Origin of the sequence: Paenirhodobacter populi (assembly GCF_004022215.1) — a bacterium.
Lineage (GTDB): Bacteria > Pseudomonadota > Alphaproteobacteria > Rhodobacterales > Rhodobacteraceae > Rhodobacter > Rhodobacter populi.
Map to the genome: position 1 here is coordinate 56,350 of NZ_SAUZ01000001.1, position 226,495 is coordinate 282,844.

A 226,495-nucleotide genomic window follows, 5' to 3' on the forward strand; every position below is an offset into this window, starting at 1 on the left:
ATGCCGATGCCGAAGAACACGATCGCCGGGATCAGATAGACGAAGGTGGGCAGCGTCTGCATCAGGTCGAGCACCGGCTGCATCGCGGCATAGAGCCTTGGCCGGTGCGCGGCGGCGATGCCGACCGGCACGCCGATCGCCAGACAGACGACACAGGCCGACAGCACCAGCGTCAGGCTTTCGGTCATGGGCTTCCAGTAGCCCTGATTGAGGATGAACAGAAAGCCGAGGATGACCAGCAGCACGGTTTTCCAGTTGCGCTGCACGAGCCACGTCAGCCCCGCGCACAGCGCGATGATGACGACCGGATGCGGCGACTGCAAAAGCCACAGGATACCATTGATGAGATGCTGCAACACCGTCGAGAGCGCGTCGAAAAAGCCCCCCGCGTGATCCTTGAGCCAGTCGAATAGGTTCTTCGCGGTCCTGCCGACCGGAATCTTGTTGGCCGTCAGCCAATCCATCGGGTGTTCTCCTTGCCCGCCCATGTCTGGAAGCGGCCCCCGGTTGCCGGGGGCCGGATCCGGATCAGTTCAGCGCCTTCTGCACCGCGGCCTCGGCATCGCCGCCGTCCTTGGTGGTGACACCCGCGAGCCACGGGGTCACGACCTCGGGATGGGCGGCCAGCCATGCCTTCGCGGCAGCGGCCGGTTCCTCGCCGTCGTCGAGGATGCGGCCCATGATCTCGTTTTCCAGGGGCAGGGTGAATTCGAGGTTGGTCAGGAACTTGCCGATGTTGGGACATTCCGCAACATAGCCCTTGCGGACATTGGTGTCGACCTGCGCGCCGCCGAAGTCCGGCCCGAAGATGTCGTCGCCGCCCGACAGATAGGTCAGCTCGAAATTCGAGTTCATCGGATGCGGCGCCCAGCCGAGGAAGACCACCGGCGATCCTTCGCGGTCGGCGCGGGCGACCTGCGCCAGCATCCCCTGTTCGGAGCTTTCGACGATTTCAAAGCCCTTCAGGCCGAACTTGTCCTCTTCCGTCATCTCGATCAGCAGGCGGTTGCCGTCGTTGCCGGGCTCGATCCCGTAGATCTTGCCGCCAAGTTCGTCCTTGTGCGGGGCGATGTCGGCGAAATCCTTGATGCCGATTTCCGCGCCCTTCGCATTGGTGGCGAGCGTGTATTTCGCGCCGGTCAGGTTGGTGCGGATCGTCTCGACCGAGCCGTCTTCCAGATAGGGGCCGACATCGGCGGTCTGCGACGGCATCCAGTTGCCAAGGAAGACATCCACATCCCCGGCCTTCATCGCCGTATAGGTCACCGGCAGCGACAAGAGCTTGACGTCCGTTTCATAGCCGAGGGCCTGAAGGATCGTCGTCGCCACCCCGGTCGTCGCCGAGATGTCGGTCCAGCCGACATCGGCGAAGGTCACCTTGTCGCAGCCCGCGGCCTGCGCCGACTGGCCGATCGCCAGAGCCGCCGTTCCCGCCAGAAGAAAAGCGCGTAGCATCATTTGGGGTCGTCTCCGTGTTGAGTGGACCGAAATCCGGTTTTTGTTGATTGACGAGTCAATAAACTTGCCGTTAGCTCCATTGTGCAACTCCTTTTTATCGCAAAGGGCGCAAAGCCATGCCGAAGGTCGGTGCAGAGCCTATTCGACGGGCAGCTTTGGTGAAAGCCACGATTGAAACCGTGGGGGAGGCCGGCTCGCTCGAGGTCACGGTCGCGCAGATCGCGCGGCGCGCGGGCATGAGCTCGGCGCTGGCGCATCACTATTTCGGCTCCAAGGAACAGATCTTTCTGGCGGCGATGCGGTCGATCCTGTCGATCTACGGGGCCGAGGTGCGCGGCGCGCTGTCCACCGCGACGGGACCGGAACAGCGGCTGCGCGCGATCGTCACCGGCAGCTTTTCGCATGGCAGCTTCCGGCGGGAGGCGATTTCCGCCTGGCTGAACTTCTACGTTCTCGCCCAGGCCCAGCCCGAGGCGCGGCGGCTCTTGCGGGTCTATCAGCGGCGGCTGCGGTCGAACCTGCGGCATGAGCTGCGCCAACTGGTCGGGGCGCGGGCCGAGGCGGTGGCCCGTGGTCTGGGGGCGCTGATCGACGGGGTCTATATCCGCGCGGCACTGGCCGACAACGCGCCGGACCGGGCCTATGCGCTTAAGATCGTTATGGAATACGTGGACAGAGAACTGGGGGACCGGGCATGAGAGCACAACCTGCGGCCAGCCATTTCGTCAACGGCGAATGGCTTGAGGACACCGCCGGAGAGGTCATCGAGGTGATCTATCCCGGCACCGGCGAGGTGATCGCGCGGCTGCATTCCGCGACGCCCTCGGTGATCGGCGCGGCGCTGTCGGGCGCGGTCGCCGCGCAGGCCGCGTGGGGCCGGATGCGGCCCGTGGAACGGTCGCGCATCCTGATGCGGGCGGTGGCGATCATCCGCGAACGGGGGGCGGAACTGGCCGAGCTGGAGACGCTCGACACCGGCAAGCCGATTCAGGAAACGCTGGTGGCGGACTGGCCCTCGGGTGCCGATGCGCTGGAATATTTCGCCGGTCTCGCGCCCACGGTGACGGGCGAGACGATCCCCTTGGGCGGCGATTTCGCCTATACGATCCGCGAGCCTCTGGGCGTCTGCGTGGGCATCGGCGCGTGGAACTATCCCAGCCAGATCGCGTGCTGGAAGGCGGCCCCGGCGCTGTCCCTGGGCAATGCTATGGTGTTCAAACCCTCCGAGGTCACACCTCTGGGAGCCTTGAAGCTTGCTGAAATTTTCATCGAGGCGGGGATGCCTGCCGGGGTTTTCAACGTCGTTCAGGGCTATGGCAATGTGGGCGCGGCGCTGGCGACCGATTCGCGGGTGGCGAAAGTCTCGCTCACCGGCTCGGTGCCGACGGGCCGCAAGGTCTATGCCGCCGCCGCTTCGGGCATGAAGCATGTGACGATGGAGCTGGGCGGCAAATCTCCGCTCATCATCTTTGACGATGCCGATCTGGAAAGCGCGATCGGCGCGGCGATGCTGGGGAATTTCTATTCCTCGGGGCAGATCTGTTCCAACGGCACCCGCGTTTTCGTGCAGCGCGGCATCAAGGAGCGGTTCCTGACCCGTCTGGCCGCGCGGACCGAGGCGATTCTGGCGGGCGATCCGCTGGACCCGGAAACGCAGTTCGGTCCGCTGGTCAGCGCCGCGCAGCATGAAAAGGTCATGGAATATATCGGCAAGGCGAAGGCCGAGGGCGCGCGGCTGATCACCGGCGGCGCCGCGGGCAATCACGGCCCGCTTTTCGTGCAGCCGACGGTTTTCGCCGATGTGACGGATGACATGACCCTGGCGCGCGAAGAGGTCTTTGGCCCCGTTATGGCGGTACTGGATTTCGACAGCGAGGAAGAGGCGATCGCCCGTGCGAACGGCACCGAATTCGGGCTGGCGGCCGGGGTGTTCACGGCCGATCTGGCGCGCGGGCACCGGGTGATCGCGCAGCTTCAGGCGGGGACCTGCTGGATCAACGCCTACAACCTGACGCCGGTCGAGATGCCCTTCGGCGCGGTGAAGGCCTCGGGCGTCGGGCGGGAAAATTCCAGGGCGGCGGTCGAGCATTACACCCAAGTGAAGGCAGTCTACGTGGGCACCGGGCCGGTCGACAGCCCCTATTGAAGGCGCCGGGGGCCAGCCCGTCGTGGCGGTGCCCCGACCCCCCGGGATATTTATGGAAAGCCGAAAGGGAACAGCGTTGATGGAGGCGGATTACGTCGTTGTCGGTGCGGGGTCGGGCGGATCGGCGCTCGCCTATCGGCTGTGCGAGGCCGGCAAGCAGGTGGTGATCGTCGAATTCGGCGGCACCGATGCGGGGCCGTTCATCCAGATGCCCGGCGCTTTGTCCTATCCGATGAACATGCCGATCTACGACTGGGGCCTGAAATCGGAACCGGAACCCGGTCTTGGCGGGCGGCAACTGGTGACGCCGCGGGGCAAGGTGCTGGGGGGATCGTCCTCGATCAACGGGATGGTCTTCGTGCGCGGCCATGCCTGCGACTACGACCATTGGGCCGAACAGGGGGCCGATGGCTGGCGCTTCGCTGACGTGCTGCCCTATTTCAAGCGGATGGAGACATGGCACGGCGGCGCGGATGGCGGCGATCCGGACTGGCGCGGGCATTCCGGGCCTTTGCACGTGACACGCGGCCCGCGTGACAACCCGCTCTTCGACGCCTTCATCGCGGCGGGGCATCAGGCCGGATATCCGGTGACGCAAGACTACAACGGCCGCCAGCAGGAAGGCTTCGGCGCGATGGAGGCGACGATCTGGAACGGTCAGCGCTGGTCGGCGGCGAACGCCTATCTGCGCCCGGCGCTGAAGGGGGGCCGGCTGCGGATCGTGCGCGGTCTCGCCCGGCGCGTGGTGATCGAGGATGGCCGTGCCGTCGGGGTCGAATACGAGGCGCATGGCAAGGTCTCGGTCCTGCGCGCGCGGCATGAGGTCGTGCTGGCGGCGAGCCCGCTCAACACGCCGAAGATCCTGATGCTGTCGGGTATCGGGCCGGCCGAACATCTGCGAACGCATGGGATCGGGGTTCTGGCGGACCGGCCCGGCGTGGGCGCGAACCTGCAGGATCACCTTGAGATCTACATGCAATTCGCGGCGAAGCTGCCGGTGACGCTGTATAAATACTGGAACCTTCTGGGCAAGGCGATGGTGGGGGCGCAATGGCTGTTCACCCGCAAGGGGCTGGGTGCCTCGAACCAGTTCGAGAGCTGCGGTTTCATCCGCTCGGCCGCCGGGGTGGAATATCCCGACATCCAGTATCACTTCCTGCCCATCGCCGTGCGCTATGACGGCAAGGCGGCGGCCGAGGGGCATGGGTTTCAGGTCCATGTCGGGCCGATGCGGTCGAAATCGCGCGGGGCGGTGACGCTGCGCTCGGCCGATCCGCGCGACAATCCGGTGATCCGCTTCAACTACATGAGCCACCCGGACGACTGGGAGGATTTCCGCAAATGTATCCGCCTGACGCGCGAGATCTTTGCCCAACCGGCGATGGCCGCGCATGTGAAGCATGAAATCCAGCCGGGCACGGGCGTGCAAACGGATGCGGAGATCGACGCCTTCATCCGCGAACATGCCGAAAGCGCCTTTCACCCCTGCGGCACGGCCCGGATGGGCCGGGCCGACGATCCGATGGCGGTGGTCGATCCCGAAGGCCGGGTGATCGGGGTCGAGGCGCTGCGCGTGGCCGACAGCTCGATCTTCCCGCGGGTGACGAATGGCAACCTGAACGGCCCCTCGATCATGACGGGGGAGAAGATGGCCGATCACATCCTTGGCCGTCGCCTGCCGGCCGAGAATGCCGAGCCATGGGTCAATCCAGAATGGCGCGTGGCGCAGCGGTAGCACGCTCAGGGTAAAGCGGCCGTTTGCCAACCTGTCGGATTGCGGTTGCGGGGCGGCGGCCTTTTCGCCTATCCCGGGCGCATGTTAAGGCTTTGTTCAACTTTCGTTCTCATTTTCGCCTGCGCGGCGGCGGCCTGCGCCATGTCGGTCAACGGCGCGGTGCGCGTCGTCGATGGCGATACGCTGGTGGTCGGCGGTGAGCGGGTGCGGCTGTTCGGCATCGACGCGCCGGAGCGGGCGCAGACCTGTCAGGATGCGCGCGGGCGCGCGTGGCCCTGCGGCAGCCGCGCGACCGAGGCGATGAAGGCGCTAGTGAAGCCGGGCGGGGTGCGCTGCTCGGGCACGGAGCGGGACCAATACGGCCGGTTGCTGGCGCGCTGTTTCGTCGGCGGACGGGACATCGGCGCAGAGATGGTGGCGCAGGGCATGGCCTTCGCCTATCGGCGCTATGCGCTGGATTACGTCGCGGCCGAGGAAAAGGCGAAACAGGCGCGTCGGGGCATCTGGCAGGGCAGGGCGGAGCTGCCGGAACAGCAGCGCGCCGCCGAACGCGATAGGGCCACCGCGCAGGCGGCCCCCAAGGCTGGCTGCGCGATCAAAGGCAACATCTCGGCGCATGGGCGGATCTACCACCTGCCGGGCGGCAAGGATTATGCGAAGACCCGCATCGACACAGGCCGCGGCGAACGCTGGTTCTGTTCCGAGGCAGAGGCCCGCGCCGCCGGATGGCGCCGGGCGGGCCGCTGACTCAGGCGTTGCTGCGTCCGGCGAACAGGCCCGCATCCTCGGCCGCCTTGCGCAGCGCCTTGGATTTGTTGACCGACTCCTGATATTCCGCCTCCGGGTCGCTGTCGTAGACAACACCGCCGCCCGCCTGGATATACAGGGTTTCGTCCTTCACCACCGCCGTGCGCAGCGCGATGCACATGTCCATTTCGCCATTCGCCGCGAAATAGCCGACGCCGCCGCCGTAGATGCCGCGCTTCTCGGGTTCCAGCTCGTCGATGATTTCCATCGCGCGGACCTTGGGCGCACCCGACACCGTGCCCGCGGGCAACCCGGCGAGCAGTGCGGACAGCGCATCCTGCCCCTCGGCCAGTTCCCCCACCACGTTCGAGACGATGTGCATCACGTGGCTGTAACGCTCGATGATGAAGGTCTCGGTCGGGTGGACGGTGCCGATCTTTGCCACACGGCCCACATCGTTGCGGCCGAGGTCGAGCAGCATCAGATGTTCGGCCCGTTCCTTCTGGTCGGCCAGAAGCTCTTCCTCCAGCGCCTTGTCCTCGGCGGGGGTGGCGCCGCGCGGGCGGGTGCCGGCGATCGGGCGGATCGTCACCTCGCCGTCGCGCAGCCGCACGAGGATCTCGGGCGAGGCGCCGACGATCTGAAAGCCGCCGAAGTTCAGGAAGAACATGAAGGGCGAGGGGTTCGTGCGCCGGAGCGAGCGATACAGCGCAAAGGGCGGCAGCGGGAAATCGGCGGCCCAACGCTGCGCCGGGACGACCTGAAAGATGTCGCCCGCGCGGATGTATTCGCGGGCCTTTTCCACCGCGGCCTTGTAGCCCTCGGCGGTGAAGTTCGAGCGCAGCGGCCCGACGCTGGTGGTATCCCCCATCTCGCGGCTCTGTCGCGGCGCGCGGTCGAGGTCGCGCAGCGCGTCCATCACCCGTTCCGCCGCCTGCGCATAGGCCGCCCGCGCCGACAGGCCCGAGCTCTGGAACGCCGGTGCGCAGAGGATCACGTCCCCCTTCACCCCGTCCAGCACCGCGACGATCGAGGGCCGCAGCAGCACCGCATCCGGCACGCCCAGAACGTCCCTATTCACGTTCGGCAGATGCTCGACCAGACGGATCATGTCATAGCCGAGATAGCCGAACAGCCCCGCCGCCGCCGCCGGCAGGCCTTCGGGCATCTCGATCCGGCTTTCGGCGATCAGCCCGCGCAAACTGTCCAGCGGATCGCCGGGCAGGGTCTCGAAGACATCCTCGAAGCGCGCGTTGCGGTTGATCCGCGCCGTGGTGCCGCGGCATTCCCAGATCAGGTCGGGCTTCATGCCGATGATGGAATAGCGCCCGCGCACCTCGCCGCCGGTGACCGATTCCAGCATGAAGCTGTTCGGCTGCGCATCGGCGAGCTTGAGCATCAGCGACACCGGCGTATCCAGATCCGCCGCCAGCCGCGCATAGACCAGCTGGTTGCGCCCATTCGCCCAGGCGCGTTCGAAATCCTCGAAACCGGGAAAGAGAGCAGCCATCGCGGGCCTCCTATTGCATCTGCGCCTGCACGGCGTTGATCGCCGCCGTGTTGACGTTCAGGCCCAGTTTCGCCTCTGCCGCCGTGGCGAAAAGCGTCGCAAGGTCGTTGGACATGGACTGGCCGAGCCGCTGCGCAAGCGCGTCGCGCAGTTGCGCGGTTTCCGGCGCTGCGGGATCGGCGGCGATCGAGGCGCCGGGCACCAGCACGAAGACGCGGTCCTGATCGGTCACCATCGCGGCCTTGCCCGGCTCGGTCTCGAAGATCTTGCCGATCAGCGCGGTCGGCGCCCCTTCGATGAAGCCGGTGCGCTCGACCGGGGCCGAATTGGTGACCAGCAGCCCCTGATCCGCCAGAACGGCGCCCGCATCGACCGCGGCGACGACTTCCTCGGCGCGTTCGGTCTTCAGCCGGGCGAGTTCGTCGTTGCGCCAGTCCTCGATGACCCGGTCGCGCACCTCGGCGAAGGGGATCGGCGCGGCGGGGGTGATCCCGTCAAGCTGAAGCGCGAAGACGCCGCCATCGTCGAAGGTCCTGAGTTCGGGGAAATCCTGTTGCGTCACGCTGTTCGCGGCGGTGCGGAAATCCTCATAGGCGGCGATGCCGTCCTTGGTCTCCGGCGTCATCGAGATATGGCCAATCTCCATCTTGGTGTCCTTCGCCATGTCTTCCAGCGTCGCGCCGGAGGCCAGCCGGTCTTCCAGATCCGCCGTCATCGCGGTGATCATCGCGCGGGCCTGATCGATCGTCGCCTCGGCTTCCAGATCGGGTTTCGCCTGCTCGAAGGTGGTGTCGTCGGCGGGCAGGATGCCGTTCATCTTGAACAGTGCCGGGCCAAGGTCGGTCGCCACCGGCCCGACGACGCCCGGTTCGGTCAGCGCGAAGACCGCATCGGCCGCATTGCCCAGATCGCCCCGGGTCACTTCGCCCAGATCGATGTCGGTGATGTCGAGCCCGCGTTCCCGTGCCAGATCCTCAAAGCTGATCTGCCCCGCGTTCAGCCGGTCCGCCGCCTTCTGCGCCTCTTCCTCGGAGGGGAAGACCAGCTTGTCGACAAGCCGGCGTTCCGGCTGGCGGTATTCGTCGCTGCGCTGGTCATACATGGCGCGCAGGGTCGTATCGTCGGGCGTGGCCTCGTCCTTCAGCATGTCGGGCGTCAGCCAGACATAGGTGATCTCGCGGCTTTCGGGGCTGGTGTAGCGGTCCTGATGGGCGTCGTAATAGGATTGCAGCGCGGCCTCGTCCGGTGCGGCGGGCTGTTCGGTCAGGTCCATTTCCGTCACCTCGGCCCAGGACACCGGGCGGGATTCGGTGATGTAATCCGCATAGGCATCGACCAGCGTCTTCGGCGCGCTGACGCCCGAGGCGATGGCGCCCTGCAACAGGTTCCGCGCGATGTCGTCACGCACCTGACGCTCGAAATCGCCCTCGGTATAGCCCTGCTGGCGCAACGCCATGCGGTAGGTTTCGCGGTCGAACTGCCCGTTCGGTCCGTGGAAGGCCGAAGCCCCGGTGATCTGGCGCGCCACCTCGGCGTCGCCGATCGAAAGGCCAAGCCGGCGCGCCTCTTCGGACAGCGCGGCCTGCGCGAAAAGCTGCGCCTGCACCTGCTGGTCGATGCCGTAGCTTTTCGCCTCGGTCACGGTCAGCGGGCGGCCAATCTGCTGCTGCACCGCATTCATCTGCCGTTGCAGCGCGCGGGCATAATCGTTCACCGTGATGTCGGTATCGCCCACCGAGCCGATCTTCTGCGAGCCGCCCGAAAAGCTGGAAATGCCGAAGCCGCCAAGGCCCAGAACCATGACCGCCAGAAGGATCCAGACGACCACGCCTTTGCCGTGAGTGCGAAACTTGGTCGACATGCAGGAACCCCCGTTTTCAGGCCATTTGCGGCTGTTTAGGGCTTTGCCCCGCAGGCCGCAAGGCTTGGCCGCCCGACCCCGCGCGGAAGTGAGACGCCATATGGAGCCAGTCCGGGGCCGAAGACCCGTCCAGACCGGAATCCGCGTTGTCCGGCGCGCCCGCGCCCGCTAGCACGGGACAAGCCATGTGGAGGGCATGGGGGAGGGTCACCGACAGACGAGACAGGAGAAACCACATGCCTCTCATGCAATATCATGTCATCAAGGGCCGCACTCCGGAACAGATCGCGCTGCTGCTCGACACCGCGCATGACGCCATGGTGCGCAGCTTCGGGGTGCCGGAGGGCGACCGCTACCAGACCTTGCAGGAATATGAGCCGAGCCATCTGAAGGCGCTGGACACCGGGCTGGGCATTCCGCGCACGGAGAATTTCGTGCTGCTGCATGTCGTCTCGCGCCCGCGCGGGAAAGAGGCGAAGCAGGAATTCTACCGCAACCTCTGCGACGATCTGCAGGCGAAATGCGGGATCGCGCCTTCGGATGTGATGATCTCCTTCACCGAGAACAGCGACGAGGACTGGTCCTTCGGCTATGGCCGGGCGCAGTTCCTGACCGGCGAGCTGTGAGGCTTACGGTCTGAACAGTTCGCCCGGGGGATGGGGCGGCAGGGGGCCAGCCCCCTCGGCGCAAGCGCCTCACCCCCGGGATATTTATGGAAACACGAAAGCAAGAAGGCTGTTTCTGGTGGTCTTGGGTGCGCTTCATGGGCGCTTCCGGCCGCATAAGGAACAGACTTCCTGCCTTCATTCTTCCCTAAATATCCCGGGGGTGAATTTGCCGTCAGGCAAAGAGGGGGCTGGCCCCCTTTCTTCCTCTCCGCAGGACAGGGGTTTCCGGTTTCAGGCGCGGTCCCCACCGCGCAAAGGAAAAGGCGCCGGTCCGGCCGGCGCCTTTCTTGCGTTTTCCGGCGATCAGAGCGTGGGATAGAGGGGGAAGCGCTTCAGCAGGGTTTCGACCTTTGCCTTGACGGCGGCCTCGACCTCGGCATTGCCCTCCTCGCCATTCTTCGCGAGGCCATCGACGACCTCGACGATCAGGCGGCCGATTTCGCGGAATTCCTCTTCCTTGAAGCCGCGGGTGGTGCCCGCCGGGGTGCCGAGGCGCACGCCCGAGGTGACCGTCGGCTTTTCCGGATCGAAGGGGATGCCGTTCTTGTTGCAGGTGATATGCGCGCGGCCGAGCGCCTTTTCCGTCGCATTGCCCTTCACGCCCTTCGGACGCAGGTCGACCAGCATCACATGCGTGTCGGTACCGCCGGTGACGATGTCGAGCCCGCCCTTTTGCAGCTCATCCGCCAGCGCCTGCGCATTGGCGATGACCTGTTTGGCGTAGACCTTGAATTCGGGGCGCAAAGCCTCGCCGAAGGCGACGGCCTTGGCGGCGATCACATGCATCAGCGGGCCGCCCTGAATGCCGGGGAAGATCGCCGAGTTGACCTTTTTCGCGATCTCTTCGTTGTTGGTCAGGATCATGCCGCCGCGCGGGCCGCGCAGGGTCTTGTGCGTGGTGGTGGTGACCACATCCGCGTGCGGGAAGGGCGAGGGATGTTCGCCGCCCGCCACCAGACCGGCGAAATGCGCCATGTCGACCATCAGCCAGGCGCCGACCTCATCCGCGATCTTGCGGAATTCGGCGAAATCGATCTGGCGCGGAATGGCCGAGCCGCCCGCCACGATCAGCTTCGGCTTGTGTTCATGGGCGAGTGCCCGGACCTGATCGTAGTCGAGCAGGCTGTCCTGCTGGCGCACGCCATACTGGATCGCGTTGAACCATTTGCCGGACTGGTTCGGCTTGGCGCCGTGGGTCAGGTGGCCGCCGGCGTCGAGGCTCATGCCCAGGATCGTGTCGCCCGGTTTCAGCAGCGCGTTGAACACGCCCTGGTTCGCCTGGCTGCCCGAATTCGGCTGCACGTTGATGAAGGCCGCGCCGAAAAGCTGTTTCGCGCGGTCGATCGCCAGATTCTCCGCCACGTCGACGAACTGGCAACCGCCGTAGTAGCGCTTGCCCGGATAGCCTTCGGCATATTTGTTCGTCATCACCGAACCCTGCGCTTCCATCACCGCTTTCGACACGATGTTTTCGGAAGCGATCAGCTCGATCTCGTCGCGCTGGCGGCCGAGTTCGTCGGTGATGGATTTCCACAGATCGGGGTCACGGGTGGCGAGGCTTTCGGTGAAAAAGCCGGCGTCGCGTTGGTCAGTCATGGGCATCTCCTGACGCGGAATGGATGTATCGCGGCCCGTTTATCGCAGAAAATCCCGGGCTGAAAGCGTCCAAAGCGACTATCCGGGAAATTGCCGCGCCATCCGGGGCAGGGTGTGGCGGCCTGCGTTCGATTGGCCGCTTGTCTTTCCCCCCCCGGCTTGTCACACCTTCGGGGCAAACAGCGGAGAGTCGGCAGTGAACAAGCCAGGACATATCCATTTCGCGGCTGCGTCGGGCGAAAGCGCGCAGCAGGCCCTGGCGGAGCTGATCGCGCTTTACGGGCAGGCGCCGCTCGAGCGGGCGGATGTGATCGTGGCGCTTGGCGGCGACGGGTTCATGCTGCAGACGCTCCATGCCGACAGCGGCCTGCCGGTCTATGGGATGAACCGCGGCTCTGTCGGTTTCCTGATGAACGATTACGTGGTCGAGGACCTGCCCGATCGGCTCGCGCTTGCCGAGGAGGCGGTGATCAACCCGCTGTCGATGCATGCGCAGACGGCGGATGGCGCGCTGCACCGGCGGCTGGCGATCAACGAGGTGTCGCTGCTGCGGATGGGGCCGCAGGCGGCCAAGCTGCGGATTTCCGTGAACGGACGGCTCAGGATGGAAGAGCTGATCTGCGACGGGGCGATCGTGGCGACGCCCGCGGGGTCGACCGCCTACAACTATTCCGTCCACGGGCCGATCCTGCCGATCGGCTCGGACGTGCTGGCGCTGACGGGGATCGCCTCGTTCCGGCCGAGGCGGTGGCAGGGCGCGATCCTGCCGTCCTCCGCCGTGGTGCGGTTTGACATCCTCGAAGCCGACAAGCGTCCGGTGATGGCAGATGCCGATTCGCAGGCCGTGCAGCCGGTTCTCTGGGTCGAGGTCCGGTCCGAGCCGCTGGTGAAGCACCGCATCCTGTTCGATCCGGGCCATGGGCTCGAAGAACGGCTGATGCGCGAGCAGTTCGCCTGATCCTTCAGTCTTCGCCCGCCCTCCACTGCGAGATCTTGCGATAGACGGTCGAGGGCGACAGGCCCAGCTCTCGCGCCACATCGGGCACATATCCGTCATGGCGGCGTAGCGACGCCTCGATCAGCAGGCGCTCGACCCGGGCGAGCGGCATTCCGGCGAAGACGGACAGGTCGGCCGTGCCGGGAGGCGAACGTTCCGCATGGGGGTGCAGGTCGGCGGGCAGCATGTCGGGCGTCACCGGCTGGCCCGGATGGGCCTCGGCGATGCGGCGCAGCACCTCGGTCATCTGGCGCACATTCCCGGGCCAGTCCAGCGCGCGCAGGATCGCGGCGGTGGCGGGCGTCAGCCGGCCGATCGGCCGGCCCGCCTGCGTCGAGAACCGCGCCAGAAGGGTTTCCGCCAGCGGCACGATATCCTCTCGCCGTTCGCGCAGCGCCGGCATCCGCAGCGAGATCGTGGCGCTCAGCATCGCGGGGGCGAGGGCGCCGAGGTGGTTCGCATCCAGAGGCGGGGTGGTGGCCGAGCAGATCACCCGCACCCGCATGTCGGGCGGCAGCAGCCGCGGGTCGGTCCATTGCGGCACGGCCTGTGACAGGAAATGCGCCAGCAGCCCGTGCGCCTCGGGGGGCAGGGTGTGGATATTGCTCAGGAACAGCGTGCCGCCGCGCGCCTGCGCCGCCGCCCCGCCCCAGGGCATGGTGCTGCGCCGCGCGTCCTGCAACGAGCGGCCCAGAAGCGCGGGGGCGAATTCCTCGGCCGTCAGCGCCGTGCCGTCGAGCACGATGAACGGCCCCGCCGCGCGGTCGGACAGGTCGTGGATCATCTGCGCGCAGAGGTGCTTGCCGGTGCTGGCCTCGCCCCAGATGTAGACCGGCGCGCTGCTGGCCGCGGCCATGCGCAGCCGCGTGCCGAGTTCGCGCATCAGCGGCGAGAAGGCGATCAGCTCGCCCACCGGCATGTCCTCCTCGGGGCGGCTCGACGGATCCGCGGCCAGCACCGCGGCGCGGGCATTGCGGATCGCCGCGACGAGCCGGTCCGAGGTGACGGGCTTGACCAGAAAATCCTGCGCCCCCGCGCGTATCGCGGCGACGGCGCGTTCGATCGAACGATCCGCCGTCACCATGACGACCGCCGTCGCAGGCCTGAGCGCGATGAATTCGCGCATCAGCTCCAGCCCGTCGCTGTCCGGCAGGAACATGTCGAGCAGCACCACCCGCGCCTCGCTTTCGCGGAACTTCTCCCGCGCCTCGCGGGCCGAACGCGCGGTGATGCTGTGAAATCCCGCATCGCCCAGATAGGCCTGATAGATCGCCCGGAGCGAGGGGATGTCATCGACGATCAGGATGGGATCCTGTTCCGGACCGGAGACGACGGCGGTCTGTGTCATGCCCGATGCTCCCGCACGGGGCGGATCGTCGGCTTGCGGACATTCCGGTCGCAACGGTCTTGGAGCGGAAGGCTCTTCGAGCTGGAATTCATTTCTACCTTGGCCGTACTCGTCAGAGGCGCGATGCAAACATGGCGGTGCCGCTAGAGATACAGGCTCCCTTCTGCCGGCCTGTCTAGGACGGATTGCCTTATTAAACATGAAATAAAAAGGCTTACGAACCTCGGCAAGCAATCACGGAAAGATATGGGACATTGTAAACCCCATTTATTCCCGTTGGTATTTAATGTTGCGCAACCTTGAGGTGTTGTTACGTCATATGGGACAAATCGACGCCGGGTCAGCGATTTTCAGCGCAGGGATACGCGGAAAACCGTTCATGGCGCGGGGCGATGCGGGCGCGGCGGATCGGCTGTGACGGGGGTGGAGTGTCGCGGGGCGGGAAACGATTCGTCCCGGCCCATGCCGCGCCCGCCAAGGCGGACGCGGCGAAACGGGGTCAGCCGTAATAGGTGACCGGCGTGCCGGCCAGCGCCGACATGTTCAGCAGCCCGCGCGTGGTGATCGAGGGCGTGACGATATGCGCCTTGTTGCCCATCCCCATCAGGATCGGCCCGACCTCGAGCCCGCCCGCCTTCATCTTGAGGATGTTGCGCACGCCCGAAGCGGTGTCCGAATTGGCGAAGACCAGCACGTTGGCCATTCCTTCGAGCCGGCTTTGCGGCAGTTGCCGGCGGCGCAGCTCGGGGTCCAGCGCGCTGTCGACGTTCATTTCGCCCTCATAGACGAAATCCGGCTCGCGCTGGTCAAGCATGTCGAGCGCCGCCCGCATCCGCCGCCCGGAATCTGTGTCGAGGCTGCCGAACTGGCTGTGCGAACACAGCGCGACCTTGGGCACCAGCCCGAACCGGCGCACATGGCGCGCGGCGCCCAGCACCGCCTCGGTGATCTGTTCCGGCGTGGGTTCGTGATGCACCTGGCAATCGGCGATGAACATCGGCCCGTCTTCGAGGATCATCAGGCTCAGCGCCCCGATCGGATGCAGTCCGCCGCGGGCCAGCACCTCGCGCACATATTTCAGATGCCACAGATATTGCCCGAAGGTGCCGCAGATCAGGCTGTCGGCTTCACCGCGATGGACCATGATGGCGGCGATGGCGGTGGTGTTGGTGCGCATGATCGCGCGGGCAAGATCGGGCGTGACGCCCTGACGGGCCATCAGCTCGTGATAGGTGCTCCAGTAATCGCGGTAACGCGCGTCGCTTTGCGGGTTCACGATCTCGAAGTCGCTTTCCGGGCGCGGCGGCAGGCCCGCGCGGTCCCAGCGGGCGGCGATCACCTCGGGCCGGCCGATCAGGATCGGGCGGTCGGTGGTTTCCTCGATCATCGCGTTGGCGGCGCGCAGGACGCGCTCGTCCTCGCCCTCGGCAAAGACGATGCGGCGGGTGACGGTGGCGGCGGCCTCGAACACCGGGCGCATGATCATCGCCGATTTGAACACCGAGCCTTCAAGCTGCCGCCGGTAGGCGTCCAGATCCTCGATCGGCCGGGTGGCGACGCCGGTTTCCGTCGCGGCGCGCGCCACGGCCGAGGCGACGACGCCGATCAGCCGCGGGTCGAAGGGCTTCGGGATCAGGTAATCCGGGCCGAAGGTCAGCTTCTCGCCGCTGTAGGCCGCCGCCGTTTCCGCCGAGGTGGTGGTGCGGGCCAGCGCCGCGATTCCCTCGATGCAGGCGATCTGCATTTCGTCGTTGATCACCGTCGCGCCGCAATCCAGCGCACCGCGGAAGATGAAGGGGAAGCACAGGACGTTGTTGACCTGGTTCGGGAAATCCGACCGGCCGGTGGCGACGATGGCGCCGGGCGCGACCTTGCGCACCTCGTCGGGCAGGATTTCCGGGGTGGGGTTGGCCAGCGCGAAGATGATCGGATCCTTCGCCATTTTCGCGACCATCTCGGGCTTCAGCACGCCCGGACCGGAAAGGCCGAGGAACAGGTCCGCCCCGCCGATCACGTCGTCGAGGGTGCGCAGCTCGGTCTTTTGCGCATAGGCCGCCTTGTGCGGGTTCATGTCGCCGTTGCGGCCTTCGTAGACCAGCCCGTCGATGTCGCACAGCCAGACGTTCTCGCGCTTCACGCCGAGCTTCAGCAGCATGTTCAGGCAGGCGATGCCCGCCGCGCCGCCGCCGGTCGAGACGATCTTGACGTCCTCGAACTTCTTGCCCGCGATCTTCAGCGCATTGGTCGCCGCCGCGCCCACGACGATCGCCGTGCCGTGCTGGTCGTCGTGAAAGACCGGGATGTTCATCCGCTCGCGGCAGATCTTTTCGACGATGAAGCAGTCGGGGGCCTTGATGTCCTCAAGGTTGATCGCGCCGAAGCTGGGTTCCAGCGCGCAGACGATCTCGGCCAGCTTTTCCGGATCGGACTGGTTCACCTCGATGTCGAAGGCGTCGATATTGGCGAATTTCTTGAACAGGACCGCCTTGCCCTCCATCACCGGTTTCGAGGCCAGCGCGCCGATGTTGCCCAGCCCCAGAACCGCCGTGCCGTTCGACACCACCGCCACCAGATTGCCGCGCGCGGTATAGCGCGAGGCGGTGGACGGATCGGCCTTGATCTCAAGGCAGGCCTCCGCCACGCCCGGGGAATAGGCGCGGCTCAGGTCGCGGCCGTTCGCCAGCGGCTTCGTCGCCCGGATTTCCAGTTTGCCGGGTTTCGGGAATTCGTGATAGTCGAGCGCCGGATGGCGCCCCTGATCGTGCCTGGATTCGTCCATCGGGGCCTCTCTGGAACTGGTTTAGCGTTAAACCATCTGCTGGTTCGGGGAATAGGCGCGCGGGCGCGAGCGGGCAAGACCCAATCTCGCCGCTTGCATCACGAACCTGCGCGGCGCAGGATCGGCGCAACAGTCTGACGAACGATCCAACGGAGACCCGGATGTCCCTTCTTGATGCGGCGCGCGAGGTGCGCGGCAACGCCTATGCGCCCTATTCGCGGTTCAAGGTGGGGGCGGCGGTGCGCGCGGCCTCGGGCGCGGTCTACCGGGGCGTGAACGTCGAGAATGTCGCCTATCCCGAAGGCACCTGCGCCGAGGCCGGCGCCATCGCCGCAATGTGCGCGGCGGGGGAGACCGAGATCGTCGAGGTCGCGGTGATCGCCGACAGCCCGACGCCCGTGCCGCCCTGCGGCGGTTGCCGGCAGAAGCTCGCGGAATTCGGCCGGGCGGACACGCCGGTGACGCTGGCCACCACCTCGGGGCAGAAACTGCTCACCACGATCGGCGACCTGCTGCCCGGACGTTTCGACGCGAGCCATATGGACCGCTGCTGATGCAGGCCCGCGCGATCATCGCGGCGCTGCGCGCGCGCGGCAGGCTTTCGCCCGAGGCCGCCGGCTGGTTCGCCCGCGGCCTCGCCTCGGGCGAGGTGACGGATGCGCAGGCGGGGGCCTTCGCCATGGCGGTGCTGATGGGCGGGCTCGACACGCCGGGGCGGGTGGCGCTGACCGGGGCGATGCGCGACAGCGGGAAGGTTCTGGACTGGGACCTGCCCGGCCCGGTGGTGGACAAGCATTCGACGGGCGGCATCGGCGATTCGGTGTCGCTGCTGCTGGCCCCGGCGCTGGCCTGTTGCGGGGTCTATGTGCCGATGATCTCGGGCCGGGGGCTTGGCCACACCGGCGGCACGCTCGACAAGCTGGAGGCAATCCCCGGCTACCGCACCGCCATCGACGCGGACGGCTTGCGCCGCGTGGTCGAGGAAACCGGCTGCGCCATCGTGGCCTCGGGCGGCGACCTTGCCCCGGCGGACCGGCGGCTTTACGCGATCCGCGATGAATCGGCGACGGTGGAAAGCATCGACCTCATCACCGCCTCGATCCTGTCGAAAAAGCTGGCGGCGGGGCTTGAGGCGCTGGTGCTGGACGTCAAGGTCGGCTCGGGCGCCTTCCTGCCGGACATGGATCAGGCCCGGGCGCTGGCGCTGGCGCTGGTCGAAACGGCGAACGGGGCAGGGTGCCGCACCTCGGCGCTGATCACCGACATGAGCCAGAGCCTCGGCCATTCGGCGGGCAATGCGCTCGAGGTGCTTGAGGTGATGGAGACGCTCACCGGTTCCGCCGTGAACGAGGCCCTGTGGGACGTGACGGCGGCCCTGGGCGGCGAGCTTCTGGCGCTGGCCGGGCGGGCGAAGGACATGGACGAGGGCGCGGCGATGATCGACGCGGCGCTGCAATCGGGCCGCGCGGCGGAACGCTTCGGCAAGATGGTCGCGGCGCTTGGCGGCCCGGCGGATTTCGTCGAACGCTACCCCGACCGGCTGCCCTCCGCCCCGCAGCTTGCCCCGGTGCCCGCGCCGCGTGCCGGGTTCGTCACGCAGGTGAACGCCCGCGCGCTTGGCGAGGCGGTGGTGGCGCTTGGCGGCGGGCGGCTGAAGGCCACGGACCGGGTGAACCCCTCGGTCGGGCTGACCGGCCTTGCCGTGATCGGCGAGGAGATGGAGGAAGGCGAGCCGCTGGCCCTGATCCACGCCGCCTCGCGCGCGGATGCCGATGCGGCGATCGCGGCGGTGCTGGCGGCCTATGAGCTGGGCGAGGAACCCACCTCCGAGCCGCCCCTGATCCACGACCGGATCGGGCCGGAGGATGTCGCATGACCACGGATTCCGGACTGGCGGGCCGCGCCTTTCTGATCGTCATGGACAGCGCGGGCATCGGCGGCGCGCCGGATGCGGCGCGGTTCTTCAACGACGGGACGCCCGACACCGGCGCGAACACCATTGGCCACATCGCCGTCGAATGCGCGGCGGGGCGGGCGGAGACCGGGCGCAGCGGACCCTTGCGGATGCCGACGCTCGACGCCCTTGGCCTTGGTGCCGCGATCCGGCTGGCCTCGGGGCTGGCTGCGCCGGGGCTGGACGCCACGCCGCAGGGCCTCTGGGGCGCGGCGACCGAGGTATCGCACGGCAAGGACACACCTTCGGGCCATTGGGAGCTGGCGGGCGTGCCGGTGCCATGGGACTGGCATTACTTCCGCGCGCCGATGAACAGCTTCCCGCCCGATCTGGCGGCGCTGGTCGCCCGCGCGGCGGGGACGGAGGGGATCCTTGGCAACTGCCACGCCCCCGGCACCGCCATCATCGAGCGTCTGGGGGCCGAGCATCTGCGCACCGGCTGGCCGATCTGCTACACCTCGGCCGACAGCGTGTTGCAGATCGCCGCGCATGAGGAACGCTTCGGCCTCGACCGGCTGTTGCAGCTATGCCGCGAGATCGCGCCCGAATTGCACCGGATGCGGGTCGGGCGGGTGATCGCGCGGCCCTTCGTGGGCGAGCCCGGACATTTCATCCGCACCCCGAACCGGCGCGACTTCGCCATCGCGCCGCCCGCGGCGACGATCCTCGACCGCGCGCAGGCGGCGGGGCGCGCGACCCATGCGATCGGCAAGATCGGCGACATCTTCAGCCATCGCGGCATCGACCACCTGCACAAGGGCAAGGACGACGCCGCGCTGATGGATCACCTGATCCGGCTGGCGGACGAGGCCGGACCCGGCAGCCTGACCTTCGCCAATTTCGTCGAATTCGACAGCCTCTATGGCCATCGGCGCGACGTGGCGGGCTATGCGCGCGCGCTTGAATGGTTCGACGCGCGGGCGGGGGCGTTTCTGGCGCGGCTCAGGCCCGGCGATCTGGCGATCTTCACCGCCGATCACGGCAACGACCCGACCTTCACCGGCACCGATCATACCCGCGAACGGGTGCCTGTTCTGGGCGGTATCGTCTCCTCCGCAGGGATCGGTTTGAATCCGGTGGGGCAGGTGGGCTATGTGGATGTGGCGGCCTCGGTCGCCGCGCATCTCGGGCTGCCGGATCAGGGGCCGGGGCGCAGCTTTCTATAAGGGAAACGGACGGGGATGGGACAGATGGATGAATTCGTGACGGTGGTGGATCACCCGCTTGTGCAGCACAAGCTGACCCTGATGCGCGAGAAGGAAACCTCGACCGCCGGTTTCCGCCAGCTCCTGCGCGAGATCAGCCTGCTGCTCGCTTATGAGATCACCCGGGGGCTGGAGCTGACGACGAAGCGGATCGAGACGCCGCTCTGCGAAATGGACGCGCCGATCCTTGAGGGCAAGAAGCTCGCGCTGGTGTCGATCCTGCGCGCGGGCAACGGTCTCCTGGACGGCATTCTGGAACTGATCCCGGCGGCGCGGGTGGGCTTCGTCGGGCTCTACCGCGATCCGGATACGCTCCAGCCCGTCGAATATTACTGCAAGGTGCCGCCGATGCTGGACGAACGCATGGTGATCGTCGTCGATCCGATGCTGGCCACGGGCAACAGCTCCGCCGCCGCGATCCAGATGCTGAAGGACCGGGGCGCGAAGAACATCCGCTTCCTGTGCCTGCTGGCCGCGCCCGAGGGCATTGCCCATATGCGCGCCGCGCACCCGGATGTGCCGATCGTCACCGCCTCGATCGACGAAAGGCTGGACGATCACGGTTACATCCTGCCGGGTCTGGGCGACGCGGGCGACCGCATGTTCGGCACGAAATAGCATAACCTCGGAGTTTCTTTACTCGTGCCGGATATACGGACATTGTGCCAGTCGACCAGTTCTGTTTCGGGGAAAGCGATGCCGCCTGTCCCGGCGCCAATCCTGATGATCGCGGGCCTTCTGTCCTGCATCGCGCTGGTCGCCGGCGCGCCGGCCTCTGCCGCCCCGGCGGAGTTGCCCCCGGCCTCCTACACCGGCGCGCAATATGTGGACAGCACCGGCTGCGTGTTCATCCGTCCCGCTCCCGACGCGGAATGGGAACCGCGCCAGACCCGCGACGGCCAGCCGCTCTGCGGCTATGAGCCGACGCGGACCGAACCCGGCCCCGCGGCGGAACGGGCGGTCGAGGCCGCGCCCGCCGCCCCCGCCCCTGCGGACCGGGTGCCGGGCCTGTCGCAGCGGCTCGCCGCCCTGCAGCCCCCGCGCGCCCTGACGATCACCGGGGCGAAGACCATTCCCGGTGCCTTCACCGCCTGTCCGGACGCGCCGGTGACGGTGCAGCGCTACATCCTGTCGGACGGCCGGATGGTGATGCGCTGCGGTCCGCAGATCGACGATCCGGCAGGGTTCATCAACGGCGCCGGAGTGCGCGGGTTGCGGGTGCAGGGCTCGGATGTGCCGGACCTGCCGCTGCCCGCGACGGCGGCGATGCTGGCGACGCTGCGCGACACCCTGCGCCAGCCTCCCGCCGCCGCGCCCAAGGTGTCAGGCGGTCACCATGTCCGCTCCGCCCCGGCGCGTCTCTCGCCCAATGGCGAACGCTATGTGCAGGTCGGCGCCTTCGCCGATCCGGTCAATGCCGAACGGGTCAAGGCGCGGCTGCGCGCGCTTGGCCTGCCGGTCTCCGTCGGCGCGGCACGGATCGGCGGCAAGGCGGTGCAGGTGATCTACGCCGGCCCCCTGACCGGGGAACAGGCCCCACAGGCCCTGCGCAATATCCGCACCAATGGTTTCCGCGACGCCATCCTGCGCTGAAACCCCCAAAGCCGCCTTCTGGCCGTCGTTTTTCCATAAATATCCCGGGGGTGAATTGGCCGCAGGCCAAGAGGGGGCGGCGCCCCCTTCCTCCCTCACCGCACCGCGCAACGCCTGTTCCCGAAACTCCAGCCTCAGTTGCAGATGTCCTGAAGCGCGATCCACCGCGCCTCGTCCAGCACCGGGCGCGGGGAGGAGCGGCCAAGGAACGGGTCCCCCTCGATCAGCGGCAGCACGCTTTCGCCGGTCGGGTCCAGCGCATAGGCATAGGGGGTCGAGGAAACCCCCGCCGCGGCAAAGGCCCTCAGCAGGCTTTCGTCATCCGGGCGTTGCGGCGTGTCCTGCATCAGCACCTTGCCGTAGCCCTTCACCACATCCTCCGGCAGCTGCGCCCCGGCCAGCAGCCGCAACGAGGTGCCCAGCCCCGCCCAGTCAAGGAACGGTCGCATCGGATTGCGCCCCCGCTCGGCCAGTTCCGTCGCGATCACCATGCCGGCGATCACCTCGGGCGTTTCCCGGCCGGTGACGGCCTCGCGCCCCAGCACGACGATATTGCCGGGCAGGACGATGCCGCTTTCGCGCCCGCGCGGCACGATGACGATCTGAGCCGTGCCCGGCAGCCGGTCGGTCAGCGCGACCAGCGCCTCGTCGCCGCCGGTGGAATGGCAGGGGCTGCCGGTCTGGCGCGTCATGTCGGCCAGGATGGCACGGCCGATCTCGGCGCGGGTCGCGGCGGGGGCGATGCGCGCCGCCTGTTCGACCAGCGCCGAGGGCAGCCAGACCGCCCCCAGCACCAGCGCCCCCACCACCGCCGCGCCCGTCAGCCAGCCACGCAGCCGCCCCGGATGCGGCTGCGCCGCCTCCAGCGCCGCCTGCACCTTCTCGATCGCGGCGATCATCGCCTCGTCCTCGATCTCCAGATCCTCGCCCGGTTCCTCCGACGGGGCAAAGACCGCCGGCCGCCTGCCGGGATTGTGCCGCACCAGCGCCGCCAGCGACCAATGCGCCAAAGGCCGCTCCGCGCGACCGTCGAAGATCACCAGCGTCGCATCCCCGAATGACACGATGACCTCGCGGCGCTGCGCCTCGGCTGTCTCGCGCCAGAGCCCCAGGGCCTCGAGCCGTTCATACTGTGGGAGTGCGGTCATTCCGGCCCCGGATTGGTCCTGTCGTGCCGCAGGATACCCATTCGCGGGGGCGGGTCAATCGGCCCTCGGTCGCGGGGACCGGGCGGGCGCGGCGCCGGGACCCGCGCGGGCGCGCCGGGCCGGGCGGCAGGCGCGCAGCGGCTGCGGCGCCGGAGGGGGCTCGATGCCCCCTCCGGCGCCTCCTCCTCACAGAAGCTTCGCCACGGCGCGCAGCTCGAACTTCTGGATCTTGCCGGTCGAGGTTTTCGGCAGATCGGCGAAGATCACCCGCTTCGGCGTCTTGAACCCCGCCAGCCGCTCGCGGCAAAAGCGGATGATCTCCGCCTCGTCCACCTCGGCGCCGTCCTTCACCTCGATGAAGGCGCAAGGCACCTCGCCCCATTTCTCGTCGGGCTTGGCCACGACCGAGCACAGCGACACCGCCGGATGCGCCGCGATCACCCCCTCCACCTCGACCGAGGACACGTTCTCCCCGCCCGAGATGATGATGTCCTTCGCCCGGTCGGTGATCTTGATGTAACCGTCCGGATGCATGAAGGCGATGTCGCCGGTGTGGAAATACCCACCTTCAAAGGCCTCCCGCGTCGCCTGCGGGTTGCGGTAATAGCCCTTCATCACGGTGTTCGAGCGGATCATGATCTCGCCCAGATGCTCGGCGTCGCGGGCGACCTCCCGGCCCTGGTCATGGACGGTGACGGTTTCCACCATCGGCATGGCGACGCCGGTGCGCGCCTTGATCGCGGCGCGCTCGTCCCCGGCGATGCCCTTCCATTCCGGCTTCCAGGTGCAGTCGGTGGCGGGGCCGTAGACCTCGGTCAGGCCGTAGACCTGCGTCACGTTGAAGCCCAAAGGCTCGATCGCGGCCAGCGTCGAGGCGGGCGGCGGCGCCCCGGCGGTAAAGATCTCGACCACATGGTCGAAAGGGCGCCGGTCGCTGTCCTTCGCATTGACGATCGCGTTCAGCACGATCGGCGCGCCGCCGAAATGCGTCACCCCGTGGTCCGCGATCGCGTCATAGATCGTCTTCGCCGAGATATCGCGGCAGCACACCGTCGTGCCCCCCAGCAGGGGCATCATCCAAGGATGGGTCCAGCTATTGCAATGGAACAGCGGCACGATGGTCAGCAGCACCGGATAAAGCTGCATCCGCCAGGAAATCATGTTCCCCATCGTCGCCAGATAGGCGCCGCGATGGTGATAGACGACCCCCTTCGGCTTGCCCGTCGTGCCCGAGGTGTAGTTCAGAGCGATGCTTTCCCATTCGTCTTCGGGCATGATCCAGTCGAACATCGGATCGCCGCTTGCGATCAGCGCCTCGTATTCCAGATAATGCCCGCCCGCCGGCCAGCCGAATTCCGGATCGGCGACCTCGACGATCTGCGGCGCGGGGCCCTGCATCTGCTTCACCGCCCCCTCGGCCAGCTTCAGGAACTGCGTGTCGCACAGCACCATCTTCGCGCCGGAATGCTCGAAGATATAGGCGACGGTATCCACGTCGAGCCGGGTGTTGATCGCGTTCAGGATCGCGCCTGCCGCGGGCACGCCGAAATGCGCCTCGACCTGCGGCGCGGTGTTGGGCAGGATCGTCGCCACCACATCGCCCGGCCGGATGCCGCGCGCGACCAGCGCCGAGGCGAGCTGGCTCACCCGCGCATGAAAATCCACGTAATTGCGCCGGATGGATCCGTGGATCACCGCCGTGCGTTCCGGGAACACCTCAAGCGCGCGATTCAGGTGGGACAATGGTGTCAGCGGCACGAAATTCGCCGCGCATCTGTCCAGTCCCGTCTCGTCAGCCAACCAACCCATGTCGCTCCCCCCTTGTGGCTCATGGCCCCCCTCGGCTCATGATCTGCGTCATCGCAATGACGGTGCGATAATTGGCAAGGCCCGTCGCGAAGGGAAGGGGGCGGGGACCGCCCGCGCGGGAATTACGTCACGTCACGAAGGTCCCCCTCCGCCCCACCGGGGCCGTGTCCGCCGGACAGGGCGAAATGGCCGGTCCGGCGCCGAACGGGGATGGCCGCGCGTTTTCGCGCCGCGCCCGCGACGTTCCTTTGACGCGCGCCCCCGTGCCGGACCGGCGCGAAACGCCCCCGGCACGGGATCCGGCCCTCTCCGTCTGTCCCTTACCGGCCCGGCCAGCGGGCCTCCGACGCCTATTCGGCGGCGGTGTGCAGGTTCGCAGCCTCGCCCGCTATCCGGCGTTCGCCCCAGAGGATCTGCTCGCGCAGTTCCTCGATCGCCAGCCCCAGTTCGTCGCGCTGGCGATACATCTCCTCCAGCCGCCGCCGCGCGACCTTCAGCGTCTCCGACAATTGCGTGCGGTGCTTGTCGTCCGCGTCGTAAAGGTTCAGCAATTGCCGGATATCCTCGAGCGAGAAGCCAAAGCGCTTGCCCCGCAGGATCAGCTTCAGCCGCGCCCGGTCGCGCCGGGTGAACAGCCGTTTCTGCCCTTCGCGGATCGGCGACAGAAGCTCTTTCGATTCGTAGAAACGCAGGGTGCGCGGCGTCACTTCGAACGTGTCGCACATTTCCCTGATGGTCATCACATGTTGGGTCATCGACGTCCTCCCCCGTCGGTTGACAACGATCGCCCGGGGGCCTCCCTCCGCCCGGACCGGCAAGCCTGCGCCAAAGACACAGCCTTCCCCCACGTAGTGTCCGGAAAAGAACGCCGCGCGTAAAGCGGAATATGGCGCTAACCGGCCTTCGGGACGCATTCACCCCCCGAACGGGCCGTCTGCCCTTCATCTTTCCTCAAATATCCCGGGGGTGAGGCTGAAAGCCGAGGGGGCGGCGCCCCCTGACGCCCTCTCCGCGCGCGCAACCTCTCCGCGTGCAACCGCGGCGTCTGGCTATTCCTTCTTCAGGGTCTCGGCCACGTCGTCGCGCAGGCGGCGCAGATCCTCGATGGTGGTCGCCAGCTCGTCATACTGCTTTTGCAGCACCAGCAACTGCCGGTCGGCCAACTCGACCCAGACGCGATATTGCTCCTCGGTGCCCTTCTTGTCGTAGATCTCCAGCCATTGCCGCAGCTCCTCGAGCGAAAAGCCGAACCGCCGCCCGCGCAGGATCAGCGTCATCCGCGCCACCTCGCGCGGACCGTAGAAGCGGGACCGGCCTTCCCTCTGCGGGGCGAGAAGCTCGATATACTCGTAGTAACGCAGGGTGCGCGGGGTCACGTCGAAACGTGCGCACATCTCCTTGAAGGTCAGAACATCGGCCATCGCAATCTCCCTCGGGGCGGAAGCTAATATGGGCGGGGCGCGGCTTCAACCGCGATCGCATCCCCGGTGACGCTGCGGTGTGGCACGCGCGAGGCCGCTTGCGCGCATCGCGCCGGCGAAGGATAGTGCGGCGGCGAAGACAGGTGAGATGATGGAAACCGATCCCCAGATGGCGGCGCTGCTGGCCCGCGCGCGGCAGTTCCTTGCGATGATCCCGCTCGGTCAGGCGCTGGCGTTCCGCCTCGATCAGATCGGCGGCGGGCGGGCGGTGATCTCGATGCCCTGGGACGAACGGCTGATCGGGGACCCGCGCACGGGGGTGATCCACGGCGGCGCGATCTCGGCGCTGATGGATACCTGCTGCGGCGCGGCGGCGATCAGCCATCCCGAGGGGCCGGAGATGACCGCGACGCTCGACCTGCGGATCGACTACATGCGCCCGGCGGCGGCGCGCCAGCGGATCACCGCCACGGCCGAGGTATTCCGCATGACCCGCTCGGTCGCCTTCCTGCGCGCCACCGCCTGCGACGAACAGGAAGGCCAGCCCGTCGCCACCGCGACCGCGGCCTTCACCGTGGATTTCCCGAAAGAGGACCGCACATGACCCGCCCGCCCGAACCCGTTCAGGTCGTCAAGCAGCGCCGCGACGCCGCGCTGCGGGCACTGGTGTCCGGCGTGCCCTATATCGGCTTCCTCGGCGTCCGGTTCGAGCGGCTGGGGGATGAGCTGACCGCCGTCCTGCCGTTTCAGGACAAACTGATCGGCAACCCGCTGCTGCCGGCGCTGCATGGCGGCGCGACCTCGGCCTTCCTCGAGGTCACGGCGATCGTCGAGCTGGCCTGGGCCACCCTCTGGGCGGATCTGGAGGCGGGTCGCATCGACCCCGACATCGCCGAGACGATGCTGCCGCGCCTGCCCAAGACCATCGATTTCACCGTGGATTTCCTGCGCACCGGCCTGCCGCGCGACGCCTATGCCCGGGCGCGGGTGAACCGCTCGGGGCGGCGCTACGCCTCGGTTCAGGTGGAGGGATGGCAGGACAACCGCGCCCGTCCCTTCATTCAGGCCACCGGCCATTTCCTGATGCCCGACGCCTGAATGGAACCGATAGACCACCGCCGGGTGCTGCGCGTCGCAGTGCCGATCGTGCTGTCGAATGCGACGGTGCCGCTGCTCGGGCTGGTGAACACCGGCGTCGTCGGGCAGCTTGGTCAGGCGGCGCCCATCGGCGCGGTGGGGATCGGGGCGGTGATCCTCGTCTCGCTCTACTGGATCTTCGGCTTCCTGCGGATGGGGACCACGGGCCTCGTCGCGCAGGCGAAGGGGCAGGGCGACACGCGCGAGGGGGCGGCGGTGCTGATGCGCGCGCTCCTGATCGCCTTCGCGGCGGGGCTGGGGCTCGTGCTGCTGCAAGGCCCGCTGTTCTGGGGCGCCTTCCGCATCGCCCCCACCAGCGACGAGGTCGAGGCGCTGGCCCGATCCTACCTGTCGATCCGCATCTGGGGCGCGCCCGCGACGATTGCGCTCTACGCCCTGACGGGGTGGCTGATCGCGCTCGAACGGACGCGGGCGGTGCTGGTGCTGCAACTGTGGATGAACGGGCTGAACGTGGTGCTGGACCTCGGCTTCGTGCTGGGGCTCGGCTGGGGCGTGCCCGGCGTCGCGGCGGCAACGCTGATCGCGGAATATGCCGGGCTCGCGCTGGCGCTGTGGTTCGTGCGCGAGGTGTTTTTCGCCCGCCCCGGCCGCGCCGCGGTCTTCGACCGCACCCGCCTGCTGCGGATGGCGCGGGTGAATACCGACATCATGGTCCGGTCGGTCCTGCTGCAAGGCTGCTTCACCGCCTTCCTGTTCCTCGGCGCGGGCGAGGGGGACATCGCCCTTGCCGCCAATCAGGTGCTGCTGCAATTCCTTGAAATCACCGCCTATGCGCTCGACGGCTTCGCCTTCGCGGCGGAAACGCTGGTGGGGCAGGCGGTCGGCGCGCGCGACCCGCGCGGCGTGCGGCGCGCGGCCATCGTCGCCTCGCGATGGGGGGCGGGCGGGGCGCTGGCGCTCAGCCTCGTCTTCATGCTCGCGGGGCCGGCGCTGATCGACCTGATGGCCAGCGCGCCCGAGGTGCGGGAAACCGCGCGCCATTACCTGCCGTGGCTCTGGCTCATGCCGATGGTCAGCGTGGCGGGCTACATGTTCGACGGGATCTTCGTCGGCGCGACGCTGACGCGCGAGATGCGCAACGCCGTCGCGCTGTCGGTCGCGGTCTATGCCGTGGTGCTGGCCATCGCGCTGCCGCTGTTCGGCAATCACGGCCTCTGGGCGGCGCTGACGGCGCTGAACACGGCGCGCGGCCTGACCATGGCGCGGCTCTACCCCCGGGCCGAGGCAAAGGCCGCCTGAACGCGCCCCTGCCTTCATTCTTCCATAAGTATCCTGCGGGGGTGCGGGGGCGCAAAGCCCCCGCCGCGACGGATCAGCCGCGCACCATCCCCATGATGTCGAGCGCCTGTTCCAGGATCGGCTGCGCGATGGCGCGCGCCTTGCCCGCGCCCTGCGTCAGGGTCCGGTCGATTTCCGCCGGATCGTTCATCAGCCGCGCCATCTCGGTCGAGATCGGTTCGAGCTTCGCCACCGCCAGATCGGCCAGCGCCGGCTTGAACACGCCCCAGCCCTGACCGCCGAATTCCGCGATCACATCCGCCGCCGTCCGGCCCGCCAGCGCTGCGTAGATGTTCACGAGGTTGCGCGCCTCGGCCCGGCCTTCCAGCCCCTCGAGGCTTTCGGGCAAAGGCGCGGGATCGGTCACCGCCTTGCGGAACTTCTTCGCGATCGTGTCGGCGTCATCGGTCAGGTTGATCCGGCTGGCGTCCGAGGGATCGGATTTCGACATCTTCTTCGAGCCGTCCTTCAGGCTCATCACGCGGGTCGCCGTGCCCTCGATCAAGGGCTCCGGCGCGGGGAAGAAATCCACCCCGTAATCGTGGTTGAACTTCGCCGCGATGTCGCGGGTCAGCTCCAGATGCTGCTTCTGATCCTCGCCCACCGGCACCATCGTCGCGTGATAGGTCAGGATGTCCGCCGCCATCAGCGACGGATAGGCCAAAAGCCCGAGCGAGGAATTCTCGGCGTTCTTGCCCTGGGTCTTATCCTTGAACTGGGTCATGCGGTACATCCAGCCGATGCGGGCGACGCAGTTCAGCAGCCAGGCCATTTCCGCATGGGCGGAAACCTGCGACTGGTTGAACAGGATGGACCGCGCCGGATCCACCCCCGAGGCGATGAAGGCCGCCGCCGCCTCGCGCGTCTGCCGCCTGAGCGCCTCCGGTTCCTGCCAGACCGTGATCGCATGCAGATCGACGAGGCAGTAGATCGTCTCGATCCCCTCGTCCTGCTTTTCGGCGAACCGCTTCAGCGCGCCCAGATAGTTCCCCAGCGTCAGGTTCCCCGACGGCTGAATCCCCGAAAAGACGCGGGGGGTGAACTTGGCATTGGGATCGGCAGGCGTATCGGTGGTCATGGCATTCTCCTCGGCCGGGCTGGAAATCGGCTGTGGGACGGCTTATCGCTAAAGCGCGCGGGGCGTCAACCGAGGCCCCGCCCAAAGCGCCTGCCATAACCGCCCGCCGGAACCCTCCGGCCAGCCCCCTTGAGGAGAGTCCATGCGCCCGGGTCATGACCTGCATCCGATCAACCCGCTGCCGCCGGTGGTGTGGCTGCTCTGCGGCCCCATCATCGCCGGAGAGATCCTGTTCGGCCTCGGCCAGTCCGGCCTGTTCGGCAATGCCGCGATCGGCTGGCGTCTCGACGCGCTGCAACGCTTCGCCTTCGGGCCGGACATCCTGCGCGGCATGATCGCGCAGAACATCTGGCCGTGGCGGCAGGTGGTGCGGATCCTGACCTATCCCTTCGTGCATGGCGCCTTCTTCCACGCGGCGATGGTGCTGGTGTTCACGCTCGCGCTTGGCAAGATGGTGGGCGAGATCTTCAAGGGCTGGGCCGTGGCGGCGGTGTTCTTTGCCGCGACGATCTCCGGCGCGCTGGTCTATACCGCGGTGCCTTTCACGCAGGGCGCGCTTTACGGCGGCTATCCGGGGGCCTACGGGCTGATCGGCGCCTTTACCTGGATGCTGTGGATGCGGCTTGGGCAGGCGAATGCCAACCGGGGGCGGGCCTTCGTCTTCATCGGCGCGCTGATGGGGATCCGTCTGCTGTTCGGGCTGCTGTTCGGCGGCACGCCCGACTGGATCGCCGATTTCACCGGCTTCGGCGCGGGGTTCCTGATCTCGTTCCTCGTGGCGCCGGGGGCGTGGCGGCGGATGCTGGGGCAGATCCGGCGCCGCTGATCAGGCGCGCTTGCGCCGCAGCATGGATTTCAGATCGCCCGGCCGGTAGGCGCCGATCAGCGCGCCGAAGCCGAAATAGACCACGATCCCGCCGCCGCACAGCAGGCCGAGCGCCCCCCACCGCGCGCCGCGCTCCGCGAGCATCGGCGCCAGCGCATCGGCCGCAAGCCACAGCACCACACCCATCGCCGCCGAGGCGATGGTGATCCGCCAAAAGCGTTTGCGGAACCGCGCATCCAGACGCGCCGCATCGCCCATGCCGCGCACCCCCCACCAGAGCTGCGCTAGCATCACCCAGCCCGACACCGTGGTGGCCCAGGCGGCGGCGGCAAAGCCCATCACCGGCATCATGCCCACCGCGAAGCCCGCATTCACCAGCATCGAGACGATGGCATAGTAGAACGGCCGCCGCGTATCCTCGCGCGCGTAATACAGAGGTTGCAGGACCTTTTGCAGCACGAAGGCGGGCAGGCCGATGCCATAGATGGCCAGCGCCAGCGCCGTCGCCACGGTATCCTCGGGCCGCCACGCGCCGCGGTCATAAAGGACGGAAATCAGCGGCCCCGCGATCACCACCAGCGCCACCGCGGCAGGCAGCGTCAGGAACAGCGCGAATTCCGCCCCGCGCGAAAAGCTGTCGCGCGACGCGACGGCATCCCCCGACCGCAGGTGCCGCGACAGCACCGGCAGCAGCACCGTGCCGATCGCGATGCCGACGACGCCAAGCGGAAGCTGATACAGCCGGTCGGCATAGGACAGCCACGCGACCGCGCCCTCGGTGAACGAGGCCACCTGCCGCCCGACGATCAGGTTGACCTGCACCACGCCGCCCGCCAGAACCGCAGGCCCCGCGATGACCAGCAGCCGGCGCATCTCGGGCGACATGCGCGGCACGCCGGGCCACAGCGTGAAGCCCAGCCGATGCGCCGCCCACCAGGTAAAGGCGAACTGCGCCACCCCCGTCACCGGCACCGTCCATGCGAGCGTCAGCCCCATGTCCCAGCCGAACCTGTCGGCGAGCCACATGGCGATGATGAAGATCAGGTTCATCAGGACGGGAACCAGCGACGCCTCGGTGAACTTGCCGAAGGCGTTCAGCACGCCCGACAGCAGCGCCACGAGCGAGATGAACAGGATATAGCTGAACCCGATCCGGCCGTAGAGCACCGCCAGCGTGAACCGTTCGTCGCCGTGAAAGCCCGAGGCCATCGCCCAGACGAGCCACGGCATCAGCGCCGTGCCGATCAGCGTGAAGATCAGCAGCACCGCCGTCAGGCCGGAAAACGCCTGCTGCGCGAAGGCCTTGGGATCCTCGCCGCTTTCCAGCCGCTTGGCGAACATCGGCACGAAGGCCATGTTGAACGCGCCCTCGGCAAAGAAGCGGCGGAACATGTTGGGCAGCGAAAAGGCGATCAGGAACGCCTCGGCCACCGGCCCGGCGCCCAGATAGGCCGCCATCATCATGTCGCGGGCAAAGCCCAGAAGGCGCGACCCGAAGGTCCAGGCGCCTACGGTGAGGAAGCCCCTCACAAGTCGGATCGGTTTCATGCCTGCGCTTTCACGGCTGGGCCGCGCGTTCCGCGCCGCGGCTGATCGCCTCGCGCAGCTTGCGTTCCAGCGTCTCTTCCTTGGTCTTGCCGAGCTTCAGCCCGAACATGTCCTTGACGTAGAAGCTGTCGACCACCTGCGCCCCGTAGGTCGCGATCATGGCCGAGGCGATGTAGATGTTCTGCGCCGCCAGCGCCCGGGTCAGGTCATACAGCAGGCCGGGCCGGTCGCGGGTATCGACCTCGATGATCGTGTAAAGCTCGGACCCGTCGTTGTCGAAGGTGATATGGGTCGGAAAGCGGAACTGGCTTTCGCGCTTCTTCACCTTGTCGCGGTCCTTGAGCGCGTCGCGCGCCACCACCTCGCCCGCCAGCGTCCGGTCGATCATCCGCAACAGGCGGGGCAGGCGGTCTTCCTCGAACGGATGGCCTTCGGCGTCCTGGATCCAGAAGATCGCCGTGGCGTAGCCGTCCTTGGACGTATAGGTCCGCGCATCGACGACATTGGCGCCGACCAGCGCCAGCGCCCCGGCGAGGCGCGAAAAGATCCCCGGATGGTCCGCCAGCACGAAGGCCGCCCGCGTCGCGTCGTGATCCGGGTCGGGATGCAGGTCGATGCGGATTTCATCGGGGCCAAGACCGCGCAGCAGGTTGGCGAAGATCGCATGCGCCTCGGTCGACAGGCCCTGCCAGTAGGGCGGGTAATGGCGGGCCAGCTCGCTGCGCAGCTCGCGCGGTTCCCAGTCGGCCAGCCGTTCGCGCAGTGCGCGGCGCGCCTCGTCCGTCCGCTGTTCGCGGTTCAGCGCCTCGAGCCCATGTTCCAGCGCGCGCGAGGTTTCCGTGTAAAGCCGGCGCAGCAGCGAGGCCTTCCAGTTGTTCCAGACGGAGGGGCCGACGCCGCGGATGTCGCAGACCGTCAGTATGGTGAGCAGGTCGAGCCGCTTGCGCGTCTTCATCTGCTTGGCGAATTCGCGGATCGTCGCCGGATCGCTCAGATCGCGCTTCTGCGCGACGTCGGACATTTGCAGATGGTGGCGGATCAGCCATTCGACCGTCTCGGTCTCCTCGGCGGTCAGGCCAAGACGCGGGCACACCTTGCGGGCGATCTGCGCGCCGAGGATCGAGTGATCCTCGGGCCGGCCCTTGCCGATGTCGTGGAGCAGCAGCGTCACATACAGAACCCGCCGGTTCACCCCGGCGCTGAGGATTTTCGACGTCAGCGGCAATTCCTCGGTCAGTTCGCCGCGTTCGAGCTGTGCGGCGGTGGAGATCACCTGCAACGTATGCTCGTCAACCGTGTAGCTGTGATACATGTTGAACTGCATCATCGCCACGATCGGCTCGAACTCCGGGATGAAGGCCGAGAGGATCCCCAGCTCGTTCATCCGCCGCAAAGGCCGTTCCGGGTTGCCGTGTTTCAAGAGCAGGCCGAGGAAGATCCGCGCCGCCTCGCGGTTGTTGCGCATCTCGTCGTCGATGATGTCGAGATGGGCCGACAGGATGCGCATCGCCTCTGGGTGGATCAGCAGGCCGGTGCGCAGGGCTTCTTCAAAAATGCGCAGCATGTTCAGCGGATCGGCGAGGAAGGCCTTGGTGTCCGAGATGTTGATCCGGCCGTTGTCGTCGACGAAGGGCGGCTTCAGCGGCTTGCGCCGGCGCAGCATCCGCACCAGCGGCGCGCGTTTCACATGGCGCGATTCCAGCGCGGTGAGGAAGATCCGCGTCACCTCGCCCACCACGGTGGCGTGGCGGAAATAGTCCTGCATGAAGACCTCGACCGCGCGGCGTCCGGCGGAATCGGCGTAGCCCATGCGGCGCGCGACCTCGACCTGCATGTCGAAGGTGAGCTGGTCCGCCGCGCGTCCGGCGATCAGGTGCAGGTGGCAGCGCACCGCCCAGAGGTAATCCTCGGCGGAGCGGAAGCGATCGTATTCCTCGCGGGTGAAGACGCCGAGGGGCACGAGTTCCGCCGCCTTGTTCACCCCGTGGATGTATTTCGCGATCCAATAGAGCGTCTGGAGGTCGCGCAGCCCGCCCTTGCCCTCTTTCACATTGGGTTCAAGGACGTAGCGCTGACCGCCCTGCCGCTTGTGCCGCTCGGCCCGTTCGGCCAGTTTCGCCTCGATGAATTCGGGGCCGGTGGTGCGGAACAGGTCGCGGCGCAGCTTTTCGTTGAGCTGCACGGACAGCGGTTCGTTCCCGACGATGTAGCGCTGTTCCAGAAGCGCGGTGCGGATCGTCACGTCCTCTTTCGCGAGCTTCAGACAATCCTCGACCGTGCGCGAGGAATGGCCCACCTTCAGCTTCAGGTCCCAGAGCATGTAGAGAATGGTCTGGATCACCCCTTCGGCCCAGCCGGTGATCTTGCGCGGCGTCAGGAAAAGCAGGTCGACATCGGAATAGGGGGCCATTTCCGAGCGGCCATAGCCGCCCACCGCCAGCACCGCGAGCCGGTCGCCCTTGCCCGGTGCCTCGGTCGGCGGCAGCCGGGTGGTGGCGACATGAAAGACGGCCCGCACGATGCTGTCGGTCATCGTCGCGTAATGGGTGATCGTGTCGCGCCCGTTGCGGGGGTGGCCGGCGAAATCAGCCTCGATCCACGGGGTGGTGGCGGCCCGGGCGTCGTGCAGGAACTGCACGGCAAGGGCGCGCAGGCTGCGGTCGTCGCCCGTGGGGGGCAGCGCGGCCTCCAGCGTGGGCAGCACCGCCTCCGGTTGCAGAAGCAGGGGAATCCCGGCCGTGACCGGGGCAGGGGTCGTCGTCTTGGTCACCGTGTCACCTGTCCCGTCGCAGGGTGCGTGAAGGTCAGTAGCCCGCCCCGGAGAAGGACCGGGGGGCGGGGTCGATCACGGCCGCCTGACCGTTGCGGACCTCGGCGATGGCAAGGGCGCGTTCGCTGGTGCCGTCGGCGCGCAGGCGGAAGATGCCGTTGACGCCGACGAAGCCCGAGGACTGGGTCAGGGCGGGTTTGGTCAGGGCGTCGGCGCGGCCGGATTTCACCAGTGCGCCGATGGCGGCGATGCCGTCGTAGGCAAGCCCGGCGATCGGGTTCGGGGTCGATCCGTAAGCCGCCTGATAGCGGGCGCTGAAGCGCGAGGCCATGCCCGGATCGGGCAGCGCGAACCAGCCGCCCTGCAGCCCCGGCAGGGACAGGGTGGCGGGCGGCACATCCCAGCGGGTCAGCCCGATATATTGCGTGGTGGAGGGGCTGACGCCCTGTTCGGACAGGACCTGCGCCAGCATCGGCAGGGCACCGGCGCTGTCCGCCGTCAGGAACATCGCATCGACGCCGCCGCCGTTCGCCCGGGCGGCGATGCGCGGACCGGCCTGGGTCACGCCCTGCTGCGAGAAGGGATAGCTTTCGCGTCCGGCGACCGCCGCTCCGGCGCGGGTGATCGCCGCCGAGATCGCATTGGCGCCGATCTCGCCCGCCGTGGTCTGTTCGTTGACGACGAGGATGTTGCGCTTGCCCTGCGCGACGGCATAGCTTGCCAGCCGGTTCGCGGTATTGGCGAAGGTCTGGCCGAGGACGAAGACGTTGCCGCCCGCGACATCGGCGTTGTTCGAGAAGGACAGCACGTTGATGCCCCGGCTCGCGACGGCGGCGCCGGCGGCATTCGCCGATTGCGCGAAGACCGGGCCGAGGATGATCTTCGCGCCCTCGTCGACGGCCCGCGAGGCGATGGCCGCCGCCTGCTGCGGGCTGGCACCGGTGTTGTAGACGCGCAGGTCGATCTTCACCCCGTCGAGGTCGGCGACGGCCAGTTCCGCCGCCTGCCGCAGGGAGCGCGCGAGCGTCTCGTCCCCGGTATTGCCGGAGCCTCCGGGCAGCAGAAGCGCCACGGGCACCGCGGCCGACGTGTCGATGCTGGGGCCCGAAGCGCCGCGCCCCGCGCCCGTGGGCTCACAGGCGGCAAGCCACAGCGCAGACAGCGCGGCGACGACCCCCGGCATGCGGATCCGGAACGGCGACCGGGACAAGGGGTTGCGGGAACTGCGCAATCTGGCGAACATGGCGACGGCCTCCGATGGTTTCGGTTGGGGGCAGGAACAGGCGAACCCTATGCGCTTCGGCGGGGGAAGTAAACTTTTCAACTGATGAACGAGAGGCGCCGGAATGACGGATGGCGACAAGACCGGCAGGAGCCTGCCGGAGACCCCCGGAGGCGCGCTGGAGGCCGGGCTCTATTTCGTGGCGACGCCGATCGGGGCGGCGCGCGACATCACGCTGCGGGGACTGGATATCCTGCGCGGGGCGGATGTGCTGGCGGCGGAGGATACGCGCACCTTGCGGCATCTGATGGAGATCCACGGAATTCCGCTGAACGGCCGGCCGATGATCGCCTATCACGACCATAACGGCGCGGCGGCGCGGCCAAAGGTGCTGCGCGCGCTCGCCGCGGGGCTGTCGGTCGCCTATGCGTCGGAGGCGGGCACGCCGCTTGTCGCCGATCCGGGGTTTCAGCTGGGCCGCGCGGCGATCGCCGAGGGATATAGGGTGCTGACGGCGCCCGGGGCCTCGGCGGTGCTGGCGGCGCTGACGGTATCGGGCCTGCCGACAGACCGGTTTCTGTTTGCCGGATTTCCGCCGAACACGGGATCGGCGCGCCGCAAATGGCTGCGCGATTTCGCAGCGATCCCCGCGACACTGGTATTTTATGAATCGCCAAAACGTGTTGGTGAAATGTTAATTGATCTGGCCGAAACATGCGGAGAGGAACGGTCGGCGGCGGTGTGCCGGGAATTGACGAAACGGTTCGAGGAAGTCCGTCGTGGGACGATTGGCGAACTCGCCGCGGAATTTGCGGGGCAGGCGGTCAGGGGTGAAATCGTCGTCGTCGTCGATCGGGGGCATGGAGTCAGCCACGGCCCGGAGGAGATCGGAGCGATGCTGCAAGAACGCCTGTCGCGGATGAGCGTGAAGGATGCGGCAACCGAAGTGGCCGAGGCATTGGATATGCCGCGGCGGGAGATCTACCAGATGGCCTTGAAGATGGAGAAAGACGAATGAGCGGTGCGATGTCCTATCATTCCGGCCTGTCCGCGGAACATCAGGTCGCGGCGCATTATGGCCGCTCTGGTTTTCAACTGGAGGCGCACCGCTGGCGCGGGCGGTTCGGCGGTGAAATCGACCTGATCGCCCGTGAAGGCGATACGATTGTCTTCATCGAGGTGAAGCGGGCCAGAAGCCACAGGCAGGCGGCGGAGCGGCTGAGCCGGCGCCAGATGCAACGAATCTGCATGTCGGCGGAGGAATTCCTGTCCGGGCTGCCGCGCCACGCCAACCTGAACATGCGGTTCGACGTCGCGCTGGTCGATGGGCAGGGAGATATCCGGATTCTCGAGAACGCCTGTTTCTTCGATTGAGGCGATTGCATTGCCCGTCCCGGCGCGGCATCAACGTGCCAAGGGAAAGGGGGCAATCATGGCCTTGAAAGTCGCGATCCAGATGGATCCCATCGAAGGGATCAATATCGATGCGGACAGCACGTTTCGTCTGGCGGAAGAAGCGCAGGCGCGCGGGCATGAGCTGTTCTACTACACGCCAGACAAGCTGATCTACCGCGAGGGAAGGATCCTTGCGCGGGGATGGCCGCTGACTGTCCGGCGGGTGAAAGGGGATCACTTCACGCTGGGTGCAGAAGCCGAGGTGGATCTTTCGGATTTCGATGTCGTCTGGCTGCGGCAGGACCCGCCCTTCGACATGGGATATATTACCACGACGCATCTGTTGGAACGCATTCACCCGGCGACTCTGGTGGTCAACGATCCCTTCTGGGTGCGCAATTCGCCGGAAAAGCTGCTGGTGCTGAATTTTCCGGATCTGACCCCGCCGACCCTGATCGCGCGCGATCTGGCGACGATCAAGGCGTTCAAGGCGCGTCATGGCGATGTCATCCTGAAACCGCTTTACGGGAACGGCGGTGCGGGGGTCTTCCGGCTCGATCCGAACGACCGCAACCTGTCCTCGCTGCACGAGCTGTTCACCGGCATCAACCGCGAGCCCTTGATCGTGCAGAAATACGTTCCCGCCGTCGTCAAGGGGGACAAGCGGATCATCCTTGTGGACGGGGAGCCGGTCGGCGCCATCAACCGCGTGCCGGCGGAAGGGGAGACACGCTCCAACATGCATGTGGGCGGCCGGCCGGAGAAGATCGGCCTGACCGCGCGCGAACGCGAGATCTGTGCCCGCATCGGCCCGGTCCTGCGCGAGAAGGGGCAGATCTTCGTCGGCATCGACGTGATCGGCGACTGGCTGACCGAGATCAACGTGACCTCGCCCACCGGCATTCAGGAACTGGAACGTTTCGACGGGATCAATGTCGCCGCGATGATCTGGGACGTGATCGAGGCGAAGCGGCGGGGCTGACCCATCGCTCCCGGCTGTTCACTCGACCCGGGTGAACAGCCGCGCGACCCCCGCCGCCAGCAGCAGACCGATCGCCAGGACCGGCAGCGGCACGCCCGCATGGGTGGCAAGCCAGATCGTCACAGCCGCGGCGACGATCACGCCGCAGAGGAGGATCAGGAAAAGGGGCAGGGGCATCGGTTCCATGGCTGGCCTCCTGAGGCCAATGAGAGCAGCTCCTTTCAGTATGTGGTGCTGCGACGCAGAGGAAAAGGCTCGAATACGCGAAAATGTCAAACGTAGTTCACGTTTGTGATGGCGGTTGGAATCATGTGGCAAAATGTTCCCTTTATGTTCTAATCTCGGGGCATGTCAGAACTGCCGCTTCCCTTGCCGCCCGCCGATCCGCACCTGCGCCTGAAGGCGCGGGGCGCCGCCAGTCAGCCGGGCCCGAGGTTCGAGCCCTATGCCCGCGAATGGGCGCATGACGGCTGGGACATCCCCGAAGAGGATAGGCTCCTGCGGACCGAGGTGACGATCGAGCGTCCGCGCTCCGTCATCACCCGCAACCAGAGCCCGGATCTGGGCTTCGACCGCTCGATCAACCCCTATCGCGGCTGCGAACATGGGTGCATCTACTGTTTCGCACGGCCGAGCCATGCCTGGCTTGGCCTCTCGCCGGGGCTGGATTTCGAGACCCGGATCGTCGCGCGACCCGAGGCGCCCACGGTTCTGGCGCGGGAATTGCGGCGCAAGGGCTATCGGGTCGCGCCGATCGGCATCGGCACCAACACCGACCCCTATCAGCCGGTCGAGGCGAAGATCGGCGTGATGCGCGGTCTGCTGGAGGTGCTGGAGGACTTCGGCCATCCGCTGACCATCACCACGCGCGGGGCGGGGATCCTGCGCGATCTGGACATCCTGTCGCGCATGGCGGCGCGCAATCTGGTGCATGTGGGGGTCAGCGTCACCACGCTCGACGCGGAGCTGGCGCGCAGGATGGAACCGCGCGCGCCCGCGCCGCAGACGCGGATCCGGATGATCCGCGATCTGGCGCGGGCGGGGGTGCCGGTGCGGGTGATGGCCTCGCCGATGATTCCGGGGCTGACGGATCACGAACTTGAGGCGATCCTGACAGAGGCGCGCCGCGCCGGCGCCCGCGCCGCGGCCTTCATTCCCCTGCGCCTGCCGCTGGAGGTCGCCGCGCTGTTCGAGGACTGGCTGCGCCGGGTGCTGCCCGACCGGGCGGACCGGGTGCTGCACGCCGTGGCCGCGCTGCGCGGCGGGCGGCTGAACGATCCGCGGTTCGGCTCCCGGATGACGGGCGAGGGGGTGGAGGCCGATCTGCTGGCGCAGCGCTACAGGGTGTCGTGCCGCCGGCTGGGGCTGGACCGGCCGCTGCCGCGGCTCGATTGCGCGGCGTTCCGCGTGCCGCCCGAGGCGGGGGACCAGTTGTCGCTGTTCTGAGCCCGGCGGGTCAGGCCTCGTCCAGATCCTTTGCCGCCTGTTGCAGTGCCTGCGCCAGATGCGCGCGGATCGTGGCTTCATCCGCATGTCCCGCCAGATCGGCCACCAGCTTTTCCACCACGTCTTCCTGCCCCGGCTTGCGGAAATCGGCGGCGATCAGTTCGGCGGTATAGGCCTCGGCCGGCCGGCCAAGCAGCGCGGCCGCCCATTGCGCAAGGTATTTCACCGCGCGCGACTGCACCTTGAACCGGGTTTCGGCGTCATAGGCGAATTTGTTCTCGAAAGCATTCTCGCGGTCGTCGAAGGTGGTCATCGGATCCTCCCGGTCTCATCGCGCGGACGGGCGCCTGTTCACATTCTCATGATCGGATATGAGGCGCCGAGGCCCGCGATGCAAGGGCGGATGCACCCCGCCACGCCCCCGCGACGCAACGGCGCATGGATTTTCGGGCGCTAACGCCTTTGCCTTGCAGCGCGGGCTGCCTTGGCCTATAGGGGCCAAAAGGGGCCGAGTGCCCGATTTCGCCGTCCGCGCGCCCCTGAGCGTCTCGCGCTTTTCGCGCGGTCCGGCAAGCCCAGGAACGGAGAGCCCATGGCACCGCGTCGGAAGAAGATCTACGAAGGCAAGGCGAAGATCCTTTACGAAGGCCCGGAACCCGGAACCCTCGTGCAGTATTTCAAGGACGACGCGACCGCCTTCAACGCGCAGAAGAAGGCGACGATCGAGGGCAAGGGCGTCCTGAACAACCGGCTGAGCGAATTCTTCATGCAGGGGCTGACCAATGTCGGCATCCCGAACCATTTCATCCGCCGTCTGAACATGCGCGAGCAGCTGATCCGTCAGGTGGAGATCGTTCCGCTTGAAGTGATCGTGCGCAATTTCGCCGCCGGGTCCATCGCCAAGCGGCTGGGGCTTGAGGAAGGCACCGCGCTGCCGCGTCCGATCGTCGAATACAGCTACAAGAACGACGCGCTTGGCGATCCGCTGGTGCCCGAGGAATACATCATCGCTTTTGGCTGGGCGAATCAGCAGGATCTGGACGACATCATCAGCCTTGCGCTGCGGGTGAACGATTTCCTTGCGGGCGTGTTCTACGGCGTGGGCATCAAGCTTGTCGATTTCAAGATCGAGATCGGCCGCGTCTGGGACGGCGATTTCATGCGCCTGATCGTCGCCGACGAGATCAGCCCCGACAGCTGCCGCCTGTGGGACGCCAAGACCGGCGCGCATCTGGACAAGGACGTGTTCCGCCGCGATCTGGGCTCGCTCACCGATGCCTATACCGAGGTCGCGCGCCGTCTGGGCGTGCTGCCGACGAACAGCACCAACATGAAGCCGACGCTGATCAACTGATCGGCGGGGCGGAAAAATGACCGGGGGCGGGCGCTTTGCCCGCCCCTTTGCATATCCGCTTTTCGCCGCTTGTCTGGACGGGCGGTTCACGGTAACAGGACCGCGACATCCATGCGGCCGAGCCGCAGCAGATCCGGGGAGATTGCGATGAAAGCCCGTGTTCACGTCATGCTGAAGGATGGTGTGCTCGACCCGCAGGGCGAGGCGGTGCGCAATGCGCTCGGCCATCTCGGCTTTGAAGGGGTCGGTGCGGTCCGTCAAGGCAAGGTGATCGAGCTCGATCTGACCGGCTTCGACAAGGCGGCCGCCGAGGCCGAGGTCCGCGCCATGTGCGAAAAACTGCTCGCCAATACGGTGATCGAAAAATACACTGTCGAAATCGTCTGAGGGCGAAAAGGGGGCCAGCCCCCTCGCGCGTGCCGCGCTCACCCCCGGGATATTTATGGAAGAATGAAGGAGCCGATCGGATGAAAGCCGCCGTCATCACTTTCCCGGGGTCGAACTGCGACCGTGACCTGCAGGATGCCTTCGTCAAGGCCGGGGCCGAGGTGGTGAAGGTCTGGCACAAGGAAACGGCGCTGCCGGCGGGTATCGACGTGATCGGCATTCCGGGCGGGTTTTCCTTTGGCGACTATCTGCGGTGCGGGGCGATCGCCTCGCGTTCGCCGATCGGGCAGGCGGTGGCGGATTTCGCCCGTCGCGGCGGCTATGTGCTGGGCGTGTGCAACGGCTTTCAGGTGCTGGCCGAGATGGGGCTGCTGCCCGGCGCACTGATGCGCAACGCCGGGCTGAAGTTCATTTCGAAGCCGGTCGCGCTGCGGGTCGAGACGGCCGACAGCCTCTATACCGAAGGCTATGCGGCGGGGCAGGAGATCGTGATCCCGATCGCCCATGCCGATGGCAATTACCAGATCGACGCCGAGGGGCTGGCGCGCCTGCGCGGCGAGGATCGGGTGGCCTTCCGCTATGTGAACAACCCGAATGGCGCGACCGACGACATCGCCGGCGTGCTGAGCGAGAACCGCCGCGTTCTGGGCATGATGCCGCATCCGGAGCGTGTGGTGGAGCCTGCGCAAGGTGGTACCGATGGGGCGGCGCTTTTCCGCGCGTTGACCGGCGTGATGGCCGCCGCGTGACGCGCCGCGGCTTGTTGCAGGGCGGGGCATGGCTTAAGTTCCGTCCATGTCCGCGCAACTCGACATTTCCGATAGCAGCCTGAGCGATCCCGACCGGAGCGGGCGTCGTCGCCGGTCGCTGTTGCGGCTTGGCGCCGCCGGGGTCGTGGCGGTCGCCGTTGGCATGATCTGGATGACCAACGCCTGGCTGACCGAAAGGTTCACCGAAACCACGCGGGTGCGGACGGAACTGCGGCTGGCGCTGTATACCGGCAACATCATTTCCGAATTGCAGCGCACCTCGGTGGTGCCGCTGCTGCTGGCGCGCGATCCGGTGCTGACCTCGGCGCTGGAGACGCGGGATTTTTCCAAGACATCGGCGGCGCTGATCACCGCGCGCGAGGATGTGTCGGCGGCCTCGATCCGGCTGCTGGATACCGAGGGCCGGGTCGTGGGCGCGACGAACCGCAACCTGATCGGCACCTCCTATGCCGAGGAGCCGTTTTTCGTCGAGGCGATGCGCTCGCGCGAGACGATCTTTACCGCCGGGACGCGGCAGGGGGTGGGCACGGAGTTCGACTATTCCCGGGCGCTGATCTCCGACGGCAAGGTCGCCGGGGTGATCGTGGTCGAGGCGGAGCTGTCGAAATTCGAACGCTCCTGGGCCGGGATTTCCGATGCGGTGGCGGTGACCGACAGCGAGGGCCGCATCATCCTGACGACCGAGCCCAAGTGGCGCGGCCTCGCGATTTCCGAGGCGCTGGCCGCACGCTCGGCGCCGAATGCGATCGAGCGGGCCTTGCAGGCGACGGCCGACTGGGCGAACGAACCGCCCGACGCCTATCTGCAGGGGCAGGCGGTGATGCGCACGGAAACGCGCATCCCGTTCCGCGGCTGGCGCATGGTCGCCTTTACCAGCTACGAATCCGTGCGCGAAAAGGTGAACGCGGTTCTGGCCATGGAAATCATGGGCTTCGCGATCCTTCTTGCGGCGGGGTTCTATCTGATTTCGCGGCGCGCGCGGGTGCAGTCGCTGGCCTATCGCCGCGAATCCGCCGAACTGCGCGCACTGAACGCCCGGCTGAGCCGCGAGATCGCCGAACGCGAGAAGGTGCAGAAGGATCTGGCCGTGGCGGAACAGACGCTGGCGCAATCCTCGAAACTGGCGGCTTTGGGCGAGATGTCGGCGGCGGTCAGCCATGAACTCAACCAGCCGCTGGCGGCGATGAAAACCTATCTGGCGGGCGCGCGGCTGTTGTTGCAGCGCAGCCGGGCGGAGGAGGCCCTGTCTTCCTTCCAGCGCATCGACGATCTGATCGAGCGGATGGGCGCGATCACCCGGCAGCTCAAATCCTATGCCCGCAAGGGCGGCGAGGCGTTCGAGCCGGTCGATCTGAAGGCGGCGATTTCCTCGGCGCTGGCGATGATGGAGCCGCAGCTCAAGGCGAAGACGGTGCGGATCACCCGGGTGCTGCCGCGCGGGCGGGTGATGGTGATGGCGGACCGCATCCGGCTGGAACAGGTCATCATCAACCTGTTGCGTAACGCGCTTGACGCGACCAAGGGGCAGAAGGCGCCGGAGATCGAGCTGATCCTCGCCACCGGCGAAACCGCGGTGCTGAGCGTGCGCGACAACGGCCCCGGGATCACCGATCTCGACAAGCTGTTCGAGCCGTTCTGGACCACCAAGAAACCGGGGGAGGGAACCGGACTCGGTCTGGCGATTTCTTCTTCCATCGTAAGTGATTTCGGCGGTCGCCTGACCGCCCATAACGCCGAGGGCGGCGGCGCGGTATTCGAGATGCAGCTACCGCTGATCTCGGACCAGACGGTCCCGTCCAAGGGCGTCAAGGCAGCGGAGTAATACATGGCACGAATGATGAAGGTGGCGATTGTCGACGACGAGGAGGACATGCGCCAGTCGGTCAGCCAGTGGCTGGCGCTTTCGGGCTTCGACACCGAAACCTATGCGAGCGCGGAAGACGCGCTGAAGGTGATCGGGCCGGATTGGCCCGGCGTGGTGATTTCCGACATCCGCATGCCGGGGATGGACGGGATGGCGTTTCTCAAACGCCTGATGGGACTGGATTCCGGGCTGCCGGTAATCATGATTACCGGGCATGGCGACGTGCCGATGGCGGTCGAGGCGATGCGGCTCGGCGCGATGGATTTCATGGAAAAGCCGTTCAACCCCGACCGGATGACCGAACTCGCGAAGCGCGCGACGCAAGCGCGGCGGATGGCCCTGGACAACCGCGCGCTGCGCCGCGATCTGGCCGAGGGCGCGCAGGTGATGGGCAAGCTGATCGGCACTTCGGCCCCGATGGAGCGGCTGCGCGAGGATATCCTTGATCTCAGTCAGGCCGACGGCCATGTGCTGATCGACGGCGAGACGGGCACGGGCAAGACGCTGGCGGCGCTGGCGCTGCACGCTACGGGGCCGCGCGCGGGCAAGAAATTCGTCGTGGCGAGTTGTGCCGCCTATTCCGAGGATGCGCTGACCGCGAAGCTGTTCGGCCCGGTCGAGGAGGGATCCACGCTGCCGCTGGTCGAGGAGGCGCGCGGCGGTACGCTGGTGCTTGAGGATGTCGAGGGGCTGAGCCTGAGCCTTCAGGCGCGGCTGCTGACCTTCATCAAGGAACAGGGAAGCCCCGCCGAAACCCGGATCATCGCCATCTGCAACGCGCATGGCGAGGGGCGGACGCTGGAAGATGCGCTGCGCCCGGACCTGTATTTCCGTCTGGCCGCGCACAAGATCACCCTGCCGCCGCTGCGCGCGCGGGGCGAGGATATCCTGACCCTTTTCACCCGCATGGCCGAGCAGTTCGCCGATGAATATGGCTGCGAGGTGCCCGAACTTTCCGCGCAGGAGGCAGCGCAACTGCTGCAGGCGCCCTGGCCGGGCAACGTCCGCCAGCTCATCAACGTCGCCGAACGCGCGGTGTTGCAGGCGCGGCGGGGATCGGGCTCGATCACCTCGCTCCTGATGGCCGACAACGAGGACAGCGGCCCCGCGATGACGACAGAGGGCAAGCCGCTCAAGGAATATGTCGAGAATTTCGAGAAGATGCTGATCGACAATACCATGCGCCGGCACAAGGGCTCGATCGCCGCGGTGATGGAGGAACTTTGCCTGCCGCGCCGCACGCTGAACGAAAAGATGGCGAAATACGGGCTGAGCCGGGGCGATTATCTGTGACCCCCGGCCGTTAAGGCGCTGGTGACGAAAAAGCGATTGTCATTGCGCATATTGCGCGGTTATTGTCGAAGTCATGTTGGCATGGCCTCCCGAACAGGGCCGTCGCCCACGGAATTCGCTGATTTCCGGGCCACAGGATCGCGCGATGGCGTGTCTGGCCCCGGGTCAAACGATGGGCCGAAAGGCCGCTCTCTTGCCTCAGCGCCTCGGCGCGAGGGCTTAAATCGGGCGCCGGGAAGATCCTCGCGCTTAGGACGAACCGCGATGGCGCTGAAACATATCGGGCAGATGATGACGGGCGGGCCTCTGGTCGCCCCCGCCTGCCTGTATCCGCCAGCCATCGCCTCAACGAAAAACCGTGCCTGTGCCGCCTCTCCTCCGGGGGAAGGGCGGCGTTCGGCATGGGGAACACGGATACATGGCAAAGAAAATGCTCATCGATGCCACACATGCGGAAGAAACCCGCGTGGTGGTGGTGGACGGCAACAAGGTCGAGGAATTCGACTTTGAAACCATCAACAAACGGCAGCTCGCCGGAAATATCTATCTGGCAAAAGTGACGCGGGTGGAGCCTTCGCTCCAGGCCGCTTTTGTCGATTATGGCGGAAACCGGCACGGTTTCCTGGCCTTCGCTGAAATCCATCCGGATTACTACCAGATCCCGGTCGCCGACCGGCAGGCGCTTCTGGAAGAGGAACGCGCGTTCGCCGAGGCCGACGAGGCCGAGGATCGCGCCGCCCGCAACCAGCGCCGCCCGCGCCGCAATCGCGGCGCCGCCAAGGCCGAACAGGCGGCGGAAACGGATGAGGTGATCCGGTCCGAAGACATTCCGGGCATGGATGTGGTCGAAGCGCCGGAAACCGACGAGGTTTCGGCGGAACATGTCGTGCCGGTGCCCGAAACGGGCTCCGCGCCCGAAACCGCACCGGAATCCGCAGACCATGATCACGATCACGGTGATCACTCCCATCATGACCATTCGGAAGACGACGGGATCGAATCCGTCGCCGACGAGGATGTGCAGGAAGAAATCCACGCTCCGCGCAAGCCGCGTGCACGCCGCTACAAGATCCAGGAAGTGATCAAGGTGCGCCAGATCATGCTGGTGCAGGTGGTCAAGGAAGAACGCGGCAACAAGGGCGCGGCGCTGACCACCTATCTGTCGCTGGCCGGTCGTTACTGCGTGCTCATGCCCAACACGGCGCGTGGCGGCGGCATCAGCCGCAAGATCACCGTGGCGGCCGACCGCAAGAAGCTCAAGGAAATCGCGGGCGAGCTGGAGGTGCCGCAGGGCGCCGGGCTGATCATCCGCACCGCCGGGGCGCAGCGCACCCGCACGGAAATCCGCCGCGACTATGAATATCTGATGCGGCTGTGGGAACAGATCCGCGAACTGACGCTGAAATCCATCGCGCCCGCCCCGATCTACGAGGAAGGCGATCTGATCAAGCGCTCGATCCGCGATCTCTTCTCCAAGGACATCGACGAGGTTCTGGTCGAGGGCGAACGCGGCTATCGCGTCGCCAAGGACTTCATGAAGATGATCATGCCGTCGCAGGCGCGCATGGTGAAGCACTATGACGAACAGCTGCCGCTCTTCGCCCGGTTCCAGGTCGAAAGCTATCTGGCCGGCATGTTCAACCCGGTGGTGCAGCTGAAATCCGGCGGCTATCTGGTGATTGGCGTGACCGAGGCGCTGGTGGCGATCGACGTGAACTCGGGCCGGGCCACCAAGGAAGGCTCGATCGAGGAAACGGCGCTCAAGACCAACCTCGAGGCCGCCGAAGAGGTCGCCCGTCAGGCACGGCTGCGCGACCTTGCCGGTCTGATCGTCATCGACTTCATCGACATGGAAGAGCGGCGCAACAATGCCGCGGTCGAGAAGCGGCTGAAGGAAAAGCTCAAGACCGATCGGGCGCGGATTCAGGTCGGCCGCATCTCGGGCTTCGGCCTGATGGAGATGTCGCGCCAGCGCCTGCGCCCCGGCATGCTGGAATCGACCACGCAGCCCTGCCCGCATTGCCACGGCACCGGGCTGATCCGCTCGGACGACAGCCTCGCGCTGCAGGTCCTGCGCGCCATCGAGGAAGAGGGCACGCGCAAGCGGTCGCGCGAGGTGCTGGTGAAATGCCCGGTCGCCGTCGCCAACTACCTGATGAACGTCAAGCGCGAACACATCGCGTCGATCGAACTGCGCTACGGCATGGCCGTGCGGATCGAGGCGGATCCGACGCTGGTCAGCCCCGATTATTCGATCGAGAAGTTCAAGACCGCGACCCGGCTGGTGCCCGAGGTTCACACCACCGTGGTGTCGGCGAGTGCCGAACTGATGGCGGAGATCGACGAGGCGGAGATCCTCGACGAGGAGGATCAGGAAGAAGCCGAGGCCGAGACCGAGGAAACCAACCCGGAATCCGCCGAGGACGGAGATGCGCCGCGCAAGAAAAAGCGCCGCCGTCGTCGCAAGAAGAAGAACGGCAATGGCACCGGGGATGCGTCGGACGAGGCATCGGACAGCGCGGATGAGGATGAAGCCGCGCCTGCGGGCGATGCTGCGGGCGATGACGAGGCCGAAGAGGATGCCGCCCGCGCCGCCGCGGCCGCGTCGCTGGCCGGCGTGACCTTGCCGGAATTGCCGCCCGCCGAGGCAGTGCCGGAGGCTCCGGCGGAACCGGCGCCCGAGGCGGTGGTCGCCGTGGCAGAGCCTGCCGAACCCGCGGTCGAGCCCGCCGCCGAACCCGTGGAGGAGGCGCCGAAGAAGCGCACCCGCCGCACCTCGTCGAAGACCTCCGGATCGACCACGCCGCGCAGCCGCAAGAAGACCGCTCCGGCGGAGGCCCCGGCCGAAGCCGCTCCGGCCGCCGAAGCGGTCCCGGAAGCGCCGAAGCGTCGCCGCAGCCGCAAGAAGGCCGTCGCCGAGGAAACCCCGGCGCCCGAGGCCGTCTCGGCCGAAGCGCAGGTGAGCGAAGGCACGCCCGAGACGCCTTCGGTGCCCGACACGCCGGACGTGCCGCCCGCACCTGCGCCGGACGTGCCGCCCGCACCGGAAACCCCGCCTGCGCCGGAACCGGATCTGCCGACCGAACCGGAGGTGCCGCCTGCGCCGGAACCGGCCGTTCCGGCGGAACCGCCGGTTGAGGTGCCCGGAACGCCGTCGGAAACGCCCGATCTGCCGCCCGTGGAACTGCCGGTGCCTGAGCCGGAAATTCCGGACGACGCACCGCAGGAAGTCCCGGACACCTCGTCCGATGAGGCATCCGACGATCCCGATGCCCCGCCGAAGCCCAAGCGGCGCGGCTGGTGGTCGGCAGCGCAATAACACAAGACCGCCGGGCTCTGTCCCGGCGGTTTACATTTCATCCCATGGCGGGATGGTGACGCGCGGGCAGGCGGATGCTATGGGAAGCCATGTTCGGAATTGACCTCATCGACGCCTCTTTCCTGCCTGCCGCGCTGGTCGCGCTGGCGGCGGGGATGCTGTCGTTCCTCAGCCCCTGCGTCCTGCCGATCGTGCCGCCCTATCTGGCCTATATGGGCGGCGTCAGCATGGGGGACCTGCGGGGGGGCAGCCGCTCGGCGGTGCTGCCCGCGCTGTTCTTCGTGCTGGGTCTGTCCACCGTCTTCCTGTTCATGGGCTTCGCGGCTTCGGCCTTCGGGCAGTTCTTCCTCGGCAATCAGGTGCTGTTCGGGCGCATCGCCGGGGCGGTGATCATCGCGATCGGATTGCATTTCCTCGGCCTCTACCGGATCCCCCTGCTGGACCGCGAGGCGCGGCTCGACGCCGGCGATCAGGGCGGGTCGAGCCTTGGCGCCTATGTGCTGGGGCTGGCTTTCGCCTTCGGCTGGACGCCCTGCATCGGGCCGCAACTCGGCGCGATCCTGTCGATCGCCGCGCAGGGCGGCGACATGGGGCGCGGCACCGGGCTGCTCGCGGTCTACGCGGTGGGGCTTGGGCTGCCGTTCCTGCTTGCGGCGGTGTTCATCCGCCACGCGCTCGGCCTGATGAACCGGATCAAGCCGCATATGCGGTTGATCGAACGGGCAATGGGCCTGCTTCTGGTGCTGGTCGGCCTGCTGCTGCTGACCGATGCCTTCTCGGCGATCGCCTTCTGGCTGCTGGAAACCTTCCCCGCGCTCGCCCGACTAGGCTGAAGGTGCGCCCGTAAATCCCGAGCACCCCTTTTCCCTTCATTCTTCCCTAAATATCCCGGGGGTGAATTGGCCGAAGGCCAAGAGGGGGCTGGCCCCCTGATTCCCCATCGGCCCGCGCCGCGCTCCGCGCTTAACCCCAGACCGCGGTGAATTCGCGCCACTCACCCTTGCTCATGCCCGAGGTCTCCTGCGTCACCTCTTCCCCCGCAAGGCGGCGCTTCAGCACGCCGACCGCCTGACCCGAGAGCGTGACGCCGCCCAGCCGGTAATCCTCGAAGGCCTGATAGGCATTCGGCACCCAGTCGCGGGTGATGGCGCAGATCGTCTCGGCATAAGCGCGGATTTCATACTGCGCATGGGCATCGGCGCGCAGCCGCAGGAAATGGAACAGATTGTGCAGATCGACCTTCCAATACCATTGGGTATAGATATTGGCGGGCAGGTTCATCCGGGCGAGTTCGCGCGCAAGGCCAAGCTTGCCGGTCGCCTCGTCGGGGGTCAGCATGTCCTCGTAATGGTCATAGGCGCGCATCGCATCCTCGCGCAGCAGGTCGAGAACGCGCGCCGCCTCGGCCCCTTCCAGAACCTGACCACGGCCCTGATTGTTGACCCTGGACTGGGCGGCCAGCTGATCCGGCGCGGGGATGTAGAATTCCCGGTCGAGGATCGAATAACGCGCCGAATATTCGTTCACATTCGCCGTGCGGTGGCGGATCCATTGCCGCGCGACAAAGACTGGCAGCTTGACGTGGAACTTGACCTCGCACATCTCGAAGGGGGTCGAGTGCCAGTGCCGCATCAGGTAGCGGATCAGGCCGCGGTCGTCCGACACCGCCTTGGTGCCCCGGCCATAGCTGACGCGGGCGGCCTGGGTGATGGCGCTGTCGTCGCCCATGTAGTCGATCACCCGCACCAGCCCGTGGTCGAGCACCAGATGCGCGGTATAAAGATGCGCCTCCATCCCGGGCGCGGTCGCGCGCAGGGTGGGGCGGGTCTCGCTCCGCTGGGCCTCGATCTCGGCTTGCTGTTCGGGGGTAAGCGACATGGGGGCCTCCTTGAGATTCGCGGGCATATTATCGGCAAGTCCGGGCAAGGACCATCGCATCGGGACCGTCGCATCGCGACTGGACCCCGCGCGTGGCTGCCCTATCATCCCCCCATCACGCAAACACGGGGAATCCGATGAAAGTCAAATATCTGCATACGATGGTGCGGGTGCTGGACCTTGAGAAGAGCATGAAGTTCTACGAACTTCTCGGCCTGAAGGAGATCCGCCGGATCGAGAATGAAAAGGGCCGCTTCACGCTGGTCTTCATGGCGCCGGAAGGTCAGCCGGAATGCCCGGTGGAGCTGACCTACAACTGGGACGGAGACAGCGGATTGCCCTCGGACAGCCGCCATTTCGGCCATCTCGCCTATGAGGTCGAGGATATCTATGTCCTGTGCCAGAAGCTGATGGACAATGGCGTGACGATCAACCGCCCGCCGCGCGACGGCCATATGGCCTTCGTCCGCTCGCCCGACAATGTGTCGATCGAGCTGTTGCAGGCGGGCCCGGCCAAGGCCCCGGCGGAGCCTTGGGTGTCGATGGAAAACCACGGCACCTGGTGATCAGCGCCGGAACCTGTCGGCCAGCTTTTGCATCGGCGTCCGGGAATCCTCGGGCGCCGGTTGCGTTTCGGGCTTCGGCGCGGCGGTGCGTTCCGGATGCGTGCCCGCCGAGGAGCGCGGCGGATGGGTGCGCAGGCTGACGGCGTTGAGGAATTTCTGCTCCTCCCCCGCGGCCAGCGCGGGCGCGCCATCGGAAATCCCGCGCAGCAGGTCGTCGATCCAGTCGCGGTCCGCCTTGGCGAAATCCGCCAGAACGTAATTCGCCACCTGCGCCTTGTCTCCCGGATGCCCGATGCCCAGCCGGATGCGCCGGTAGGCCTCGCCCATATGCGCGTGGATCGAGCGCAGGCCGTTGTGGCCGGCATGTCCGCCGCCGTGCTTCAGCCGCATCTTCGAGGGCGCGATGTCCAGTTCGTCGTGAAAGACGGTGATGGCCTCGACCGGGATCTTGTAGAAATCCGTCGCCGCCCGCACCGACTGGCCGGAGAGGTTCATGAAGGTCTCGGGCTTCAGCAGGATCACCCGGTCGGAGCCGAAGCGACCCTCGGACACCTGCCCCTGAAAGCGCGCCTTCCATGGGCCGAAGCCGTGATCCGCGGCGATCCGGTCGACGGCCATGAAGCCGATGTTGTGGCGGTTGCCCGCATATTTCGCGCCGGGATTTCCCAGACCGACCCAGAGTTGCATGGCATTCTCCTTTGGCGCGGTTCTAGATCGGGCGGGGCGGCTTGTCACGCCTTGAGCTTGTCACGCCTTCAGCGCGCGGGCGATGCGGGCGATGCCCTCGGGGATGCGCTCGACCGGGATCGAGGAATAGGCGAGCCGGCAGAACCCCGCGCCGTCCGGGGGATGGGCGAAGAAGGGCTCGCCGGGTTCGATCAGCACGTCCTGCGCGCGCAGATCGGCGGCGAGGCGGGCCGAGACGACGCCTTCGGGCAGACGCATCCAGAAGCTCGACCCGCCGCGGTCGGTTTCCGCCGCGGGGATCAGGCCGTGGGCGGTCATCGCCTCGGTCATCGCGGCGCGGCGCCGGGCGTAGGCCACGCGCATCCGGGCCATCTGCGCGTCGTAATGGCCGAGCGAGAGGTAATAGGCGAGCGTGCGCTGCAACACGCCGGGCGGATGGCGCAGCACCAGCGCGCGGAGCGCGCGGGCCTCGCGGATCACCTCGCGGTCGGCGACGATATAGCCGAGCCGCAGGCCGGGGAACACGGTCTTGGAAAACGAGCCGACATGGATCACCGCGCCCGCATCGTCGCGCGCCTTGAGCGCGGGGGAGGGGCTGCCGGCGAAGGACATCTCGAATTCGTAGTCATCCTCGATCACCGCGAAGCCGTCGCGGAGCGCGCGGTCCAGCAGGGCGCGGCGACGGAGGTCCGGCATGGCGGTGCCGGTGGGGCTTTGATGGCTGGCGGTGGTGAAGACGGCGGCAAGGCCGGGCGGCAGCCTGTCGGGGTCGAGCCCGTCCGCATCCACGGGAACCGCCGTCACCCGCGCGCCGGTGGGGGCAAGGATCTGGCGCAGGCCGGGGTAGCAGGGATCCTCGATCGCCGCCGCGCGTCCGGGGCCAAGCAGCACCTGCGCCGCGAGCCACAGCCCGTTCTGCGCGCCAAGCGTCAGCAGGATCCGGTCGGCCCCCGCGCGGATGCCGCGCCGGGGCAGGATCTGCCGGGCGATGTAGTCGATCAGCTCGGGGTCGTCCTCGCCGTAGAGGTCGCTGGTGAGGGGGATGAATTCGCGCCGCCCGAGCGCGCGGACGGCGCAGTCGCGCCAGGCGGTATGGTCGACCAGCGCGGCATCCGCCTGACCGTAGACGAAGGGATAACGGTAGCCGCGCCAGTCCGCGATGCGGTCGGTGCGTTCCGTCGCGCGGAACCGGCCGTCGATCCGCGCCGACCAGTCGAAGCGGGGGCCGGCGGCGGAAGGATCCGGGGTAGGGGGCAGCGGCTCGATCCGGTCCGAGATGAAATGGCCGGAGCGGTCGCGGCTGGTCAGGTAGTCGGTGGCGACGAGTTCGGCGAAGGCCTGCGCCACCGTGACCCGCGCGACGCCGAGATGAGTGGCCAGATGGCGCGAGGAGGGCAGTTTCTCGCCCGCGCGGAAGCGGCCTTCGAGCACGCCGGCGATGATCTGCCGGCGCAGCTGTGCCTGCAGGGGGATACCGGTGTTGCGGTCGAGGAAGAAGGCTTCGGCGGGAATCGGCATGGACGCGATCTGGCCCGACTGCGGCCTGCGGAGCAACCAAAATGCGAACGCCCGCCAAGGCGGGCGTTCAAGATCCTGCGCACGCGCCGATGGCGCATGCCGTTTAGCCGAAAACGCGGGTCAGCGCGCCGTCGATCGCAGTGGTGATGCGGTCGATGTCGTCGGGCTTCGCGATCAGCGCCGGGCTGAGGCAGAGCGTGTTGTTGTATTTCGGGATCGAGCGGTTGGTCATGCCGATGATGACGCCCTGTCCCATTACATCGGCGACCACGGCCGCGACCTTCTTTTCGTCCATCGGCTCGCGGGTCTTGCGGTCTGCGACCAGTTCTGCGCCGCAGAACAGTCCTTTGCCGCGGACATCGCCGATAACGGCATGTTTGTCCATCAGGGTCGTCAGATTGTCCATCAGCCGGTCGCCCATCGCGATGGTGTTTTCCAGAAGCTGTTCATCCTCGATGATGCGCAGGTTTTCCAGCGCCGCCGCGGGGCCCGCGGTGCAGCCGCCGAAGGTCGAGATGTCGCGGAAGAAGGACATCGTGTCTTCGGGCGCGTCCTTGAACAGGTCGAAGACCTTTTCGGTCGTCACGGTGCAGGAGATCGCCGCGTAGCCCGAGGCGACGCCCTTGGCCATGGTGACGAAATCCGGCTCGATCCCGTAGTTCTGGTAGCCGAACCAGGTGCCGGTGCGGCCGACGCCGCAGACGACCTCGTCGATATGCAGAAGGATCTCGTATTTGCGGCAGATTTCCTGCACGCGCTGCCAGTAGCCCTCGGGCGGGGTGATGACGCCGCCGCCCGCGGTGACGGGTTCAAGCACGATCGCGCCGATGGTGTCCGGGCCTTCGCGCAGGATCACCTCTTCGATCGCATCCGCCGCGCGTTCGCCGTAGTTTTCCACGTCCCACTGCTTGCGGTATTCGAGGCAATGCGGCACCCGCACGAAGCCGTCCGGGAACGGCCCGTATTGCTCCGCCCGCTGGTCCTGACCCGAGGTGGCCAGCGTCCCGATGGTGGTGCCGTGATAGTCCCGATCACGGAACAGGATCTTGTTCTTCTTGCCCTTGTAGTGGCGCACCGAGATCTGGCGCACCATCTTGTAGACTTTCTCGTTCGCCTCGGAGCCGGAGTTGGAATAATAGACGCGGCTCATCCCCGGCATCTTGGTCAGCAGCTTTTCGGCGAAGAGCGCGCCCGGAACCGTGCCGCCGGCGCCCGCCCAGTAGTTCAGCTTGATGAGCTGGTCGCGGATCACATTGGCGATGCTTTCGCGGCCATAGCCGACGTTCACCGTCCAGACCCCGCCCGAAACGGCGTCGAGGAATTCCTTCCCCGTCGCATCCCACAGCCGCATCCCCTTGCCTTCGACGAAGACGCGCGGATCGACGGTTTCATATTGCTTGTGCTGGCTGAGGTGGTGCCAGACGTTGTTGCGGTCGGCCTCGACCGCGTGGCTCAGATCGTTTTGGGAAAAGGAAAGAGTCATGGCGCGTCTCCTGACGGGGTTCTGTCATATTGGTGCGCCTGCCGTGGCCTGGGTGATAGTGCCAGATTGCCCGATCCGAAGGAGCCAGCGCGGGAGATGGCGTCAGATGTGTTGCGCTGTCTTTCGCCGTCCGTTCGGCCGGATGCGACGGGCGACAGAGGAAGAGCCCGGGAACGCCGCCGCAGATGATTTCGGGGAGGGAATATCCTCAGCGTTTTGGGCGCTGGCGGCGCGCCGCATGGACGGAAATTGGCGAGCCTGGCCAGCCGAAACCGATCCTTGCCCTATTCTCGACGCATTCGTTCTGGCCGGCGGAAACGCAACGATGCCATACATCCTGCAGCCTCTGCGTCAGGTAGGGATCGCGGTCAGGTGTCCTTGCGCAGCGCGGCGGCGACGAGGCGCGCAAGCTGCGCTTCGGCCTGGTTCGGGGCGCTGGCGGACAGGGTAATCAGCAGCCGGGCAATCCGCTTGCGCGCCTCGGGCGGGGTCTTGTAGCCATCCATGATCCGTGTGACGAGCTTCACCGCCGCCAGTTGCGTATCCGCGGTTGCCTGTTCGGCGGCGGCGATCCGTTCCTCTGGCGTCATGGGCGATCCTTTACGGGTCTGGCCTTCACGGGTCTGGCAATGTTTCCGCGATGCGATCCGGCATCGGCGCGGCGGCAGGTCTTGCGCGCGACCCTCGGGGCCGCGCCTGACGCTGAATGCGGTCTCGCGGAGATCCTGTCAAGCGTCCCGGAGCTTCGGCCCGGCCCGGAAGGGCAGGGCTCCCCCCGTCAGATGGCGATGTCGGAAATGTCGCTCAGCGATCCGCGCGGGGCGATCCGTTCGCTCGACACGATCTTCAGCTGGGCGGGGCTGACCGAAAGCTGCAAAGCCTTCGCCGTGGCGCGCAGTTCCGATTCCAGCAGGTCGGGATGTTCGCTCAGCCTGCGGCCATAGCTCGGCACGATCTGGTGGAGCTTTTCCTGCCATTCCGGCGTCTGGATCCGCTCGGGGAAGACCTTCTCCAGCAGGTCGAACATGATCGGCGCGGCGGTCGAGGCCCCGGGTGAGGCGCCCAGAAGCGCGGCGATGGATCCGTCCTGCGCAGAAACGATTTCCGTCCCGAGTTTCAGAACGCCACCCTTTTCCGGGTCGCGCTTGATCACCTGCACCCGCTGTCCGGCCTGCCACAGGTGCCAGTCCTCGGCCCGCGCGTTCGGGTAGAACTTGCGCAGCGCGGCCAGCCGGTCCTTGTCGGTCAGCATCAGCTGACCGGCCAGATAGGTGATGAGGTCGAAATTGTGCATCCCCACGCTGAGCATCGGCCACAGGTTGCGCCGCGTGACAGAGGCGGGAAGCTCAAAATAAGACCCGTTTTTCAGGAACTTGGTCGAGAAGGTCGCGAACGGCCCGAACAGCACCACATGCTTGCCGTCCAGCACGCGGCTGTCCAGATGCGGCACCGACATCGGCGGCGCGCCGACATCGGCCCGGCCATAGACCTTGGCCTTGTGGCGACCGGCGACATCGGGATTTTCGGAGACGAGGAACGAGCCGCCGACCGGGAAGCCGGCATAATCGCGCGCCTCGGGAATGCCCGCCTCCTGCAACAGAGGCAGCGCGCCGCCGCCCGCGCCGATGAACACGAAGCGGGCGTCCACCTCCTGCATGCCGGCGCCGCCCTTCTGATAGCTGACGCGCCAGGTGCCGTCATCGTTGCGGCGGATGGAACGCACCTCGCTCGACAGATGCAGGCGGAACTGCGGCTGCGCGGCCAGATAGGTGACATATTGACGGGTGATCTCGCCGTAGTTGACGTCGGTGCCATGCGGCGACCAGGTGGCCGCGACCTTGCGCGAGGGTTCGTGCCCCTCCATCGTCAGGGGCGCCCATTCGGCGATCTTTTCCGGATCGGTCGAGAATTCCATCCCCGCGAAGAGCGCACAGGATTTCAGCGCCTCGAACCGCTTGCGCAGATAGTCGACGTTGTCGTCGCCCCAGACGAGGCTCATATGCGGGGTCGAGTTGATGAAGCTCGGCGGATCGTTCAGCACGCCGCGCGACAGCTGGTAGGTCCAGAACTGGCGCGAGACCTGAAACCGTTCGTTGATCATGACGGCTTTTTCGATGTGCACGTCACCGTGGTCGTCCATCGGCGCGTAGTTCAGCTCGCACAGCGCGGAATGGCCGGTGCCGGCGTTGTTCCAGCCGTTCGAGCTTTCGGCGGCGACGTCATCAAGCCGCTCGATCATCTCGATCGACCAGTCCGGTTCCAGATCGTGCAGCAGCACGCCGAGGGTCGAGCTCATGATGCCGCCGCCGATCAGCAGCACGTCGACGGGCTTGCGCGCCGCCCCCGCCCGCGCGGGCCACGAGACCTGCGTGGTGACCGTCGTGGGCGGCACCGCAGTGTTCAGCAGGTCGCGTCTGGCGGTTTCGGGCTTGCTGCGTCCCCTGATCAGGGTGCTTGCTGCATCGACGACTTTTCTAGGCAGTTTACGGGTCATGGCTGCCCTTCCTCGCTTAGTTCGTCCTGTCCGTGCGGCTTATAGTCGCAGGGCGTGGGGCCTACAAGTTCAAGTTGAAAGCCCGCCATCGCGCCACCGTAGGGGCCGGAATGTTCCAGGGCCGTGATGCGGAATCGGGACCGATGGAGGAGACGCCCCGCAACAAGGCCGGCGGCCTTCTGCGCGGTTGCTGCGCCGCAGCGGGCGGCCCATGTCACGGCGGGTCGGGGGGTCATCTGATACGTCCCTGCGCTCTCCTCTTCCTTTACGTTTAACCCGTTTGCCGAATGGTGTCAGCAGTTCTTCATGCATGGCTGCCTGTCGCTTTTGCAGGGTCGAAGAATTTGGCGTTGTGCATTGATTTCAATGGATAATCACTGAAACCCCAGGCGGAGAGGCCGCCCGGAGGAGGCGCGATTCTGCAGGCTCCGGGCGGTGTTAGCGGTATCGACCGAGGCCTTGATTCTGCAATGCGGCAATTCCGGTGCGCCCGCAGCAGGCTGTGCGCCGGAAAAACAGGTATCGGAGATGTAGGATTCGCTACGCATGCGATTCCGCCGGGGAATCCATGTGCCGCCCCGGACGGGAAAGGGCCGGTCGCGTAAAGCGACCGGCCCTGTCTGTTTCCCATTCGTGGATCGTTCTGCAAGATCCGCTGTTGGCCTGCCGCCTCAGAACGGGATGTCGTCGTCCATGCCGCCGGACCGGCCGCCGCCGCCCTGCTGCGATCCGCCGTAGCTGTCCGACCCGCCGCCGTAGGACGGCGCGCTGTCGTCATATCCGCCCGAGGACCGCCCGCCCGAGGACGATCCGCCATCGCGGCCGTCAAGCAGCGTCAGCTCGCCGCGGAAGGGGCGCAGCGCGATCTCGGTGGTGTAGCGGTCGGCACCCGACTGATCCTGCCATTTGCGGGTTTCGAGCTGCCCCTCGACATAGACCTTGGAGCCCTTGCGCAGATATTGCTCGGCGATCTTCACGAGGTTCTCGTTGTAGATCGCGACGGAATGCCATTCGGTGCGTTCCTTGCGCTCGCCCGACTGCTTGTCGCGCCAGGTCTCGGAGGTGGCGATCCGCAGGTTGCAGACCTTGCCTCCGCTCGGGAAGCTGCGCACCTCCGGATCCCGTCCGAGATTGCCTACGATGATCACCTTGTTCACCGAGCCTGCCATGCGTGCCTCCGCTATTGTCACCCGATGGGTGCGCATCCAAATCGTCCCGACCGTATACAGGCGCGCGTTCCCCTGAAAAAGGGATAAACGGCCCTGAAACGGCCTACAGGCCCAGATCGGCGAAGACCCGCGGCAACATTTCGGGCAGGTCTTCTGAAATCAGGCCGGGGCCGTAGGCGCGGGCGGCGGCGGCATGCAGCCAGGCGCCGGTCCCGGCCGCCTCGAATGGGGAAAGGCCACGCGCGAGCAGCCCCGTCACGATCCCCGACAGAACATCGCCCGAGCCCGCCGTCGCCAGCCACGGCGCCGCCGTCGACCCCACCGCGCGGTGGAGCGCGGTTTCCCCCGTCGGCGCCGCGATCGCGGTTTCCGCACCCTTCAGCAGCACCGTGCATCCGGCGCGGTCGGCGGCGTGGCGGGTGGCCTCGACATGGGTCAGGCTGCCGTCCTTTGCCGCCTGCGCCAGATCCGGGAACAGCCGGCCGAATTCGCCCATATGCGGGGTCAGCACCACCTTGTCGTGCAGCATGCCGAACAGCTGCACCGGGTTTTCCGCGAAGGCGGTGATCGCGTCGGCGTCCAGAACCGTCGCCCGTTCGGCCCAGAGCGCGGCGGGCACCATTTCCCGCGCGCGGTTGATGCCCATTCCGGGGCCGAGCAGCAGCGCGTTCAGCCTTTTGTCCTGCGTCAGCATCCCGCGCAGGCTGTAGGAATCGGGCAGGGGCGTCAGCATCACCGCATTCAGTTGCGCGGCATGTTCCGCGATCGCCGGCTGTGGCGCGGCCACCGTCACCAGCCCCGCGCCGACCCGAAGCGCCGCCCGCGCCGCCAGCCGCGCGGCGCCGCCCTTGCCCGGCCCGCCCGACAGCACGAGCGCATGCCCGTAGACGTATTTGTGGGCATCCTCGCGTTTCGCCAGCAGGTTGCGCATGGCTGCATCGGCTACGATCAATCTGGTCATCGGGACAGCTTCTTTCCGGGGCGGACTCGGGCCCTGTTTCAGGTTTGCACGCGGGGGCGGCGCAGTCAAAGCCCTATCCCTCTGCAATTCGGCCATAATGATGCGGCAGGCTCCGCCGATGTGAATCGGAGGGCGCATGGTCAGGCTCGTGTTCAACAGGCGCGGCACGGCGCAGCCGGATGGCGTGCGCGCGGTGGCGGCGGTGACGATGGGCGGGGCGGGGGCGCTGGCGGGCATGATCGGGCCGGGGCCGGCCGCCGGCATCGTCGCGGCGGGAACCGGGGTGCTGGTCGGCTGGTATCTGGTCGGTCTGGACATGTCGCCGCGCCGGCGTCTGGTGCGCGGGCTGACGGGGGCCGGATGGGTCGGTCTGTCGCTGGTGACCTTCCCGGCCTTGCAGGCGGTGACGCGGTTGGCGGGACGCGGGCTTTATCGCGGGTTCGAGGCCATGCTGACCGACTTCCTGTTCCGCGCGGTGGGCGTGGCGGCGGAGCTTGCGCGGCCCGAATTGGGGATCGTGCTCTTTCTGGGCGGGACGCTTTCGGCTATCGTCAGCAACCGGGCCGCCCGGCGACGACGCTGAGCGGCCTGCGCGGGCGGTCGCATCCCGGCTGGCGCGCGCCTTGGCCCTCCTCCCCGGGTCGATGCAGGGATGAACAGGCGGACGATTGGACAGACTGCATTTTTTCTACGGCACGTTGTGCCATGCGCCGCTTCTGGCCGAGGTTCTCGGCCATGAGGCGGAAACGGAAACCGCCACGCTTGCGGGATACGCGACCCGGAATGCGCAGGATGACCACGGACATGCGCTGACATTTCCCGTGCTGGTCCCGGCCGAGGGCGGGCAGGTGCGGGGGCAGGTGCTGCGGCTTTCGCCGGGGGACGAGGCGCGGCTGGATTTCTACGAGGCGGGCTATCAGCGGGTGGAACGGACCGTGACGCTCGCCGACGGGCGCGAGGTCGCGGCGCAGGTCTACCTGCCCGAACCGGGCCACATGGCGCCCGATGGTGCGTGGGATTTCGCGGCGTGGGAGCGGAAATGGGGCCGCATCGTGCCGCTGGCCGCGCGCGAATACATGGCGTTGCGCGGGGTGGTGCCGCAGGCGGATGCGGTGACGCGCTATCCGATGATCCTCGTGCGGGCGGCATCGCGGCTGCGCGCCGCCGTGCCGCATCCGGACGGACTGCGCCGCACGCCCGAGCCGGGCGATGTGGTCGTCGACTCGATGCACACGGGCTACGCGCATTTCTTCGCGGTCGAGGATTACGTCCTGCGCTACCGCACCTTTGCGGGCAAGATGAGCCGGCCGCTGCCGCGCGCGGCCTTTGTCTCCGGCGATGCGACGGTGGTTTTGCCCTACGACCCGGTGCTGGACCGGGTGCTGCTGGTCGAACAGTTCCGCGCCGGGCCTTTCGCGCGGGGGGATGCGAATCCATGGTCGCTCGAACCCGTCGCGGGGCGGGTCGATCCTGGTGAAACCCCGGCCGAGGCGGCGCTGCGCGAGGCGGGGGAAGAGGCGGGGCTGTCGATCTCGCGCCTGTTGGAGGCGCCGCATTTCTACCCCTCGCCGGGGGCCAAGACCGAATATCTGTATTGCTTCGTCGGGCTCGCCGATCTGTCGGACGGCTCCGCCCGGCCCGGCGGCCTGCCCGAAGAGGGCGAGGATATCCGCCCCCACCTGATCCCCTTCGCGCGGCTGATGGAGATGATCGAGCGCGGCGAGGCGGACAACGGCCCGCTTCTGGTCCTTGCGCTGTGGCTTGAACGGTTGCGCCCCGGTTTGCGCGCCGAAGTCGGCCTGCACGCGCCGGGATCGCGCGACGGGGGTTGAGGACGGGCCTTTTGCGGCCTAGTCATGGGGGCAAATGCGCAATTCGATGGAGGGGCACATGACCATCTGCAAGGATCTGGCCGCGGCCGTGGGCAACACGCCGCTGATCCGGCTGAAAAAGGCGTCCGAGCTGACCGGCTGCGAGATCCTCGGCAAGGCCGAGTTCATGAATCCGGGTCAGTCGGTCAAGGATCGCGCCGCCCTGTTCATCATCCGCGACGCGATCGCCAGGGGGCAGCTCAAGCCCGGTGGCACCATCGTCGAGGGCACGGCCGGCAATACCGGCATCGGGCTGGCGCTGGTCGGCGCCTCGATGGGGTTCCGCTCGGTCATCGTGATTCCGGAAACGCAGAGCCAGGAAAAGAAGGACATGCTGCGCCTTGCCGGGGCCGAGCTGGTGCAGGTCCCCGCCGCGCCCTATTCCAACCCGAACAACTACGTGCGCTATTCGCAGCGTCTGGCCGAGGCATTGGCGAAGACCGATCCGAACGGCGTGATCTGGGCGAACCAGTTCGACAACGTGGCGAATCGCGAAGCCCATATCCAGACCACCGGCCCCGAGATCTGGGACCAGACGCAGGGCAAGGTCGACGGGTTCATCTGCTCGGTCGGTTCCGGCGGCACCTTTGCGGGCGCCGGCATGGCGTTGCAGCCGAAGGGGGTCAAGATCGGCCTTGCCGATCCCGACGGTTCGGCCATCCACAACTATTACGCCCACGGCGCGCTGAAATCCGAAGGCTCCTCGATCACCGAGGGCATCGGGCAGGGGCGCATCACCAAGAACCTCGAAGGCTTCACCCCGGACATGAGCTACAACATCCACGACAGCGAGGCGCTGCCCGTGGTCTTCGACCTTTTGTCCGATGAAGGGCTGTGCGTCGGCGGGTCCTCGGGCATCAATGTCGCGGGGGCGATCCACATGGCGCGCGACATGGGGCCGGGGCATGTGATCGTCACGGTCCTGTGTGATTACGGGAACCGCTACCAGTCCAAATTGTTCAACCCTGAGTTTCTGAAGGCGAAAGGGTTGCCGGTTCCGGAATGGATGGACCGTCCGGCGCGGCCCGTTCCGGAGGTGTTTGAAGGATGATCCTGACTATCCTGCGCAGTCTTGCTGTTGCGCTCCTGCTCGCGTTTCCGCTTTCCGCACAGGACATACAGGCCCCCGACTACGACGCCTGGACGAAAGCCGCCGAAAGTGCCGAGGCGCTGGTCGCCGACGGCACCGCGACGGATACGCGGCTGTCCACGGTCCGCGCCGACATGGTGAAATGGCGCAGCGAGTTCACCGAGGCGCAGAGCATCAACAGCGACCAGATCGCGGCGGCCAAGAACCAGATCGCGGCGCTTGGCGATCCGCCGGCCGAAGGCGCGACCGAGGATCCGGCCATCGCCGAACGCCGCAAGACGCTGAACGAGGGGCTGGCCAAGCTGCAGGCCCCCGGCATCACGGCCGGCGAGGCGGCAAGCCGCGCCGACGGCATCATCCGCGGCATCGACAAGATCGTGCGCGAACGGCAGGCCGACAAGCTCCTGCGCATCTCGCCTTCGGTGTTCAATCCGCACAACTGGGCGACGGCGGGATCCATGCTCGGCTGGATGGGCAAGTGGATCTCGGACGAGACGCGCTGGCGCCTGATGCAATCCGCGACCTACAACAACCTGCGCGAAAACGCCCCGCTGATCGCGGCGCTGGTGCTGGCCTCGGCGGTGCTGATGCTGCGCGGCAGCCGCTGGATGATGTGGGTCGCGCGCTGGATGACGCAAAAGACGGCGCTGCGCGGGCGCGGACTGGTCACCGGGTTCGTCTCGCTCGGGCAGGTGGCGCTGCCGGTCGTCGGTGCGCTTTTGCTGACCAACGCGCTGAAGCTGACGACGATGCTCGGCCCGATCATGACGGCCTTCTTCCAGGAACTGCCGCTGGTGCTCTTGGTGGTGACGGCGGCGTGGTGGCTTGGGGCGCGCATCTTTCCGATCAATTCCGAAACGCCGAGCGTGCTTGGCTTCACCGACGACGGCCGGGCCGAGGGGCGTGTCCACACCGCGATGATGAGCTTCATGCTCGCGCTGCAATACCTGCTGGAACACTGGATCTCGCCGCGGGCGGAGAACTATCTGGGCGGCGCGGGGCGGGTCGGCGCGGAAAAGGCCTCGGAGATCGCCGAGAACGCCGAGGCGTCGCTGGCCGTGCTGCAACTGCCGCTGCTGATCGTGGCCGGGCTCGCGCTGTTCCGCATGGGGCAGCTGATGCGCCATCAGCTGGCGATCATGCAGTCGCAGGACGACGCGGCCGCCTTCCGGCAGAACCTGCTCAGATGGACGGCGACGCTGCTGATCGTGATCGGCGTGGTCAGCCCGGTGCTGGGTCTGATCGGCTATGTCGCGGCGGCGAATGCGCTGCTCTGGCCGACGATCGTGACGCTGGGGGTGATCGCCACCATCGCCGTGCTGCAGGCCTATGTCACCGATATCTACGCCGTCCTCACCCACAGCGAGGACAACAAGGGCGAGGCGCTGGCCCCGATCCTGTTCGGCGTGGTGCTGGGTCTTCTGTCGCTGCCGGTCATCGCGCTGGTCTGGGGCGCGCGGCCCGAGGAACTGACCGAGCTTTGGGCGCGGTTCCTTGACGGGTTCCCGGTCGGCGGGGTGCGGATCTCGCCCGGGTCGTTCCTGGCTTTCGCCGTGGTCTTCGTCATCGGCTACATGATCACCCGGATGTTGCAGGGCGCGCTGCGCTCGACCATCCTGCCCAAGACGCGGCTGGATCGCGGCGGGCAGAATGCCATCGTCTCGGGTGCGGGCTATATCGGCATCTTCCTGGCCGCGGTGCTGGCGATTTCCATCGCCGGGATCAACCTCAGCTCGCTCGCCATCGTCGCCGGTGCGCTGTCCGTCGGCGTCGGTTTCGGCCTTCAGACGATCGTGCAGAACTTCGTCTCCGGCATCATCCTGCTGGTCGAGCGCCCGGTCTCCGAAGGCGACTGGATCGAGGTGGGCGGCCAGCAGGGGATCGTGAAGTCGATCTCGGTCCGCTCGACCCGGATCGAGACCTTCGACAGGTCGGAGGTGGTGATCCCGAACGCCTCGCTGATCACCGGGTCCGTCACCAACATGACCCGCACGAACAAGCATGGGCGCGTGGTCATCAAGGTCGGCGTGGCCTATGGCACCGATACGCGCAAGGTGATCACCATCCTCAAGGAAATCGCCGAGGGGCACCCGCTGGTGATGATGAACCCGGGTCCGGCGGTGCAGTTCACCGATCTGGGCGCCGACAGCCTGAACTTTGCCATCTACGCGGTGCTGTCGGACGTGAATTTCGGCGGCTCGGTCAAGTCGGAGATGCTGCACCAGATCGTCGAACGCTTCGCGAAGGAGGGGATCGAGATTCCCTTCGCGCAGCGGGACCTGTGGCTGCGCAACCCGGAAACGCTGGCCCGCGCCCTGGCGCATCCGGAGACCGAAGCCCCCAAGGCGGAACCGGAACCCGAAGCGGAACCGGCCGAGGAACCCGCGCCGGACAAGGTTTCCGTTCCGCTGTCGGACAATGACGGGGAAGAAGAGGGCGACCGCCGCTAGGCGGTCGCAAGGCTCAGCGCAGCCGGGCCGCGAGCTTGTCCAGATACAGCGCCAGCACCTCGGCCGCCGCCTGCTTGCTGTCCGCCTCGACATAGCAGCGGAACTCCGGCGCATTGCCGGAGGGGCGCAGATGCACCACGGTGCCGTCGGCGAAGCTCAGCCGCAGCCCATCCGTCAGATCGACCGAGGTGATCCTGCCCGTCGCCGCGAAAAAGGCGTCGCGCGGGCCGGGGTCATCCCTCAGCGTGGCGATGAAGTCCTTGGCGTTCTCGGTCGGGATTTCCGTCAGCCGGTCGGCGGCGGTGAAGCGCGGCGGCAGCGCGGCGACCAGATCGGCAAGGCTCAGGCCCGCGGCCTTCGCCGCCGCCAGCGGCGCGATGATCGGCAACAGGCAGTCGCGCGTCATCAGCGGCGCCATCAGTCCCGCCGGCCCCTGCGCGGTGAAGCCCAGCAGATAGCCGCCGTTCGGTTCGTAACCCGCGACGCGCGCGGTCGGATCGGCGGCAAGCTGCGCCTCCATCGCCGCGATCACGAAGGGCGAGCCGATCTTCGTCGCCACGATCCGTTCGAAATCGGGCATCTGCCGGATCATGCTGTTCGCCGAAACCGGCACGCAAAGCACCCGCGCGCCCAAGCTGCGCGAGGTCAGCGCGCCAAGGATATCGCCCGGAATCACCTCGCCCGAGGCATCGGTGACCATCGGCCGGTCGGCATCCCCATCGGTCGACACCAGCGCGTCGAGCCCATGTTCCGCGCACCAGCCGCGGAACAGCGCCCGGGTCTCGGGATCGACCGCCTCGGTATCCACCGGGATGAAGGTGTCGGAAAAGCCGAGCGGCACCACCGTCGCGCCAAGCGCGGTCAGCGTTTCCTTCAGGATCTCGCGCGCGACCGAGCTGTGTTCGTAAACCCCGATCCGCAGCCCCGCCAGCGCCGCATCGCCGAAGGCCGTGGTGTAGCGCTCCACATAGCGCGCGCCCGCGTCGGCGCGGACCTCGATCCGGCCGGGAGCGGTTTCGGCGGGCGGCTGGCCGAGGGCGGACAGGATCGCTCCCTCGTCATGCTTGGTGATCTCGCCCGTCGGCACGTAGAATTTCAGCCCGTTGCGGTCGGCGGGGATATGACTGCCCGTCACCATGATCGCCGCCGCACCGGCGGTCAGGCTGGCCAGTGCCAGCGCGGGCGTCGGCAGCGTGCCCAGATCGACCGCGGTGATCCCCTCGGCCGCGATGGTGCGCAGCACCACTTCGGCGATGTCGGGGGAGGAGGGGCGATAATCCTGTCCGACCATGACCGTGCCGCCGGTCGGGCAGGCGCGGATGAAGGCGCGGGTGTAATCCGCCACCAGTTCGGGGGTAAGTTCCACCACAAGGCCGCGCAGGCCGCTGGTGCCGAATTTCGGAGCCATCAGGTCCCTCCTGTCATGTCCTTTCCCTCTATCGCCCGGGACGGCAGGTCTTCGCAAGCCCCGGATCCGCGCGGCCGCGCGGCTTTCCCTTTCGTGTTTCCATAAATATCCCGGGGGTGAATTGGCCGCAGGCCAAGAGGGGGCTGGCCCCCTGCTTTGGCCGCCCCCGTCGCGCGGACAGGGGTCTGAACGACGGCGGATTCCGCGGATCAGGCGTTGAACAGGAAATGCAGCACGTCGCCGTCCTGCACTTCGTAGGTCTTGCCCTCGACGCGGAACTTGCCCGCTTCCTTGGCGCCCGCCTCGCCCTTGCCGGCGATGTAATCGTCATAGGCGATGGTTTCGGCGCGGATGAAGCCACGCTCGAAATCGCCGTGGATCACGCCCGCCGCCTGCGGGGCAAGGGTGCCCTTGCGGATGGTCCAGGCGCGCGCCTCTTTCGGCCCGACGGTGAAATAGGTTTCCAGCCCCAGCAGCTCGTATCCCGCGCGGATCAGCCGGTCGAGGCCCGCCTCGTGCAGGCCGAGTTCCTCAAGGAACATCGTCGCCTCCTCGGGGTCGAGCTGCGAGATATCTTCCTCGATCTTCGCCGAGATGACGACGATCCCGGCATGCTGTTCGGCGGCCATCTTCGCCACGGCCTGCGACTTGCTGTTGCCCGTCGCGGCCGAGGCTTCCTCGACGTTGCAGACATACAGAACCGGCTTCGCGGTCAACAGCTGCAGCATCGCCCATTGCTTGCGGTCGTCCTCGGCCACCTGCACGGTGCGCGCGGGCTTGCCGTTTTCCAGCGCCGCCAGCGCGGTCTTCATCAGCCGTTCCTGATCGAGCGCGTCCTTGTCGCCGCCCTTCACCTTGCGGGCGATGGTCTGGAGCCGCTTTTCGATCGATTCCATGTCGGCGATCATCAGCTCGGTCTCGATCGTCTCGGCATCCGCCACGGGATCGACGCGGCCCTCGACATGGGTGATGTCGTCATCCTCGAAACAGCGCAGCACATGGGCGATGGCATCGGTCTCGCGGATGTTCGCAAGGAACTGGTTGCCCAGACCCTCGCCCTTGGAGGCGCCCTTGACCAGCCCCGCGATGTCGACAAAGGTCATCCGCGTCGGGATGATCTGCTTCGAGCCGGCGATCTCGGCGAGCTTGTCGAGCCGCGGATCGGGCACCGCGACCTCGCCGACGTTCGGCTCGATCGTGCAGAAGGGAAAATTCGCGGCCTGCGCGGCGGCGGTCTTCGTCAGCGCATTGAACAGCGTCGATTTGCCGACATTCGGCAGGCCGACGATCCCCATTCTGAAACCCATGTCCCACTCCTGTCGCGATCTCGCCGCTTCATAGGCGGAAGGCTGCCCGCGCGCAACCCGGGGCTTTCCCGCCGGGCCGCGCGGACTAGCTTTGGACAAACCGGGAGGAGGAACCGGATGACCTTCACGCCCTATCTGCTGTTCCCCGGCACCTGCGCCGAGGCGATGGATCTGTATTGCCGGGTGTTCGGCGGCTCGGAGCCGGTGCTGATGCGCTATTCCGAAGCCCCGCCCGAGGATTTCCCCGAGGACATGCCGGGCGGCGGCGCGGCGATCCCGCCCAATCTGGTGATGCACGCGAATTTCCGTCTGGGCGACGGTCTGCTGATGGCGTCCGACTATCCGCCGGGGGTTGAGACGCCGCCGCAGGCCTCGGTTGCCGTGCATGTGGGCTTCGCCTCGGTCACTGCCGCGCAGGAGGCGTTCGATGGCCTGATCGAGGGGGGCGCGATCCTTGTGCCGTTCGCCGAGACGTTCTGGGCCAGCGGCTTTGGCATGCTCCGGGATCGCTTCGGCACGCACTGGATGCTGTCGGGGCCGGCGAGGGCGTGATGGACCATTGATTTTCCCTTTCTCCTGTCGCACACCGTGCGCAGCAGAGAGGAAGACGACATGACCCGGATCGACGCGAAATTCGCCGCCCTGAAGGCGGAGGGGAAGAAAGCCTTCGTGGCCTATCTGATGGCGGGCGATCCGGATATCGAAACGTCTCTCGCGGTGATGAAGGGGATGCCGGAAGCGGGCGTCGACGTGATCGAGCTGGGCATGCCCTTCACCGATCCGATGGCCGACGGCCCGACGATCCAGCACGCCGGGCAGCGCGCGCTGGAGCATCACCAGACGTTGCAGCAGACGCTCGACATGGTGGCCGAATTCCGCAAGGGCGATCAGGTGACGCCGGTGGTGATGATGGGCTATTACAATCCGATCTATTCGCGCGGGGTGGAGCGGTTCCTCAAGGATGCGGTCGCTGCCGGGATCGACGGGCTGATCGTCGTAGACCTGCCGCCCGAGGAGGATGTCGAGCTGTGCCTGCCCGCGCAGGCGGCGGGGATCAACTTCATCCGGCTGGCCACGCCGACCACCGACGATCACCGCCTGCCGAAGGTGCTGCAGAATACCTCGGGCTTCGTCTATTACGTTTCCGTCACCGGGATCACCGGCGCGCAGGCGGCCGATGCCAGTGCCGTCGCGCCCGAGGTCGCGCGGATCAAGGCGAAGACCGATCTGCCCGTCGTCGTCGGTTTCGGCATCAGTTCGCCCGAGGCGGCGCGCACCATCGCGGGCATCGCGGATGGCTGCGTGATCGGCTCGGCCATCGTCAAGCTGATCGGCGAGGGGCGGCCCGTCGCCGATGTGCTGGCGCGGGTGCGCGAGCTGGCCGCGGGCGCCCACGCCGCCTGATCGCGGGGGCTATCGCCTTCACGGGGCCGTGTCTTGACGGCTTTCGCCGGATGCGCGCAACACTACCGGATAAAAACATAACCGAATCCGGGCAGTAAAATCATGAGAACGGGATACAGAGCCTCCGCAGGGGGATTCGACCTGCTTGGCCTGCGCAGGCGGCAGGGCGCGGTCGAGATCGTCTATGACGATGGCGTCATGCACCGCAAGGTCCTGCGGGTCAGCGGTTTCCGCACCGAGGCGCAGTTGGACGAGGCGCTGGCACATGCCGCGCGCGAGGTGCGGGTGCTGCCCGCATTGTATGCGGAACTGCGCAAGCGCGCGATCACCATTGAGGCGGTCAGCGGCTGATCCACCGGTCCGGGGGAAAAAAGAAGCCGGGTGCAAGCACCCGGCCAGGAAGAGGGCCGACAGGGGACTGCGGCACCTATCTCAGAAATCCCAGAACGGACGCTGCGTTTCGGCCTTGGCCTGCGCCGACGATATGCCAATATCGTCCAGAAGACGCGCATCCAGATGGTCCAGCGCGATGCGGCTGCGGCGGACAGCCATCCAGGTCAGGATCCGGCCGGGAAGGCTGACGGCGTTCCAGGCGTGAAGGGTCAGACGTTGCAGCGAAACCGTGGACATAGGGCACCTTTGCGTATTGATACAATCCGTGTTCTGATTTAATGTATTTGTAAATCAAGTAACACAATCGGGGCCAGAGAAACATTGTGACTGATACAAGTTGGAAACCAGACCTGTCGCAGATCAGTGGGCCGAAGTATTTGTCACTGGTCCGGGCGCTGCGCGACGGGGTGCGGCGGGGTGATCTTTCGCCGGGGTCGCGGCTGCCGACAGTTCGGGATTTGGCGTGGAAACTTGGGGTTACGCCCGGAACGGTGGCGCGCGCCTATCAGATCGCGACACAGGAAGGGCTGCTGGAAGCCGCTGTGGGGCGCGGGACGTTTGTATCAACACAATCGCGCCGCCTTGGCCCGACCGAGCCGCTGTATCGCCAGCCGATGACGGATCCCGAGGATGACGACGGCGTGGTCGATCTGCGCTCGCCGCAGCTTCCGGATGTGGGTCAGGTCGCGGCGCTGAAAACCGCGATGGCCGAGGCGACGGCGGAACTGGGTCAGCAGTATCTGGAATATCCGGGGCTGCGGCGCGATCTCTTTTGCCGCGAGGCGGTAATCGAATGGTTCCGCGACTGCGCGATCTACCAGCAGATCACCGCGGATGATCTGGTGCTGACGCTCGGCGGGCAGAACGGCATCAACATCGTGATGCAATGCTGCCTGCGCGGCGACCGGCCGGTGGTCTTCTGCGAGGAACTGGCCTATCCGGGCTTTCGCCATGCCGCGCGGCTGAACCGGGCCGAGGTGGTGGCCGTCGCGCTGGACGGCGAGGGGATGGTGCCCGCCGCGCTCGATGCGGCCTGCCGGCGATACGGCGGGCAGATGGTCTGCGTCACGCCCGATGCGCAGAACCCGACGACCGCGCGCATGTCGACCGAACGGCGCCGCGCCATCGTCGATGTCGCCCGCCGCCATGATCTGCAGATCATCGAGGACGATTGCTACACCGCGCCCGTCACCAATGTCGAAAGCTTGCGCAAGCTGGGGCCGGAGCGGACCTGGCATGTCACCTCGCTCTCGAAGACGATTTCGGCGGGAATGCGATTCGGCATCGTCGTCGCGCCCGAGGGCATGGGCGAGGCCGGGCGCCTGACCGCGCAGCACAGCTATTTCGGCCTGCCGCGCCCGGTGACGGATATCGTCACGCGGCTGTTCCGCTCGGGCGAGGCGATGCGGCTGCGCCATGCGGCGCAGGCCGAGATGGCGCGGCGGTTGCAGATGGTCGTGCAGGCCTTCGGCAATCAGGACCTGAGCTGGCAGGAGGGGCTGAGCTTCGTCTGGCTGCGGCTGCCCACGGGGTGGCGCGCCTCGACCTTCGCGCGGATGGCGGAATCGGAAGGGGTGCTGCTGCGCTCGGCCGATGAATATGTCCTGCAGGACGGCCATGCGCCGAATGCGGTGCGCATCGCGCTGGCCGGCGGCGTGACCGAGGAACGGTTCCAGCGCGCCATCGGGCGGCTGACGCGCCTGCTGAACAATCCGCCGGGAGATCTGCCGGTCTGACGGTTCCGGCGGATAGGGCGGCAGGGGGCCAGCCCCCTCGCGCCTTTGGCGCATTCGGCGGGACATTCTTCCACTGGAAGAATGTCTGATCCGCCTCATCCCGGGATATTTATGGAAACACGAAAGGAAAGTCGCTTCCTGCGGCTTTTGAACCTGCTCCCGGCACGGATGCGGAAAGCGGGCGTGTGGTGCGTTGCGTTGTTCCGGAGGGGTGCACGGGATCAGGGCGCGCGCGTGCCCGGGGTATCTTCGGGGGGAGCGGTGAAATTTTAGGCCATCGCCCGGAATTTCCACGAAGCGGCGCGATGCCCCCCTTTTCACCGCCGGTGCCTTGTGCAAGCGTGACCGCAAGCGCCGAGGCGCGGACCGGGACGGGAAGAGGGACCTGTGGGCATGTCGGCATCGCCTTGGAAGCGCCTGAAGCAATCCGAAGCGTTCAACGGCTATGTGATGGTCAGCCCGACGCTGATCTACGCGATCCTGATGCTGGCGGCGCCTCTGGGGATGATCGTCGCCTATTCCTTCTTCAAGGACGGTTATCTGGAGGTGATCCACGAGTTCACCTTCGAGAACTACATACAGGCCTGGACCGACCCGATCTTTCAGGCGATTCTGTTCCGCTCCGTGCTGGTGTCGATGCTGGTGACGCTGGTGACGGTGGTTCTGGCCTTTCCGATCGCCTATTTCATCTCTTTCGTGGTGCCGGCGCAGAAGAAGTCGCTGTGGCTGTTCCTGATCACCATCCCGTTCTGGACCTCGTATCTGATCCGGGTGTTCCAGTGGAAGGTGATCCTGAACTACAACGGGGTCATCAATTCGATCCTGACCGGGCTCGGCATTGTCGATCAGCCGTTGCAGATGCTCAATTCGGTGGGCGCGATCACGGTGACGCTGGCCCATGCCTATGCACCCTTCGCGATCCTGCCGATCTTCGTCAGTCTGGAAAAGATCGACCGCAGCTTCCTCGAGGCCGGGCGCGATCTGGGGGAGAGCCCGTTCATGACCTTCTGGCGGGTGACGCTGCCGCTGGCGATGCCGGGTGTCGTGGGCGCGGTGATGATCGTCTTCATCCCGACCATCGGCGACTATGTGACGCCCGAACTGATCGGCGGCGGCAAGTTGCCGATGGTGGCGAACATGATCCAGCAGAACATGCTCAAGATCGACAACAAGCCTTTGGGATCGGCCATCGCGGTCAGCTCGATGCTGGTGGTGGCGGTGATCGCGCTGGTGTTCCTGTTCCTCAACCGGCGCTTTCTGCGGGGGCCCAAATGAAATCTCCGGGGCTGCGCCTGTTCGCCTTCGCCTATCTGATCTTCCTCTATGCGCCGATCGTGCTTTTGCCGATCTTCGCCTTCAATTCCGGAACGATCATCGCCTTCCCGCTCAAGGGGTTCACGCTGCACTGGTTCGACCAGCTGTTCAGCAATGCGACGCTGGGGCAGGCGCTGCGCAATTCGCTGATCATCGCGGTGTCGACGGCGATCTTTGCCACGACGCTTGGCATTTTCGCGGCGCGCGCCTCGACCCGTTACAGGTTTCCGGGCAAGCCGGGGATCATGGGGCTGATCATGCTGCCGCTGGTATTGCCCGAGATCATCGTGGCGGTGTCGCTGCTGATCGTGCTGCTGGGGATCGGGGTGCCGCTGTCGATCTTCACCGTGATCCTTGGCCATGTGCTGGCGGCGACGCCCTATGCGATCGCGGTGCTGAACGCGGCGTTTTCCTCGCTCGACAAATCGCTGGAAGAGGCGGCCTATGATCTGGGCGAGACGAAATGGTCCACCTTCCGGCTGATCACCCTGCCGCTGGTTCTGCCGGGGATCGTGTCGTCGATGCTGATGGCCTTCACCATTTCGCTCGATGAATTCATCATCGCCTTCTTCCTTGCGGGGGAACAGGTGACGCTGCCCACCTATATCTTCTCGCAGCTCAGATTCCCCAAGCAGATCCCGATGATCATGGCCCTTGGCACCTGCCTCGTGATCGCCTCGATCGTGCTTTTGACCATTGCCGAATATGCCCGCCGCCGCGGCATCGCGAAGACCGGCGCCAAGGATACCGGAGGCTTCCTGTGACCATCAAGACCGCCAGCGACCGTCCGACGATGATCGAATTCCGCGAGGTGCAGAAATATTACGGCGATTACCATGCCCTGCGCGGCATCAGCGCCGAGATCCGGGCGGGCGAGTTTTTCTCGCTGCTCGGCCCCTCGGGCTGCGGCAAGACCACGCTGTTGCGCACGATCGCGGGGTTCGAGGATATTTCCTCGGGCGCGGTGCTGATCGACGGCAAGGACATGTCGAACGTGCCGGCGAACAAGCGGCCGACCAACATGGTGTTCCAGAGCTATGCGATCTTTCCGCATCTGACGGTGGCGGAGAATGTCGGCTTTGGCCTGCGCCGCGATCCGCGATCCTCCGCGGAAAAGGCCCGCGCGGTCGAGGAGGCGCTGGAACTGGTGGGCCTCAAGGGGTACGGGCCGCGCGCCGCCCATGCGATGTCGGGCGGGCAGCGGCAGCGGGTGGCGCTGGCGCGGGCGCTGATCCTCAAACCCAAGGTGCTGCTGCTCGATGAACCGATGTCGGCGCTGGACAAGAAAATCCGCGAACAGATGCAGGTCGAGCTGATCAAGCTGCAGCGCGAGCTGGGCATCACCTTCGTGCTGGTCACCCACGATCAGGAAGAGGCGCTGGTCATGTCCGACCGGATCGCCGTGATGTTCGACGGCGAGATCGCCCAGCTTGCCGATCCCGAGACGCTCTACCGCCATCCGAATTCGCGCCGGGTGGCGAATTTCATCGGGGTGATGAACTTCCTGCCCGCGCGGGTGACGGCGGAAAGCGACAGCCATGTGGCGCTGGAGGTGCCGGGGCTGGGCCCGTTGGAGGTCACGCCGGATCAGGTCGCGGCGCAGACCTCGGGCGGGGAAGCGACGGTGGGCTTCCGGCCCGAAACGCTGACGCTGCTGTATGAAGGGCAGACCGCATCCGACCGCGAGGCGCCCGGTGTCATCGACGAGGTCGTCTATTACGGCGACATGACCTATTATGACATCAGGCTCGACGGAGTATCGGCGCCGGTGCGGATCTCGATGCGCAATGTGTTCGGGCGACCGGTTCTGGACGTGGGCTCGCGCATCCGGGTTGCGTGGTCGCCGGGCGCGCTGGTGCTGTTTCGCTGAGGCCGCGGCGCGGAGCCGTTCATGAAAACCGTTTTGCTTTGCGCGGCGCTCTGCGCGCCCGGTTGCGTGATGGCGCAGGATCTGCGGATCTCGGACGCTTGCATCCGCGCGCCGATGCCCGGTGCGCCGGTGGTGTCCGGTTATCTGACGATCACCAATCCGGGGCCGGTGGCGGATCGCCTGACCGGCGGGCGGGCGGATTTCGCGGAGGTGGTGCAGGTCCACGGAATGACCATGGAGGGCGAGGTGATGCGGATGCGCCAGCGGGTCGATGGCCTGCCGGTTCCCGCGGGCGCGACCGTCACGCTGCAACCGGGCGGCGATCATCTGATGTTCAGCGGGCTTAACTTTGCGCCGAAAAGCGGCGATACCGTGCATGTCACGCTGACCTTCGACCATGCCGGGCCGGTGACCCTGCCGATGCCCGTCTGCGCCGGCGGCCCGGCCGGAAGGGTGCAATAGGGGGATCGCGATGCGGAAGGACAGGACGGCGCGGTGGCTTGCGTTGGGAGCCGTTGCGGCAGGGCTTGCCGTGACGCTGTGGTTCGCTGTCCTTGATCCGCGTGCGGAGGACGTGCCCACGGTCGGGCAGGGGGACTACCTGCTGGAAACGACGGAAGGCGCGCCCTTCACCGCCGCGACGCTGACGGGGCAGCCCTCGGCGATCTTCTTCGGCTACACCCATTGCCCGGATGTCTGTCCCACGACGCTGGGTGATATCGCGCTCTGGCAGCAGGAGCTTGGCGATCGGGCGGCGGCGATGCGGTTCTTCCTCGTGACGGTCGATCCTGAGCGCGACACGATCCCGGTGCTGGCGGATTATCTGTCCTGGTCCGAGGGCATCATCGGCGTCACCGGGACGGAGGCCGAGATCGCGAAGGCGCTCGAGGCATTCCGGATCTATGCGCAGAAGGTATCGGGGGAGGGGGCGGATTACAGCATGGATCATTCGGCCTCGGTCCTGCTGTTCGATGCTGATGGGCGGTTCGCGGGCCGGATCGGCTATCAGGAGCCGGTCGAGACGGTCCTGCCGAAGCTGCATGCCCTGATCCCCGGCGCGGGATGAAGCGCCCGCTGCATTAAGCAAAAACTGCGGCTTCCGTCACACCCTGCGGCAACGAGGGCCGGCGGGGCGTGGGGACCCTGCGTCCGGGTCCGGCCCCGCAGAAGGAGTGACGCCGATGAATCCAGCCATTATCCGCAATATCCTGCGTTATGCCGCGGGCGCGCTTGTCGCCAAGGGGCTGATCGCGCCACAGACAGGCCTGGCGATCGCCTCGGATCCCGTTCTGGTCGAAAGCCTGTCGCTGGCGCTCGGCGCGGTTCTGGGACTGATCGCCGAGGGCTTCTATGCGCTTGCGAAGCGCGCGGGATGGCGCACCTGACCGTCTGCCGTCGCGGGCCTGCGCTCCGCGACGGCACGTCGGGCCGGTGTCGCGCGCGAGCGATGGGGTTCGGATTTTACGTCAGGTGTTTGCGGGGGCTGGCCGGACGGGCGGCAGGCCCCGGCTCTGCACCGCCAGAGGCAGTGATGCCCCGCAGCCCAACTTGCCAAGCCTTTCCGCCCCGTCTAATAGTCTTGCGGGGCATGTTGCCATGCTTGCGGGGTTGGTGGAATTGGTAGACACCCACGGTTTAGGTCCGTGTGCCTCTGGCGTGAGGGTTCAAGTCCCTCACCCCGCACCAATCCATCATCGGATCGCCTCATTCACCGCCGAAAGCTTGGCATTGGCGCACAGCCGCCCGGCCTGTTCCGCAGCCGCCGCGCGGGCGAACTGGCTTTCGGTCGCGGGGGTGTTTCCGCTCCAGCCGGGGCAGGGGCGGAGGTCGAGCAACTGCAGCTCCGCCGGCGCCTCACGGCCACAATTTGCGAGCAGCATCAGACAGATAAGCGTCAAGTGGCGCATCGCCCCCCTCCACGTGAGACAGATCTTCGTCCAGTGCCGCGGCGGCATCCCGCAGTCTGGCCTGTTCGGCATCCTGCCGCGCACGGATCGCCGCGGCCTCGGCATAGGCGCCCAGCTGCGATTGCGCGGCGGTCAGTTGCTCAGCCAGACGATTGACGCGCCACGACTGGACGCCCGCCGCCAGCAGCGCCACGACCGTTCCGATCACCAGCAGCCGGATCACAGCGCCTCCTCGAAGCTGCGCGCATGGCCTGCGATCAGCGCCGCGCGATCCGTCCCGTTGATGACTCGGCGCGCGTTCACATAGTCGGGCGGGCTGCGGTCCAGATAATCGGCGAGCTTGCGTCCCGTGAACCAACCCTCGCCTGAGCCCCGCACCATGATCTGGGCCGCGATATCGCCGCGCAGCGCCAGATCCGGATTCCCGACGAGGTCGAGGCCCAGTTTCCGCCCCGCATTGGCGTAGTTGGCGCGCCCGGTGATCTGGACATACCCCCGCCCGCGGAAAAGGTAACCGTCTCCGGCCCGGACATTGCCCAGCCGTCGCCCGATCGCCGTCTCCGGTTCATAGCGGCGGAAATAGTCCAGGGTGCCGCGCTCTGTGATCGGCTGCATGGTGCGGGCGGTTTCGTGAAAGGCCGTCGCCAGAAGATAGGCGCGATACGTGACGGGCAATTGTGCCGTCGCGTGAAGGATGCTGTTCAGTCCCGTGACCTGAGCCTGCGTCAGCCTGCCGCCGAACAGCGGACGAATACGGTCGAAATCCATGATACCCTCGCGGAAAAGATCCGCGATGATGGGCATGGAAGCCTGTGCAAATCCCGATGACAGCGACCGCTGCGGCGGTCGGGGACCCTGACCGGAAGGATTGCGCCGCCGACAACATCGCACCACTTGGAATTCCTACGCGCTCCCTGTAGGTTCCCTGACCGGAGCAGTGGTCGAGAGGTCTAAGGCAACCGACTTGAAATCGGTCGGGCCAGAGATGGTCCCGTGGGTTCGAATCCCACCTGCTCCGCCACTTGCCCTCGCGAAAGCGTTCTCCCGATCCGGATTCGGCCGGGTTTTTTCGTTGTTTTCGAGGGTTATGCGGGAGGGGCTGAGCACTGACGTCCTCGCCAGGTGGCCCGAAGGCAGTCTCTAAGGGCCGATATTATCCGGACCTGATGACTGCGCGGATTTGGTGAATAGCTTGCAAGCCTCTGAAAAACATAGGCAATACGGATATATGGGCTAAACACTCCGACGCCAGTGGCGTTCGCAACAAGGAACTCGGATCGAACATTCGCGAGGCGCATCATAGCCCGGCCGGGTTGGATCAATCAGCTGGAAGAGCCGACATCGTCGCCTTCACTTGTGGATGCAAAGACGTCGACTTCGCCGAGTTCGAGCGTGTCAGTTTCAGTCAGTAGCCATGCTGAAAGACGCTCGGTGGCTAGGGAGGCCTGTTTGGGCTTTCGCAGGGCACACTCCCAGATCGTCGCCACGCGCCAACCCGCCGCAAGCAGCACTCCACGAACGGCGCTGTCCCGGGCAACGTTCGCCTCGAACTTTGCCTGCCAGAAGTCCGCGCGAGTCGACGGTGTAGAGGCGTAGCGGCATCCATGATGCCGATGCCAGAAGCAGCCGTGAACGAAGATGACGGCGCGGTGCATGGGAAGGGCCAGGTCGGGCCTTCCATAGACCTTTTTTGAGTGAAGACGGTAGCGGAAGCCCTTCTTGTGAAGCGCACTGCGAATGGCGATCTCGGGAGCGGTGTCCTTTTGCTTAACGCTCGCCATGATCCTCGTCCGCGTCTGCGGATCGAACACGTCGGTCATTGCTTAGAGTTCCGTGCGGTCTTACCTTGTGTTGCGAACCTAGAGCAAACCTGACCGAAGAACAACGCGATGTGTAGCCGTGTTTTCGGAAGACGCGGTGCTCTAGACGGATATAGATAAGGGGAATCAAGACTAATGGAACTCAAACCCGTTTTAAACTCCGGCCTCCCCAATGGAGAATCTCATATTTCGGAAGAATGTTCGTTTATCTCGCGGCTGGCGCAAGAGGCTACGCAGAGATGAGCTGGCCGATTTCAAACCACGAGAGCCCAGACGTTGACCTCTCAATACCCGGCGTGACCGCACCTCACTATCTGTGGGCAATACTGTCCGCAGATGGAACCAACTTTCGGGAGCGCAACTACGAGAGTACCCGTGCTGCGCTTAGGGCGGCAATAGATCGTTTTTCCACTAGGACTACTGGGGGTCAAAATCCAAACGCCGAGATCTCAGAGCAAAGGCTCCGGACATGGAAGACGGCGTTCGAAGAAATGGGGCTGTTGACGGTTGACGAAGATGGCACTGTCCAAGCCACCCGCTTTGGTCGCGCAGTTATCGACAGCCTAGACGACGTAGCCGCGTCCTTAGAGGGAGCAAATCATAAGATTGCTCGACTGGGTGCGATGGTTGCAAACCGCGTCCTCCTAGCAAAGCCCGACCGAAGCGGCAATCCGGCTTCCGGCGTGCCGGCTGGATCAGACCTGCGTCCACTTCGGGCCATTTGGAAGGCCTTTCGGCAACTCGACAACAGGCTTCACTGGCAGGACATCAACCGCGTTCTCGGTCACATACACAACGAACACGAGCTCGAAAACGCCATCTCGCAGATTTCAGAATTTCGAAAGAGATTTCCGATGGGCTACTCTAACGAGTTGGAGCTCAAGGAGCTTGGCCAGAACGCTCTCACCAACGATCCACGGCACATAACACCTTGGTTCAACCGAGCCGGCTTGGGCGGAGTGTTGATCCCCTCGGAAGCGGCTTCCGATGGCTTTCGTACGCTGACCAACGAGAATGCCGCAATCTTGGATAGTCTACTCGATGAAGCCGTTCCTGAAGTCCCGCGCGACGCTTGGTCTAATCGATCGAGCTACATTTCCTACTTGATGTCGCCAGTTGAGGCCGCGGAACGCCCGCCCTTGGCGACGGCTGACATTAATTTAGTGAAAGAGGTGTTGACGGCAGTAAGGGTGCACGGAGTTCGGAAAATCATAGCGCTCTCAGGTATACCAGGGACGGGAAAAACTCGTCTGGCGAGAATTGTTGCCGATCAAATCACTGATGGAGATCCGTCGAGAAGCATGGAGATCCAATTCCACGATAGTACTTCATACGAGGATTTCGTTGAAGGGTTTGTTCCGAAAGCTGATGGACAGGGCTTTCAGCTTCGCTCAAAGACCCTTCGAAAAATTAATGAAAAGGCGTTGGAAGACCCCGGAAGAGAGTATGTTTTGGTGATTGAGGAATTTACTAGGGCGAACGCCCACTCCGTACTTGGCGAGTTGCTTACTTACATTGAACACCGAGGCCGGAAATTTACTCTTTCCATTTCTCAGTCTGAAACGCAAATCGCACCAAATTTGATCGTTCTCACCACAATGAACCCGCGAGATCGCTCGGCGCTCTCGCTGGACGACGCGGTAAATAGACGAGTTCACAGAATTCCCGTTCCCTCGTCTGTTGCTTCTTTAAAGGAGATGCTTCGTAGAAATTTGCCGCCCGAAGTCTTGGAACGGCTGGTCGAGTGGTTTGATCGGCACCTTGAGGACTTGCCGTTTGGGCACGGTGTTTTTGCGCACGCGAAGGATACCGGCGCTCTAGCTGACATCTTCAACGGTACTGTACGGCCTTTATTGTCAGATCCACTGGGGAGAGTTCACGAAGCATACGAGGCGGCCTACGACTCTTTTCCGTATCGACATGCCCAGTCTTCGGAAGAAGCTATTGGTGTAGATCAAGACTCCAAATTGTCTGAGACTGAGGGCCTTCTGAGCATTGACCGATCGGCTTGAGTTCGGAAATGAAGTTGATTTTACAGGAACGTGGATCGTCTGTGGTGGTCTCTCTTGACGAGTGGCGTTCGCATTCTCTTGACCAGCCAATGAAGGCTTTGGCTTCGAAGAACGTGCTTCGGATTGCACGGAGCAATTCCGGTTTCGTTGTTACGCCTGGAAACTACGTCGGTGAACTTGTACTGCCGTCGGCCAGCGTAAGTATCGAGCCAAAATCTCCAAGCGTTCTAGCGGCAATGGATCGCTTGGCCTTGCTGTCAAAAGAAAAGCACTTGGAGAACCTGAAGTCAGAGGGTGTTCCGGATGGCTCCACAGAGGGCGATCCCGCTGGTGAGTTCCGTGATGCGCTTCTTGATTGCGTCTACGAGGGTATTCCTTGGCAGTACGTTCGAGAAACTCACACAACGTCATTCCCGAGAGGCAGAATAGAATTTGGCAAGACCGTACGCCAAATTGCAGCTCGAGGTATCCGTCATCGCGTAATTGCGACACGCCCAGTTCATCGCCAGGACCAACAGTTCAACCGTGTTGTTCAGTCTGTCATCCCGATCCTTCCAACCCTAGTCGGCGTGACGGCGAGGACACTCAGGGAAGTACACACACTCTCCCAATCGCTCGATGTTGCAGAGCCATTCGGCACGAGCGAAGAGGCCATCGTAGCCGCTCACGACGCAATCCAGAATCTTGCTATAGGGTCCAACACAGCTGCTGTCAGGCTTCTTAAGTGCTGCATCCAAATTCTGACTACGGGACACCTCTTCGCTGGATGGGTGGCGCACGTACCAAATGGGATAGCCAGGTTCCGCAACATCGAGGCGCTTTGGGAGCGCTGTGTGCAAGTACTCGTCGATGTGTGGCTCCAAGACTCGGCCGTCCAAGCCGATGCTCGTTTGCATGGACTGCGGGGAAGTGAAGCCCGCCTCTTCCCTGACGGGGGCCCTCTATTGGACCCCGATGTCATTATTGAGGCCGAGGGCAGGACCATTGGCGCTATAGATGCGAAGTATAAGTTGTTGGATCCGATGAGTTCCGGCGCATCCGCAGACCTCTATCAGTTGACGTGCTACGTAAGAAGTCTGAATGCGGGTTTAGGAATTCTAGTTCATCTCACGGAAAGAAACGAATACGCCAAAGTCGTCGGCACGACGTTAGAAGGCGCGCCGATCGTCATAGTCACGATTTCCGACAAACTTCTCTTGCAAGAGAGAGCTTGTGCATTGAGCAGTCTCCTTGCTCGTTGGCCTCTCGTCCGAGAGCGCTTGGACCAGAGCTTCGCCCACTGCTTGGCCGAGACGAGGAGGAACCGCGTTGCCGATTTGTTTGGCAACGTCCTTCTTCGGACCTAGAAACCTGAAGCTGTCCGGAAACGACTGCAGGCGCGCACCCTCTCGGCTTGTGATATTACGGTTCTCTTCAGGATGAGCAAAACGGCCGCGCGTGAAGTTGTCAAACATGGCAGTGATTGTACCCGCTGGACGGTCCCACCAGAGCCGACCAAAGACATCGAGATGGCGGTGACCATTTGAGGCCTTATGGCAGGGCAGCTGCAACTTCGAAGGCACGTCCAACCGTCCACCCCCTTCGGGAACGTAGCTTATCCTTTCAAGGTTTCGGGCTGAGATAGCCACACGGCGATGATTGTGGTGGTCGGGGTGTTCATTGAAGTCTTCTTGTGGAGACGGGAGATCGGCAATAGCCTCCCTTACAGTGACATATTGCTCCGGCAACCTCGTGGGCTCGGGAAAGGAGAACTGTGCATTCAAGTCCTTCCGAATGGCTACGACGAAGGCCCGCCGACGGAACTGGGGGACACCGTAAGAAACCGCGTCTAGAATGGCCTTGTGCAAAACGTATTCTTGCTCCCAAGCCTCGGTGATAAAATCGATAAAGGCACGTCCCCGTGCGCCGAGAATAGTCGGAACGTTCTCCATCAAAATCGCTTTAGGCGATAGGGCCAAGGCATACTGCCCAAACCTTTTCACAAGTTCGTTCCTGGCGTCGAGAGGTTGTCCGCGACGTTGGACCGAAAAGCCCTGACATGGCGGCCCCCCAGCTACTATGTCAACCCGCTCCGTCGAATCGCGAACCATCGAAATGAACTCGCTAACGGAGGTCTGTGACAGGTCGAGTTGACGGACGTGATCGCCAAGGTTTGCTCGGTATGTCGCACACGAATGCGAGTCAAAATCGGCCGCGAAAACAGGCCTTATGCCTGCCTCCCGCAACCCAAGTGAGAGTCCGCCAGCTCCACAGAAGAGGTCAACTGCTTGGAGCGCCATCAAGCCACCTCTGCTTCTTGTTCAGCGAGCCTGAGGCGCCTCTTCATTCCTGCCAGAGCTGAAGAAATGGATTTCTCGATAGGTGCGCGCACGTCTTCTTCAAGTGAAGTCCTTTCGGCCTCGCCGACCCAAGCTTGATCGATATGTTCTGCCAACGCGCGAGCGAAGGTTGGTGCGACAGCATTGCCAATCTGCTTGAACTTGTCGTCAAACGGTCCTTCGAAATGATAGTTGGCTGGGAAGCCTTGCAACAGGCCCGCTTCTCGAACGGATAGGCCCCTGTCTTGCGTAGGGTGTACAAACCTGCCGCAAGACGGCGTTCGACAACGAGCGGTAATTGCTACAGCCGGACGATCCCACCACAACCTACCATAAACATCTCGGAAGCCATCAACCTTCGTGTGACATTGGGGACCAACGCCATCAGGAAGCGATTTCCTGCTGCCTCCGTCGTGCGGAATGAGCTTGAGAAGCTCAACCGTTTCGCGGCGGTGCTTTGACGTCTTGTGCATCGGATCATGTTTGCACTCTTCGCCCGCAGAAAGAGGTGGTAACTCGCCAATAGCGTCTCGAACCGAAACAAACTTGCTTGGAGCATGTGTGGGTCGCGGCATTTCAGTGCGATGAGAGAGCCGTGAAGATAACACCAAGGCCCTATACCGCTCTTGCGGAACACCAAAGCTGGCGAGGTTGTGTAATCGTGCGCGTGTAATATACCCATGTTCCTCCAATTGTGACGAGAACGCTTCATAATGCTTCCAATATTTTTTTTGAAGCATTTCGGGTACATTTTCCATTACAACCAATGCCGGCTCCAGCGCCAGAACGATGGCGCCAAAAGCGGCAAGAAGCTCATTTCTCTCGTCTTCGCGGGGATCTTTCTTTCTGTGAGAGCTGAACCCTTGGCAGGGCGCACATCCAATTAGGATCAGCGGCTTACTTGAGTCATAGCCCCACTGAGAGAGGGCCTCCTCGAGCGATTCGCGATCAGTCAGTCGCCGAATGTCGTTCATTATGGCGGGCTTCTTCAGCATCCGCTCGTATGTCGCGTTGGCGTGCCGGTCGATGTCGAGGCCGCCGAGAACACGATACTTTACATTGCGAGTGGTAGCAGTGTGGAAGCCGAAAGACATACCGCCACAACCGCTGAAGAAGTCAATCACCTGGACCTCTTCAATGCCTCGACCCACATGAGATTTCATTTTTTTATTTAGTTGCATCGATGGTCTCAATCTTTCGTTCTTGTTATTATTTTCATTCATGTCGCGATGCTTCTTTATCGAGGTGCTCACGTACAAAGCCGGCGATAAGGGTTGATTTCTTGTAGCCCTTTTCTTCGCAATACGCGGAAAAGCGGCGATCCTCTTGATGCTCTAACAGAACCGTCACTTGTTTCTTGTGTTCCCTAGCCATCGCCACCTCCGTTCTCGTTTTGTGCTCGACCCCGGTGCTTTGGTCAAGAGAAGTATGGACTCTTCGACAGGAGTCTGGAAGCGGTGATCGACCATCAGGTTGTTGGGCCAGAACGTCCTTTGTGGCTCTCTAGCACGGCAGGTGCCTGTTGCTGCAGGCTCCACTCCAACGGGAAAGGCTCCAGCACCTGCGCCAACGTCACCTCCCGGCCCAGCTTGTCGTCCAGGATCGCCTCAACGAGGTCCGGTGCAAGCAGCGTTAGGCGCAGGATGCGCGTCATATAGGACGTTGCGATCCCCTCCTGCTCTGCCAGTTCGGCGATGGTAGCGAACTCACCCGACTTGAGCATCCGCTTCCAGCGGAAGGCTCGCCTTGCGGTCTGGCCGAACGCCATCGGGCAGGTGCATTTCCTTTCGGCCGCCGCGCTTAACGACGCGGAACGGGACGTGGAGCGTCACGGTCTCGGGTATCGGCGCGCCGTGTGTCATGCGGCTTCTCCGATGTCGCCGTCCAGCATCTCGCGGGAAAGGCCAGCGAGACCGTCGATACGTAGCCGCAAGTTCAGGCCGTCGACTCCGATATCGACGCGCCCGACCAGCAGAGCCACGACGCGTGCCTGTTCGGCGAAAAGTTCGTCCCAGAGCGGGTCCAATTGCTGCAGCGCCATGCGGGCGTCGGCTTCGGAGATGTCTTCAGCGTGGGCGCTCGCCGCCTTCCACGTCCCGGCCACGATCTCGGGCTGGCGGAACACGGCGCGCAGCTGGTCAATGACGGCGGTCTCGATCTCGCCAGCGGGCACGCGGCCAACCGGACACGACCCGGCGCCATGCTTCAGCACCGTCTGGCTGACATAGTAGCGGTACAACCCGGGGGGCGCCGAAAACCGTCACGCTGACCTTCTGAGGATCCCATGTCCGACGCCACGACCCATCTGCTGCTGCCCTATATCCTGGCGGCACAAGCCCAGAAGCATGTCACCCACAATGAGGCGCTGCGAATCCTCGACGGGCTCGTGCAGCTCTCCGTCCTCGACAGGGACCTGACCGTGCCGCCCGGCAGCCCTGCGGATGGCGACCGCTACATCGTCGGTTCGGGCGCGACGGGCGACTGGGCGGGCTGGGACCTGAACGTCGCGCTCTGGACCGACGGCGCCTGGCTGCGCCTGCCGCCACGAACAGGCTGGCGGGCGTGGGTCGAGGACGAGGGCCTGCTGATGGTCTACGACGGGTCTGGCTGGGTCGGCACCACGCCCGCGGCGCTGTAAAACATGGCACTCTTGGGGCTCGGCACGACGGCGGATGCGTCGAACCCGTTCTCGGCCAAGCTGAACGCCGCGTTCTGGACCGCGAAGACCATCGCCGAGGGCGGGACCGGTGATCTCTTCTACACCATGAACAAGGAGACTGCGGCCGACGATCTGGGCCTTACCCTCCAGACTGGCTATGTGACCAAGGCGCTGGTCGGCCTGTTCGGCTCCGACAGGTTCCGGCTGGTGGTCTCCGCCGACGGCAGCGCCTTCTTCGACGGGCTGATCGTCGACAACGCCACCGGCATCGTCGATCAGCCCCGGCTGCCGCGCTTCAAGGGCTATACCAACTACGACAACTATGTCGCCGTCGACACCTGGACGAAGATCGGTATCAACAACACCGACACCAACGATCAGGGCGTGTTCGATGCCGCGAACAACCATTTCGTCGCTCCGGTCGCCGGCACATACCTCTTCGGCGCCACGCTGCTCTACAAGGTCAATTCCAGCACCAATGCCCGGATGCGCGGCCGGCTCGTCCTGAACGGCAGCACCGAAATCCGCGGCTCGCGGGGGGAGGTTTCCGGAGCGCACGCCTCCGAGGCGACGGCGCTTTGACTGCAGACCATGGCGCTGCTTGATCCGGGCGACACGGTGGAACTTCAGGGCACCTTCCGGGCAGCCGACGGGTATTTCGCGGCCGACCATACGTCCTTCTGGGGCGTGAAGGTGGGGTGAGGCGCGAGAGGGAAATCCGTGGCCAGTTCGGACAGTGGTGGATAAGCTCTCCCCATGAACAAGGACGCCGAAAAACGGATCGCCGCTAGGCTCGCCAAGATCATGGCGATGCTCTGTGTGCGCAACACCCATATCGAGAACATCCATGCGGGCCTCACACCCGTAACGCATACCGGCGACTGGAGCGACGTCACCGTGGTGGATGCCGATGGCCGACGCATCCCCTGGACCGAGGTCTCGCATATCACCGATGACGACATGCGCGAACTGATGCGGGATATCGTCAACCGCCTCTACACGTTCCACCTCTGCGCCGACGATCCCAAGCTGCAGGCCGAAATCGAAAAGTGGATGGCTGTCGCGGGCAAGTGGGACGAGCCGGAAATCGATCAGAGGATGATCGGGCGCCGTGGCACCCAGCCGGGAACCTGAGGACCACGATCCTTACGGGACCACCGGATAGAACGGCTTGCCCCAGTCCTTGCCGGGATTGTCCATCATCAGATCAATGAAGGTCGGCATCAGGAAGCCAAGGATCGCGGCGCCGTCGCGGACCTGCGCCCGGTTCACGCCGCTGTTCCAGGTGGCGCCGCCATGGACCAGCTGGTTGCGCAGGACATAGAGCCGGTCGAAGACGAAACTGAGAACGCGCGCCGTGTCGCCGGCCTGGAAAGCCTGCGTGAAGGACCGGGCTGAGGACTTGAATTGATCCTCCCAATCGTCGAATCCGTCGATGCCGTTGTGATGCTGCCAGAACGGATTGAAAACATAGCGGTTTTCCAGCAGCAGCCGAACCGGCCCCGAAAACCGCTGCCAGACGGCCTTGTAGATGCGCCGGTCGCCATCGAGCGCCACCAACCGCCCGAAGAAATCGGCGAAGGCCGCGCGTTCGCCGGGGGCAATGGCCTGAAACTCCCGCTCGTCCGCATAGGCCGCGTTAAACGCGATCCAGAGGAAGATGAAGCGAGCGTCATCGTCCTCGCCGCAAGCCTCGGCGCGCCCGATCCAGCTGATGGCGCGATGGACGCGCAGGCCCATGGTCTCGGGAAAGCCACCGCGAATGGCGCGCTGCCTGGTCTTCAGCGCTGCATGGTCGAGAACATCCTTCATCCACAATCTCCCACTGAAAATCCGTCACGGCAAGGCATCGAAATCCGGCCTTCGATAGCCTTCGACCAGGGTCCGCAGCCCGTCAGGCGCGATCACCTCGACCTTGTCGCCCCATTGATAGAGATGCCATGCCATCTCGAGCCATCCGGCCGCATTGAACCGGACGATCAGGCTTCCGTCGTACTGCGGCTCAAGGATCTGGGTGGGGTGAAAGCGGAATTCGGCGGCGCGCGCGGCGGCCTCGGGCGCGAAACGCCAGATCACCTCGCCATACTGCGCCGGGTCCTGATAGACGCCGAAGGCCTTGGCGGCATAGTCCTCCAGGATGAACCCCCGCGCGAAGGCAAAGCTTTCGTCCAGCACCTCGGCGGCATGGATCCGGTCCATGCGGAAATTCAGGATCGTCTCGCTGCGCGCCGGCTGCCGCGCCACGAGGTAGCTGCGGTGACCCAGCAGCAGGCCGTGCGGTTCGATCACCCGTGGAGCGGCGTCCGCCGCTCCGTAGGTGACGCGCAGGCGAAACGGTCCTCGCAGCGCCTCGATCACGGCATCCGTCACCTCTGGGCGCAAGGCGACGGTCGGACCGGGGCGCATGACCTGGCCAAGACCCGCCAGCACTGCTTCGGCGTCGGCCTCTGACCGGCTGGCGTCACGCGGAGTCAGCCGCGCCAGCAGCCCGTCACGCAGATCCTCCAGTGCCCGCGCATGACGCAGTCGCGCCTGGTCCCGGGCAGACCGGGCGGCGATCTCCAGCGCCTCGATGGTGGTTTCCTGTCGCGGTTGCAGGCGCTCGGACGGGGGCGCCTCGAGCCGCCAATAGCGACGGCGATCCTCGGCATCCGTGGTCGTGACATTGGCGAAGGCGGCGTCCAGCGCTTCGGTCATCCGTTGCGCGGTGCGGTGCGAAACGCCGAACTCGGTGCAGATGTCCTTAAGACAGACGCCTCCGCGTCGGGAGGCCGCCATCTGGGCAAGACGAAGCAGATCCTGAGCCTTGGCGAAAGACATTTGACCACTATGCCAGAAATTGACACCATCATAAGCTATTGATGAACTTGTGGTCTGTCGAGGCGATTCCCTCGGGGATCGATTGTCGCAAGTATTGGAGCAGTAATGAGGAACCTCGACGGCCGCATCCTACTGTCCGCCTCGGATCTCATGCGGTTCATGGGCTGCACTCATGCGACCACTCTCGATCTGGCCTTCATGCGCGGCATCGGCCCCGAGCCGCGGGAAGACAGCGAGGACGCGGCCCTGCTGCAAAAGCAGGGCGACGCCCATGAGGCTGCGCATCTGGCGCGCCTCAACGCGGCGGGCCGCGGTATCGTGGAGATTTTGCGCGGCAACCTCGCCACTGACGCCGAGACCACGCGTGCGGCACTGGCGGCCGGGCCGGAAGTGGTGTTCCAGGGGGCCTTCCTGTCAGGCAACTGGGGCGGCTGGTCGGATTTCCTGGAGCGGGTCGAGCGCCCCTCCGCGCTTGGATCCTTCAGCTATGAGGTGGCCGACACCAAGCTGAAGCGCCGCCCGCACCCGAAGCATGTGCTGCAACTGGTGCTCTATTCCGACCTCTTGACCGAAATTCAGGGTGCTGCGCCCGAGTTCGCCCATGTCGAGCTGGGGGACGGCACCCGCGCAACCCTTCGGCTATCGGATTACGCGGCATACGCCCGCATGGCGCGGGCACGGCTTGAAGATTTCGTGACCGATCCGCAGCCGACACGCCCGACGCCACGTGCCGATTGTGGTTTGTGCCGCTGGGGAGATCATTGTGCCGGTGTCTGGCAGGCCGAGGACAGCTTGTTCAATGTCGCCAATATCAGCCGCAGCCAGGTGAAGAAGCTGGAAGCGGCGGGGATCACCACGATGGCGGCACTTGCAGGTCTCGATCACCCGATCCGCGGCATGGCGGAAAACACGCGTCTGCGCCTTGTGACACAAGCCCGGCTGCAACATGCCCGCAAGACCGGTGCACCTGCTTTCGAACTGCGCGCACCCGAAACCGGAAAGGGCTTCGATCTGCTGCCCGAGCCGCAGCCGGGCGATCTGTTCTACGATATCGAAGGCGATCCGCATTTCGAGGGCGGCCTCGAATACCTGCATGGCGTCTGGTTCGACGGGCAGTTCCGCGCATTCTGGGCGCACGATCATGCCGCCGAGGGGCGCGCGCTCGCCGAGCTGCTGGAGTTCTTCCGCGCGCGTCTCGTGGCATACCCCGATGCGCGCATCTATCACTACGCCGCTTACGAGATCACCGCGCTGCGGCGGCTCACCACGAAATACGGTATCGGCGAAGCCTTCCTCGATCGTCTTCTTCGCGAGCGGCGTTTCGTCGACCTGTTCGCCGTGGTGCGCGGCGGGCTGATCGGCTCCGAGACCAACTATTCCATCAAGTCGATGGAGGCCTTTTATGGCCGCAAGCGCGAGGGCGAGGTCAAGACGGCGGGCGGATCGGTCGTGGCCTATGAGAACTGGCGCGAAGCCGGTGAGCAGCACATCCTTGACGAGATCGAGGATTACAATCGCATCGACTGCATCTCGACCGAGGAGTTGCGCGACTGGCTGGTCGGCATTCGGCCTAGGGGCCCATGGCCGTCGCCCGGTCAGGACGCAGGCAGCAAGGAAGCAGAGGAGGATGCCGACACGCAGGCGCTGCGTTCGGCTCTTGCGGCATCCGGCCTATCCGAAGACCGACGGGAGACGCTGTTCAACTTCGGCCTCTTTCACAAGCGCGAAGCCAAGCCCGCGCAATGGGCGGTGTTCGACAGCGTGGGCAAGGACGAGGACGATCTGATCGACGATCTTGATGCACTCGCCGGGCTCGAAGCCGTGGGGTCGGCCGAACCCGTCAAACGCTCGATGGCGCGCACCTATCGCTTCCCGCAGCAGGAAACGAAGTTGCGGGGCGGCAGATCGGCGACTGTGCCGGTCCTCGATGGTCCACCTGCTACCATCAGCATCACGGATCTGGACCGCACCGCGCGCGAGATCACCCTCAAGGCTGGGGCGGCGAAGGCGCATCTTCTGACAGACCGCCTGACCCTGCACCCGGACTGGCCGCTGAATACCGACGTCATCGCTGACGCCCTGCGCGATGTGATTGCCGATCAATGCGGCCCGCGCACCTACCAAGCGGTTGATGATCTGCTGTCCCGCGCGGCGCCGAGCCTGACCACTGGCCCGCTGCGGCCCATTGACCATCCGGTCGCGGGGACAATCGCCGCCGTGGCCGCGATGGATGGAACCGTGCTGCCTATCCAAGGACCACCCGGCACCGGCAAGACCTATGTCACCGCAAGAGCGATCCTGTCGCTGGTGCGCCAAGGCGCGCGCGTGGGCGTCACCTCGAACAGTCACGAGGCGATCCGCAACGTGTTGATGGGCTGCCTGAGCGCGCTGGAGGATGCGGACCTGCCGATCACGCTCGACCTCGTCCACAAGACCGGCGGAGAGGATGACGGCTATCCCGAGGATTGCCCCGTCCATCGCACCAACAGCAATGACGAGGCCGCCGGCGGAAGGCATGTTGTCGGTGCTACTGCCTGGTTCTTCACCCGCGACGAGAACGTGCAGGCGTTCGACTGGCTGTTTGTGGACGAGGCCGGACAGGTGGGACTGGCCAACATGGTCGCCATGGGCCGTGCCGCAAAGAACATCGTTCTGGTCGGCGATCCGCGCCAGTTGCCACAGGTTGTCCAGGGCGCGCATCCGGAACCCGCGAACCTCTCCTGCCTCGATTGGATGCTGGGCGACCACGCCACCGTGCCACCGGACCGGGGCATCTTCCTGCCGGTCTCGCGCCGGATGCACCCCGAGGTCTGCCGGTTCATCTCCGATCAGGTCTATGAGGGGCGGCTGGAAAGCCATCCCGACACCGCGCGTCAGGCCGTGACCGGCACTGGCTTCCCCGAGGCAGGGGCCTACTGGGTTTCGGTGTCGCATGAGGGCAACGCGCAGATCGCGCCCGAGGAAGTCACCGCCATAAGGGCTGCCGCAGACGACCTGCTGAAGGGCACATGGACTGACAAGGACGGCCAGACGCGACCCATCCGACAATCCGATATTATCGTCGTCGCACCCTACAACGCGCAGGTGAACGCCCTGCGCGGCGCGCTGCCCGAAGGCATCCGCGTCGGCACGGTGGACAAGTTCCAGGGCCAGGAAGCGCCGGTCTGCCTCGTCTCGATGACCGCATCATCGGCCGAAGAAACGCCTCGCGGCATGGAGTTCCTGTTTTCGCTCAACCGTATCAACGTCGCCGTGTCCCGCGCCAAGGGGCTGGCGCTCGTCTTCGGCGCCCCGCGCATGCGCGAGGCAAAATGCGAGACGGTCGAGCAGATGCGGCTGGTGAACACGCTGTGCGCTCTGCCCAAATATGGAGACATTGGAATGGGCAAGAAATTCGATCATCTGTCTCGCGATCGAGCCGATGCCTGATCCCGATCTCCGCATCCTCGCACGCTTCTTGCCGGAATTCGAAAGTCCGGATTTCCCGCTGGGCGTCTGGTCCCCGATGCAGCAGGCGGAAGATGGTGTGTACACCATGCCGTACGTCACGCTTTCTCCGGTCGTGGAGGAGTTTGTGCAAGCGGCATACGACGGCGGATGGGTGCTGTGTGATTTAGACTGGCCCAAGTGGAAGGAAACGGAAGAAGCGATAACGCGCTATCGCGATCCTGACGCATTAGCCCGTGCGACGCCTCACCAACTCGCGCAGTTGCTTACGGTGTTCATCCGCCAGGACCGGTTCGTCGAGGGAGCCTTGCTGGACGACGTCAAGAGCGGCCACGTCCTCGCAATACTCCGTCGCGCCGCAGAGCTCCTGGGGTCTGGCGAACCTTCGTCCGAGTGCTGAGACCACCCAATGGAACTTCGCAGTCCATACATCTTCATGATCCTGCGAACCAAGAGTATGACGCCCATGTTCTTCGCGTGACAGTTGCGGGAAGCAACATGCGAACCTGTCGATCAAATGCACCTCGTCAATACATTGTGCGCACTGCCTAAAGCTGGAGAAATTTGAATGTGGGAAGGCTTCAAGGCACGCCTCGACGAGAATGAGCTAGATCGTCCGATACCGCTGCGCCGCGTTCTGTTCGACGTGCTTCGCAGCTCGGGGCTTCGCCCCGGGAACGGCGTCACCAAGAAAATGCTGGCATTCGAGTTTGGCGAAGGTGAACGCCTCCTTTGGGAAATCCAGAACCCGAGCAATGTCTTTATCCACGAGAAATGGCGCGATCTGATCGAGGCGAACGGCTTTTCCAACGAGCCGAGGCCCTTTCAGAGCGGCATGAAGGATGGCAGTCGGCATTCCGCCCTCAGCCGCGACTGGTCCTTTGGCGATGCCAACTGTTTTGTCGTGCGGATCGAGAGCGCCGAAGCCTTGCGCCGGCTGATCGCGGTGCTGTTGCAGTCCAGCGATGCCTTGGTACTCAACCCAGCTGCGATCACGCGCTGGATCGAGCGGCTGCGCCATTTCTTTCCAGCACTCGACCGTTTCGACCTGCCGGATCCGCATTTCGACGAGGCGGAACGGACCTACAAGCTGGAGATCGCGGCCGTGCTCAAGGCCGCGATCGGGCAGGCTGGCTCCGATCAGGAACTGGCCGATGCCGTCAACACCGCACTGGTCAAAAGCAACCTTCTGCAATGGCGTGCCTATTGGCCGATGTCGCCCAAGGGGGATGCCGATCGCGAAAAGCTATGGCCCGCCTTGCGTGGGCTTGTCGATGCGGCGCTGGGCACGCCGGAGGGCCACGCCGCTGCGCTGGAAGCCTTTGTCGACGCCTGGCTAGCAGCAGTTTCGGAGGGCAAGCCCGATCCGGCGCGCCAGATCGCTGAATTCCTGTTCCTCCATCTCGCTCCTAACGATGGCATTTATATTCGCCATTCCGTGCGTCAGGACCTCTGGCTGGAAGCCGTCGGCAGCCGGTTTCCCGATCACGCGTCGATGGCCGACACCTATCGTGACGAACTGCGCTTCATGCAGGCGGTACGCCGGGCCTTCGCGTCCCAAGGCTTGGCGCCGCGCGATATGATCGATGTGCAAGGCGCGCTGTGGATCGTCCACAACTACAAGGAAGAGGACGCGGCCACATCTTCGCGCGAGGCGATCGAGGCCGCGATGGACGCCTATGACAGCTACCGGCGGTCAGGCGAGCATGGCGCCATCTTCGATGCCTTCGGCGAACCGCGCGACTATTGGGTCCGCTCGACACGCGAGCGGCCAAATCGGGTTTACCCTTCAAAGCCGATCGTCGGCTTCCTGCGCGGGAAAACAAAACTCAATGGTGGTTGGGGGCAGAAGGACGATGCCGCCGCGCAGCTTCACAACGCCGGTTATATCATCGTCGATGGCGATGACACGCCAGTCACCCCGCCCGAGCGCTATGAGCATCTGATCGGCAATGCCGACCGGATCCGGCTATGCGCACGCAACTATTATGTCGAACCGGCTCGCGAGAGCGGCGCGGCGGAAGTTGCGATCCGTGCCGGCGACCTCGGCCACAACATGGGTCTGCGCGATCGGCATCCGGCGATTTGCAGTGCGCTCGGGAGCGAGGAGTTCCAGCGATGTGCCCAGGTTCCACCGCCGACGAACACCTTGCCCAATCCCAGCAGTTCCACAGTCTTCACCTATCAGCTCGCCTCAGCGGAAGGGCACGAAACCATGACCTTTGAACCCATGATCGCGATGCCCGCCGCCACCAATCTCATCCTTTACGGCCCTCCGGGAACCGGCAAGACCTATGCCACGGCCTGGGAGGCCGTGCGGCTTTGCCTGGGTGACGCCGCAGCCGAACCGCTGCGCGATGATCGCGACGCCCTGATGGACGAATATCACCGTCTTGCCGGCGAAGGCCGGATCGAGTTCGTCACTTTCCACCAGTCCTTTTCCTACGAGGATTTCGTGGAGGGCTTGCGGCCGACGACGGGGAGCGAACAGGAAGGTGGCGAAGAAAGCGCCAGTGCCTCGGGAGGCTTCAGCCTCAAGCCCCATGCCGGTGTGTTCAAGATCATCAGCGAGAGGGCACGGCTCGACACGGGTGATGCGCCTGCCAAGCGACTCGACCGTTCGCGTCCGATCTACAAGATCGCGCTCGGCCAGCGCGGCAGTCAGGAAGACCGCATCCGCGAAGGCCTCGCTGGCGGATTAATCCATCTCGGCTGGGGCGGCGATATCGACTGGTCTGGCGAGCGTTTCGACGATTTCGAAGAAATCAGGAAGGCGTGGAACGACCAGAAGGATCCCGATGCATCCGGCAAGGACCCCAATATCGAAATGCTCTACGCGTTTCGGTCCGGTCTCCAGGTCGGCGACTATGTCGTCATCTCCGATGGCCGTGACAGCTATCGCGCCTTCGGACGGGTGAGCGGCGAATATTATTTTGATGCCGATGCCGATTTCCATCCACACCGGCGCAGCGTCGAATGGATCTGGCGAGATGACAACGGAGCGGAGCGCGCACCATTCTACGCCCGGAACTTCCGCCGACAGTCGGCCTACCGGCTCGATCCGAACCGGATTGACTGGGATGCGTTGGAATCGGTGGTGATCGATCCCAATGCCGAGCGGCCGGTGGCGAGCGCGCGGCCGCATGTCCTCATCATCGACGAAATCAACCGGGCCAATATCTCCAAGGTTTTCGGCGAATTAATCACGCTGCTAGAAATCGACAAGCGGCTAGGTTGCGAAAACGAAGTCAGGGTCAGACTTCCCTATTCGGGGACGAGTTTCGGCGTACCTGCCAACCTGCATATCATCGGCACCATGAACACCGCGGACCGCTCTATTGCGCTGCTCGACACTGCCTTGCGCCGCCGCTTCACCTTCCGCGAGCTGATGCCCGACGTTGAAGAACTACGCCGGGTGCTGGCGGCGCGGCAGCTTGATGCCGCAGATCTCGAGGGGGTCGATCTGTGCAAGCTGCTGCACACCCTCAACGAGCGGATCGAATATCTCTTCGATCGCGAACACCAGATCGGACATGCCTATTTCACCGGTTGCCGCAGTCGCGCCGATGTTGAGAACGTCATGCGTCACAAGGTTATCCCGCTTCTGGCGGAATATTTCTACGAGGACTGGTCGAAGGTCGCCGCCGTCCTTGGCGATGGCGACGGAGCTAACGGCTCCCATTTTCTCGAAGCCAGACGATTGATGGTGCCGGCCGGCTTTGCCGATGATGAGTTGGGCGGGGACAAGCTGCGCTGGAGCGTGAAGGCCAGCTTCGATTTCTCGGACTTTGCAGCCTGATGGCCGCCTACACGGTTCGTGAATGGGACAAGCTCGCTTATGGCGAGGCCGTAGGTCAGATCCCGACTCGCCATGCCGACCGACTGGCGGGGCTGGCGGCCCGCTCGGCCTTTGCCGGCCGTGGCGGCAGCGGGGTGCTCGAACATGGCCGGTATGCGTTGCGAGCTCGCGGCGTGGTGGGGATTCTCGTGGCGGGCGATGCGAGCCTGGAGATCTTGCCCAAGATCGATGTGGCGACCGGTGAAACACCCGATCACCAGAACGCGGCGATCCGCAAACGCCTGGTGCATATGCTGGCCATTGCGCTCGATCTCAAGATCGACCTCGGCGTCATCACCGATCTCGCCTGGCAGCGCGAAACGCTGCTGGAAATCCTGATCCGCATCTTTTGTGACAAGCTGACCGAAGCCCTGCGCGAGGGCATGCCACGCCGCTATGTCGAGCGCGAAGAAGACTTACCGACCTTGCGCGGCCGACTCGACATTACCCGCCAGTTCACCCGTCATGCGGTCAATCCTTCGCGCCTCGCCTGCCGCTTCGATCTCCTCTCAGAAGACACCCCCCTGAACCGCATCATGAAGGCCGCAGTGGTCCGCCTGTCACGCCTCTCGCGGCGCAGCGCCAACCAGCAGCGCCTGCGCGAGCTCGCCCTTGTTTACGCCGATATTTCCGATGTGCCGATCCCGGCGCTGCGATGGGATGATGTCATCATCGATCGCACCAACAGGTCTTGGCAGGAGCTGTTCGTCATGGTGCGCCTCTTCCTTCAGGACCGCTACCAGACGACGACGGGCGGGCCTGGCCAAGGCACCGCGATGCTGTTCGAGATGAACGCGCTTTTCGAAGAATATGTCGGGCGGCTGATCGGTCGCGCGCTGGCGGGAACCGGGCTCACCGTCTCGCTGCAAGGCGGACGCCTGTTCTGCCTGAGCGCGCAGGACAGCGAACGCGGGCTATTCCAGACCAAACCCGACATCCTGATCCGCAGGGGCGGCACAGTAACCCATGTCATCGATACCAAATGGAAGCGGATATCCTCACGGATCGATGACCCCAAACAAGGGGTCTCGCAGGCCGACGTCTATCAGATGATGGCTTATGCGCAGCTCTATCGCGCGCCGCGCTTGACGCTGCTCTATCCCCATCACCCTGGCCTCGGAACCGACGAAGTGATTCACGCCCGCCATCGGATTACCGGGCATGCCACTATTCTGGAGACCGCGAGCATCGACGTGGCGAACAGTAAGAATATGCTTGATCGCATCCGGCAACTGCTTATCGGCGATGACGCCATGGTCGATGCCATTGTTTGACCATGGTCGAAGCCGTCTTACCCGATTGACGGCGCTTAAGGCAGGCCCCGAACGCGCTGGCATCGTGATGCACCAAGCGTGCGGTGCCGAAGCGTAAACTGCAGGGGTGAGATCAGGAAAAATATAATAAATTCAATACTTTGATCAGTAGAGATGGGGTGGATGCCGCTCTCCCCTGACGACATCGCGATGTGCCAGACACACGGTATCGAGGCAGAGACTGGGGATGTGGCAGCTGTGGGAGAGGCTCTGGCGGATGCCTTCGGCGTCAAAGCCGTCAAGCTTTCTGCGGCTTGCCTCTGAACCACGGATCACGCCGCCTCGCGAGTGTAGGAGGTGATGATGCCGCCAAGCTGGCGCCGGCAGCGGATCGGGCCGTCACGGGCAGGTCGAAAGTCGACCTGCAGCACATTGTTCCCGATCTCGCGCCCGCGATGCGGGCGCTCGACATTGTAATGGTGCACCCATGTGCGCAGGATATAGTCGAGCTGAGACCGGCTGAAGCAGACGAAGAAGTCCAGGCATTCGCGCTTGATGGTGCCGATGAAGGATTCGGCGAAGGCATTGGCATTCGGCGCCCTGTGCGGGATCTGGATGACCCTGGCAGCTTCCGATGCCCAGACGGTATCGAGGCTGCCGCTGAACTTGGTGTCAGCGTCGCGGATCAGGAAGCGCGGCGTGATCCCCTGTTCCGCGCACCACATCAGCGTGTTGCGGGCCTGCTGGGTCACCCATGCCGAGTCGGGGGCGTAGGTCGGGGCGCTGCAGACCACGCGGCGGCTGCCGAGATGGATGAAGATCAGCACATAGGCCGTCAGCGGACCACGGGCGGTGAACACGGTCTTGGTGAAGAAGTCGCAGGCGACCATGCTTTCCATATGCGCCCGGACGAAGGTGGTCCACGGCAGGGCCGGCTGCTTTTTCCGCTTCTCGGGGGCTCGGGTGGATGCCCGCCTCATTGAGAATGCGCTTGACCGAATTGGCGCCGGCATAAAGCCCGAGCTTTTTCAGTTCCCCGGCGATCCGCTTGTAGCCCCAGAGAAGGTTTTCCGACCCGATGCGGATGACGACATCGCGCAGCTCCTGTGTCAGGCGCGGGCGCCCGACGGCCTTGAAGGGGCGCCCGCTGCGCATCTGGGCGAGCCAGCGCTTGTAGGTCGCGGGCCTGGCCACCTCCATGAGCCCGTCGATATCGTGCCCGCACTCCGCCCCGATGCGCAGCAGCTCGGATTTCTCGGCGGGCGACAGGATGATCCGTTGCGCCGGGATGCGGGTCCGCAGAATATGGATCTGGGCCTTGAGCAGCCGCATCTGCGCGTTGTGCCGCGGCATGAAGAGCCGGGCCAAGAAGACCAGAAGGAGGGAGAACGTCGAATTCATCTTGCCGGGCTCCACCACGGCGCTAAAAATTGCCGTCATGTCAATGCGATGAGACATGCCTACATTTTGGCACCCCTCTCAGGGAAGACCAGAAACGCGCGGGGCGGAAGACGGCCGTCGTGAATGAACGGCGGGCCGCAGCGGACAGGTCCGTTGATCTCCGCATGAGGGTATAGGAACCACAGTCACCCGTTTCGCTGCCAGTCCCGACTGAACCAGATGACCATTCAAACCATCATCTGCATCATATAAAACAATGACTTAGGTGGTGGAGAAGGTTGTCTTTCAGGCCCATCCCCTCCGATCGTTCTCGGCATAGTCGAAACTTCCGAAATTTGCCGCCGGGTTTCCACGTTCGCGCGATCGTTTCCGGCGTTGCGACGGGTCCACCAAGGATTAGAAGGTGCTGATTTTTCACTGTAGTAGTTCTGTATTAGGATTTTCAGATTCTGAAATTTCGCCTAAAATCAGCTACTTACAGCTAGAAGTGGCAGCCCGTAGGGGAGTCGAACCCCTCTTTTCAGGTTGAAAACCTGACGTCCTAACCGATAGACGAACGGGCCACTTCTGTTGCGCTTTGCGGCGGGGTCATCGGCCTCGTCGCTGGCGTGACGCGGTATTTAGGGTAGTGGGAAAAGATACGCAAGCGCTAATTTCAAGTTTTTGCAGTGCAGAGAGATTTTTCGTAAAACATATAAGTATCAAGATATTACCGATCCATCATAGGGCGTGGCGCGCCATGCTCCGGAACGGAAAATGCCCCGCTTGCGGGCGGGGCATGAAGGGCTGGCGGCGCAGCCGGAAGGCGACAGGCGGGCTCAGACGAGGCGGCTCTGATCCTTCGCGGCCTTCACGAAACCGGCGAAGAGCGGATGCGGCGCGAAGGGCTTCGATTTCAGCTCCGGGTGGAATTGCACGCCGATGAACCAGGGGTGGTTCTTGTGCTCGACGATCTCGGGCAGGCGGCCATCCGGCGACATGCCGGAAAACACCAGCCCGCAGGCCTCGAGCTGGTCGCGGTAGCGGATGTCTACCTCGTAGCGGTGGCGGTGGCGTTCCTCGATCGTCGTCTCGCCATAGACCTCGGCGACCTTCGAGCCTTCCTTCAGCACCGCGGTATAGGCGCCAAGGCGCATCGTGCCGCCCTTGTCGTCATCCAGCTTGCGCTCGACCCGGTGGTTGCCCTGCACCCATTCCTTCAGGTGGTAGACGACGGGGGTGAAACGCTTGCGGCCGGCCTCGTGGTCGAATTCCTCGGAGCCGGCATCGTTGATGCCGGCCAGATCGCGGGCCGCCTCGATCACCGCCATCTGCATGCCAAGGCAGATGCCCAGATAGGGGATGCCCTTTTCCCGCGCATAGCGGGCGGCGCTGATCTTGCCCTCGGTGCCACGCTCGCCGAAGCCCCCGGGAACGAGGATCGCGTGGAAATTCTCAAGATGCGGGCCGGGATCTTCGTGCTCGAAAATCTCGGCGTCGATCCATTCGGCCTTCACCTTCACCCGGTTCGCCATGCCGCCGTGGGTCAGCGCCTCGGCGATCGACTTGTAGGCATCCTCGAGCTGAACGTATTTGCCGACGATCGCCACCCGCACCTCGCCATCGGTGTTGGTCAGACGGTCCATCACGTCTTCCCAACGGCTCATGTCGGGCTTCGGAGCGGGGGAGATGCCGAAGGCGTCCAGCACCGCCTGATCCAGCCCGGCGCGGTGATAGGCGAGGGGGGCTTCGTAGATCGACTTCAGGTCATAGGCGGGAATCACCGAATCCGGCCGCACATTGCAGAACAGCGCGATCTTCGCCCGTTCCTTGTCCGGGATCGGCTGTTCCGAGCGACAGACCAGCACATCCGGCTGCAACCCGATGGAGCGCAATTCCTTGACCGAATGCTGCGTCGGCTTGGTCTTCAGCTCGCCCGAGGCCGCCAGATAGGGCAGCAGCGTCAGGTGCATGAAGATGCACTGGCCGCGCGGGCGTTCCTGCGCGAACTGGCGGATCGCCTCGAAGAAGGGCAGGCCCTCGATGTCGCCCACCGTGCCGCCGATCTCGCACAGCATGAAGTCGACCTCTTCGTCGCCGATCGAGATCCAGTCCTTGATCTCGTTCGTGACGTGGGGGATCACCTGGATCGTCTTGCCGAGGTAGGCGCCCCGGCGTTCCTTTTCCAGCACGTTGGAATAGATCCGCCCCGAGGAAACGGAATCCGTCTTGCGCGCCGAAACGCCGGTGAAACGTTCGTAATGGCCAAGGTCGAGATCGGTTTCCGCGCCGTCGTCGGTGACGAAAACCTCGCCATGTTCAAAAGGCGACATCGTGCCGGGATCGACGTTCAGATAGGGGTCGAGCTTGCGCAGCCGGACCGAAAAGCCGCGCGCCTGCAACAGCGCGCCCAGTGCCGCGGAGGCAAGGCCCTTGCCCAGCGATGATACCACACCGCCGGTAATGAAGACATATCGTGCCATGAAGCCCCCGTGATTTGCAAAAAGACATAGTCATTCCGGAACCAAAAAGGTTCAGGATCACGGGACTTAATATCTAACCGATTCGGGCGGAGCCCGCAACCGTCCCGCTAAATTTTGTGATTTTTCAGGGCGCAGACCTAAGTCTGGTGTCATTCCGCCGCAGGCGGCGTGACAGGCCCGTCGGTCGCCGGGGCGGGCGGCAGTTCGACCTGCGGCAGGGCCGGGCCGGTCGCGGGCGCCGTCGCCGGAGCATCCTGCAGGAAGCGGTCGACGACCGAGGTCACCCCGGCCTTGTGCGCGGACAGCACCGTCAGCGTCAGCGAGGTGACGATGAACGCCGCCGCAAGTGCCCAGGTCAGCCGGGTCAGCGCATTGGCCGCCTGACGCCCGGTCATGACGCCCGTCCCCGAGGACGATCCGCCCATGCCAAGACCACCGCCTTCCGACCGTTGCAGCAGCACGATGCCGATCAGCAGCAGCGCGAGGATCAGGTGGATCGAAAGGACGACGTTTTCCATAGGGCATGGTTCCGTTAGCTGACGGGTTTATCTATTCGCAGGAACCTGTCGCCGCAACCCCGTAGTTTCAACTTAGCGCGATGGCGGGGGCGAAAGGTGCCCCGAACGCAGACCGGCCGCCCCTGAAGGGCGGCCGGCTGAAGACACGACTGCGTGGCGATCAGTCGACCGGCAGCGCGACGAAGCGCGGCTCGCCGGCGCGGCGCACCAGAATCAGCACCGATTTCCGGCCGCCGTCCTTGGCCGCCTTCACCTGATTCTCCAGATCCGCAAGCTGCGCCACCGGCTGTTGCCCGGCCTCGACGATCACATCGCCTTCGCGCAGGCCACGGTCATAGGCCGCCGAGGTTTCCTCGATCGACTTGACCACCAGTCCGGTCTGACCCGAGGACAGGTTGAGTTCCTGGATGAGCTGGTCGTTCAGCGGCATCAGCGTCATGCCCAGAACCTCGCCCTGCGTTTCGGCGGGGCGGTTCACCGCGGCGGGGATCGCCTCGCCCTCGGCGGTCTCGCGCCGGCCGAGCTTGACCAGCAGGGTCTGTTCCTTGCCCTCGCGCACGACGACCACGCGCACCGCCTCGCCCACCGGGGCATCGGCCACGCGCCGGACCAGATCGCGGGAGTTCTTCACTTCGCCGCCGTCGAAATTGACGATCACATCGCCCGCCAGAATGCCGGCGTCCTTGGCCGGGCCGTCGGGCACTTCGGAAACCAGCGCGCCTTCGGGCTTGGGCAGGCCCATGGCCTCACCCATCTCGGGGGTGATTTCCTGGATCTTCACGCCCAGCCAGCCGCGCCGCGTTTCGCCGAATTGCTTGAGCTGGTCGACGACCTTCTTGACCACGTTCGACGCCATCGAGAAGCCGATCCCGATCGAGCCGCCGTTGGGCGACAGGATCGCGGTGTTCACGCCAAGCACCTGTCCGTCCATGTTGAACAGCGGCCCGCCCGAGTTGCCGCGGTTGATCGCCGCGTCGGTTTGCAGATAGTCGTCATAGGTGCCGCTCAGCTCCCGGTTACGGGCCGAGACGATCCCCGCCGAGACCGAGAAGCCCTGACCAAGCGGGTTGCCCATCGCCATCACCCAGTCGCCCACCCGCGCCTGATCGCTGTCGGCGAAGGGCACGAAGGGCAGGGGCTTGTTCGCCTCGACCTTCAGCAGCGCGATATCCGTCTTGGTGTCGGTGCCGATCAGCTTGGCGTCCAGCTTCTCGCCGCTGTAGAACTCGATCTGGATCTCGTCCGCATTCTCGATGACGTGGTTGTTGGTGACGATATAGCCGTCTTCCGAGATCACGAAGCCCGAGCCGAGCGCCTGCGAATGGCGCGGCTGCTGCGGCCGGTTCGGCTGCTGCTGCGGCATGTTCGGGAAGGGGAAGTTCGGGAACAGGTCGGAGAAGGGCGAGCCGTCCGGGAAGGGCGAATCCTGCTGCGTCGGCGTCGAAACGGTCTGTGTCGTGGTGATCATGACCACGGCCGGGCTGACCCGTTCGGCCAGATCGGCAAAACTGTCGGGCGCGGCGCGGGCGAAGGCCGGGGCCATCGGCGTCACGGCCAGGGCGGTGGAAAGCATCATCGCCCCGAGCACCCCCGTCACGAGCCGCGTGCCACGGATCGCCTTGGGCGCAAACAGGGAAAGGGTGGTCTTGATCATGGTTCGCTCCGAAATCTCGCGCCGGGTGTCGCCGGCCTTGAGCCTGTTAAAGACCCGGGGCGCAAAAGGCGCAAATGAAAGACTGTCGCGTGGCGTCAATTCGGTGTGAAAGCCTGCGATCAGGATCGCGATCACAGGAAGGCAAAGGGGGCCGGCGATGCGCCGGCCCCCTCTTCAGGTCATTGTGCGGCGACCACAGGGGTGCCGCCGTCGCCCAGGCTCTGGACGAAATGGCCGTAGTCGAAATACAGGCTCGACGGATTGGTGACGAGCGAGGTCGACCCCGGCTTCAGGCTGTCCGAGTAGAACTGCAATGCCCGGGTAAAGGCGAAGAAGGACTGGTCCCGGCCATAGGCTTCGGCATAGATGCCGTTCGCCTCGGCCTCGGCCTCACCGCGGATGATCTCGGCCTGACGGCGCGCGGCCGAGGTCAGCTCGATCACCGTCCGGTCCGCCGCGGCCCGCACGCGCTGCGCCGCTTCGCCGCCGCGGGCGCGTTCGTCCGCCGCCTCGCGTTCGCGTTCGGCCCGCATCCGGGCGTAGGTCGCCGCAAGGTTCTGCGTCGGCAGGTCGGTGCGCGTCAGCCGCACGTCGATCACGTCGACGCCGAGCGAGGCCGCCTCGCGCTTCGCCTGATCGCGGATCTGGTTCATCAGCGCGGTCCGGTCATCCGACAGCACCGCCGTCGACGGCACGGAACCCATCACTTCGCGGATCGCGTTGTTCAGGATGCCGTCGAGCCGGCTTTTGGCGAATGCCTCGCCGCCGGTGCCAACCGCCTCGCGGAAGCGCACGGTGTCGGCGATCCGCCAGCGGGCGAAGGCATCGACCACCAGCCGGCGGTCGTCCAGCGGCGTGACTTCCAGAGGCTGGGTGTTGATGCTCAGGATCCGGTCGTCGTATTTCGCCACGGTCTGGATCAGCGGGACCTTGAAGCCAAGGCCCGGATCGGTCCGTACCGTCGTCACTTCGCCGAACTGCAGCACCAGCGCCTTTTCGCGTTCGTCCACCACGTAGAACGAGGACAGGGCGAGCCCGCCCAGAACCACCGCGACGGGAATGAGGTATTGCGCGCGCATCAGTTGTTCCCTCCCGTGGCTGCGGTCACCGTGCCGTTGCGGCGCAACTGGTCGAGCGGCAGATAGGGCACCACGCCCTGTTCGCTCTGGCTGTTGTCGATCATCACCTTGTCGATATCCCCGAGCGTCCGTCCCATGGTTTCAAAGAACATCCGGCGTTTGGTCACATCCGGCGCCTTGACGTATTCCTCGTAGACCGAGAGGAAGCGCGCCGCCTCACCCTGCGCGTTGTTGACGGTCTGGGCACGATAGGCTTCGGCCTGTTCCTGCAACTGCGCCGCCTGACCGCGCGCACCGGCGGTCACCTGGTTGGCATAGGCATCCGCCTCTTTCTCCAGCCGGTCGCGTTCCTGCTGCGCCGCCTGCACGTCGCGGAAGCTGTCGATCACCTCGGACGGCGGGTCGGCGCGGTTGAAGTTCACCCGCACGACGTTGATGCCGACGCCGTAATTGTCGAGCGTCCCCTGCACCGCGGCGCGCAGATCGGTGGCGATCGCACCGCGGTCGCGGTTGAGGATCGGCGACAGTTCGGACCGCGCGATGATGTCGCGCATCGCCGAGGCCGAAACGGCGCGGATCGTGTCTTCGGGATCGGCCAGATTGAACAGGTATTTCGCCGGGTCCGAGATGTTCCAGACAACCTGATATTCGATGTCGACGATGTTCTGGTCGCGCGTCAGCATCAGCCCGGAATCCGAATCCCCCGCGCGCCCGGTACCAAGCTCGGTCGTGCGTTCATCGGTGACGGGAAGCACTTCGGCCGTGATCACGGGCCAGGGGGCAAAGTTCAGACCGGGGTTGCCGGTCTTGTAATATTTGCCGAACATCAGCTCGAGCGAGCGTTCGTTCTGCTGCACGGTGTAGAACGAGGCCCAGCCCCAGGCCGCGACGATCCCGGCCACCACCAGCGCGACGGTGCCCTTGCCGAAGCCGCCCGTGGGCAGGCCGCCGCCGCCCGAGGGCCGTCCGCCACCCGTGCCGCGTCCCCCCATCAGCACGCGCAGATGTTCGGAACCCTTCTTCATGATGTCTTCGATCTCGGGGATCGGACCTTCGGGCGGACGCCGTCCTCCGGGTCGCCGGTTCGGGTCGCGGTCGTCTTTTCCCCCGTTCTGGCCACCGCCAGATCCCCAGGGACCTCCGTTCGTCATGCTGTCCTCGCCTTCCGTTGTGTCCCTGCCGAGGTGGGGAGGGATCTTTCAAATTCAAGTTCGTGTGAGGGCCAAAACCCTCAGCGAACAGGTTTGCGCAGCGTCACCAGCTCTTCCGCCATCGTCGGATGGACGGCGCAGGTGGCGTCGAACTGCTCTTTCGTCGCGCCCATCTTCATCGCGATGGCGGCAAGCTGGATCATCTCGCCCGCGTCGGGGGCGACGATGTGGCACCCCAGAACCTTGCGCGTGGCTTTTGAAACCACGAGTTTCATCAATACCTTGTCGGGCGATCCTGCGAAAGAGGATCGCATCGGGCGGAAGCTGGTCGCGTAAACCTCGATCTCCTCCTGCGCGCGGGCGATTTCCTCGGTCAGGCCGCATGTGCCGAATTCGGGCCGGGTGAACACCGCCGAGGGCACAAGGTCGTGATCCATCCTGCGGGGCCTGGCGCCAAAGACGGTATCGGCAAAGGCATGGCCCTCGCGGATCGCCACCGGGGTCAGCGCGATGCGGTCCGTCACGTCGCCCACCGCGTAGATCGAGGGCACGTTGGTCTGCGACCAGTCATCCACCATCACCGCGCCATTGACCGCAAGCTTGACCCCCGCCGCGTCCAGCCCCAGCCCCCTGGTGTTCGGCACCCGGCCGGTGGCATAGAGCACGGCGTCGAAGGTCTCGGTGATCTCGCCCCCGGTGACGGCCAGACCCTCCGCGGTCTTGCGGACCCGGTCCACGGTCACGCCGATGCGCGTCGCGATGCCGCGCGCCTGCATCTGTTCCGTCACCAGATCGGCGCATTCCCGGTCGAAATAGCGCATCAGGGGCGAGCGGTTCCACACCGTCACCTGCACGCCCAGCCCTTCCATGATGCAGGCGAATTCGACGGCGATATAGCCGCCGCCGACGATCAGCAGTCGCCGGGGCAGGGCGTCGAGCTTGAACATGTCGTTCGAGGTCAGCACATGTTCGCGCCCCTCGAACTCGGGCACGAAGGGCACGTCGCCCACCGCGACGAGGATATGCTTTGCGCTGATTTCCGTGCCGTCGGCAAGCCGCACCTCATGCGGGCCGATGACGGTCGCGCGCTGGTCGTGGACGGTGACGCCGGCGCCGGTCTGGCCCTTGCGGTAGATCGCCTCCAGCCGGTCCAGCTCGGCCTCCAGCTTCGCGCGGAACGCCTGCCAGTCGAAGCGGCCCACCTCGGTGGACCAGCCGTAACCGCGCGCCTCTTCGGCCATCGTGGGCACGGAGGAGGCATAGACCATCAGCTTCTTCGGCACGCAGCCGCGGATGACGCAGGTGCCGCCCATCCGGTATTCTTCCGCCAGCGCCACCCGCGCGCCATATTCCCCCGCCGCGATGCGCGCCGCCCGGACCCCGCCGGAGCCGCCGCCGATGACGAAAAGATCGTAGTCGAAGCTCATGTATCCGTCCGTTCTGTTTCCCCGCCGCGGCGTCTTGGCATGGGCCGGACGGGGCAAGGGGGCCTAGAGATCGGTGAAGATGTTCACCGTGTCGGGAAAGTCGATCCGTTCCTGCCGGACGGTGCCGGCGGCGATGTCGCGCAGCTCGACCTGACCCTCGGCCCCGCCGATCACCACCATGTCGCAGATGTCGATGAACAGGCCCGTCTCCACCACCCCGGCGATCTGGTTCAGCGTCACGGCCAGTTGCCGCGGATTGCCGATCCGGTTCAGGTGCAGGTCGAGGATGTAATTCCCCTCATCCGTCACGAAGGGCTGGCTGCCGTTCTGCCGCAGCGATGTCGTCCGCCCCAGCACGTCCATCGAGATCAGCGTCTCTTCTATGATCGTGCGGGTGGTCTGCCAGCCGAAGGGCACCACTTCGACCGGCAGCGGGAAGGCGCCAAGCTGCGCCACCTCTTTCGCCGCATCGGCGATCACCACCATCCGGTCCGAGGCCGTCGCCACGATCTTTTCCAGAAGATGCGCCCCGCCGCCGCCCTTGATCAGGTTCAGCTCGGGGTCGAATTCATCGGCGCCGTCGATCGTCAGATCCAGCCATTTCGCCTCGTCGAGCGAAACGATCTCGATCCCCAGTTGCCGCGCCAGATCCGCTGTGCGGGTCGAGGTCGGCACGCCGGTGATCCGCAGCCCTTCCTCGCGCACCCGCTCGCCCAGACAGCGCACCATCCAGGCGGCGGTCGATCCGGTGCCCAGCCCGACCTTCATCCCGTCCTCGACCAGAAGCGAGGCGCATTTGGCTGCGGCGAATTTCGCCTTGTCGATGGGGGACAGATCTGCGGGCATGGGCGTATCCTTCGGATGTTGCGTTTCGCTTATAGACAACCGGGATAATGGGTGCGAGTTAAAAACCACCCACCGGCATTCCGGCCCGGCGTCCTTCTTTCCTGCCCGCTGCGCCTTCGGCCGATTGCAGGTCGCTTTCGGGCTCTCGCGCGGCGGCGATGGTGACATGCTGGCCGGACGAGAGGAAAGGCACCGCGCATGTTTCTGAGCGTCTTCGATATCTTCAAGGTGGGCGTCGGCCCTTCGTCCTCGCATACGATGGGGCCGATGGTGGCGGGGGCGCGGTTTCTGGCGGCGCTGCGTGGCTCGCCCTTCCGGGCGGCGGGGCTGCGGGCGCGGCTGCACGGCTCGCTCGCCTTCACCGGCAAGGGCCATGCGACGGACCGGGCGACGATTCTTGGCCTCGCGGGGTTCGCGCCCGACACCTATGACGCCGAGGCGGCCGAGGCGGCGCTGGCCGCGAATCGCGAAACGAAGGTGCTGACGCCGCCCGGTCTTGGCGCGCTCGCCTTCGACCCCGAGCGCGACCTGATCTTCGATTACGGCCCGCCGCTGCCGCTCCATGCCAACGGCATGGTGATCGAGGCGCTGGACGCGCAGGGCGACGTGGTGTTGCAGGAAACCTATTATTCGATCGGCGGCGGCTTCGTGCGCACGGCGGCGGAACTCGCGTCGGTCGACGACAAGGCGCTGAGCGGCGCGGGCCCCGTGCCCTTTCCCTTCCGCACCGCCGGGGAAATGCTGGCGATGGCGCGCGAATCCGGGCTGAGCATCGCGCAGATGAAGCGGCGCAACGAACGGGTCTTCCGCAAGGATGCCGAGATCGACGCGGGCCTCGCGCGGATCTGGGCGGTGATGGACGATTGCCTGACGCGGGGGCTGACGACCGACGGCATCCTGCCCGGCGGGTTGCAGGTCAAGCGCCGGGCCAAGGCGATCCATGAATCGCTGCTGGCCGAGCGGGGAATGAACCTCGCTCCGCCCCACACGATCAACGACTGGGTGTCCGCCTATGCGATGGCGGTGAACGAGGAAAACGCCGCGGGCGGGCAGGTCGTCACCGCGCCCACCAACGGCGCCGCCGGGGTGGTGCCGGCGGTGATCCGCTACTGGCTCGACCATGTGCCGGGGGCAAGTAGCGCGCGGGTCGGGGAGTTCCTGCTGACCGCCGCGGCGGTGGGGGGGCTGATCAAGACCAATGCCTCGATCTCCGGCGCCGAATGCGGCTGTCAGGCCGAGGTGGGATCCGCCGCGGCGATGGCGGCGGCGGGGATCGCCGCCGTTCTGGGCGGCAGCCCCGAACAGATCGAGAATGCGGCGGAAATCGCGCTGGAACATCACCTCGGCATGACCTGCGACCCGGTGAAGGGGCTGGTGCAGGTGCCCTGCATCGAGCGGAACGGTCTGGGCGCGATCAAGGCGATCTCGGCCGCCTCGCTGTCGCTGCGCGGCGACGGGACGCATTTCGTGCCCCTCGACGCGGCGATCGAGACGATGCGCCAGACCGGCCGCGATATGGACCACCGCTACAAGGAAACCTCGCTCGGCGGTCTTGCCGTCAATGTGCCGAACTGCTGACGACCTCGCGCTTCAGCAGGTCTTCCAGCCAGTCGGCGAAGACCCGCAGCCGGCGCGACAGATGCTGGCGGTGCGGATAGAGCAGCGTCATCGGCAGCGGCGCGGCGCGATGCCGGGGCAGGATCTCGACCAGTTCCCCGGCCACCAGATGCCTGCGCACGTCATAGGCGGGAATCTGGAGCAGCCCCAGCCCGGCAAGGCAACAGGCGATGCTGGCCTCGGCGCTGTTCACCGTGACGCGGCCGCGCATCTCCATCGTCTGCGCTGTGCCGTTCTCGACCCATTCCCAAGGTTCCACCCTCCCGGTGGTCGGCGAGGCATAGTTCACCGCCAGATGGCTGGACAGGTCGGCGGGGCTTTCCGGCGTGCCGTGCCGCGACAGATAGGCGGGGCTTGCCACGTTGATCAGCGGCAGATCCCCGATCCCCCGCGCGATCAGCCCGGAATCGGGCAGCGGGCCGACGCGCAGCGCGCAATCCACCCCCTCGCCGATCAGGTCGATGGCCCGGTCGGTCACGCCCAGATCGATCTCGACCCCCGGGTAACGGTCCAGAAACTCCGGCAGCGCCGGGGCAAGGATCAGCCGCCCGATCCGGCCCGGCACGTCGATCCGCAGCTTGCCCATGGGCTGCGCCTGCCGGTTCAGGAACAGGTTCTCGGTCTCCTCGACATCGGCGATGACCTGAAGGCAGCGTTCATGGAAGGCGGCGCCGTCCGGCGTGGCCGACACCTTGCGCGTCGTGCGGTTGAGCAGCCGCGCCCCCACCCGCGATTCCAGCTCCGCGATCGCGGCCGAGACGGAGGACCGTGGCATTCCCAGCGTATCCGCCGCGCGGGTGAAGCTCGCGCATTCGACGACGCGGACGAAGGTGCGGAAAAGGTCGATGCGGTCCAATGCGATCCCTTTGTTCGGATATTCTGACAGATGATGTCAGGATGGCGCACTTTATGCCGTGATGCCAGACGATCATTATACCGCCGAACCGCCCGCATGACTGGGGGGCACAGCACAGGAGGCACCGGATGACAGCGCATTCGATCGAGGGGAAAACCGTCATCATCGCCGGAGGGGCGAAGAACCTTGGCGGGCTGATCGCGCGTGACCTTGCCGGGCACGGGGCGAAGGCGATCGCCATCCATTACAACAGCGCGGCGAGCGAAGCGGCCGCCGAGGAAACCGTGGCGGCGGTCAAGGCCGCGGGCGCGCGGGCGGCGGCCTTTCAGGCCGACCTGACCACGGCCGGGGCGGTGGAGAAGCTCTTCGCCGATGCGGTAGCAACCTTCGGTCGCCCGGACATCGCGATCAACACCGTGGGCAAGGTGCTGAAGAAGCCGATCCTCGACATTTCCGAGGCGGAATATGACGAGATGAGCGCGGTGAACGCCAAATCCGCCTTCTTCTTCCTCAAGGAGGCCGGGCGGCATCTGAACGACGACGGGGCGATCGTGACGCTGGTCACCTCGCTTCTGGGGGCGTTCACGCCGTTCTACGCGAGCTACGCGGGCACCAAGGCGCCGGTCGAGCATTTCACCCGCGCGGCGGCCAAGGAATTCGGCGAACGCGGCATTTCCGTCAATGCGATCGGGCCGGGGCCGATGGACACGCCCTTCTTCTACGGGCAGGAAAGCCCCGAGGCGCAGGCCTATCACAAATCCGCCGCGGCGCTGTCGAAATTCTCGAAAACCGGGCTGACGGATATCGAGGATATCGTGCCCTATGTTCGTTTCCTCGTGTCCGAGGGCTGGTGGATGACGGGGCAGACGATCCTCGTCAACGGGGGCTACACCACGAAATAGCAGGTCGCGGCCGGAATGGCGCGGAGGGGGCCAGTCCCCTCTTGGTCTGTGGCCAATTCACCCCCGGGATATTTAGGGAAAGCCGAAGGGAAAATGGCGCATCCAGTTGATGCGCCGCCGATTTTTGGATGACGTATGGATTTCGGAAATATGTTTTCATGAGTGGATGGTTGTGTTGACTGTGGCCGGGCGTCTTGCCCGGCCGCTTTTTTATGACCGTCGGCGCGGGAGGCGTTTTCGCGCGGATGGTGAAACGGTCGGGAACCTCTCTTATCATGTCGCAATCTCACGGACGAAAGCGGCATCCGGCGCTAACCTTTGCCGGTCAGCGGGTCGCGCGAGGATGAAATGAGCAGCTTTCCGGAACATGCAAACGTGGTGATCGTCGGGGTCGGCGGGATTGTCGGCGCCTCGGTCGCGCATCACCTGATCGAGCGGGGATGGGACGACATCGTCGGCATCGACAAGTCGGGCATCCCGACGGACATCGGGTCCACTTCGCATGCGTCGGATTTCGTCTTCATGACCAGCCACGATTACCTGTCGGTCTGGACGGCGCAGTATTCCGTCGATTTCTACGACAGGATGGGCCATTACGCCCGCATCGGCGGGCTTGAGGTCGCGCGCACGGGCGATGACGCATGGCTTGCGGAAATCACCCGCAAGGTGACCTCGGGTAAGGCCTTCGGCACCCGTGCGAGGCTTGTGGACGCGGGTTTCGCCAAGGAGAAATTCCCGCTTCTGGAAGAGGACATGGTCGCCGCCGCGCTGTGGGATCCAGATGCCGGGCTGGTCATTCCGCGCTCGCAGACCGTGGCGGGAAAGCTCGTGGATCAGGGCGAGAAGACCGGTAAGCTGCGCACCTTCGCCAACACCCCCGCCACCTCGCTGCTGATCGAGGGCGGGCGGGTCAAGGGCGTCGTCACCCCGCGCGGCACGATCCTGTCCGATCATGTCGTGGTCTGCGCCGGGCTCTGGGGCCGGCTGGTCGCCGAAATGGCGGGCGAGGATCTGCCGCTGATGCCGGTCGACCATCCTCTGACCTTCTTTGGTCCCTTCGACGAATTCGCCGGAACGGGCAAGGAGATCGGCTATCCGCTGCTGCGCGATCAGGGCAATTCCGCCTATATGCGCGACACGGGCGACCCCAAGACCGCCGAGGGCGGGCAGATCGAATGGGGCTATTATGAGACCGAAGAGCCCCGCATGTGCCATCCGAGCGAGATCCTTGAAAAGGAACAGTCGCGGCTGTCGCCCTCGCAGCGGGATCTGGACCTTGAACAGGTGATCGGCGGGCTGGAAAAGGCGATCGAGCTGACGCCGATTCTGGGCGAGCTTGGTTACAACGAAAGCCATTCCTTCAACGGGTTGTTGCAGGTCCATGCCGATGGCAATGCCTCGGTGGGCGAAAGCCAGAAGGCGCGGGGGCTGTGGTATTGCGTCGGCATCTGGGTCAAGGACGCGCCGGGCTATGCCAAGATCGTCACCGACTGGATGACCGACGGGCGCACCGGGGTCGACCATTCCAAGATCGACTTCGCCCGCTTCTATCCCTATCAGATGAAGCGCGACTACATCGACCCGCGCTGCACCGAAGCGGCGCTGAAGATCTATTTCCCCGCCGTTCATCCGCGTGAGCCCTATACCAAGGCGCGCAACATCCGCCGCTCGCCCTTCTACGAACGGGAAAAGGCGCTTGGCGGCCATTTCATGGAACTGGGCGGTTGGGAACGCGCGCATGGTTATGCGGCGAACGAGCATCTGCTGGCGAAATACGATGTGCCGGTGCGCGAGAACGAATGGGACAACCGCCATTTCTGGCGCGTCTCGAACGCCGAGCAACTGGCGATGAGCGATGATGTCGGCATGATCAACCTGTCGCATTTCGCCATCTATGACGTGACCGGGCCGGATCATGTGGCGTTGCTGGAATGGCTGGCGGCGGCGAAGATCGGCGGCGACGGGCAGGTGGGCCGCGGCATCTACACCCATTTTCTCGATGACGAGGGGATGGTGCGCTCGGACCTGACGATCTTCCGTCTGGCCGACCGCTGCCGGATCATCGACGGCGCCGACGCCGGACCGCGCGACTTCAACTACATCAAGCACATGGCCGCCGACAAAGGCTATGACGTCACCGTGACGGACGAGACCGAGGCCTGGGTCACGCTTGGCGTCTGGGGGCCGAACGCGCGCGAAAACCTCAAGAAGGTCGTCGAAAACCCCGAGGTTCTGGACCGCGAGAATTTCGCCTTCGGCACGCTCAAGGACATCCGCATCGCGGGCAAGGACGTGCTGGCGTTCCGCATCTCCTACGTCGGCGAACAGGGGTGGGAGCTGCACATGCGCTACGAGGACGGTCTGGCCGTCTGGGATGCCCTGCGCGAGATCGGCATCATGGCGGTGGGGGTGGAAACCTATGCCAACAGCCGCCGGCTGGAGAAGAGCCTGCGGCTGCAGAACGCCGACCTGCTGACGCAATACAACCTGTATGAAGCCGATCTGGCCCGGCCCAAGGTCAAGGAAGCCGATTTCCGCGGCAAGGCGAAGCATCTGGAATATCGCGCGCGCGACCATCAGCCGGCGATGCTGTGCACGCTGGTGATGACCGAAAACACCGACAGGAGCGGGGTGAAGCGCTACCCCGTCGGCATCATGCCGGTGCTGGACCCGGAAACGGGCGAAACGCTGGTCGATGAACTGGGGCGGCGGTCCTATACGACCTCGGTGGTCTACGGGCCGACGATCGGCGCCAATATCGCGCTGGCCTGGCTGCCCTGGTCGCAGGCGCAGAAGGGGCGCAGGCTGGCCGTCGAATATTTCGGCGAGACCTATCCGGTCGAGGTCGCAGGCGTCGGCTACGCGCCGCTTTACGATCCGGAAAACCTGAAGCCGAAGTCCTGATCCGGCCCGTTCAACGAAAACCCCGCCGGGAGCCAATCGCGCCCGGCGGGGTTTTCATATCGTCTTGCGCGATGGCAACGCGCGATCAGGGGCGTCCGGTCATTCCCACTCGATCGTGCCCGGCGGCTTCGAGGTGATGTCGTAGGTCACCCGGTTGATCCCCTTCACCTCGTTGATGATCCGCGTCGCGGTCTCGCCGAGAAATTCGTGGCTGAAGGGATAGTAATCCGCCGTCATCCCGTCGACCGAAGTCACGGCCCGCAATGCGCAGGCGTAATCGTAGGTCCGTCCGTCGCCCATGACGCCCACGGTGCGCACCGGCAGGATCGCGACGAAGGCCTGCCAGATCTCGTCATACAGGCCATGTTTGCGGATCTGGTCGATATAGACCGCATCCGCCTCGCGCAGGATGGCCAGCTTTTCGCGGGTGATCGCGCCGGGGCAGCGGATCGCAAGGCCGGGGCCGGGGAAGGGATGGCGGCCGATGAATTTCGCGGGCAGGCCAAGCTCGCGGCCAAGGGCGCGGACCTCGTCCTTGAACAGCTCGCGCAGCGGCTCGACCAGTTTCAGGCCCATCTTTTCCGGCAGGCCGCCGACATTGTGGTGCGACTTGATGGTGACCGAGGGGCCGCCCGAGAAGGACACCGATTCGATCACGTCCGGGTAGAGCGTACCCTGCGCGAGGAATTCGGCGCCCTCGATCCGGTTCGCGTATTTCTGGAACACGTCGATGAACAGCTTGCCGATCGTCTTGCGCTTGACCTCGGGATCGGAGACCCCCTCCAGCGCGCCGAGGAACAGGTCGGATTCATCCGCCGCGATCAGCTGCATGTTGTAATGGTCGCGGAACATCGTCACGACCTCTTCGGCCTCGCCCTTGCGCAGCAGGCCGTGGTCGACGAAGACGCAGGTGAGATTGTCTCCGATCGCCTCATGGATCAGCACCGCGGCGACCGAGCTGTCGACCCCGCCGGAAAGACCGCAGATCACCTTCTTGTCGCCGACCTGTTCGCGGATCTTCTGGATCGCCTGTTCGCGGTAGCCCGCCATCGTCCAGTCGCCGGTGAAGCCCGCCAGCCGCACGAAGTTTTCGTAAAGCCGCGCGCCCTTCGGTGTGTGGTGCACCTCGGGGTGGAACTGCACGGCATAGAAATTGCGCTCGACATCCGCCGTGATGGCGAAGGGCGCGTTGGGCGAGGTGCCGTAGACCTTGAAGCCCGGTGCGATCTGGCTGACATGATCGCCGTGGCTCATCCAGACCTGCTCGCGTCCGTCCTCGAACCAGCCGTTCAGGATGGCGAGGCGTTCCTCGGTCGGCGTGACGAAGGCGCGGCCGAATTCGGCGGTGCCGTGGCCGCTTTCGACCTTGCCGCCAAGCTGCGTCATCATGGTCTGCTGGCCGTAGCAGATGCCAAGGACCGGCACCCCCATCGTCCAGAGGCTTTCGGGGGCGCGCGGGCTGCCCGCCCGCGTCACGCTGTCAGGTCCGCCCGACAGGATCACCGCGCGCGGCGCGAAGTCGCGCAGGAAAGCGTCGGTGACCTTGTTGTAGGGATGGATTTCGCAATAGACGTTCAGCTCGCGCAGGCGCCGCGCGATGAGCTGCGTGACCTGCGAGCCGAAGTCGATGATGAGAAGGCGCTGGTGCTGTGTCATGTCCGGGGAATAGGCGGGGCCGGGCCGGAAAGCAAGAGGGCCGGAGGCGCGCGCATGCGACGGAGCCGCCGCCGCAGGCCGATGTCGGGGAGTGCATTTCAAAACCGGAACCTCCGGCGCGGGTGGAGGGGAAGAAGGGGCGCTGCCCCTCGGCGCAAGCGCCTCACCCCGGGATATTTGAGGAAAGATGAAGGGAAACGGTTCCTGTTTCCAAACGCCGCGCTTCGGAACCGGGGCCGGGTTTTCTGGCCGTCGTTTTTCCATAAATATCCCGGGGGTGAATTGGCCAAGGGCCAAGAGGGGGCTGGCCCCCCTCTCTCCCCATCCGCCCGCGTCTGCGTTCCCGGTCCCGAGATCACTTCTCCGGCAGCAGGCCCCGGGGCGCGAAGCGCAGCACGATGAGCAGGATCAGCCCCATGATGATGACCCGCATATGCGGCGCCGAATCGTAGAGGTGCTGGCGCAGCGGGCCGTCTGCCAGGGACATGGTGATCGTGTGCATGATCTTGGGCCCCCAGACCTCGGCCTTGATCCAGACATACCAGATCAGCACGCCGCCAAGGACCGAGCCCCAGTTGTTCCCCGATCCGCCGACCACCACCATCACCAGAATCAGGAAGGTGTAGCGCAGCGGGTTGTAGGAGGCGGGCGTCATCTGTCCGTCGAGGGTGATCATCATCGCCCCCCCAAGCCCGATCACCGCCGCGCCGAGGATGAAGATCTGCAGATGCCGGCCCGTGACGTCCTTGCCCATGGCGGCGGCGGAGACCTCGTTGTCGCGGATCGCGCGCATCATCCGGCCCCATGGCGATTTCAGCGCAAGCTGCGCGCCTAGGATCAGCACCGCAAGCACGACGCCGAAGATGCCAGTATAGAGCAGCTTCACCAGCACTGTCGAACCCGTCACCGGGCTGATGCCCCAGTCCGTCATCCACTGCACGAAGGCCGGGTTCGCCTGCAGGTCGACCTCATAGGGCACGGGCCAGGGGCGCGGGATGCCGGTGACGTTGAGAACGCCACGGTCCAACCATTCCTCGTTCTTCAGGACGGCGACGATGATTTCCCCGATGCCGAGCGTGGCGATGGCGAGATAGTCCGACCGCAGGCCGAGCGCGGTCTTCGCCACACCCCATGCGGCCAGCGCCGCGAGCAGGGCGCCCACCGGCCAGGACAGCATCACCGGCAGGCCGAGCCCGCCCAGATAACCTTGCGACGCCGGGTTGATCGCCTGGATCGCCGCCACCGCGGGGTCGAAGATCCAGCGGTAGACGAAGAAGCCCACCACCAGCACCGCGACGATCGACAGCCCCTTGGCCTTGCCCGTCAGATGGCGGTTCAGCCAGACGGCGGCGGCGATCGCCAGCGCCGCGACGACAAGCGCGAGCAGCACCCCCCAGCCGCCGGCCGAGAACGCTCCGGGCGTCGGCTGCATGGAAATCAGCACCGGCGCCAGCCCGCCGATCGCGGTGAACCCCACGACGCCCGAGTTGAACAGCCCCGCATAGCCCCATTGCATGTTGAGGCCGAGCGCCATGATCGCCGAGATCAGCCCCATGTTGAGGATCACCAGCGCGCCGTTCCAGCCCGAGGTCATCCCCTCGGCCACGATCAGCGCGGCCATGGCGGCGAACAGAAGCGGCGCGCGCAGCTTGCCGCCCCCGGCGGCATCGGGTTGACGAGTGCTCAAAACGATTTCCCCCTGAAGAGACCCGTGGGCTTGAACAGAAGCACGATAATCAGGATCACGAAGCTGACGGCGAACTTGTATTCGGTGGACAGGAGCTGCAGCAGCCCGTCGGCGTTGTAGCCCAGATAGCCCGCCACCTTCTTCCATGCATAGGTCACGCCGACCTCGGAAAAGGCGATGATGAAGCCGCCCGCGATGGCGCCGAGCGGATTGCCGAGCCCGCCGACGATGGCGGCGGCAAAGACCGGCAGCAGAAGCTGAAAGTAGTTGAAGGCCTTGAAGCTCTTGTCGAGGCCGTAAAGCACCCCGGCCGTCGTCGCCAGCGCGGCGGCGATGATCCATGTCACGGCGACGACGCGGTTCGGGTTGATGCCCGACAGAAGCGCCAGATCCTCGTTGTCGGAAAAGGCGCGCATCGACTTGCCGGTGCGGGTCTTCGCCAGAAACCAGAACAGCGCCCAGACCACGACGGCGGCGACGACCACGGTGATCGCCTGCGTCGAGCGCAGGGTCAGCGGCTCGGCCAGACCCGTCCAGTCGCGCCATTCCCGCGCGGTGATCAGGAAGCGGGCGCCGTCGTCGAAACGGATCTCGTCCACGCCGATGAGCAGGCGGGTGATGCCGTTCATCAGGAACATCACCCCCACCGACACCATCACGAGGATCACCGGCGCGGCATGGACCTTGCGGTAATAGCGGTAGATCACCCGGTCCGTCGCCAGCATCAGCGCCGCGGTGATCGCGATGCCGAAGGGCAGGGCGAGCAGCGCCGTCGGCAGCGGGCCGAGGCTGACCCCCGCCGCCTGCAACCCCCATGTGACGATGATCGTGACCGCCGTGCCGAAGGCCATCGTGTCGCCATGCGCGAAGTTCGAGAACCGCAGGATGCCATAGATCAGCGTCACCCCGAGCGCGCCGAGCGCGAGCTGCGCCCCATAGGCGGTGGCGGGGATGACGACGTAGTTCAGGATCGCGACAAGCGCGTTCAGCAAGTCCATCTCAACCCCCGAGGAAGGTGCGCCGGACCTCCGGATCGGCCATCAGCGCCGCTCCGGTGTCGGTGTATCTGTTCGCGCCCTGCACCAGCACATAGCCCGTGTCGGCGATCTCCAGCGCCTGCCGCGCGTTCTGTTCCACCATCAGGATGGAAATGCCGGTGCGGGCGATCTCGATGATCCGGTCGAACAGCTCGTCCATCACGATGGGGGAAACGCCCGCCGTGGGTTCGTCCAGCATCAGCAGTTTCGGTTTCGTCATCAGCGCCCGGCCCACGGCGACCTGTTGGCGCTGCCCGCCCGAAAGCTCGCCCGCGTTCTGCCGGCGCTTGTCGCACAGGATCGGGAACAGCTCGAAGACCTGCTCCATCGTGCCGGTGAAATCGTCCTCGCGGATGAAGGCGCCCATTTCGAGGTTTTCCTCGACCGTCATGGTGGGGAAGACGTTGTTGACCTGCGGCACGAAGCCCATGCCCTTGCGCACCCGTTCCTGCGGCGACAGGGCGGTGATGTCCTCGCCGTCCAGCGTGACCTTGCCCGCGCGCAGGCGCAGCATGCCGAAGACGGCCTTCATCGCGGTGGATTTGCCCGCGCCGTTCGGGCCGACGATCACCGCGATCTGGCCTTTCTCGACGCGCAAGGTGCAGTCGTGCAGGATGTCGGTCGCGCCATAGCCGCCGGTCATGCCGGAAGCGTCAAGAAAGCTCATCTCCGGCCCCCGCGATTGGAAAAATGGGTCATGGGGGCTATGCCTTCACCTTGTTCTTCAGGCCGCGGCCCAGATAGGCCTCGATCACCGCCTCGTTCTGCATGATCGTGGCGGGGGAGCCTTCGGCCAGCACCTTGCCCTCGGCCATGACGATCACCGGGTCGCACAGGCGGCCGATGAAATCCATGTCATGCTCGATCACGCAAAAGGTATAGCCGCGTTCCCGGTTCAGCCGGATGATCGCATCGCCGATGGTGTTCAGAAGCGTGCGGTTCACGCCCGCGCCCACCTCGTCCAGAAAGACGATCTTGGCATCGACCATCATCGTCCGGCCGAGTTCCAGCAGCTTCTTCTGCCCGCCCGACAGGTTGCCCGCGCGTTCGTCCTTCAGATGCGAAATCGTCAGGAAATCAAGCACCTCGTCGGCCTTCTTCAGAAGGGCGGATTCCTCCTGCGCGATCCGGCCGCGATGGAACCACGTGTTCCACAGCGTCTCGCCCGACTGGCCCGCGGGCACCATCATCAGGTTCTCGCGCACCGTCAGCGTCGGGAATTCATGCGCGATCTGGAAGGTGCGCAGCAGCCCCTTGTGGAACAGCTCATGCGGGGCGAGGCCGGAAATATCCTCGCCATCCATCAGCACCCGGCCCGAGGTGGGCTTGTAGATCCCGGCGATGACGTTGAAGAGCGTGGATTTCCCGGCGCCGTTCGGGCCGATCAGCCCGGTGATGGAGCCCGTCGCGATGGTCAGCGAGGCGCCATCGACGGCATGGAAGCCGCCGAAATGCTTGTGCAGGTTCTCGACCTGTATCATATCGTCCCCTGGTTCATGCGTTGCATGAGGAACAGCCGTTATCGGCTTGTTTCTTAAATGGAACAGCCCGGATCTCTCCGGGCCGTCCTTGCATTCCGCGAAACCCGTTCAGCGGTATTTCACGGTTTCGATCTTGCCATCCGTGATCTCGATCTCGCGGAAGGTGCCGGCGTTCTCGCGGCCGTTGACGAAGTTGACCGAGGTCGCCCCGTCATAGTCGATCGCCGTGCCGGCCTTGAGCAGGTCGAGCCCCTTGGCAAGCTCGCCGGGCAGGATCTTTTCGCCCGGACCATTGGCGATTTCCAGCACCTTGTCCTTGTAGACCTGCGGATCGGTGGAGCCGGCCGCCTGCATCGCCAGCAGCATCAGCGCGGCGGCGTCATAGGCCTCGCCCGAATAGACCGCGGTGCCGTCGAAGCCCGCTTCCTTCGCCATGGCGACGAACTTGTCCTTGCCCTCGCCCTCGGACGACGGCATCTGCCCGAACGATCCGTTGACCTCCGGCCCGAAGTTCTTTTCCAGCGTTTCGCCGATCATCCCGTCGGGGAAGACGAAGGTCTCGAACGCGCCGGAATCGAGCGCGCCGCGCAGGATGCCCGAACCGCCCTGATCGACATAGCCCGCGATCACCAGCGCCTCGCCCCCGGCGGCGGCAAGCGCGCCGACCTCGGCCGAATAGTCGGCCTTGCCGTCTTCATGCGCGGCGACGACGGTGACGGTGCCGCCCTTGGCCTTGAAGGCCTCGGCGAAGCTGTCGGCAAGACCCTTGCCGTAGTCGTTGTTGGTATAGGTCACCGCGACCGACTTGAGGCCGTGTTCAAGGATGATGTCGGTCATCACCTCGCCCTGCCGCGCGTCGGACGGCGCGGTGCGGAAGAACAGCCCCTTGGTGTCCAGCGTCGACAGTGCCGGCGAGGTCGCCGAGGGCGAGATCATCACCACGCCGTTCGGAATCGCGACATTGGTGAGCGAGGCGATCGCCTCGCCCGAACACATGCCGCCGACGATGCCCTTCACCCCTTCCGAGGTGATCAGCCGCTCGACCGTCGCGGTGGCGGCGGCGGCGTCGACGCAGGTGGAATCGCCGCGCACCGGGGTGATCGTGGTGCCGTCGAGCAGCTTGCCGGAGTCCGAAACTTCCTTGAACGCCAGTTCCGCGCCCTGCGCCATCATCGGGGACATCGATTCCAGCGGGCCGGTGAAGCCCAGCGAAATCCCCATCTTGATGTCCTCGGCGAAGGCCCCGCCCGCGGTCAGCGCGATCGCCGCGCTTGCCCAAAGCAGTTTCTTCATCTTCAATCTCCCCGAAATGAATGCCATGGAGCGGACGTTAGCCCTCCCTCCGGCAAAAGAAAAGCGCCGCTCCCCGGCCTGCGATGTGAATCCGGTCACATGGCGCGAAAATGGGCAGCCGGCAAACGCGCGCGACACTTTCTACCTTCATTCTTCCATAAATATCCCGGGGTGAATTTGCGCGTCAGCGCAAAGAGGGGCAGCGCCCCTGCTGCTCCGACGCTCAGAACTTCTCCTCGGGAAAGTCGATCCCGGTGAAGTCGCATTCGTCCCCGATGTCCTCCACGGGAACGGGGGACTGCGCCGCCCCCTCGACCGCCGAGGCGCCGCGTTCCCGATAGGGCGTCGTGCGGTAATGCGCCCGGTAGCATTTCGAGAAATGCGACGGGCTGGCGAAACCGCAGGCCAGCGCCACGTTGATCACGCTCATCTCCGTCTGCATCAGCAGGTTGCGCGCCTTTTGCAGACGGATCTCCATGTAATAGCGTTTGGGCGAGCGGTTCAGATAGCGGCGGAACAGCCGTTCCAGCTGCCGCGTCGACATGCCGACATCCTCGGCCAGATCGGCGGGGCTGATCGGCTCCTCGATATTCGCCTCCATCCGGCCGATCACCTGCGCAAGCTTCGGATGCCGCACGCCGATGCGGGTGGGGATCGACAGGCGCTGGCTGTCGCGGTCGGTGCGGATCGAGGTGTAGATGAGCTGGTCGGCGATGGTATTGGCCAGCGGCTCGCCGTGATCGCGCGCGATCAGCCGCAGCATCAGGTCGATCGAGGCGGTGCCCCCCGCCGTCGTCAGCCGGTTGCCGTCGATCACGAAGACCGATTTCGTCAGCAGGATTTCATCGAATTCCTCGGCGAAGCTGTCCTGATTTTCCCAGTGGATCGTCGCGCGCCGGCCGTCCAGCAGCCCCGCCCGCGCCACCGACCATGCGCCGGTGCAGAGGCCACCCACCGCCGCGCCGCGCCGCGCCTCGCGCCGCAGCCAGTTCAGCACGGGCTTCGAGGTCGCCTCGACCACGTCGATCCCGCCGCAGACGAGCACGGTGTCGTCGCGCGTCACCTCGCCCAGACCCATGTCCACCTGCACGACGGTGCCGTTGGAACAGGTCACCTGCTGGCCGTCCTCCGACGCCAGAACCCATTCGTAAAGCTTCTGCCCCGAAACCTGATTGGCCAGTCGCAAAGGCTCCAGCGCCGAGGCAAAGGCCATCAGCGTGAAACGGTCGAGCAGCAGGAAGATGTAGCGCTGTGGCCGGGTGCTGGCCGGCAACCGCATCGTGCCCTGCGAGGGGGCCGGGCGGGCATGGGTGCGGGGCAGGCTTGGGTGGCGCATTTGCGACCTCTGCAATGTCGTTTCGCGCTTGCTTATCGCGCCGTTGCGCCACGGCAAGAGGCGGCGTGACGGCAACGGGTGAAAATCATGCGATTGCGCCTGTCTGCCTTTATTTTGGGCGCTATCAGAAACGGTTTGTTCTGAGGCGGCAGAGGCCTTATAAGCACGGCACTTCTGGTATTGGTTTTTCGGAGGAAGGAATGATCAAGGGGTGGCAGAAATCCGACTGGCGCGCGAAACCGCGGGTCCAGATGCCGGATTATCCCGATCAGGCGGCCCTGCGGGCTGTCGAGGCGCAGCTTTCGCGCATGCCTCCTCTCGTTTTTGCGGGTGAGGCACGGCGGCTGAAGGCGGATCTGGCGAAGGCGGCGCGGGGGGAGGCGTTCCTGTTGCAGGGCGGCGACTGCGCCGAGAGCTTCGCCGAGTTTTCGGCCGACAACATCCGCGACACATTCAAGGTCATGCTGCAGATGGCGATCGTGCTGACCTGGGGCGCCAAGGTGCCGGTCATCAAGGTCGGCCGCGTCGCCGGGCAATTCGCCAAGCCGCGCTCCGCCGCGACCGAGACGATGGGCGGCGTCGAACTGCCCAGCTATCGCGGCGACATCGTGAACGGTTTCGACTTCACCGCCGATGCCCGGGTGCCCGATCCGGCGCGGATGCTGCAGGCCTATACGCAGGCCGCCGCCTCGCTGAACCTGCTGCGCGCCTTTTCGACCGGCGGTTATGCCGACATGCACCGGGTGCAGTCGTGGATCGCGCATTTCACCGATGGCGAGGAGGCGACCCGCTACCGCAAGGTGGCCGATCAGATCTCGGATGCGATGGATTTCATGGCCGCCGCCGGCGTGACCTCGGAAACCGCGCATGATCTGGGCGGCGTCGATTTCTATACCTCGCACGAGGCGCTGCTGCTCGAATACGAAGAGGCGCTGTGCCGCGTCGATTCGACCACGGGCATTCCGCTGGCGGGGTCGGGCCACATGATCTGGATCGGCGACCGCACGCGGCAGCCCGATGGCGCGCATGTGGAATTCTGCCGTGGCGTGCAGAACCCGATCGGGCTGAAATGCGGGCCGTCGACCACGGCCGAGGATCTGAAGGTGCTGATGTCGCGGCTGAACCCGGAGAACGAGCCGGGCCGGCTGACGCTGATCGCGCGCTTCGGCGCGGGCAAGGTGGGCGAACATCTGCCGCGCCTGATCCGCACCGTGCAGGCCGAGGGGGCGAATGTCCTCTGGTCCTGCGATCCGATGCACGGCAACACGATCAAGTCGGCCTCGGGCTACAAGACCCGGCCCTTCGATTCCGTGCTGCGCGAGGTGCGGGAATTCTTCGCGATCCACAAGGCCGAGGGCACGATCCCCGGCGGCGTGCATTTCGAGATGACCGGGCAGGACGTGACGGAATGCACCGGTGGCGTGCGCGCGGTCTCGGACGAGGATCTGTCGAGCCGTTACCACACCGCCTGCGACCCGCGCCTGAACGCGAGCCAGGCGCTGGAACTGGCCTTCCTCGTCGCCGAGGAACTGCAGGACCGCCGCGCGCTGCGCCGGGCCTCGGGCCTGTAATCCACGGATCGCCCTGACGATGACGAAGCCCGCGCCCCGACCGGCGCGGGTTTTCCTTTGGGGCAGCCGCAAACAGGAAGGCGCCCCGAAGATCGGGGCGCCCCTGCGTTACAGATCACCAACCACCCGCCTGCATGCCCGCTGCGGGCAGTCGTAATCGCACTCGTTACACGGAACAAACAAAACTCGTTACGACGCCGGCAAACCTTCCGGGATCAGTCGTCGGACGACACCACCCGGAACGATGCGCGCCGCGTCTCCGGACTGTCCGGCTTTGACGCGGGGTGAAAAGGGGCCTGTTCCTCGGCAAGTCCGCGGGGCGGGTCCGCGGAGGAAACGTGCGGGGAATGCCGAAGTTCCGCCCGTTCCGGCAAAGATTCCGCTTCTCCCGGCGGCACCACGCGGATCATGTTCAGCGTTGTGACCTCGAACCGGGTGGGGGTGCGGCGGACGTCGCCCTCGGCCACCAGACAGCCAAGCGCCCGGTTGATGTCGCCAAGGTCGGAACGCAGCGGCAGCACCAGCAGCCGCGCCGAAAAGCTCGGCAACCCCTGAAAGGGTTCGGAAACCAGCGTCGCCTCGATGATCGCGGGATCGCGGAACAGGCTTTCGGTCGCCTCGGTGATCTGCGGACGCGAGGAGGTGACGAAGAAGGCGGTCAGCGGCATGCCCCGCACCTCCATCCCCAGAACGTCGCACAGATGCGTTCCCGCCAGCCGGAAGCGGCCGATCCCCGGCGCCACCCGTTCCAGAACGAAGGAATATTCCAGCGCCCGGTCGATCCCGCGCGGGTTCACGTCGGCCCGGTCCGGCACCAGTCGTCCGGCCCGCAGCGCCTCCCAATAGGCGCGCACTTCGGCACTGATCCTGAGACCGAGACCCATCCGGGCCTCAAGGCGAGCGATCTTTCCGGTGATGTCCTCTTCCCGTTCGGTCATGTCAAATCCACCCCTACCCCCTAAAGGGAGAATTTTAACATAGCGCAGGCCGGTTCGTGCGGGGATTCACGGCTGACCGGTCACAAAATTGCTTACGGCCTTTTTAATACTCCAAAGGTATGCCTAAGAAAGGTTTAACTTTGGAACTGGTTAAATCGTTAACGGAGGCAAGGGTGAACGGACCTGCGGGAGGAAAGCGCGCCGAAGGCGGTATCGCCTCGATGACGGGATTCGCCGCCCGTCAGGGCGCCGGGGCCGGGCACGACTGGATGTGGGACATGCGGTCGGTCAACGGCAAGGGGCTGGACCTGAAGCTGCGCCTGCCGGATGTCGAGGGGCTGGAGGCCGCGGTGCGCGCGGCCGTGGCCGGCGTCGCGGCGCGGGGCAATATCTCGGTCACCCTGCGGCTGTCGCGTGCAAAACAGGCCGAGGTGCTGCGCCTCTCGCCCGAAGGGCTGCGCGGGGCGCTGGCCGCCGTGGCGGCGGTCGGGCAGGCGGCGGCGGAACGCGGCATGGAACTGGCGCCCACCCGCGCGACGGACATTCTGGCCCTGCGCGGCGTGATCGAGACCGCGCCGCCCGAGATCGAGGACCCGGATGCGCTGCGCATCGCGCTGCTGGCGGATCTGGACGGGCTTTTGTACGACTTCTCCGCCATGCGCCGGGCCGAGGGCGGCCGGATCGGCGCGGTGATCGCGGGGCAGGTGGAACGGATCGCCCAGCTGACCGAAGAGGCCGCCGGGGTGGCCGAGGCCCGCCGCCCCGAAGCCGCCGCGGCGCTTCAGGCGGCGCTCGCGCGTGTGGCGCCGGTGCCCGGTGCCGATCCGCAGCGCGTCGCGCAGGAACTCGCGCTGATCGCCGTGCGCGCCGATGTGACCGAGGAACTCGACCGCCTGCGCGCCCATGTTGCCGCGGCCCGCGCGCTTCTGGTGCAGGGCGGGCCGATCGGGCGCAAGTTCGACTTTCTCACGCAGGAATTCGTCCGAGAGGCGAATACCCTGTGTTCCAAGTCCGGCTCGACCCGGCTGACGGCGATCGGGCTTGACCTCAAACACGCCATCGACCAGATGCGGGAGCAGATCCAGAACGTGGAGTAAGCCATGCCCATTCCCGACCGCCGCGGGTTGCTCATCATCCTGTCCTCGCCCTCGGGGGCGGGCAAGTCGACGCTGACGCGGCGGCTGATGGCCTGGGACACGACGCTGCGGTTTTCCGTCTCGGCGACGACGCGCCCGCCGCGCCCGGGCGAGGTCGAGGGCAAGGACTACTATTTCACCACGCGCGAGGAATTCATGCGCATGGTGGCCGAGGGTCGGATGCTGGAACATGCCGAGGTCTTCGGCAATTTCTACGGCTCGCCGCGCGATCCGGTCGAGGCCGCGATGCTGGAAGGCCGCGACACCGTTTTCGACGTCGACTGGCAGGGCGGGCAGCAGATCCGCCGCTCGGCGCTTGGCAAGGACGTGGTGTCGATCTTCATCCTGCCGCCGACCATCGCCGATCTGGAAAGCCGGCTGCGCGGGCGCGGGCAGGACAGCGAAGAGGTCATCGCCCGCCGCATGGCGAAATCGCGCGACGAGATCAGCCACTGGGCGGAATACGATTATGTCATCGTGAACCATGAACTGGATCAGGCGGAAAACGATCTGCGCACCATCCTGTCGGCGGAGCGGATGCGGGCCGACCGCCAGCCCGGCCTGACCGAGATCGTGCGGGAACTGAACAGGGAGTTCGAGGCAAGATGATCTACGCGCTGGACGGTGTGGAGCCGCTGATCGCGCCGGATGCCTGGGTGGCGCCGGATGCCAATCTGATCGGGCGGGTGGTGCTGGAGGCCGCCGCCTCGGTCTGGTTCGGCTGCACCCTGCGCGGCGACAACGAGGAAATCCGCATCGGCGCCGGATCGAACGTGCAGGAGAATGTCGTCTGCCATACCGACATGGGCTTTCCGCTGGTGATCGGCGCGGATTGCACCATCGGGCACAAGGCGATGCTGCATGGCTGCGTGATCGGCGAGGGCTCGCTGATCGGCATGGGCGCGACGATCCTGAACGGCGCGCGGATCGGCCGGGGCTGCCTGATCGGCGCCGGGGCGCTGGTCACCGAGGGGAAGGAAATCCCCGATGGCGCGCTGGTCATGGGTGCGCCGGGGCGGGTGGTCCGGATACTCGACGCGGCGGCACAGGAAAAACTGCGGCAATCGGCCGCGCATTACCGCGCCAATGCCGCCCGTTTCGCCAGGGGATTGCGCCCGGTCGCAACGCCTGCCTGAGTCCGGTCCGGCGCGCGGCCGTCAATTCAATGCAAAAGGCGGTCGGTTTCGATGATGGTGAAATTCCCCGCCGACCAGATTTCCCGCACCTCGTCCTGCACCATCGCGTAATGCGGCAGGCTGCGGGCGATCGCGATAAGCTCGCCGCTGTATCCAAGGGTGTTCAGCGCGCGCGCGACATCAAGGATATCATGCGACTCGCACAGCAGCGGCGACAGCACCACATCCGGGCAGGCGCGCAAAATCACATCCGGATCAAGGTCTTGCAACGTCGTCGCATAGGCGCAACCGGACCCCGCATCGCGCAGCACCCCCGGGAGGTCAGGCGTTTGCCCGACATACAGGAAACGGTGTCCGGCAAGATATGGGACAAGTCTTGTGAAGGACATCACTTTATCCGGATCGAGTTGCGGAATGGTCAGACCATCTTTGAAGTTGATCGAAATATTCGCACCTGTAACAACTCAACTCGTCAACAGCGAGGCCGTCATTCGGATTTTGTCCACGCACTGGAACTAAAATATCGCCGATGGGTCAGAATAACAAACAGATTCAACCTGTCATGAAAGGGTCATGCGGATTTGCTTTCGCTGGTCCCAGCAAAAAGGAGCCGCCGCCGGAATGACCCGCGCCCTGACTTTCGCCCTTGTGGACGCTTTACCCTTCGCCTTGTTGATTGTTGATGATCGGGAAAGGATCACCTGGGCCAATCCCGTCGCCGCCGACCTGTTCGGGCGCGATCTGGTGGGGCGGACCTTCGTGACGGCGCTGCGCCAGCCCTCGGTCGGGGAGGCGCTGGAAACCGCGCTGACGGGCGGCGGCGAGGATCGGGTGCGGCTGCGGATCCAGACCACGCGGCGCGAGATCTCGGCCGTGGTGACCACGGCGCCCTTGCCCGCCGATCAGGACATGAACCTGCCCTACGGCGGCGCGATGGTGACGATCGAGGATGTCACCGCGCTCGAGGATGCCGAGGCGATGCGCCGCGATTTCGTCGCCAATGTCAGCCATGAGCTGCGCACGCCGCTGACCGCGCTGATGGGCTTCATCGAGACGCTGCGCGGCAATGCGCGCGACGATCCGGCGGCGCGCGACCGCTTTCTGGGCATCATGGAGCGGGAAGCCGCGCGGATGAACCGCCTTGTCGGTGACCTGCTGTCCCTGAGCCGCGTCGAGGCCGAGGAACGCCGCGTGCCGACGACCGAGGTGGACCTCTCCGCCGTGCTGAAGGGCGCGATGCAGACGCTCGCCCCCACCGCCGAAACGCGCGGGGTCGCCCTGCTGCGCGAAGGCGAAACGGGCCGCCTGCCGGTGCGCGGCGATCCCGACCAGCTGACGCAGGTCTTCGCCAACCTGATCGAGAACGGCATCAAATACGGCGGATCGGGCGGCGAGGTGCGCATCACCGTCACCCGCGTCGCGCATGAACCCGTCCTGCGCGGTCCGGCGCTGCGGGTCGAGGTCGCCGACAAGGGCGAGGGGATCGACGAAATCCACCTGCCGCGCCTGACCGAACGGTTCTACCGCGTCGACACCCATCGCTCGCGCGAGCAGGGGGGGACGGGGCTCGGCCTCGCCATCGTCAAGCATATCGTCTCGCGCCACCGCGGGCGGCTGAAGATCGACAGCCGCAAGGGCGAGGGATCGCGCTTCGTCATCGTGCTGCCCGCGCTCTGATCCGGGCGCGCGTCCCTTCTCCCTTTCGTGTTTCCATAAATATCCCGGGGGTGAATTTGCGCGCATGCGCAAAGAGGGGGCTGGCCCCCTCAGCCCGCGTTCTACACCAGCCAGGCGGCGCCGTTCGGGCCAAGCGTGACCCGCCCGCCCGACAGCGTTGCCGCCACCACCGGCCCGGTCAGCGCGCCGGGCAGCGCGGGCAGGGTGACCGGCTCGGGGCCGAGGTTGAACAGGCAGGTCAGGCTTTCCCCCTCAAGGATGCGGCGGAACCCCAGCACCGGCGCCGGCAGGTCCAGAAACTCCGTCCGGCCAAGCCGCAGCACATCCGACCCGCGGCGGAAGGCCAGCACCTTGCGGTAATGGTGCAGGACGGATCCCGGATCGGCCTCCTCCACAGCCACGTTATGCGCGGCCTGCGGCGCCTTGACCGGCAGCCATGGCTTGACGGCCGAAAAGCCCGCATTGTCACTGTCGTCCCAGACCATCGGCGTGCGGCATCCGTCGCGGCCCTTGTTCTCGGGCCAGAAGCGGATCCCCGGCGGATCGGTCAGTTCCTCGTAGAGCAGGCTGGTTTCCGTCTGGCCAAGCTCCTCGCCCTGATAGATCCCGATCGTGCCCTCGAACGAGGCGAGCATCGCGATCGCCATCCGCGCCAGCGCATCCGTCGTGCCGAACTCCGCCCATCGGGAGACATGCCGCATCACGTCATGGTTGGAGAACGACCACGACGGCCAGCCGTTGGGCGCGGCGGTGAAGAAATCGGTGATGATCTTGCGGAAATGCGCTGGCGAGAAGGGCGGCCCCAGCATGTCGAAGCTGTAGGCCATGTGCAGCCGGTCGCTCCCCGAGGTGTAATCCGCCATCAGCCGCAGCGCGCGGGCGGGCGTGTCGCCCACCTCGGCGATCAGGCAGCGGCCCTCGTATTCATCGGTCAGCGCCCGCATCCGCTTGAGGAAACCCACCGTCTCCGGCTGGCTCTTGTCGTGGTCGTGTTGCTGCATGTCGTAGGTGGACACCGGCGGCCAGCGGTTCGTGTCGGGCGTCGCGGGCGGGTTGTCGCGCAGGAGCGCGTCCTGAATGTAGGAATTCGCCGCATCCAGCCGGAACCCGTCCACCCCGCGGTCGAGCCAGAAGCGCAGCACCCGCAGCAATTCGTCCTGAACCTCGGGGTTGCGCAGGTTCAGGTCGGGCTGCGAGATCAGGAAATTGTGCAGGTAATACTGGCCGCGACCGGGCGCCCATTCCCAGGCGGACCCGCCGAAATTCGACTGCCAGTTGTTCGGCGGCGATCCATCGGGTTTCGGGTCGGCCCAGACATACCAGTCGGCCTTCGCGCCGCGCTGCCGGGAATCCGCGAACCACGGATGCCGGTCCGAGGAATGGCTCAGCACCTGATCGATGATGACCCGCAGGCCCAGCTCATGCGCCCGCGCCAGCAGCGCATCGAAATCCGCAAGCGTGCCGAACAGCGGGTCGATGTCGTAATAGTCCGACACGTCGTAGCCCATGTCCTCCATCGGCGAGCGGTTGATCGGCGACAGCCAGACCGCGTCGGCGCCCAGCCTTGCGACATGTTCCAGCCGGTCGACGATGCCCTTCAGATCGCCGATGCCGTCGCCGTCGCTGTCCTGAAAGCTGCGCGGATAGATCTGATAGATCACCGCGCCGCGCCACCATTCGCTGTCTTGCCGCATTCCGCCCGCCTTCGTCCCGCTGTCATGAATTTGCCGCCATCTTTGCTGATGAAACGGGCAATGAACAGGGTTCTCCGCGCCGCCGGCGCCGCGCGGACCCATGTCCCTTGACGCATGGCAGGGCCCCGGCCCATCAAAAGGCATACGAGCCGCACGAAAGGTATGATCGTGAAAGATGTTTCCGCCCCGACCGTCGAGACGCTGCGCAGCGACATCCTCCACCACCTGATCTATGCGATGGGCAAGGACGCGGACCACGCCTCGGTCTACGACTGGCGCATGGCGCTGAGCTTCGCGATTCGCGACCGGATCGTGACCCCGTGGTTCGCCGCGACGAAGCAGACCTGGGATCAGGGCCGCAAGCGGGTCTACTACCTGTCGATGGAATTCCTGATCGGGCGGATGCTCGAGGATGCGGCGATCAACCTTGGCATGCGGGCGGTGGCGCGCGAGGCGATCGAAAGCCTCGGGCAGGACTGGCGCGCGGTGGTCGAGGATGAACCGGATGCGGCGCTCGGCAACGGCGGCCTCGGCCGGCTGGCGGCATGCTACATGGAAAGCATGGCGACGCTTGGCTGCGCGGGCTACGGCTACGGCATCCGCTACGAGCACGGCCTGTTCAAGCAGGGCTTCGATCACGGCCGGCAGGTCGAGGCGCCCGAGGACTGGCTGAAACAGCGCCATCCGTGGGAATTCGAGCGCCCCGAGGTCGCCTATGAGATCGGCTTCAAGGGCGGGGTGGAAAAGCAGGGCGGCAAGTCGGTCTGGCATCCCGGCGAAACCGTGATCGCCGAGGCGTTCGACATGCCGATCATCGGCTGGCAGGGGCGGTGGGCCAATACGCTCCGCCTGTGGTCGGCGAAATCGACGCAGATCTTCGATCTTGCGCGGTTCAACCACGGCGATTATGCCGCCGCCGCCGAACCCGAGGCGCTGGCCCGCACGCTCAGCCGCGTGCTCTATCCCGACGACACCACCTATCAGGGCAAGGAACTGCGGCTGAAACAGGAATATTTCCTGACCGCCGCCGCGCTGCACGACATCATCTATCGCCATCAGGCGGCGGGGCTGTCGCTGGCCGATCTGCCGAAATACGTGGCGATCCAGATGAACGACACCCATCCCGCCATCGCCGGGCCTGAACTGGTGCGCATCCTGACCGATCTGCACGGCATGCCCTTCGATCAGGCGATCGGCATCGCGGTCGAGACGCTGGGCTACACCAACCACACCCTGCTGCCCGAGGCGCTGGAACGCTGGGCCACCTATCTGATGGGCGCGGTGCTGCCGCGCCACATGCAGATCATCGAGGCGATCGACGCATGGCATCTGCGCAACAACCCCTCGCGGCCGCATTACGTCGGCATCGTCAAGCATCAGGAAGTGCGGATGGGGGAGCTGGCCTTCATCACCTCGCACAAGGTGAACGGGGTTTCGGCGCTGCATACCGAACTGATCAAGCAGAACCTGTTTCCCGAGCTGAACAAGCTGCATCCCGGCCGGATCGTCAACGAAACCAATGGCGTGACCCCGCGGCGCTGGATCCGCGCGGCGAACAAGGACCTGTCCTACCTGATTTCCGACACCATCGGCGATGTCTGGGAGGCCGATCTGGACCGTCTGGGCGAGCTGGAAAAGCACGTCGAGGACAAATCCTTCCGTGACGCCTTCGCCGCCGCCAAGCACAAGAACAAGGTGGCGCTGTCGAACTGGATCGGCGAGACGCAGGGGGTCAAGGTCGATCCGGCGGCGCTCTTCGACGTGCAGGTGAAGCGCATCCACGAATACAAGCGCCAGTTGCTGAACATCCTGCAAACCATCGCCGAATGGAACGAGATCCGCACCAACCCGCAGGGCAGCTACCTGCCGCGGGTGAAGATCTTCGGCGGCAAGGCGGCGCCCGGCTATCAGGCCGCGAAAGAGATCATCCGCCTGATCAACGACGTGGCCTTCGTCATCAACAACGACCCCTATGTGGGCGACCGGCTCAAGGTCGTCTATCCGGCGAACTACAACGTCTCGATGGCGGAACGGCTGATCCCCGCCTCGGACCTGTCGGAGCAGATCTCCACCGCGGGCAAAGAGGCCTCGGGCACCGGCAACATGAAATTCGCGATGAACGGCGCGCTGACCATCGGCACGCTCGACGGGGCGAATGTGGAAATCCGCGAACAGGTGGGGGCGGACAACTTCTTCCTCTTCGGGCTGACGGCGGCCGAGGTGATGGAACGCCGCAAGGACCCCGAACACGCCCGCCACGCGATCCTTGCCAGCCAGAGCCTGCAGGACGTCTTGCAGATGATCGCCGAGGGCCGCTTCAGCCCCGATGAGCCGACCCGCTATCACGGGCTCGTCCACAACATGTGGCATTCGGATTATTTCCTCGTCGCCTCGGACTTCGACGCTTTCCGCGCCGCGCAGGCCGAGGTCGACGCCGCCTTCGGCGATCCGGAACGCTGGTGGCGCATGGCCGCCCTGAATACGGCGCGCATGGGATTCTTTTCCTCCGACCGGGCAATCCGTGGTTACATGGCGGATATCTGGGGGACTGAATCGGCCCTCTGAATTGCCGGGACCGGGGGGAAGCGTGACGATTGACCGACAGGTGGCCGAGGCTCTGGTAGCGGGCAGGCATGAAGACCCCTTCGCGGTGCTGGGTCCGCACCGGACCGATCAGGGCGACCGGATCGTGGCGCTGGTGCCGGATGCGGAACGGCTGTGGGCGGTGGGCGCGGAAACGGTGGAACTGTCGCCGGTCGTGCCGGGGCTGTTCTGCGGCCCGTGGGACGGCGGGCCCTATCGGCTGCGGGCGGAAAACGCGCTGGCGACATGGGATTTCGACGATCCCTACGCCTTCGGCCCGGTGCTCGGCGCGATCGACGAATATCTGATCGGCGAGGGCACCCATCGCCGGTTGTGGGAGGTTCTGGGCGCCCATGCGATCACCCACGAAGGCCGGCGCGGCGTGCATTTCGCCGTCTGGGCGCCTTCGGCGAAGCGGGTGTCCGTGGTGGGCGGCTTCAACAACTGGGACGGGCGCCGCCATCAGATGCGCCGCCGCGGCATGACCGGCGTGTGGGAGATTTTCATTCCCGCCCTGATGCCGGGCGAGGCGTATCGCTATGAAATCCTTGGCGCGGAGGGGCGGCTTGAGCCGCTCAAGGCCGATCCGGTCGGTTTCGGGGCGGAACATCCGCCGGCCAAGGCCTCGGTCGTGCGGGAGCTGGATCTGCATCCCTGGGGCGATGCGGCGTGGCTGGCAAAGCGCGACAAGGCGCGGGCGGTCCGCGCCCCGGTCTCGGTCTACGAGGTGCATCTGGGATCGTGGCGGCGTGTCGCGGGCGAAGGGAACCGGCCGCTCAGCTATCACGAACTCGCCAGCCGGCTGGTCGATTACGTCGCCGATCTGGGCTTCACCCATATCGAGATCCTGCCGATCACCGAACATCCCTTCGACGGAAGCTGGGGCTATCAGCCGATCGGCCTCTATGCGCCGACGATCCGCCACGGCCGGCCCGAGGAATTCGCCGAATTCGTCGATGCCGCGCACCGGCGGGGGCTGGGGGTGATCCTCGACTGGGTGCCCGGCCATTTCCCGACCGACGACCACGGGCTGCGCCGCTTTGACGGGACGGCGCTTTACGAACATGCCGACCCGCGCGAGGGCTTCCATCAGGACTGGAACACGCTGATCTACAATTACGGCCGGCGCGAAGTGGCGAATTACCTTGAGGCCAACGCGCTGTTCTGGCTCGACCAGTATCATCTGGACGGGCTGCGGGTGGATGCCGTCGCCTCGATGCTGTTCCGGGATTATTCACGGCCGGCCGGGGAATGGGTCCCGAACGCCGAGGGCGGGCGCGAGAACCTTGAGGCCATCGCCTTCCTGCAATCCACCAACCGGCTCGCCTATGCGGAAAAGCCGGGGATCATGATGATCGCCGAGGAAAGCACCACCTATCCCGGCGTCACCCGCCCGGTGGACAAGGGCGGGCTGGGCTTCGGCTTCAAGTGGAACATGGGCTGGATGAACGACTGGCTGCGCTATTTCGCGCGCGAGCCGATCCATCGCCGCTGGCACCATAACGAGCTGACCTTCGCCAGCTCCTACATCTACAGCGAGAATTTCTTTCTGCCGATCAGCCATGACGAGGTGGTGCATGGCAAGGCCTCGATGATCGGCAAGATGCCCGGATCGGACGTGGAGAAATTCGCCAACCTGCGCGCCTTCTACGCGCTGCAATGGGGGCATCCGGGCAAGAAGCTGTTGTTCATGGGGCAGGAATTCGCGCAATGGCGGGAATGGTCGCATGAACGGGAACTCGACTGGAACCTGCTCGACTATGCGCCGCATCAGGGCGTGATGCGGCTGATCCGCGATCTGAACCGGCTTTACCGCGAAACGCCGGTGCTGCACTGGGGCGATGCCGATCCCGAGGGGTTTTCCTGGATCGAGGCGGACGACGCCGAACATTCCGTCTATGTTTTCGCGCGCCGCGCGCCCGGCCTGCCGCCGGTGGTGGTGGCCGCGAACCTGACGCCGGTCGAGCGGATCCTGCGCATCGGCCTGCCGCAGGATGGCGTCTGGCGCGAGGTGCTGAACACCGACAGCGCCCATTATGGCGGCGGGAACCGCGGCAATCTGGGCGGCATTACCGCCATGCGGGAGCCGACATCCCGGTGCGATTTCAGTGCGGAGGCCTATCTGCCGCCGCTTTCCGTAGTGATGTTCACGCCTGGCGCGGCGTAAGGGGGGTCGAAGATGTCGTTTCAACACAATCAGCCGCTGGCGAACCAGCGCCTTTCAAGCCAGTCGATGGCCTTCGTGCTGGCGGGCGGGCGCGGCTCGCGGCTCAAGGAGCTGACCGACCGGCGCGCCAAGCCCGCGGTCTATTTCGGCGGCACCTCGCGCATCATCGATTTCGCGCTCTCGAACGCCTACAACTCCGGCATCCGCAAGATGGCGATCGCCACGCAATACAAGGCGCACAGCCTGATCCGCCATGTCCAGCGCGGCTGGAGCTTTTTCCGCGCGGAACGCAACGAATATCTCGACATCCTGCCCGCCAGCCAGCGGGTCGATGAAACGAAATGGTATATGGGCACCGCCGACGCCGTGGCGCAGAACATCGATATCGTCGAGGATTACAACGTCCGCTACGTGGTGGTTCTGGCGGGCGACCACATCTACAAGATGGATTACGAAATCATGCTGCGCCAGCATGTCGAAACCGGCGCGGATGTGACCATCGGCTGTCTGACCGTCCCGCGCGAGGAAGCCTCGGCCTTTGGCGTCATGGCGGTGGATGAGGCGGGGCAGGTGACCGCCTTTCTGGAAAAGCCCGCCGATCCGCCGGGGATGCCGGGGGATCCGGACAACAGCCTTTGTTCGATGGGGATCTATGTCTTCGACTGGCAATTCCTGCGCGAACTGCTGATCCGCGATGCCGAGGATCCGAATTCCAGCCATGATTTCGGCAACGACCTGATTCCCGAGATCGTGAAATACGGCAAGGCCATGGCCCACAAGTTCAGCGAAAGCTGCGTCAAGACAGGGCTGGAAACCGAACCCTACTGGCGCGACGTGGGCACGATCGACGCCTTCTGGCAGGCGAATATCGACCTGACGGAATTCACGCCCAAGCTCGACCTTTATGACAATGCCTGGCCGATCTGGACCTATGCGGAAATCGTGCCGCCGGCGAAGTTCATCCATGACGAGGATGGGCGGAGGGGCTCGGCCGTGTCCTCGCTGGTGTCGGGGAACTGCATCGTCTCGGGGTCCGAGGTGCGCAATTCGCTGATCTTCACCGGCGGGCGGGCGCATAGCTGGTCCTCGCTCGATCATGTCGTGGCGCTGCCCTACGTGGATATCGGGCGTTCGGCGCGGCTGACCCGCTGCGTGATCGACCGGGGCGTGCATATCCCGCCCGAACTGGTCGTGGGCGAGGACCCGGACGAGGACATGAAGTGGTTCCGCCGGTCCGAGGGTGGGATCGTGCTGATCACCCAGCCGATGCTGGATCGCCGCGCCGCGATGTTGGATTGACCGGGCTGGATTGAAGGAGCTTCCATGAAACGAGTGCTGTCCGTCGCCTCAGAGGCGGTGCCGCTGGTCAAGACCGGGGGGCTTGCCGATGTCGTCGGCGCGCTGCCCGGGGCGCTGCTGCCGCAGGGCTGGCACATGCGGGTGATGATCCCGGCCTATCCGGGCGTGCTGGACCGGATCGGGGCGGGGGACCCGGTCTGGGGGGCGGACAATTTCTTTGGCGGCACGGCGCGGGTCTGTCTGGGGCAGGTGGGGGAAACCTCGGTTCTGGCGCTGGACGCGCCGCATCTTTACGACCGGCCGGGCGGGCCTTACGGCGATTCCCGCGGCGAATACTGGGACAATGCCGAACGCTTCGCGGCGCTGTCCTGGGCGGCGGCGGTGATCTCCCGCGAGGGGGTCGAGGGCTGGAAGCCCGAGGTCGTCCACGCCCACGACTGGCAGGCGGGGCTGCTGCCCGCCTTCCTGCGCTACTGGAACAGCGGCATCCCCACGGTGATGACGATCCACAACATCGCCTTTCAGGGGCGCTTCGGCCCGATGAAGATGGGGCCGATGCGCCTGCCGCCCGAATGGTTCCAGCGCGAGGGCTATGAATTCTGGGGCGACATCTCGACGCTGAAGGCCGGGCTGATGGCGGCGGATGCGATCACCACCGTCAGCCCGCGCTACGCCGAGGAACTGATGCGCGGCGAATTCGGGCTGGGTCTGGAAGGCGTGATGCAGCTGCGGTCGGGGGTGGTCGAGGGCATCCTGAACGGCGTCGACACGGCGGTCTGGGACCCGGCGGGGGACCGGGGCGCCTATCCCTATTCGGTGTCGCGGCTGGCCGGCAAGGCCCGGAACCGCAAGGCGCTGCTGGCGGAATTCGGGCTCGACCCGGATCTGGCCGGGCCGCTCGCGGTCGTCGTGTCGCGGCTGACGGCGCAGAAGGGCATCGACCTCGTGCATCAGGCGATCCCCGATTTCGTCGCGGGCGGCGGCGCGCTGGCGGTTCTGGGCACCGGCGACGCCTGGGCCGAGGATCAGATGCGCGAGCTTGCCTGGCGCTATCCTGGCCGGGTCGGCGTGCGCATCGGCTATGACGAGGCGCTGAGCCATCAGATGTTCGCGGGCGGCGATGCGGTGCTGGTGCCCTCGCGGTTCGAGCCCTGCGGCCTGACACAGATGTATGGTCTGCGCTACGGCTGCGTGCCGGTCGTCTCGGCGGTGGGGGGGCTGGCCGATACGGTGATCGGCGCCACCCCGGCGAGCGAGGCGGCCGGCGCCGCGACGGGCATCGTCTTTCATCCGGTCGATGCGCTTGGCCTGCGGCAGGCGCTGCACAAGCTGCTCGCGCTTCATGCCGACCGGGCCGGATGGCAGGCGATGGTGCGCCGCGGCATGAAGGCGGACTGGAGCTGGAACCGCTCCGCCGCGCGCTATGCCGCGCTTTACGACCGGCTGATCGGCGCATGATCCGGCCCGGGGACCCACGGATACTGGGCGCGACGCCGGGCGAGGGTGGGGTGAATTTCGCGCTCTTCTCCGCCCATGCGGAGCGGGTCGAGCTGTGCCTGTTCCGCGGTGCGGAGGAGGAACGCCACACCCTGCCGGATCGCACGGGCGACATCTGGCATGGCTTCGTGCCCGGGATCGGCGTGGGGACTGCCTATGGCTACCGGGTCCACGGGCCTTGGGCGCCCGATCTGGGCCATCGCTTCAATCCGGCCAAGCTGCTGATCGACCCCTATGCGCGGGCCTTGTCCGGCCCCTTGCGGTGGGACCCGATGATGCAGGGGGGCATCGGGATCAGCCGTCCCGACATGCTGGACAGCGCGCCGGTGATGCCCCGGTCGCTGGTCTGCCACACGGAACGGCCGCTGTGGCACCGCCCCGATACGCCGCTCGCGCGCACGGTGATCTACGAGGCGCATCCCAAGGGCCTGACTGTGTGCCACCCCGAGGTGCCCGAGGACCTGCGCGGCCGCTATGACGGGCTGGCCTCGGAACCGATCATCGCGCATCTGAAGGCGCTTGGCGTCACGGCGCTGGAACTGCTGCCCTGCGCGGCCTTCATCGACGACCGCTTTCTGATGGAAAAGGGGCTGACGAACTACTGGGGCTATCAGCCCGTGGGCTTCTTCGCGCCCGAGCCGCGCTATGGCGGACCCGAGGCCTTTCGCCGGATGGTGCGCGGCCTGCATGCGGCGGGGATCGAGGTGCTGGTCGATGTCGTCTTCAACCATTCCGGTGAAGGCGGCGCGCCGGGTCCGACGCTCTCGATGCGCGGTATCGATAATGCCTGCTATTACCGTCTGGCCGAGGGCGGACGCGCCTATGTCAATGTCACCGGCACCGGCAATACGCTGAACTGCGCGCATCCCTACGTGCTCCGGCTGGTGACGGATTGCCTGCGTCACTGGGTCGAGGAACTGGGGGTGGACGGCTTCCGTTTTGACCTCGCGGCGACGATGGGGCGCGATGCGACGGGATCGTTCAGCCCCGAGGCGGCGCTGCTGTCCGCCATCCGTCAGGATCCGGTCCTGCGCGGGGTGAAGCTGATCGCCGAGCCATGGGACATCGGCCCGGGGGGCTATCAGCTTGGAAATTTTCCCTGGCCTTTCATGGAATGGAACGACCGATACCGCGACGGCGTGCGCCGGTTCTGGCGCCGCGACCGGGGGCAGATGCCGGAACTCGCCCGCCGCATCGCCGGCTCGGCCGAGATCTTCGACCGCGACGGGCGATCGGCGATGGCCTCGGTCAATTTCGTCACCGCGCATGACGGCTTCACCCTGCATGACGTCGTGTCCTACACCGAAAAGAACAATGCCGCGAATGGCGAGGGCAATCGCGACGGCCATAACGCCAACCATTCCGAGGCGCTGCCCGATCCCGTTTCCAAGGCCGCGCGCAAGCGGGCGATGCTGGCGACGCTGATGATCTCGCAGGGCGTGCCGATGATCCTTGCGGGGGACGAGATCGGCAATTCGCAGGCCGGCAACAACAACGCCTATGCGCAGGACAACATCATCGGCTGGGTGAACTGGACGGGGGCGGATGTCGAGCTTGCGGCCTTCGTCGGGCGGATGGCGGCGATCCGGCACGCCCATCCGGTGCTGCACCAGCGCCGCTTCCTGCATTCCAAGATCCGCCATCAGGACGGCATCCGCGACCTGATCTGGCGGCTGCCCTCGGGGGCCGAACCCTCGGCGCAGGACTGGCTCGACCCCGAGGCGCGGTGTCTGTGCGTAGAGATCCGCGGCGCCGCCGAAGGTCCGCAGGGCGAGGCCGGAAGCACCGCCGTCTTCGTCATCTGCAACGCCGGGCCGATGGTCGACGTGCGCCTGCCCGAGGGGCGCTGGCGTCTTCTGGCCGACAGCGCGCATCCGACCCGGCCCGAGGCGGATCACGCGGCCGTAACGTCTTGCGTTGCCGCGCAATCTGTTCAACTGTTCGCGCGCCCGATCACGGGGCCGATCTCCCAGCAGGAGCACATATGACGATCCATCAGACCAAACCGTTCGACGGCCAGAAGCCCGGCACCTCGGGCCTGCGCAAGAAGACGCCGGTCTTCATGCAGCCGAACTATCTTGAAAACTTCATCCAATCGACCTTCGACGCCATCGGCGGCGTCGTGGCCAAGACGCTGGTTCTGGGCGGCGACGGGCGCTATTTCGGTCAGGAAGCGGCGCAGACGATCCTCAAGATGGCGGCGGCGAATGGCGCGGCGCGGGTGATCGTCGGGCAGGGGGCATGGCTTTCGACGCCGGCGGCCTCGAACCTGATCCGGGTCCGCAAGGCCGATGGCGGGATCATCCTCTCGGCCAGCCACAATCCCGGCGGCCCGAACGAGGATTTCGGCGTCAAATACAACATGGCGAACGGCGGCCCGGCCCCCGAGTCGGTGACCGAGGCGATCTATGCCCGCTCGCAGGAAATCACCGAATACCGCAAGCTCGATGCCCCGGATGTCGATCTGGCGGCGCTTGGCACGGTGCAACTCGGCGATACCACCGTCGAGGTCGTCGATCCGGTCGCGGATTACGCCGACCTGATGGAAACCCTGTTCGATTTTCCGGCGATCCGGGCGCTGTTCGCGGGCGGTTTCCGCATGCGGATGGATTCGATGTGCGCGATCACCGGCCCCTATGCGCGGGAGATCTTTGAAAACCGTCTGGGCGCGGCGCCGGGCACGGTGGCGCATGGCACGCCGCTGCCGGATTTCGGCGGTATGCACCCCGATCCGAACCCGACATGGGCGCATGAGCTGATGGCCGAGATGACGGGCGAGAACGCGCCCGATTTCGGCGCGGCCTCGGATGGCGACGGCGACCGCAACATGATCGTCGGGCGCGGGATCTATGTCTCGCCCTCCGACAGCCTCGCGGTGATCGCGGCCAATGCGCATCTGGCCAAGGGCTACAAGGCGGGACTCAAGGGGGTGGCGCGCTCGATGCCCACTTCGGCGGCGGCCGACCGGGTGGCGGCGAAGCTCGGCATCGCCTGCTATGAAACCCCCACCGGCTGGAAGTTCTTCGGCAACCTGCTCGACGCGGGCAGGGTCACGGTTTGCGGCGAGGAAAGCTTCGGCACCGGCTCGGACCATGTGCGCGAAAAGGATGGGGTCTGGGCGATCCTGATGTGGCTCAACATCATCGCCGCGCGCGGGCAGGGCGTGGCCGAGATCGTCGCCGATCATTTCCGCACCTATGGCCGGAACTACTATTCCCGCCACGATTACGAGGCGCTGCCGAAGGATGTGGCGAATGCCATGCTGGACGATCTGCGCGGGCGGCTGACGGCGCTGAAGGGCGTTTCGACGAACGGCCTGACGATTGAAAGCGCCGATGAGTTTTCCTACACCGATCCGGTCGATGGCTCGGTCTCGGCGCATCAGGGCTTCCGCATCCTGTTCGAGGGCGGCTCGCGCGCCGTGCTGCGGCTCTCGGGCACCGGAACCGAAGGGGCGACGCTGCGCGTCTATTACGAACGCTATGTCCCCGGCCCGGATGGCCTTGCCGAGGACCCGCAGGAAGCCCTCGCCCCGGTCATCGCGGCGGCGGAGGATCTTGTCGGTATCCGCGCGAAAAGCGGCCGCCCCGAGCCGGACGTCATTACCTGATCCCCGCGGAACCGCGCGGCCCCCGGTCGCGCGGTCCCATCGCGCTTCCTGCCTTCATTCTTCCATAAATATCCCGGGGTGAATTTGCGCGTCAGCGCAAAGAGGGGCAGGGCCCCTTCTTCTCTTTCCCCCAAAAGAAAAGGGGCGCCGACAGCGCCCCTTCCCAGAAACTGCCGGATCAGAACCCGGCCTTGATCTTCTCGAACTCCGCCAGCTGGCGTTCGCGCAGTTGCGGATCGTTCGGCGTCTGCGCAAGGATCGGCGCGTTGATCGGGCCAAGGCCGGCGTCGATGACCTCTTCCTTCGGGATCAGGGCCATGCCCTTCAGGTTGGAATGGCCGTAGCCGATTTCCTCGATCAGCGGCAGGGCGGCCTCGGGGCGTAGCCAGGAATTGATGAAGTCGTAGACCTTTTCTTCGGATCCGGGGCCGTCCTTCATGTTGACCATGCCGCAAAACCAGGTGGTCGAGCCTTCCACCGGTTCGCGCTGGAAGGCGACGGGATAGCCGTCCTGCTTCAGATAGGCGACGCCGTCGTTCCAGGACCAGGCGATCAGCACCTCGCCCGAGGCCATCAGCTGCGCCTGTTCCGACGGATCCGCCCAGTAGGACCGCACGTTCTTGTGCACCTTGCGCAGCCAGTCGGCGGCGGCCTGGAACTGTTCGTCCGAGACATTGTCCCAATCGGTCACGCCCGTCGCCAGATAGGCCAGCGCCCAGACGTCATCCGACGAATTCGGCAGCGAGATGCGCCCCGCATATTTCGGATCGAGGAAGACCTGAAGCGTGCTTACATCCTCGGCCGGAACCTCGTCGGGATTGTAGGCGACCGCGGTCACGCCCCAGTCGGTCGGCAGGAACCAGACGCCGGTTTCGTCCTTGAACACCGGGGAATCGAGGAACTGCGGGTCGAGATCGGCGAAGGCCGGGATCTTCGACACGTCCCAGGGCTCGATCAGGCCGGCATCGCGGTATTTCGACACCATCTGCGAACAGGGATGGACCACATCCGCGCGGAAGCCGGAGGCGACCTTCTGATAGGCCTCGTCGTCGTCGCCGTAGAAGGCATAGCTGGGCGAGTTCCCGTATTTTTCCTGATAGGTCTCGAACAGACCCGGGATCTCGAACCCGGCCCAGTCGAAGATCATGAGCTCACGATCGGCGGCGAAGGCCGGGGCGGCCAGCACGGAGGCTGCGGCACCGGCGAGAAGGAAGCTGGATATCTTCATGGTCGTCAGGTGATCCTGTAGTGGGAAGATTTCCTCGACGCTAGAACGCGGGGCGGAACCGGACAAGGGGGGAAACGCCGCCCCGCGGGCGAATCCGGGATCCGCACCGCCGTGCCACCAGCGACGCCGGCCGTCATTTTGCACCAGCGCCGTGGTTTTGAGCGTCAGGCCGATTTTTTGCTGATTTTTGATCGAATGATTAACAAATGGCGGAAATTATAGTCGTTATGCCTAAAAAATAATCCGCCTGTCGGGATTCCCCCTGCCGCCGGTTGCGGCTGTTCGGTCCCGGATTGCGGCGCCTCACGGAAAGTGTTCAGACGGTGACGGCAAAACCTGACGGGGGGAGTCGAATGAAAAAGGTCGAGGCGATCATCAAGCCGTTCAAGCTCGATGAGGTGAAGGAAGCCCTGCAAGAGGCGGGGATACAGGGACTCTCGGTGATCGAGGTGAAGGGGTTTGGCCGCCAGAAGGGCCATACCGAGCTTTACCGCGGCGCCGAATATGTCGTCGACTTCCTGCCCAAGGTGAAGATCGAGATGATCCTGCCCGACGAGATGGTCGATGCCGCGATCGAGGCGATCGTCTCCGCGGCCCGCACCGAGAAGATCGGCGACGGCAAGATCTTCGTGTCCCCCGTGGAACAGGCGATCCGCATCCGCACTGGCGAAACCGGCGAGGATGCGGTCTGATCCCATCGGAATTCCATCGAGATTCGGGCCTGCCCGGTCCGGAAACCCATGCTCAACGAAAGGGTAAGTTGCAATGAGCGCCATCAATAAAGCTCTCGAGCTGATGAAGTCGGAGGACGTCGAATACGTCGACATCCGCTTCACCGATCCGCGCGGCAAGCTCCAGCACGTGACGCTGGTTGCCGATCTGGTCGATGAGGACTTCTTCGAGGAAGGGTTCATGTTCGACGGTTCGTCGATCGCCGGCTGGAAGTCGATCGACCAGTCCGACATGAAGCTGATCCCGGATGCGTCTTCGGTCTATATCGATCCCTTCTATGCCGAAAAGACGATGTGCGTGCACTGCAACGTCGTCGAGCCGGACACCGGCGAAGCCTATTCGCGCGACCCGCGCGGCACGGCGGTGAAGGCCGAAGCCTATCTGAAGTCCTCGGGCGTGGGCGATGCCTTCTACTGCGGGCCGGAAGCCGAATTCTTCATCTTCGACGACGTGCGCTATTCGGTCACGCCCGCCAAGGTCGGATATGAAATCGACGCCGAGGCGGCTGCCTGGAACACCGATGCGGTCATCGAGGGCGGCAACCTCGCCCACCGCGCCGGCCACAAGGGCGGCTACTTCCCGGTGAACCCGGTCGACGAGGCGCAGGACCTGCGCGGCGAGATGCTGTCCACCATGAAGCGCATGGGCATCAAGGTCGACAAGCATCACCACGAAGTGGCGACCTGTCAGCACGAACTGGGCATGATCTTCGGCTCGCTGACCGAGCAGGCCGACAACATCCAGAAATACAAATACGTCATCCACAACGTCGCGGCCGCCTATGGCAAGACCGTGACCTTCATGCCGAAGCCCATGAAGGGCGACAACGGCTCGGGGATGCACGTGAACATGTCGATCTGGAAGGACGGCAAGCCGCTCTTCGCCGGCGACAAATACGCCGACCTGTCGCAGGAGGCGCTGTATTTCATCGGCGGCATCCTGAAGCACGCCAAGGCGCTGAACGCCCTGACCAACCCGGCGACCAACTCCTACAAGCGTCTGATCCCGGGCTTCGAGGCCCCGGTTCTGCGCGCCTATTCGGCCCGCAACCGGTCCGGCTGCGTCCGTATTCCGTGGACCGAATCGCCCAAGGCGAAGCGCGTCGAAGCCCGTTTCCCCGATCCGTCGGCGAACCCCTATCTGGCTTTCGCGGCGCTGCTGATGGCCGGTATCGACGGGATCAAGAACAAGATCGATCCGGGCCCGGCTTCGGACAAGGATCTGTATGATCTGCCGCCGGAAGAACTGGCCGCGATCCCGACCGTCTGCGGTTCGCTGCGCGAGGCTCTTGAAGAGCTGGAAAAGGACATGGACTTCCTGATCGCCGGCGACGTGTTCACCAAGGACCAGCTCGAAGGCTACATCGCCCTGAAATGGGAAGAGGTCTACGCCTACGAGCACACGCCGCACCCGGTGGAATACGCGATGTATTATTCCTGCTGATCTGGCGGGAAACCGGAAAGGGCGCCTTCGGGCGCCCTTTCGCATGTCCGGGGACTGGCATTCTTTTTCCTTGTCAGGCCGACGGGCGCCGGATAAATCGGCTTTGCGTCCGGGGATCGGGCAGCGGCTGTCATCGCAGATCGCGCCTTCCGTCCGGAAGCGGTTGAACAGGGCCCGCCGGGCCTTGTAGAGATAAGGCGCGTCCTCTCAGTCCTCCGGGCTGATCCTGCCATGAGGGCGTCGGTCATGCGGGTGTGGCGGAATGGTAGACGCGACAGACTCAAACTCTGTTTCCGCAAGGAGTGTCGGTTCGAGTCCGACCACCCGCACCAGTTTTCCTGATTTTTCAATTCCTTCGGGTCGCGCCTCGGCGAAAGAACCGGGGATGCGCTTAGGCCTGTTTCTCCAGCCGGTCGACGATCATCTTCGCGATCGGCATGGCCGAGGTCGCGGCGGGCGAGGGCGCATTGCAGACGTGCAACTGCCGCGGGCTGTCGAGAAACAGGAAATCATGCACCAGCGTCCCGTCGGCGAGGATCGCCTGCGCCCGGATGCCGGCACCCGGCGCGCCCAGATCCTCAAGCACCAGCGAGGGGCAGTATTTCCGGCATTGTTCCAGATAGCCCCGGCGCGACAGCGAATTGCGGAACTCGTCGATCCCCGAACGCAGGTTCTTGCGCGCCATCTTCCAGAAGCCGCCGAAGGCCAGCATCTGCGCCACATCGCCCAGCCGGACGCTGCCCTTGGGATAGCCCTCGCGGTCGAAGCCCAGAACGGCATTCGGCCCCACGGTCACCCGCCCGTCGATCATCCGGGTCAGGTGGATCCCCAGAAACGGCAGGTCGGGGTCGGGGATCGGATAGATCAGATGTTTCACGATCCGCGATTTCGCGGCGGGCAGCGTGTAGTATTCGCCCCGGAACGGCACGATCTGATGCGTCGCCGCCAGACCGGCGATCCGGGCGAGCCGGTCGGATTGCAGCCCCGCGCAGGCGACGAGCCGCCCGGCCCTGATACGCTCGCCGGTGTCGGTGGTGACGGTGACGCCCTCGCCATCCTCGGCGATGGCGGTCACCCGCGCGCCGGTCAGCAGCCGGGTGCCGCCGGCCTTTAGATCACCCGCCAGCGCCTCGCAGATCTGCTGGTAGTCGATGATCCCGGTGGCCGTCACCAGAATCGCGCCAAGGCCGGCGATGTTCGGCTCGATCTCGCGCAGCCGCGCGGCGCCGATTTCCTCGAAGGCGATGCCGTTTTCGCGGGCGCGGCCCTTCAGCGCCTCCATCCGCTCCATCTCGACCGGGTTGGTGGCGACCAGCAGCTTGCCGCAGACCTCGAAGGGGATGTTGCGGGCGGTGGCGAAGGCCTTGGTGGCTTCGGCCCCCTCGCGGCACAGCCGCGCCTTGAGCGAGCCGGGCGCGTAATAGATGCCCGCGTGGATCACGCCGCTGTTGTGGCCGGTCTGGTGGCGGCCGAAGCCCGCCTCCTTCTCGATCAGCAGGATGCGGGCGGCCGGATCGCGCGCCGCCAGTTCCGCCGCGGTGGCAAGACCGATGATCCCGCCGCCGACGACACAATATTGGTAGTCCATCTCGCCCCTCTCCTGCCTGTTTCATCCGCGGTGGTTCGCGGAAGCCATCCCCTTTCCGGATGTTGCGATAAAACGCGGCGTTGCGATAGACATTCGATGCGGGGGGGGCGGGTCAGTCCAGCGAAACATCGGCCTCCTGCACTACGGGTTCCCATTTCGTCATCTCGGCCTGCACATGCGCGCCCAGTTCCTCGGGGCTCGAGGCGACGATGGTGGCCGAGAAGGTGCCCATCCGGTCGATCACCGCCGGATCGGCCATCGCGACCTTCGCGGCGGCGTTCAGCAGCTCGATCGTTTCGGGGGGCGTGCCGGCCGGGGCAAAGAGCGCGTTCCAGGTATAGGTCTCATAGCCCGGCAGGGTCTCGGCAATGGTCGGCACATCGGGGAACGAGGGCGCGCGTTCCGCCGTGGTCACGCCAAGCGCGCGCAGCTTGCCGCTGTTGATATGGCCCGAGGCCGAGGGCAGGTTGTCGAAGATCACCGGCACCTGATTGCCCAGCACATCGGTCAGCGCCGGACCCGAGCCCCGGTAGGGGATATGGGTCATCTCGATCCCGGCCATCGACTTGAACAGCTCGCCCGACAGATGCAAAGGCGTGCCATTGCCGGATGAGGCATAGGCGAGCGGGTCCGTCTTTGCGAGGTCGATCAGCTCCTGCACGGTATTGACCGGCAGTTCCGGGTTCACCGCCAGCACGTTGGGCACCACCACCAGCAGCGAGACGGGGGCGAAATCCGCCACCGGATCATAGGGTTTCTGCTTCAGGATCAGCGGGTTCAGCGCGTGTGTCGCCACGGTGCCCATCAGGATCGTGTAACCGTCGGGATCGGCCTCGGCCACCTGCGCGGCGCCAAGGCTGCCGCCGCCTCCGCCGACGTTCTGCACCACGATCTGCTGGCCCAGCTCGCGGCCCATCCGCTCGGCCACCACCCGGCCGACCAGATCGGTCGAGCCGCCGGCGGCGAAGGGGATGACCATGGTGATGGTGCGTTCGGGGAAATCGGCCTCAGCCGCGGTCGCCGTCAGGACGGCGGCGGCGAGGGTCAATGCGACACGGCGGGTGAAAGGTGCAGTCATCGGGGTTCCTCCCTTGGATCATGAGATACGAAGGCGGGGGAACGGCCCCGCCGGATCAGACTTCGCTTTCGGTGAAGACTTCGGCGCGGTTCCGGCGCACGGCGGGCACCAGCACCAGCACCAGAACGATGCAGGCCAGCACCAGCAGGGTCAGACTGATCGGCCGGGTGACGAAGGTCATCGGATCCCCGCGCGACAGGATCATCGCGCGGCGCAGATGTTCCTCCAGCAGCGGCCCCAGCACGAAGCCCAGAAGCAGCGGCGCGGGTTCGAACCGCAGCTTGCCCATGACATAGCCAAGCAGCCCGAAGAAGGCGACGGCATAGAGGTCGTAGATGTTCGAGTTGACCGAATAGACCCCGATCGCGCACATCGCCATGATGATCGGGAACAGGATGAAATAGGGCACCGTCAGCAGCTTTACCCACAGCCCGATCAGCGGCAGGTTGAGGATCACCAGCATCAGGTTGCCGATCCACATGCTGGCGATGACGCCCCAGAACAGGCCCGGCTGCTCGATGGCGACATTCGGCCCCGGCACGATGCCCTGGATGATCATCGCCCCGATCATCAGCGCCATCACCGGATTGGCCGGAATCCCCAGCGTCAGCAGCGGAATGAACGAGGTCTGCGCCCCGGCGTTGTTGGCCGATTCCGGCCCCGCCACGCCGGCGATCGCGCCGTGGCCGAATTCCTTCGGGTTCTTCGACAGCCGCTTTTCCACCGTGTAGGAGGCGAAAGAGGCAAGGATCGCCCCGCCGCCCGGCAGGATGCCCAGAACCGCGCCCAGCCCCGTGCCGCGCAATATCGGCGCGATCATCGCCCGGAAATCCGTGCGCGAGGGCCAGAGCCGTCCGACATGGCTGGTCACCACGGCGCGGTCATGTTCGTTTTCCAGATTGCGCAGGATCTCGGCGATGCCGAAGACGCCCACCGCCAGCGCGACGAAATTCAGCCCGTCGGCAAAGGCGGTGATGCCCATGGTGAAGCGCGGCGTGCCTTCGTAGACGTCATTGCCCACCATGCCGAGGAGCAGCCCCAGCACCACCATCGCCAGCGCCTTGAGCACCGATCCATGCGCCAGCGCCACCGACATGATCAGCCCCAGCACCAGCAACGAGAAATATTCGGCCGAACCGAATTTCAGCGCGATCGTCGTCAGCGGCGGGGCGAAGATCGCCACAAGGAATGTCGCCACCGTGCCCGCGAAGAACGACCCGATCGCCGCCACCGCCAGCGCGGCGCCCGCCCGGCCCTGACGCGCCATCTGATAGCCGTCGATCGCCGTCACCGCCGAGGAGGACTCGCCCGGCATGTTGATCAGGATCGCCGTGGTCGAGCCGCCGTATTGCGCGCCGTAATAGATCCCCGCCAGCATGATCAGCGAAGAGACCGGCTCAAGCTGGAAGGTGATCGGCAGCAGCATGGCGATGGTCGCGGTGGCGCCGATGCCGGGCAGCACGCCGATCAGCGTGCCCAGCAGCGCCCCGATCAGGCAGAACGCCAGGTTCTCCATCGTCGAGGCGACCGAAAAGCCGAGCGCGAGGTTTGACATGAAATCCATCGGGAAACCTCAGAACGGAAGCCAGGGGCCGAAGCGGCGGAACGGAAGGCCGAGCGCATAGCTGAACACCAGCGCCGAGAAGATCGTGACGATCACCGACAGCACCAGCGCCATCAGCGGTTTCATCCGCATCGAGGCCATCGAGGCGATCAGCGTGGCAAGGAAGATCGACGGCACGAAGCCAAGGCCGCGCACCGTCAGCCCGAAGAAGACCGGCGCCGGCAGGATCAGCAGCATGCCCCGCCAGGCGATGCGGCCAATCGGTTCTTCCGTCGTGGAGCGGAAGGATTTCACAAAGATGACCAGCCCGAGCAGGAACAGCAGCCCCGACAGGATGGCCGGGAAATAGCCCGGCCCCATGCGCAAAGTGGTGCCGATGTTCAGCCCGGTGGTCTGCCAGCCGAACAGCCCCGCCGTCAGCATCAGGAGCAGGCCCGCCACGATGTCGGTTTTGTCCGAACGCGGCGGCGGCGGGGTCTGGTCCGCGGCGGGCGGGGCCGGGATTTTGGGGTCAGTCGGCATAGACGCCTGCGCTTTCGATCACCGGCTGCCAGCGGGCGATTTCGGTTTCGAGCTGGTTTTTCAGCGCGGCGGGGGTCGCGTCCTCGGCGGGCGAGGGGGCGGTGCCCAGATCCGCCATCGACCGCGCCACGCCCGGATCGGCCAGCGCCACCTGAAGGGCCGCAGACAGCCGTTCCGTCACCTCTTCGGGCGTGCCTTTCGGCGCGTAGATCCCGTGCCAGATGGAAACCTCCATCTGCGGCAGCCCTTCCTCGGCCACGGTGGGCAGGTCGGGGAACAGCTCCAGCCGCTCGGGCGTGGTGACGGCATAGGCCTTGACCGTGCCGCCGCGGATCTGCTGCGAGGTGTTGGTGGTCTGGTCGCACATGAAATCGACCTGTCCTCCCAGCAGATCGGTCATCGCCGGGCCGGTGCCGCGATAGGGCACGGTGACGAACTGCGTCTCGATCGCCGACTGGAACAGCATGCCGCACAGATGCGAGGCGGCGCCGATCCCGGCGTTCGCCATGCTGACGGTGCCGGCATTCTCCTTCACATAGGCGATGAAGGCGGGGAAATCGGCGGGCTCGAAATCCCGGCGCGCGACCATGACCATCGGCACCTCGGTCACCAGCCCCACGTATTCGAACGCCTCCAGCGTGTCATAGGGCAGGCTGCGATAGAGCGAGGCCGAGGTCGCCATCCCGATGTGATGCAACAGCAGCGTATAGCCATCGGGATCGGCCTGCGCGACGCGCGCGGCCCCCAGCGTGCCGCCCGCACCGCCGACATTCTCGATGATGATCTGGCGGCCGAGGTCGGTGGACATCTTTTCGCCGACCAGACGGGCGACGGTATCGGTCGGGCCACCGGCGGCGAAGGGGACGACCATGGTGATCTGTCGTTCGGGATAGCCTTGCGCGAAGGCGGCGGACGACAGGACGATCGCGGCGCAGAACGCGCCCGACAGCGAACGGATAGCCATGGTTTCCTCCCAGAAACGGTGTCGCCGGCTCCCCTCCGGCATGATCTATGAAAGCGCGGCGCGGCGGTCCGGCAAACATCGCGGGGCGGGCGCGGGCGGTTTTTTCGCCGGGCTTCGGGAAAACGGGTGGAAACCGACGCATCCGGCCATGGAAATGGGTGGATTTCCACCCATGTCCGGGGCTCAGTTCTCGGGGTCGAGGATCAGGCGGCGGTCGAGCCCATGCCTGCGCATCTTTTCGTAAAGCGTCTTGCGGCTGATGCCGAGCGTTTCATAGACCGGCTTCAGCCGCCCGCCATGGGCGGCGATGGCGCCGGCGATCAGGCTGCGCTCGAAGTCCATCATCCGCTCGGACAGGCGCGCGCCGCCCGGCGCGGCGATCTCGACGGGTTCCAGCCCGAGGACGAGCCGTTCCGCCTGATTGCGCAGTTCGCGCACATTGCCGGGCCAGTCGCGCGCCGCCAGCGCCAGCAGATGGGCGGGCGCTACCTCGCGGTCAGGCACGCCGTGCCGCGCCGCCGATTCCCGCAGCAGATGCCGGAACAGCAGCGGAATATCCGCCCGCCGCGCCGAGAGCGGCGGCACATGCAGCACCGCGACATTCAGCCGCCAATACAGATCCTCGCGGAAGCGGCCCTGCGCCACGGCGGCGGCGAGATCGCTTTTCGACGTGGCGAGGAAGCGCACGTCCAGCGGCACCGGCTCGTTCGCGCCCAGCCGGGTGATCATCCGTTCCTGCAGCACGCGCAGCAGTTTCGCCTGCAGGTCGAAGGGCATCTGGCCGATCTCGTCCAGCAGCACGGTGCCGCCGCGGGCGTGCTCGAACTTGCCGAAGCGGGGGCGCAGCGCGCCGGGAAAGGCACCGGCCTCATGGCCGAACAGCTCGCTTTCGATCAGCGCCTCGGGCAGGGCGGCGCAGTTGATCGCGACGAAGGGCTTGCCCGCGCGGGGCGAGATGTCGTGGAGCGTGCGGGCCACGACCTCCTTTCCCGCGCCGGTCGGCCCGATGATCAGCGTATCGGCATCCGAGGCGCCGATCGCCCGCAGCCGGTAGCGCAGATCGACCATCACCTGAGTGCGCCCCGGCAGGCGCGCCTCGACATCGTCGCGCTTGCCCGCGACGGCGCGCAGGCGGCGGTTCTCGATCACCAGCCCGCGATGGTCGAGCGCGCGGCGCAGCACCGCGCAAAGCTCGGGCATCACAAAAGGCTTTTCCACGAAGTCCCACGCCCCGTACCGGATCGCCGCGACCGCGAGCGGCACCTCGGCGTGGTCGGTCATAAGGATCACCGGGATACCCGCGTCCACCTCATGCAGCGCCGACAGCAGCGCCATGCCGTCCATCCCCGCCATGCGGATTTCCGCGATCACCACGCCGTCGAAGGCGGGGCCGGCCAGCGCCAGCGCCGCGCCCGCCGTGGCCAGCGGCTCGACGTTGAAGCCAGCCCGATCCAGCGCCCGCGCGGTGGCGTCGCGCAGGCTGTCGTCATCATCGACCAGAAGGACCCGCGCCCGGGTCATCCCCTGTCCGCCGCGATGCGGTCGAGCCGGATCGGTCGTGCCATGTCCTCCCCCATGCTGGCATCGGGGAAAGGGTAGCGCAGGCAGGGACATGGGTCCACGCGCATGGCTGTGGGCGGGTGGGTGACGTAAGGGCCGCGGGATCGCCAGCGGAGGGGGTGCAGGGGGCCAGCCCCCTCGCGCATTCGCGCTCACCCCCGGGATATTTATGGAAAGATGAATGGCAGGAAGGGGCGGCTGCGGGGGGGCCTGTTGGGCGATTCCCGGCGGGGGCTTGCCGCATGTCCGGGCGTCGTTTGCGGGGCGCGGAGGGCGCGGCGATCTGCGGGGGAGGGGCGCGCTGCGATCCGATATGGTCCGGTGCCGCGCCGTGCGGGGGATGCGGAGGGCGCCGCGATCTGCCGGAGGGCCGCTGCGATCGGATATGGTCCCATGCCGCGCTGTGCGGTGGATGAGGGCGGCCCTTGCGGGGGCCGCCCGTCGGGTCGGGGTCAGGCGCGTTCGGGCACGGCGAGGCCCAGCCAGTCCTTGTAGAAGGTCTCGATATCCGGCTCGAAGTCGTGGATCACCGGATACCAAGGGGTCGGCGCCTCGACATCCAGAAGATCGCCCGAGAGCGGGCAGAAATATTCCCGGATCACCTGCCAGTCGGGCGAGGGCGCCATCAGGCGGGGATAGAGTTCCTCCATCTGCGCGGCGGTGTTGCGCACGCGGATCCGGGCGTGGAGCTTCCAGTTCTGGTCCCAGTCGCAGAAGTCGTAGCCGGCTTTCGAGCGGATCACCCATTTCCTGTCGGACAGCCGCTGCACGATGAAGAGCTTCGGCCCCAGCGGCAGGATGATCGGGTCGTCCCAGTCCACCTGTTCTTGCAGGATCTCGAGGTAGATCTGGAAGCGTTCCTTGTCCTTCGGCGTGGAGAGCATCGTGTGCAGCGTGTCGCGGTCGATCTTGCCGTCGACGAGATCCTTGATCTTGGCTTTGGTATAGGCCATCGGTTCCTCCCTTTGGTTGGCCTTGGCGATTGAGGGCGGCACCCGGGGGGCGGGCGCCGCCGGGGGCGTTTATTCCTCGACGAACTGGACCGTCTTCACGTCCGGCAGTTCCGAGATGTCCATCGAGTATTCGCGCCCGTAGGAGGGGATCGGCAGATCCGCTTCCATCAGCTTCCAGTCATCGGGCAGCGACCAGAAGGCGCGGAAGTCCCGCTCGAACTTCGGGCCGAGCTTGAAGGAGGCCGCGAACATCTGCTGGACCTGAAGCCCGGCATCCTTGGCGAGGATCTTTTCGCGTTCGCCCTTCATCCAGTCCTGCGTGGGCACGGAGTCGTCGAGCCGCGCCTTGCGGATGGCCTTGCGCTTCGCCTCGGTCGCCGCGGTGTCGACGCCCTTCATGCCGTCGCCCGCATTGGTCAGGATCACGCCATAGACGCTTTCGGCAAAGCGTTCGAGCAGATAGCCGCCGTTCACGTCATCGGCCACCGCCTGCGGTTCGCGGTCCAGCGGATCGCCGAAGCCCGGGCCGCCGCGCATGTAGTTGAGATAGAGGTCGTAGTCCTTGAACATCGCCTCGGTGGTGATGGCCTGCTTGTCGCGCTTGATCCGCGCATCGGGCAACTGGCCATCCCAGACCGGGTGTTCGGGGTCGGTGTCGCCGCCATGCGGGATGGCGCCGCCCTCGGCGATGATCTCCTTCAGGCGGGTGTCGTGCGCCTCGAAGCGGTAGCCCGAGGCCGCCGGATAGCCGCCCATCAGCCCCCAGTCCGACGAGATATGGCCGTTGCCCATGAAGAACATCGTCCAGTCCTTGGCGTTCCAGACCATGCGCAGCGATTCAAACCCGCAGCCGCCGCGATACTTGCCCGCGCCGCCCGACGAAGCCTTGATCTGCCGCCCGAGGTAGACGAGCGGCTCGGCCAGTTCCCAGATCTCCATGTCGCCCATGTCGCCTTCGGGGTTCCAGACGGCGGCGGCATGGCTGATGCCGTCCATATGCGCCGTGGCGCCCACCCCGTTGGCCGCGCATTCGAACGAGTTCACGGCATGGATTTCGTCATACTGGTTGAAGCCGCCGCCTTGCAGCCAGTTCGAGGTATTGGCGTTGCCGGCGTTGACCTCTTCCAGATAGCCGCGGCCGAAGTAGCTGCGCGACAGGCCGCGCCAGAGCGCCGTCCATGACGATACGAGGAAGTGCCACGAATAGCTGAACGCCACCCGCCGGTCGTCGGGGTTCATCCATGTGCCTTTCGGCAGGCGGAACTCGGTCCCGTAGGCGGCGCCGTCGTTGATCATCTCGGTCGGGATCAGGCTTTGCGTCATCATCACCCAGATGCCCGAGGTGAAGCTGACCTGATGGGCGTTGTAGGTGTGCCAGCCCCAGCGGGAAGAGCCCTCGAAATCCAGCCGCCAGGTGGCGTCGCCGCGGATGGTGATCTCGGAGGGCGTGTGCATGATCGTGTCGACCTTGGCGAAGTCGGACGGCACGCGGACATCCTCATGCGCGTAGGGCACGTCGACGAAGCCCACCTGCCGGTATTTGCCGGGGATGGTCATCGCCCTGATGCGGGCCTGAAGGCCGACGCGGCCGTGTTCGACCGCCTCATAGGCGAACTTCCAGTAGGCCTCGATGCCCTCGTCTGCGATCACCTCCTCGACCAGCTTGCGGATCATGTGGCAGCCGGCGACGCGGGTGCGTTCGTCCAGCATCCAGTAGCGCGTGGTGCGCACCATCCGCTGCGATTCATGCAGCCAGTCGCGCTTCAGCTCGTCATTCTCGCCGATCTTGCGGCAGGTGATGGAATAGCCGTCGCCGAAGCGTTGCACCTGACCCGTGGACATCGACCCCGGCCCGACCGACCCCGTGTCGATCACATGCGTCACGCCGCCGACCCAGCCGATCAGCTCGCCCTCGTGGTAGATCGGCACGATCGTGTGGATGTCGCAGGGGTGGACGTTGCCGATCAGGCTGTCGTTGTTGCAGAAGATGTCCTTGTCGTTGATGCCGGGATTGGATTCCCAGTCATTCTCGATCATGTATTTGATCGCGGCGCCCATGGTGCCGACGTGGATGATGATCCCGGTCGAGGTCAGGATGCTGTCGCCCGCCGCGTTGTAGAGGGTGAAGCACAGCTCCCCCTCCTGTTCCACGATGGGGGAGGCCGCGATCTTCTTGGCGGTTTCGCGGGCATCCACCACCCCGGCGCGCAGGCGCGAGAACAGCTTGTTGTATTTGATCGGGTCGCTGTCGCGCAGCTCCATCGTCCTGAGGCCGGCGTAGTGTTTCGTCCGCTTCGTGGCCTCCATCAGCCGGTCGCGGTGTTCCTTCAGGGTCTCGCCGCCGCGCACGATGCCGCGGGTCCTGACCTCGGATTGCATGTTCATCTTGTTTCTCCTCCCTGAGACATCAGACTTCCTTGAGGTGGAACAGCCGGTGGCCGTCCAGCCATGTCTCGAACCCGCCGGGCACGACGAAGGTGGTGGCGTCGGATTCGATCACCGCCGGGCCGGTGATGCGGTTGCCGGGCTGAAGCGTCTCCATCCGGTAAAGCTGGGCATCCACCCATGTCTTGTGGCGGTAGAACTTGCGGGTGCCGAGCTTGGCTTCCTCGGGCGGGGTTTCGCCCTGAAGCTCTTCCTTGGGGATCTTCGGCTTGGGGATCGGCACCGTGCCGCGCATGATCGCGCCGGTGACCGAATAGCCCAGTTCGGGCGAACGGGCAGAGGCGGCATAGACCCGGCCGTAGGTGTCGTTGAAGGCCTCGACCAGCTTGTCCCAGTCCGCGGCGGAATGCGCCTCGCCGATGGGGGATTCGATTTCGAGGTCGTTGAGCTGGCCGCGATACTGCATGCGGAAACCCGGTTGCAGCTTCACCCGGTCGGCGGAATAGCCGTTGATCTCGAACTCCTCCAGCACCCGTTCCTTCAGCTCCTCCCAAGCGGCCTGCAGGGTCTGCGCCTGCGCGGCCTTCAGCTCGTCCCCGGCATCCGAGGCGATGTTGATGTCGAGCGACTTGTCGTAGCGGTATTCGAAATCCGCCGCCGCGCAGCCGAAGGCGGAAAAGCCCGCGGCCCATGCCGGCACGATGACATCCTCGAAGCCCAACCCCTCGGTGTAGCCGTAGGTATGGACCGGCCCCGCGCCGCCGTAGGAGAAGCAGACGAAGTTCCCGGGCGTCGAGCCCTTGCCCGAGATCATCGAGCGCAGATAGTCGCGCAGGTCGCTGTCGAGGAGTTCGATCACCCCCGCCGCCGCATCCTCGACCGACAGGCCGAGCGGATCGGCGATCTGTTCCTTCATCGCGTTCCAGGCGCGCTGCCGGTCCAGCTTGACCTGACCGCCAAGGAAATTGTCGGGGTTCAGATAGCCAAGGATGACGTGGCAATCGGAAATCGTCACCGTCTCGATCCCCGATGCCTCCCAGCAGACGCCGACGCGGTAGCCCGCGGAATCGGGGCCGAGCTTGATCGCCTTGGTATAGGGGTCGAGCCGGATGAAGCTGCCCGCCCCCGCGCCGACCGAATCCATCGCGACGAGCGGCAGCGACAGCACCAGCCGCGCCATGTCCGGGTCGTTGCGGATCGTCAGTTCGTTTTGCGTGATCAGTGCCACGTCGAACGAGGTGCCACCGATGTCCGAACAGGCGATATTGGCGTAACCCAGCACCTCGCCCAGATATTTCGCGCCGATCACCCCGCCGATGGGGCCCGAGACGATGGTGCGGGCGAGTTCCTTGGCCTTCCACGAGATCGTGCCGCCATGCGTCGCCATCACGCGGAAGTCGAACTTCGATCCGTTGTCCTTGAAGGCCGAGGTGATCTTTTGCAGCGTCTGGCGCGAAGGTTCGGCCGCATAGGCCTCGAGGATCGTGGTATTGGTGCGGTGGGTTTCCTTGCGCACCGGGTAATAGTCGGTCGAGGCGAAGACCGGGATGGTCTTGCCCGAGGCGGCGATTTCCTCAAGCACGATGTCGCGCACCCGCCGTTCATGGCCCGGGTTGCGGTAGCTGTGCAGGAGCGAGATCACGATCCCCTCGACATCCTGCGCGATCAGGTCGTGCGCGGCCTGCCGGGCGGTTTCCTCGCGCAGCGGGATCACCACGGTGCCCGACATGTCCACCCGCTCCATCACCCCGCGCGTCAGGTGGCGCGGCACCAGCGGCGCGTCATAGTAATGGGTGTTCAGGTGGATCCGGTCCTCGTAGGCGAAGCCCAGATAGGCCTGGATCGCGCGGCCCATGCGGTGGAAATCCTCCATCCCCGCATTGACGATCAGCCCGCAGCGTAGGCCCTTGCGCTGCACCACGCGGTTGAGCATCGCGGTGCCGGAATAGACCCCGGTCTGGATTTCGCCAAGCGCGTCTTCCAGCGTCAGGCCCCAGTGTTCGAGGCCCTCCTTTGAACTGGCGATCAGGCCGAGCGCCTCGTTCTGCGGTGTCGATTGCGCCTTGCCGACGACGAATTCGCCATCGCTGTCGACAAAGAACGTGTCAGTCATGGTTCCGCCGGCGTCGATGCCCAGCACCTGAACGCGGCGATTGGATTTGTCCAACGGCACGGTAAGTTCCTCCCTTGACGCCACCTCCCCGTGGCATGGGAACAGGGTGCAGCGGGCAGGGGGGTCTTGGTTGTCCTATTTTCGGACAGTGCGCCGGACATGCTGCGGACGCGATGACGCAGCGCGTCAGCGCCGGCGCCGCGGCACGCCGTATTGGTCGAGCTTGAGATACAGCGTCGAGCGCGAAATCCCCAGCCGCCGCGCCGCCTCGGCCATGTTGCCGCCGGTCTCGGCCACGGCGTCGAGGATGTCGGCCCGTTCGCGGTCGCGCAGCGTGTCCTCGCGCGCGTGGGGCTGGGGGCTGGCGATCTGCGGCGGCAGGTCGGCCACGTCGATCAGGCGGCTGAGCGAGGTGGCCGACAGCGAGTCCACCAGATTGCGCAATTCGCGCAGGTTGCCGGGCCAGCCATGCGCCTGCAACCGCATCATCGCCGCCGGGGTGAAGCGGATCGGCATCACGCGCTGCGCCCGCACGGCCAGATCGGCGAAATGCCGGACAAGGGCCGCCATGTGTCTTTGCCGCTCGGCCAGCGCGGGCAGGCGCAGGATCGCCCCGGCCAGCCGGAAATGCAGGTCGCTGCGCAGATCGCCCCGCGCCATCCGCTCGCTGAGGCTGACCGAGGACAGCGACAGCACCTGCACCGGGGCCACCGCCTCGCGCAGCAGATGCGCCACGGCCTGCGCCAGCAGGGGCTGCGCGGCGCGCGGCGTCTCGGCCGGTTCGTCGAGGCAGAGCACCCCGCCCGTTTCCGCAAGATGCTGAAAGCCCGCCGCATGGCCGGGATTGCGGCGCATCGTGTCGGGGTCGAGCAGGCTGCAATCCACGATCTCGAACGGCAGGCCGGCCTGCGGGCCGGCGGCATGCAGCGCGCGGGCCAGCGTTTCCTTGCCCGATCCGACCGGCCCCTTGATCAGCAGCGGCACGCCGCTTTCGGTGATGCGCTGCGCCTGCTGGCAGATGCCGGCCATCTCCTCGTCGATGCGGGCGATGTCGGCAAGGCTGATCGCGGCCTCGCCGTTACGGGGCCGGCGGCGGCCGGGCTGGTGCAGCGTCACGATGATGCCAAGCGTCCCCTCCCCGGAATTCAAAAGGTCCACATCGGCATCGGGAATGGTCAGCCGCATCCGTTCGGCCATCGCCGGGGCGTTGCCGATGAGTTCCGGCCCCAGATCGCGGACAAGGCCGTTTCGCGGCCCGGCCAGACGCTCGAACCCCGGGCTCGCCCAGACGGCGCGGCCCTCGCGGTCGATGATCAGCATCTCGTCCCCGGTGGTGGCGGGGCGCTTCTTCAGCAGTTCCTCCACCAGCCGGGCCTGATCGCGCAGGCCGGCGTTGCGGATCGCCTCTTCGATCTGAAGCGCCAGCGCCACGGAAAAGGCCCCCATCTGGCCGAAATCCTGACCCGAGGGGCCGGACAGGTCCACCGCGCCCAGCAATTGCCCGCTGAACGGATCGCGGATCGGCGCCGCGGCGCAGGACCAACGCTGGATCGCCTCGCAGAAATGTTCGATGCCGGTGATGGTGACGGGCTTTGCCAGTTGCAGCGCCGTGCCGATGGCATTGGTGCCGATCACGCCTTCGTCCCAGCAGCCGCCGGGTTGCAGGTGGTTCTCCTCGCCCCGCGACAACACGCGGGCATCGCCCGAGGCGTCGAGCACGACGCCATCGCGGTCGCACAGCAGCACCATCATGCCGGTGTCGCTGAGCATGTAGCCCGCCGAGCCGATGGCCCCCTGCGCCGCCGAGCGCAACCGCCCGTTCCGGGATCTGAGGGCCGCAAGCTCCGCCCACGCGACGCTGGGCGCGCGTTCACGGGTGATCAGATCACCCTTGTCCCGAGACCTGACCCAGGATCTGAGCACGACCTCCCGGATGCTGGGGGGTACACTCCCCAACGCACGGAACCGCTCCCAGTCCTCCTTCTGGATGCTTTCCGCCATATTGCGACCCTATCACACAGGCTGCGTCCAGCAGTAAGCGGGTCAGACCGGCACGAGTCAAGAAGAAGAGGGAAGGCGGTCCTTCACCGGCGGAAGATGACCGCCGGCCCGGACAGAAGGCCGTTTCGACGCCTGCCGGTGGTCATCGGCCGCGCGCGCCCTGTGTTTTTCGGGAACGCATGCCAAAAACCCTCCGGGCGAAGCAAAGGTCAATCGCGCGGGAAGACGCGGCCGTCGAACAGCTTGCGCGCGGTGCGCAGGGTGCCCGCACCGGTGACGGTGCCGGTCGCGTCCCGCTCGATCAGCACCTCGGCCGCCCCTGTCGGATGCTCGATCAGAAAGCGTCCGTCGGCGGGCACCGCGGCCAGCCGGGCGGCGGGCGTGCCCGGCAGGATGCAGGCCGTCGCCACGCTGACCGCCGCAAAGACGCCGATCGTCGCATGGACGCGGTGCGGGATCAGGCTACGGGTGTTGATCGCGCCGCCACGCGCCGGGGCCGAGACCAGCGTCATCTTGGGCACGGATTTCTCCGTCACGTCGCCAAGGTTCATCAGCGGCCCGGCCTTCAGCCGGATCGCCTCGATCCGCGCCTTGAGCGCGGCGTCGGCATCCAGAGCCTCGCGGCTTTCCTGTCCGGTGAGGCCAAGGTCCGTGGCGCGCAGGATCACGCAGGGCATGCCGTTGTCGATCAGGGTGCAATCGACGCCGTCGATCACATCCACCGCATTGCCGGAGGGCAGGAGCGCCCCGCACATCGACCCGGCGATGTTCTGGAACATCAGCGGCACCGGCGCCGCCGTGCCCGGCACGCCGTCGATCGCGGCGTCGCCGGAATAGCTGACCCGCCCGTCCGGCGTGCGGATCCGGGCAAGCGCGACCTCGCCGGTGTTCAGCATGTGGATGCGGACCGGGGTTTCCGCGCCCGCGACGGGAACCAGACCGCGCTCGATCGCGGCGGGGCCGACGCCGGCAAGGATGTTGCCGCAGCCCTGCGCGTCCGAGACCAGCGCCTGATCGACGAAGACCTGAAGGAACAGGTAATCGACATCCGCATCCGGGCGCGACGGCGGCGCCAGCACCGCGACCTTCGAGGTCAGCGGATCCGCCCCGCCGATCCCGTCGATCTGCCGCGGATCGGGCGAGCCCATGATCCGCAGCAGCAGCGCATCCCGTTCCGCCGGGTCGGCGGGCAGGTCGTCGCGCAGGAAATAGGCCCCCTTCGATGTGCCGCCGCGCATCCACAGGCAGGGAATGCCGTCGGCGACCGGATCAGACATATTTCAGCCCCTTTTCCGCCAGACGCGGCCGCATGTCGTAGATGTCGAGGCCAAGCTCCCCCGCCGCGAGGCGCCTGCGCTTGGCTTCCTCGGCATCGGTGCGCCGGCGCGCGGCGGCAAGGACGGTTTCCGCATCCGCGCTGCATACGACGCAGACGCCGTCGTCATCCGCGACGATCACGTCGCCCGGCTCGACCAGTTGCCCGGCGCAGACCACGGGGACGTTGACCGAGCCGGGGGTTTCCTTGACGGTGCCCTGCGCCGAGATCGCCTTCGACCAGACCGGGAAACCCATCTGCGTCAGGTCGCGCACGTCGCGCACACCGGCGTCGATGATCAGCCCGCGGCAGCCCCGCGCCATCGCCGAGGTCGCCAGCAGGTCGCCGAAATAGCCGTTGTCGCAGGGCGAGGTCGGCGCCAGCACGAGGATGTCGCCTTCCTGCAACTGCTCGATCGCGACATGCACCATCCAGTTGTCGCCCGGGGGCGCGCTGATCGTGACGGCGGAGCCCGCGATGCGGGCGCCCGGATAGATCGGTCGCATGTAGGACTGGAAGCAGCCGATCCGGCCCTGCGCCTCATGCACGGTGGCAACGCCCGCCTCGGCCAGACCGGCGATGACAGAGGCCTCCGCGCGCAGAATGTTCTGAACGACTTTCGCCATGGCTTATCCTTTCTTCACCGGCGGGGTGCCGTGGGTATGGAAGGTTTCGATGGTCTTGAGACCCCAGGCCTGACCTTTCCTGCGCTCGGTCTCGGTCCAGACGACGGGTTCCCAGTCGGGGGCGAGGATCAGCCGCGCACCGGAATTGGCCAGTTCGACCCGGTTGCCCGCCGGTTCCCAGACATAAAGGAAGAAGGTGCCCTGAATCGCGTGCTTGTGGGGGCCGGTCTCGATATGCACGCCGTTCTGCAGGAAGATGTCGGCGGCGCGCAGGATGTCTTCGCGCTGGTCGGTGGCATAGGTGACGTGGTGCAGCCGGCCGTTGCCGCCGCCGTGTTCCTCGGTGCAGGCGAGGTCGTAGGTCTTGTTGTTGACGGTGAACCAGCAGCCGCCGATGCGCCCGTTGTCGAGCTGGATCAGCTCCGTCACGCGCGACCCGAGGCAGGTTTCCATGAAGCGGCGGAATTCCGTCACGTCTCCGGACAGCAGGTTCAGGTGGTCGAGCCGGCGCGGCGCCGCCCCGGTGAAGGCCGATCCGGTGTTCTTCAGCGCGGCGCGTTCGGCATCGGTCTGCGCCTCGAACCAGCGGGTTTCCCAGTAGATCTCGAAGACATGGCCGAAGGGATCCTCGAAGCGGAAGGCGGGGCCGTGGCTGTCGTCGCCATCGTTCCAGCCGTGGACCTTGTATCCCGAGGCCTCGATCGCCACGACCCGGCGCGCCAGTGCCTCGGGCGAGGCGGCGCGATAGGCGATATGGCCGACGCCGGTGGTGTCCGATCGCGTCAGCTTCAGCGTGGCATATTCGTAATCGTCCCATGCCCGCAGGTAAGCGGAGTTTTCATCCTGACCGGACAGTTTCAGCCCGTAGACCCGGGTGAAGAAATCGAGGCTTTCCTCGAACCTGTCGGTGAACATCTCGACATGCGCCAGATGCGCAAGGTCGAAGGACGGATTGGTGGCGGTATTGGTCATGCGGTCTCCTCCCGATGACGGGCCGCGCGGGGCGGCCCTTGCAGATTCAGAGTTCGTCGACGGTGCGCGGGAAGACCGACTGGAAACCTTCGGCATATTTCGCCTTGCGCCCGCCGGACTGGCCGCCCGAGTTGCGCATGAAATGGTTGGCGCGGTTTTCGGCGACGCGGGTGTAGTAGTCCCACAGATGTTCCTGTCCCGCCATGCATTCGATGGCGGTGCGCTTCCGGTCCCAGACCGGGGTGATGTCGAGGAACGTGTCCGGCTTCCAGCCCATCTGCTCGGTCTGGTGCGGTTCGAACAGGTAGAGCTGCGGCGCGCCCAGTACCTTTTCGCCCGGGTTGTGGCCCCAGGCCTGCGCGATCATCCGGGTTTCAAGCGCCACCTGCGTCGCATACATGTGGTCGGTGTTGTAGGGGTCATACTGGCTGTGGCTCAGCATGAAGGCCGGCTGCACCTTGCGGATCACATCGACGAGGCGGAACTTGTCATCCTGCGTCAGATGCAGCGGGTAGTCGCCCAGATCGAATTCGATCAGGTCATGCACGCCAAGCGCCTTCGCCGCCTTTTCGGATTCCGCCCGGCGGGCGGCCTTGACCTTGTCGAGGGTCATGCCCGGCTCTTTCCAGAGCCTAGCGCTTTCGCCCCGTTCGCCGAAGGACAGGCAGACGACGGTGACGTCATAGCCCTTTTCGGCATGCAGGGCGATCGCCCCGCCGCAGCGCCAGACGAAATCGGCGGCATGGGCGGAAATGACCAGAGCGGTCTTGTTGGTGGACATCGCTTCTCCTCCGGATGTGTCGCGGGCAATGTCCTGCCGACGGCAGCGGAAGGCAAATTTGAAGCGCGGGAAAAGGGATAAGTTTTTGCTATGAAGCCTCTGCCGGGCAGGGGTGGGGCGGGCCTTCATCCGCAAGGAGACTGCCCGTGAGCGCCGCCACGACACCCGGATTCGGGCGGACCAGAATGGGTCGGCGACAGAACGGCCCCTGTCCGGGGCGTGCGTTCCGTCGGGGGTAATTCAAACTGCGACCGCCGCCATAAGCAATGGCTATGCCGCCTTGCCTCGCCGGGGATATGGGCTATCCCGGATCCGCTGGACCGGGAGAAAGCCCATGACACAGACCGATCATCTGCCCGCGCATCTTGCCTTTATCGGTTTCGGCGAGGCCGCAGAGGCCTTCGCGACCGGATGGGGCGCGGACATCGCCCCGCGCATCAGCGCATGGGACGTGAAACTGGCGGATCCCGAGGCCGCCGCGCTGCCCCGCGCCCGCGCCGCGCGGGCGGGCGTGAGGCTGGCGCCGGGCCGGGCCGAAGCCCTTGCGGGCACGGGGGCGGTGTTCTGTCTGGTGACCGCCGACCGCGCCACCGAGGCCGCGGAACAATCGGCCGCCGATCTGCCCGGGGGCGCCTTCTGGTTCGACGGCAACAGTTGCTCGCCCGGGGCAAAGCGCCGTTCGGCGGAGCTGATCGAGGGCGCGGGCGGGCGCTATGTCGATGTGGCGATCATGTCGCCCGTCTACCCGAAGATGCACAGGACCCCGCTGCTGATCGCCGGTCCCCATGCCGCCGCTGCGGCGCCGGTCCTCGCGGCGCTCGGGATGGAGGCGGCGATCGCGGGCGATGCGGTGGGCGCCGCCTCGGCGATCAAGATGGTCCGCTCGGTCATGGTCAAGGGGATGGAGGCGCTGACCGCGGAATGCCTGCTGGCGGCGCGGCGGGCGGGGGTGGAGGATCGGGTGCTGGCCTCGTTGCAGGCCTCGGCCCCGGGTCTTCGGTGGGAACAGCAGGTGGCCTACAATCTGGAACGGATGATGGTTCATGGCCGCCGCCGCGCCGCCGAAATGCGCGAGGTCGCGGCGACGCTGGCCGAACTCGGCCTGCCGAACGGGCTTGCGGCCGCGACGGCGGACTGGCAGCAGCGGATCGGCGACATGGACCTGCCGGCGGGCGAAGAGGGATTTGCCGCCCGCGCCGACGCGGTCCTGAAGCGGCTGTGATCAGCCCCGCCCCGGCACGGTGGCGTGGATCGCGTCGAGGAATTCGCGCTGCACCCGCGTCGGATCCCAGTCCCGGCGCGTGGTCAGCCCGATCGGGCGCGCGGATTGCGGCAGCTCGACCGGCAGGATGGCGAGCGTCTGCGCCTCGCCCGCCGGTTCCGCCTGCACGCGCGACAGGCTGCCCAGATGGTCGCTGCCGCACAGCAATTCGCGCATCATGATGACCGATGAGGTGACCACCACGCTTTTGGGCTGATGCGGCGCGAGGAAGGCGTCGATCTGTGCGCGGATCGGTGTCGGGTGGCGCGGCAGGACCCAGGGGTAGCCGACCAGCATCCCGGGGGTGATCCGCTGCTGTTGCAGAAGCGGATGCCCATGCCGGGCGACCAGAACGACATGATCGTCGAACAGCGCCTGCTGTTCGATATCCGCGATCGGAGCGGGCAGGCGCATCGCGCCGAGCATCATGTCGATCTCGCCCCGGCGCAGGCCGGTCAGCAGTTCGTCGTAGCGGCCGTCGATCACCTCGACCGGGAAGCTCGGCCGCCTTTCGCGGAACCGCAGGATCGCCTGCGGCAGCCAGCCCGACCGCGACAGCGGCAGCGCACCGACGACGATGCGGCCGACCTCGCGGCCGTTCAGCGCGGCAAGGTCCGATCCCGCCTGATCCAGTTCGGCCAGCGCCAGACGCGCGGCCTGCGCCAGTTGCTGCGCCGCGCGCGTCGCGATCAGCCCATGCGCCGTGCGCTGGAAGAAGGCCACCCCCGCCGAGCGTTCGAGCGTGGTGGTCGAGCGATGCACCGTCGGCTGCGCCAGCCCCAGCCGATGCGCCGCGAGGGTGAAATTCTCCAGTTCCACCACCGCGATCAGCGAGGTCAGCTGCGCCCATGTCGCCTGCACCCGGATTTCCCGCGCCATGTCGGCCATCGCCGCATCCAGCAGAGTCAGCGCCCGTGACGTCCGGTGGGCGAGGATCGTCCCCGCCTCGGTCAGGAACAGACCCTGAGGGTTCCGGTGGAACAGTGCCTGCCCGGCCTCCTGCGCGAGTTTCACCATCGCTTGCGTGACCGCGGGTTGCGAGACGTGGCAGATCTCGGCCGCGCGGGTGACCGAGTTCGACTGGGTCAGCGCCCGCAGCATCCTGAGATGACGAATACTGGGCTGCACTCCGATCCTCCTCTGTTCAATAGTATAAACTTATGCGCGGGGCGCTGCCACGGGTTTGTTTCGGTCCCGCCGGGCCGAAGGATCGACACCACACCGTTGCCGCGGGCAGGGGGGGCGGATAATTCGCGCGTTGCCGGCAACGGAGTTTCTTTCCGGCGCCGTCGCAGGTTTTGGGATGTGCCCGGAATGGGAACCGCACCGGAATTCGCACAGGGGGCGGGCTTGCCCCGGATGAAGGAAGGCTGCAAGACGCCGAAGGGCGGGGGGTATGCGGGCGCCCGGATGGCGGGCCGCGGGGGCTGCGCGACGCATCGCAAAGGGGCGGGGTGATCCGTCCCGCATCCCGATCGGAATCGGTATAGCAGCAACTTATGCGCAGGCCGTCACTTCGAATGACCTTCTGCGCGCGGCCCATGCGATACGTTGAACATCTCTCGCGCCGGTGTCCGTCTGGTCGGACCCATCGCGACAGCACGACCGGGGAGTGGTCGGGGACTTTCGAGGAGGGGGAATGATAACGCTTTTGTTTGACGGGCTGGCGTATGGGATGCTTCTGTTCATCCTGTCATGCGGGCTCGCGGTGACGCTGGGTCTGATGAATTTCATCAATCTCGCGCATGGCGCCTTTGCCATGGCGGGAGGGTACGCCACCGTCATCCTGACCAATCGGCTGGGCATGCCCTTTCTGCTGACGCTGCCGGTGGCCTTCGTCATCGCGGCGGCGGTCGGCTGGGTGCTGGAGCGCACGCTCTATATCCGGATGTATGAGAAAAGCCCGCTCGATCAGGTGCTGTTCTCGATCGGGCTTGTCTTCATGGCGGTCTCGGGGGTCGATTATCTCATGGGCTCGCAGCAGCAGATCCTGCATCTGCCGGATTTCCTGCGCGGCCGGGTGGAGGTGTTCGGCGTCGGCATCGGCATCTATCGCACCTTCCTGATCGTGGTCTGCGGCGTGCTTGCGCTGGCCTTGCAGCTGGCCGTCACGCGCACCCGCTTTGGCAGCCGCCTGCGCGCCGCCGTCGATGACCGGCGCGTCGCGCGCGGTGTCGGCATTCCGGTCAAGACCGTCTTCGCCGTGACTTTCGCGGTGGGCTCGGGTCTTGCCGGGCTCGGCGGCGCGCTCGGGGCCGAGATCCTCGGCCTCGATCCAAGCTTCCCGCTGAAGTTCATGGTCTATTTCCTGATCGTCGTCTCGGTCGGCGGGACGTCCAGCATGGCCGGGCCTCTCTATGCCTCGATCCTGCTCGGCGTGGCCGACGTGCTCGGCAAATATTATGTGCCCGAGCTGGGCGGTTTCGTGATCTATGCCGTCCTCGTGGTGGTGCTGGTCGTGCGCCCGCAGGGCCTGTTCGCGAGGGCCTCGTGATGGCGAAGACGGATATGACGCCTAATGGCGCGAAGGTCGTGAAGATCATGCGCCGTCCGGTGCGCTGGTCGCTGGCCGAAATCGCCTTCTGGCTGCTGGCGGTGGCCTCGGTCTTCCTGCTGCCGGGGCAGCACCTGATCCTGACCGAGATCGCGGGGCTGGCGATCCTTGCGCTGTCGCTTGACCTGATCCTTGGCTATGCGGGGGTGGTCTCGCTCGGGCAGGCGGCGATGTATGGCGTCGGCGCCTATGCGGCGGGGCTTTACGCGATCCATGTGACGGGCGAACCGCTGAGCGGCCTTCTGGTCGGCGCGGCGGCGGGCGCGGTCATCGCCTTCGCGACGAGCTTCCTTCTGCTGCGCGGCGCGGACCTGACCCGGCTGATGGTGACGCTTGGCGTTGCGGCGGTGCTGTTCGAGGTGGCGAACAAGGCCGCCTGGCTGACCGGTGGCGCGGACGGGTTGCAGGGCATCTGGATCGACCCGATCCTCGGGCTGTTCGACTTCGACCTCGAGGGCCATACCGGCTATGTCTACAGCCTGACCGTGCTGTTCGTGCTGTTCGTGATCGCGCGGCTGGTGGTCAATTCGCCCTTTGGCTATTCGCTCAAGGCGGTGCGGGACAATCCGCTGCGCGCCTCGGCGGTGGGGGTGCCGGTGAATGCGCGGCTGGTGGCGGTCTATACGCTGTCGGGCGCCTATGCGGGCATCGCGGGGGCGCTGTTCACGCAGACGCAGCAGTTCATCTCGCTCGATGTGCTGTCGTTCCAGAAATCGGCGGACGGGCTGATGGTGCTGACGATCGGCGGGCCGGGCTATCTGTATGGCGGCATGATCGGCGCGCTGGCCTACAAGCTGATCCAGGATGCGCTGTCGGGCTTCACCCCGCAATACTGGCAGTTCTGGGTGGGCTTGCTCCTCGTGATCTTCGTGCTGGTCGGGCGCGACCGTCCGCGTCAGTTCGTCATCGACGTCATGGCGCGGCTGCGCGGCGGGAAAGGGGGTGCGCAATGACCACCGTGCTGGAAACCCGCAATCTCCGAAAGGATTTCGGCGCGCTCAAGGCGACGCAGGATGTCAGCTTCCGTCTGGAAGCCGGGGCGCGGCATGCGCTGATCGGGCCGAACGGGGCGGGCAAGACCACCTTCATCAACCTGCTGACCGGGGTGCTGAAACCGACGAGCGGCGAGATATTCCTGAACGGCGATGACATCACATCGGTCCGCCGCGACAGGCGCGTGGCGCGCGGGCTTGTCCGGACCTTTCAGATCAACCAGCTTTTCGGCAAGCTGAACGTGGCGGAAAGCATCGGGCTCGTGATCAGCGAAAGGCGCGGCCACGGGCGCGACTGGTGGCGCTTCGCGGGCAAGCTGCCGGGCATCGCCGATGAAATCGCGCAGCTTGCGACGGATTTCGGTCTGGACAGCGTGCTCGACCAGCCCTGCGCGGGCCTGCCCTATGGCAAGCAGCGCCTGCTGGAAATCGCGCTGGCGATCGCGGCGAAGCCGAAGGTGCTGCTGATGGACGAACCCGCCGCCGGCGTGCCCGAGGCCGACCGGCACGAGGTGCTCGACCGGATCTCGGCGTTGCCGTCCGACGTGTCGATCCTGCTGATCGAGCATGACATGGATCTGGTGTTCAATTTCGCCAGCCGGATCTCGGTTCTGGTAGGGGGCGCGCTGTTCGCCGAAGGCACGACCGCGGAGATCGCCAACGATCCCCGCGTCCGGGAAGTCTATCTGGGAGGCGGCGATGAGTGAGATCCTGACGATCGAAAACCTCTCGGCGGGCTATGGGCGGGCGATCGCGCTGAACGGTGTATCGCTGAAGGTCGCGCAGGGCGAGGCGATGGCGCTGCTCGGGCGCAACGGGGTCGGCAAAACCACGACGCTGAATTCCGTCATGGGGCTGACGCGGCACATGGGCGGGCGGGTGCTGCTGGAGGGGCGCGACGTGACCCGGTTGACACCCGAGGCGCGGGCCTGGGCGGGCATCGGCTGGGTTCCGCAGGAACGCGGCATCTTCCGGTCGCTGACGGTCGAGGAGAACATCACCTGCGTCGCGACGCCGGGCCGCTGGACGCTGGACGCGGTCTACGGAATGTTCCCGCGCCTGCGCGAGCGGCGGGGGAATTTCGGCAACCAGCTTTCGGGCGGGGAACAGCAGATGCTGTCCATCGCCCGCGCGCTGGTGCTGAACCCGAAGATCCTGCTGCTGGACGAACCGACCGAGGGCCTTGCCCCGATCATCGTCGAGGAACTGCTCGGCGCCATCCGCCGCATCGTCCGCGACGAGGGCATGGCCGCGATCATCGTCGAGCAGCACGCCCGCAAGATTCTGAAGATCACCGACACGGCCGTCATCCTCGACCGGGGGACGGTGGTCTGGTCGGGGACGAGCCCGGCGCTGATGGCGGATGCCGAGGCGCTGGCGACCCATCTCGGGGTCGGCCACCACCGCGTGGCGGGCTGACCATTCACCATGCGCAGGGAGGAAAACGCATGATTATTCGCAGAACGATACTGGCGGCGGGTCTGGCCGTCGCGGCGCTGGCGGGGACGACCGCGCTGGCTTCGGCGCAGGAGGTGGTCAGGGTCGGCATCGTGCTGCCGATGACCGGCGCCTTCCAGTCCAATGGCCGGCAGATGCAGGCGGCGATCCGGACCTATGTGGCGGTCCACGGCGATATGGCGGGCGGCAGGAAGATCGAGCTGATCATCCGCGATGATGCCAGCACGGCGGAACAGGCGCTGCGCGTCTCGCAGGAACTGGTGACGAAGGACAAGGCGGCAATCCTGGCGGGCTTCGGCAATACGCCGGCGGCGCTGTCGGCGGCCAAGATCTCGGCGCGGGGCAAGATCCCGCAGATCATCATGGTCGCGGCCACGGCCTCGATCGTCGATGCCTCGCCCTATGTGCTGCGCACCTCCTGGACCACGCCGCAGATGGCCGCCGTGATCGGCCAATGGGCGCCGGAAGAGGGGGATGCGAAGACCTTCATCAGCATCGTATCGGATTATGGACCGGGCAACGATGCGGATGCGGCCTTCACCAAATCGCTCGAGGCGCATGGCGGACAGGTCATCGATCATCTCAAGGTGCCGCTTGCCAACCCGGATTTCGCGCCGTTCCTGCAGCATGTGGTCGAGAAGAAGCCCGATGCGCTGTTCGTCTTCGTGCCCACGGGCGCGGGGGCCGCGTTCATGAAGCAGTTCGTGGAACGCGGTCTCGACAAATCGGGGATCAAGGTCGTCGCCATGGCGGATGTGACCGATGACGACATCCTGAACAGCATGGGCGATCCGGCGGTTGGGGTGATTTCGGGCGGGCCCTATTCGGCAAGCCATGATTCGCCGCAGAACGCGGCCTTTGTCGCGGCGTTCGAAAAGGAAAACAACGGGATGCGGCCGAACATGGTGGCGGTGAGCGCGTGGGACGCGATCGACCTGATCTACAAGACGCTGGACAAGACCGGCGGGGATGCCTCGGGCGATGTGTTCGTGGCGGCGGCGAAGGGGGCGGAACTCGACAGTCCGCGTGGCCCGGTGTCGATCGATCCGGACACGCGCGACATCGTGCAGAACATCTACATGCGCGAGGTGAAGCGTGTGGAGGGGGAACTCTACAATGTCGAGTTCAGGACCTATGAGGCTGTGAAGGACCCGACGCACTGAGGCACGGGATCGCCGGCTGTTTCCGCGTGGCTCACCCGTGGCCGATCCGCCGTCCGGCCGTTCATGTTCCCGGAGCGGGGCGCTCCGGCCCCCCGGAGATCTGATATCGGGGGGCCGGGCCTGCCGCCTATCAGGCGTGCGCGTGCCCGCAGAGGCAGCCGGTCTGTTCCGGTGCCTTGCGCTCGATCGGCAGGGGGGAGAGATCGCCCCGGCGCAGCGCCTTCGCCGCCGCGACGAGGTTTCTCAGCGCGGCCTCGGTTTCCGGCCAGCCGCGGGTTTTCAGCCCGCAATCCGGGTTCACCCAGAGCCGCTCGGCGGGAATGACGCTGGCCGCCTTGCGCAGAAGGCCGGTCATCTCACCCTCGGACGGCACGCGGGGGGAATGGATGTCCCAGATGCCGGGGCCGATCGCGTTCGGATATTCGAAATCGCCGAACACCCTGAGCAGCTCCATATCGGAACGCGAGGTTTCGATGGAGATCACATCCGCATCCATCGCCGCGATGGCGGGCATGATGTCGTTGAACTCGGAATAGCACATGTGGGTGTGGATCTGGGTGTCGTCGCGGACCGGGCTTGCGGACAGCCGGAAGGCCTCCACCGCCCATGTCAGATAGGCGTCCCATTCGGCCCGGCGCAGGGGCAGCCCCTCGCGGATCGCGGGCTCGTCGATCTGGATCGCCCTGATCCCGGCGGCTTCGAGATCGGCCACCTCGTCGCGGATCGCCAGCGCGATCTGCCGGCAGGTTTCCGAACGCGGCTGGTCATCGCGGACGAAGGACCATTGCAGGATGGTGACGGGGCCGGTCAGCATCCCCTTCATCGGCCTGTCGGTCAGGGACTGGGCGAAAGCGGACCATGCCACGGTCATCGGCTTCGGGCGCGAGACATCGCCAAAGATCAGCGGCGGCTTCACGCAGCGCGAGCCATAGCTCTGCACCCAGCCGAGCCGGGTGAAGGCGTAGCCGGCAAGCTGCTCGCCGAAATATTCCACCATGTCGTTGCGCTCGAATTCGCCATGCACCAGCATGTCGAGGCCAAGCGCCTCCTGCCTCCGGATGCAGGCTTCGGTCTCGCGCTTGAGGAAGGCGTCGTAGCCGGCGTCCGACAGCGTGCCCTTGCGGTGGTCGGCGCGGGCGCGGCGCACCTCGGCGGTCTGCGGGAAGGAGCCGATGGTGGTCGTCGGAAAGGCGGGCAGGTTCAGCCGGGCGGCCTGCGCCGTGCGGCGGGTGGCATAGGGGGACTTGCGGGTGAAATCCGCCGCCGTCACGGCCGCGCTGCGGGCCTTGACCTTCGGGTCGTGGATGCGTTCCGACACCCTGCGCGAGGCCACGGCGGCGGCATTTTCCGCCAGTTCCGCCAGAACATCCGCGCCGTTCAGGGCGCGGGTCAGGGTGACCACCTCGTCGAGCTTCTGTGTGGCGAAGGACAGCCAGCTTTTCAACTCGCCGTCCAGTTCCGTTTCCCCCGCCAGATCGACGGGCACATGCAGAAGCGAACAGGACGGCGCGATCTGGATGCGGTCGGCGCCATGACCCCCGGCGGCGGCCTGCGCGAGGTCCAGCGCCTTCGCCAGATCGGCGCGCCAGAAATTGCGCCCGTCGATCAGGCCGAGCGACAGCACCTTGTCCGTGCCCGCCGCCAGAACCTGCGCCGCCTGACCCGGCGCGCGGACCAGATCCAGATGCAGCCCGGCCGTCGGCAGCGACAGCGCGAGGTCAAGGTTGTCGTCCAGCGCGCCGAAATAGCTGGCCAGCATGATCTTTGGCCCGATGCCCGCCAGTTCCGCACAGGCGGTGCGCAACGCATCGCGCTGGGCTCTGGACAGGTCGGTCACCAGAATCGGCTCGTCGATCTGCACCCAGTCGGCCCCCGCATCGCGCAGGCGCCGCAGCACCTCCGCATAGATCGGCAGGATCGCGGGCAACAGCGCCAGCGGATCGACACCCGCATCCTTTGCCTTGCCAAGGCTGAGCCATGTCACCGGGCCAAGCAGCACGGGGCGGGTCTGGATGCCAAGCGCCTTCGCCTCAAGGAATTCCTCGACCGGCTTCAGCGCGCCAAGCCGGAACGCCTGACCGTCGGTGAATTCGGGCACGATGTAATGGTAGTTCGTGTCGAACCACTTGGTCATCTCCATCGCCGGGGCGTCCTTGGTCCCGCGCGCCATGGCGAAATACTGATCCGGCGTCACGGTCCCGCGCAGCGACCCGAAACGCTCCGGCACGGCGCCCAGCATGGCCGTGGTGTCCAGCACCTGATCGTAGAAGGAAAAGTCGTTCGACGGGATCGAGGCGATCCCCGCATCGCGCTGGATCCGCCAGTGCCGGGCGCGCAGCCGGGCGCCCTCGGCCGCCAGATCCCGTTCCGACAGGTTGCCCTTCCAATAGGCCTCGACAGCGGTTTTCAATTCGCGCCGCGCGCCGATGCGCGGGAAACCAAGATTTGCGGCAATCGCCATGATGTCCTCCGGGAATTATGTGTCCCCGGAAGGTTACTGGCTGCGATCCATGATTATAAATGGTATGTTCTCATGAACCAATGAACAGGGATCATCCATGCTTGATCGCCAGCACCTTTCCATCCTGCGCGAGATCGACCGGCTCGGCTCGCTCACCTCGGCGGCGGAGCGGCTGAACCTCACCCAGTCCGCCCTTTCGCATACGATGCGCAAGTTCGAGGAACGCCATGGCGTGAAGATCTGGCAGAAGGAGGGGCGCGGCCTGCGGTTCACTCAGGCGGGCGAATATCTGCTGGCGCTGGCGCAGCGGGTGCTGCCGCAGATCGACCATGCCGAGCGGGTGCTGGCGGAATTCGCCCAAGGGCATCGCGGTGCGCTGCGCGCCGGCATGGAATGCCACCCCTGCCAGCACTGGCTGATGCGCGTCGTCGCGCCCTATCTGGGGGCTTGGCCGGACGTGGACCTCGATCTGCGCACGGCCTTTCGTTTTGGCGGCATCGGCGCGTTGCTGGGTCATGAGATCGACCTGCTCATCACCCCCGATCCGCTGGATCTGCCGGGCATCCATTACACCCGCGTCCTTGACTATGAACTGGTGCTGGCGGTGCCGGTGGATCATCCTCTGGGCGATGTCGTGCGGCCGCAGGACCTGACCGGCGAGACGCTGATCACCTATCCGGTCACGCCCGAAAGGCTGGATGTCTTCACCCGCTTTCTGGTGCCCGCCCATTGCCTGCCAAAACGCCACCGCACGGTGGAAACGACCGAGATGATGCTGCAACTCGTCGCCGCCGGGCGGGGGATCAGTGCGATGCCCGACTGGATCCTGCGCGAAGAGGGCGCGGGCCTGCCGATCCGGGCCGTCCGGCTGGGCGAGGGAATCGACAAGGGGCTTCATATCGGCGTGCGCCGGGGCGAGGAGACGATCGACTATATCGCGGGATTTCTGGCGCTGGCGCAGGCGACCGGCGCCCGGGGGGCGCAGGCGTAACGGGAAGACCGCGCCATCGGATGATCCGCGGAGCGGCGGGGCATGTCCGCACCGCCGGGGACATCCGCCGTCAGCGCCGCGCCGGAGAACGGTCTGGCCCGCCAGCTTACTCGGTCGTCACCCCCTATTCCTCGGCGGGAAAGGTGAACAGCCCGGGGTGATTGAACAGGCTGCCGGTGATGGCGGCGTAAAGGATCGTCTTGCCGTCGATGCTCTCGGGTCCGCCGCCGATGTTGAGCCAGATCAGCTCTTCCTCCGGGCTGTTGTCCGTCGTCTCGAAATGCAGGCCATACATCGCATCCTTGTCGAAAAGCACCGCAAGCTGATGGTTGCCGCAGTCGTGCTTCTTGCAGGCCAGCAGCACCTCATAGGGCTGGCCATTCAGGGTGACGGCCACGGCCTCGGATTCCGTGGCGCCTTGCACCCAGTCGGGCTTTGCGCTGTTGCCGAACATGGCGTCGAACCGCTCGGTCCAGGACGAATCCCGCAGGTAGGTGCTGAGCGTCACTGGATCCGCTTTGACGGCGGCGCCCGCCGCAATCAGGATCAGCAATGCGGCCGCCGGGGCAGTGATTTTCATGATGACCTCCTTGTCCTTCCGTCGACAATAAGCGGGACGACGCCCGGAGGCCAGAATGACCGAGGATCTCGGGGCAGCAAAGACCCCGGCTCGCAGGGATTTCCACATATCGGGGCCGGCCGCTGCCGGGGCGTTCGGCCCGTTGTGCGCGCCGGGCGGCCGGTTGCCGCCCGGCAGCGCGCGGGATCACTCGGTGACCTCTCCGATCTGCCAGACATAGACCGGCTCGGTCCCGTTCACGGTGTTGTCGCCAAGGATCCTTTCCTTGTAGATCAGCGGGTTGTGGCTTGCGGCCGTGCGGGCGTTGCGCCAGTGCCGGTCGAGCGCCAGCCCCGTATCCGAGGCCGAGGCACCAAGCGCGTTGAACAGATCGCCGGTCGCCCGCAGCGCCAGGTCCGCGGCCGAGACCTGCGCCGCGGCCGAGGCGAGTTCGGCCTCGATATTGGCCCGATCGTCGGCCTCCCTGTCGGCGCCCTGCGAGGTTTCGTAGGCGCGCTGCGCAGCCCGCGCGGCCTCAAGCGTCGCGGCCCGGGCGGCGAAGGCGAAGGCGCGGGCGCGGCCCACCACCTGCAGCACCTGCGGATCGTGCCGCACCGCCGTGCCCGACCCGTGCGAGAAGCCGCGCTTGCGCCGCGCCACCTGCGCCGAAACATCGCGCACCGCCGCCGCCGCGGCCCCCGACAGCACCGCGTCGAGCACGAGCTGATAGAACGCGGTCTGATAGCGGAAGCGGGTCTCGAAGGGGACGATGCCCTCCGGCTCGACCCTTGCCCCCGAATAGACCGTCGTGCCGGTGCCGGTCAGCCGCTGGCCGAAGCCGGTCCAGTCGTCGCGCCGCTCGATGCCCGGCTGGTCCGCCTTCACGATGGCGATCACCGGCGCGCCGGTATCGGCGCGGGTGGCATAGGTGTCGATCCAGTCGGCGAAGATCGTGCCGGTCGAATAATATTTCTCGCCGTCGATGCGGAAGCCGTCGCCGTCCGGGGTGACCTTGGTGTTCGTGTCGCCGATCTTCACCGCGCCCACCTCGGTCCAGCCGTTGCCGGCCGTCTCGCCGGCGCCAAAGCGTTTCAGCCAGATCTCGCCCTCGGCGCGGGGCGCGACGAGCCGGTCCTCGACCAGCGCGAAATGGCCGCGCAGCGCCTGCGCGATATTGGTGTCGGCTTCGGCAAGGTCGATCAGCAGGTCGAAGACCTGCACGAGTGAGGCGCCCGAACCGCCGTATTCCACCGGCACCCGCAGCGCGGTGAAGCCCGACTCCTTCAACCAGCCGATCTCTTCAAAGGGCAGGATGCGTTCGCGTTCGCGCCGCAGCGCGCCCTCGGCGATGCGCTCGAGGATCGGGCGGAAGCGGGCCTTGAGCTCCGCCGTGTCGGGAACCTCGCTCCAGTGGTCGTGGACGGTCATGGCAATACTCCTGATGCACCCGGGGAGGCCGCCGGGCGGTGGATGGTCTGGTGTTCGGGCGATCCCGGTGCCGGGGTCGAATGGCGGCAGTCTAGCCGCGCGGGCTGCCCCGGAACGATGGGGCGGGCTGCCCTATTCGGGGTGTTCCGGGGGACAGGACGATCATTCCACCCGTCCGGAGGAGAAGGATTTTCGCACCCCCGTTCTGCCTGCCGCGACCATGGCTCGAATCACGCCGGAGGCATGGCCAGGCCGTCCGGCCGGGTTTTCTGTCGGGCGCGGCGAAAGGGAAACTTCCTTCTCCCGCCGCCGCGATCTTTGGAATGGAGCGGGACGGGGCCCGGCGCCTATACCGGTAACACGACAGGTTTCACCGTCCTTCATGGGAGCCGGCTCCAGATGACCCGCCGCCGTCCCGATACCTCCCCGATCGCGGCGGCGAGGGCTGCCGCGATGCCGGTCCGATGCCCGCGGGCACCGCGCCAACCAACAAGGAACAGTCATGACTTCGCCGAAGAAACGCATCATCCTCAATGCCTTCGACATGACCTGTGTCGGCCATCAGGCCGCGGGCACCTGGCGTCATCCGTCATCGCAGGCCTCGCGCTACAATGACCTCGAATACTGGACCAACCTTGCGATCGAGCTGGAACGCGGGGCCTTCGACGCGCTGTTCATCGCCGATGTGGTGGGGGTCTACGACGTTTACCGCGGCTCGGCCGAGGCCGCGCTGCACGACGCCGCGCAGGTGCCGGTCAACGATCCTTTCGGCGCGATCTCGGCGATGGCGGCGGTGACGAAGAACGTGGGCTTCGGCATCACCGCCGCCGTGACCTTCGAGCATCCCTATCTGCTGGCGCGCAGGCTTTCGACGCTCGACCATCTGACCAAGGGGCGGGTGGCGTGGAACGTGGTGTCCTCCTATCTCGATTCCGCCGCGCGCAATATCGGGCTCGACCGGCAGATCGCCCACGACGCGCGCTACGATCTGGCCGAGGAATACATGGAGGTGACCTACAAGCTCTGGGAAGGGTCGTGGGAAGAGGGCTCGGTCCTGCGCGACAGGGAAAAGGGGATCTTCACCGATGCCGCCAAGGTCCATCCGATCCGCCACGAGGGCGAATATTTCAAGGTTCCCGGCTTCCATCTGTGCGAGCCTTCGCCGCAGCGGACGCCGGTGATCTTTCAGGCCGGGGCCTCGTCGCGCGGGCGCGCCTTCGCCGCGCGGCACGCCGAGGCGATGTTCATCCTCGCCACCAGCCCCGAGACGGCGAAGGTGCTGACCGATCAGATCCGTGCCGAGGTCCATGCCGCGGGGCGCGAACCCGATGCGCTGAAGATGTTCACCCTGCTCACCGTCATCACCGGCCCGACCGACGCGGCGGCGCAGCGCAAGTATGAGGAATACCTCTCCTACGCCTCGGCCGAGGGGGCGCTGGCGCTTTACGGCGGCTGGACCGGGCTCGATTTTTCCTCGCTCGATCCGGATACGCCGCTGACGGCGGTGGAAAACGACGCGCTGCGCACGACGCTGGAATCCCTCGCGGCGGATGGCGAGGCCTGGACGGTGCGCGACGTGATCCGCAAGCGTTCGATCGGCGGGCTGGGGCCGGTGCTGGTCGGCGGGCCGCAGACCGTGGCCGATGCGCTCGAACGCTGGGTCGATGAGGGCGGCGTGGACGGGTTCAACCTCGCCTATGCGGTCACCCCGGCCTCGACCACCGATTTCATCGATTTCGTCGTGCCGGAATTGCGCAAGCGCGGCCGGGCGCAAAGCGGTTATGCCCCGGGCACGCTGCGCGAAAAGCTGTTGGGCGACAAGGGGGGCAAGGTGCGTGACAGCCATCCGGCGGCCGAATGGCGCCGCCACTACATCGGCCGCGAAAGCATCGCCGATGCCAGCCACGGCACCCCCTTCGACGCGCCGGTGAACGAAAGCCTCGACGCGGCGGAGTGATCTTTGCCCAAATCCTCAGGGGTCCCTTTCCGGCGACGGCACCGATCTCGCCCGAACCTCAATGGACACGTCGCAAAGCGTGGATGCCGCCGAAGCCGAGGCTGATATGGTCGCGCGGGCAGGAGCCGGGGGCGGGGAGGGACCTGTTTGCGGACGGGGATGGCGCGGTATCGGCGGGCCATGACTTCGTCGCTATGGGGATTGCGTGGTATCGGCGGGCCATGACTCCGCCGCTACCGGGCGCCGCGTGCGGGGGGCTCATTCCAGATGGCGTCGGGCGGTCGCGATGATGCTTTTCGTCAGGGGCGCGAGCTCTCTGGCCGCCAGCCGGTTCACCTGCCAGTAGAGGGCGCGGTCGAGGCAGGCGCCCGGAACCAGTTCGACCAGCCTTCCGGCGCTCAGATGGTCCCGGACGAGCGGGGCGGGGTTCAGCGCCCATCCCATTCCCGCCAGACTGGCCGCGACGAAGCCCTGGGTCGAGGGCAGCCAGTGGGTGGGATGATCGACCGTTCCGCCCAGAACCTGCCGTATCCAGTCCTGCTGGAGCGTGTCCTTGTGGTTGAAGGTGATCGCCGGGGCCTGCGACATCGCTTCGCGCGTCACGCCGTGGGGGAAATGACGCGCGACGAAATCGGGGCTGGCCGTCGCATGGTAGCGCAGCCTGCCCAAGGCCTTGGTCTGGCACCCCTGAACCGGGGTCGGCAAGGTGGTGACGGCCGCCAGAACCCGCCCGCGCCGCAGCCAGTCCGCGGTATGATCCTCATCATCGAGGGCCACGTTCAGCAGATAGCCGGTGTTCCGGGCAAATTCCGAAATCGCCGGCAGGAACCATGTGCCGAGGCTGTCGGCATTGGTGGCGATGTTCAGGGTGACGCGCTGTGGGGATGCGGTATCCGCGAGACCCGGCAGATGCTCCATCAGCCCCTTTTCAAGCATTCCCACATGCTCGACATGGCGGCAGAGCCAGGCGCCCTTTTCGGTGGCGGTGCAGGGCGTGCCCCTTTCGATCAGCACGGTGCCAAGGCGTTCCTCCAGCAGTTTCACCCGCTGGGAAACGGCGGAAGGCGTGATGTTCAGCGCCCGCGCGGCCTTTTCGAAGCTGCCGGTCTGCACGATCATGGCGACGGCGCGCGCGGCGGGATAATCGATCATCCGGATCAGTTTCTCTTAGTCTGGGTTAATCTATTTAATTTTCCTAACTAAACCATCTCCTCTAAAGCAGGCAAGAGCGGCGGCAGAAGGCGTTTTCCTGCGATGAATTTTCCGATCTTCCTGACAGGGCTGACCATGGGGCTGAGCCTGATCGTCGCCATCGGCGCCCAGAACGCCTTCGTGCTGCGTCAGGGCCTGAAGGGGGAACATGTGCTGGCCGTCTGCCTTGCCTGCGCGCTGTCCGATGCCGTGCTGATCGCAGTGGGTGTCACCGGCTTCGGCAGGATCATGGCGGTGGTGCCATGGCTCGATCCGGTCATGCGCTATGGCGGTGCGGCCTTCCTGTTCTGGTATGGGGCCAAAAGCCTGCGCTCGGCGTTAAGATCCGCCGGGGCGTTGGGCGCGGCGGAACAGGGCGGGGCGGGCGGCCTGTCCCGGGTGCTGATGACCTGCCTTGCGCTGACCTGGCTGAACCCGCATGTCTATCTGGATACCGTGGTGCTGCTGGGCACGATCTCCACCCGGTTCCCGGGGGCGGAGCCCGCCTTCGCACTGGGCGCGGTCTCGGGATCGTTCCTGTTCTTTTTCACACTGGGTTACGGGGCGGTCTGGCTGCGCCCGCTGTTCGCGAACCCCCGGGCCTGGCGGATGCTGGAGGCGGTCATCGCGTTGATCATGTGGGCGATCGCGCTGAAATTTCTGATCGGGGGCTGAGGCGGATCGGCCGCGGCGATATGCGCGCGCGGATCACGTATCGGCGGCACCTGCTGCCGGATAGGGCAGCGGCACGGTGAACATCCTTGCGGAACAGCATATCGCCTGCCCCCGGGGGATAAGCGCGCTGAACGCCCTGTCGCTCACGGCCAGTCCGCCGGTATAGGCGCCGAAGGCCGGCAGGATCAGATGCTCCCGCCCCAGAACGAAGCAGCGCCAGCTCCGCCCGGCAAGCCGCACGACGGGATGCAGATGTCCCGAAATATCCGGACCCTCGCCGGCGATATGCCGCAGCGCGATGCCCTCATGCAGGTCGGGCACGCTCCGCCCCGGCAAGTCGGGACCGGGGGCAAGGCGATCGTGGTTGCCCGCGATCCAGATCCAGTCCCGCCCCCGCGCCAGCTGCCAGAGCTTGCCCCGCGCTTCCCCGTCGATCGTTTCGGCGGCGAGATCGTCGTCGAATCCGTCACCCAGCGAAACCACCCGCCCGGGATCCAGCGCCGCGATCTCGGCCCCCAGCCGGTCGAGCGTGTCGGCGACATCCCAGGGCGGCAGCAGCGGCCCGCCGCGGCGGGCATAACGCCCGGAGCGTCCCAGATGCAGGTCGGAAACGATCAGCGTCCGGCGATCCGGCCACCACAGCGCGCCCGAGGGGCGGGCGACGAAACCGGCCCCGGCGAGGCGCAGGGCCAGACCGGCAGATGGGTCAACGGTCGTCATGCGTCAGATCGTCCAGTCCCGCGCTTGCCATCAGCTCCCGCGCCATGCGTTCCGCCAGCATTTCCTGTCCCGCTCCGCCAAGCCTGACGCGCCCCATCTCCAGCAGCAGCGGCGCGGCCAGCGGCGAGACGCGGTCCAGCCGGTGCAGCTCGACATGGGGATTGCGGGCCAGCATGTCATCTATCCGCTCGAAATCGATGAAGCCATGCCGGGCCTCGTCCCGCGTGGCGCGCAGAAGGATGTGGTCGGGGTCGTGGCGGCGCAAGGTGTCATGGATGATGTCGCTGGAAAACGTCGCCTGCCGCCCGCTCTGCCGGTGCCCCGGCACGTTGCGCTGGATCAGCCCGGCGATGGTCGCCACCGCGCGGAAGCTGCGCTTCATCAGCGACGTGTCCGCGAACCAGTTTTCCAGCCCCTGTTCCAGCGCCGGGCGGCGCAGCAGCGGCGCCACATCCCCGACCGGGTTCAGCGAGGTGATCAGCAGGGCATGATCCGTCGCAAGGAAGCCAAGCGGCGCCAGACCCGCCGCCTCCATCTGCCGGGTCACCAGCAGACCCAGCGTCTGATGCGCGTTGCGGCCGGCGAAGCCGTAGATCACCAGATGCCAGCGGTCGTTGCGCGGGAAGGTTTCGCAGACCAGCGTGCCGGGACGGGGCAGGGCGCTGACGCGGGCCTGCAGGTCGAGCCAGGCGCGGATGTCGCCGGGCAGCTCGCGATGGCGGGCGGGATCGGCGATGATCGCCAGCATCCGGGCCGAAAGCTCGGTCGAGGTGGCGAATTTCAGCCCGGAAAAGACCGCGATCTTCGGCTCGCGCCCGGGCTGGGGCGTGACCTCCATCACCAGATCGCGGATGCGGTCGTAGCGCAGGACCTGTCCGCCCAGCAGGAAGGTGTCGCCGGGGGCGAGGGTGGCGGCGAAGCTTTCCTCGACCTCTCCCAACGCCGCGCCGCCCCGGCCACGGCGGCGGACCTTGAGCTTTTCGGCCTCGACGATGGTGCCGATGTTCATGCGCAGGTTGCGCGCGGCCCGGGGGTCGCGCAACTGCCAGCGCCCGTCGCGCAGCATCAGCCTTTGCCAGCGGTCATAGGCGCGCAGGGCATAGCCGCCGGTCGCCGCGAAATCGAGGCAGGCGTCGAAATCCGCCCGAGAAAGGCCCGCGTAGGGGCCGGCGGTGCGGACCTCGGCATACAGCGCATCGGCCTCGAACGGGCCGGCGCAGGCGGTCAGCAGGATGTGCTGGATCAGCACGTCGAGCGGGCCGGGGCCGCGCGGTTCGCCGTCCAGCTCGCCCGCCCGGGCGGCCTCGAGCGCGGCGACGCATTCGATCACCTCGAAGCGGTTGGCCGCCACGATCCGCGCCCGCGACGGCGCGTTGTAGCGGTGATTGGCGCGGCCGATCCGCTGCACCAGCCGCTTGATGTTGCGCGGCGCGCCGACCTGAATGACCAGATCCACATCGCCCCAGTCGATCCCCAGATCGAGGCTGCCGGTCGCCACCACCGCGCGCAGCGTGCCCGCGGCCATCGCCGCCTCGACCCGCTGGCGCGCCTCGCGCGCGAGCGCGCCGTGATGCAGGCCGATGGGCAGGCCCCGGTCGTTCGCCAGCCACAGCGCCTGAAAGAACAGCTCGGCCTGCGCGCGGGTGTTGAGAAAGATGATCGTCGTCCGCGCTTCCGCCACGGCGTCGAGCACGTCCTGCACCGCGTAGCGTCCGCCGCCGCCCGACCATGGCGGCGGGGTCCGGGTCGGCAGCAGGGCGATGTCGGGCGTCGGGCCCGGATCGGCCTCGATCACCCGCGCGGCGCCCATGAACCGGGCCAGCGCCTGCGGATCCTCGACCGTGGCCGAAAGCCCCGTGGCGACCAGCCCCGGCGCAAGGCCGCGCAACCGCGCAAGGCCGAGCATCAGCTGATCGCCGCGCTTCGATTCCGCCAGCGCGTGCAATTCGTCCAGAACCACGCGCCTGAGGCCCGCGAACAGTTTCGGCGCCTCCGGCCAGGACAGCATCAGGGCGAGCGATTCCGGCGTCGTCAGCAGAATTTCCGGCGGATCGGCGCGCTGTCTCTGGCGCACGCCGGCGGGGGTGTCGCCGGTGCGGTCGCCCACCCGCACCGCAAGCCCGATGCCCTCGATCGGCCGCGCGAGGTTGCGCGCGACATCCGCCGTCAGCGCCTTCAGCGGCGAGACGTAAAGCGTATGCAGACCTTTCCGCCCGGTCTGGTGGAGATCGACCAGCGACGGCAGGAATCCCGCCAGCGTCTTGCCGCCCCCGGTCGGTGCGATCAGCAGCGTATCCTCCCGCGCCGCCAGCAGCGCCAGCTGATGCGGATGCGGGTCCCAGCCGTTGCGGGCGAACCAGTCGGCGAAGGCGGGGGGCAGCGCGGTCACAGCATCGCCTTCAGGGTTTCCAGATGGTCGGCCTCGGCCGCGGGCTTGTCCCAGCGGATGCGCGATATGCGCGGGAACCGCATCGCGATGCCCGAGCGGTGGCGGCCGGAACGGTTCAGCCCCTCGAACGCCACCTCGACCACCAGCAGCGGTGCGACCTGCCGCACGGGGCCGAAACGTTGAACGGTATTCTTGCGCACGAAACGGTCCAACTCGCGCAGTTCCTCGTCGGTGAAGCCGAAATAGGCCTTGCCGACCGGGACCAGATCCGCCCCGTCCCACAGGCCGAAGGTGAAATCGCTGTAAAAGCCCGAGCGTTTGCCATGCCCGCTCTGGGCATAGAGAAGCACCGCGTCGATCACCATCGGATCGCGCTTCCACTTGAACCAGGGGCCACGGGGGCGGCCGGCGATATAGGGCGTGTCGCGGCGCTTGAGCATCACCCCCTCGATCACCGGCGCAGGCGGCGCGGCGCGCAGGCGGGTGATGTCCTCCCATGCCGCGAAAGGCAGGATCGGCGACAGGTCGATGCGCTCGCGGGGAAAGCGCGCGGCCTCGAGCCGCGCGCGGCGTTCGGTCAGGGGCAGGGGGCGGAGATCTGCGCCCTCCCATGTCAGGATGTCGTAGAGCCGCAGGGTCGCCGGATGGCTTTGCAGCAGGACCCGGCCGATGGTCTTGCGCCCGAGTCGCCGTTGCAGATCGGCGAAAGGCGCAACCTCGGTCCCGCGCCGGATCAGCAGTTCGCCATCCACCGCGCCCTCGAAATCCATCGCCTCGATGATATCCGGGAAGGCGGCGCCGATCTCTTCCCCGGTGCGGGAATAGAGCCGCCGCAGCCCGCCCTCGGCCACCGCCTGCACGCGGATGCCGTCCCATTTCCATTCGGCGAGGTAATCGGCGGGGTTCAGGGGGGCAAGCTCGGCGGGCGTGACCGGGGTCGACAGCATCACCGGCCGGAACGGCGCGGCCGAGGCGGGTTCAGGGCGGGCGCCGCCCGAAAGCCAGGCGAAAAGCGGCAGGTAGGGCGGCTCCAGCCCGTGCCAGATCTCTTCTATCTCCTCGACGCCGCGGGGGCCGGTCTGCGCCAGCGCGATGCGGGCCAGCCGCGCCGAAACGCCGACGCGCAGGTTTCCGGTGGCAAGCTTGAGGAAAGCCAGCCGCTCGGGCGGGGTCAGGCGGTCGAGCATCGCGGCGATCGCGGCGGGCAGCGCCAGCTTGCCGGTTTCACGCAGGATGCCGACCGCCTGCGACAGGGAAACCTCGGGACCGGGCGCGGGGACGGCGGGCCAGATCAGCGCGATGGTTTCCGCCAGATCGCCGACGAAATCGTAGGACAGCGCGAACAGCCGTTCGTCCACCCGCTCCCCCGCCAGCCGCCGCAACAGCGAGGGCGAGACCTGCCGCAGATCCAGCGTGCCGGTCAGCGCGGCCAGCGCCCAGCCCCGGTCGGGATCGGGCGTGGCCTCCAGATAATGCGACAGGATCGTCAGCTTGGCGTTCCGGCCCGCGGTGAAGGCCAGCCGTTCCAGAAGGCGCGCGAAGGCTTTCATTCCGGCTCGTCCTCATATCCGACCAGACGCAGCGGGCGGGCGGGGAGGCCTTGCAGTTCGCACCAGCGCATCAGCCCGTCCTCGGTGCCGTGGGTGATCCAGACCTCCTGCGGGGCGAGGTCTTGCAGCGTCGCGGTGAGCTGCGGCCAGTCGACGTGGTCGCTGATGACCAGCGGCAGCTCGATCCCCCTCTGGCGCGCCCGCGCCCGCACCGTCATCCAGCCCGAGGCGTAGCACAGCACCGGATCGCGGAACCGCTGCACCCAGGGCGAGGCAAAGGCCGAGGGCGGGGCGAGGATCAGCCGCGCCTCCTCGGGGTCCGTCGCGGGCACCAGCGGGCCAAGGTCGATGCCCTGTTCGACATGATAGTCGCACAGCCGTTTCAGCGCGCCGTGGATGGCGATGGGCGCGTCATGCCCGGCCGCGCGGGCCAGCGCGATCACCCGTTGCGCCTTGCCAAGCGCATAGGCCCCGACCAGATGCGGCCGGTCGGGAAATTCCGCCATGCTGGCGATCAGCCGTTCGGTTTCGGCCAGCGGATCGGGATGGCGAAAGATCGGCAGGCCGAAGGTCGCCTCGGTGATGAAGATATCGCAGGCGACCGGCTCCCACGGCAGGCAGGTGGGGTTCGGCGTGCGGCAGTAATCGCCGGAAATCAGGACGCGCGGGCCGTTGTCCGGCGCGATCAGGATCTGCGCCGATCCGAGGACATGGCCCGCGGGATGGAAGCTGACCGTCACATCGCCGATCCGCAGGGGGCCGTCGGCGATCTGGCGGCGGGAGGTGAAATCCTCGCCGTAGCGGATCGCCATGATGTCGAGCGTCTGGCGCGTGGCCAGCACCGCGCCATGGCCGGGGCGGGCATGGTCGGCATGGCCGTGCGTGATCAGCGCGCGTGGAACCGGGCGGAGCGGGTCGATGTGAAAACCGCCGGGCGGGCAGTAAAGCCCCGCCTCGGTCGGGCAGACGATCTCTTCCGGCCGGATCATGCGAAAGCCCGCCGGTTGCGGCGCCGTCTCTTGCCGATAGCGGATCTGTCGGGGGTGCGCGCCATCTTGCCTCTGTCGTTCCGGACGGAGAACGACCGGCCGGAGGAACGGTTCCAAAAGGGGCGGGTCGGTTCCCCGGACGCCACGCAAGACGCCCCCGGAACCGGACAGCCCTCATGGCGTTATGACATGAGCCCGAGGGGCACCTGCTATCACAATAAGGAAACGATGCGTGCCACCCCATGAAAATGGGGAGTGGTTCTGTGTGGGAGTGAAGGATGAATCTCGCCTCTTTCAGCAAGGGACCCGAGGGCGGAAGGCTCCCCGTGACGCTCGCATTGTTGGGGGCCTTGTGCCTCGTTTCGATCGTGTGTCTTTATCCGGTCATCCTCGCGACGATTTCGTTTCTGGCGCAAGTATCGCTGTTTATCCTCAATGGCATCGCCGCGCTGCTGGCGCATCGGGGCGATGCGGGCATTCCCGTCGCCATCGAGGCGCAGTCCGAGGGGCTGGTCTTTTCCGTGCATGTGCCGACCCATGACGAGCCCCCGCATCTTGTGATCGCGACGCTCGCCGCGCTGCGGGCGCAGAAAAACGCGCCGCCCTACGAGGTCATCGTGATCGACAACAATACCAGGGATCCGGCGGTCTGGTTGCCGGTGGAACAATGGTGCCGGGAAAACCCGCTCTTTCGGTTCCTGCACAGGGAGGGCGTGGTGGGGGCAAAGGCCGGTGCGCTCAATATCGCGCTGGCGCAGAGCCGCCCGGACGCCACCCATATCGTCACGGTCGATGCCGATTATCAGGTCCAGCCCGACTTCCTGACGGTCGCGGCGGCGGAGATCGCGGCGCGGCGGGTCGATTTCGTGCAGTTTCCGCAGGCCTATCGCTGTTGCGACGCGGCGGGGTCGGGAATCGCGCTGGAGCTGTCCGATTATTTCGACCGTCACGCCCGCGCCGCCAACCGGGCGGATGCGATGCTGCTGACCGGCACGCTGAGCGTCATCCGCAAGGAGGCGCTCCTGGAGGTCGGCGGCTGGTCCGCCCGCACCGCCACCGAGGATGCGGAGCTGGGATTGCGGCTTTGCGAGGCGGGCTTTCGCGGCGCTTTCGCCCGGCAGGTCGTGGGGCGCGGCCTCTTGCCCCTGACGCTGAATGCGCTGCATCGCCAGCGGTTCAGATGGGCTTCGGGCAATATGCGCACGCTGTTGCTGTGGCTGTCGGGACGGACGACCGGCGCGGCGCGGCCGCGGCTGGCGCGGCAGGTTCTGGCGGCGACGCAACTGACCGCCTGGGTGAACTTCGCGCTGCCTGCGGCCCTGGCGCTGCTGATCTCGGCGGTGCAGATGGCCGCGCATGTGCCGGCCGGGGCGCAGGGCGCCGCGATCGCCTTTGCGACCTTGCTGCTTGTGATGGCCTCGGCGGCAATTCCGCTGGTCGTCGCGGGCAACGGCAGCATGGCGCATGTCGCAACCGCGGTCTCTACCCGCATCGCCTTGCTGCCCACCGCCGCCGCCGCGACGGTCGCGGGCATGTTCCCCGGCGTTCAGGTTTTCAGGGTGACGCCGAAGGCGATCTGCGGCGCGCGCGGCAAGGCCGACCCGCCCGTGGCGATGATCGTCGCCTCTGTCTGCGGTGTCGGGCTGGTGGCGGCGGGGCTGGCGATGGGGTCGCTGCCGCTGACGGGCGGCGGGGTCTTGCTGCTCCTGCCGCTGCTGGCCGCGGGGCTCACCGCCCGGGGGCTGGCCGGTTACGCCTCGGTCCTGCGCATGAGGGAGGTCTGACATGGTGTTTCCCGCCGCCGTCGTCATCCCGACATGGAACCGCGCGCATCTGATCGCCAAGGCGGTCGAGGCCGCTTTGGCGCAATCACATCCGGACAGGGTGATCGTCGTCGTGGATGACGGATCGACCGACGGGACCCGTGCCGCGCTTTCCCCCTATCTCGCCCATCCGGATGTCGTGCTGGTCGAGCTGGCGCAGAACGCGGGCACCGCGCAGGCGAAGAACGTGGGCATCCTGCTGGCCGCCGGCCGCGCGGTGACGTTTCACGATTCCGACGACCTGCCGCACCGCGACAAGGTGCTGCGGCAGGCGCTGGTGATGGCGCGCGGGGATGTCGGCGCGGATCCCTGCCTGAACTGGGCGCTTGCCGGGCAGACCCCCGGCGGCACGCTGCGGATCGGCGCGGTGCTGCATCACCATGCCCTTGTCCTGCCCGATGGCCGCCGGGTGGAGATCACGCGCGAGCTTTCGCTGATCGACGACATGTTCCCGAACTTGCAGATGGGATCGGAGGTGCCGGGCGACTGGACGCATGTCAACTCGGGCCTGTTCCACCCCGATCTGTTCGCCCGCCTTGGCGGTTTCATCGACGGGATCGAGGAGGACAGGGAGTTCCGCAACCGCGTGATCCTGTCGGGGGAAATCGTGTGGATGATCCGCGACGTGCTGATGACCAAGATCGAGACCCCGGATTCCCTCTCGCAGTCGCGGGCGACGGGTTATGACAGCGACCGCCGCAGGCGGGACCGGGAGGAGGTCTGGTCGCGGATCGACCACTGGCTCAGGACCCGTCAGGTGCAGCCGGTGGAGATCGATCTGGGCGATCTCGGCATTTCGCGGATATCGAATGCGGGCCGCGTCGGGCTGTCGGATGCGCTGGCGACGGCGCGGTCGCGCGAAACCGTCCGGCGGGCGATTGCGCGGGGGATGGACAATGGCTGACCTCCGGATCGTGGATCCCTGCGCGCCGCGACCCTACGACACGGTGCAGTCCCTGCGCGGTCTGGGCGGGACCGAGGCGACCGTCCTGCGCATCGCGAACGCCTTGTCGGGTGAGCTTGACGTGGTGATCGAGCAGGCCACGCGGTCGTCTTCGCTCCGCCTCGACGGGGTCAGGTTCCGGCCGATGGATCTGGCCGTGCCTCTGGGCCGGGTCATCGTGGTGATCAACGCATGGAAGGTCGCCCTGCGCCTGCGCCGCACCAATCCCGATGCGCGGATCTGCCTGTGGCTGCATGTCCATCCCGGCCGGCACAACCGGCAGATGGGGCAGCGCCTGCGCGAGGCGGATATCGCCGTCATCTGCGTTTCGCGCAGCCATGCCGGGACGCTGAGCCGTTTTCTGCCCGTGCGGCCCCGAACGGGCTTCATCCACAACCCGGTGTCGGACGATCTGCGCCCTGATGACACCCCGCGCGACAGGGACCGGCTGGTGTTCGCCAGCTCGCCCCACAAGGGCCTGCCTGAGGTCGTGCGGATCTTCTACGAGGCACGGCGCGTCCTTCCGGGGCTGAAGCTCGTTCTGGCGAATCCGGGGTATCTGCGCTGGCCCATGCCGCTGCTGCCGACGGGCACGCTGGTGCGCGGGTCCCTGACGCATGACGAGGTGATCGCCGAATTCCGCCGCTCGCTATGCCTGTTCTATCCGCAAAGCGGGTTCGCCGAGACCTTCGGGCTGGTGATCGCCGAGGCGAATGCCGTGGGCTGCCCGGCCCTGCTGCACGGCGACATCGGCGCCAATCGAGAGATCGCCTCGACCCCGGATCAATGCGTGGATGCCGGGGATCTGGACGCCATCCTCGCACGGCTGACCGAATGGCGCGCCGCGCCGCCGCGCATTGGCGTCAGGCCCGAATTCCGGCTGTCCGCGGTGGCATCCGTGTGGCTCGACATGGTGAGGTCCGGGGATGGCGCGCTCCCCGGTGCCGATGCCGTGGAAGGCCAGTTCACCGCGCGCGAGGGGGCCGGGTCATGAATTTCCCCCGCAGCCGGCAGATGGAACGCTTTGGAAACCAGTCGGGCTGGCGGGTGGCCGTGGTGATCCCGGCCCGCAACGAACAGGACCGCATCCGGGGCTGCCTAGATGCCCTTGCCGCAAGCCTTGCGCGGGCGCGCTGCCCGGGCGGTATCGTTCTTGTGGTCAACAACACCGATGACGCGACCGCCGCGATCGCGCGTGACTGGTGGGGGGCGCATCCCGACAGTCCGGGGATCCTGCTCGACTGCGAAAGCCCCGCGGATCAGGCCGGCGTGGGCTGGGCGCGCCGGCAGGGGCTGGACGCCGCCTCCGCGCAATTGCCGCAAGACGGCAACCTGATGACCTCGGACGCCGATGCGCGTGTCGATCCGGGCTGGGTCGCGGCGAATCTTGCCGAACTCACACAGGCCGATCTGATCTGCGGCACGGTCCGCCCGATGGAGGCGGAACTGTCCCGCCTTCCCGACGCCTTCGGCCGCCACGGCCCGCGCGAGGGCGCCTATATGCAGGCGATCGTGCGGCTGATCTCGACGCTCGATCCGCAGCCGCATGATCCCGCCCCCGCGCATCGCAACGCCGCCGGGGCGAGCCTTGCGTTTTCCGCGCGGCTTCATGCCGATGTGGGCGGTATGCCCTGCCTGCCGATCCGCGAGGACCGGGTGTTCGTCGGGAATGCCGAGGCGCGCGACTGGCGCATCCGATATGCCGGCGCCCCCGTCGTTCTGGCGTCCTGCCGGCTGACCGGCCGGACCGGGGGCGGCATGGCCGCGGCGCTCCGCGCGCGCATCGAGGAGGACGATCCGCTGTGCGACGAGTTGCTGGAACCCGCCCGGACGGCCTTGCTGCGCTATGGGCTGAAGGGGCAGTTGCGGCGGTCATGGCCGGATGGGGCGCTGGTCGGGGTGCTGACGCCGCACCTTCCGCCGGGGCGTGATCGAGGCGGGCATTTCGGCGCCTTCTGGCGGCTGGTCGAGAATGCCCTGCCCGGGCTGCGGCCCGTCCGCCTGCGGCAAAGCGATCTGCCCGCGCAGCAGAAGATCCTGAACGACTGGTTCGCCGGGCAGCCCCCCGGCAGGGAGAGGACATGACAGGGATTGCCGCGGTCATGGATGCAATCGCCGCGCGGGCCGGGGATGCCGATCAGGGCAGGGCCGGTCTGGACGCGGATATCCGGCTGCTCTTTGTGTCGGGCGTGCTTGAACGGCTTGTCGCCACCGCCTCGGGTTCCCGGGTGCGCGAGGCGGTCACGCTCTTTCGTTCGCTGGGGCGCGCGAGCCTGTCCGTCGGGCGGCTGGCCGAGGGACATGTGAACGCGCTGCGCCTGATCGATCTGTATGGGAGCGAGGATCAGATCGCCCGCTTCCGCATGGCCGCGGCAGATGGGGAACTGTTCGGCGTCTGGGGGGCCGAGGGGGCGGTCGCCGTCTCGATCGAGAGGACCGATGGTCAGGTCGCCCGTCTGGCGGGCGGCAAGCGGTTCTGTTCCGGCCTCGGTCTGGTGCGCCACGCGGTGGTGACGGCGCGTGGCGAAGAGGGGGTTCAGCTTGTCATCGTGGATGCGGGGGATCCGCGGCGTCAGGATGCCTCGGGCTGGAAGACGACCGGGATGCGGGCCACGGAATCGGGATCTTACGACCTGAACGGAATCCGCGGCGAACTGCTTGGCAAGCCCGGCGATTACCTGCGCGAACCGTGGTTCGAGGGCGGTATCTGGCGCTATGCGGCGCTGCATTGCGGCGCGCTCGAAGCCCTGGCCGACGCGGTGCGCGACCGGGTGGCGATGCTCGACGATCCCGGCCCGATGCGGGCGGCGCGGCTGGTCGAGCTGACCCGCCTTGCGCAGACGGCGCGGCTTTGGGTCGAACATGCCGCCGGGGCGGTCGAGGCGGCCGACTCGCCGGATATCGTCGCGGCCCTTCTGGCGCGGGAGGCGGTGGAAGAGGCCTGCCTGCGCGGGATCGCCATCGCGGACAGGGCACTGGGCACGCGGGCCTTCATGGAGGGGACCGCGGTCGAACGGATCCGGCGCGATCTGGCCTTCTTCCTGCGTCAGGCCAATCTGGACGGAAAGACGCAACTGGCGGCGCGCCTGATCCTGAACCGCGCCCGCGATGGGGGATCCACATGATCAGCGCCTTCCTTCGCCACGCGGGCCGCGCCCCGCTTGTCGCCGCCGACGAGATCGCCGGAGGCGGCAATGTCCTGCTGCTGGCGCCGCATCCAGATGACGAGACGCTTGGCTGCGGCCAGCTGATCGCGGCGCTGACCCGACAGGGGGTCACGGTGCAGGTGGCCGTCGTGACGGATGGCGGGGCCTCGCATCCCCGCTCGCGCCTCTGGCCGCGCGAGAGGCTGGCGGCGCTGCGGGCCGCCGAGGTGCGCGAGGCCATTGCCCTGATCGGGGGCGGGCAGGCGCCGCCGCCCGTCCTGCTCGGTTATCCCGATCTGGCGGCCCCGGATGATCCGGCCGCGCGCGCCGAGGCGGTTGCGAGAATATGGGCATCAAGGCCCGGAAACTGCCGCGCCGTCCTGTCGACGTGGGAGGGCGATCCCCACCCGGATCATCAGCGCGTCGCGAAAATCGCGCGGCTGCTGTGCGCGCAGTCGCCGGGGTTGTCGCATTGGGCCTATCCCGTCTGGGGACGTTTTGAACAGGCGGTGCCGCAGGGGCGGATGGTCCGCTTCGACGATCCCCTGCTGCACGCTCTGAAGGCCCGCGCGCTGGCCGCGCACAAAAGCCAGATGACGGACCTTGTGCCGGACGATCCCACCGGCTTCGTGATGCCCGCGGACCAGCAGAGGCATTTCCTGACCCATCCGGAGATCTTCCTCCATGTCTGAGGATTTCCTCTCTCGCCGGCAGGCGCATTTCGACGCGCTCTATCGGGCGAACCCGGACCCGTGGGGCTATCGAACCAGCCGCTATGAGCAGGAGAAATACGAGGCCACGCTGGCCGCGCTGCCGGCAAAACGCTATCGCGCGGCGATCGAGGTTGGCTGTTCCATCGGCGTGCTGACGGAAATGATCGCCGGCCGGGCCGACGCCGTGACCGGGATCGACCTGTCGGAACATGCGATCGCGCTGGCGCGCAGGCGGCTGGCGCATCGCCCGGACATACATCTGATCCGCGGTTCCGTGCCCGCCGACTGGCCGGGGGGAGTCTGGGATCTGATCCTCCTTTCGGAGGTTCTTTACTATCTGTCGGCAGCGGAGATCGGGGATCTGGCCCGCAAGACCGCCGCATCCGCCCTGCCGGGGGCGCATTGCATCCTCGTGAACTGGAGGGGCAAGACCGACACGTCATGGCGCGGACCGGAGGCCGCGGAGGAATTTCTGAACTGCCTCGCCGCGCGGGCACGCCTTGCGGATCGCATGAGCCTGCGGAAGGAGATGTTCACGATCGACCGGGTGACGCTTGCCTGACCATGGGCGGCGCTCCACGGTGGTTTTCGGCGAGACGGTCTGTCGGCGGTGCCGGGTGGCGGCGAGGCCTACTACCTCGTCGATGTCGTTGAATCGGATCGGTCGCTGCGGACGTCCTGCCCGGTGGGCGTGCGGGAACGTCCGGAAGGATCCGCCATCGGGCTGGTGTTTCCGGCCTTCATGCCCGGGCTGGCAAAGAACGTTCCGAGGCGGATGGGCCGAGCCCCGACATCGGGCAGGAGATCTTCCGCGTCGGGACCACGGGCTTCGCGCTCGATCCGGAGAATTGCGAATCCGGCCTGACCTGCGCCGGGGTGCGGCAACGCCTTGGCCGCCGTCGCGGCAACGCGGGGCGTTCTGGCGATCACGCAATGCGGCCTGCACGCGGTCGCCCGGCCCCGCAGGGCAACCGATCGATCGCAGGGCAGGCAGGGCACCATTGCCGGAGATGACGTTCGGGCTATCTGTCGGGTGTGAGGCATAGGAGGACGACCCCGGAGAGGGTGCGCGGCATGCGGTGATATGTCGCGCCTGCGCGGCGCGTCAAACGGCGGGATGCCCGCGTCGATCCGGTCTTCATCCTCCGCCCGGCAAGGACGGGAATCGGCCCCGCCGGGCGGCGCGGATCGGTGGTTCGTCCGCGCCGGGAAGGGGGATTCGGCGCTGCGGCGCTGCGGATGCGGAAAACCGTCATCTGCGATAAATATTTTATATCGTTTGCTTTTCCAGCCCGGATTCGCCGCCCATCCACGGCCCGGGATGGGGTTTCGTCCGGATTCTGGTATGCTTTTCATCGGCAAAATGCGGCGTTCCGGTTGACCTGACAGGGGGCCGCAGATAATGCTCTCCTTAGCCGGAACCTGCGCGATGATTTGTCGCGACCTGAGGGAGCCAAATGATGCACGACATGCTGCGTGAATATCTTCCCATCCTCGTCTTTCTGGCATTGGCAGTTGTTCTTGGGCTCGTGCTGGTCCTCGCGGCTGTAGTGCTGGCCGTCCGCAATCCCGACCCGGAGAAGGTCTCCGCCTACGAATGCGGGTTCAACGCCTTTGACGATGCGCGGATGAAATTCGACGTGCGGTTCTACCTCGTCTCGATCCTGTTCATCATCTTCGACCTCGAAGTGGCGTTCCTGTTCCCCTGGGCGGTGGCCTTCGGGGATCTGAGCATGACCGCCTTCTGGTCGATGATGGCTTTCCTGGCGATCCTGACCGTCGGCTTTGCCTATGAATGGAAGAAGGGGGCGCTGGAATGGGCGTGATGACTTCGGCCAATACCGCGGGCGCCGACCGCGAGGTGGCGACCCAGTCGCTGAACAAGGAATTGCAGGACAAGGGGTTTCTGCTGACCTCGGCCGAGGATCTGATTTCCTGGGCGCGCAACGGCTCGCTCCACTGGATGACCTTCGGGCTGGCTTGCTGCGCGGTCGAGATGATCCAGACCTCGATGCCGCGCTATGACCTCGAACGGTTCGGCACGGCGCCGCGCGCCTCGCCGCGGCAGTCGGACGTGATGATCGTCGCCGGCACGCTGACCAACAAGATGGCCCCGGCGCTGCGCAAAGTGTATGATCAGATGCCGGAACCCCGTTACGTGATCTCGATGGGGTCCTGCGCGAATGGGGGGGGATACTACCACTACAGCTATTCGGTCGTGCGCGGCTGCGACCGGGTCGTGCCGGTCGATATCTACGTGCCGGGCTGTCCGCCGTCGGCGGAGGCGCTGCTCTACGGGGTATTGCAGCTTCAGCGCAAGATCCGCCGCACCGGCACGCTGGTGCGCTGAGGGGAGGGGAAGATGAGCGACGCTCTTGAAGAACTTGCCGCCCACATCGCCGGGAGGCGGCCGAACGACGTGATCTCGACCGAGGTGGCCTTCGGTCAGCTTACCGTCACCGTCACCCCCGGCTCGATCGTGGAATTCGTTGAATTCCTGCGCGACGACGCAAGCTGCAAATTCTCGACGCTGGTCGACCTGACGGCGGTCGACTGGCCGGAACGGCTGGCGAGGTTCGACATCGTGTGGAATTTCCTGTCGATGTGGCGCAACCAGCGCGTCCGGGTGAAGGCTGCCGTCCGTGAAGAGGAAATGGTTCCCTCGATCACCTCGGTCTTCCCGGCGGCGAACTGGTATGAACGCGAGGTCTTCGACCTGTTCGGCATCCTGTTTTCCGGCCATCCGGACCTGCGCCGCATCCTGACGGATTACGGCTTCCGCGGCCATCCGCTGCGCAAGGATTTCCCGACCACCGGCTATACCGAGGTCCGCTACGACGAGGTGCGCAAGCGCGTCGTCTACGAACCCGTCAAGCTGGTGCAGGAATATCGCCAGTTCGATTTCCTCTCGCCGTGGGAAGGCGCGCAATACATCCTGCCCGGCGACGAAAAGGCGGAGGCGAAGGGATGAGCGACCTCCAAACCGGCACCTGCCTGTGCGGCGACTGCACCTTCACCGCGCGCCCGGCGCATGAGGCGGGCATCTGCCATTGCTCGATGTGCCGGAAGTGGTCGGGCGGCATGTTCATCTCGGTCGAGAGCGAGGCGCCGCTGGAGTTCGTGGCCGGCGCGCCGGTCAGCATCTATCCGTCCAGCGAATGGGGCGAGCGGCTGTTCTGCGGCCATTGCGGATCGCATATCGCGTGGCGGTCGGCGGATGGGAAATCCACTCATGTCTCGATCCAGTGCTTCGCCGATCCCGCGCAGTTCGAGCTGACGCATCAGATCTTCATCGACTGCAAACCCGGCAATTACGCGATCGCCAACGCGACGCAGACCATGACCGAGGCGGAATTCCTCGCGATGGTCGCGCCCGGCATGGAAGGAGGCGCATGATGGACGGCGGCATCCGGCAGAACCATTATGACGACGGCTCGAAAGATCTGTTGACGAACGAACAGCAGATCCGCAACTTCAACATCAACTTCGGGCCGCAACACCCTGCGGCGCACGGCGTTTTGCGTCTGGTGCTGGAACTCGACGGGGAAATCGTCGAGCGGATCGACCCGCATATCGGCCTGCTGCATCGCGGCACCGAGAAGTTGATGGAAAGCCGCACCTATCTGCAGAACCTGCCCTATTTCGACCGGCTGGATTACGTCGCGCCGATGAATCAGGAACATGCCTGGTGTCTGGCGATCGAAAAGCTGACCGGGACCGCGGTGCCGAAGCGCGGGCAGACCATCCGCGTGCTGTTTTGCGAGATCGGCCGCATCCTGAACCATCTGCTGGCCGTTACCTCGCAGGCGATGGACGTGGGCGCGCTGACCCCGCCGCTGTGGGGGTATGAGGAACGCGAAAGCCTGATGATCTTCTACGAACGGGCCTGTGGCGCGCGTCTGCACGCGAACTACTTCCGCCCGGGCGGGGTGCATCAGGATCTGCCGCCCGCGCTGATCGACGATATCGAGGCATGGGCGCAGAAGTTCCCGAAGCGGCTCGATGACATCGAGACGTTGCTGACGGAAAACCGCATCTTCAAGCAGCGCAACGTCGACATCTTCAACATCACCGAGGAAGACATCACCCGCTGGGGCTATTCCGGTGTGATGGTGCGCGGATCGGGCTTTGCATGGGATCTGCGCCGCTCGCAGCCCTACGAAAACTACGACGAATTCGATTTCGACATTCCGGTGGGCAAGAACGGCGATTGCTACGATCGCTATCTGGTCCGCATGGCCGAGATGCGGGAATCGACGAAGATCATCCTGCAGGCCTGCGCGAAGCTGCGCGAAACCCCCGGCGAGGTGCTGACGCGCGGCAAGATGGCCCCGCCGAAACGCGCCGAGATGAAGCGGTCGATGGAAGCGCTGATCCATCACTTCAAGCTCTATACCGAGGGATTCCACGTGCCGAAGGGCGAGGTCTATGCCGCCGTCGAGGCGCCCAAGGGCGAATTCGGCGTCTATCTGGTGGCGGATGGCACCAACCGGCCCTATCGCGCCAAGCTCCGCTCGCCCGCCTATGCGCATCTGCAATCGCTGGACGAATGCGCGCGCGGCTATCAGCTCGCCGATATCTCGGCGATCCTCGGCACGCTCGACATCGTTTTCGGGGAGATCGACCGCTAATGCTCCGCCGTCTGTATCAGGAACAGCCTGAAACCTTCGAATTCACTCCGGCGAACCTCGAATGGGCGCGGGCGCAGATCACCAAATATCCCGTTGGGCGGCAGGCCTCGGCGATCATTCCGCTGCTGTTCCGCGCGCAGGAACAGGAAGGCTGGCTGACCAAACCGGCGATCGAATACGTGGCCGACATGCTCGACATGGCCTATATCCGGGCACTTGAGGTCGCGACCTTCTATTTCATGTTCCACCTGACGCCGGTGGGGTCGGTCGCGCATCTGCAGATCTGCGGCACGACGCCGTGCATGCTGCGCGGATCCGAAGACCTGATCGCCGTGTGCAAGCGCAAGATCTCCGCGCATCCGCATGAACTGTCGCTGGACGGCAAGCTGTCGTGGGAAGAGGTCGAATGCCTCGGCGCCTGTTCCAACGCGCCGATGGCGCAGATCGGCAAGGATTATTTCGAGGATCTGTCCGAGGAAAGCCTTGAGACGCTGATCGACGAACTGACCGCCGGCAAGACGCCGCGCCCCGGATCGCGCATCGGGCGGTTTTCGTCCGAACGCGCGGGGGAGCAGGTCGCGCTTCTGGACACCAAGGGCGACCGCGAGGAATTCAACGCCACCACGGCGCTGGCGGTGTCGATCGGCGATGCGTTCAAGCGCATCGACGGGACCGAGGTGCCTTTGCGCGCGCCGTGGCAGACCTCGGGCCAGCGCGGGCCGATCGGCGTGATGGGGACGGAACGTCCGAAATCGGCGGTGCAGCAGGCCGCTGCGGCGAAGGCCGAACCGAAGCCCGCCGGTAACAGTCCCGTCGACCGGACGGGCGTGACGAAGCAGCAGGCCGTCGTCGCCGACAAGGGCAAGCCCGAGGCGGTGCTGGCCGTGGCATCGGGCGGCACCGCGATGGCCGCGGCCGGGCAGACGGTGGCGCCGCCGCCGGAGGAGCAACCGAACGGCGGGGGGCAAAGGCCCGAGGGGCTCGCCGCGCCGCGCGACGAGAAGCCGGACGACCTGAAGATCATCGAGGGGATCGGCCCGGTGCTGGAGGCGCGCCTGCACGCATGGGGCATCTTCCATTTCGACCAGATCGCCGCCTGGGGCCCGGAACAGGTGCTGTTCGCCGACGAAAACGTGCCGGGCTTCAAGGGCCGCTGCACGCGCGACAAATGGGTCGCGCAGGCGAAGATCATCGTCGAGGAGGGGATCGACCGCTTCCTCGAACGGGCGAAGACGAACGACTACTGATCCTTTCGGGGATCATGGGGCGGGCAGCAACCCGCATCCGCAAGGCCGGGGACCGATGGTCCGCCAACTGAGGGAAACGAGATGCTGAAAGATCAGGACCGGATCTTTACCAACCTCTACGGGATGCACGACCGCTCGCTGAAGGGCGCGATGATGCGCGGCCATTGGGATAATACCGCGGGCATCCTGGCGAACGGCCGGGACTGGATCATAGAACAGATCAAGGCCTCGGGTCTGCGCGGCCGGGGCGGCGCGGGCTTCCCGACCGGGCTGAAATGGTCCTTCATGCCCAAGGCTTCGCCCGACGGGCGGCCCTCGTTCCTGACGATCAACTGCGACGAATCCGAACCCGGCACCTGCAAGGACCGGGAAATCATGCGCCACGATCCGCATTGCCTGATCGAGGGCGCGCTGATCGCCGGTTTCGCCATGGGGGCGGCGGCGGCCTATCTGTATATCCGCGGCGAATACACGCGCGAGAAAGAGGCCCTGCAACAGGCGATCGACGAGGCCTATGAGGCCGGATTCCTCGGCAAGAACGCCTGCGGGTCGGGCTATGATTACGATGTCTACCTGCACCACGGCGCGGGCGCCTATATCTGCGGCGAGGAAACGGCGCTGCTCGAAAGCCTTGAGGGCAAGAAGGGCATGCCCCGGATGAAGCCGCCTTTCCCGGCGGGGGCGGGGCTTTACGGCTGCCCGACGACGGTGAACAACTGCGAATCCATTTCCGTCGTGCCGACGATCCTGCGCCGGGGGGCGGACTGGTTCGCCTCCTTCGGGCGGCCGAACAACACGGGGACCAAGCTTTTCGCCATGTCGGGCCACGTCAACACGCCCTGCGTGATCGAGGAATCGATGTCGGTTCCGATGCGCGAGCTGATCGAGCGGTATGGCGGCGGCGTGCGCGGCGGGTGGAAGAACCTGAAGGCGATCATCCCCGGTGGTGCGTCCTGCCCGATCCTGCGGCCCGAGCATTGCGAAGACGCGATCATGGATTTCGACGGCATGCGCGAGGTGAAATCCTCGCTCGGCACGGCCTGCATGATCGTCATGGACCAGTCGACCGACGTGGTGAAAGCGATCTGGCGGCTGTCGAAATTCTTCAAGCACGAAAGCTGCGGGCAATGCACGCCCTGCCGCGAGGGCACCGGCTGGATGATGCGCGTCATGGACCGCATGGTCACGGGCGAGGCGGAGATCGAGGAAATCGACATGCTGTTCAACGTGACGAAGCAGGTCGAGGGCCACACAATCTGCGCGCTCGGCGATGCCGCGGCCTGGCCCATTCAGGCGTTGATCCGCAACTTCCGCGAAGAGATCGAGGACCGCATCAAGGCCCGCAAGACCGGGCGCATGGGGGCGATGGCCGCGGAATGAGACAGTCGCTTCCCCTCACGCTCGCGCTGGCGGCCTGTGCCGCGCCTCCGGTTCCCGAACGGGCGCCGGCGGTGGCGGGCTATGCCGCCGCGCATGCGGGCGGGGCGCTGATCGTGACGCGCGACGCCGCACCCTTCACCTATTCCGACGGGGCCGAGGCCCGCCGCGCCGCCGACCGGCTCTGCGGCGGCAGGGTGGAGTCCTCGACCGAAGACAACTTCCGCGACGGCGCCTGGATCTATCCGCGAGGCTGCGCATGAGCCTCGCATCATTCACTCCGGGCAAACCCCGCAACCGCAACTGACAGGTCTGATCATGTCGAACCTTCGCACAATCATCATCGACGGCCGTGAGGTCGAGGTTGATCCGAACCTGACGATCCTGCAGGCCTGCGAACAGGCGGGGATCGAGGTGCCGCGCTTTTGCTATCACGAGCGGCTGTCGATCGCGGGCAACTGCCGGATGTGTCTGGTCGAGGTGCTGGGCGGCCCGCCGAAGCCCACGGCATCCTGCGGCATGCAGGTCAAGGACCTGCGCCCCGGCCCGGAAAACGCACCGCCGGTGATCAAGACCAATTCGCCGATGGTCAAGAAGGCCCGCGAAGGGGTGATGGAATTCCTGCTCATCAACCATCCGCTCGACTGCCCGATCTGCGATCAGGGCGGCGAATGCGACCTTCAGGATCAGGCGATGGCCTATGGCGTCGATTTCTCGCGCTACCGCGAGGCGAAGCGGGCGTCCGACAACCTGAACCTCGGCCCGCTGGTCTCGACGCAGATGACGCGCTGCATTTCCTGCACCCGCTGCGTGCGCTTCACCACCGAGGTGGCGGGCATCACCCAGATGGGCCAGACCGGCCGCGGCGAGGATGCGGAGATCACCTCCTATCTGAACATGACGCTGGATTCGAACCTTCAGGGCAATATCGTCGATCTGTGCCCGGTGGGGGCGCTGACCTCGAAGCCCTATGCCTTCACCGCGCGCCCGTGGGAACTGTCGAAGACCGAATCCATCGATGTGATGGATGCGCTCGGCTCGAACATCCGCGTCGACACCAAGGGGCGGGAGGTGATGCGCATCCTGCCGCGCAACAACGACGCGGTGAACGAGGAATGGATTTCCGACAAGACCCGCTACATCTGGGACGGTCTGCGCCGCCAGCGGCTGGACGTGCCCTACATTCGCGAGGGCGGCAAGCTGCGCAAGGCGAGCTGGGGCGAGGCTCTGGCCGCTGCCGCCAAGGCGATGACGGGGAAGAAGGTGCTGGGCCTTGTGGGCGATCTGGCCCCGGTCGAGGCGGCCTTCAGCCTGAAACGGCTGATCGAGGAACTCGGCGGCAGCGTCGAATGCCGCACCGATGGTGCGCGGCTGCCGGCGGGGAACCGTTCGGCCTATGTCGGCAATGCGGCGATTTCCGACATCGACCATGCCAAGCGGATCGTGCTGATCGGCACCAACCCGCGCGACGAGGCGCCGGTGCTGAACGCCCGCATCCGCAAGGCATGGGGCAACGGGGCCAAGATCACGCTGGTCGGGCCGGAGGCGGATCTGACCTATGACTACATCCCGGCCGGTCAGGATCGCGCCGCGCTGGCCGCCCTGCTGGATCAGGCCGAGGCCACCGAGGGCGCGCTGGTCATCGTCGGGCAGGGCGCGATCAGCGAGGCGGATGGCGAGGCGGTGATCGCCCATGCCATGGCGCTGGCCGAAAAGCTGGGCGGCAAATATCTGGTGCTGCACACCGCCGCCGGGCGCGTGGGCGCGATGGATGTGGGCGCGGTGACCGAAGGTGGTCTTGCCGCCGCCGTTCAGGGCGTGGAGGTGATCTACAACCTCGGCGCCGACGAGATCGAGATCAAGCCGGCCTCCGAGGGTGGGCCCTTCGTGATCTATCAGGGCAGCCATGGCGACCGGGGCGCGATGCGCGCCGACATCATCCTGCCCGCCGCCGCCTATACCGAGGAAAACGGCCTTTTCGTGAACACCGAGGGGCGGCCGCAGCTTGCGCTCCGCGCCGGGTTCGCGCCGGGCGAGGCGAAGGAGAACTGGGCGATCCTGCGCGCGCTTTCGGCGCAACTGGGCGCGGTGCAGCCGTGGAACGATCTGGCCGGGCTGCGCCGGGCGCTGGTCGCCGCAGTGCCGCATCTGGCGCAGGTGGACCGGGTGCCGGACAACGGCTGGTCGCCGGTCGCCTTGCGCGACATGGCGGATGCGGGCTTCCGCCCGGCAATCGCCGATTTCTACTTCACCAATCCGATCGCGCGGGCCTCGGTGGTGATGGCGGAATGTTCGGCCCTGCACAAGGCGCGCGCGGCGGGCGCGTCGCTGGCGGCGGAGTAGGGCGATGGCGGCTGTCCGGCATATCGCGGGTCTTGTCCTTCCGGCGCTGCTGGCGGGCGGGATGGCGCGCGCGCAGGACGCCGCGCCCGAACCGCCGAAGGAAGAGATCGCCTATCTGGGGATCGAGACGCGGATGATCGACCCCGAACTGGTCGAGATGCGCGCCGCGCTGAAGGGCGGCGCGAGTGATGAGGCGATCACCGCCTATCTGCGCTGCGCCGTCGCGCAATACGCGCTGATCCGCGGCATGGATACGGCGCGGCAGATCCGCACCGTGGTCAGCGAACGCTTTGGCAAATGGACGGGCGAGGCGGTCTACATGATCGGCAAGGGCCATCCGCGCGGCTTCGACCGGGTCGAGGCACAGGAAATGGTGGGCGAATGCGCGGTAAAAGGCATCCCCACGGTATGACGCGATTGAGGAATACCCGCATCCGGGCCGGTGGGCACAGGGCGAGACGGGCAGAGGGACAAAATGGCTGAGTTTCTGGCAACACCATTCGGAACATTCCTCCTGATCCTGGGGCAATGTCTTCTGGTCACGGTCTGCATCCTGGTCGCGCTGGCCTTCCTGATGTATGCCGACCGCAAGATCTGGGCGGCGGTGCAGATGCGCCGGGGGCCGAACGTCGTCGGCGTCTTCGGCCTCCTGCAGAGCTTCGCCGACTTCGGCAAATACATCATCAAGGAAATCGTCGTGCCCGCGGGGGCCGACAAGTCGGTCTATTTCATCGCGCCGATGCTGTCCTTCATCCTGCCGGTGATCGCCTGGGCGGTGATCCCGTGGAACACGGGCTGGGTGATTTCCGACATCAACGTGGCGATCCTCTATATCTTCGCGGTCTCCTCGCTCGAGGTTTACGGCGTGATCATGGGGGGCTGGGCGTCGAACTCGAAATACCCGTTCCTCGGCTCGCTGCGGTCCGCCGCGCAGATGGTGTCCTACGAGGTCTCGATCGGCCTGATCATCATCGGGGTGATCATCTCGACCGGCTCGATGAACTTCGGCGCCATCGTCGACGCGCAGAGGGGGTCGTTCGGGCTGTTCAACTGGTACTGGCTGCCGCATCTGCCGATGGTGGCGCTATTCTTCATCTCGGCGCTGGCGGAAACCAACCGTCCGCCGTTCGACCTGCCTGAAGCGGAATCCGAACTCGTCGCGGGCTATCAGGTCGAATATTCCTCGACCCCGTTCCTTCTGTTCATGATCGGCGAGCTGATGGCCGTGGTGCTGATGTGCGCGCTGATCAGCCTGCTGTTCTTCGGCGGCTGGCTGAGCCCGATCCCGGGCCTGCCGGACGGGGTGTGGTGGATGGTGATCAAGATGGCTTTGTGCTTCTTCGCCATCTCGATGGTGAAGGCGATCACGCCGCGCTACCGCTACGACCAGCTCATGCGGATCGGCTGGAAGGTGTTCCTGCCGCTGTCGCTCGCCTGGGTGGTGATCGTGGCGTTTCTGGCGAAATTCGAAATTCTCGGCGGCTTCTGGGCGCGCTGGACCATAGGAAGCTGAGTGGGGGGAGACTGAGCCATGGCATTCGACTACGGACGCGCAGCGAAGTATTTCGTCCTTTGGGATTTCATCAAGGGATTCCAGATCGGGTTGCGTTACTTCTTCGCGCCCAAGGCGACGATCAACTACCCGCATGAAAAGGGGCCGCTGTCGCCGCGCTTTCGCGGCGAACATGCGCAGCGCCGCTATCCGAACGGCGAGGAACGCTGCATCGCCTGCAAGCTGTGCGAGGCGATCTGCCCCGCGCAGGCGATCACCATCGATGCCGAGACCCGCGCCGACGGCTCGCGCCGCACCACGCGCTACGACATCGACATGACGAAATGCATCTATTGCGGTTTTTGTCAGGAAGCCTGCCCGGTTGATGCTATCGTGCAGGGGCCGAATTTCGAATTCGCCACCGAAACCCGCGAGGAGCTGTTCTACGACAAGGCCAAGCTGCTGGACAACGGCGACCGTTGGGAAGTGGAGATCGCCCGCAACATCGAACTGGATGCACCCTACAGATGAACGAGGAATTCTCGAAACTCTTCAAGACGATGATGGAGCAGGGGACGGAAATGGCCCGCCTGTTCAATCCGGCATTGGAAAGCTTCAGTCCCGTCAATTTCGAGAAATTCTTCCCCACCATGTCGAAGGACATGATGGAGATCTGGTTCGGCCGGACCTTCAACCGCGAAGGGCTGGATGCGCGCACGCGGCTGTTGCTGACGATCGCGGCGCTGACGGTTCTGGGTGCGCAGGCCGATGCGCAACTGCGGCTGACGATCCGCCACGCGCTGGAAGCCGGCGCGACACAGCGGGAGATCGCCGAGGCGATCTTTCAGATGAGCATGTTCGGCGGCGTGCCCGCCATGACCCGCGCGCTGGAGATCGCGCGATCGGTCTTTGACGAGAAATCGGGGGATAACACATGATGGCGTTTGCGTTCTGGCTGTTCGCCGTGGTGGCGGTGGTCGCGGGCTTCATGGTGGTCATGGCGAAGAACCCGGTGCATTCGGTGCTGTGGCTGATCCTCACCTTCCTGTCGGCTTCGGGGCTGTTCGTGCTGCTGGGGGCGGAATTCGTCGCCATGCTGCTGATCATCGTCTATGTCGGCGCGGTGGCGGTGCTGTTCCTGTTTGTCGTCATGATGCTGGACGTCGATTTCGCCTCGCTGAAGGGCGAACTGGTCAGATACATGCCGCTTGGCCTGCTGATCGCGCTGGTCATGCTGATGCAGCTTGGCATCGGCTTCGGCGCATGGGCGACGGCGGATGGCTCGGCCGCGCTGCATCAGGCGCCGACGCCCGCGGACATCCACAACACCAAGGCGCTCGGCCTGCTGATTTATGACCAATACCTTTACCTGTTCCAGGCCTCGGCGCTGGTGCTGCTGGTGGCGATGATCGGGGCGATCCTGCTGACCCTGCGGCACCGCACCGACGTCAAGCGGCAGAACGTCATCGAACAGATGCACCGCGATCCGGCCAAGTCGCTGGAGCTTGTGGACGTCAAACCGGGGCAGGGCTTGTAATGGATACCGCCAGTTGGATCGCCGTATTCCTTGCGGTGTTCGTCGCCGTGATGGCGGGAATTTCTACTAAGCGCAAAAAAGGCGAAGAACGGGACAGGAGCCGGCGATGATCGGACTTGAGCATTATCTGGGGGTGGCGGCGGTTCTGTTCGTCACCGGCATTTTCGGGATCTTCGTCAACCGCAAGAACGTCATCGTCATCCTGATGTCGATCGAATTGATGCTGCTGGCGGTGAACATCAACCTTGTCGCCTTCTCGGCCTATTCGGGCGATCTGGTGGGACAGATCTTCACCATGTTCGTGCTGACCGTCGCCGCGGCAGAGGCGGCGATCGGGCTTGCGATCCTCGTCGTCTTCTTCCGCAACCGTGGCACGATCGCGGTCGAAGACGTGAACGTGATGAAGGGGTAAGAGCATGGAAACGATCATTCTTCTTGCCCCGCTGTTCGGAGCGGTCGTGGCAGGCTTCGGCTGGCGGCTGATCGGGGAAAAGGGCGCGCTGGCGCTGACCACCGGCCTGTTGTTCCTGTCCTGCCTGCTCAGCTGGATCGTCTTTTTCGGCTTCGACGGCACGACGCGGCATGTCACGCTGATGCGGTTTCTGGAATCCGGCACGCTCGACGTCACCTGGGGGCTGCGGCTCGACCGGCTGACGGCGATCATGCTGATCGTGGTGACGACGGTTTCGGCGCTCGTGCATCTGTATAGCTGGGGCTATATGGCGGACGACCCGGAATTCGACGCGGACGAGCCCTACAAGGCCCGCTTCTTCGCCTATCTGTCCTTCTTCACCTTCACCATGCTGGCGCTGGTGACGGCGGACAATCTGCTGCAGATGTTCTTCGGCTGGGAAGGGGTGGGGCTGGCGTCCTACCTGTTGATCGGCTTCTACTTCAAGCGGCCCTCGGCCGGGGCCGCGGCGATCAAGGCCTTCGTGATGAACCGGGTCGGTGATTTCGGCTTCCTGATGGCGATGTTCGGGCTGTTCTATCTGGCCGGATCGCTGGATTTCGACACGATCTTCGCGCAAGCGCCCGAGATTGCGCAAACCACCGTCGCCTTCCTGTGGCGCGACTGGAACGCGGCGGAGATCGTCTGCTTCTTCCTCTTCGTCGGCGCGATGGGGAAATCGGCGCAGCTGTTCCTGCACACATGGTTGCCCGACGCGATGGAGGGGCCGACGCCGGTTTCCGCGCTGATCCACGCCGCGACGATGGTCACCGCCGGGGTGTTCCTCCTGGCGCGGATGTCGCCGCTCTTTGAATACGCGACCGAGGTGAAGCATTTCGTCGTCTTCATCGGCGCCACCACCGCCTTCTTCGCGGCGACGGTGGGGCTGGTGCAGAACGACATCAAGCGGGTGATCGCCTATTCGACCTGTTCGCAGTTGGGCTACATGTTCGTCGCGGCGGGGGTGGGGCTTTATCCGGTGGCGATGTTCCACCTGTTCACCCATGCCTTCTTCAAGGCGATGCTGTTCCTTGGCGCGGGCTCGGTCATCACGGCGATGCACCACGAACAGGACATGCGCAATTACGGCGGCCTGCGGGCCAAGATCCCGCTGACCTTCTGGGCGATGCTGATCGGCACGCTGGCCATCACCGGCGTCGGCATTCCGCTGACCCATATCGGCTTCGCGGGTTTCCTGTCGAAGGACGCGGTGATCGAGGGCGCATGGGGGGCCGGGGCGGGCTATGCCTACTGGATGCTGATCATCTCGGCCGTCTTCACCGCCTTCTATTCCTGGCGGCTGATGTTCCTGACCTTCTGGGGCGCGCCGCGGGGCGATCATCATGCGCATGACCACGCGCATGAAAGCCCGATGGTGATGCTGATCCCGCTTGGCGTTCTGGCGCTCGGCGCGGTCTTCGCCGGGATGATCTGGTACAACAGCTTCTTTGGCAGCGAGGCGGGGATCGCCTCCTTCTTCGCCACCGAATCCGGTGCGGTCAGCCCCGCGCTGGACCACGAGGTGCTGGAGGCCGCGCACCATACCCCGCTGCTGGTCACCGCCTCGCCCTTCATCGCGATGCTGGTTGGCTTCGGCACGGCGTGGCTGTTCTACATCCGCGATACGGGCCTGCCCGCGCGGATGGCGGCGCGGTTCGGGCTGCTCTACCGCTTCCTTCTCAACAAATGGTATTTCGACGAGATCTATGACCTGCTTTTCGTGCGCACCACGAAGGGCCTTGGCAACTTCCTGTGGAAGAAGGGCGACGTGAAGATCATCGACGGGACCGTCAACGGGGTTGCGCTCGGCATCGTGCCGATGCTCGCCCGCCTCGCAGGCCGGATGCAGTCCGGCTACCTCTTCCACTATGCTTTCGCCATGGTCATCGGCCTCGTCGTTCTGATGTTCTGGGTCGTCCTGGCCGGGGGGTCCCAATAATGGAAAACCTGCTTTCCATCATCACTTTCGTTCCCCTCGTGGCCGCGACGATCCTGGCGCTGGTGCAGCACGGGCAGAGCGAGGCGGCCGACCGGAACGCCCGCTGGTTCGCGCTGATCACCACGATCGTCACCTTCCTGATCTCCCTGTTCCTGCTGGTGGGCTTCGACCGCACCAATCCGGACTTCCAGTTCGTCGAGGAATATCACTGGATCCTCGGGATGAAATACAAGGTGGGGGTGGACGGGATCTCGGTCCTGTTCGTGGTGCTGATCACCTTCCTGATGCCGATCACCGTCGGCGCCGCCTGGATCGAGAACCGGCGCGTCAAGGAATACATGGTCACCTTCCTGATCCTCGAAGGGCTGATGATCGGCGTGTTCACCGCGCTCGACATGGTGCTGTTCTACCTGTTCTTCGAGGCGAGCCTGATCCCGATGTTCCTTGTGATCGGCATCTGGGGTGGGCGGCAGCGGATCTACGCGACCTTCAAGTTCTTCCTCTACACCTTCTTCGGCTCGGTGGTGATGCTGGTCGCGATGATCGCGATGTTCGTGCAGACCGGCACCACCGACATCACCGAGCTGATGCAATACACCTTCCCGACCGAGACGATGACCGTACTTGGCATCTCGATCCCTGGCGGGATGCAGACGCTCTTGTTCCTTGCCTTCTTCGTGTCCTTCGCGGTGAAGGTGCCGATGTGGCCGGTGCATACCTGGCTGCCCGACGCGCACGTTCAGGCGCCGACGGCGGGGTCTGTCGACCTTGCGGCGATCCTGCTGAAGATGGGCGGCTACGGCTTCCTGCGCTTTTCGCTGCCGATGTTCCCGGCGGGTGCGAGCATCATGGCCGATTTCATCATGACGCTGTCGGTGATCGCGATCATCTGGACCTCGCTCGTCGCGCTGATGCAGACGGACATGAAGCGGCTGATCGCCTATTCCTCGGTCGCGCATATGGGCTTCGTCACCATCGGCATCTTTGCGGTGAACCAGCAGGGGATCGACGGCGCGATGTTCCAGATGCTGTCGCACGGGGTGGTGTCCTCGGCGCTGTTCCTGTCGGTCGGCGTTCTGTATGAACGGCTCCACACCCGCGAGATCGCCGCCTATGGCGGGATCATGAAGCGGATGCCCGCCTATGCGATGATCTTCATGTTCTTCACCATGGCGAACATCGGCCTGCCGGGCACCTCGGGGTTCATCGGTGAATTCCTCGCGATCACCGGGGCGTTCCAGGCGCACAGCACCATCGGCTTCTTCGCGGCGACCGGGGTGATCCTGTCAGCGGCCTACGGGCTGTGGCTGTATCGCCGGATCTTCATGGGGCCCTTGGTGAAGGAAAGCCTGAAGGGGCTGAAGGATCTTGACCTGCGCGAAAAGCTGATGCTGATCCCGCTCGTCGTGCTGATCGTGGCGCTTGGGGTCTATCCGCCCTTCATCACCGATATCGTCGGCCCGACGGTCGTCCGTCTGGTGCAGAACTATGACGCTGCCATCGCCGTCTTTACGGCCGGTCAGTGAGGGAGAAAGAACGATGACTTCTGCGGATTTCTCCACCGTCCTGCCGGAATTCCTGCTGGCGGTCTACGCCATGGCGGCGCTGCTTTACGGGGTCTGGGCCGGCAAGGACAAGACGGCGGTGACGCTGCTGTGGGTGACGGTCGGTGTGATGCTGCTGCTGGGCCTGTGGGTCGGCGCGGGCGGATCGGGGTCGCGCACGGCCTTTGGCGGGCTCTTCATCGACGATGCCTATGCGCGCTTCACCAAGGTGCTGGCGCTGTTCTCCGCCGCCGCCGTGATGGCGATGAGCGCCGACTACATGCAGCGGCGCAACCTCTTGCGGTTCGAATTCCCGGTGCTGGTGGCGCTCGCCGTCGTCGGCATGATGATGATGGTTTCGGCCGGCGATCTGATGTCGCTCTATCTGGGGCTCGAGCTGATGTCGCTGTCGCTCTACATCGTGGCGGCGCTGCGGCGCGATTCCGCGCGGTCCTCCGAGGCGGGGCTGAAGTATTTCGTGCTCGGCTCGCTCAGCTCGGGGCTGCTGCTCTACGGCGCCTCGCTGACCTACGGTTTCGCGGGGACGACGAGCTTTGCCGGCATCATCACCGTGGTGCAGGACGGGCATCTGCCGCTCGGCGTGCTGTTCGGCATGGTGTTCATGATCTCGGGGCTGGCGTTCAAGGTCTCGGCGGTGCCGTTCCACATGTGGACGCCCGACGTCTACGAAGGCTCGCCCACGCCGGTGACGGCCTTCTTCGCCACCGCGCCCAAGGCTGCGGCGATGGCGCTGATCGGGCGGCTGCTGTTCGACGCCTTCGGGCAGGTGACGGGCGACTGGGGGCAGGTGATCGCGCTGATCGCGCTGGCCTCGATGTTCCTTGGCGCCATCGCCGGGGTCGTGCAGACCGACATCAAGCGGCTGATGGCCTATTCCTCGATCACCCATATGGGCTTCGCGCTTCTGGGCCTGCTCGCCGGCACCGCCGCGGGGGTGGAGGCGACGCTGATCTACATGACGATCTATGTCGCCACCAATGTCGGCGTCTTCGCCTTCATCCTGTCGATGGAACGCGACGGGCAGCCGGTCACCAACCTGACGGCGCTGAACCAGTATGCGCAGGCGCAACCGGTGCGGGCCTGGGCGGTGCTGGTGCTGTTCTTCTCGCTTGCCGGGGTGCCGCCGATGGTGGGCTTCTTCGGTAAGTTGACGGTGATCCGGGCGGCGCTGTCGGGCGGCTATGTCTGGGTGGCGGCGCTTGGCATCCTCGCCTCGGTCATCGCGGCCTATTACTATCTGCGGATCGTCTACTACATGTATTTCTCCGAAGAGGCCGAGACGCTCGACAGCCGGATGCCGCTGGTGCAGTTCGGGCTGCTGATGCTGGCCGCGGTGCTGACGCTGGCGGGGGCGATCAACCTCTTCGGGCTCGAAGGCGCGGCGGCGTCGGCGGCGGCATCCCTTGTGCAATGATCTGACGGACTGGCCCGAGGGTGTCGCGCGCCATATCCTCGGCGCGGTCGACAGCACCATGTCCGAGGCCGCCCGTCTGGCCCCGCATCTGTCGGGGCCGGCGTGGATTCTGGCGCGCGAACAGACGGCGGCGCGGGGCCGGCGCGGCCGGGTCTGGCGCAGCCCGCCCGGCAATCTGGCGGCGACGCTGCTGTTCCGGCCGCAGGTGGCGCTGAGCCAGTGGGGGCTTTATTCCTTCGTCGCGGCGCTGGCGCTCGATACGGCGCTGGCGCGGGTCTCGGGGCCGCATGCGCGGCTGTCGATCAAATGGCCGAACGATGTGCTGCTGAACGGCGGCAAGATCGCGGGGATCCTGCTCGAAACGATCGGGCAGGGGCCTGCGCCCGCGCATCTGGCGATCGGCTTCGGCGTGAACCTCGAGGCCGCGCCGCCCGCCGCCGTGGTCGAACCCGGCGCGGTGACACCCGTGAGCCTTTTGGCCGAAACCGGCATCACCGTGGCGCCGGAAGAGTTCCTCGCGCCGCTGGCGATGGCCTTCGCGCGGCTTTCACGGCAATATGAGACAGAGGGCTTTGCGCCCATCCGGCAGGCATGGCTTTCACGGGCGGCGCGGCTTGGCCAGCCGGTGACGGCCCGAACCCAGACCCGCACGACCGAAGGCATCTTTGAAACCATCGACGAGGGCGGCGCGATGATCCTGCGCACGCCTCGGGGGCCGCAGGCGATCTCGGCGGCCGACGTGTTCTTCTGAGGAGGCGGCATGCTTCTGTGCATCGACTGCGGCAACACCAATACGGTCTTTTCGATCTGGGACGGGGAAAGCTTCATCTCGACCTGGCGGATCGCCACCGATCACCGCCGCACGGCGGATGAATATTTCGTCTGGCTCAGCACGCTGATGAGCCTCAAGGGCATCCATGCGAGCATCACCGAGGCGATCATCTCCTCGACCGTGCCGCGGGTGGTGTTCAACCTGCGCGTCCTGTGCAACCGCTACTTCGATTGCCGCCCCTTCGTGGTGGGCAAGCCGGGCTGCGAACTGCCCGTGGCGCCGCGCGTCGATCAGGGCGCGACCGTCGGGCCGGACCGCCTTGTCAATGCCGTCGCGGGGTTCGACCGGCATGGCGGGGACCTGATCGTCGTGGATTTCGGCACCGCCACGACCTTCGATGTGATCGACACCGATGGCGCCTATATCGGCGGGGTGATCGCGCCCGGCGTGAACCTGTCGCTCGAGGCGCTGCACATGGCCGCCGCCGCGCTGCCGCATGTCGACATCACCCACCCGGAAAAGGTGATCGGGACGAATACCGTCGCCTGTATCCAATCCGGGATCTTCTGGGGCTATATCGGTCTGGCCGAGGGCGTCGTGCGGCAAATCCGGGCGGAACACGGCCGACCGATGCGTGTTATCGCGACAGGGGGGCTTGCACCTTTGTTCGATCAAGGGTTTGACCTGTTCGACAAGGTCGAGGACGACCTGACGATTCACGGGCTCCGGCTCATTCATGATTACAACAAGGGGCTGGCTGCGTGAGTGACCGTCTGATCTATCTTCCGCTTGGTGGTGCCGGTGAAATCGGCATGAACGCTTATGTCTTCGGCTACGGCCCGGCGGGGAAGGAGCGGCTGATCGTCATCGATCTGGGCGTGACCTTCCCCGATATGGACGGCACCCCCGGCGTCGATCTGATCATGGCGGATCTGGCCTGGCTCGAACAGAACGCCGACCGGATCGAGGCGATCTTCATCACCCACGCGCACGAAGACCATATCGGCGCGCTGTCGCATCTGTGGCCGAAGCTGCGCAAGAAAGTCTATGCGCGCAAGTTCACCGCCCGGATCGGCGCGCTGAAGCTGGAAGAGGCGGGCCTGCCCGGCGATATCATCACCGTGGTCGAGCCGCGTCCGAAGGTGGTCGAGGCCGGCCCCTTCAAGGTGCAGTTCGTGCCGCTCAGCCATTCCATTCCCGAAAGCTCGGCCCTCGTGATCGACACGCCCGCCGGGCGGATCGTCCACAGCGGGGATTTCAAGCTCGACGGCAATCCGGTCGTGGGCGAGCCCTTCGATCCCGTCCTGTGGCATGAAATCGCGCGCGAAGGCGATGGGGTCAAAATCCTGACCTGCGATTCGACCAATGTCTTTTCGCCGCATCCCGGCCGGTCGGAGGCGACGCTCGCCGAACCGCTCAGCAAGTTCATTGCCGAGCAGAAGGGGATGGTCGTGGCGACCACCTTCGCCTCGAACGTCGCGCGGCTGAAGACGCTGGCCGAGGCGGGCAGGGCGGCCGGGCGTTCCGTCTGCCTTCTGGGCCGGGCGATGAAGAAGATGGTCACCGCCGCCGAGGAAACCGGCGTCCTTCTGGGCATGCCCGGCACCATCCCGGTCGAGGCCGCGGTCGAGGTCCCGCGCGAGAACCTCCTGCTGATCGTCACCGGTTCTCAGGGCGAACGGCGCGCGGCGACGGCGCAGCTCAGCCGCGGCCGGTATCTGGGGCTGGAGATGAAGGCGGGCGACACCTTCCTGTTCTCCTCCCGCGTCATTCCGGGCAACGAACGCGGCGTGATCCGCATCATCAACAATTTCTCGGAAATGGGCGTCGATGTGGTCGATGACCACGACGGGCTCTATCACGTCTCGGGCCACGCCAACCGCCCGGACCTTGAGGCCGTGCACGACCTGCTGCGGCCGAAGATGCTGATCCCGATGCACGGCGAACACCGGCACCTGCGCGAACACGCCAAGATCGGCATTGCCAAGGGCATCCCCTCGGCCGTCGCGGTGAACGGCACGATGCTCGACCTGACCGGCGATGTGCCGCAGGTCGCCGAATATGTCGAGGCGGGCCGGACCTATCTGGACGGCTCGGTGCTGATCGGCGCGCTCGACGGCGTTGTGCGTGACCGGATGCGGATGGCGCTGAACGGGCTGGTGCTGATCACCGTCATCATCGACGAGGAGGACGAGCCCCTCGGCGACGCCTGGGTCGAGCTGATGGGCCTGCCCGAGACGGGCCGCTCCAACGCCTCGCTCGCCGCCCGGATCGAGGATGAGCTGGCCGAGTTCCTCGACCGCGTCACGGGCAAGATCATCGCCTCCGACGACAGGATGGACGAGGCCCTGCGCCGCATCGCCCGGCAGGTGACGATGGAAGAGGTCGGCAAGAAGCCCGAGGTGGTGATCGTCCTTTCGCGGCTGATGGCGGAATAGGAAGAGCACGTTTCACTCCCCCGAGCCGGCCTCCCTGCCATTCATCTTTCCATAAATATCCCGGGGGTGAGCGCGGAACGCGCGAGGGGGCTGGCCCCCTTCTTCGCTCACGACCTGTGGGACGCAGGGTTTGACGCGCGGTTCCTGAAATACTCGACCGACAGCATCGGCGGGAGGCGTGGAAAGGGGGCCAGCCCCCTCGCGCGTTCCGCGCTCACCCCCGGGATATTTAAGGAAAAACGACGGGCAACAGACTGTCGAGTGGGATTCGGAGGCCCTTCGGGCAGGGGCGTGGGAATTCCGGTGTCGCGCCCCCTGTAAATCCACCTCTCCGCGCCCTATCCTTCTGAAAAGACGCGAAGGGGCAGAACTTGGGACTTTCCGACATCGCCGGCGGGATTGGCCGCAGGATCGAAAATCTCGGCGCCTCGGTGACGGGGGTGTTTTCTGAGCCGGTGATCCGGCTGGGCGTGACCGGGCTGTCGCGGGCGGGCAAGACGGTGTTCATCACCTCGCTCGTCGCGAACCTGCTCGACCGGGGGCGGATGCCGGCGCTGACGGGGGCGGCGAATATCCGTGCCGCGTTTCTGCAGCCGCAGCCCGACGATACCGTGCCGCGCTTCGATTACGAACATTACCTGTCCGCCATGACCGGACCGCAACCGCATTGGCCCGAGGGCACGCGGGCGGTTTCCGAACTGCGGCTGAGCTTTCGCGTCGCGCCGACGGGGTTGCTGGGGGGCGTGCGCGGGCTGCGGACCGTGCATCTGGATATCGTCGATTATCCCGGCGAATGGCTGCTGGATCTGGGCCTGATCGACAGGAGCTTCGCGCAATGGGCCGAGGGGGTGCTGGCACGGCTGCCCCTGCGTCCGGGCGCCGGGGAATATCTGGCGGCGCTGGCGGCGGCGGATCTGTCCGCGCCGTTCAGCGAGCCTGCGGCGAAAGTGCTGGCCACGGCCTTCACCCGTCATCTGCGGCTTGCGCGCGAAGCGGGCTGGTCGGATTGTTCGCCGGGGCGGTTCCTGCTGCCGGGGGAAAAAGAGGGCTCGCCCGTCCTGACCTTCGCCCCGATCCCGGCGGGGGAATATCCGCGCGGCTCGCTCGGGCGTGAGATGGCGCGGCGCTACGATGCCTATAAATCGCAGATCGTGAAGCCCTTCTTCCGCGACCATTTCGCCCGGATCGACCGGCAGGTGGTGCTGGCCGATGTTCTGGGCGCGATCCATGCGGGGCCGGCGGCGCTCGAGGACCTGCGCCAGTCGATGGCGGCGATCCTGATGGCGTTCCGGCCGGGAAGTTCGGGGTTCCTGACCTCGCTGCTTGGCGGCAGGCGGGTGGAGCGCATCCTCTTCGCCGCGACCAAGGCCGACCATCTGCATCACAGCCAGCACGCCCGGCTGACCGCGATCACCGCCGCCCTGCTGCGCGAGGCGAAGGATCGCGCCGATTTCGCCGGGGCGCGCACGGCGGCGATGTCGATCGCGGCGCTGCGCACCACGACCGAGGACATGATCGCGCAGGGCGATGACATGCTGCCCGCCGTGCGCGGGCGGCTGGCCGACGGGCGCTCGGTCGCGCTCTATCCGGGCGAATTGCCCGCCGATCCGATGCAGCTTCTGGCGCCGGCGCGGGATGGGGCACAGCGCTGGCTCGAAGGCGATTACGCCATCATGGATTTCGCCCCCGCGCCCGTGACCCTGCGCCCGGGCGAGGGACCGCCGCATATCCGGCTCGACCGGGCCGCCGAATTCCTGATCGGGGACAGATTATGAAAAAGCCGCTGATCGTCGAGTTCGAAGACGCGCCCGCCTCGCCGGCCGAGGCGCCGCCCGTCATCGACATTCCCGATCCCGCCACCGCGACCGCCGAGCAGTTGCAGGGCCGCGCGATGCAGATCGCCGCGCGGCTGGCGGCGCGGCCGGGGTCGAAGATCGGGCGCTTCTTCTGGTGGGCGGCGGGAACCTTGGTGGGGTTTCTGGTCTCGGTCGCCGCATGGCGCTTCGTCGAGGGGCTGATGGTCGCGAATCCGGTGCTGGGCTGGGTGGCGACGGTGCTGTTCGGGCTGTTCATCCTTGCGGCCCTGCTGCTGGCGGGGCGGGAGGTATCGGCCTTCGCGCGGCTCGCAAAGCTCGACCATGTGCATCGCGCGGTGAACGAGGCGATCGAGGCCGACGACCTGAACCGCGCGCGCAAGGTGGCGGATCAGGTGGCCGGGCTTTACGCGACGCGCCCCGAGATGGCCTGGGTGCGCGACCGGCTGAAGGAACGCGCGCCCGAGCAGCTTGATACGCAGACGCTGCTGGTGCTGGCGGAGAGCGAGCTGATGACGCCGCTTGATGCCGCCGCGCGGCTGGAGATCGAGGCCGCGGTGCGCACCGTCGCCACCGTCACCGCGCTGGTGCCGTTGGCGCTGGCCGATGTCTTCGCCGCGCTGACGGCGAACCTGCGGATGATCCGCCGGGTGGCCGAGATCTACGGTGGCCGGGCCGGGACGCTTGGCTCGATCCGGCTGGCGCGGGTGGTGATGACGCATCTTGTGGCCACCGGCGCCGTCGCGGCTGGGGACGACCTGATCGAGACGGTGACGGGCGGGCATCTGTTCGCCAAGCTCTCGCGCCGTTTCGGCGAAGGCGTGGTGAACGGGGCGCTGACCGCGCGGGTCGGCGTCGCGGCGATGGAGGTCTGCCGCCCGATGCCGTTCCGCGTCCTGCCGAAGCCGCGGGTGACGAACCTGACCGGCCGGGCGCTGGCCGGCGTATTCAGCCGCGCCAAGGCCCCGGACCCCGACGAGGCGCGCTAGAACATCTCGCCCCGGACGCGCCTTTCCCTTCTTCCCTAAATATCCCGGGGAATGAGGCGGATCAGGCAGCCTTCCGGTGGAAGGATGCCCCGCCGAATGCGCAGGACGCGCGCGAGGGGGCTGGCCCCTCCTGCGCCGCTTCAGGTTCGGAACGCCGACCCGACCTAGCGCAGCTTCGGCACGGCTCCCGGCGTCGCGCCGATATCGGCGACGCCCTGCCGCAGCCCCATGCCGATGCGATGCGCCAGAGCCGACCAGGCGGCGGCCTGTCCGGGCGGCAGCGTTTCGCGCAGGGTTTCGTCGAAAGTGCCAAGCCAATCCGGGAAGTGATCCGGCCGCACGTCGCCGGCGCGGCGGTGCGCCATCATTGGCGATCCGTCGAAGCCCGGGCTGAACAGGATCGCGCCTTTCCAGAAACGGGCGATCTTCGCCTCATGCGCGGGCCAGTCCTGCACATGGCGGGCGAAGACCGGGCCGAGCACGGGATGCGCGCGCACCTTCGCGTAGAAGCGGGCGACGACGCGGTCGATCTCGTCCTCGGTGATCTCGAAACGGGGCGGGGGCGGGGTGCTCATGGCCGAGAGATAGGCGCGCGCGGGCAGGTGGGCAAGTCGCCTGGGCAAGTCATTCGTCGAAAAGACCACCTTGGACGGGCGGGCGCGGGGCCTCCAGCCCCAGATGCCGCCAGGCACGCTGGCCCAGCATCCGCCCGCGCGGGGTGCGCTGGATCAGGCCCTGTTGCAGCAGATAGGGCTCGATCACCTCCTCGATCGCGTCGCGGGCCTCGGACAGCGCGGCCGACAGGGTTTCGACGCCGACCGGACCGCCGCCGTAATGTTCGGCGATCAGTTGCATGTAGCGCCGGTCCGCACCGTCGAGGCCGAGGTGGTCGACGCCAAGCCGGGTCAGCGCCCGGTCGGCGATGGCGCGGGTCAGGCGGCCGTTGCCCTCGACCAGCGCGAAATCGACGACGCGGCGCAGCAGCCGCCCGGCGATGCGTGGGGTGCCGCGGGCGCGTTTGGCGATTTCGCGCGTGCCGTCCGGGTCCGAGGGAATGCCTAGCAGGCGCGAGCCGCGGGTGACGATCAGGTCGAGTTCATCCTCGGTGTAGAATTGCAGGCGGGTCGGGATGCCGAAACGGTCGCGCAGCGGCGTCGTCAGCAGGCCGAGCCGGGTCGTGGCGCCGACGAGGGTGAAGGGCTGCAGCTCGATCCGCACGGTGCGGGCGGCGGGACCTTCGCCGATGACAAGGTCCAGCTCGAAATCCTCCATCGCGGGGTAGAGCACCTCTTCCACCGCCGGGTTGAGGCGGTGGATTTCGTCGATGAAGAGCACGTCGCGGGTTTCGAGATTCGTCAGGATCGCGGCAAGATCACCGGCCTTTGCCAGAACCGGGCCGGAGGTCATCTTGAAATTCACCCCAAGCTCACGCGCCATGATCTGCGCGAGGGTGGTTTTCCCAAGCCCGGGCGGGCCGAAAAACAGTGTGTGATCCATGGCTTGACCGCGCATCTTCGCGCTTTCGATGAAGACGCGGAGATTGGCGCGCGCCTCGGCTTGCCCGACGAATTCCTCAAGCGTCTGCGGCCGGAGCGCGCGGTCGGCGTCTTCGGGCAGACGGTCGGGGCGAAGGGTCGGATCGGGTTCGGTCATGGCCTAATGTCGCGCCTGCTGCGGGCGGGGGCAAGGGGGCGCTGCCCCCGTCGTCCTGCGGACGACTCCCCCGGGATATTTATGGAAAGATGAATGGATCAATCCTTCGGCGCGAGGAGGCGGAGCGCCGTGCGGATGAGTTTGGCGGTGTCGGTGGCCTCGGGGTTCGCGCCGGCCTCGGCGATGGCGGAGGCGGCCTCGGAGGGGGCATAGCCGAGGTTGGTGAGGGCGCTGAGCGCCTCGGCGGTGAAATTGGCTTTGGGCGGCGCGGGGGGACGTTGCGTCTTCGGGGCCTCGATCACCTCATCCGCCGGGGCGGCGTCGACGGTAAGCGCCCCGCCGAGCGCCATGATGGTCGGTGCCTTGTCCTTCAGCTCCATCACCACGCGCTGCGCGAGTTTCGGCCCGACGCCGGGGGCGGAGCGGATCGCGTTCCAGTCGCCGAGCGCGATGGCGCGGCCGACGCCCTCGGCCCCGAGGGTGCCCAGAATGGCGAGCGAGGCCTTGGCCCCGATCCCCTGCACCGAGGTCAGCAGCCGGTGCCATTCCTTTTCCAGAAGCGTCGGGAAGCCGAAGAGCTGGAGCAGATCCTCGCGCACCAGAAGATCGGTGTAGAGGGCGCAGGCCTCGCCCACCCGTGGCAGGCTTTGCGCGGTGCGGGGGGAGACATGGACGATATAGCCCACGCCGCGCACGTCGATCAGCACATGATCCATGGCGCGGTGGATGATGGTGCCGGCGATCCGTCCGATCATGGCGCGGTCCTTTTGATCCGGGCCTGTCCGGCGGTGATTTCCAGCGTATGGCGGCCGAGGATCGCGCCCTGCGTGCGGCGCACCGCCTGCATGTGGAAGGCATGGCAGATGGCGATCGCCAGCGCGTCGGCGGCGTCGGGGCCCTCGAACGTGACGCCCGGAAGCTGGTGCCGCACCATGTGCTGGACCTGCACCTTGTCGGCATGGCCGACGCCGACCACCGCCTTCTTGATCGCGTTCGGGGCGTATTCGCCGACGGCGAGCCCGGCCTGCGCCGGCACCAGCAGCGCGATGCCGCGCGCCTGGCCGAGCTTCAGCGTCGCCACGGCGTCCTTGTTGACGAAGGTCTGTTCGACGGCTGCGGCCTCGGGCGCGTAGCGGGCGATCACCTCGGTCAGGCCGGTGTGCAGGGTGACGAGGCGCAGCGACAGATCCTCGCCGGCGGAATGGATGATTCCATTGGCGACGTGGCGCAGGCGGGAGCCCTCTGCCTCGATCACCCCCCAGCCGAGGTTTCTCAACCCCGGGTCGATCCCGATCACGCGCATCCTGCTCGCCCTTCATGTGGCATTTTGTCGGTGGTTAGCACGAAAAGGGAACATCGCAAACAGGAAAGCGGACGGACGGGCTGGGGAGGTCCGGCGAAAGCGCGGAAAACCATAAGGAATGACGGGCCGTTGCGGGGCGTTTCAGGCAAAATGCCGGATGCGCCGCACATTCCGCCCGATTGCGTCAAAAGGATGAAAAAACACCGTTTTTGCCATGCGATTCTTGCATGACGGGACTGTCGCGGCAGTCGTTGTTTTCGCAAACCGCCTAATCTATGTGCGTCTACGAAGACAGGATGACCCCTGCATCAGCACAAATAGAACGCAAGAATAAAGGAACTCTCCCATGGCACTTCTCGACACCTCCCGCTCGGCCGCCCATTCGTCCTTCTCGGGCATCTTCGCGCGCGTCCTCGACGCAATCTCGGCGTGGAACGATCTGCGCACCACCCGCAACGCGCTGGCGAAGCTCAGCGATCGCGAACTGGCCGACATCGGCCTGTCGCGCTACGAAGCGGAAAACATCGGCCGCTGAACCGGCCGCCGTAAGGCAATCCCTGAAAGGCCGCGCCGGCAGAAGCCGCGCGGCCTTTTTCATGTCAGCGCCGCATCGCCAGCGTCGTCCAGTCGCCATATTCCTTGCGCGAAACGGGGGCGAAGCCCTGCGCCTTATAGGCGGCGGCGACTTCGTCGGCCTGCTCGTTGAGGATGCCCGACAGGATGACATGCCCGCCCGGCGCGCAATGGCGGCCCATGTCGGGGGCGAGGGAAATCAGCGGCGCCTTGAGGATATTGGCGAAGATCAGGTCGTAGGGCGCCCCGGCCAGCAGGTCGGGATGGGCGAAGCCCGCGGCCTCGACGCAGGTGACCCGGCCTTCCAGCCCGTTCGCCTTGACGTTCGCCGCGGCCGTATCCACCGCGACCGGATCGATATCGGAGGCAAGCACGGTTTCCGGCCAGAGCTTTGCCGCCGCCATCGCCAGAACCGCCGTGCCGCAGCCGATGTCGACGACCTTGTGCGCCCGCACGCCCGCGCGTTCCAACGCGTCCAGCGCCGTCAGGCAGCCGAGCGTGGTGCCGTGGTGGCCGGTGCCGAAGGCCATCGCCGCCTCGATCAGCAGGGGCACGCTGTCCGGCGGCACCTTGTCGGCGTCATGGCTGCCGTAGACGAAGAACCGCCCCGCCACCACCGGCGTCAGCTCGCGCTTCACGTGGGCGACCCAGTCGGTCTCGGGCAGTTCCGAGATGACGAAGGGCGTGGCCCCATGCGCCGCGGCCAGCAGGTCCAGCACCAGATCATCGGGGCGTTCGAGGAAATAGGCGCCGATCTCCCACCGCTGCGAGCCATCCTCGATCTCGAACACGCCGACGCCGTAGGGCGCGGGGTCCAGATCCTCGACCAGTTCGGCCAGCGTATCGGCATTGTCGCGATCGCCAAGCGTCGCGAAGGCGGTGAAGGTGGGCATGGCGGTTCCTTTCGACTTTCCGGGGGAATGGCGCGTTGCGGGCCGCGCGTCAAGCGTGCCCCGTTCCCCGGCGGTATTTCCTTTGACAGGCGCGGCGCTTTGCGCTACCGGGGCGGAATGATCGCAAGGAACGCACATATCGCCCCTGTCCGACGTCGCCGCCGCGCCTGACGTCCGATCACCTTTGGCCGGGATAACGGCCGCCCCCTTCCATCTTTCGCCCATACGCGCAATGGTCCGGAAAACCGGCCAAAGCCGTTGACAAGGCCCTTGCGGCTCGGGCACCCCTTTGGCTTCCTATCCGGAGTGAGACGATGATTTCTCCCATCCTGCCGACCTATAACCGCGCCCCCATGGCCTTTGTCAGGGGGCATGGCTCCTGGCTCGAAACGGCGGAGGGGGTGCGATACCTCGACCTTGGGGCGGGGATCGCGGTCAACGCGCTTGGCCATGCGGCGCCCGAACTGGTCGAGGTGCTGACCGAGCAGGCGCAGAAGCTGTGGCATGTGTCGAACCTCTACCACATCCCGCAACAGGAACTGCTGGCCGATCTGCTGATCGCCGAGACCTTCGCCGACACCTGCTTTTTCACCAATTCGGGGACCGAGGCCTGCGAGCTGGCGGTGAAGATGGCGCGCAAGTATTTCTATGACGCGGGCACGCCCGAGCGGGTCGAGATCCTGACCTTTGCGGGCGCCTTCCACGGCCGCTCCTCGGCGGCGATCGCGGCCTCGGGCGGGGAGAAGATGGTGAAGGGCTTCGGCCCGCTGCTGCCGGGCTTCGTCCACCTGCCCTGGGACGACATCGAGGCCGTCCGCGCCGCCGTCACCGACAAGACCGCCGCCATCCTGATCGAACCCGTGCAGGGCGAGGGCGGCATCCGCCCGGCAGGCGACACCTTCCTCAAGGAACTGCGCGCGATCTGCGACGAGGCCGGTGCGCTGCTGATCTTTGACGAGGTGCAATGCGGCATGGGCCGGACCGGCCGGCTGTTCGCCCATCAATGGGCGGGCGTCACGCCCGACATCATGATGGTGGCGAAGGGCATCGGCGGGGGCTTCCCGTTGGGGGCCGTGCTCGCCACCGAAAAGGCCGCCTCGGGCATGACGGCGGGCACGCATGGGTCCACCTACGGCGGCAACCCGCTCGGCTGCGCGGTGGGCTGCAAGGTGATGGAGATCGTCTCCGATCCCGCCTTCCTCGACGGCGTGAACGCGCGCGGCGGTTTCCTGCGCCAGAAGCTTGAGGGACTGGTCGCCGCGCATCCCGACCTGTTCGAGGGCGTGCGCGGGCAGGGGCTGATGCTCGGCCTCAAATGCAAGGTCGCGCCGGGAGAGATCGTCAAGGCGGGATACGAGCAGAAGCTGCTGACCGTGGGCGCCGCCGACAATGTGGTGCGGATCCTGCCCGCGCTGAACATTTCCGAAGAGGACATGGCCGAGGCCGTGCGCCGGCTGGAAGCCGCCGCCGAAGCCCTTTCCGCCGCATGATTGACGCCGGGCGACACCCGGTATGACGAAAGACGAACAGATGACCAGTTTTCTAGACCTCCACCTGACCTCACCCGAAGACTTGCGGGGGATGATCGACAGCGCCCGCCGGATGAAGGACGCCCGCAAGGGCCGCCCGAAAGGCGCGCTGGACGATGACCAGCCGCTTGCGGGCAAGATGGTGGCGCTGATCTTTGAAAAGCCCTCGACCCGGACGCGCGTCAGCTTTGACGTCGGCGCGCGGCAGATGGGCGCACAGACCATGGTGCTGTCGGGCAAGGAAATGCAATTGGGCCACGGCGAGACGATCGCCGATACGGCCCGGGTGCTGTCGCGCTATGTCGACCTGATCATGATCCGCACGTTCGAAGAGGCGACCTTGCAGGAGATGGCGGAATACGCCTCGGTCCCCGTCATCAACGGGCTGACCAACCGCACCCATCCCTGCCAGATCATGGCCGACATCATGACCTATGAGGAACATCGCGGCCCGATCGCCGGGCGCAAGGTGGTCTGGTCGGGTGACGGCAACAATGTCTGCGCCTCGTTCATTCAGGCGGCGGGGCAGTTCGGTTTTGACTTCACCTTCACCGGCCCGCCGACGCTGGATCCGGAACGCGAATGGCTGGACTTCGCCCGCGCGAAGGGCGTGGCGGTCGAGATCGAGCGCGATCCGGCGAAGGCGGTCGAGGGGGCCGATCTGGTCGTCACCGATACCTGGGTGTCGATGCACGATCCGGAATCGGCCAAGGAACGTCGGCACAACCAGCTGCGCGCCTATCAGGTGAACGAGGATCTGATGGCCCGGGCCAAGCCCGACGCGCTGTTCATGCATTGTCTGCCCGCGCACCGCAACGACGAGGCGACCTCGGCGGTCATGGACGGTCCGCATTCGGTCATCTTCGACGAGGCGGAAAACCGGCTGCATGCGCAGAAGGCGGTGATGCGCTGGTGCCTTGGCGCCTGAGGCCGCGGATTCCCCGGCCTAGTCGCGCCAGGGAATCAGCCCCATCTGCTGGGCCGCGCGGGTCGAAAGCACCGCACTCGGCAACCCCCGCGCGGATTGATAGGCGAGCACCGCCGCATCTGTCCGCGCGCCGGGGCGGCCGTCGGGCGCGCCCTCATAATCCCCGCGGGCGGCGAGCGCGCGTTGCAGGGGCAGGATCATCTCCGGTGTGAGGTCTTTGGTGCAAAGGCTTGAAAACCATCTGGAAGATCCGGAAACCTCCACCGTCCCGGCGCACTGATCCGGCGCCTCGGGCGGGGTGCCGCGATGCAGTTCGGCCACAAGCGACTGCGGCCCCGGGCCGCGCGCCACCGGGGCGGAGGCGCAGCCCGCAAGGCTCGACGCGAGGACAAGACCGGCAAGCGGCAGGCGGAGAGGCATGGGGATCATCGCAGGGTCCGGGAAACCGAAGGTCGGGGCGACAGTAGAACAACCTGCCGTCCGCGAAAAGCGCGAGACTGGTCAAGGCTCCGGCCTTGTCCTAAACCGGGGAAAACGGCAGCCAGTCTCCCCAGCAAAGGTCGGATCATGACGAAGATCATCTACATCGAACATAATGGCACCCGTCACGAGGTGGACGTCCAGCCCGGCATGACGGTGATGGAAGGCGCGCGCGACAACGGCATTCCCGGCATCGACGCGGATTGCGGCGGCGCCTGCGCCTGTTCGACCTGCCATGTCTATGTCGATGACGCCTGGCTTGGCCGGCTGCCGGAAAAGGAGATGATGGAGGAGGACATGCTGGATTTCGCCTGGCATCCCGATCCGGTCAAATCGCGCCTGACCTGCCAGATCAAGGTGACGCCCGATCTGGATGGGCTGGTCGTCCATATCCCCGAACGGCAGATCTGAGCCGGTAAAACGGCTGCGCGGGTGAAAAGCGGGTTTCCCTTGCGGGCCTGTCCCGGTATAGGACAGGCGGTTTAAAACCCTTCAGGAGTGACAAATGGCCAATGTCGTGGTGGTCGGCGCCCAATGGGGCGACGAAGGCAAGGGCAAGATCGTCGACTGGCTCAGCGAGCGGGCAGACGTGATCGCGCGCTTTCAGGGCGGGCACAACGCGGGCCACACGCTGGTCATCAACGGCAAGGTCTACAAGCTGAACGCGCTGCCCTCGGGCGTGGTGCGGGGCGGCAAGCTGTCGGTGATCGGCAATGGCGTCGTGCTGGACCCCTGGCACCTGCTGAAGGAGATCGACGGGATCCGCGCGCTTGGGGTCAAGATCACCCCGGAAAACCTGATGATCGCGGAAAACACCGCGCTGATCATGCCTTTCCACGGCGAGCTTGACCGGGCGCGCGAGGCGCAGGCCACGGGATCGAGCGCCAAGATCGGCACCACAGGCCGCGGCATCGGCCCGGCTTACGAAGACAAGGTGGGGCGCCGGGTGATCCGCGTCGCCGACCTTGCGGATGACGAGACGCTGCAACAGCGGGTCGACCGGGCGCTGGTCCATCACAACGCGCTGCGCGCGGGGCTGGGCCTTGAGGCGATCGACCGCGAGGCGCTGCTGAACGATCTGCGCGCCATCGCCCCCGAGGTGCTGAAATACGCCGCGCCCGTGTGGAAGGTGCTGAACGAGCTGCGCCGCGCCGGCAAGCGGATCCTGTTCGAGGGGGCGCAGGGCTCGCTTCTGGACATCGACTTCGGCACCTATCCCTATGTCACCTCGTCGAATGTGATCGCGGGGCAGGCGGCGACGGGCACCGGGCTTGGGCCGAATGCGGTCGATTATTCGCTCGGCATCGTCAAGGCCTATACCACGCGCGTCGGCATGGGGCCGTTCCCGACCGAACTCGATGACGAGGATGGCAACCGTCTGGGCACGCGCGGCCATGAATTCGGCACCGTCACCGGGCGCAAGCGCCGCTGCGGCTGGTTCGACGCGGTGCTGGTGCGCCAGACCTGCGCGCTGTCGGGGATGAAGGGCATCGCGCTGACCAAGCTCGACGTGCTGGACGGGTTCGAGAAGATCAAGATCTGCACCGGCTATGTGGTCGATGGCGTCGAATACGACTACCTGCCGACGCAGGCCGCCCTGCAGGCGAAGGCCCAGCCGATCTACGAGGAACTGGATGGCTGGTCGGAATCGACGCAAGGCGCGCGGTCGTGGAACGACCTGCCGGGGGCCGCGGTGAAATACGTCCGCCGGATCGAGGAACTGATCCAGTGCCCGGTGGCGATGCTCTCGACCAGCCCGGAGCGAGAGGACACCATTCTGGTCACCGACCCCTTCGCCGACTGACCGCGGCGCAGCGGGAAACCGACAGGCGGCGATTCCGATCGCCGCCTTTTTCATGCCCGTCACCCGGCGCATGACCGCGCAGCTGCGGATGGCCGAGGGTCGGCGCAAACCTTCAGAGGCGACTTTAAGGTCGCCTTGTAAGTAGCTGATAAACAAGGGGATTTCAGAAGAATGGCGGAGAGACAGGGATTCGAACCCTGGGACCCCGTGAAGGGTCAACGGTTTTCGAGACCGCCCCGTTCGACCGCTCCGGCACCTCTCCGCGTCGGTGGTCGTCTGATGCAGCGGGATTTAGCCCGCCGTGCGATGGGGCGCAACCGCTTTTTTGTCTTTCCGGCGACGATCGAAAAGAAACTCGCCGCGATCTTCGCAAGCGCTTTGGACTGGCGCGGGGGCGGCCTATCCTGCTGTCGAATCCTTTGCTGCGGGAACCGTGATGAAAGCTCCTCTTCCTCTGCGCCTGTCGCTGTTCGGGCTGGCCTTCGCCCTTGTCTGCCTGTCGGGGCTGGCCGGGCGGGCGGATCCGGCGCGGCTTGGCCATCTGCTGCGTCTCGAGGCGCTTTTCGGGATCATGCAGCAGGAGGCGGTCACCTACGGATCCGACCTGCATGAGGACCTGCTGGGCCAGCCGGCGGATGACGGCTGGCGGTCGACGGTCGCGGCGATCCACGATCCGGCCCAGCTGTTGCCGCAATTCGATCGCCGGTTCCGGCCCGGTCTTGCCGGGGCCGATCAGGGGGCGATCGAGGCCTGGCTCGCCTCGGACTCCGGCCGCCGAATCGTCGCGCGCGAGATCGAGGTCCGCCGGATGCTTCTGGACCCCGCGACCGAGGACCGGGCGATGGAGGCCGCAGAGGCCGCGGACCGGCGCGGGGATCCGAAGCTCGCGGCGGTGCGGCGGGTGATCGCCGCCGCCGATCTGGTCGAGGCGAATGTCATCGGCGGGATGAACGCCAATCTGGCGCTCTACCGCGCGATGGTGGCGGGTGGCGCCTTTCCGGATCCGGTCGGCGATGCGGACATGCTCGCCGATGTCGCCGCGCAGGAGGAAGACATCCGCGGCGAGGTGACGGGATGGCTCGAAGGCTATCTGTTCGAGGCCTACGGCCCCCTGAGCCTTGGGGATATCGACCGCCTTGCGGAGTTCAGCGGCTCCGTTCCCGGGCGGCAGCTTCTGCGGGCGGAGTTCGACGCCTTCAACGCGGTGTTCGAGGAAACCTCGGCGGCGCTTGGACGGGCGCTGGCGGAAAGGATGACCGCGAAGGAGCTGTAGCACCGACGCGCCCAGTCAAAATTGCGTGAGTCGGGGTCGCGCCTTTCTCCGCTTTCCGGCGCGGAAATGCTGCATTTTCATGACGGAGGCGGGGCCGGATGCGCGCCCGATCCGGGGATGTTTCGACACGGGGCTTGAACGTCCGGCGGGGAGCCATAATCTCTGTGCTGCAACGGTCTTGTGCGAAGGCCGGTTCCAGAAGGAAGGCCGGAGACGTCCGGCAGGTTTCATGAACTCCCCGAAAGGAGGAATATGATGAAACGGATATTGATGGCGGCGAGCGGTCTTGTCCTTGTCGGCGGTGCGGCC

The 226,495-nt window shown here is 66.0% G+C and carries 196 protein-coding genes, 5 tRNA genes and 4 pseudogenes (2 of these 205 running past the window's edge); 114 read left to right on the forward strand and 91 right to left on the reverse strand.

Annotation, left to right across the window (positions count from 1 at the left end):
- Together choW and choX are read right to left on the reverse strand one after the other, a co-directional pair.
- A protein-coding gene (gene choW / locus D2T30_RS00275) for a choline ABC transporter permease subunit (RefSeq protein ID WP_128182100.1) crosses the window boundary here: on the reverse strand, window positions 1-464 show its 5' portion. 373 nt of this gene lie to the left of the window's left edge; only the first 464 of its 837 coding nucleotides appear in the window; the start codon lies at window positions 462-464; its stop codon lies beyond the left edge, outside the window.
- Between the two features lie 64 nt (window positions 465-528).
- Window positions 529-1,458, reverse strand: coding sequence for a choline ABC transporter substrate-binding protein (choX, locus tag D2T30_RS00280; RefSeq protein ID WP_128182102.1), 930 nt, complete (start codon window positions 1,456-1,458; stop codon window positions 529-531).
- A gap of 116 nt (window positions 1,459-1,574) precedes the next feature.
- Here choX and betI point away from each other — a divergent pair, with 116 nt between their 5' ends.
- The 4 genes from betI (at window position 1,575) to D2T30_RS00300 (ending at window position 6,086) form a co-directional block, all read left to right on the forward strand.
- Window positions 1,575-2,156, forward strand: coding sequence for a choline-binding transcriptional repressor BetI (gene betI, locus D2T30_RS00285; protein ID WP_128207173.1), 582 nt, complete (start codon window positions 1,575-1,577; stop codon window positions 2,154-2,156).
- Entirely contained in the window at window positions 2,153-3,604 is a 1,452-nt protein-coding gene (gene betB / locus D2T30_RS00290) for a betaine-aldehyde dehydrogenase (protein ID WP_128207174.1), read from the forward strand. The genes betI and betB overlap by 4 nt, the downstream gene beginning before the upstream one ends.
- A 79-nt stretch (window positions 3,605-3,683) precedes the next feature.
- Window positions 3,684-5,339, forward strand: coding sequence for a choline dehydrogenase (gene betA / locus D2T30_RS00295; protein WP_128207175.1), 1,656 nt, complete (start codon window positions 3,684-3,686; stop codon window positions 5,337-5,339).
- A gap of 141 nt (window positions 5,340-5,480) precedes the next feature.
- Entirely contained in the window at window positions 5,481-6,086 is a 606-nt protein-coding gene (locus tag D2T30_RS00300; RefSeq protein ID WP_241651147.1) for a thermonuclease family protein, read from the forward strand.
- Window position 6,087: 1 nt separating this feature from the next.
- On the opposite strand, the gene trpE is transcribed toward D2T30_RS00300, so the two are convergent.
- On the reverse strand, window positions 6,088-7,596 hold the full coding sequence (trpE, locus tag D2T30_RS00305; RefSeq protein WP_128207177.1) for an anthranilate synthase component I: 1,509 nt from the start codon (window positions 7,594-7,596) through the stop codon (window positions 6,088-6,090).
- Window positions 7,597-7,606: 10 nt separating this feature from the next.
- Window positions 7,607-9,457: a peptidylprolyl isomerase gene (locus tag D2T30_RS00310; protein WP_128207178.1), complete on the reverse strand. Its 1,851-nt coding sequence runs from the start codon at window positions 9,455-9,457 to the stop codon at window positions 7,607-7,609.
- A 236-nt stretch (window positions 9,458-9,693) separates the two neighbouring features.
- On the opposite strand from D2T30_RS00310, the gene D2T30_RS00315 reads away from it, so the two are divergent.
- Window positions 9,694-10,083, forward strand: coding sequence for a tautomerase family protein (locus D2T30_RS00315; RefSeq protein WP_128207179.1), 390 nt, complete (start codon window positions 9,694-9,696; stop codon window positions 10,081-10,083).
- 345 nt (window positions 10,084-10,428) lie between these two features.
- Here the strand turns inward: D2T30_RS00315 and glyA are convergent, their stop codons facing one another.
- A complete protein-coding gene (gene glyA, locus D2T30_RS00320; protein WP_128207180.1) occupies window positions 10,429-11,721 on the reverse strand; it encodes a serine hydroxymethyltransferase in 1,293 nt (430 codons plus the stop codon).
- 196 nt (window positions 11,722-11,917) lie between these two features.
- On the opposite strand from glyA, the gene D2T30_RS00325 reads away from it, so the two are divergent.
- Window positions 11,918-12,679: an NAD kinase gene (locus D2T30_RS00325; protein WP_128207181.1), complete on the forward strand. Its 762-nt coding sequence runs from the start codon at window positions 11,918-11,920 to the stop codon at window positions 12,677-12,679.
- 4 nt (window positions 12,680-12,683) lie between these two features.
- Here the strand turns inward: D2T30_RS00325 and D2T30_RS00330 are convergent, their stop codons facing one another.
- Together D2T30_RS00330 and D2T30_RS00335 are read right to left on the reverse strand one after the other, a co-directional pair.
- A complete protein-coding gene (locus D2T30_RS00330; protein ID WP_164884165.1) occupies window positions 12,684-14,066 on the reverse strand; it encodes a sigma-54-dependent transcriptional regulator in 1,383 nt (460 codons plus the stop codon).
- A gap of 499 nt (window positions 14,067-14,565) precedes the next feature.
- Window positions 14,566-16,845: an NADP-dependent malic enzyme gene (locus D2T30_RS00335; protein ID WP_128182121.1), complete on the reverse strand. Its 2,280-nt coding sequence runs from the start codon at window positions 16,843-16,845 to the stop codon at window positions 14,566-14,568.
- Between the two features lie 134 nt (window positions 16,846-16,979).
- On the opposite strand from D2T30_RS00335, the gene D2T30_RS00340 reads away from it, so the two are divergent.
- The 5 genes from D2T30_RS00340 to D2T30_RS00360 all read left to right on the forward strand — a co-directional run bounded on the left by D2T30_RS00340 (window position 16,980) and on the right by D2T30_RS00360 (window position 21,597).
- Window positions 16,980-17,399, forward strand: coding sequence for a cytidine deaminase (locus D2T30_RS00340; protein ID WP_277749547.1), 420 nt, complete (start codon window positions 16,980-16,982; stop codon window positions 17,397-17,399).
- Window positions 17,399-18,721 carry a thymidine phosphorylase gene (locus D2T30_RS00345; RefSeq protein WP_128207184.1) on the forward strand — a complete coding sequence of 441 codons (1,323 nt, stop codon included), beginning with the start codon at window positions 17,399-17,401 and terminating at the stop codon, window positions 18,719-18,721. The genes D2T30_RS00340 and D2T30_RS00345 overlap by 1 nt, the downstream gene beginning before the upstream one ends.
- A complete protein-coding gene (locus D2T30_RS00350) occupies window positions 18,718-19,965 on the forward strand; it encodes a phosphopentomutase (RefSeq protein WP_128207185.1) in 1,248 nt (415 codons plus the stop codon). The genes D2T30_RS00345 and D2T30_RS00350 overlap by 4 nt, the downstream gene beginning before the upstream one ends.
- Window positions 19,966-19,989: 24 nt before the next feature.
- Window positions 19,990-20,622: a uracil phosphoribosyltransferase gene (upp, locus tag D2T30_RS00355; RefSeq protein WP_128182129.1), complete on the forward strand. Its 633-nt coding sequence runs from the start codon at window positions 19,990-19,992 to the stop codon at window positions 20,620-20,622.
- Window positions 20,623-20,700: 78 nt separating this feature from the next.
- Window positions 20,701-21,597: an SPOR domain-containing protein gene (locus D2T30_RS00360; RefSeq protein ID WP_128207186.1), complete on the forward strand. Its 897-nt coding sequence runs from the start codon at window positions 20,701-20,703 to the stop codon at window positions 21,595-21,597.
- 134 nt (window positions 21,598-21,731) lie between these two features.
- On the opposite strand, the gene D2T30_RS00365 is transcribed toward D2T30_RS00360, so the two are convergent.
- The 4 genes from D2T30_RS00365 to D2T30_RS00380 all read right to left on the reverse strand — a co-directional run bounded on the left by D2T30_RS00365 (window position 21,732) and on the right by D2T30_RS00380 (window position 25,975).
- Window positions 21,732-22,745 (reverse strand): hypothetical protein, encoded by a 1,014-nt coding sequence (locus D2T30_RS00365; RefSeq protein WP_128207187.1) that lies wholly within the window; start codon window positions 22,743-22,745, stop codon window positions 21,732-21,734.
- 186 nt (window positions 22,746-22,931) lie between these two features.
- Window positions 22,932-24,554, reverse strand: a complete 1,623-nt coding sequence (locus D2T30_RS00370; protein WP_128207188.1) for an AMP-binding protein — start codon at window positions 24,552-24,554, stop codon at window positions 22,932-22,934.
- 350 nt (window positions 24,555-24,904) lie between these two features.
- Window positions 24,905-25,309: a MerR family transcriptional regulator gene (locus D2T30_RS00375; RefSeq protein WP_128182137.1), complete on the reverse strand. Its 405-nt coding sequence runs from the start codon at window positions 25,307-25,309 to the stop codon at window positions 24,905-24,907.
- A gap of 294 nt (window positions 25,310-25,603) precedes the next feature.
- Window positions 25,604-25,975: a MerR family transcriptional regulator gene (locus tag D2T30_RS00380; RefSeq protein ID WP_128182139.1), complete on the reverse strand. Its 372-nt coding sequence runs from the start codon at window positions 25,973-25,975 to the stop codon at window positions 25,604-25,606.
- A gap of 151 nt (window positions 25,976-26,126) precedes the next feature.
- Between D2T30_RS00380 and D2T30_RS00385 the strand changes: the two genes are divergently transcribed.
- The 3 genes from D2T30_RS00385 to D2T30_RS00395 are packed head-to-tail and all read left to right on the forward strand — an operon-like array spanning window position 26,127 to window position 28,372.
- The gene (locus D2T30_RS00385; RefSeq protein ID WP_241648364.1) at window positions 26,127-26,579 is read left to right on the forward strand and encodes a PaaI family thioesterase; all 453 of its coding nucleotides are present in this window, start codon (window positions 26,127-26,129) and stop codon (window positions 26,577-26,579) included.
- Window positions 26,576-27,073, forward strand: coding sequence for a PaaI family thioesterase (locus tag D2T30_RS00390; RefSeq protein ID WP_128182141.1), 498 nt, complete (start codon window positions 26,576-26,578; stop codon window positions 27,071-27,073). The genes D2T30_RS00385 and D2T30_RS00390 overlap by 4 nt, the downstream gene beginning before the upstream one ends.
- Window positions 27,074-28,372 (forward strand): MATE family efflux transporter, encoded by a 1,299-nt coding sequence (locus D2T30_RS00395; protein ID WP_128207189.1) that lies wholly within the window; start codon window positions 27,074-27,076, stop codon window positions 28,370-28,372.
- A 73-nt stretch (window positions 28,373-28,445) separates the two neighbouring features.
- Here the strand turns inward: D2T30_RS00395 and trpS are convergent, their stop codons facing one another.
- Window positions 28,446-29,489 (reverse strand): tryptophan--tRNA ligase, encoded by a 1,044-nt coding sequence (gene trpS / locus D2T30_RS00400; RefSeq protein ID WP_128207190.1) that lies wholly within the window; start codon window positions 29,487-29,489, stop codon window positions 28,446-28,448.
- 142 nt (window positions 29,490-29,631) lie between these two features.
- On the opposite strand from trpS, the gene D2T30_RS00405 reads away from it, so the two are divergent.
- Complete coding sequence (locus D2T30_RS00405) at window positions 29,632-30,315, forward strand: rhomboid family intramembrane serine protease (protein ID WP_128207191.1); 684 nt, start codon at window positions 29,632-29,634, stop codon at window positions 30,313-30,315.
- Here D2T30_RS00405 and murJ read toward each other — a convergent pair whose 3' ends face one another.
- Genes murJ through D2T30_RS00420 form a run of 3 tightly spaced genes read right to left on the reverse strand, consistent with a single transcriptional unit; the run spans window position 30,316 to window position 35,816 of the window.
- On the reverse strand, window positions 30,316-31,863 hold the full coding sequence (murJ, locus tag D2T30_RS00410; RefSeq protein ID WP_128207192.1) for a murein biosynthesis integral membrane protein MurJ: 1,548 nt from the start codon (window positions 31,861-31,863) through the stop codon (window positions 30,316-30,318).
- Window positions 31,864-31,873: 10 nt separating this feature from the next.
- The gene (locus D2T30_RS00415) at window positions 31,874-34,633 is read right to left on the reverse strand and encodes a [protein-PII] uridylyltransferase (protein ID WP_128207193.1); all 2,760 of its coding nucleotides are present in this window, start codon (window positions 34,631-34,633) and stop codon (window positions 31,874-31,876) included.
- A gap of 34 nt (window positions 34,634-34,667) precedes the next feature.
- Window positions 34,668-35,816 (reverse strand): penicillin-binding protein activator, encoded by a 1,149-nt coding sequence (locus tag D2T30_RS00420; RefSeq protein ID WP_241651167.1) that lies wholly within the window; start codon window positions 35,814-35,816, stop codon window positions 34,668-34,670.
- 163 nt (window positions 35,817-35,979) lie between these two features.
- On the opposite strand from D2T30_RS00420, the gene rsmI reads away from it, so the two are divergent.
- From rsmI to gshB, 3 genes are read left to right on the forward strand one after another with little or no spacing between them, the layout of a single operon-like run.
- A complete protein-coding gene (rsmI, locus tag D2T30_RS00425) occupies window positions 35,980-36,873 on the forward strand; it encodes a 16S rRNA (cytidine(1402)-2'-O)-methyltransferase (RefSeq protein WP_128207195.1) in 894 nt (297 codons plus the stop codon).
- The gene (locus D2T30_RS00430; RefSeq protein ID WP_128207196.1) at window positions 36,870-37,229 is read left to right on the forward strand and encodes a YraN family protein; all 360 of its coding nucleotides are present in this window, start codon (window positions 36,870-36,872) and stop codon (window positions 37,227-37,229) included. The genes rsmI and D2T30_RS00430 overlap by 4 nt, the downstream gene beginning before the upstream one ends.
- Before the next feature lie 58 nt (window positions 37,230-37,287).
- Window positions 37,288-38,232, forward strand: a complete 945-nt coding sequence (gshB, locus tag D2T30_RS00435; protein WP_128207197.1) for a glutathione synthase — start codon at window positions 37,288-37,290, stop codon at window positions 38,230-38,232.
- Window positions 38,233-38,250: 18 nt separating this feature from the next.
- Here the strand turns inward: gshB and D2T30_RS22965 are convergent, their stop codons facing one another.
- The gene (locus tag D2T30_RS22965) at window positions 38,251-38,418 is read right to left on the reverse strand and encodes a hypothetical protein (protein WP_164881777.1); all 168 of its coding nucleotides are present in this window, start codon (window positions 38,416-38,418) and stop codon (window positions 38,251-38,253) included.
- Window positions 38,419-38,580: 162 nt separating this feature from the next.
- On the opposite strand from D2T30_RS22965, the gene D2T30_RS00440 reads away from it, so the two are divergent.
- Window positions 38,581-39,678, forward strand: coding sequence for a PA0069 family radical SAM protein (locus tag D2T30_RS00440; RefSeq protein ID WP_128207198.1), 1,098 nt, complete (start codon window positions 38,581-38,583; stop codon window positions 39,676-39,678).
- A gap of 10 nt (window positions 39,679-39,688) precedes the next feature.
- Here the strand turns inward: D2T30_RS00440 and D2T30_RS00445 are convergent, their stop codons facing one another.
- Entirely contained in the window at window positions 39,689-39,991 is a 303-nt protein-coding gene (locus D2T30_RS00445; RefSeq protein ID WP_128182163.1) for a DUF1476 domain-containing protein, read from the reverse strand.
- A gap of 279 nt (window positions 39,992-40,270) precedes the next feature.
- Between D2T30_RS00445 and purC the strand changes: the two genes are divergently transcribed.
- The 7 genes from purC to D2T30_RS00480 all read left to right on the forward strand — a co-directional run bounded on the left by purC (window position 40,271) and on the right by D2T30_RS00480 (window position 49,498).
- Window positions 40,271-41,032: a phosphoribosylaminoimidazolesuccinocarboxamide synthase gene (gene purC, locus D2T30_RS00450; RefSeq protein ID WP_128182165.1), complete on the forward strand. Its 762-nt coding sequence runs from the start codon at window positions 40,271-40,273 to the stop codon at window positions 41,030-41,032.
- A 147-nt stretch (window positions 41,033-41,179) separates the two neighbouring features.
- Window positions 41,180-41,419 carry a phosphoribosylformylglycinamidine synthase subunit PurS gene (gene purS / locus D2T30_RS00455; RefSeq protein WP_128207199.1) on the forward strand — a complete coding sequence of 80 codons (240 nt, stop codon included), beginning with the start codon at window positions 41,180-41,182 and terminating at the stop codon, window positions 41,417-41,419.
- Window positions 41,420-41,499: 80 nt separating this feature from the next.
- Window positions 41,500-42,168, forward strand: coding sequence for a phosphoribosylformylglycinamidine synthase subunit PurQ (gene purQ / locus D2T30_RS00460; RefSeq protein WP_128182169.1), 669 nt, complete (start codon window positions 41,500-41,502; stop codon window positions 42,166-42,168).
- 46 nt (window positions 42,169-42,214) lie between these two features.
- Window positions 42,215-44,011 (forward strand): sensor histidine kinase, encoded by a 1,797-nt coding sequence (locus D2T30_RS00465; RefSeq protein ID WP_128207200.1) that lies wholly within the window; start codon window positions 42,215-42,217, stop codon window positions 44,009-44,011.
- A 3-nt stretch (window positions 44,012-44,014) separates the two neighbouring features.
- Window positions 44,015-45,346 (forward strand): sigma-54-dependent transcriptional regulator, encoded by a 1,332-nt coding sequence (locus tag D2T30_RS00470; protein ID WP_128182173.1) that lies wholly within the window; start codon window positions 44,015-44,017, stop codon window positions 45,344-45,346.
- 418 nt (window positions 45,347-45,764) lie between these two features.
- A complete protein-coding gene (locus D2T30_RS00475) occupies window positions 45,765-48,665 on the forward strand; it encodes an Rne/Rng family ribonuclease (protein ID WP_128207201.1) in 2,901 nt (966 codons plus the stop codon).
- An 89-nt stretch (window positions 48,666-48,754) separates the two neighbouring features.
- Window positions 48,755-49,498, forward strand: a complete 744-nt coding sequence (locus D2T30_RS00480) for a cytochrome c biogenesis CcdA family protein (RefSeq protein ID WP_128207202.1) — start codon at window positions 48,755-48,757, stop codon at window positions 49,496-49,498.
- A 130-nt stretch (window positions 49,499-49,628) separates the two neighbouring features.
- On the opposite strand, the gene thyX is transcribed toward D2T30_RS00480, so the two are convergent.
- On the reverse strand, window positions 49,629-50,543 hold the full coding sequence (thyX, locus tag D2T30_RS00485) for an FAD-dependent thymidylate synthase (RefSeq protein WP_128207203.1): 915 nt from the start codon (window positions 50,541-50,543) through the stop codon (window positions 49,629-49,631).
- A 137-nt stretch (window positions 50,544-50,680) separates the two neighbouring features.
- On the opposite strand from thyX, the gene D2T30_RS00490 reads away from it, so the two are divergent.
- A complete protein-coding gene (locus D2T30_RS00490) occupies window positions 50,681-51,109 on the forward strand; it encodes a VOC family protein (protein WP_128207204.1) in 429 nt (142 codons plus the stop codon).
- Here D2T30_RS00490 and pth read toward each other — a convergent pair whose 3' ends face one another.
- The 7 genes from pth to D2T30_RS00525 form a co-directional block, all read right to left on the reverse strand.
- On the reverse strand, window positions 51,110-51,796 hold the full coding sequence (gene pth, locus D2T30_RS00495) for an aminoacyl-tRNA hydrolase (RefSeq protein WP_128207205.1): 687 nt from the start codon (window positions 51,794-51,796) through the stop codon (window positions 51,110-51,112).
- Window positions 51,797-51,856: 60 nt separating this feature from the next.
- Window positions 51,857-53,314 carry a MocR-like pyridoxine biosynthesis transcription factor PdxR gene (pdxR, locus tag D2T30_RS00500; protein ID WP_128207206.1) on the reverse strand — a complete coding sequence of 486 codons (1,458 nt, stop codon included), beginning with the start codon at window positions 53,312-53,314 and terminating at the stop codon, window positions 51,857-51,859.
- A 103-nt stretch (window positions 53,315-53,417) separates the two neighbouring features.
- Complete coding sequence (gene tpa, locus D2T30_RS00505; protein WP_128207207.1) at window positions 53,418-54,797, reverse strand: hypotaurine--pyruvate aminotransferase Tpa; 1,380 nt, start codon at window positions 54,795-54,797, stop codon at window positions 53,418-53,420.
- A gap of 368 nt (window positions 54,798-55,165) precedes the next feature.
- Window positions 55,166-55,387, reverse strand: a complete 222-nt coding sequence (locus D2T30_RS00510; RefSeq protein WP_128207208.1) for a hypothetical protein — start codon at window positions 55,385-55,387, stop codon at window positions 55,166-55,168.
- A gap of 188 nt (window positions 55,388-55,575) precedes the next feature.
- A complete protein-coding gene (gene mqo / locus D2T30_RS00515) occupies window positions 55,576-57,291 on the reverse strand; it encodes a malate dehydrogenase (quinone) (RefSeq protein ID WP_128207209.1) in 1,716 nt (571 codons plus the stop codon).
- Window positions 57,292-57,962: 671 nt separating this feature from the next.
- A complete protein-coding gene (gene ssb, locus D2T30_RS00520) occupies window positions 57,963-58,460 on the reverse strand; it encodes a single-stranded DNA-binding protein (protein ID WP_164881784.1) in 498 nt (165 codons plus the stop codon).
- Window positions 58,461-58,563: 103 nt separating this feature from the next.
- Window positions 58,564-59,421, reverse strand: coding sequence for an NAD(P)H-hydrate dehydratase (locus D2T30_RS00525; protein ID WP_338325425.1), 858 nt, complete (start codon window positions 59,419-59,421; stop codon window positions 58,564-58,566).
- 136 nt (window positions 59,422-59,557) lie between these two features.
- Here D2T30_RS00525 and D2T30_RS00530 point away from each other — a divergent pair, with 136 nt between their 5' ends.
- The 4 genes from D2T30_RS00530 to D2T30_RS00545 all read left to right on the forward strand — a co-directional run bounded on the left by D2T30_RS00530 (window position 59,558) and on the right by D2T30_RS00545 (window position 64,832).
- Window positions 59,558-60,004, forward strand: a complete 447-nt coding sequence (locus D2T30_RS00530; protein ID WP_241651148.1) for a hypothetical protein — start codon at window positions 59,558-59,560, stop codon at window positions 60,002-60,004.
- A gap of 85 nt (window positions 60,005-60,089) precedes the next feature.
- The gene (locus D2T30_RS00535; RefSeq protein ID WP_128207213.1) at window positions 60,090-61,253 is read left to right on the forward strand and encodes a gamma-glutamylcyclotransferase; all 1,164 of its coding nucleotides are present in this window, start codon (window positions 60,090-60,092) and stop codon (window positions 61,251-61,253) included.
- Between the two features lie 58 nt (window positions 61,254-61,311).
- A complete protein-coding gene (locus tag D2T30_RS00540; RefSeq protein ID WP_128207214.1) occupies window positions 61,312-62,343 on the forward strand; it encodes a cysteine synthase A in 1,032 nt (343 codons plus the stop codon).
- On the forward strand, window positions 62,340-64,832 hold the full coding sequence (locus D2T30_RS00545; RefSeq protein WP_128207215.1) for a DUF3772 domain-containing protein: 2,493 nt from the start codon (window positions 62,340-62,342) through the stop codon (window positions 64,830-64,832). Before D2T30_RS00540 ends, D2T30_RS00545 begins: the two co-directional genes overlap by 4 nt.
- A gap of 13 nt (window positions 64,833-64,845) precedes the next feature.
- Here D2T30_RS00545 and D2T30_RS00550 read toward each other — a convergent pair whose 3' ends face one another.
- Both D2T30_RS00550 and ychF read right to left on the reverse strand, forming a co-directional pair.
- Complete coding sequence (locus D2T30_RS00550; RefSeq protein WP_128207216.1) at window positions 64,846-66,240, reverse strand: phosphomannomutase; 1,395 nt, start codon at window positions 66,238-66,240, stop codon at window positions 64,846-64,848.
- A 209-nt stretch (window positions 66,241-66,449) separates the two neighbouring features.
- Window positions 66,450-67,547 (reverse strand): redox-regulated ATPase YchF, encoded by a 1,098-nt coding sequence (gene ychF / locus D2T30_RS00555; RefSeq protein ID WP_128207217.1) that lies wholly within the window; start codon window positions 67,545-67,547, stop codon window positions 66,450-66,452.
- A 117-nt stretch (window positions 67,548-67,664) separates the two neighbouring features.
- Between ychF and D2T30_RS00560 the strand changes: the two genes are divergently transcribed.
- From D2T30_RS00560 to D2T30_RS00570, 3 genes are all read left to right on the forward strand, one after another.
- Window positions 67,665-68,099: a VOC family protein gene (locus D2T30_RS00560; protein ID WP_128207218.1), complete on the forward strand. Its 435-nt coding sequence runs from the start codon at window positions 67,665-67,667 to the stop codon at window positions 68,097-68,099.
- A 60-nt stretch (window positions 68,100-68,159) separates the two neighbouring features.
- Window positions 68,160-68,951: a tryptophan synthase subunit alpha gene (gene trpA, locus D2T30_RS00565; protein ID WP_128207219.1), complete on the forward strand. Its 792-nt coding sequence runs from the start codon at window positions 68,160-68,162 to the stop codon at window positions 68,949-68,951.
- 102 nt (window positions 68,952-69,053) lie between these two features.
- Window positions 69,054-69,302 (forward strand): hypothetical protein, encoded by a 249-nt coding sequence (locus D2T30_RS00570; protein WP_128182225.1) that lies wholly within the window; start codon window positions 69,054-69,056, stop codon window positions 69,300-69,302.
- Between the two features lie 81 nt (window positions 69,303-69,383).
- Here the strand turns inward: D2T30_RS00570 and D2T30_RS23500 are convergent, their stop codons facing one another.
- On the reverse strand, window positions 69,384-69,581 hold the full coding sequence (locus D2T30_RS23500) for a DUF1127 domain-containing protein (protein ID WP_241651149.1): 198 nt from the start codon (window positions 69,579-69,581) through the stop codon (window positions 69,384-69,386).
- Window positions 69,582-69,667: 86 nt separating this feature from the next.
- Between D2T30_RS23500 and D2T30_RS00580 the strand changes: the two genes are divergently transcribed.
- The 8 genes from D2T30_RS00580 to D2T30_RS00615 all read left to right on the forward strand — a co-directional run bounded on the left by D2T30_RS00580 (window position 69,668) and on the right by D2T30_RS00615 (window position 75,950).
- Window positions 69,668-71,080: an aminotransferase-like domain-containing protein gene (locus D2T30_RS00580; protein WP_128207220.1), complete on the forward strand. Its 1,413-nt coding sequence runs from the start codon at window positions 69,668-69,670 to the stop codon at window positions 71,078-71,080.
- Between the two features lie 393 nt (window positions 71,081-71,473).
- On the forward strand, window positions 71,474-72,355 hold the full coding sequence (locus tag D2T30_RS00585; RefSeq protein WP_128182229.1) for an ABC transporter permease: 882 nt from the start codon (window positions 71,474-71,476) through the stop codon (window positions 72,353-72,355).
- Window positions 72,352-73,158: an ABC transporter permease gene (locus D2T30_RS00590; RefSeq protein ID WP_128182231.1), complete on the forward strand. Its 807-nt coding sequence runs from the start codon at window positions 72,352-72,354 to the stop codon at window positions 73,156-73,158. The genes D2T30_RS00585 and D2T30_RS00590 overlap by 4 nt, the downstream gene beginning before the upstream one ends.
- A 29-nt stretch (window positions 73,159-73,187) precedes the next feature.
- The gene (locus D2T30_RS00595; protein WP_128207374.1) at window positions 73,188-74,264 is read left to right on the forward strand and encodes an ABC transporter ATP-binding protein; all 1,077 of its coding nucleotides are present in this window, start codon (window positions 73,188-73,190) and stop codon (window positions 74,262-74,264) included.
- 21 nt (window positions 74,265-74,285) lie between these two features.
- A complete protein-coding gene (locus D2T30_RS00600; RefSeq protein WP_128207221.1) occupies window positions 74,286-74,726 on the forward strand; it encodes a copper chaperone PCu(A)C in 441 nt (146 codons plus the stop codon).
- A gap of 10 nt (window positions 74,727-74,736) precedes the next feature.
- Window positions 74,737-75,330, forward strand: coding sequence for an SCO family protein (locus D2T30_RS00605; protein ID WP_128207222.1), 594 nt, complete (start codon window positions 74,737-74,739; stop codon window positions 75,328-75,330).
- Window positions 75,331-75,445: 115 nt separating this feature from the next.
- The gene (locus tag D2T30_RS00610) at window positions 75,446-75,649 is read left to right on the forward strand and encodes a hypothetical protein (protein WP_128207223.1); all 204 of its coding nucleotides are present in this window, start codon (window positions 75,446-75,448) and stop codon (window positions 75,647-75,649) included.
- A 217-nt stretch (window positions 75,650-75,866) separates the two neighbouring features.
- Window positions 75,867-75,950 (forward strand) — tRNA-Leu (locus tag D2T30_RS00615).
- Window positions 75,951-75,955: 5 nt separating this feature from the next.
- Here D2T30_RS00615 and D2T30_RS22970 read toward each other — a convergent pair.
- The 3 genes from D2T30_RS22970 to D2T30_RS00625 are packed head-to-tail and all read right to left on the reverse strand — an operon-like array spanning window position 75,956 to window position 76,975.
- Entirely contained in the window at window positions 75,956-76,099 is a 144-nt protein-coding gene (locus tag D2T30_RS22970) for a hypothetical protein (RefSeq protein ID WP_164884166.1), read from the reverse strand.
- A gap of 19 nt (window positions 76,100-76,118) precedes the next feature.
- On the reverse strand, window positions 76,119-76,394 hold the full coding sequence (locus tag D2T30_RS00620; RefSeq protein WP_128207224.1) for a hypothetical protein: 276 nt from the start codon (window positions 76,392-76,394) through the stop codon (window positions 76,119-76,121).
- Window positions 76,391-76,975, reverse strand: a complete 585-nt coding sequence (locus D2T30_RS00625) for a glycoside hydrolase family 19 protein (protein WP_241651150.1) — start codon at window positions 76,973-76,975, stop codon at window positions 76,391-76,393. Before D2T30_RS00625 ends, D2T30_RS00620 begins: the two co-directional genes overlap by 4 nt.
- Window positions 76,976-77,102: 127 nt before the next feature.
- Here D2T30_RS00625 and D2T30_RS00630 point away from each other — a divergent pair.
- Window positions 77,103-77,192 (forward strand) — tRNA-Ser (locus tag D2T30_RS00630).
- A gap of 301 nt (window positions 77,193-77,493) precedes the next feature.
- Here D2T30_RS00630 and D2T30_RS00635 read toward each other — a convergent pair.
- Window positions 77,494-77,991, reverse strand: a complete 498-nt coding sequence (locus D2T30_RS00635) for a very short patch repair endonuclease (RefSeq protein WP_128207225.1) — start codon at window positions 77,989-77,991, stop codon at window positions 77,494-77,496.
- Between the two features lie 239 nt (window positions 77,992-78,230).
- On the opposite strand from D2T30_RS00635, the gene D2T30_RS00640 reads away from it, so the two are divergent.
- Window positions 78,231-80,003, forward strand: coding sequence for an AAA family ATPase (locus tag D2T30_RS00640; RefSeq protein WP_164884167.1), 1,773 nt, complete (start codon window positions 78,231-78,233; stop codon window positions 80,001-80,003).
- Window positions 80,004-80,239: 236 nt separating this feature from the next.
- Window positions 80,240-81,349: a 5-methylcytosine restriction system specificity protein McrC gene (locus D2T30_RS24045; protein WP_394343101.1), complete on the forward strand. Its 1,110-nt coding sequence runs from the start codon at window positions 80,240-80,242 to the stop codon at window positions 81,347-81,349.
- On the opposite strand, the pseudogene D2T30_RS23505 reads toward D2T30_RS24045, so the two are convergent.
- The 5 genes and pseudogenes from D2T30_RS23505 to D2T30_RS00665 form a co-directional block, all read right to left on the reverse strand.
- A pseudogene (locus D2T30_RS23505) lies at window positions 81,278-82,282 on the reverse strand (DNA cytosine methyltransferase); the annotation flags it as partial. The gene D2T30_RS24045 and the pseudogene D2T30_RS23505 sit on opposite strands and share 72 nt — an antisense overlap.
- Window positions 82,282-83,544 carry a DNA cytosine methyltransferase gene (locus D2T30_RS00655; protein WP_128207229.1) on the reverse strand — a complete coding sequence of 421 codons (1,263 nt, stop codon included), beginning with the start codon at window positions 83,542-83,544 and terminating at the stop codon, window positions 82,282-82,284. The pseudogene D2T30_RS23505 and the gene D2T30_RS00655, both read right to left, overlap by 1 nt.
- Complete coding sequence (locus tag D2T30_RS22975) at window positions 83,537-83,695, reverse strand: hypothetical protein (RefSeq protein ID WP_164884169.1); 159 nt, start codon at window positions 83,693-83,695, stop codon at window positions 83,537-83,539. The genes D2T30_RS00655 and D2T30_RS22975 overlap by 8 nt, the downstream gene beginning before the upstream one ends.
- Before the next feature lie 94 nt (window positions 83,696-83,789).
- Window positions 83,790-84,183: pseudogene (locus D2T30_RS00660) on the reverse strand (hypothetical protein).
- Window positions 84,180-84,560: pseudogene (locus tag D2T30_RS00665) on the reverse strand (recombinase zinc ribbon domain-containing protein); the annotation flags it as partial. The pseudogenes D2T30_RS00660 and D2T30_RS00665, both read right to left, overlap by 4 nt.
- Window positions 84,561-84,605: 45 nt before the next feature.
- Here D2T30_RS00665 and D2T30_RS24005 point away from each other — a divergent pair.
- Window positions 84,606-85,682 (forward strand): annotated as a pseudogene (locus D2T30_RS24005) (DUF2793 domain-containing protein).
- A 54-nt stretch (window positions 85,683-85,736) separates the two neighbouring features.
- Window positions 85,737-86,114, forward strand: coding sequence for a hypothetical protein (locus D2T30_RS00675; RefSeq protein ID WP_128207230.1), 378 nt, complete (start codon window positions 85,737-85,739; stop codon window positions 86,112-86,114).
- A gap of 12 nt (window positions 86,115-86,126) precedes the next feature.
- On the opposite strand, the gene D2T30_RS00680 is transcribed toward D2T30_RS00675, so the two are convergent.
- Window positions 86,127-86,792, reverse strand: a complete 666-nt coding sequence (locus D2T30_RS00680) for a HEPN domain-containing protein (protein WP_164884170.1) — start codon at window positions 86,790-86,792, stop codon at window positions 86,127-86,129.
- A 24-nt stretch (window positions 86,793-86,816) separates the two neighbouring features.
- Complete coding sequence (locus tag D2T30_RS00685) at window positions 86,817-87,800, reverse strand: helix-turn-helix transcriptional regulator (RefSeq protein ID WP_128207231.1); 984 nt, start codon at window positions 87,798-87,800, stop codon at window positions 86,817-86,819.
- A gap of 105 nt (window positions 87,801-87,905) precedes the next feature.
- Here D2T30_RS00685 and D2T30_RS00690 point away from each other — a divergent pair, with 105 nt between their 5' ends.
- The 4 genes from D2T30_RS00690 to D2T30_RS00705 all read left to right on the forward strand — a co-directional run bounded on the left by D2T30_RS00690 (window position 87,906) and on the right by D2T30_RS00705 (window position 96,359).
- Complete coding sequence (locus tag D2T30_RS00690) at window positions 87,906-91,229, forward strand: TM0106 family RecB-like putative nuclease (protein WP_128207232.1); 3,324 nt, start codon at window positions 87,906-87,908, stop codon at window positions 91,227-91,229.
- The gene (locus D2T30_RS00695) at window positions 91,222-91,647 is read left to right on the forward strand and encodes a DUF6508 domain-containing protein (RefSeq protein ID WP_128207233.1); all 426 of its coding nucleotides are present in this window, start codon (window positions 91,222-91,224) and stop codon (window positions 91,645-91,647) included. Before D2T30_RS00690 ends, D2T30_RS00695 begins: the two co-directional genes overlap by 8 nt.
- 168 nt (window positions 91,648-91,815) lie before the next feature.
- On the forward strand, window positions 91,816-95,046 hold the full coding sequence (locus D2T30_RS00700; RefSeq protein ID WP_241651153.1) for an AAA family ATPase: 3,231 nt from the start codon (window positions 91,816-91,818) through the stop codon (window positions 95,044-95,046).
- Entirely contained in the window at window positions 95,046-96,359 is a 1,314-nt protein-coding gene (locus D2T30_RS00705; protein ID WP_128207234.1) for an McrC family protein, read from the forward strand. Before D2T30_RS00700 ends, D2T30_RS00705 begins: the two co-directional genes overlap by 1 nt.
- A gap of 311 nt (window positions 96,360-96,670) precedes the next feature.
- Here the strand turns inward: D2T30_RS00705 and D2T30_RS23520 are convergent, their stop codons facing one another.
- The 10 genes from D2T30_RS23520 to rpiA form a co-directional block, all read right to left on the reverse strand.
- A complete protein-coding gene (locus D2T30_RS23520) occupies window positions 96,671-97,090 on the reverse strand; it encodes a transposase (RefSeq protein ID WP_241651154.1) in 420 nt (139 codons plus the stop codon).
- The gene (locus tag D2T30_RS23525) at window positions 97,011-97,796 is read right to left on the reverse strand and encodes a hypothetical protein (RefSeq protein WP_241651155.1); all 786 of its coding nucleotides are present in this window, start codon (window positions 97,794-97,796) and stop codon (window positions 97,011-97,013) included. The genes D2T30_RS23520 and D2T30_RS23525 overlap by 80 nt, the downstream gene beginning before the upstream one ends.
- A 431-nt stretch (window positions 97,797-98,227) precedes the next feature.
- Window positions 98,228-98,302 (reverse strand) — tRNA-Glu (locus tag D2T30_RS00715).
- A gap of 255 nt (window positions 98,303-98,557) precedes the next feature.
- A complete protein-coding gene (locus tag D2T30_RS00720) occupies window positions 98,558-100,201 on the reverse strand; it encodes a CTP synthase (RefSeq protein WP_128207235.1) in 1,644 nt (547 codons plus the stop codon).
- A 149-nt stretch (window positions 100,202-100,350) separates the two neighbouring features.
- Complete coding sequence (secG, locus tag D2T30_RS00725; protein ID WP_128186739.1) at window positions 100,351-100,719, reverse strand: preprotein translocase subunit SecG; 369 nt, start codon at window positions 100,717-100,719, stop codon at window positions 100,351-100,353.
- Window positions 100,720-100,879: 160 nt separating this feature from the next.
- Complete coding sequence (locus tag D2T30_RS00730; RefSeq protein ID WP_128186737.1) at window positions 100,880-102,373, reverse strand: Do family serine endopeptidase; 1,494 nt, start codon at window positions 102,371-102,373, stop codon at window positions 100,880-100,882.
- A gap of 179 nt (window positions 102,374-102,552) precedes the next feature.
- Complete coding sequence (gene hflC, locus D2T30_RS00735; protein ID WP_128207236.1) at window positions 102,553-103,455, reverse strand: protease modulator HflC; 903 nt, start codon at window positions 103,453-103,455, stop codon at window positions 102,553-102,555.
- On the reverse strand, window positions 103,452-104,603 hold the full coding sequence (gene hflK, locus D2T30_RS00740) for an FtsH protease activity modulator HflK (RefSeq protein ID WP_128186733.1): 1,152 nt from the start codon (window positions 104,601-104,603) through the stop codon (window positions 103,452-103,454). Before hflK ends, hflC begins: the two co-directional genes overlap by 4 nt.
- An 80-nt stretch (window positions 104,604-104,683) precedes the next feature.
- On the reverse strand, window positions 104,684-106,030 hold the full coding sequence (gene gorA, locus D2T30_RS00745; protein ID WP_128207237.1) for a glutathione-disulfide reductase: 1,347 nt from the start codon (window positions 106,028-106,030) through the stop codon (window positions 104,684-104,686).
- Window positions 106,031-106,093: 63 nt separating this feature from the next.
- Complete coding sequence (rpiA, locus tag D2T30_RS00750; protein WP_128186727.1) at window positions 106,094-106,876, reverse strand: ribose-5-phosphate isomerase RpiA; 783 nt, start codon at window positions 106,874-106,876, stop codon at window positions 106,094-106,096.
- A 198-nt stretch (window positions 106,877-107,074) separates the two neighbouring features.
- On the opposite strand from rpiA, the gene D2T30_RS00755 reads away from it, so the two are divergent.
- Entirely contained in the window at window positions 107,075-108,454 is a 1,380-nt protein-coding gene (locus tag D2T30_RS00755) for an L-serine ammonia-lyase (RefSeq protein ID WP_128207238.1), read from the forward strand.
- On the opposite strand, the gene D2T30_RS00760 is transcribed toward D2T30_RS00755, so the two are convergent.
- Complete coding sequence (locus D2T30_RS00760) at window positions 108,435-109,349, reverse strand: LysR family transcriptional regulator (RefSeq protein ID WP_128207239.1); 915 nt, start codon at window positions 109,347-109,349, stop codon at window positions 108,435-108,437. The two genes, D2T30_RS00755 and D2T30_RS00760, sit on opposite strands and share 20 nt — an antisense overlap.
- Before the next feature lie 128 nt (window positions 109,350-109,477).
- Between D2T30_RS00760 and D2T30_RS00765 the strand changes: the two genes are divergently transcribed.
- Entirely contained in the window at window positions 109,478-110,251 is a 774-nt protein-coding gene (locus D2T30_RS00765; protein WP_128207240.1) for an SDR family oxidoreductase, read from the forward strand.
- Window positions 110,252-110,599: 348 nt separating this feature from the next.
- Window positions 110,600-113,155, forward strand: coding sequence for a GcvT family protein (locus tag D2T30_RS00770; protein ID WP_128207241.1), 2,556 nt, complete (start codon window positions 110,600-110,602; stop codon window positions 113,153-113,155).
- A gap of 99 nt (window positions 113,156-113,254) precedes the next feature.
- On the opposite strand, the gene guaA is transcribed toward D2T30_RS00770, so the two are convergent.
- The 7 genes from guaA to D2T30_RS00805 all read right to left on the reverse strand — a co-directional run bounded on the left by guaA (window position 113,255) and on the right by D2T30_RS00805 (window position 121,588).
- Window positions 113,255-114,811 carry a glutamine-hydrolyzing GMP synthase gene (gene guaA, locus D2T30_RS00775; protein ID WP_128207242.1) on the reverse strand — a complete coding sequence of 519 codons (1,557 nt, stop codon included), beginning with the start codon at window positions 114,809-114,811 and terminating at the stop codon, window positions 113,255-113,257.
- A 355-nt stretch (window positions 114,812-115,166) separates the two neighbouring features.
- The gene (locus tag D2T30_RS00780) at window positions 115,167-116,432 is read right to left on the reverse strand and encodes a branched-chain amino acid ABC transporter permease (RefSeq protein WP_128207378.1); all 1,266 of its coding nucleotides are present in this window, start codon (window positions 116,430-116,432) and stop codon (window positions 115,167-115,169) included.
- A gap of 62 nt (window positions 116,433-116,494) precedes the next feature.
- Window positions 116,495-117,496, reverse strand: a complete 1,002-nt coding sequence (locus tag D2T30_RS00785) for a branched-chain amino acid ABC transporter permease (RefSeq protein WP_128186715.1) — start codon at window positions 117,494-117,496, stop codon at window positions 116,495-116,497.
- A gap of 1 nt (window position 117,497) precedes the next feature.
- Window positions 117,498-118,202, reverse strand: a complete 705-nt coding sequence (locus D2T30_RS00790; protein ID WP_128207243.1) for an ABC transporter ATP-binding protein — start codon at window positions 118,200-118,202, stop codon at window positions 117,498-117,500.
- A 37-nt stretch (window positions 118,203-118,239) separates the two neighbouring features.
- Window positions 118,240-119,016, reverse strand: a complete 777-nt coding sequence (locus D2T30_RS00795; RefSeq protein ID WP_128186711.1) for an ABC transporter ATP-binding protein — start codon at window positions 119,014-119,016, stop codon at window positions 118,240-118,242.
- 108 nt (window positions 119,017-119,124) lie between these two features.
- Entirely contained in the window at window positions 119,125-120,309 is a 1,185-nt protein-coding gene (locus D2T30_RS00800) for an ABC transporter substrate-binding protein (protein ID WP_128207244.1), read from the reverse strand.
- 223 nt (window positions 120,310-120,532) lie between these two features.
- Window positions 120,533-121,588, reverse strand: a complete 1,056-nt coding sequence (locus D2T30_RS00805) for a GlxA family transcriptional regulator (protein WP_128207379.1) — start codon at window positions 121,586-121,588, stop codon at window positions 120,533-120,535.
- Window positions 121,589-121,845: 257 nt separating this feature from the next.
- Between D2T30_RS00805 and D2T30_RS00810 the strand changes: the two genes are divergently transcribed.
- Window positions 121,846-123,216, forward strand: a complete 1,371-nt coding sequence (locus tag D2T30_RS00810) for a class II 3-deoxy-7-phosphoheptulonate synthase (protein WP_128207245.1) — start codon at window positions 121,846-121,848, stop codon at window positions 123,214-123,216.
- A gap of 215 nt (window positions 123,217-123,431) precedes the next feature.
- Here the strand turns inward: D2T30_RS00810 and D2T30_RS00815 are convergent, their stop codons facing one another.
- Window positions 123,432-124,154, reverse strand: a complete 723-nt coding sequence (locus D2T30_RS00815; protein WP_128186705.1) for a PAS domain-containing protein — start codon at window positions 124,152-124,154, stop codon at window positions 123,432-123,434.
- 221 nt (window positions 124,155-124,375) lie between these two features.
- Between D2T30_RS00815 and D2T30_RS00820 the strand changes: the two genes are divergently transcribed.
- Genes D2T30_RS00820 through D2T30_RS00830 form a run of 3 tightly spaced genes read left to right on the forward strand, consistent with a single transcriptional unit; the run spans window position 124,376 to window position 126,426 of the window.
- On the forward strand, window positions 124,376-125,251 hold the full coding sequence (locus D2T30_RS00820) for a YicC/YloC family endoribonuclease (RefSeq protein WP_128207380.1): 876 nt from the start codon (window positions 124,376-124,378) through the stop codon (window positions 125,249-125,251).
- Between the two features lie 3 nt (window positions 125,252-125,254).
- Window positions 125,255-125,899, forward strand: coding sequence for a guanylate kinase (gmk, locus tag D2T30_RS00825; protein ID WP_128186703.1), 645 nt, complete (start codon window positions 125,255-125,257; stop codon window positions 125,897-125,899).
- Entirely contained in the window at window positions 125,896-126,426 is a 531-nt protein-coding gene (locus D2T30_RS00830; RefSeq protein WP_128207246.1) for a gamma carbonic anhydrase family protein, read from the forward strand. The genes gmk and D2T30_RS00830 overlap by 4 nt, the downstream gene beginning before the upstream one ends.
- 26 nt (window positions 126,427-126,452) lie before the next feature.
- Here D2T30_RS00830 and D2T30_RS00835 read toward each other — a convergent pair whose 3' ends face one another.
- Window positions 126,453-126,815, reverse strand: coding sequence for a hypothetical protein (locus tag D2T30_RS00835; protein ID WP_128207247.1), 363 nt, complete (start codon window positions 126,813-126,815; stop codon window positions 126,453-126,455).
- A gap of 232 nt (window positions 126,816-127,047) precedes the next feature.
- On the opposite strand from D2T30_RS00835, the gene D2T30_RS00840 reads away from it, so the two are divergent.
- Window positions 127,048-128,103, forward strand: a complete 1,056-nt coding sequence (locus D2T30_RS00840; RefSeq protein WP_128207248.1) for a sensor histidine kinase — start codon at window positions 127,048-127,050, stop codon at window positions 128,101-128,103.
- Window positions 128,104-128,204: 101 nt separating this feature from the next.
- On the opposite strand, the gene D2T30_RS00845 is transcribed toward D2T30_RS00840, so the two are convergent.
- On the reverse strand, window positions 128,205-129,797 hold the full coding sequence (locus tag D2T30_RS00845) for an alpha-amylase family glycosyl hydrolase (RefSeq protein ID WP_128207249.1): 1,593 nt from the start codon (window positions 129,795-129,797) through the stop codon (window positions 128,205-128,207).
- A gap of 162 nt (window positions 129,798-129,959) precedes the next feature.
- Between D2T30_RS00845 and D2T30_RS00850 the strand changes: the two genes are divergently transcribed.
- From D2T30_RS00850 to D2T30_RS00875, 6 genes are read left to right on the forward strand one after another with little or no spacing between them, the layout of a single operon-like run.
- The gene (locus D2T30_RS00850) at window positions 129,960-132,362 is read left to right on the forward strand and encodes a glycogen/starch/alpha-glucan phosphorylase (RefSeq protein ID WP_128207250.1); all 2,403 of its coding nucleotides are present in this window, start codon (window positions 129,960-129,962) and stop codon (window positions 132,360-132,362) included.
- Between the two features lie 22 nt (window positions 132,363-132,384).
- Complete coding sequence (gene glgB / locus D2T30_RS00855) at window positions 132,385-134,547, forward strand: 1,4-alpha-glucan branching protein GlgB (RefSeq protein ID WP_241651156.1); 2,163 nt, start codon at window positions 132,385-132,387, stop codon at window positions 134,545-134,547.
- Window positions 134,548-134,559: 12 nt separating this feature from the next.
- Window positions 134,560-135,846 carry a glucose-1-phosphate adenylyltransferase gene (glgC, locus tag D2T30_RS00860; RefSeq protein ID WP_128186689.1) on the forward strand — a complete coding sequence of 429 codons (1,287 nt, stop codon included), beginning with the start codon at window positions 134,560-134,562 and terminating at the stop codon, window positions 135,844-135,846.
- A 24-nt stretch (window positions 135,847-135,870) separates the two neighbouring features.
- Window positions 135,871-137,304 carry a glycogen synthase GlgA gene (gene glgA / locus D2T30_RS00865; protein ID WP_128207252.1) on the forward strand — a complete coding sequence of 478 codons (1,434 nt, stop codon included), beginning with the start codon at window positions 135,871-135,873 and terminating at the stop codon, window positions 137,302-137,304.
- Window positions 137,301-139,331, forward strand: a complete 2,031-nt coding sequence (glgX, locus tag D2T30_RS00870) for a glycogen debranching protein GlgX (protein WP_128207253.1) — start codon at window positions 137,301-137,303, stop codon at window positions 139,329-139,331. The genes glgA and glgX overlap by 4 nt, the downstream gene beginning before the upstream one ends.
- Entirely contained in the window at window positions 139,328-140,953 is a 1,626-nt protein-coding gene (locus tag D2T30_RS00875) for an alpha-D-glucose phosphate-specific phosphoglucomutase (protein ID WP_128207254.1), read from the forward strand. Before glgX ends, D2T30_RS00875 begins: the two co-directional genes overlap by 4 nt.
- 178 nt (window positions 140,954-141,131) lie before the next feature.
- On the opposite strand, the gene D2T30_RS00880 is transcribed toward D2T30_RS00875, so the two are convergent.
- Entirely contained in the window at window positions 141,132-142,181 is a 1,050-nt protein-coding gene (locus D2T30_RS00880) for an ABC transporter substrate-binding protein (RefSeq protein ID WP_128186681.1), read from the reverse strand.
- A 353-nt stretch (window positions 142,182-142,534) separates the two neighbouring features.
- On the opposite strand from D2T30_RS00880, the gene D2T30_RS00885 reads away from it, so the two are divergent.
- The 3 genes from D2T30_RS00885 (at window position 142,535) to D2T30_RS00895 (ending at window position 144,688) form a co-directional block, all read left to right on the forward strand.
- The gene (locus D2T30_RS00885; RefSeq protein WP_128186679.1) at window positions 142,535-142,873 is read left to right on the forward strand and encodes a P-II family nitrogen regulator; all 339 of its coding nucleotides are present in this window, start codon (window positions 142,535-142,537) and stop codon (window positions 142,871-142,873) included.
- 73 nt (window positions 142,874-142,946) lie between these two features.
- Window positions 142,947-144,356, forward strand: coding sequence for a type I glutamate--ammonia ligase (gene glnA, locus D2T30_RS00890; RefSeq protein WP_128186677.1), 1,410 nt, complete (start codon window positions 142,947-142,949; stop codon window positions 144,354-144,356).
- 248 nt (window positions 144,357-144,604) lie between these two features.
- A tRNA-Leu gene (locus tag D2T30_RS00895) sits at window positions 144,605-144,688 on the forward strand.
- Window positions 144,689-144,747: 59 nt separating this feature from the next.
- Here the strand turns inward: D2T30_RS00895 and lhgO are convergent.
- The 14 genes from lhgO to D2T30_RS00965 all read right to left on the reverse strand — a co-directional run bounded on the left by lhgO (window position 144,748) and on the right by D2T30_RS00965 (window position 162,778).
- Window positions 144,748-145,944 (reverse strand): L-2-hydroxyglutarate oxidase, encoded by a 1,197-nt coding sequence (gene lhgO / locus D2T30_RS00900; protein WP_128207255.1) that lies wholly within the window; start codon window positions 145,942-145,944, stop codon window positions 144,748-144,750.
- 112 nt (window positions 145,945-146,056) lie between these two features.
- A complete protein-coding gene (locus D2T30_RS00905; protein ID WP_128207256.1) occupies window positions 146,057-147,022 on the reverse strand; it encodes a Bug family tripartite tricarboxylate transporter substrate binding protein in 966 nt (321 codons plus the stop codon).
- Between the two features lie 55 nt (window positions 147,023-147,077).
- Entirely contained in the window at window positions 147,078-148,586 is a 1,509-nt protein-coding gene (locus tag D2T30_RS00910; RefSeq protein WP_128186671.1) for a tripartite tricarboxylate transporter permease, read from the reverse strand.
- 9 nt (window positions 148,587-148,595) lie between these two features.
- Complete coding sequence (locus D2T30_RS00915; RefSeq protein WP_128207257.1) at window positions 148,596-149,108, reverse strand: tripartite tricarboxylate transporter TctB family protein; 513 nt, start codon at window positions 149,106-149,108, stop codon at window positions 148,596-148,598.
- On the reverse strand, window positions 149,098-150,072 hold the full coding sequence (locus D2T30_RS00920; protein WP_128186667.1) for a tripartite tricarboxylate transporter substrate-binding protein: 975 nt from the start codon (window positions 150,070-150,072) through the stop codon (window positions 149,098-149,100). Before D2T30_RS00920 ends, D2T30_RS00915 begins: the two co-directional genes overlap by 11 nt.
- 183 nt (window positions 150,073-150,255) lie before the next feature.
- Window positions 150,256-151,593: a sigma-54-dependent transcriptional regulator gene (locus tag D2T30_RS00925; RefSeq protein ID WP_128207258.1), complete on the reverse strand. Its 1,338-nt coding sequence runs from the start codon at window positions 151,591-151,593 to the stop codon at window positions 150,256-150,258.
- 491 nt (window positions 151,594-152,084) lie between these two features.
- Window positions 152,085-152,585 carry an acetone carboxylase subunit gamma gene (locus D2T30_RS00930; RefSeq protein WP_128207259.1) on the reverse strand — a complete coding sequence of 167 codons (501 nt, stop codon included), beginning with the start codon at window positions 152,583-152,585 and terminating at the stop codon, window positions 152,085-152,087.
- 69 nt (window positions 152,586-152,654) lie between these two features.
- On the reverse strand, window positions 152,655-154,970 hold the full coding sequence (locus tag D2T30_RS00935) for a hydantoinase B/oxoprolinase family protein (protein ID WP_128207260.1): 2,316 nt from the start codon (window positions 154,968-154,970) through the stop codon (window positions 152,655-152,657).
- Between the two features lie 22 nt (window positions 154,971-154,992).
- Window positions 154,993-157,137, reverse strand: a complete 2,145-nt coding sequence (locus D2T30_RS00940; protein ID WP_128207261.1) for a hydantoinase/oxoprolinase family protein — start codon at window positions 157,135-157,137, stop codon at window positions 154,993-154,995.
- Window positions 157,138-157,269: 132 nt separating this feature from the next.
- Window positions 157,270-159,006: a sigma-54-dependent Fis family transcriptional regulator gene (locus D2T30_RS00945; RefSeq protein ID WP_241651158.1), complete on the reverse strand. Its 1,737-nt coding sequence runs from the start codon at window positions 159,004-159,006 to the stop codon at window positions 157,270-157,272.
- Between the two features lie 287 nt (window positions 159,007-159,293).
- Window positions 159,294-160,361, reverse strand: a complete 1,068-nt coding sequence (locus D2T30_RS00950; RefSeq protein WP_128207263.1) for a 4-oxalomesaconate tautomerase — start codon at window positions 160,359-160,361, stop codon at window positions 159,294-159,296.
- Window positions 160,354-161,025, reverse strand: coding sequence for a 4-carboxy-4-hydroxy-2-oxoadipate aldolase/oxaloacetate decarboxylase (locus D2T30_RS00955; protein WP_128207264.1), 672 nt, complete (start codon window positions 161,023-161,025; stop codon window positions 160,354-160,356). Before D2T30_RS00955 ends, D2T30_RS00950 begins: the two co-directional genes overlap by 8 nt.
- Before the next feature lie 3 nt (window positions 161,026-161,028).
- Window positions 161,029-161,997: a VOC family protein gene (locus D2T30_RS00960; RefSeq protein WP_128207265.1), complete on the reverse strand. Its 969-nt coding sequence runs from the start codon at window positions 161,995-161,997 to the stop codon at window positions 161,029-161,031.
- 46 nt (window positions 161,998-162,043) lie between these two features.
- The gene (locus D2T30_RS00965) at window positions 162,044-162,778 is read right to left on the reverse strand and encodes a PIG-L deacetylase family protein (protein ID WP_128207266.1); all 735 of its coding nucleotides are present in this window, start codon (window positions 162,776-162,778) and stop codon (window positions 162,044-162,046) included.
- Between the two features lie 334 nt (window positions 162,779-163,112).
- Between D2T30_RS00965 and D2T30_RS00970 the strand changes: the two genes are divergently transcribed.
- On the forward strand, window positions 163,113-164,000 hold the full coding sequence (locus D2T30_RS00970) for a DUF1932 domain-containing protein (protein ID WP_128207267.1): 888 nt from the start codon (window positions 163,113-163,115) through the stop codon (window positions 163,998-164,000).
- Here the strand turns inward: D2T30_RS00970 and D2T30_RS00975 are convergent, their stop codons facing one another.
- Window positions 164,001-165,167, reverse strand: a complete 1,167-nt coding sequence (locus D2T30_RS00975) for a LysR family transcriptional regulator (RefSeq protein WP_206612839.1) — start codon at window positions 165,165-165,167, stop codon at window positions 164,001-164,003. It abuts the gene before it with no gap.
- 511 nt (window positions 165,168-165,678) lie between these two features.
- Here D2T30_RS00975 and D2T30_RS00980 point away from each other — a divergent pair.
- Genes D2T30_RS00980 through D2T30_RS01000 form a run of 5 tightly spaced genes read left to right on the forward strand, consistent with a single transcriptional unit; the run spans window position 165,679 to window position 170,206 of the window.
- On the forward strand, window positions 165,679-166,533 hold the full coding sequence (locus tag D2T30_RS00980) for a branched-chain amino acid ABC transporter permease (RefSeq protein ID WP_128207268.1): 855 nt from the start codon (window positions 165,679-165,681) through the stop codon (window positions 166,531-166,533).
- On the forward strand, window positions 166,533-167,546 hold the full coding sequence (locus D2T30_RS00985; RefSeq protein ID WP_128207269.1) for a branched-chain amino acid ABC transporter permease: 1,014 nt from the start codon (window positions 166,533-166,535) through the stop codon (window positions 167,544-167,546). The genes D2T30_RS00980 and D2T30_RS00985 overlap by 1 nt, the downstream gene beginning before the upstream one ends.
- On the forward strand, window positions 167,543-168,292 hold the full coding sequence (locus D2T30_RS00990) for an ABC transporter ATP-binding protein (RefSeq protein ID WP_128184037.1): 750 nt from the start codon (window positions 167,543-167,545) through the stop codon (window positions 168,290-168,292). Before D2T30_RS00985 ends, D2T30_RS00990 begins: the two co-directional genes overlap by 4 nt.
- On the forward strand, window positions 168,285-169,004 hold the full coding sequence (locus D2T30_RS00995; protein WP_128207270.1) for an ABC transporter ATP-binding protein: 720 nt from the start codon (window positions 168,285-168,287) through the stop codon (window positions 169,002-169,004). The genes D2T30_RS00990 and D2T30_RS00995 overlap by 8 nt, the downstream gene beginning before the upstream one ends.
- 29 nt (window positions 169,005-169,033) lie before the next feature.
- The gene (locus D2T30_RS01000) at window positions 169,034-170,206 is read left to right on the forward strand and encodes an ABC transporter substrate-binding protein (protein WP_128207271.1); all 1,173 of its coding nucleotides are present in this window, start codon (window positions 169,034-169,036) and stop codon (window positions 170,204-170,206) included.
- 130 nt (window positions 170,207-170,336) lie between these two features.
- Here the strand turns inward: D2T30_RS01000 and metE are convergent, their stop codons facing one another.
- On the reverse strand, window positions 170,337-172,667 hold the full coding sequence (metE, locus tag D2T30_RS01005) for a 5-methyltetrahydropteroyltriglutamate--homocysteine S-methyltransferase (RefSeq protein WP_128207272.1): 2,331 nt from the start codon (window positions 172,665-172,667) through the stop codon (window positions 170,337-170,339).
- Between the two features lie 97 nt (window positions 172,668-172,764).
- On the opposite strand from metE, the gene D2T30_RS01010 reads away from it, so the two are divergent.
- Window positions 172,765-173,658, forward strand: a complete 894-nt coding sequence (locus tag D2T30_RS01010; protein ID WP_128207273.1) for a LysR family transcriptional regulator — start codon at window positions 172,765-172,767, stop codon at window positions 173,656-173,658.
- A 124-nt stretch (window positions 173,659-173,782) separates the two neighbouring features.
- Here D2T30_RS01010 and D2T30_RS01015 read toward each other — a convergent pair whose 3' ends face one another.
- Both D2T30_RS01015 and D2T30_RS01020 read right to left on the reverse strand, forming a co-directional pair.
- Entirely contained in the window at window positions 173,783-174,238 is a 456-nt protein-coding gene (locus D2T30_RS01015) for an Ivy family c-type lysozyme inhibitor (protein ID WP_164884172.1), read from the reverse strand.
- A 186-nt stretch (window positions 174,239-174,424) separates the two neighbouring features.
- Window positions 174,425-175,645, reverse strand: coding sequence for an acyl-CoA dehydrogenase family protein (locus D2T30_RS01020; RefSeq protein WP_128207275.1), 1,221 nt, complete (start codon window positions 175,643-175,645; stop codon window positions 174,425-174,427).
- Window positions 175,646-176,147: 502 nt separating this feature from the next.
- Between D2T30_RS01020 and D2T30_RS01025 the strand changes: the two genes are divergently transcribed.
- Complete coding sequence (locus D2T30_RS01025; protein ID WP_128207276.1) at window positions 176,148-177,602, forward strand: LLM class flavin-dependent oxidoreductase; 1,455 nt, start codon at window positions 176,148-176,150, stop codon at window positions 177,600-177,602.
- 258 nt (window positions 177,603-177,860) lie between these two features.
- Here the strand turns inward: D2T30_RS01025 and D2T30_RS01030 are convergent, their stop codons facing one another.
- On the reverse strand, window positions 177,861-178,754 hold the full coding sequence (locus D2T30_RS01030; RefSeq protein ID WP_128207277.1) for a LysR family transcriptional regulator ArgP: 894 nt from the start codon (window positions 178,752-178,754) through the stop codon (window positions 177,861-177,863).
- Between the two features lie 102 nt (window positions 178,755-178,856).
- Here D2T30_RS01030 and D2T30_RS01035 point away from each other — a divergent pair, with 102 nt between their 5' ends.
- Entirely contained in the window at window positions 178,857-179,468 is a 612-nt protein-coding gene (locus tag D2T30_RS01035) for a LysE/ArgO family amino acid transporter (RefSeq protein WP_128207278.1), read from the forward strand.
- A 33-nt stretch (window positions 179,469-179,501) separates the two neighbouring features.
- On the opposite strand, the gene pdeM is transcribed toward D2T30_RS01035, so the two are convergent.
- Genes pdeM through D2T30_RS01055 form a run of 4 tightly spaced genes read right to left on the reverse strand, consistent with a single transcriptional unit; the run spans window position 179,502 to window position 185,116 of the window.
- Window positions 179,502-180,188, reverse strand: a complete 687-nt coding sequence (gene pdeM / locus D2T30_RS01040) for a ligase-associated DNA damage response endonuclease PdeM (protein ID WP_128207279.1) — start codon at window positions 180,186-180,188, stop codon at window positions 179,502-179,504.
- On the reverse strand, window positions 180,175-182,577 hold the full coding sequence (locus tag D2T30_RS01045; RefSeq protein WP_128207280.1) for a ligase-associated DNA damage response DEXH box helicase: 2,403 nt from the start codon (window positions 182,575-182,577) through the stop codon (window positions 180,175-180,177). Before D2T30_RS01045 ends, pdeM begins: the two co-directional genes overlap by 14 nt.
- Window positions 182,574-184,127, reverse strand: a complete 1,554-nt coding sequence (locus D2T30_RS01050; protein WP_128207281.1) for a cisplatin damage response ATP-dependent DNA ligase — start codon at window positions 184,125-184,127, stop codon at window positions 182,574-182,576. The genes D2T30_RS01045 and D2T30_RS01050 overlap by 4 nt, the downstream gene beginning before the upstream one ends.
- A complete protein-coding gene (locus tag D2T30_RS01055) occupies window positions 184,124-185,116 on the reverse strand; it encodes a ligase-associated DNA damage response exonuclease (RefSeq protein WP_380730008.1) in 993 nt (330 codons plus the stop codon). The genes D2T30_RS01050 and D2T30_RS01055 overlap by 4 nt, the downstream gene beginning before the upstream one ends.
- 326 nt (window positions 185,117-185,442) lie before the next feature.
- Here D2T30_RS01055 and D2T30_RS01060 point away from each other — a divergent pair, with 326 nt between their 5' ends.
- The 30 genes from D2T30_RS01060 (at window position 185,443) to D2T30_RS01200 (ending at window position 215,750) form a co-directional block, all read left to right on the forward strand.
- Window positions 185,443-186,900, forward strand: a complete 1,458-nt coding sequence (locus D2T30_RS01060; RefSeq protein WP_164884173.1) for a glycosyltransferase family 2 protein — start codon at window positions 185,443-185,445, stop codon at window positions 186,898-186,900.
- A gap of 1 nt (window position 186,901) precedes the next feature.
- Entirely contained in the window at window positions 186,902-187,843 is a 942-nt protein-coding gene (locus D2T30_RS01065) for a glycosyltransferase family A protein (protein ID WP_128207283.1), read from the forward strand.
- Complete coding sequence (locus D2T30_RS22980; protein WP_164884174.1) at window positions 187,836-188,876, forward strand: glycosyltransferase family 4 protein; 1,041 nt, start codon at window positions 187,836-187,838, stop codon at window positions 188,874-188,876. The genes D2T30_RS01065 and D2T30_RS22980 overlap by 8 nt, the downstream gene beginning before the upstream one ends.
- Complete coding sequence (locus D2T30_RS01070; RefSeq protein ID WP_164884175.1) at window positions 188,873-189,967, forward strand: glycosyltransferase family 2 protein; 1,095 nt, start codon at window positions 188,873-188,875, stop codon at window positions 189,965-189,967. The genes D2T30_RS22980 and D2T30_RS01070 overlap by 4 nt, the downstream gene beginning before the upstream one ends.
- Entirely contained in the window at window positions 189,964-191,007 is a 1,044-nt protein-coding gene (locus D2T30_RS01075; RefSeq protein ID WP_128207285.1) for an acyl-CoA dehydrogenase family protein, read from the forward strand. Before D2T30_RS01070 ends, D2T30_RS01075 begins: the two co-directional genes overlap by 4 nt.
- Window positions 191,004-191,720 (forward strand): PIG-L deacetylase family protein, encoded by a 717-nt coding sequence (locus D2T30_RS01080; protein ID WP_128207286.1) that lies wholly within the window; start codon window positions 191,004-191,006, stop codon window positions 191,718-191,720. Before D2T30_RS01075 ends, D2T30_RS01080 begins: the two co-directional genes overlap by 4 nt.
- Complete coding sequence (locus tag D2T30_RS01085) at window positions 191,713-192,303, forward strand: class I SAM-dependent DNA methyltransferase (RefSeq protein ID WP_128207287.1); 591 nt, start codon at window positions 191,713-191,715, stop codon at window positions 192,301-192,303. Before D2T30_RS01080 ends, D2T30_RS01085 begins: the two co-directional genes overlap by 8 nt.
- 898 nt (window positions 192,304-193,201) lie before the next feature.
- Complete coding sequence (locus D2T30_RS01090) at window positions 193,202-193,567, forward strand: NADH-quinone oxidoreductase subunit A (protein WP_128184075.1); 366 nt, start codon at window positions 193,202-193,204, stop codon at window positions 193,565-193,567.
- On the forward strand, window positions 193,567-194,091 hold the full coding sequence (locus D2T30_RS01095; RefSeq protein ID WP_128184358.1) for a NuoB/complex I 20 kDa subunit family protein: 525 nt from the start codon (window positions 193,567-193,569) through the stop codon (window positions 194,089-194,091). Before D2T30_RS01090 ends, D2T30_RS01095 begins: the two co-directional genes overlap by 1 nt.
- A gap of 12 nt (window positions 194,092-194,103) precedes the next feature.
- Window positions 194,104-194,712 (forward strand): NADH-quinone oxidoreductase subunit C, encoded by a 609-nt coding sequence (locus tag D2T30_RS01100; protein ID WP_128207288.1) that lies wholly within the window; start codon window positions 194,104-194,106, stop codon window positions 194,710-194,712.
- Window positions 194,709-195,137, forward strand: a complete 429-nt coding sequence (locus D2T30_RS01105) for a GFA family protein (RefSeq protein ID WP_128207289.1) — start codon at window positions 194,709-194,711, stop codon at window positions 195,135-195,137. Before D2T30_RS01100 ends, D2T30_RS01105 begins: the two co-directional genes overlap by 4 nt.
- Window positions 195,134-196,372: an NADH-quinone oxidoreductase subunit D gene (locus D2T30_RS01110; protein WP_128184081.1), complete on the forward strand. Its 1,239-nt coding sequence runs from the start codon at window positions 195,134-195,136 to the stop codon at window positions 196,370-196,372. Before D2T30_RS01105 ends, D2T30_RS01110 begins: the two co-directional genes overlap by 4 nt.
- The gene (locus D2T30_RS01115; protein ID WP_128207290.1) at window positions 196,372-197,619 is read left to right on the forward strand and encodes an NADH-quinone oxidoreductase subunit E; all 1,248 of its coding nucleotides are present in this window, start codon (window positions 196,372-196,374) and stop codon (window positions 197,617-197,619) included. Before D2T30_RS01110 ends, D2T30_RS01115 begins: the two co-directional genes overlap by 1 nt.
- 81 nt (window positions 197,620-197,700) lie before the next feature.
- Window positions 197,701-198,999: an NADH-quinone oxidoreductase subunit NuoF gene (gene nuoF, locus D2T30_RS01120; protein ID WP_128207291.1), complete on the forward strand. Its 1,299-nt coding sequence runs from the start codon at window positions 197,701-197,703 to the stop codon at window positions 198,997-198,999.
- Complete coding sequence (locus D2T30_RS01125) at window positions 198,996-199,259, forward strand: hypothetical protein (protein ID WP_128184087.1); 264 nt, start codon at window positions 198,996-198,998, stop codon at window positions 199,257-199,259. The genes nuoF and D2T30_RS01125 overlap by 4 nt, the downstream gene beginning before the upstream one ends.
- Before the next feature lie 55 nt (window positions 199,260-199,314).
- A complete protein-coding gene (gene nuoG, locus D2T30_RS01130; protein WP_128207292.1) occupies window positions 199,315-201,339 on the forward strand; it encodes an NADH-quinone oxidoreductase subunit NuoG in 2,025 nt (674 codons plus the stop codon).
- A gap of 4 nt (window positions 201,340-201,343) precedes the next feature.
- A complete protein-coding gene (locus D2T30_RS01135) occupies window positions 201,344-201,751 on the forward strand; it encodes a hypothetical protein (RefSeq protein ID WP_128207293.1) in 408 nt (135 codons plus the stop codon).
- 63 nt (window positions 201,752-201,814) lie between these two features.
- Window positions 201,815-202,852, forward strand: coding sequence for an NADH-quinone oxidoreductase subunit NuoH (gene nuoH, locus D2T30_RS01140; protein WP_128207294.1), 1,038 nt, complete (start codon window positions 201,815-201,817; stop codon window positions 202,850-202,852).
- 18 nt (window positions 202,853-202,870) lie between these two features.
- Window positions 202,871-203,362 (forward strand): NADH-quinone oxidoreductase subunit NuoI, encoded by a 492-nt coding sequence (gene nuoI / locus D2T30_RS01145; RefSeq protein WP_128184095.1) that lies wholly within the window; start codon window positions 202,871-202,873, stop codon window positions 203,360-203,362.
- Complete coding sequence (locus D2T30_RS01150; RefSeq protein ID WP_128184097.1) at window positions 203,359-203,769, forward strand: carboxymuconolactone decarboxylase family protein; 411 nt, start codon at window positions 203,359-203,361, stop codon at window positions 203,767-203,769. The genes nuoI and D2T30_RS01150 overlap by 4 nt, the downstream gene beginning before the upstream one ends.
- Window positions 203,766-204,368: an NADH-quinone oxidoreductase subunit J gene (locus D2T30_RS01155; protein WP_128184099.1), complete on the forward strand. Its 603-nt coding sequence runs from the start codon at window positions 203,766-203,768 to the stop codon at window positions 204,366-204,368. Before D2T30_RS01150 ends, D2T30_RS01155 begins: the two co-directional genes overlap by 4 nt.
- A 106-nt stretch (window positions 204,369-204,474) precedes the next feature.
- The gene (nuoK, locus tag D2T30_RS01160; protein WP_128184101.1) at window positions 204,475-204,780 is read left to right on the forward strand and encodes an NADH-quinone oxidoreductase subunit NuoK; all 306 of its coding nucleotides are present in this window, start codon (window positions 204,475-204,477) and stop codon (window positions 204,778-204,780) included.
- Window positions 204,781-204,784: 4 nt separating this feature from the next.
- On the forward strand, window positions 204,785-206,758 hold the full coding sequence (gene nuoL / locus D2T30_RS01165; protein WP_128207295.1) for an NADH-quinone oxidoreductase subunit L: 1,974 nt from the start codon (window positions 204,785-204,787) through the stop codon (window positions 206,756-206,758).
- Window positions 206,758-208,284 (forward strand): NADH-quinone oxidoreductase subunit M, encoded by a 1,527-nt coding sequence (locus tag D2T30_RS01170; protein ID WP_128207296.1) that lies wholly within the window; start codon window positions 206,758-206,760, stop codon window positions 208,282-208,284. The genes nuoL and D2T30_RS01170 overlap by 1 nt, the downstream gene beginning before the upstream one ends.
- Before the next feature lie 13 nt (window positions 208,285-208,297).
- Window positions 208,298-209,737 (forward strand): NADH-quinone oxidoreductase subunit NuoN, encoded by a 1,440-nt coding sequence (nuoN, locus tag D2T30_RS01175; RefSeq protein WP_128184107.1) that lies wholly within the window; start codon window positions 208,298-208,300, stop codon window positions 209,735-209,737.
- A 1-nt stretch (window position 209,738) separates the two neighbouring features.
- A complete protein-coding gene (locus D2T30_RS01180) occupies window positions 209,739-210,488 on the forward strand; it encodes a biotin--[acetyl-CoA-carboxylase] ligase (RefSeq protein WP_128207383.1) in 750 nt (249 codons plus the stop codon).
- A gap of 9 nt (window positions 210,489-210,497) precedes the next feature.
- Window positions 210,498-211,274, forward strand: a complete 777-nt coding sequence (locus tag D2T30_RS01185; RefSeq protein WP_128207297.1) for a type III pantothenate kinase — start codon at window positions 210,498-210,500, stop codon at window positions 211,272-211,274.
- Between the two features lie 47 nt (window positions 211,275-211,321).
- A complete protein-coding gene (locus tag D2T30_RS01190) occupies window positions 211,322-212,947 on the forward strand; it encodes a ribonuclease J (RefSeq protein WP_128184362.1) in 1,626 nt (541 codons plus the stop codon).
- A gap of 371 nt (window positions 212,948-213,318) precedes the next feature.
- Window positions 213,319-214,722 carry a YcjX family GTP-binding protein gene (locus D2T30_RS01195; RefSeq protein ID WP_128207298.1) on the forward strand — a complete coding sequence of 468 codons (1,404 nt, stop codon included), beginning with the start codon at window positions 213,319-213,321 and terminating at the stop codon, window positions 214,720-214,722.
- Window positions 214,719-215,750 carry a YcjF family protein gene (locus D2T30_RS01200; RefSeq protein WP_206612840.1) on the forward strand — a complete coding sequence of 344 codons (1,032 nt, stop codon included), beginning with the start codon at window positions 214,719-214,721 and terminating at the stop codon, window positions 215,748-215,750. Before D2T30_RS01195 ends, D2T30_RS01200 begins: the two co-directional genes overlap by 4 nt.
- Before the next feature lie 164 nt (window positions 215,751-215,914).
- On the opposite strand, the gene D2T30_RS01205 is transcribed toward D2T30_RS01200, so the two are convergent.
- From D2T30_RS01205 to ruvC, 4 genes are all read right to left on the reverse strand, one after another.
- Window positions 215,915-216,325, reverse strand: coding sequence for a group III truncated hemoglobin (locus tag D2T30_RS01205; protein WP_128207384.1), 411 nt, complete (start codon window positions 216,323-216,325; stop codon window positions 215,915-215,917).
- 49 nt (window positions 216,326-216,374) lie between these two features.
- On the reverse strand, window positions 216,375-217,403 hold the full coding sequence (gene ruvB, locus D2T30_RS01210) for a Holliday junction branch migration DNA helicase RuvB (RefSeq protein WP_128207300.1): 1,029 nt from the start codon (window positions 217,401-217,403) through the stop codon (window positions 216,375-216,377).
- Between the two features lie 98 nt (window positions 217,404-217,501).
- A complete protein-coding gene (ruvA, locus tag D2T30_RS01215; protein ID WP_128207301.1) occupies window positions 217,502-218,158 on the reverse strand; it encodes a Holliday junction branch migration protein RuvA in 657 nt (218 codons plus the stop codon).
- On the reverse strand, window positions 218,155-218,706 hold the full coding sequence (ruvC, locus tag D2T30_RS01220; protein WP_128184121.1) for a crossover junction endodeoxyribonuclease RuvC: 552 nt from the start codon (window positions 218,704-218,706) through the stop codon (window positions 218,155-218,157). Before ruvC ends, ruvA begins: the two co-directional genes overlap by 4 nt.
- A 346-nt stretch (window positions 218,707-219,052) precedes the next feature.
- Here ruvC and D2T30_RS01225 point away from each other — a divergent pair, with 346 nt between their 5' ends.
- Complete coding sequence (locus D2T30_RS01225) at window positions 219,053-219,241, forward strand: DUF1127 domain-containing protein (RefSeq protein ID WP_128207302.1); 189 nt, start codon at window positions 219,053-219,055, stop codon at window positions 219,239-219,241.
- Window positions 219,242-219,305: 64 nt separating this feature from the next.
- On the opposite strand, the gene D2T30_RS01230 is transcribed toward D2T30_RS01225, so the two are convergent.
- The gene (locus tag D2T30_RS01230) at window positions 219,306-220,172 is read right to left on the reverse strand and encodes a 50S ribosomal protein L11 methyltransferase (RefSeq protein ID WP_128207303.1); all 867 of its coding nucleotides are present in this window, start codon (window positions 220,170-220,172) and stop codon (window positions 219,306-219,308) included.
- Window positions 220,173-220,486: 314 nt separating this feature from the next.
- Here D2T30_RS01230 and D2T30_RS01235 point away from each other — a divergent pair, with 314 nt between their 5' ends.
- Together D2T30_RS01235 and argF are read left to right on the forward strand one after the other, a co-directional pair.
- A complete protein-coding gene (locus tag D2T30_RS01235) occupies window positions 220,487-221,662 on the forward strand; it encodes an aspartate aminotransferase family protein (RefSeq protein ID WP_128207304.1) in 1,176 nt (391 codons plus the stop codon).
- 40 nt (window positions 221,663-221,702) lie between these two features.
- Window positions 221,703-222,629 (forward strand): ornithine carbamoyltransferase, encoded by a 927-nt coding sequence (gene argF, locus D2T30_RS01240; RefSeq protein WP_128184128.1) that lies wholly within the window; start codon window positions 221,703-221,705, stop codon window positions 222,627-222,629.
- Between the two features lie 18 nt (window positions 222,630-222,647).
- Here argF and D2T30_RS01245 read toward each other — a convergent pair whose 3' ends face one another.
- Complete coding sequence (locus tag D2T30_RS01245; protein ID WP_128207305.1) at window positions 222,648-223,058, reverse strand: peptidoglycan-binding domain-containing protein; 411 nt, start codon at window positions 223,056-223,058, stop codon at window positions 222,648-222,650.
- A 138-nt stretch (window positions 223,059-223,196) separates the two neighbouring features.
- Here D2T30_RS01245 and D2T30_RS01250 point away from each other — a divergent pair, with 138 nt between their 5' ends.
- Window positions 223,197-223,520, forward strand: a complete 324-nt coding sequence (locus D2T30_RS01250; protein WP_128184132.1) for a 2Fe-2S iron-sulfur cluster-binding protein — start codon at window positions 223,197-223,199, stop codon at window positions 223,518-223,520.
- Window positions 223,521-223,614: 94 nt separating this feature from the next.
- Complete coding sequence (locus D2T30_RS01255; protein ID WP_128184134.1) at window positions 223,615-224,913, forward strand: adenylosuccinate synthase; 1,299 nt, start codon at window positions 223,615-223,617, stop codon at window positions 224,911-224,913.
- A 172-nt stretch (window positions 224,914-225,085) separates the two neighbouring features.
- Here the strand turns inward: D2T30_RS01255 and D2T30_RS01260 are convergent.
- A tRNA-Ser gene (locus D2T30_RS01260) sits at window positions 225,086-225,175 on the reverse strand.
- Window positions 225,176-225,349: 174 nt separating this feature from the next.
- On the opposite strand from D2T30_RS01260, the gene D2T30_RS01265 reads away from it, so the two are divergent.
- Both D2T30_RS01265 and D2T30_RS01270 read left to right on the forward strand, forming a co-directional pair.
- Window positions 225,350-226,186, forward strand: a complete 837-nt coding sequence (locus D2T30_RS01265; protein ID WP_128207306.1) for a DUF2059 domain-containing protein — start codon at window positions 225,350-225,352, stop codon at window positions 226,184-226,186.
- A 255-nt stretch (window positions 226,187-226,441) separates the two neighbouring features.
- Window positions 226,442-226,495: the start of an outer membrane protein gene (locus tag D2T30_RS01270; protein WP_128207307.1), read on the forward strand. The gene runs 531 nt beyond the window's last position; 54 of the gene's 585 nt are visible here — the first part of the coding sequence; its start codon is at window positions 226,442-226,444; the stop codon falls past the right edge of the window.

Excerpts from the sequence above, each read along its gene's own strand:
- D2T30_RS00640 (WP_164884167.1), top strand. The coding sequence starts at position 78,231 with ATGAGCTGGCCGATTTCAAACCACGAGAGCCCAGACGTTGACCTCTCA.
- D2T30_RS00680 (WP_164884170.1), bottom strand. The coding sequence starts at position 86,792 with ATGAAGGATGTTCTCGACCATGCAGCGCTGAAGACCAGGCAGCGCGCC.
- ruvB (WP_128207300.1), bottom strand. The coding sequence starts at position 217,403 with ATGACCGAACCCGATCCGACCCTTCGCCCCGACCGTCTGCCCGAAGAC.
- D2T30_RS00935 (WP_128207260.1), bottom strand. The coding sequence starts at position 154,970 with ATGAACATGCAATCCGAGGTCAGGACCCGCGGCATCGTGCGCGGCGGC.
- D2T30_RS00925 (WP_128207258.1), bottom strand. The coding sequence starts at position 151,593 with ATGACCCGGGCGCGGGTCCTTCTGGTCGATGATGACGACAGCCTGCGC.
- D2T30_RS01085 (WP_128207287.1), top strand. The coding sequence starts at position 191,713 with ATGTCTGAGGATTTCCTCTCTCGCCGGCAGGCGCATTTCGACGCGCTC.
- D2T30_RS00785 (WP_128186715.1), bottom strand. The coding sequence starts at position 117,496 with ATGGACTTGCTGAACGCGCTTGTCGCGATCCTGAACTACGTCGTCATC.
- D2T30_RS00805 (WP_128207379.1), bottom strand. The coding sequence starts at position 121,588 with ATGCGGTTGCCGGCCAGCACCCGGCCACAGCGCTACATCTTCCTGCTG.
- D2T30_RS00470 (WP_128182173.1), top strand. The coding sequence starts at position 44,015 with ATGGCACGAATGATGAAGGTGGCGATTGTCGACGACGAGGAGGACATG.
- D2T30_RS01055 (WP_380730008.1), bottom strand. The coding sequence starts at position 185,116 with ATGATCCGGCCGGAAGAGATCGTCTGCCCGACCGAGGCGGGGCTTTAC.
- D2T30_RS00790 (WP_128207243.1), bottom strand. The coding sequence starts at position 118,202 with ATGAGCTTTCTTGACGCTTCCGGCATGACCGGCGGCTATGGCGCGACC.
- D2T30_RS01050 (WP_128207281.1), bottom strand. The coding sequence starts at position 184,127 with ATGAAAGCCTTCGCGCGCCTTCTGGAACGGCTGGCCTTCACCGCGGGC.
- D2T30_RS01230 (WP_128207303.1), bottom strand. The coding sequence starts at position 220,172 with ATGCCCACCTTCACCGCCTTCGCGACGCTTGGCGATCGCGACAATGCC.
- D2T30_RS00950 (WP_128207263.1), bottom strand. The coding sequence starts at position 160,361 with ATGTCTGATCCGGTCGCCGACGGCATTCCCTGCCTGTGGATGCGCGGC.
- D2T30_RS01250 (WP_128184132.1), top strand. The coding sequence starts at position 223,197 with ATGACGAAGATCATCTACATCGAACATAATGGCACCCGTCACGAGGTG.
- upp (WP_128182129.1), top strand. The coding sequence starts at position 19,990 with ATGGATGAATTCGTGACGGTGGTGGATCACCCGCTTGTGCAGCACAAG.
- D2T30_RS01105 (WP_128207289.1), top strand. The coding sequence starts at position 194,709 with ATGAGCGACCTCCAAACCGGCACCTGCCTGTGCGGCGACTGCACCTTC.
- gshB (WP_128207197.1), top strand. The coding sequence starts at position 37,288 with ATGGCCTTGAAAGTCGCGATCCAGATGGATCCCATCGAAGGGATCAAT.
- D2T30_RS00390 (WP_128182141.1), top strand. The coding sequence starts at position 26,576 with ATGACCCGCCCGCCCGAACCCGTTCAGGTCGTCAAGCAGCGCCGCGAC.
- D2T30_RS01035 (WP_128207278.1), top strand. The coding sequence starts at position 178,857 with ATGAATTTTCCGATCTTCCTGACAGGGCTGACCATGGGGCTGAGCCTG.
- D2T30_RS01255 (WP_128184134.1), top strand. The coding sequence starts at position 223,615 with ATGGCCAATGTCGTGGTGGTCGGCGCCCAATGGGGCGACGAAGGCAAG.
- D2T30_RS00345 (WP_128207184.1), top strand. The coding sequence starts at position 17,399 with ATGCAGGCCCGCGCGATCATCGCGGCGCTGCGCGCGCGCGGCAGGCTT.
- D2T30_RS01025 (WP_128207276.1), top strand. The coding sequence starts at position 176,148 with ATGACTTCGCCGAAGAAACGCATCATCCTCAATGCCTTCGACATGACC.
- D2T30_RS00315 (WP_128207179.1), top strand. The coding sequence starts at position 9,694 with ATGCCTCTCATGCAATATCATGTCATCAAGGGCCGCACTCCGGAACAG.
- D2T30_RS00930 (WP_128207259.1), bottom strand. The coding sequence starts at position 152,585 with ATGGCCTATACCAAAGCCAAGATCAAGGATCTCGTCGACGGCAAGATC.
- D2T30_RS00700 (WP_241651153.1), top strand. The coding sequence starts at position 91,816 with ATGTGGGAAGGCTTCAAGGCACGCCTCGACGAGAATGAGCTAGATCGT.
- D2T30_RS00770 (WP_128207241.1), top strand. The coding sequence starts at position 110,600 with ATGAGCAGCTTTCCGGAACATGCAAACGTGGTGATCGTCGGGGTCGGC.
- D2T30_RS00370 (WP_128207188.1), bottom strand. The coding sequence starts at position 24,554 with ATGGGTTGGTTGGCTGACGAGACGGGACTGGACAGATGCGCGGCGAAT.
- D2T30_RS00560 (WP_128207218.1), top strand. The coding sequence starts at position 67,665 with ATGACCTTCACGCCCTATCTGCTGTTCCCCGGCACCTGCGCCGAGGCG.
- nuoG (WP_128207292.1), top strand. The coding sequence starts at position 199,315 with ATGTCGAACCTTCGCACAATCATCATCGACGGCCGTGAGGTCGAGGTT.
- D2T30_RS01075 (WP_128207285.1), top strand. The coding sequence starts at position 189,964 with ATGACAGGGATTGCCGCGGTCATGGATGCAATCGCCGCGCGGGCCGGG.
- D2T30_RS22975 (WP_164884169.1), bottom strand. The coding sequence starts at position 83,695 with ATGGCTAGGGAACACAAGAAACAAGTGACGGTTCTGTTAGAGCATCAA.
- D2T30_RS00955 (WP_128207264.1), bottom strand. The coding sequence starts at position 161,025 with ATGGCGAAAGTCGTTCAGAACATTCTGCGCGCGGAGGCCTCTGTCATC.
- D2T30_RS00915 (WP_128207257.1), bottom strand. The coding sequence starts at position 149,108 with ATGCCGACTGACCCCAAAATCCCGGCCCCGCCCGCCGCGGACCAGACC.
- D2T30_RS01015 (WP_164884172.1), bottom strand. The coding sequence starts at position 174,238 with ATGAAAATCACTGCCCCGGCGGCCGCATTGCTGATCCTGATTGCGGCG.
- D2T30_RS00980 (WP_128207268.1), top strand. The coding sequence starts at position 165,679 with ATGATAACGCTTTTGTTTGACGGGCTGGCGTATGGGATGCTTCTGTTC.
- nuoH (WP_128207294.1), top strand. The coding sequence starts at position 201,815 with ATGGCTGAGTTTCTGGCAACACCATTCGGAACATTCCTCCTGATCCTG.
- D2T30_RS00350 (WP_128207185.1), top strand. The coding sequence starts at position 18,718 with ATGACCACGGATTCCGGACTGGCGGGCCGCGCCTTTCTGATCGTCATG.
- D2T30_RS00595 (WP_128207374.1), top strand. The coding sequence starts at position 73,188 with ATGATCGAATTCCGCGAGGTGCAGAAATATTACGGCGATTACCATGCC.
- D2T30_RS00310 (WP_128207178.1), bottom strand. The coding sequence starts at position 9,457 with ATGTCGACCAAGTTTCGCACTCACGGCAAAGGCGTGGTCGTCTGGATC.
- D2T30_RS00730 (WP_128186737.1), bottom strand. The coding sequence starts at position 102,373 with ATGATCAAGACCACCCTTTCCCTGTTTGCGCCCAAGGCGATCCGTGGC.
- D2T30_RS01185 (WP_128207297.1), top strand. The coding sequence starts at position 210,498 with ATGCTTCTGTGCATCGACTGCGGCAACACCAATACGGTCTTTTCGATC.
- D2T30_RS00430 (WP_128207196.1), top strand. The coding sequence starts at position 36,870 with ATGAGCGGTGCGATGTCCTATCATTCCGGCCTGTCCGCGGAACATCAG.
- metE (WP_128207272.1), bottom strand. The coding sequence starts at position 172,667 with ATGGCGATTGCCGCAAATCTTGGTTTCCCGCGCATCGGCGCGCGGCGC.
- gorA (WP_128207237.1), bottom strand. The coding sequence starts at position 106,030 with ATGAGCTTCGACTACGATCTTTTCGTCATCGGCGGCGGCTCCGGCGGG.
- nuoN (WP_128184107.1), top strand. The coding sequence starts at position 208,298 with ATGACTTCTGCGGATTTCTCCACCGTCCTGCCGGAATTCCTGCTGGCG.
- D2T30_RS01010 (WP_128207273.1), top strand. The coding sequence starts at position 172,765 with ATGCTTGATCGCCAGCACCTTTCCATCCTGCGCGAGATCGACCGGCTC.
- ruvC (WP_128184121.1), bottom strand. The coding sequence starts at position 218,706 with ATGCGCGTGATCGGGATCGACCCGGGGTTGAGAAACCTCGGCTGGGGG.
- D2T30_RS00675 (WP_128207230.1), top strand. The coding sequence starts at position 85,737 with ATGAACAAGGACGCCGAAAAACGGATCGCCGCTAGGCTCGCCAAGATC.
- D2T30_RS00490 (WP_128207204.1), top strand. The coding sequence starts at position 50,681 with ATGAAAGTCAAATATCTGCATACGATGGTGCGGGTGCTGGACCTTGAG.
- tpa (WP_128207207.1), bottom strand. The coding sequence starts at position 54,797 with ATGACTCTTTCCTTTTCCCAAAACGATCTGAGCCACGCGGTCGAGGCC.
- D2T30_RS01095 (WP_128184358.1), top strand. The coding sequence starts at position 193,567 with ATGACTTCGGCCAATACCGCGGGCGCCGACCGCGAGGTGGCGACCCAG.
- D2T30_RS00795 (WP_128186711.1), bottom strand. The coding sequence starts at position 119,016 with ATGATACAGGTCGAGAACCTGCACAAGCATTTCGGCGGCTTCCATGCC.
- D2T30_RS00330 (WP_164884165.1), bottom strand. The coding sequence starts at position 14,066 with ATGACACAGACCGCCGTCGTCTCCGGTCCGGAACAGGATCCCATCCTG.
- D2T30_RS01070 (WP_164884175.1), top strand. The coding sequence starts at position 188,873 with ATGAATTTCCCCCGCAGCCGGCAGATGGAACGCTTTGGAAACCAGTCG.
- nuoF (WP_128207291.1), top strand. The coding sequence starts at position 197,701 with ATGCTGAAAGATCAGGACCGGATCTTTACCAACCTCTACGGGATGCAC.
- D2T30_RS00830 (WP_128207246.1), top strand. The coding sequence starts at position 125,896 with ATGATCTACGCGCTGGACGGTGTGGAGCCGCTGATCGCGCCGGATGCC.
- D2T30_RS00550 (WP_128207216.1), bottom strand. The coding sequence starts at position 66,240 with ATGGCTCCGAAATTCGGCACCAGCGGCCTGCGCGGCCTTGTGGTGGAA.
- D2T30_RS00845 (WP_128207249.1), bottom strand. The coding sequence starts at position 129,797 with ATGCGGCAAGACAGCGAATGGTGGCGCGGCGCGGTGATCTATCAGATC.
- D2T30_RS00540 (WP_128207214.1), top strand. The coding sequence starts at position 61,312 with ATGACCATCTGCAAGGATCTGGCCGCGGCCGTGGGCAACACGCCGCTG.
- D2T30_RS00600 (WP_128207221.1), top strand. The coding sequence starts at position 74,286 with ATGAAAACCGTTTTGCTTTGCGCGGCGCTCTGCGCGCCCGGTTGCGTG.
- D2T30_RS00510 (WP_128207208.1), bottom strand. The coding sequence starts at position 55,387 with ATGACGCCAGAGGAACGGATCGCCGCCGCCGAACAGGCAACCGCGGAT.
- D2T30_RS00530 (WP_241651148.1), top strand. The coding sequence starts at position 59,558 with ATGGTCAGGCTCGTGTTCAACAGGCGCGGCACGGCGCAGCCGGATGGC.
- ychF (WP_128207217.1), bottom strand. The coding sequence starts at position 67,547 with ATGGGTTTCAGAATGGGGATCGTCGGCCTGCCGAATGTCGGCAAATCG.
- D2T30_RS00850 (WP_128207250.1), top strand. The coding sequence starts at position 129,960 with ATGATCGTGAAAGATGTTTCCGCCCCGACCGTCGAGACGCTGCGCAGC.
- D2T30_RS00765 (WP_128207240.1), top strand. The coding sequence starts at position 109,478 with ATGACAGCGCATTCGATCGAGGGGAAAACCGTCATCATCGCCGGAGGG.
- D2T30_RS01020 (WP_128207275.1), bottom strand. The coding sequence starts at position 175,645 with ATGACCGTCCACGACCACTGGAGCGAGGTTCCCGACACGGCGGAGCTC.
- D2T30_RS01115 (WP_128207290.1), top strand. The coding sequence starts at position 196,372 with ATGCTCCGCCGTCTGTATCAGGAACAGCCTGAAACCTTCGAATTCACT.
- D2T30_RS01065 (WP_128207283.1), top strand. The coding sequence starts at position 186,902 with ATGGTGTTTCCCGCCGCCGTCGTCATCCCGACATGGAACCGCGCGCAT.
- D2T30_RS23525 (WP_241651155.1), bottom strand. The coding sequence starts at position 97,796 with ATGTCTCATCGCATTGACATGACGGCAATTTTTAGCGCCGTGGTGGAG.
- betA (WP_128207175.1), top strand. The coding sequence starts at position 3,684 with ATGGAGGCGGATTACGTCGTTGTCGGTGCGGGGTCGGGCGGATCGGCG.
- trpA (WP_128207219.1), top strand. The coding sequence starts at position 68,160 with ATGACCCGGATCGACGCGAAATTCGCCGCCCTGAAGGCGGAGGGGAAG.
- D2T30_RS00840 (WP_128207248.1), top strand. The coding sequence starts at position 127,048 with ATGACCCGCGCCCTGACTTTCGCCCTTGTGGACGCTTTACCCTTCGCC.
- D2T30_RS01030 (WP_128207277.1), bottom strand. The coding sequence starts at position 178,754 with ATGATCGATTATCCCGCCGCGCGCGCCGTCGCCATGATCGTGCAGACC.
- D2T30_RS00905 (WP_128207256.1), bottom strand. The coding sequence starts at position 147,022 with ATGACTGCACCTTTCACCCGCCGTGTCGCATTGACCCTCGCCGCCGCC.
- D2T30_RS00965 (WP_128207266.1), bottom strand. The coding sequence starts at position 162,778 with ATGTCCACCAACAAGACCGCTCTGGTCATTTCCGCCCATGCCGCCGAT.
- choX (WP_128182102.1), bottom strand. The coding sequence starts at position 1,458 with ATGATGCTACGCGCTTTTCTTCTGGCGGGAACGGCGGCTCTGGCGATC.
- D2T30_RS24045 (WP_394343101.1), top strand. The coding sequence starts at position 80,240 with ATGGATCGCTTGGCCTTGCTGTCAAAAGAAAAGCACTTGGAGAACCTG.
- D2T30_RS01225 (WP_128207302.1), top strand. The coding sequence starts at position 219,053 with ATGGCACTTCTCGACACCTCCCGCTCGGCCGCCCATTCGTCCTTCTCG.
- guaA (WP_128207242.1), bottom strand. The coding sequence starts at position 114,811 with ATGACACAGCACCAGCGCCTTCTCATCATCGACTTCGGCTCGCAGGTC.
- D2T30_RS00960 (WP_128207265.1), bottom strand. The coding sequence starts at position 161,997 with ATGACCAATACCGCCACCAATCCGTCCTTCGACCTTGCGCATCTGGCG.
- D2T30_RS01125 (WP_128184087.1), top strand. The coding sequence starts at position 198,996 with ATGAGACAGTCGCTTCCCCTCACGCTCGCGCTGGCGGCCTGTGCCGCG.
- D2T30_RS00360 (WP_128207186.1), top strand. The coding sequence starts at position 20,701 with ATGCCGCCTGTCCCGGCGCCAATCCTGATGATCGCGGGCCTTCTGTCC.
- D2T30_RS01245 (WP_128207305.1), bottom strand. The coding sequence starts at position 223,058 with ATGATCCCCATGCCTCTCCGCCTGCCGCTTGCCGGTCTTGTCCTCGCG.
- D2T30_RS00995 (WP_128207270.1), top strand. The coding sequence starts at position 168,285 with ATGAGTGAGATCCTGACGATCGAAAACCTCTCGGCGGGCTATGGGCGG.
- D2T30_RS00605 (WP_128207222.1), top strand. The coding sequence starts at position 74,737 with ATGCGGAAGGACAGGACGGCGCGGTGGCTTGCGTTGGGAGCCGTTGCG.
- trpE (WP_128207177.1), bottom strand. The coding sequence starts at position 7,596 with ATGGCTGCTCTCTTTCCCGGTTTCGAGGATTTCGAACGCGCCTGGGCG.
- D2T30_RS00525 (WP_338325425.1), bottom strand. The coding sequence starts at position 59,421 with ATGACCAGATTGATCGTAGCCGATGCAGCCATGCGCAACCTGCTGGCG.
- D2T30_RS00970 (WP_128207267.1), top strand. The coding sequence starts at position 163,113 with ATGACACAGACCGATCATCTGCCCGCGCATCTTGCCTTTATCGGTTTC.
- D2T30_RS01090 (WP_128184075.1), top strand. The coding sequence starts at position 193,202 with ATGCACGACATGCTGCGTGAATATCTTCCCATCCTCGTCTTTCTGGCA.
- D2T30_RS22965 (WP_164881777.1), bottom strand. The coding sequence starts at position 38,418 with ATGGAACCGATGCCCCTGCCCCTTTTCCTGATCCTCCTCTGCGGCGTG.
- D2T30_RS00695 (WP_128207233.1), top strand. The coding sequence starts at position 91,222 with ATGCCTGATCCCGATCTCCGCATCCTCGCACGCTTCTTGCCGGAATTC.
- D2T30_RS00800 (WP_128207244.1), bottom strand. The coding sequence starts at position 120,309 with ATGAAGAAACTGCTTTGGGCAAGCGCGGCGATCGCGCTGACCGCGGGC.
- ruvA (WP_128207301.1), bottom strand. The coding sequence starts at position 218,158 with ATGATCGGACGGATCGCCGGCACCATCATCCACCGCGCCATGGATCAT.
- D2T30_RS00610 (WP_128207223.1), top strand. The coding sequence starts at position 75,446 with ATGAATCCAGCCATTATCCGCAATATCCTGCGTTATGCCGCGGGCGCG.
- nuoK (WP_128184101.1), top strand. The coding sequence starts at position 204,475 with ATGATCGGACTTGAGCATTATCTGGGGGTGGCGGCGGTTCTGTTCGTC.
- D2T30_RS00875 (WP_128207254.1), top strand. The coding sequence starts at position 139,328 with ATGACGATCCATCAGACCAAACCGTTCGACGGCCAGAAGCCCGGCACC.
- D2T30_RS01205 (WP_128207384.1), bottom strand. The coding sequence starts at position 216,325 with ATGAGCACCCCGCCCCCGCCCCGTTTCGAGATCACCGAGGACGAGATC.
- D2T30_RS01200 (WP_206612840.1), top strand. The coding sequence starts at position 214,719 with ATGAAAAAGCCGCTGATCGTCGAGTTCGAAGACGCGCCCGCCTCGCCG.
- D2T30_RS01170 (WP_128207296.1), top strand. The coding sequence starts at position 206,758 with ATGGAAAACCTGCTTTCCATCATCACTTTCGTTCCCCTCGTGGCCGCG.
- murJ (WP_128207192.1), bottom strand. The coding sequence starts at position 31,863 with ATGAAACCGATCCGACTTGTGAGGGGCTTCCTCACCGTAGGCGCCTGG.
- D2T30_RS00990 (WP_128184037.1), top strand. The coding sequence starts at position 167,543 with ATGACCACCGTGCTGGAAACCCGCAATCTCCGAAAGGATTTCGGCGCG.
- D2T30_RS01150 (WP_128184097.1), top strand. The coding sequence starts at position 203,359 with ATGAACGAGGAATTCTCGAAACTCTTCAAGACGATGATGGAGCAGGGG.
- D2T30_RS00380 (WP_128182139.1), bottom strand. The coding sequence starts at position 25,975 with ATGGCCGATGTTCTGACCTTCAAGGAGATGTGCGCACGTTTCGACGTG.
- glgX (WP_128207253.1), top strand. The coding sequence starts at position 137,301 with ATGATCCGGCCCGGGGACCCACGGATACTGGGCGCGACGCCGGGCGAG.
- glyA (WP_128207180.1), bottom strand. The coding sequence starts at position 11,721 with ATGACTGACCAACGCGACGCCGGCTTTTTCACCGAAAGCCTCGCCACC.
- D2T30_RS00475 (WP_128207201.1), top strand. The coding sequence starts at position 45,765 with ATGGCAAAGAAAATGCTCATCGATGCCACACATGCGGAAGAAACCCGC.
- D2T30_RS01080 (WP_128207286.1), top strand. The coding sequence starts at position 191,004 with ATGATCAGCGCCTTCCTTCGCCACGCGGGCCGCGCCCCGCTTGTCGCC.
- D2T30_RS00375 (WP_128182137.1), bottom strand. The coding sequence starts at position 25,309 with ATGACCCAACATGTGATGACCATCAGGGAAATGTGCGACACGTTCGAA.
- D2T30_RS01110 (WP_128184081.1), top strand. The coding sequence starts at position 195,134 with ATGATGGACGGCGGCATCCGGCAGAACCATTATGACGACGGCTCGAAA.
- D2T30_RS00445 (WP_128182163.1), bottom strand. The coding sequence starts at position 39,991 with ATGACCACCTTCGACGACCGCGAGAATGCTTTCGAGAACAAATTCGCC.
- D2T30_RS01190 (WP_128184362.1), top strand. The coding sequence starts at position 211,322 with ATGAACGCTTATGTCTTCGGCTACGGCCCGGCGGGGAAGGAGCGGCTG.
- D2T30_RS00365 (WP_128207187.1), bottom strand. The coding sequence starts at position 22,745 with ATGACCGCACTCCCACAGTATGAACGGCTCGAGGCCCTGGGGCTCTGG.
- betI (WP_128207173.1), top strand. The coding sequence starts at position 1,575 with ATGCCGAAGGTCGGTGCAGAGCCTATTCGACGGGCAGCTTTGGTGAAA.
- D2T30_RS00635 (WP_128207225.1), bottom strand. The coding sequence starts at position 77,991 with ATGACCGACGTGTTCGATCCGCAGACGCGGACGAGGATCATGGCGAGC.
- D2T30_RS01135 (WP_128207293.1), top strand. The coding sequence starts at position 201,344 with ATGGCGGCTGTCCGGCATATCGCGGGTCTTGTCCTTCCGGCGCTGCTG.
- D2T30_RS01235 (WP_128207304.1), top strand. The coding sequence starts at position 220,487 with ATGATTTCTCCCATCCTGCCGACCTATAACCGCGCCCCCATGGCCTTT.
- ssb (WP_164881784.1), bottom strand. The coding sequence starts at position 58,460 with ATGGCAGGCTCGGTGAACAAGGTGATCATCGTAGGCAATCTCGGACGG.
- D2T30_RS00690 (WP_128207232.1), top strand. The coding sequence starts at position 87,906 with ATGAGGAACCTCGACGGCCGCATCCTACTGTCCGCCTCGGATCTCATG.
- D2T30_RS00880 (WP_128186681.1), bottom strand. The coding sequence starts at position 142,181 with ATGAAGATATCCAGCTTCCTTCTCGCCGGTGCCGCAGCCTCCGTGCTG.
- pdeM (WP_128207279.1), bottom strand. The coding sequence starts at position 180,188 with ATGACGACCGTTGACCCATCTGCCGGTCTGGCCCTGCGCCTCGCCGGG.
- pdxR (WP_128207206.1), bottom strand. The coding sequence starts at position 53,314 with ATGCCGATTCCCGCCGAAGCCTTCTTCCTCGACCGCAACACCGGTATC.
- D2T30_RS00720 (WP_128207235.1), bottom strand. The coding sequence starts at position 100,201 with ATGGCACGATATGTCTTCATTACCGGCGGTGTGGTATCATCGCTGGGC.
- D2T30_RS00780 (WP_128207378.1), bottom strand. The coding sequence starts at position 116,432 with ATGGCCGCGCTGATCGTGGCCGAGGGGATGACCTCGGGCTGGAACGGC.
- betB (WP_128207174.1), top strand. The coding sequence starts at position 2,153 with ATGAGAGCACAACCTGCGGCCAGCCATTTCGTCAACGGCGAATGGCTT.
- D2T30_RS22980 (WP_164884174.1), top strand. The coding sequence starts at position 187,836 with ATGGCTGACCTCCGGATCGTGGATCCCTGCGCGCCGCGACCCTACGAC.
- purQ (WP_128182169.1), top strand. The coding sequence starts at position 41,500 with ATGAAAGCCGCCGTCATCACTTTCCCGGGGTCGAACTGCGACCGTGAC.
- glnA (WP_128186677.1), top strand. The coding sequence starts at position 142,947 with ATGAGCGCCATCAATAAAGCTCTCGAGCTGATGAAGTCGGAGGACGTC.
- D2T30_RS00590 (WP_128182231.1), top strand. The coding sequence starts at position 72,352 with ATGAAATCTCCGGGGCTGCGCCTGTTCGCCTTCGCCTATCTGATCTTC.
- purS (WP_128207199.1), top strand. The coding sequence starts at position 41,180 with ATGAAAGCCCGTGTTCACGTCATGCTGAAGGATGGTGTGCTCGACCCG.
- D2T30_RS00655 (WP_128207229.1), bottom strand. The coding sequence starts at position 83,544 with ATGAATGAAAATAATAACAAGAACGAAAGATTGAGACCATCGATGCAA.
- D2T30_RS00385 (WP_241648364.1), top strand. The coding sequence starts at position 26,127 with ATGGAAACCGATCCCCAGATGGCGGCGCTGCTGGCCCGCGCGCGGCAG.
- D2T30_RS01265 (WP_128207306.1), top strand. The coding sequence starts at position 225,350 with ATGAAAGCTCCTCTTCCTCTGCGCCTGTCGCTGTTCGGGCTGGCCTTC.
- D2T30_RS00820 (WP_128207380.1), top strand. The coding sequence starts at position 124,376 with ATGACGGGATTCGCCGCCCGTCAGGGCGCCGGGGCCGGGCACGACTGG.
- argF (WP_128184128.1), top strand. The coding sequence starts at position 221,703 with ATGACCAGTTTTCTAGACCTCCACCTGACCTCACCCGAAGACTTGCGG.
- D2T30_RS00920 (WP_128186667.1), bottom strand. The coding sequence starts at position 150,072 with ATGGCTATCCGTTCGCTGTCGGGCGCGTTCTGCGCCGCGATCGTCCTG.
- D2T30_RS01100 (WP_128207288.1), top strand. The coding sequence starts at position 194,104 with ATGAGCGACGCTCTTGAAGAACTTGCCGCCCACATCGCCGGGAGGCGG.
- D2T30_RS00985 (WP_128207269.1), top strand. The coding sequence starts at position 166,533 with ATGGCGAAGACGGATATGACGCCTAATGGCGCGAAGGTCGTGAAGATC.
- thyX (WP_128207203.1), bottom strand. The coding sequence starts at position 50,543 with ATGTCGCTTACCCCCGAACAGCAAGCCGAGATCGAGGCCCAGCGGAGC.
- mqo (WP_128207209.1), bottom strand. The coding sequence starts at position 57,291 with ATGACCCGTAAACTGCCTAGAAAAGTCGTCGATGCAGCAAGCACCCTG.
- D2T30_RS00815 (WP_128186705.1), bottom strand. The coding sequence starts at position 124,154 with ATGACCGAACGGGAAGAGGACATCACCGGAAAGATCGCTCGCCTTGAG.
- D2T30_RS00480 (WP_128207202.1), top strand. The coding sequence starts at position 48,755 with ATGTTCGGAATTGACCTCATCGACGCCTCTTTCCTGCCTGCCGCGCTG.
- D2T30_RS00685 (WP_128207231.1), bottom strand. The coding sequence starts at position 87,800 with ATGTCTTTCGCCAAGGCTCAGGATCTGCTTCGTCTTGCCCAGATGGCG.
- D2T30_RS00300 (WP_241651147.1), top strand. The coding sequence starts at position 5,481 with ATGTCGGTCAACGGCGCGGTGCGCGTCGTCGATGGCGATACGCTGGTG.
- D2T30_RS00440 (WP_128207198.1), top strand. The coding sequence starts at position 38,581 with ATGTCAGAACTGCCGCTTCCCTTGCCGCCCGCCGATCCGCACCTGCGC.
- D2T30_RS00810 (WP_128207245.1), top strand. The coding sequence starts at position 121,846 with ATGATCAAGGGGTGGCAGAAATCCGACTGGCGCGCGAAACCGCGGGTC.
- glgA (WP_128207252.1), top strand. The coding sequence starts at position 135,871 with ATGAAACGAGTGCTGTCCGTCGCCTCAGAGGCGGTGCCGCTGGTCAAG.
- pth (WP_128207205.1), bottom strand. The coding sequence starts at position 51,796 with ATGCAACTCTGGGTCGGTCTGGGAAATCCCGGCGCGAAATATGCGGGC.
- secG (WP_128186739.1), bottom strand. The coding sequence starts at position 100,719 with ATGGAAAACGTCGTCCTTTCGATCCACCTGATCCTCGCGCTGCTGCTG.
- D2T30_RS00570 (WP_128182225.1), top strand. The coding sequence starts at position 69,054 with ATGAGAACGGGATACAGAGCCTCCGCAGGGGGATTCGACCTGCTTGGC.
- trpS (WP_128207190.1), bottom strand. The coding sequence starts at position 29,489 with ATGACCACCGATACGCCTGCCGATCCCAATGCCAAGTTCACCCCCCGC.
- purC (WP_128182165.1), top strand. The coding sequence starts at position 40,271 with ATGGCACCGCGTCGGAAGAAGATCTACGAAGGCAAGGCGAAGATCCTT.
- D2T30_RS23500 (WP_241651149.1), bottom strand. The coding sequence starts at position 69,581 with ATGTCCACGGTTTCGCTGCAACGTCTGACCCTTCACGCCTGGAACGCC.
- D2T30_RS00705 (WP_128207234.1), top strand. The coding sequence starts at position 95,046 with ATGGCCGCCTACACGGTTCGTGAATGGGACAAGCTCGCTTATGGCGAG.
- glgC (WP_128186689.1), top strand. The coding sequence starts at position 134,560 with ATGTCGTTTCAACACAATCAGCCGCTGGCGAACCAGCGCCTTTCAAGC.
- D2T30_RS00335 (WP_128182121.1), bottom strand. The coding sequence starts at position 16,845 with ATGGACGAATCCAGGCACGATCAGGGGCGCCATCCGGCGCTCGACTAT.
- D2T30_RS00405 (WP_128207191.1), top strand. The coding sequence starts at position 29,632 with ATGCGCCCGGGTCATGACCTGCATCCGATCAACCCGCTGCCGCCGGTG.
- D2T30_RS00755 (WP_128207238.1), top strand. The coding sequence starts at position 107,075 with ATGTTTCTGAGCGTCTTCGATATCTTCAAGGTGGGCGTCGGCCCTTCG.
- nuoI (WP_128184095.1), top strand. The coding sequence starts at position 202,871 with ATGGCATTCGACTACGGACGCGCAGCGAAGTATTTCGTCCTTTGGGAT.
- rpiA (WP_128186727.1), bottom strand. The coding sequence starts at position 106,876 with ATGCCCGCAGATCTGTCCCCCATCGACAAGGCGAAATTCGCCGCAGCC.
- D2T30_RS01000 (WP_128207271.1), top strand. The coding sequence starts at position 169,034 with ATGATTATTCGCAGAACGATACTGGCGGCGGGTCTGGCCGTCGCGGCG.
- lhgO (WP_128207255.1), bottom strand. The coding sequence starts at position 145,944 with ATGGACTACCAATATTGTGTCGTCGGCGGCGGGATCATCGGTCTTGCC.
- nuoL (WP_128207295.1), top strand. The coding sequence starts at position 204,785 with ATGGAAACGATCATTCTTCTTGCCCCGCTGTTCGGAGCGGTCGTGGCA.
- gmk (WP_128186703.1), top strand. The coding sequence starts at position 125,255 with ATGCCCATTCCCGACCGCCGCGGGTTGCTCATCATCCTGTCCTCGCCC.
- D2T30_RS01155 (WP_128184099.1), top strand. The coding sequence starts at position 203,766 with ATGATGGCGTTTGCGTTCTGGCTGTTCGCCGTGGTGGCGGTGGTCGCG.
- rsmI (WP_128207195.1), top strand. The coding sequence starts at position 35,980 with ATGACGGATGGCGACAAGACCGGCAGGAGCCTGCCGGAGACCCCCGGA.
- D2T30_RS00910 (WP_128186671.1), bottom strand. The coding sequence starts at position 148,586 with ATGGATTTCATGTCAAACCTCGCGCTCGGCTTTTCGGTCGCCTCGACG.
- D2T30_RS00465 (WP_128207200.1), top strand. The coding sequence starts at position 42,215 with ATGTCCGCGCAACTCGACATTTCCGATAGCAGCCTGAGCGATCCCGAC.
- D2T30_RS00545 (WP_128207215.1), top strand. The coding sequence starts at position 62,340 with ATGATCCTGACTATCCTGCGCAGTCTTGCTGTTGCGCTCCTGCTCGCG.
- hflK (WP_128186733.1), bottom strand. The coding sequence starts at position 104,603 with ATGACGAACGGAGGTCCCTGGGGATCTGGCGGTGGCCAGAACGGGGGA.
- D2T30_RS00625 (WP_241651150.1), bottom strand. The coding sequence starts at position 76,975 with ATGCCCATCATCGCGGATCTTTTCCGCGAGGGTATCATGGATTTCGAC.
- D2T30_RS00420 (WP_241651167.1), bottom strand. The coding sequence starts at position 35,816 with ATGCCGGGGGTCGTCGCCGCGCTGTCTGCGCTGTGGCTTGCCGCCTGT.
- D2T30_RS00395 (WP_128207189.1), top strand. The coding sequence starts at position 27,074 with ATGGAACCGATAGACCACCGCCGGGTGCTGCGCGTCGCAGTGCCGATC.
- D2T30_RS00885 (WP_128186679.1), top strand. The coding sequence starts at position 142,535 with ATGAAAAAGGTCGAGGCGATCATCAAGCCGTTCAAGCTCGATGAGGTG.
- D2T30_RS00835 (WP_128207247.1), bottom strand. The coding sequence starts at position 126,815 with ATGTCCTTCACAAGACTTGTCCCATATCTTGCCGGACACCGTTTCCTG.
- D2T30_RS00585 (WP_128182229.1), top strand. The coding sequence starts at position 71,474 with ATGTCGGCATCGCCTTGGAAGCGCCTGAAGCAATCCGAAGCGTTCAAC.